Annotated in this window: 187 protein-coding genes, 4 tRNA genes and 1 pseudogene (1 of these 192 only partly in view); 100 read left to right on the top strand and 92 right to left on the bottom strand. The window is 64.8% G+C overall.

The features are described 5' to 3' along the window. Positions 1–212 (top strand): hypothetical protein (locus D619_RS18015; RefSeq protein ID WP_026090713.1); only part of this gene is annotated, 212 nt, incomplete at its 5' end. Positions 213–234: 22 nt separating this feature from the next. Continuing rightward, entirely contained in the window at positions 235–1,329 is a 1,095-nt protein-coding gene (locus tag D619_RS0104590) for a zinc-binding dehydrogenase (RefSeq protein ID WP_017667396.1), read from the top strand. Between the two features lie 13 nt (positions 1,330–1,342). On the opposite strand, the gene mtgA is transcribed toward D619_RS0104590, so the two are convergent. Genes mtgA through D619_RS0104575 form a run of 3 tightly spaced genes read right to left on the bottom strand, consistent with a single transcriptional unit; the run spans position 1,343 to position 3,975 of the window. Then, positions 1,343–2,035, bottom strand: coding sequence for a monofunctional biosynthetic peptidoglycan transglycosylase (gene mtgA, locus D619_RS0104585; protein WP_017667395.1), 693 nt, complete (start codon positions 2,033–2,035; stop codon positions 1,343–1,345). Positions 2,036–2,093: 58 nt separating this feature from the next. Further along, entirely contained in the window at positions 2,094–3,008 is a 915-nt protein-coding gene (rpoH, locus tag D619_RS0104580; protein ID WP_033372893.1) for an RNA polymerase sigma factor RpoH, read from the bottom strand. A gap of 4 nt (positions 3,009–3,012) precedes the next feature. After that, the gene (locus D619_RS0104575) at positions 3,013–3,975 is read right to left on the bottom strand and encodes an RluA family pseudouridine synthase (RefSeq protein WP_017667393.1); all 963 of its coding nucleotides are present in this window, start codon (positions 3,973–3,975) and stop codon (positions 3,013–3,015) included. Between the two features lie 53 nt (positions 3,976–4,028). Here D619_RS0104575 and D619_RS0104570 point away from each other — a divergent pair, with 53 nt between their 5' ends. From D619_RS0104570 to D619_RS0104535, 8 genes are all read left to right on the top strand, one after another. Further along, positions 4,029–4,397 (top strand): M67 family metallopeptidase, encoded by a 369-nt coding sequence (locus tag D619_RS0104570; RefSeq protein WP_243442604.1) that lies wholly within the window; start codon positions 4,029–4,031, stop codon positions 4,395–4,397. Further along, a complete protein-coding gene (locus tag D619_RS15570; RefSeq protein ID WP_051033454.1) occupies positions 4,397–4,648 on the top strand; it encodes a cold-shock protein in 252 nt (83 codons plus the stop codon). The genes D619_RS0104570 and D619_RS15570 overlap by 1 nt, the downstream gene beginning before the upstream one ends. Beyond that, a complete protein-coding gene (locus D619_RS0104560; protein WP_152417299.1) occupies positions 4,648–5,190 on the top strand; it encodes a hypothetical protein in 543 nt (180 codons plus the stop codon). The genes D619_RS15570 and D619_RS0104560 overlap by 1 nt, the downstream gene beginning before the upstream one ends. A 103-nt stretch (positions 5,191–5,293) precedes the next feature. Further along, positions 5,294–6,127: a phasin family protein gene (phaP, locus tag D619_RS17135; protein WP_017667389.1), complete on the top strand. Its 834-nt coding sequence runs from the start codon at positions 5,294–5,296 to the stop codon at positions 6,125–6,127. A 193-nt stretch (positions 6,128–6,320) separates the two neighbouring features. Next, positions 6,321–6,665 (top strand): ATP-dependent Clp protease adapter ClpS, encoded by a 345-nt coding sequence (gene clpS, locus D619_RS0104550; protein WP_026090712.1) that lies wholly within the window; start codon positions 6,321–6,323, stop codon positions 6,663–6,665. A 202-nt stretch (positions 6,666–6,867) separates the two neighbouring features. Then, complete coding sequence (locus D619_RS0104545; RefSeq protein WP_017667387.1) at positions 6,868–7,566, top strand: SDR family NAD(P)-dependent oxidoreductase; 699 nt, start codon at positions 6,868–6,870, stop codon at positions 7,564–7,566. A gap of 86 nt (positions 7,567–7,652) precedes the next feature. Next, positions 7,653–8,357, top strand: a complete 705-nt coding sequence (locus D619_RS0104540) for a pirin family protein (protein ID WP_017667386.1) — start codon at positions 7,653–7,655, stop codon at positions 8,355–8,357. Positions 8,358–8,410: 53 nt separating this feature from the next. Continuing rightward, the gene (locus tag D619_RS0104535) at positions 8,411–9,700 is read left to right on the top strand and encodes an APC family permease (protein WP_017667385.1); all 1,290 of its coding nucleotides are present in this window, start codon (positions 8,411–8,413) and stop codon (positions 9,698–9,700) included. On the opposite strand, the gene D619_RS0104530 is transcribed toward D619_RS0104535, so the two are convergent. After that, positions 9,697–11,079, bottom strand: coding sequence for a deoxyribodipyrimidine photo-lyase (locus tag D619_RS0104530; RefSeq protein WP_017667384.1), 1,383 nt, complete (start codon positions 11,077–11,079; stop codon positions 9,697–9,699). The genes D619_RS0104535 and D619_RS0104530 overlap by 4 nt on opposite strands. Positions 11,080–11,156: 77 nt before the next feature. Here D619_RS0104530 and D619_RS0104525 point away from each other — a divergent pair, with 77 nt between their 5' ends. Further along, on the top strand, positions 11,157–12,038 hold the full coding sequence (locus D619_RS0104525) for a D-amino-acid transaminase (protein WP_017667383.1): 882 nt from the start codon (positions 11,157–11,159) through the stop codon (positions 12,036–12,038). A 33-nt stretch (positions 12,039–12,071) separates the two neighbouring features. On the opposite strand, the gene D619_RS0104520 is transcribed toward D619_RS0104525, so the two are convergent. From D619_RS0104520 to D619_RS0104485, 8 genes are read right to left on the bottom strand one after another with little or no spacing between them, the layout of a single operon-like run. Further along, positions 12,072–12,632, bottom strand: coding sequence for a periplasmic heavy metal sensor (locus tag D619_RS0104520; protein ID WP_017667382.1), 561 nt, complete (start codon positions 12,630–12,632; stop codon positions 12,072–12,074). Further along, the gene (locus D619_RS0104515; protein ID WP_017667381.1) at positions 12,629–12,970 is read right to left on the bottom strand and encodes a hypothetical protein; all 342 of its coding nucleotides are present in this window, start codon (positions 12,968–12,970) and stop codon (positions 12,629–12,631) included. Before D619_RS0104515 ends, D619_RS0104520 begins: the two co-directional genes overlap by 4 nt. Then, positions 12,967–13,545, bottom strand: coding sequence for a sigma-70 family RNA polymerase sigma factor (locus D619_RS0104510; protein ID WP_020480384.1), 579 nt, complete (start codon positions 13,543–13,545; stop codon positions 12,967–12,969). The genes D619_RS0104515 and D619_RS0104510 overlap by 4 nt, the downstream gene beginning before the upstream one ends. A gap of 21 nt (positions 13,546–13,566) precedes the next feature. Continuing rightward, the gene (locus D619_RS0104505; RefSeq protein ID WP_017667379.1) at positions 13,567–14,505 is read right to left on the bottom strand and encodes a histone deacetylase; all 939 of its coding nucleotides are present in this window, start codon (positions 14,503–14,505) and stop codon (positions 13,567–13,569) included. Beyond that, complete coding sequence (gene pepN, locus D619_RS0104500; RefSeq protein ID WP_017667378.1) at positions 14,502–17,093, bottom strand: aminopeptidase N; 2,592 nt, start codon at positions 17,091–17,093, stop codon at positions 14,502–14,504. The genes D619_RS0104505 and pepN overlap by 4 nt, the downstream gene beginning before the upstream one ends. A gap of 48 nt (positions 17,094–17,141) precedes the next feature. Next, on the bottom strand, positions 17,142–17,522 hold the full coding sequence (locus tag D619_RS0104495; protein ID WP_017667377.1) for a hypothetical protein: 381 nt from the start codon (positions 17,520–17,522) through the stop codon (positions 17,142–17,144). Beyond that, positions 17,519–18,508, bottom strand: coding sequence for a phosphotransferase family protein (locus tag D619_RS0104490; RefSeq protein ID WP_017667376.1), 990 nt, complete (start codon positions 18,506–18,508; stop codon positions 17,519–17,521). The genes D619_RS0104495 and D619_RS0104490 overlap by 4 nt, the downstream gene beginning before the upstream one ends. Further along, positions 18,498–19,598, bottom strand: coding sequence for a hypothetical protein (locus D619_RS0104485; protein ID WP_017667375.1), 1,101 nt, complete (start codon positions 19,596–19,598; stop codon positions 18,498–18,500). Before D619_RS0104485 ends, D619_RS0104490 begins: the two co-directional genes overlap by 11 nt. A 101-nt stretch (positions 19,599–19,699) precedes the next feature. Here D619_RS0104485 and D619_RS0104480 point away from each other — a divergent pair, with 101 nt between their 5' ends. The 3 genes from D619_RS0104480 to D619_RS0104470 are packed head-to-tail and all read left to right on the top strand — an operon-like array spanning position 19,700 to position 24,003. Next, positions 19,700–20,881 carry a M48 family metalloprotease gene (locus tag D619_RS0104480; protein ID WP_017667374.1) on the top strand — a complete coding sequence of 394 codons (1,182 nt, stop codon included), beginning with the start codon at positions 19,700–19,702 and terminating at the stop codon, positions 20,879–20,881. 45 nt (positions 20,882–20,926) lie between these two features. Beyond that, the gene (locus tag D619_RS0104475; protein ID WP_017667373.1) at positions 20,927–21,733 is read left to right on the top strand and encodes a hypothetical protein; all 807 of its coding nucleotides are present in this window, start codon (positions 20,927–20,929) and stop codon (positions 21,731–21,733) included. Next, entirely contained in the window at positions 21,730–24,003 is a 2,274-nt protein-coding gene (locus D619_RS0104470) for a xanthine dehydrogenase family protein molybdopterin-binding subunit (protein WP_017667372.1), read from the top strand. Before D619_RS0104475 ends, D619_RS0104470 begins: the two co-directional genes overlap by 4 nt. A 184-nt stretch (positions 24,004–24,187) precedes the next feature. On the opposite strand, the gene D619_RS0104465 is transcribed toward D619_RS0104470, so the two are convergent. The 12 genes from D619_RS0104465 to wrbA all read right to left on the bottom strand — a co-directional run bounded on the left by D619_RS0104465 (position 24,188) and on the right by wrbA (position 43,948). After that, complete coding sequence (locus D619_RS0104465) at positions 24,188–24,589, bottom strand: hypothetical protein (RefSeq protein ID WP_017667371.1); 402 nt, start codon at positions 24,587–24,589, stop codon at positions 24,188–24,190. Positions 24,590–24,670: 81 nt separating this feature from the next. Then, positions 24,671–25,480, bottom strand: coding sequence for a universal stress protein (locus tag D619_RS0104460; protein WP_017667370.1), 810 nt, complete (start codon positions 25,478–25,480; stop codon positions 24,671–24,673). Positions 25,481–25,494: 14 nt separating this feature from the next. Continuing rightward, the gene (locus D619_RS0104455; protein ID WP_017667369.1) at positions 25,495–26,211 is read right to left on the bottom strand and encodes a Crp/Fnr family transcriptional regulator; all 717 of its coding nucleotides are present in this window, start codon (positions 26,209–26,211) and stop codon (positions 25,495–25,497) included. A 69-nt stretch (positions 26,212–26,280) separates the two neighbouring features. Next, positions 26,281–27,204 (bottom strand): DMT family transporter, encoded by a 924-nt coding sequence (locus D619_RS0104450; RefSeq protein ID WP_017667368.1) that lies wholly within the window; start codon positions 27,202–27,204, stop codon positions 26,281–26,283. Continuing rightward, on the bottom strand, positions 27,204–28,235 hold the full coding sequence (locus D619_RS0104445; protein WP_017667367.1) for a beta-eliminating lyase-related protein: 1,032 nt from the start codon (positions 28,233–28,235) through the stop codon (positions 27,204–27,206). Before D619_RS0104445 ends, D619_RS0104450 begins: the two co-directional genes overlap by 1 nt. Positions 28,236–28,387: 152 nt before the next feature. Then, positions 28,388–38,023: an autotransporter-associated beta strand repeat-containing protein gene (locus tag D619_RS0104440; protein WP_017667366.1), complete on the bottom strand. Its 9,636-nt coding sequence runs from the start codon at positions 38,021–38,023 to the stop codon at positions 28,388–28,390. 112 nt (positions 38,024–38,135) lie between these two features. Then, complete coding sequence (maiA, locus tag D619_RS0104435; protein WP_026090709.1) at positions 38,136–38,768, bottom strand: maleylacetoacetate isomerase; 633 nt, start codon at positions 38,766–38,768, stop codon at positions 38,136–38,138. Between the two features lie 48 nt (positions 38,769–38,816). Further along, positions 38,817–40,244: a ribosome biogenesis GTPase Der gene (der, locus tag D619_RS0104430; RefSeq protein WP_017667364.1), complete on the bottom strand. Its 1,428-nt coding sequence runs from the start codon at positions 40,242–40,244 to the stop codon at positions 38,817–38,819. A 27-nt stretch (positions 40,245–40,271) separates the two neighbouring features. After that, the gene (locus D619_RS0104425) at positions 40,272–41,663 is read right to left on the bottom strand and encodes a PQQ-like beta-propeller repeat protein (RefSeq protein ID WP_081587031.1); all 1,392 of its coding nucleotides are present in this window, start codon (positions 41,661–41,663) and stop codon (positions 40,272–40,274) included. Then, complete coding sequence (locus D619_RS15560) at positions 41,660–42,379, bottom strand: tetratricopeptide repeat protein (protein ID WP_017667362.1); 720 nt, start codon at positions 42,377–42,379, stop codon at positions 41,660–41,662. The genes D619_RS0104425 and D619_RS15560 overlap by 4 nt, the downstream gene beginning before the upstream one ends. Before the next feature lie 84 nt (positions 42,380–42,463). After that, positions 42,464–43,315, bottom strand: a complete 852-nt coding sequence (panB, locus tag D619_RS0104415) for a 3-methyl-2-oxobutanoate hydroxymethyltransferase (protein WP_017667361.1) — start codon at positions 43,313–43,315, stop codon at positions 42,464–42,466. Positions 43,316–43,348: 33 nt separating this feature from the next. After that, positions 43,349–43,948 carry an NAD(P)H:quinone oxidoreductase gene (wrbA, locus tag D619_RS0104410; protein WP_017667360.1) on the bottom strand — a complete coding sequence of 200 codons (600 nt, stop codon included), beginning with the start codon at positions 43,946–43,948 and terminating at the stop codon, positions 43,349–43,351. 110 nt (positions 43,949–44,058) lie between these two features. On the opposite strand from wrbA, the gene D619_RS0104405 reads away from it, so the two are divergent. Beyond that, entirely contained in the window at positions 44,059–44,961 is a 903-nt protein-coding gene (locus tag D619_RS0104405) for a LysR family transcriptional regulator (protein WP_017667359.1), read from the top strand. A 75-nt stretch (positions 44,962–45,036) separates the two neighbouring features. Further along, positions 45,037–46,494, top strand: coding sequence for an MFS transporter (locus D619_RS0104400; protein WP_017667358.1), 1,458 nt, complete (start codon positions 45,037–45,039; stop codon positions 46,492–46,494). Here the strand turns inward: D619_RS0104400 and D619_RS0104395 are convergent, their stop codons facing one another. Together D619_RS0104395 and D619_RS0104390 are read right to left on the bottom strand one after the other, a co-directional pair. Continuing rightward, positions 46,495–46,902 carry an EVE domain-containing protein gene (locus D619_RS0104395; RefSeq protein WP_017667357.1) on the bottom strand — a complete coding sequence of 136 codons (408 nt, stop codon included), beginning with the start codon at positions 46,900–46,902 and terminating at the stop codon, positions 46,495–46,497. It abuts the gene before it with no gap. A gap of 1 nt (position 46,903) precedes the next feature. Continuing rightward, the gene (locus tag D619_RS0104390) at positions 46,904–47,242 is read right to left on the bottom strand and encodes an arsenate reductase (protein ID WP_017667356.1); all 339 of its coding nucleotides are present in this window, start codon (positions 47,240–47,242) and stop codon (positions 46,904–46,906) included. Between the two features lie 120 nt (positions 47,243–47,362). Here D619_RS0104390 and D619_RS0104385 point away from each other — a divergent pair, with 120 nt between their 5' ends. Beyond that, positions 47,363–48,175, top strand: a complete 813-nt coding sequence (locus D619_RS0104385; protein ID WP_017667355.1) for a methyltransferase domain-containing protein — start codon at positions 47,363–47,365, stop codon at positions 48,173–48,175. 40 nt (positions 48,176–48,215) lie between these two features. Then, positions 48,216–48,698, top strand: coding sequence for a GreA/GreB family elongation factor (locus tag D619_RS0104380; protein WP_017667354.1), 483 nt, complete (start codon positions 48,216–48,218; stop codon positions 48,696–48,698). Here the strand turns inward: D619_RS0104380 and D619_RS15555 are convergent. Continuing rightward, positions 48,676–49,989, bottom strand: a complete 1,314-nt coding sequence (locus D619_RS15555; RefSeq protein WP_017667353.1) for an amino acid permease — start codon at positions 49,987–49,989, stop codon at positions 48,676–48,678. The two genes, D619_RS0104380 and D619_RS15555, sit on opposite strands and share 23 nt — an antisense overlap. A gap of 99 nt (positions 49,990–50,088) precedes the next feature. Beyond that, a complete protein-coding gene (locus tag D619_RS0104370; protein WP_020480383.1) occupies positions 50,089–50,691 on the bottom strand; it encodes a 2-hydroxychromene-2-carboxylate isomerase in 603 nt (200 codons plus the stop codon). Positions 50,692–50,749: 58 nt separating this feature from the next. Here D619_RS0104370 and D619_RS17130 point away from each other — a divergent pair, with 58 nt between their 5' ends. The 12 genes from D619_RS17130 (at position 50,750) to phnE (D619_RS15540) (ending at position 63,446) form a co-directional block, all read left to right on the top strand. Next, on the top strand, positions 50,750–51,325 hold the full coding sequence (locus D619_RS17130; protein WP_017667351.1) for a TetR/AcrR family transcriptional regulator: 576 nt from the start codon (positions 50,750–50,752) through the stop codon (positions 51,323–51,325). A gap of 72 nt (positions 51,326–51,397) precedes the next feature. Then, positions 51,398–52,765 carry an MATE family efflux transporter gene (locus D619_RS0104360; RefSeq protein WP_152417297.1) on the top strand — a complete coding sequence of 456 codons (1,368 nt, stop codon included), beginning with the start codon at positions 51,398–51,400 and terminating at the stop codon, positions 52,763–52,765. 31 nt (positions 52,766–52,796) lie between these two features. Continuing rightward, positions 52,797–53,558, top strand: a complete 762-nt coding sequence (locus tag D619_RS0104355) for an enoyl-CoA hydratase-related protein (RefSeq protein ID WP_017667349.1) — start codon at positions 52,797–52,799, stop codon at positions 53,556–53,558. A gap of 24 nt (positions 53,559–53,582) precedes the next feature. Beyond that, positions 53,583–54,197: a glutathione S-transferase family protein gene (locus tag D619_RS0104350; protein WP_017667348.1), complete on the top strand. Its 615-nt coding sequence runs from the start codon at positions 53,583–53,585 to the stop codon at positions 54,195–54,197. A gap of 101 nt (positions 54,198–54,298) precedes the next feature. Continuing rightward, positions 54,299–55,117 carry an enoyl-CoA hydratase gene (locus D619_RS0104345; protein WP_017667347.1) on the top strand — a complete coding sequence of 273 codons (819 nt, stop codon included), beginning with the start codon at positions 54,299–54,301 and terminating at the stop codon, positions 55,115–55,117. A gap of 320 nt (positions 55,118–55,437) precedes the next feature. Further along, positions 55,438–56,472 (top strand): tyrosine-protein phosphatase, encoded by a 1,035-nt coding sequence (locus D619_RS0104340; protein WP_243442603.1) that lies wholly within the window; start codon positions 55,438–55,440, stop codon positions 56,470–56,472. Between the two features lie 239 nt (positions 56,473–56,711). Beyond that, positions 56,712–59,270, top strand: coding sequence for a TonB-dependent receptor (locus D619_RS0104335; RefSeq protein ID WP_193743251.1), 2,559 nt, complete (start codon positions 56,712–56,714; stop codon positions 59,268–59,270). Continuing rightward, on the top strand, positions 59,257–59,925 hold the full coding sequence (locus D619_RS15545; RefSeq protein ID WP_152417296.1) for a hypothetical protein: 669 nt from the start codon (positions 59,257–59,259) through the stop codon (positions 59,923–59,925). The genes D619_RS0104335 and D619_RS15545 overlap by 14 nt, the downstream gene beginning before the upstream one ends. Then, a complete protein-coding gene (locus D619_RS0104325; protein WP_017667343.1) occupies positions 59,922–60,878 on the top strand; it encodes a phosphate/phosphite/phosphonate ABC transporter substrate-binding protein in 957 nt (318 codons plus the stop codon). The genes D619_RS15545 and D619_RS0104325 overlap by 4 nt, the downstream gene beginning before the upstream one ends. 2 nt (positions 60,879–60,880) lie before the next feature. Beyond that, on the top strand, positions 60,881–61,717 hold the full coding sequence (locus tag D619_RS0104320) for a PhnD/SsuA/transferrin family substrate-binding protein (RefSeq protein ID WP_017667342.1): 837 nt from the start codon (positions 60,881–60,883) through the stop codon (positions 61,715–61,717). A 2-nt stretch (positions 61,718–61,719) separates the two neighbouring features. After that, positions 61,720–62,616, top strand: a complete 897-nt coding sequence (gene phnE / locus D619_RS0104315; RefSeq protein ID WP_017667341.1) for a phosphonate ABC transporter, permease protein PhnE — start codon at positions 61,720–61,722, stop codon at positions 62,614–62,616. Beyond that, positions 62,613–63,446: a phosphonate ABC transporter, permease protein PhnE gene (gene phnE / locus D619_RS15540; RefSeq protein WP_017667340.1), complete on the top strand. Its 834-nt coding sequence runs from the start codon at positions 62,613–62,615 to the stop codon at positions 63,444–63,446. Before phnE (D619_RS0104315) ends, phnE (D619_RS15540) begins: the two co-directional genes overlap by 4 nt. Here phnE (D619_RS15540) and D619_RS0104305 read toward each other — a convergent pair. Beyond that, entirely contained in the window at positions 63,436–64,344 is a 909-nt protein-coding gene (locus D619_RS0104305; RefSeq protein WP_081587028.1) for a PfkB family carbohydrate kinase, read from the bottom strand. The two genes, phnE (D619_RS15540) and D619_RS0104305, sit on opposite strands and share 11 nt — an antisense overlap. A 118-nt stretch (positions 64,345–64,462) precedes the next feature. Between D619_RS0104305 and D619_RS0104300 the strand changes: the two genes are divergently transcribed. The 5 genes from D619_RS0104300 (at position 64,463) to D619_RS0104280 (ending at position 68,256) form a co-directional block, all read left to right on the top strand. Further along, the gene (locus D619_RS0104300) at positions 64,463–65,341 is read left to right on the top strand and encodes a DMT family transporter (RefSeq protein WP_017667338.1); all 879 of its coding nucleotides are present in this window, start codon (positions 64,463–64,465) and stop codon (positions 65,339–65,341) included. Positions 65,342–65,407: 66 nt separating this feature from the next. Further along, the gene (gene phnC, locus D619_RS0104295) at positions 65,408–66,196 is read left to right on the top strand and encodes a phosphonate ABC transporter ATP-binding protein (protein WP_017667337.1); all 789 of its coding nucleotides are present in this window, start codon (positions 65,408–65,410) and stop codon (positions 66,194–66,196) included. Then, the gene (locus tag D619_RS0104290; protein ID WP_017667336.1) at positions 66,193–66,879 is read left to right on the top strand and encodes a DapH/DapD/GlmU-related protein; all 687 of its coding nucleotides are present in this window, start codon (positions 66,193–66,195) and stop codon (positions 66,877–66,879) included. Before phnC ends, D619_RS0104290 begins: the two co-directional genes overlap by 4 nt. Positions 66,880–66,891: 12 nt before the next feature. Continuing rightward, positions 66,892–67,434 carry a phosphonate metabolism protein/1,5-bisphosphokinase (PRPP-forming) PhnN gene (gene phnN / locus D619_RS0104285; protein WP_017667335.1) on the top strand — a complete coding sequence of 181 codons (543 nt, stop codon included), beginning with the start codon at positions 66,892–66,894 and terminating at the stop codon, positions 67,432–67,434. Beyond that, entirely contained in the window at positions 67,435–68,256 is an 822-nt protein-coding gene (locus D619_RS0104280; RefSeq protein WP_017667334.1) for a transglutaminase domain-containing protein, read from the top strand. Positions 68,257–68,263: 7 nt separating this feature from the next. Here D619_RS0104280 and D619_RS0104275 read toward each other — a convergent pair whose 3' ends face one another. The 4 genes from D619_RS0104275 to phnF all read right to left on the bottom strand — a co-directional run bounded on the left by D619_RS0104275 (position 68,264) and on the right by phnF (position 72,841). Then, the gene (locus D619_RS0104275; RefSeq protein WP_017667333.1) at positions 68,264–70,108 is read right to left on the bottom strand and encodes an ABC transporter ATP-binding protein; all 1,845 of its coding nucleotides are present in this window, start codon (positions 70,106–70,108) and stop codon (positions 68,264–68,266) included. 69 nt (positions 70,109–70,177) lie between these two features. Continuing rightward, on the bottom strand, positions 70,178–70,906 hold the full coding sequence (locus D619_RS0104270) for an endonuclease/exonuclease/phosphatase family protein (protein WP_017667332.1): 729 nt from the start codon (positions 70,904–70,906) through the stop codon (positions 70,178–70,180). After that, positions 70,903–72,036: an alpha-D-ribose 1-methylphosphonate 5-triphosphate diphosphatase gene (locus D619_RS0104265; protein ID WP_017667331.1), complete on the bottom strand. Its 1,134-nt coding sequence runs from the start codon at positions 72,034–72,036 to the stop codon at positions 70,903–70,905. The genes D619_RS0104270 and D619_RS0104265 overlap by 4 nt, the downstream gene beginning before the upstream one ends. A 40-nt stretch (positions 72,037–72,076) precedes the next feature. Beyond that, complete coding sequence (phnF, locus tag D619_RS0104260; RefSeq protein ID WP_081587025.1) at positions 72,077–72,841, bottom strand: phosphonate metabolism transcriptional regulator PhnF; 765 nt, start codon at positions 72,839–72,841, stop codon at positions 72,077–72,079. A gap of 119 nt (positions 72,842–72,960) precedes the next feature. Here phnF and phnG point away from each other — a divergent pair, with 119 nt between their 5' ends. The 8 genes from phnG to D619_RS0104220 are packed head-to-tail and all read left to right on the top strand — an operon-like array spanning position 72,961 to position 79,539. Beyond that, a complete protein-coding gene (gene phnG / locus D619_RS0104255) occupies positions 72,961–73,449 on the top strand; it encodes a phosphonate C-P lyase system protein PhnG (RefSeq protein WP_017667329.1) in 489 nt (162 codons plus the stop codon). 4 nt (positions 73,450–73,453) lie between these two features. Further along, positions 73,454–74,074: a phosphonate C-P lyase system protein PhnH gene (gene phnH / locus D619_RS0104250; RefSeq protein ID WP_017667328.1), complete on the top strand. Its 621-nt coding sequence runs from the start codon at positions 73,454–73,456 to the stop codon at positions 74,072–74,074. A gap of 4 nt (positions 74,075–74,078) precedes the next feature. Further along, a complete protein-coding gene (locus D619_RS0104245; RefSeq protein ID WP_017667327.1) occupies positions 74,079–75,203 on the top strand; it encodes a carbon-phosphorus lyase complex subunit PhnI in 1,125 nt (374 codons plus the stop codon). Continuing rightward, positions 75,200–76,132, top strand: coding sequence for an alpha-D-ribose 1-methylphosphonate 5-phosphate C-P-lyase PhnJ (locus D619_RS0104240; protein WP_017667326.1), 933 nt, complete (start codon positions 75,200–75,202; stop codon positions 76,130–76,132). The genes D619_RS0104245 and D619_RS0104240 overlap by 4 nt, the downstream gene beginning before the upstream one ends. Beyond that, the gene (phnK, locus tag D619_RS0104235; RefSeq protein WP_017667325.1) at positions 76,129–76,941 is read left to right on the top strand and encodes a phosphonate C-P lyase system protein PhnK; all 813 of its coding nucleotides are present in this window, start codon (positions 76,129–76,131) and stop codon (positions 76,939–76,941) included. The genes D619_RS0104240 and phnK overlap by 4 nt, the downstream gene beginning before the upstream one ends. A gap of 24 nt (positions 76,942–76,965) precedes the next feature. Then, positions 76,966–77,667: a phosphonate C-P lyase system protein PhnL gene (gene phnL / locus D619_RS0104230; RefSeq protein ID WP_017667324.1), complete on the top strand. Its 702-nt coding sequence runs from the start codon at positions 76,966–76,968 to the stop codon at positions 77,665–77,667. A 31-nt stretch (positions 77,668–77,698) separates the two neighbouring features. Then, positions 77,699–78,841, top strand: coding sequence for an alpha-D-ribose 1-methylphosphonate 5-triphosphate diphosphatase (locus tag D619_RS0104225; RefSeq protein WP_017667323.1), 1,143 nt, complete (start codon positions 77,699–77,701; stop codon positions 78,839–78,841). Further along, complete coding sequence (locus D619_RS0104220; protein ID WP_033372936.1) at positions 78,838–79,539, top strand: DUF1045 domain-containing protein; 702 nt, start codon at positions 78,838–78,840, stop codon at positions 79,537–79,539. Before D619_RS0104225 ends, D619_RS0104220 begins: the two co-directional genes overlap by 4 nt. 116 nt (positions 79,540–79,655) lie before the next feature. Here the strand turns inward: D619_RS0104220 and D619_RS15535 are convergent, their stop codons facing one another. From D619_RS15535 to D619_RS0104190, 6 genes are all read right to left on the bottom strand, one after another. Continuing rightward, positions 79,656–82,649: a TonB-dependent receptor gene (locus D619_RS15535; protein ID WP_017667321.1), complete on the bottom strand. Its 2,994-nt coding sequence runs from the start codon at positions 82,647–82,649 to the stop codon at positions 79,656–79,658. Positions 82,650–82,756: 107 nt separating this feature from the next. Next, positions 82,757–84,187 carry an FN3 domain-containing metallophosphoesterase family protein gene (locus D619_RS15530; protein WP_017667320.1) on the bottom strand — a complete coding sequence of 477 codons (1,431 nt, stop codon included), beginning with the start codon at positions 84,185–84,187 and terminating at the stop codon, positions 82,757–82,759. Positions 84,188–84,369: 182 nt separating this feature from the next. Then, positions 84,370–85,926 carry a glutamine-hydrolyzing GMP synthase gene (guaA, locus tag D619_RS0104205; protein ID WP_017667319.1) on the bottom strand — a complete coding sequence of 519 codons (1,557 nt, stop codon included), beginning with the start codon at positions 85,924–85,926 and terminating at the stop codon, positions 84,370–84,372. A gap of 9 nt (positions 85,927–85,935) precedes the next feature. Further along, complete coding sequence (locus D619_RS0104200; RefSeq protein WP_017667318.1) at positions 85,936–86,376, bottom strand: thioesterase family protein; 441 nt, start codon at positions 86,374–86,376, stop codon at positions 85,936–85,938. 73 nt (positions 86,377–86,449) lie between these two features. Continuing rightward, positions 86,450–86,525 (bottom strand) — tRNA-Ala (locus D619_RS0104195). A 107-nt stretch (positions 86,526–86,632) separates the two neighbouring features. Further along, positions 86,633–86,953 carry a TIGR02300 family protein gene (locus D619_RS0104190; RefSeq protein WP_017667317.1) on the bottom strand — a complete coding sequence of 107 codons (321 nt, stop codon included), beginning with the start codon at positions 86,951–86,953 and terminating at the stop codon, positions 86,633–86,635. Between the two features lie 119 nt (positions 86,954–87,072). Here D619_RS0104190 and aroA point away from each other — a divergent pair, with 119 nt between their 5' ends. Further along, positions 87,073–88,425, top strand: a complete 1,353-nt coding sequence (gene aroA / locus D619_RS0104185) for a 3-phosphoshikimate 1-carboxyvinyltransferase (protein WP_017667316.1) — start codon at positions 87,073–87,075, stop codon at positions 88,423–88,425. Here aroA and wecB read toward each other — a convergent pair. From wecB to D619_RS17790, 3 genes are all read right to left on the bottom strand, one after another. Then, on the bottom strand, positions 88,319–89,485 hold the full coding sequence (gene wecB / locus D619_RS0104180; RefSeq protein ID WP_193743250.1) for a UDP-N-acetylglucosamine 2-epimerase (non-hydrolyzing): 1,167 nt from the start codon (positions 89,483–89,485) through the stop codon (positions 88,319–88,321). The two genes, aroA and wecB, sit on opposite strands and share 107 nt — an antisense overlap. Positions 89,486–90,181: 696 nt before the next feature. Further along, entirely contained in the window at positions 90,182–90,379 is a 198-nt protein-coding gene (locus tag D619_RS15525) for an H-NS family nucleoid-associated regulatory protein (RefSeq protein WP_017667313.1), read from the bottom strand. 53 nt (positions 90,380–90,432) lie between these two features. Next, positions 90,433–91,362: a hypothetical protein gene (locus D619_RS17790; RefSeq protein WP_152417295.1), complete on the bottom strand. Its 930-nt coding sequence runs from the start codon at positions 91,360–91,362 to the stop codon at positions 90,433–90,435. A gap of 149 nt (positions 91,363–91,511) precedes the next feature. On the opposite strand from D619_RS17790, the gene D619_RS0104165 reads away from it, so the two are divergent. Further along, complete coding sequence (locus tag D619_RS0104165) at positions 91,512–93,320, top strand: hypothetical protein (protein ID WP_017667311.1); 1,809 nt, start codon at positions 91,512–91,514, stop codon at positions 93,318–93,320. A gap of 86 nt (positions 93,321–93,406) precedes the next feature. Continuing rightward, complete coding sequence (locus D619_RS0104160; RefSeq protein ID WP_017667310.1) at positions 93,407–94,747, top strand: hypothetical protein; 1,341 nt, start codon at positions 93,407–93,409, stop codon at positions 94,745–94,747. Between the two features lie 217 nt (positions 94,748–94,964). Here D619_RS0104160 and D619_RS17785 read toward each other — a convergent pair whose 3' ends face one another. From D619_RS17785 to D619_RS18195, 11 genes are all read right to left on the bottom strand, one after another. Continuing rightward, positions 94,965–95,936, bottom strand: coding sequence for a hypothetical protein (locus D619_RS17785; RefSeq protein WP_152417294.1), 972 nt, complete (start codon positions 95,934–95,936; stop codon positions 94,965–94,967). A 10-nt stretch (positions 95,937–95,946) separates the two neighbouring features. Further along, positions 95,947–99,249 carry a DUF499 domain-containing protein gene (locus tag D619_RS0104150; RefSeq protein WP_017667308.1) on the bottom strand — a complete coding sequence of 1,101 codons (3,303 nt, stop codon included), beginning with the start codon at positions 99,247–99,249 and terminating at the stop codon, positions 95,947–95,949. Positions 99,250–99,262: 13 nt separating this feature from the next. Then, on the bottom strand, positions 99,263–102,061 hold the full coding sequence (locus D619_RS15520; RefSeq protein WP_033372891.1) for a DUF1156 domain-containing protein: 2,799 nt from the start codon (positions 102,059–102,061) through the stop codon (positions 99,263–99,265). Next, positions 102,058–105,573, bottom strand: coding sequence for a helicase-related protein (locus tag D619_RS0104140; RefSeq protein WP_017667306.1), 3,516 nt, complete (start codon positions 105,571–105,573; stop codon positions 102,058–102,060). The genes D619_RS15520 and D619_RS0104140 overlap by 4 nt, the downstream gene beginning before the upstream one ends. A 121-nt stretch (positions 105,574–105,694) precedes the next feature. Further along, positions 105,695–106,261 (bottom strand): tyrosine-type recombinase/integrase, encoded by a 567-nt coding sequence (locus D619_RS0104135; RefSeq protein WP_017667305.1) that lies wholly within the window; start codon positions 106,259–106,261, stop codon positions 105,695–105,697. Between the two features lie 141 nt (positions 106,262–106,402). Further along, entirely contained in the window at positions 106,403–107,719 is a 1,317-nt protein-coding gene (mauJ, locus tag D619_RS0104130; RefSeq protein ID WP_152417293.1) for a methylamine utilization protein MauJ, read from the bottom strand. Positions 107,720–107,800: 81 nt separating this feature from the next. After that, complete coding sequence (locus tag D619_RS17780) at positions 107,801–108,100, bottom strand: hypothetical protein (protein ID WP_152417292.1); 300 nt, start codon at positions 108,098–108,100, stop codon at positions 107,801–107,803. 460 nt (positions 108,101–108,560) lie between these two features. Then, positions 108,561–109,250: a hypothetical protein gene (locus D619_RS0104120; protein WP_017667302.1), complete on the bottom strand. Its 690-nt coding sequence runs from the start codon at positions 109,248–109,250 to the stop codon at positions 108,561–108,563. A 279-nt stretch (positions 109,251–109,529) separates the two neighbouring features. After that, a complete protein-coding gene (locus D619_RS0104115) occupies positions 109,530–109,847 on the bottom strand; it encodes a DUF3768 domain-containing protein (RefSeq protein WP_017667301.1) in 318 nt (105 codons plus the stop codon). Further along, positions 109,847–109,993 carry a hypothetical protein gene (locus D619_RS18010; protein WP_017667300.1) on the bottom strand — a complete coding sequence of 49 codons (147 nt, stop codon included), beginning with the start codon at positions 109,991–109,993 and terminating at the stop codon, positions 109,847–109,849. Before D619_RS18010 ends, D619_RS0104115 begins: the two co-directional genes overlap by 1 nt. Positions 109,994–110,189: 196 nt before the next feature. Further along, positions 110,190–110,582, bottom strand: coding sequence for a hypothetical protein (locus D619_RS18195; RefSeq protein ID WP_017667298.1), 393 nt, complete (start codon positions 110,580–110,582; stop codon positions 110,190–110,192). A 741-nt stretch (positions 110,583–111,323) separates the two neighbouring features. Here D619_RS18195 and D619_RS0104095 point away from each other — a divergent pair. Beyond that, positions 111,324–112,145: a hypothetical protein gene (locus D619_RS0104095; RefSeq protein WP_152417290.1), complete on the top strand. Its 822-nt coding sequence runs from the start codon at positions 111,324–111,326 to the stop codon at positions 112,143–112,145. 181 nt (positions 112,146–112,326) lie between these two features. On the opposite strand, the gene D619_RS0104090 is transcribed toward D619_RS0104095, so the two are convergent. Further along, the gene (locus tag D619_RS0104090; protein WP_017667296.1) at positions 112,327–113,595 is read right to left on the bottom strand and encodes a tyrosine-type recombinase/integrase; all 1,269 of its coding nucleotides are present in this window, start codon (positions 113,593–113,595) and stop codon (positions 112,327–112,329) included. A gap of 267 nt (positions 113,596–113,862) precedes the next feature. Between D619_RS0104090 and D619_RS0104085 the strand changes: the two genes are divergently transcribed. Further along, positions 113,863–115,182: a sulfotransferase gene (locus D619_RS0104085; RefSeq protein WP_017667295.1), complete on the top strand. Its 1,320-nt coding sequence runs from the start codon at positions 113,863–113,865 to the stop codon at positions 115,180–115,182. 33 nt (positions 115,183–115,215) lie between these two features. Here the strand turns inward: D619_RS0104085 and D619_RS0104080 are convergent, their stop codons facing one another. Together D619_RS0104080 and D619_RS0104075 are read right to left on the bottom strand one after the other, a co-directional pair. After that, positions 115,216–116,445 carry an FAD-dependent oxidoreductase gene (locus D619_RS0104080; protein WP_017667294.1) on the bottom strand — a complete coding sequence of 410 codons (1,230 nt, stop codon included), beginning with the start codon at positions 116,443–116,445 and terminating at the stop codon, positions 115,216–115,218. Between the two features lie 639 nt (positions 116,446–117,084). Further along, positions 117,085–117,582: a GNAT family N-acetyltransferase gene (locus D619_RS0104075; RefSeq protein WP_206536338.1), complete on the bottom strand. Its 498-nt coding sequence runs from the start codon at positions 117,580–117,582 to the stop codon at positions 117,085–117,087. Positions 117,583–117,719: 137 nt separating this feature from the next. On the opposite strand from D619_RS0104075, the gene cmk reads away from it, so the two are divergent. The 12 genes from cmk (at position 117,720) to D619_RS0104010 (ending at position 127,507) form a co-directional block, all read left to right on the top strand. Further along, on the top strand, positions 117,720–118,373 hold the full coding sequence (cmk, locus tag D619_RS0104070; protein WP_017667292.1) for a (d)CMP kinase: 654 nt from the start codon (positions 117,720–117,722) through the stop codon (positions 118,371–118,373). Positions 118,374–118,573: 200 nt separating this feature from the next. Further along, entirely contained in the window at positions 118,574–120,304 is a 1,731-nt protein-coding gene (gene rpsA / locus D619_RS0104065; RefSeq protein ID WP_017667291.1) for a 30S ribosomal protein S1, read from the top strand. 225 nt (positions 120,305–120,529) lie between these two features. Further along, positions 120,530–120,808 carry an integration host factor subunit beta gene (gene ihfB / locus D619_RS0104060; protein ID WP_017667290.1) on the top strand — a complete coding sequence of 93 codons (279 nt, stop codon included), beginning with the start codon at positions 120,530–120,532 and terminating at the stop codon, positions 120,806–120,808. 51 nt (positions 120,809–120,859) lie between these two features. Further along, positions 120,860–120,945, top strand: a tRNA-Leu gene (locus D619_RS0104055). Between the two features lie 76 nt (positions 120,946–121,021). Beyond that, positions 121,022–121,804 (top strand): arginase family protein, encoded by a 783-nt coding sequence (locus D619_RS0104050; protein WP_017667289.1) that lies wholly within the window; start codon positions 121,022–121,024, stop codon positions 121,802–121,804. 201 nt (positions 121,805–122,005) lie between these two features. Beyond that, entirely contained in the window at positions 122,006–122,683 is a 678-nt protein-coding gene (locus tag D619_RS15515) for a Tim44/TimA family putative adaptor protein (RefSeq protein ID WP_017667287.1), read from the top strand. A gap of 10 nt (positions 122,684–122,693) precedes the next feature. Next, positions 122,694–123,887, top strand: coding sequence for a murein transglycosylase A (locus tag D619_RS0104035; protein ID WP_017667286.1), 1,194 nt, complete (start codon positions 122,694–122,696; stop codon positions 123,885–123,887). Then, on the top strand, positions 123,887–124,423 hold the full coding sequence (locus D619_RS0104030) for a Smr/MutS family protein (protein ID WP_017667285.1): 537 nt from the start codon (positions 123,887–123,889) through the stop codon (positions 124,421–124,423). Before D619_RS0104035 ends, D619_RS0104030 begins: the two co-directional genes overlap by 1 nt. 73 nt (positions 124,424–124,496) lie before the next feature. Beyond that, positions 124,497–125,273 (top strand): enoyl-CoA hydratase, encoded by a 777-nt coding sequence (locus D619_RS0104025; protein ID WP_017667284.1) that lies wholly within the window; start codon positions 124,497–124,499, stop codon positions 125,271–125,273. Further along, positions 125,270–126,577, top strand: coding sequence for a cytochrome P450 (locus D619_RS0104020; RefSeq protein ID WP_017667283.1), 1,308 nt, complete (start codon positions 125,270–125,272; stop codon positions 126,575–126,577). Before D619_RS0104025 ends, D619_RS0104020 begins: the two co-directional genes overlap by 4 nt. Next, complete coding sequence (locus D619_RS0104015; protein WP_017667282.1) at positions 126,574–127,023, top strand: acyl-CoA thioesterase; 450 nt, start codon at positions 126,574–126,576, stop codon at positions 127,021–127,023. Before D619_RS0104020 ends, D619_RS0104015 begins: the two co-directional genes overlap by 4 nt. A 34-nt stretch (positions 127,024–127,057) precedes the next feature. Continuing rightward, positions 127,058–127,507: a peptidylprolyl isomerase gene (locus D619_RS0104010; RefSeq protein WP_017667281.1), complete on the top strand. Its 450-nt coding sequence runs from the start codon at positions 127,058–127,060 to the stop codon at positions 127,505–127,507. Between the two features lie 69 nt (positions 127,508–127,576). On the opposite strand, the gene D619_RS15510 is transcribed toward D619_RS0104010, so the two are convergent. Continuing rightward, a complete protein-coding gene (locus tag D619_RS15510; RefSeq protein ID WP_017667280.1) occupies positions 127,577–129,052 on the bottom strand; it encodes a DEAD/DEAH box helicase in 1,476 nt (491 codons plus the stop codon). Between the two features lie 247 nt (positions 129,053–129,299). On the opposite strand from D619_RS15510, the gene D619_RS0104000 reads away from it, so the two are divergent. The 17 genes from D619_RS0104000 to D619_RS0103920 all read left to right on the top strand — a co-directional run bounded on the left by D619_RS0104000 (position 129,300) and on the right by D619_RS0103920 (position 146,339). After that, positions 129,300–130,535 carry a P1 family peptidase gene (locus tag D619_RS0104000; protein WP_017667279.1) on the top strand — a complete coding sequence of 412 codons (1,236 nt, stop codon included), beginning with the start codon at positions 129,300–129,302 and terminating at the stop codon, positions 130,533–130,535. A 115-nt stretch (positions 130,536–130,650) separates the two neighbouring features. Beyond that, the gene (locus tag D619_RS15505) at positions 130,651–131,133 is read left to right on the top strand and encodes a type II secretion system protein N (protein WP_017667278.1); all 483 of its coding nucleotides are present in this window, start codon (positions 130,651–130,653) and stop codon (positions 131,131–131,133) included. Next, the gene (gene gspD / locus D619_RS15500) at positions 131,130–133,229 is read left to right on the top strand and encodes a type II secretion system secretin GspD (protein WP_017667277.1); all 2,100 of its coding nucleotides are present in this window, start codon (positions 131,130–131,132) and stop codon (positions 133,227–133,229) included. Before D619_RS15505 ends, gspD begins: the two co-directional genes overlap by 4 nt. A gap of 41 nt (positions 133,230–133,270) precedes the next feature. Then, complete coding sequence (locus tag D619_RS0103985; protein WP_279379370.1) at positions 133,271–134,680, top strand: ATPase, T2SS/T4P/T4SS family; 1,410 nt, start codon at positions 133,271–133,273, stop codon at positions 134,678–134,680. Then, positions 134,673–135,878: a type II secretion system F family protein gene (locus D619_RS0103980; RefSeq protein WP_017667275.1), complete on the top strand. Its 1,206-nt coding sequence runs from the start codon at positions 134,673–134,675 to the stop codon at positions 135,876–135,878. The genes D619_RS0103985 and D619_RS0103980 overlap by 8 nt, the downstream gene beginning before the upstream one ends. Beyond that, a complete protein-coding gene (gene gspG, locus D619_RS0103975; protein WP_017667274.1) occupies positions 135,875–136,312 on the top strand; it encodes a type II secretion system major pseudopilin GspG in 438 nt (145 codons plus the stop codon). Before D619_RS0103980 ends, gspG begins: the two co-directional genes overlap by 4 nt. Further along, positions 136,287–136,655, top strand: coding sequence for a prepilin-type N-terminal cleavage/methylation domain-containing protein (locus D619_RS17125; protein WP_017667273.1), 369 nt, complete (start codon positions 136,287–136,289; stop codon positions 136,653–136,655). Before gspG ends, D619_RS17125 begins: the two co-directional genes overlap by 26 nt. After that, the gene (gene gspI, locus D619_RS0103965; RefSeq protein ID WP_152417289.1) at positions 136,627–137,055 is read left to right on the top strand and encodes a type II secretion system minor pseudopilin GspI; all 429 of its coding nucleotides are present in this window, start codon (positions 136,627–136,629) and stop codon (positions 137,053–137,055) included. The genes D619_RS17125 and gspI overlap by 29 nt, the downstream gene beginning before the upstream one ends. Next, complete coding sequence (gene gspJ, locus D619_RS0103960; protein WP_193743249.1) at positions 137,052–137,630, top strand: type II secretion system minor pseudopilin GspJ; 579 nt, start codon at positions 137,052–137,054, stop codon at positions 137,628–137,630. Before gspI ends, gspJ begins: the two co-directional genes overlap by 4 nt. Beyond that, positions 137,627–138,568: a type II secretion system minor pseudopilin GspK gene (gene gspK / locus D619_RS0103955; protein WP_017667270.1), complete on the top strand. Its 942-nt coding sequence runs from the start codon at positions 137,627–137,629 to the stop codon at positions 138,566–138,568. The genes gspJ and gspK overlap by 4 nt, the downstream gene beginning before the upstream one ends. Then, positions 138,565–139,605, top strand: a complete 1,041-nt coding sequence (gspL, locus tag D619_RS17120) for a type II secretion system protein GspL (RefSeq protein WP_081587021.1) — start codon at positions 138,565–138,567, stop codon at positions 139,603–139,605. The genes gspK and gspL overlap by 4 nt, the downstream gene beginning before the upstream one ends. Then, positions 139,605–140,069: a type II secretion system protein GspM gene (gspM, locus tag D619_RS17115; protein ID WP_017667268.1), complete on the top strand. Its 465-nt coding sequence runs from the start codon at positions 139,605–139,607 to the stop codon at positions 140,067–140,069. The genes gspL and gspM overlap by 1 nt, the downstream gene beginning before the upstream one ends. Further along, entirely contained in the window at positions 140,069–140,719 is a 651-nt protein-coding gene (gene gspN, locus D619_RS0103940; protein WP_017667267.1) for a type II secretion system protein N, read from the top strand. Before gspM ends, gspN begins: the two co-directional genes overlap by 1 nt. After that, entirely contained in the window at positions 140,716–141,132 is a 417-nt protein-coding gene (locus D619_RS0103935) for a hypothetical protein (protein ID WP_017667266.1), read from the top strand. The genes gspN and D619_RS0103935 overlap by 4 nt, the downstream gene beginning before the upstream one ends. Beyond that, complete coding sequence (locus D619_RS0103930) at positions 141,129–141,821, top strand: hypothetical protein (RefSeq protein WP_017667265.1); 693 nt, start codon at positions 141,129–141,131, stop codon at positions 141,819–141,821. Before D619_RS0103935 ends, D619_RS0103930 begins: the two co-directional genes overlap by 4 nt. A 196-nt stretch (positions 141,822–142,017) precedes the next feature. Further along, positions 142,018–143,568 (top strand): hypothetical protein, encoded by a 1,551-nt coding sequence (locus D619_RS0103925; RefSeq protein WP_017667264.1) that lies wholly within the window; start codon positions 142,018–142,020, stop codon positions 143,566–143,568. An 80-nt stretch (positions 143,569–143,648) separates the two neighbouring features. Next, entirely contained in the window at positions 143,649–146,339 is a 2,691-nt protein-coding gene (locus D619_RS0103920; protein WP_017667263.1) for a TonB-dependent receptor, read from the top strand. Between the two features lie 57 nt (positions 146,340–146,396). On the opposite strand, the gene D619_RS15480 is transcribed toward D619_RS0103920, so the two are convergent. The 5 genes from D619_RS15480 to D619_RS0103895 are packed head-to-tail and all read right to left on the bottom strand — an operon-like array spanning position 146,397 to position 150,574. Then, a complete protein-coding gene (locus tag D619_RS15480; protein ID WP_017667262.1) occupies positions 146,397–147,011 on the bottom strand; it encodes a 2OG-Fe(II) oxygenase in 615 nt (204 codons plus the stop codon). Further along, positions 147,008–147,763 carry a prepilin peptidase gene (locus D619_RS0103910; protein ID WP_017667261.1) on the bottom strand — a complete coding sequence of 252 codons (756 nt, stop codon included), beginning with the start codon at positions 147,761–147,763 and terminating at the stop codon, positions 147,008–147,010. Before D619_RS0103910 ends, D619_RS15480 begins: the two co-directional genes overlap by 4 nt. Continuing rightward, positions 147,763–148,890, bottom strand: a complete 1,128-nt coding sequence (locus D619_RS0103905; protein ID WP_017667260.1) for a zinc-binding dehydrogenase — start codon at positions 148,888–148,890, stop codon at positions 147,763–147,765. The genes D619_RS0103910 and D619_RS0103905 overlap by 1 nt, the downstream gene beginning before the upstream one ends. Then, the gene (locus D619_RS0103900) at positions 148,887–149,570 is read right to left on the bottom strand and encodes an amino acid racemase (RefSeq protein WP_017667259.1); all 684 of its coding nucleotides are present in this window, start codon (positions 149,568–149,570) and stop codon (positions 148,887–148,889) included. Before D619_RS0103900 ends, D619_RS0103905 begins: the two co-directional genes overlap by 4 nt. Further along, positions 149,570–150,574, bottom strand: a complete 1,005-nt coding sequence (locus D619_RS0103895) for a D-cysteine desulfhydrase (RefSeq protein WP_026090692.1) — start codon at positions 150,572–150,574, stop codon at positions 149,570–149,572. Before D619_RS0103895 ends, D619_RS0103900 begins: the two co-directional genes overlap by 1 nt. A gap of 242 nt (positions 150,575–150,816) precedes the next feature. On the opposite strand from D619_RS0103895, the gene D619_RS18295 reads away from it, so the two are divergent. After that, positions 150,817–151,473: a PEPxxWA-CTERM sorting domain-containing protein gene (locus D619_RS18295; RefSeq protein WP_017667257.1), complete on the top strand. Its 657-nt coding sequence runs from the start codon at positions 150,817–150,819 to the stop codon at positions 151,471–151,473. Between the two features lie 69 nt (positions 151,474–151,542). Here the strand turns inward: D619_RS18295 and D619_RS0103880 are convergent, their stop codons facing one another. Next, the gene (locus tag D619_RS0103880) at positions 151,543–152,877 is read right to left on the bottom strand and encodes an acetyl-CoA hydrolase/transferase C-terminal domain-containing protein (RefSeq protein WP_017667256.1); all 1,335 of its coding nucleotides are present in this window, start codon (positions 152,875–152,877) and stop codon (positions 151,543–151,545) included. Positions 152,878–153,044: 167 nt separating this feature from the next. Here D619_RS0103880 and D619_RS0103875 point away from each other — a divergent pair, with 167 nt between their 5' ends. From D619_RS0103875 to D619_RS0103860, 4 genes are read left to right on the top strand one after another with little or no spacing between them, the layout of a single operon-like run. Beyond that, on the top strand, positions 153,045–154,451 hold the full coding sequence (locus tag D619_RS0103875; RefSeq protein ID WP_017667255.1) for an amidohydrolase family protein: 1,407 nt from the start codon (positions 153,045–153,047) through the stop codon (positions 154,449–154,451). A gap of 47 nt (positions 154,452–154,498) precedes the next feature. Further along, on the top strand, positions 154,499–156,397 hold the full coding sequence (locus D619_RS0103870) for a PQQ-binding-like beta-propeller repeat protein (RefSeq protein ID WP_017667254.1): 1,899 nt from the start codon (positions 154,499–154,501) through the stop codon (positions 156,395–156,397). 34 nt (positions 156,398–156,431) lie between these two features. Continuing rightward, complete coding sequence (locus tag D619_RS0103865; protein ID WP_152417286.1) at positions 156,432–157,724, top strand: PQQ-dependent sugar dehydrogenase; 1,293 nt, start codon at positions 156,432–156,434, stop codon at positions 157,722–157,724. Positions 157,725–157,765: 41 nt separating this feature from the next. Further along, positions 157,766–158,026, top strand: a complete 261-nt coding sequence (locus D619_RS0103860) for a hypothetical protein (protein ID WP_193743248.1) — start codon at positions 157,766–157,768, stop codon at positions 158,024–158,026. Between the two features lie 21 nt (positions 158,027–158,047). Here the strand turns inward: D619_RS0103860 and D619_RS0103855 are convergent. The 6 genes from D619_RS0103855 to D619_RS0103830 all read right to left on the bottom strand — a co-directional run bounded on the left by D619_RS0103855 (position 158,048) and on the right by D619_RS0103830 (position 161,259). Next, a tRNA-Phe gene (locus D619_RS0103855) sits at positions 158,048–158,122 on the bottom strand. A 45-nt stretch (positions 158,123–158,167) separates the two neighbouring features. Continuing rightward, positions 158,168–158,371, bottom strand: a complete 204-nt coding sequence (gene yacG / locus D619_RS15470; RefSeq protein ID WP_033372885.1) for a DNA gyrase inhibitor YacG — start codon at positions 158,369–158,371, stop codon at positions 158,168–158,170. Continuing rightward, a complete protein-coding gene (locus D619_RS0103845) occupies positions 158,355–159,314 on the bottom strand; it encodes a ribonuclease E/G (RefSeq protein WP_017667250.1) in 960 nt (319 codons plus the stop codon). Before D619_RS0103845 ends, yacG begins: the two co-directional genes overlap by 17 nt. Then, on the bottom strand, positions 159,311–159,880 hold the full coding sequence (locus D619_RS0103840; RefSeq protein WP_017667249.1) for a nucleoside triphosphate pyrophosphatase: 570 nt from the start codon (positions 159,878–159,880) through the stop codon (positions 159,311–159,313). Before D619_RS0103840 ends, D619_RS0103845 begins: the two co-directional genes overlap by 4 nt. Next, a complete protein-coding gene (locus tag D619_RS0103835; RefSeq protein ID WP_026090688.1) occupies positions 159,880–160,932 on the bottom strand; it encodes a DUF2332 family protein in 1,053 nt (350 codons plus the stop codon). The genes D619_RS0103840 and D619_RS0103835 overlap by 1 nt, the downstream gene beginning before the upstream one ends. A gap of 9 nt (positions 160,933–160,941) precedes the next feature. Further along, positions 160,942–161,259, bottom strand: coding sequence for a 2Fe-2S iron-sulfur cluster-binding protein (locus tag D619_RS0103830; RefSeq protein WP_017667247.1), 318 nt, complete (start codon positions 161,257–161,259; stop codon positions 160,942–160,944). Between the two features lie 115 nt (positions 161,260–161,374). On the opposite strand from D619_RS0103830, the gene D619_RS0103825 reads away from it, so the two are divergent. Then, the gene (locus D619_RS0103825; RefSeq protein ID WP_193743247.1) at positions 161,375–162,289 is read left to right on the top strand and encodes an NAD(P)-dependent oxidoreductase; all 915 of its coding nucleotides are present in this window, start codon (positions 161,375–161,377) and stop codon (positions 162,287–162,289) included. A gap of 16 nt (positions 162,290–162,305) precedes the next feature. Here D619_RS0103825 and D619_RS0103820 read toward each other — a convergent pair. Beyond that, positions 162,306–162,788: pseudogene (locus D619_RS0103820) on the bottom strand (DUF1134 domain-containing protein); the annotation flags it as partial. Between the two features lie 262 nt (positions 162,789–163,050). Between D619_RS0103820 and D619_RS0103815 the strand changes: the two are divergent. Beyond that, a tRNA-Ser gene (locus D619_RS0103815) sits at positions 163,051–163,142 on the top strand. Positions 163,143–163,164: 22 nt separating this feature from the next. Then, positions 163,165–163,599 (top strand): YqaA family protein, encoded by a 435-nt coding sequence (locus D619_RS0103810; protein WP_017667244.1) that lies wholly within the window; start codon positions 163,165–163,167, stop codon positions 163,597–163,599. Between the two features lie 65 nt (positions 163,600–163,664). On the opposite strand, the gene D619_RS0103805 is transcribed toward D619_RS0103810, so the two are convergent. The 4 genes from D619_RS0103805 to modA form a co-directional block, all read right to left on the bottom strand. Further along, positions 163,665–166,292, bottom strand: coding sequence for a TonB-dependent receptor (locus D619_RS0103805; protein WP_051033450.1), 2,628 nt, complete (start codon positions 166,290–166,292; stop codon positions 163,665–163,667). Between the two features lie 168 nt (positions 166,293–166,460). After that, positions 166,461–167,168 carry an ATP-binding cassette domain-containing protein gene (locus D619_RS0103800; protein WP_017667242.1) on the bottom strand — a complete coding sequence of 236 codons (708 nt, stop codon included), beginning with the start codon at positions 167,166–167,168 and terminating at the stop codon, positions 166,461–166,463. Then, the gene (modB, locus tag D619_RS0103795) at positions 167,161–167,826 is read right to left on the bottom strand and encodes a molybdate ABC transporter permease subunit (protein ID WP_017667241.1); all 666 of its coding nucleotides are present in this window, start codon (positions 167,824–167,826) and stop codon (positions 167,161–167,163) included. The genes D619_RS0103800 and modB overlap by 8 nt, the downstream gene beginning before the upstream one ends. Further along, positions 167,823–168,548, bottom strand: a complete 726-nt coding sequence (gene modA / locus D619_RS0103790; protein WP_017667240.1) for a molybdate ABC transporter substrate-binding protein — start codon at positions 168,546–168,548, stop codon at positions 167,823–167,825. The genes modB and modA overlap by 4 nt, the downstream gene beginning before the upstream one ends. 55 nt (positions 168,549–168,603) lie before the next feature. Here modA and D619_RS0103785 point away from each other — a divergent pair, with 55 nt between their 5' ends. Beyond that, complete coding sequence (locus tag D619_RS0103785) at positions 168,604–169,752, top strand: aminotransferase class I/II-fold pyridoxal phosphate-dependent enzyme (protein WP_033372910.1); 1,149 nt, start codon at positions 168,604–168,606, stop codon at positions 169,750–169,752. 120 nt (positions 169,753–169,872) lie between these two features. Here the strand turns inward: D619_RS0103785 and D619_RS0103780 are convergent, their stop codons facing one another. Then, positions 169,873–171,090 carry a tetracycline resistance MFS efflux pump gene (locus D619_RS0103780; RefSeq protein ID WP_017667238.1) on the bottom strand — a complete coding sequence of 406 codons (1,218 nt, stop codon included), beginning with the start codon at positions 171,088–171,090 and terminating at the stop codon, positions 169,873–169,875. A 113-nt stretch (positions 171,091–171,203) separates the two neighbouring features. Between D619_RS0103780 and D619_RS0103775 the strand changes: the two genes are divergently transcribed. Genes D619_RS0103775 through D619_RS17545 form a run of 3 tightly spaced genes read left to right on the top strand, consistent with a single transcriptional unit; the run spans position 171,204 to position 172,624 of the window. Beyond that, complete coding sequence (locus tag D619_RS0103775) at positions 171,204–171,593, top strand: NADH:ubiquinone oxidoreductase subunit NDUFA12 (protein ID WP_017667237.1); 390 nt, start codon at positions 171,204–171,206, stop codon at positions 171,591–171,593. 7 nt (positions 171,594–171,600) lie between these two features. Next, entirely contained in the window at positions 171,601–172,104 is a 504-nt protein-coding gene (gene mlaD / locus D619_RS0103770; protein WP_017667236.1) for an outer membrane lipid asymmetry maintenance protein MlaD, read from the top strand. After that, complete coding sequence (locus tag D619_RS17545; protein ID WP_152417282.1) at positions 172,088–172,624, top strand: DUF2155 domain-containing protein; 537 nt, start codon at positions 172,088–172,090, stop codon at positions 172,622–172,624. The genes mlaD and D619_RS17545 overlap by 17 nt, the downstream gene beginning before the upstream one ends. On the opposite strand, the gene aat is transcribed toward D619_RS17545, so the two are convergent. From aat to aroQ, 4 genes are all read right to left on the bottom strand, one after another. Next, entirely contained in the window at positions 172,507–173,157 is a 651-nt protein-coding gene (gene aat / locus D619_RS0103765; protein WP_017667235.1) for a leucyl/phenylalanyl-tRNA--protein transferase, read from the bottom strand. The two genes, D619_RS17545 and aat, sit on opposite strands and share 118 nt — an antisense overlap. A 76-nt stretch (positions 173,158–173,233) precedes the next feature. Continuing rightward, positions 173,234–174,595 carry an acetyl-CoA carboxylase biotin carboxylase subunit gene (accC, locus tag D619_RS0103760; protein WP_017667234.1) on the bottom strand — a complete coding sequence of 454 codons (1,362 nt, stop codon included), beginning with the start codon at positions 174,593–174,595 and terminating at the stop codon, positions 173,234–173,236. Between the two features lie 10 nt (positions 174,596–174,605). Then, positions 174,606–175,106: an acetyl-CoA carboxylase biotin carboxyl carrier protein gene (gene accB / locus D619_RS0103755; RefSeq protein ID WP_017667233.1), complete on the bottom strand. Its 501-nt coding sequence runs from the start codon at positions 175,104–175,106 to the stop codon at positions 174,606–174,608. A gap of 35 nt (positions 175,107–175,141) precedes the next feature. Continuing rightward, positions 175,142–175,588, bottom strand: a complete 447-nt coding sequence (aroQ, locus tag D619_RS0103750; RefSeq protein WP_017667232.1) for a type II 3-dehydroquinate dehydratase — start codon at positions 175,586–175,588, stop codon at positions 175,142–175,144. Positions 175,589–175,691: 103 nt separating this feature from the next. Here aroQ and D619_RS0103745 point away from each other — a divergent pair, with 103 nt between their 5' ends. Genes D619_RS0103745 through dapE form a run of 3 tightly spaced genes read left to right on the top strand, consistent with a single transcriptional unit; the run spans position 175,692 to position 178,233 of the window. Further along, positions 175,692–176,381 (top strand): glutathione S-transferase, encoded by a 690-nt coding sequence (locus D619_RS0103745; RefSeq protein WP_017667231.1) that lies wholly within the window; start codon positions 175,692–175,694, stop codon positions 176,379–176,381. Next, a complete protein-coding gene (locus D619_RS0103740; RefSeq protein WP_017667230.1) occupies positions 176,378–177,088 on the top strand; it encodes a DUF1499 domain-containing protein in 711 nt (236 codons plus the stop codon). The genes D619_RS0103745 and D619_RS0103740 overlap by 4 nt, the downstream gene beginning before the upstream one ends. Next, positions 177,088–178,233 (top strand): succinyl-diaminopimelate desuccinylase, encoded by a 1,146-nt coding sequence (gene dapE / locus D619_RS0103735; RefSeq protein WP_017667229.1) that lies wholly within the window; start codon positions 177,088–177,090, stop codon positions 178,231–178,233. Before D619_RS0103740 ends, dapE begins: the two co-directional genes overlap by 1 nt. Before the next feature lie 29 nt (positions 178,234–178,262). On the opposite strand, the gene D619_RS0103730 is transcribed toward dapE, so the two are convergent. The 8 genes from D619_RS0103730 to D619_RS0103695 all read right to left on the bottom strand — a co-directional run bounded on the left by D619_RS0103730 (position 178,263) and on the right by D619_RS0103695 (position 188,917). Then, complete coding sequence (locus D619_RS0103730; RefSeq protein ID WP_026090685.1) at positions 178,263–179,843, bottom strand: peroxidase family protein; 1,581 nt, start codon at positions 179,841–179,843, stop codon at positions 178,263–178,265. A gap of 64 nt (positions 179,844–179,907) precedes the next feature. Continuing rightward, positions 179,908–181,050: a M48 family metalloprotease gene (locus tag D619_RS17105; RefSeq protein WP_017667227.1), complete on the bottom strand. Its 1,143-nt coding sequence runs from the start codon at positions 181,048–181,050 to the stop codon at positions 179,908–179,910. Positions 181,051–181,062: 12 nt separating this feature from the next. Continuing rightward, positions 181,063–182,157: a YjgN family protein gene (locus tag D619_RS0103720; protein ID WP_017667226.1), complete on the bottom strand. Its 1,095-nt coding sequence runs from the start codon at positions 182,155–182,157 to the stop codon at positions 181,063–181,065. A 92-nt stretch (positions 182,158–182,249) separates the two neighbouring features. After that, entirely contained in the window at positions 182,250–182,969 is a 720-nt protein-coding gene (locus D619_RS17100; protein WP_017667225.1) for a hypothetical protein, read from the bottom strand. Position 182,970: 1 nt separating this feature from the next. Then, the gene (locus D619_RS0103710) at positions 182,971–184,158 is read right to left on the bottom strand and encodes a toxic anion resistance protein (protein WP_017667224.1); all 1,188 of its coding nucleotides are present in this window, start codon (positions 184,156–184,158) and stop codon (positions 182,971–182,973) included. Between the two features lie 108 nt (positions 184,159–184,266). Continuing rightward, on the bottom strand, positions 184,267–185,424 hold the full coding sequence (locus D619_RS0103705; protein ID WP_017667223.1) for an aromatic ring-hydroxylating dioxygenase subunit alpha: 1,158 nt from the start codon (positions 185,422–185,424) through the stop codon (positions 184,267–184,269). 36 nt (positions 185,425–185,460) lie between these two features. Then, a complete protein-coding gene (locus D619_RS0103700; RefSeq protein WP_017667222.1) occupies positions 185,461–187,038 on the bottom strand; it encodes an amidohydrolase in 1,578 nt (525 codons plus the stop codon). Positions 187,039–187,093: 55 nt separating this feature from the next. Then, the gene (locus tag D619_RS0103695) at positions 187,094–188,917 is read right to left on the bottom strand and encodes a DUF885 domain-containing protein (RefSeq protein ID WP_017667221.1); all 1,824 of its coding nucleotides are present in this window, start codon (positions 188,915–188,917) and stop codon (positions 187,094–187,096) included. A 102-nt stretch (positions 188,918–189,019) separates the two neighbouring features. Here D619_RS0103695 and D619_RS0103690 point away from each other — a divergent pair, with 102 nt between their 5' ends. The 6 genes from D619_RS0103690 to D619_RS0103665 all read left to right on the top strand — a co-directional run bounded on the left by D619_RS0103690 (position 189,020) and on the right by D619_RS0103665 (position 193,895). Further along, entirely contained in the window at positions 189,020–189,304 is a 285-nt protein-coding gene (locus tag D619_RS0103690; RefSeq protein ID WP_017667220.1) for a DUF167 domain-containing protein, read from the top strand. 28 nt (positions 189,305–189,332) lie between these two features. Then, the gene (locus tag D619_RS0103685; protein WP_026090684.1) at positions 189,333–190,637 is read left to right on the top strand and encodes an MFS transporter; all 1,305 of its coding nucleotides are present in this window, start codon (positions 189,333–189,335) and stop codon (positions 190,635–190,637) included. A gap of 114 nt (positions 190,638–190,751) precedes the next feature. Further along, positions 190,752–191,573, top strand: a complete 822-nt coding sequence (locus D619_RS0103680) for a GNAT family N-acyltransferase (RefSeq protein ID WP_017667218.1) — start codon at positions 190,752–190,754, stop codon at positions 191,571–191,573. A gap of 38 nt (positions 191,574–191,611) precedes the next feature. Beyond that, on the top strand, positions 191,612–192,499 hold the full coding sequence (locus D619_RS15455) for a c-type cytochrome (protein ID WP_017667217.1): 888 nt from the start codon (positions 191,612–191,614) through the stop codon (positions 192,497–192,499). A 12-nt stretch (positions 192,500–192,511) separates the two neighbouring features. After that, on the top strand, positions 192,512–193,165 hold the full coding sequence (locus tag D619_RS0103670) for a DsbA family oxidoreductase (protein ID WP_017667216.1): 654 nt from the start codon (positions 192,512–192,514) through the stop codon (positions 193,163–193,165). Positions 193,166–193,334: 169 nt separating this feature from the next. After that, a complete protein-coding gene (locus tag D619_RS0103665; RefSeq protein ID WP_017667215.1) occupies positions 193,335–193,895 on the top strand; it encodes a PEPxxWA-CTERM sorting domain-containing protein in 561 nt (186 codons plus the stop codon). A 271-nt stretch (positions 193,896–194,166) separates the two neighbouring features. Here D619_RS0103665 and D619_RS0103660 read toward each other — a convergent pair whose 3' ends face one another. Beyond that, the gene (locus tag D619_RS0103660) at positions 194,167–196,965 is read right to left on the bottom strand and encodes a pitrilysin family protein (RefSeq protein WP_017667214.1); all 2,799 of its coding nucleotides are present in this window, start codon (positions 196,963–196,965) and stop codon (positions 194,167–194,169) included. A 59-nt stretch (positions 196,966–197,024) separates the two neighbouring features. Here D619_RS0103660 and D619_RS0103655 point away from each other — a divergent pair, with 59 nt between their 5' ends. Beyond that, positions 197,025–198,689 carry a M28 family peptidase gene (locus tag D619_RS0103655; RefSeq protein WP_017667213.1) on the top strand — a complete coding sequence of 555 codons (1,665 nt, stop codon included), beginning with the start codon at positions 197,025–197,027 and terminating at the stop codon, positions 198,687–198,689. Between the two features lie 3 nt (positions 198,690–198,692). On the opposite strand, the gene D619_RS0103650 is transcribed toward D619_RS0103655, so the two are convergent. The 4 genes from D619_RS0103650 to D619_RS0103635 form a co-directional block, all read right to left on the bottom strand. Then, entirely contained in the window at positions 198,693–199,757 is a 1,065-nt protein-coding gene (locus tag D619_RS0103650; protein ID WP_017667212.1) for a 5-(carboxyamino)imidazole ribonucleotide synthase, read from the bottom strand. Next, positions 199,757–200,260: a 5-(carboxyamino)imidazole ribonucleotide mutase gene (purE, locus tag D619_RS0103645; RefSeq protein ID WP_026090682.1), complete on the bottom strand. Its 504-nt coding sequence runs from the start codon at positions 200,258–200,260 to the stop codon at positions 199,757–199,759. The genes D619_RS0103650 and purE overlap by 1 nt, the downstream gene beginning before the upstream one ends. A gap of 91 nt (positions 200,261–200,351) precedes the next feature. Continuing rightward, positions 200,352–200,933 (bottom strand): TetR/AcrR family transcriptional regulator, encoded by a 582-nt coding sequence (locus D619_RS17095; protein WP_017667210.1) that lies wholly within the window; start codon positions 200,931–200,933, stop codon positions 200,352–200,354. Positions 200,934–201,075: 142 nt separating this feature from the next. Further along, complete coding sequence (locus tag D619_RS0103635; protein ID WP_017667209.1) at positions 201,076–201,450, bottom strand: hypothetical protein; 375 nt, start codon at positions 201,448–201,450, stop codon at positions 201,076–201,078. A gap of 99 nt (positions 201,451–201,549) precedes the next feature. On the opposite strand from D619_RS0103635, the gene D619_RS0103630 reads away from it, so the two are divergent. Next, positions 201,550–202,406, top strand: partial view of an MBL fold metallo-hydrolase gene (locus tag D619_RS0103630; protein WP_017667208.1) — the 5' portion only. 193 nt of this gene lie beyond the right edge of the window; 857 of the gene's 1,050 nt are visible here — the first part of the coding sequence; its start codon is at positions 201,550–201,552; its stop codon lies off the right edge, out of view.

The raw sequence follows: 202,406 nt of genomic DNA, 5'->3' as shown, positions 1-202,406 counted from the left end.
CCCGCCGCAATGCGCTGCCGGAAGCCGATCTGCTGCCGGCAGGCGGGCGGGCGTGGACGGTGGCCAAGGCCGATGCCGTTGCCCACCTGCGCGCACGGCTTGCCGAACTGGGCCGGCCGCGCCCGATCGACGCTGCCAGCGCCCGCCGCGAACAGGCCCGCGCGGCCGACATCGTTACCCGATTCGAGCGCCAATGCGGCGGCATCTACTGATTTCAACCCGAGGACACGACCCATGCGCCAGCTGCAATCAACCATCACCTCTGCCGGTGAACTCATCCTGGCGCTGGCCGACGTGCCGGAACCGGAAGCCGGCGCCGGCGAGATCAAGATCCGCATCGAAGCGGCGCCCATCAACCCGTCGGATATCGGCCTGCTCACCGGCGCGGCCGACATGACCACCGTGCGTGCCGAGCCCGGGGCGATCCGTGCACAGGTGCCGCCGGCGCTGATGCGGGCGATGGCGGCGCGCGCCGATCAGGCGATGCCCTGCGGCAATGAAGGGGCCGGCACCGTGGTCGCCGCCGGTGCGGGTGCGGAGCATCTGCTGGGCCGCAAGGTCGCCATCATCGGCGGCGCGACCTATGCCGATTATCGCGTGGTGAAGGCCGAGGAAGCGCTGGTGCTGCCGGAAAGTGCGACGGCCGAACAGGGCGCATCCTGCTTCGTCAACCCGCTGACGGCGCTGGGTTTTGTTGAAACCATGCGCGCCGAAGGCCATAGCGCCATCGTCCACACTGCTGCTGCCTCGAACCTGGGCCAGATGCTGGTGAAAATCTGCAAGGCCGATGGCGTGCCATTGGTAAACATCGTGCGATCGGCCGAGCAGGTGGCGATCCTGAAGGCCATTGGTGCCACCCACGTGATCGATTCCACCGCGCCCGATTTCATGGCGCAGCTGGTGGCGGCCTGCACTGAAACCGGCGCGACCCTGGCCTTTGATGCGATCGGCGGCGGGCCGCTGGCCGGGCAGATCCTCACGGCGATGGAAGCGGCGATCAACAGCCGTCCTGGCGGCTACAGCCGCTATGGCTCGGAAGTGCTGAAGCAGGTTTATATCTATGGCGGGCTCGACATGGCGCCGACGACCTTCGGACGCGGTTTCGGCATGGCCTGGGCGGTGGGCGGCTGGCTGCTGTTCCCGCGCATGCGCACCTTTGGCCCCGGCACCTATGCCCGGCTGAAGCAGCGCGTGGCCGATGAACTGACCACCACCTTCGCCAGCCATTACAGCCACAAGGTGAGCCTGGAAGAAATGCTGGAACCGGCGGCCGTCGCCGGCTGGTATCGCCGTGCCACGGGGCAGAAATATCTGGTGGTGCCGGCCTGATACTTGTTGGTCGTCAATTCCACAGGCAGGCGTCAATGCCCTCATCGCGCACGACCCGAACGCGCTTTTCGATGCGGCGGGCATAGCGGCGCACGGACCTGGAGGGCTTGTTGACGCTGCGCTTGATGGGCTGGGGCAGGATGGCGGTCAATTTTGCCGCCTGGGCCGGCGACAGCCTGTCCACCTTGGTGCCGAAATAATGGATCGACGCCGCCGGCATCCCATAGATGCCCGGCCCCATCTCGACGATGTTGAGATAGACTTCCATGATCCGCGGCTTGCCCCACAACAGCTCGATCAGGCCGGTGAACCAGACTTCCAGGCCCTTGCGCACATAGGATCGTTCCGGCCACAGGAAGGCGTTCTTGGCGGTCTGCTGGCTGATGGTGGAGCCGCCGCGAAGCTTGCGGCCCTTCAGATTGGCCTCGGCGGCGGCCTTGACCGCTTCGAAATCAACGCCGTGGTGATAGCAGAAATTGGCATCTTCCGCCCCGATCACGGCGCGCGGCAGGCTGCGCGACATGGCGGTGAGCGGCACCCACGCATGTTTCACCCGCTGGCCTGCGATGGCGTCGCGCGCCATCAGCCAGGTCATCGGCGGCGGCAGGAAACGATAGGCCACCACCCAGATGATGCTGAGCAGGATGACAGCACCCAGCAGCCGGAAAAACCAGCTGACAAGAACCCCGATGGCGCGCCCGATCATGGCTGCATCTGCCGCCAGTCGGGCGCGGCCGTCAATGTGCTAGCGCCGAAACAGGCGCTCAGACTTGCTCTGGCAGCAGCCGCTGTTCGGCGGCGGCGGTCTGCATCGCCTTGGCCAGCTTCTCGAAGGCGCGCACCTCGATCTGGCGCACGCGTTCGCGGCTGATGTCGTAGCGCTGTGACAGTTCCTCCAGCGTTTCCGGTTCGTCGATCAGCCGGCGCTGGGTGAGGATATCGCGCTCGCGCTCGTTCAATGTCGCCATCGCCGTCACCAGCAAGGCGTGCCGCTGGTCCCGCTCTTCGCTGTCGGCCAGAAGTTCATCGGCCAGCGGGCCATCATCGGCCAGCCAATCCTGCCACTGGCCCTCGCCTTCCTCGCGCAGCGGCGTGTTGAGGCTGGCGTCACCGCCATGGCCCATGCGCCGGTTCATCGAGACGACTTCGTCTTCATTCACGCCCAGCGTGGTGGCGATCTGCTCCACCTGCTCGGGACGCAGATCGCCGTCTTCCACCGCGCCGATCTTGCCCTTCAGCCGGCGCAGGTTGAAAAACAGTTTTTTCTGGGCGGCCGTCGTGCCGATCTTCACCAGGCTCCAGCTGCGCAGGATATATTCCTGAATCGCCGCCTTGATCCACCACATGGCATAGGTTGCGAGGCGGAAGCCCTTTTCGGCATCGAATTTGCGCACGCCCTGCATCAGGCCGATGTTGCCCTCGGCAATCAGCTCGTTCACCGGCAGGCCATAGCCGCGATAGCCCATGGCGATGCGCGCCACGAGCCGCAGGTGGCTGGTCACCAGCTTGGTGGCAGCGGCCGGGTCCTGATGCTCCTGCCAGCGCTTGGCCAGCATATATTCCTGTTCCGGGCTCAAGAGCGGAAACTTGCGGATTTCGGCCAGATAGCGGTTCAGCCCGGCTTCCGAGCCCAGGGCCGGGATGCTCGTCTGCTTCACGGCGGGAAGATTTGCACTCATCGTTTCACTCCAGTCCGGTCCCGTTCAGGCGACCGATCAACGCCACCATATCGGCTGGCAGGGGGCTTTCGAAACAAAGCTTTTCTTGGGTCACGGGATGCACAAACCCCAGTGTGGCCGCGTGCAGGGCCTGGCGTTCAAAGGCCAGTTCCTTGAGCAGGGCAGCCAGTTTTCCGGGAGCGCGTCCATACACGGCATCGCCCAATAGGGCATGGCCGATGGACGCCATGTGAACGCGGATCTGGTGGGTGCGGCCGGTTTCCAGCCGACATTCCACCTGCGCCGCACCCGTGAAGGCCGCGACCGTGCGAAAGTGGGTGACGGCATGTTTGCCGCGGCCATCCTTCACGATGGCGATTTTCTGTCGGTTGGTGGTGCTGCGCGCCAGCGCGCCTTCGATGCGGCCGGCCGGCGGCACCGGCACGCCGCCCACCACGGCGGTATAGCGGCGTGTCACATCGTGGCGGGCAAACTGCGCCGCAAGGCCCTCGTGGGCCTTGTCGGTCTTGGCGACGACCAGCAGCCCCGAAGTGTCCTTGTCGATACGGTGGACAATGCCCGGCCGCGCCACACCGCCAATGCCCGAAAGCCGCCCGGCGCAATGGTGCAACAGTGCATTGACCATGGTGCCATCATAGTTACCGGCGGCCGGATGCACGACCAGCCCGGCCGGCTTGTCCACCACCAGCAGATGATCATCCTCGTGCACGATGGCGAGCGGGATATCCTGGGCGACTGTATCCGATGGGCGGGCTTCCGGCACGTCAAGGGTGAGCGTCTCGCCGCCCTTCATCTTGGTGGCCGGATCCCAGATCACGCCCGCCGCGCCCGTCAGGCGGCCGCCCTGCACCAGGTTCTTCAACCGCTCGCGGCTGTACAGCGGCACGGCTTCGGCCAGCGCCTTGTCCAGACGCTGGCCCGCCGCCGTGGCCGGCAAGGTGATCAATATCGACTTTTCAGCCCCCATAGCCTAGCGATGTTGGCATGAAGTTGCAGATATCAAGCGGGGATCGGCAGTTTTTGCTGGCAACAGCAGCCGCCACCCCGGACGAGGAAGTGTGTGGCTTGTTGCTGGGCCGCTCTGGTCGGGTCGAAACGCTGGTGCCGGCGCGCAATGTCGCGCGCGATTCCGCCCGCAGTTTCGAGATTGATCCGGCCACATTGCTGGCGGCGCACCGCACCGCGCGTGGCGAGGGCCGCCAGGTGATCGGCCACTGGCACAGCCACCCCAATGGTCGCCGCGAGCCTTCGGCGCGCGATGCCGGCCGTGCCAGCGAAAACGGCCAGATCTGGCTGATCATCGCTGGCGGCGACATCGCCGCGTGGGTGCCGCAAGCCACTGGCCCCGGCCCGGCCACGTTCCAGCCCATCGCCATCGAGGTGGCATGATGGCCAGTGGCGAAGTGAAGTGGTTTGATGGCAAGAAGGGCTATGGCTTCATCACGCCCGATCTGGGCCCGCGTGATGTGTTCGTGCATGTTTCGGCGGTGAATGCGGCCGGGCTGTCACGTTTGCTGCCGGGGGAGCGACTGGATTTCGAATTGGCGCAGGATGGCGATGGCCGCCTGATCGCGCTGGGCCTGATGATGCGAGACGATGGCGGGGGCAAGTCTCCCTCCGCCGAACCGGGGGTGGAGTGATGAGTGACTTGAGCCATTGGGTTGTGCGCTGGCTGTGCCATGATCTGGCCACGCCGATTGCCAGCGTGATGACCGCCAGTGAATTGCTGGACGATGTGAAACCCGATGCCGAGATCAACGAGCTGATCATGTCGGGCGCGCAGCGCCTGACCGGGCGGCTGCGGCTGGTGCGGCTGGCGCTGGGCGCCGGGGAAAGCGCCATGGCCGGTGCCCCGCTGGGCCGGCTGGTGATGGCCGGGCTGGATGGCACCAGCGTGGACTGGCAGTTCACCGGCGATGCCATCGATGGCATGGCGCCGCTGGTCGCCGGCTGCGCCATGCTGGTGGCCGATCTGAACCGCACGCGGGCGCTGGTGGTGACGATGGACGGGGTCGAAGTGCCCCAGGGCTGCAACTGGCCCGATTCGGTCGCCGCGGTGTTTGCGGGCGAACCCGCCAGCGACAATCGCAGCGCCGTGGCCAGCATGCTGCTGGCCACGGCCGCGCGCGCCGGCAAGACTCTTTCCTGTGATGGCAAGGGCTTGCATTGGGCTTCGCACTGACACCGACAACGGCTGCAGGAATTTTGTTGCACTGCAACATGGTCCCTCTTGAAAGCGGCCTGCAGTCTGGTTATGTTGCATTGCAGCAAAGCCGGAGACGCAGATGACCAGCAAGACCTCAGCGCCCAAGTCCAAGCCAGCCGCCAAGCGTGCGCCGGCTCAGGCCAAGGTGCCGGCCAAGTCGGCGCCTGCAGCAAAGGCTGAAGCCGTGACCATCGCAACTGCACCGGAACCGCCGGTGGCTGAAGTGGTGGTTGAAACTGTCGCTGCATCGGCGCCAGAAATCGTCGTTGCTCCGGCGCCCGAACCGGTGGTGGCCCCGGCCGCTGCCAAGCCAAGGTTCACGCCGGAACCCGCCGATCTGGAACCCGCCGCGACTGTTGACCCGATTACCTCCACTTCACCCTCTTCCGAATCCGCACGAAAGGAGCCGATCATGGCCACCGCTTTTGAAACCACCCAGGACGCCGTTCGCACCACCGTCAGCCAGCTGAGCACCCAGGCCGAAGCCGCCATGAGCAATGGCAAGGCCGCCATGGAGCAGGTTGCCGCCAAGTCCAAGGAAGCTGTCGAAGCCAGCATGAAGAGCATGGACGAAATGACCGAAGTGACGCGCACCAGCGTTGACGCGCTGATGACCTCGGCCAAGGCCGCCACCGCTGGCATCGAGCAGCTGATGGCGCACCTGACCGAAGCGTCGAAGAAGTCGTTCGAAGGCACCACCGCCATGATGAAGACCATGGCCACTGCCAAGACCCCGAACGATCTGATGCAGCTGCAGAGCGATTTCGCCAAGGCGCAGTTCGACGAAGCTGTCGCCCAGTACAGCAAGATGACCGAAATGATGGTCAAGCTCGCCGGCGAAGTGATGGAGCCGATGCAGAACCAGATGGCAGTTGCCACCGACAAGCTGAAGTCGGCCTGGACCGTCAAGTAAGCGCCTGGCAAGTAGGCACGCCGCGCCGCCCGACCGGGCCGGCGTGACAGCAAGGGGGCGAGCGGCCAGCATGGCGGCTCGCCCCTTTCGCGTTGTCGCGCCCCTTTTTTTGGCCCAGCGATTTGCTATATAGGTGCGTATTGCTCCCCTTTTCCCCGGGTTTCCCTTGATGCTGGCTGGCCTTGAACCGCGCATGACTGATGACGAGCGCGACGCTGGTGACGCCGGGGGCGGCGGCGGCCGCACCGGTGTGGGCCTGGCCACCAAGCCCGAAACCAGGACGGCCAAGCCGGCGCTCTACAAGGTGCTGATGCTGAACGACGATTACACCCCGATGGAGTTCGTCGTCCTCACCCTGCAGCGCTTTTTCAAGATGACCATCGAGGATGCGACGCGGGTGATGCTGCATGTGCACCAGCGCGGCGTGGGTGTGTGCGGCATCTTCACCTATGAAGTGGCCGAGACCAAGGTGAACCAGGTCATCGATTTTGCCCGTCAGCACCAGCACCCGCTGCAGTGTACGATGGAGAAGGAGTGAGGCCTGCGTTGCAACGGCTGGCGGTCCTGATGTTGACGGCTGGTTGCTTTGTTGCCGGATGGACCCTGAACGGCTGGTTGAGCGTCGACGCGTGTTTGGATGCCGGTGGTGGCTGGGTCGAAGCTGGAAGCTACTGCGAGCGAGGTTGACCTGCGACCACGCGGTCCCTGACCTTCAATCCGTCCCGGGTTAAAGCCTTGGCATGACCCTCCTCCCCAGTTTTCAGCCCGGCCTGCATGCGCTCGTCGTCGGCGCAACCGGTGGCATCGGCGCGGCCTTTGCCGATCTGCTCCATACCGATCCCGATGTAGTCAGCGTGACGCGCTGGAGCCGGTCGGGCGGCGTTGACCTCACCGATCCGGCCAGCATCGACGCAGCCGCGGCCGCCCTCACCGCCCCGCCCGACCTGGTGTTCATCGCCACCGGCGTGCTGCACGGCGCCGGGCTCAGTCCGGAAAAAGCCAACAGCCAGCTTTCCGCCGCAGCGCTCACCACCGCCTTCGCCATCAACACAGTCGGGCCGGCGCTCGTCGCCCGCGCCGTGCTGCCGCTGATGCCGAAAGGCCGCAAGACCGTGCTGGCGGCGCTCTCCGCCCGTGTCGGCTCGATTGCCGACAACCGGCTGGGCGGCTGGCACAGCTATCGCGCGTCAAAGGCGGCGCTGAACCAGCTCATCCGTACCATGGCCATCGAACAGGCGCGGCGAAATCCTGAGCAGATCCTGCTGGCGCTGCACCCCGGCACGGTCGATTCCGGCCTGTCCAAACCCTTCCAGAAAGGCGTGAAGACGCTGTTCACGCAGGAGGAATCCGCCCGCCATCTGCTGCGCGTGATCGATCAGGCCACGCCGGCACACTCCGGCCTGCTGCTCGACTGGCAGGGCGAAGTCATTCCCTTCTGACATGGCTGCTGCGACGCCCATGCATCTGGTGCATTGCCCCCGCTCTCCCATATCGGCCGCAAGCAACCCAACACAGGGGACATGACATGCCCACCTATCTGCACCGTCTTTCCGAACAGCGCGGCCAGGCCGATCATGGCTGGCTGCGTGCCAAGCACAGCTTCTCCTTCGGCAATTATTATGACCCGAAGATCATGGGCTTCCGGGCCCTGCGCGTGATCAACGAGGATCGCATTGCCGGCGGCGGCGGGTTCCCGACCCACCCCCACGACAATATGGAGATCGTCACCTACATCCTCGATGGCGCGCTGGAGCACAAGGACAGCATCGGCAGCGGCGCCGTGATCCGGCCCGGCGAAGCCCAGCGCATGAGCGCCGGCACCGGCATCCGCCACAGCGAGTATAACGCCAGTGCCAGCGATCCGGTGCATCTCCTCCAGATCTGGCTGCTGCCCAACCAGCGCGGTATCGCGCCGGGCTATGAGCAGAAGACCCTGCCCACCGTCGCCGCCGGGGAATCGCGGCTGGACATCGTCGCCGCACCGCAAGCGCCGGAAGGCGCCGTTACCATCCACAGCGACGCCAGCATCACCCGCGCCGTGCTGGCACCGGGCGGTGCGATCACGACACCGATCACGCGCGGCCACGCCTGGGTGCAGGTGGCGCGCGGCGCGCTGGTGGTGGACGGCCATGCCCTGAAGCAGGGCGATGGACTGGCCGTCAAGGACGCCACGTCGCTGGCCTTGTCGTCGGATGAAGGGGCCGAAGCGCTGCTGTTCGATCTGGCCTGATCCCATGGACAAGCCTGTGCCTTCCCCCTAGCCTGCCAAGGCAGGGGGTAGGCATGAACAGGACACAGACGACAGGCGGACTGGTCGCCGGCATCGGCCTTTGGGCCATGGTCGGCAATCTGGTCGGCATCGTCATCGGTGGCGGCATCTTCACGCTTCCCGGCGAAATTGCCGCGGCCATCGGCGCGTGGGCACCACTGGCCTATGTCGTGGCGGCCGGCGTCGTCGGCACCATCCTGCTGTGCTTTGCCGAAGCTTCGGCGCGCGTGCCGGCGAGCGGCGGGGTCTATGGCTTCACCACGGCGGCGTTCGGCCCCTATTGGGGGTGGCTCACCGGCGCGCTCACCTGGGCGGCGAACATCCTGGCCAGCGGCGCGCTCGCCAATGCTGCCATCGATGCGGCTGGCGCGTTGTGGCCGGGCCTGGCGGCGGGGACGCTGCGGCCCGTGCTGATCGCGCTGCTCTATCTGGTGCTGCTGGCCATCAACAGCCGCAATGTCGGCACGGCGGCGCGGTTTGTCGGCCTGTTCACCGTTTCCAAACTGGTGCCGCTCACGCTGTTTGTGCTGGTGGGCGCCTGGTTTGCCGAACCGGCCAATCTGGTGCTGCCATTGGCCGGCGGCCATGCCGATATCGGCCGCGCCGCGATCATGGCGATCTTCATCTATACCGGCATGGAAGGCGGCTTGTCTGTCGCCGGCGAAGTGCGCGATCCGGCCCGCACCATCCCGCGCGCCATCGCCATTGCGCTCACCCTGGTGGTGCTGATCTATGTCGGCATCCAGGCCGTGGCGCAGGGGCTGATCGGCAATGCGCTGGCCGGAGCCCCTGCCCCGCTCGCCACCGCGCTGGGCAGCGTGTCGCCGGGGCTGGGCGCGGTGATGGCCGTGGGCGCCATCATCTCGATCTTCGGCTTTCTCACCAGCGAAGCACTCAATTCGCCGCGTATCGTGTTTGCAGCAGCCCGTGGCGGCCTGCTGCCGCGCTGGCTGGCAGCGATCGAGCCTGGCCAGCAGGTGCCACGCAACGCCATCGCCGCGCATGTGCTGATCGCCGCCGGGTTGGCGATCAGCGGCAGTTTCGAAACCCTGATCATCGTCGCCACGCTGGCCAGCCTGTCCTGCTATGCCATCGGCTGCGCGGCGGCCCTGCGGCTGCGGGCCCTGGGCGTCGAACAGGCTGGCCCGGTGGCAGCGCTGCGCATCCTGAAACCGGCCGCCGTGGTGGCCTTTGCCGCCATCGCCTGGCTGATGGCGCAATCAACCCAGGCCGAAGCGACATCGCTGGCCATTTACGTGGGGGTGATCAGCCTGTTGTTCCTGCTGCGCCGCAAGGACGTCTAGGCGTTCTTGACCTGCGCCCATGCCGCCAGCGCCCGCGCCCGCGCCGCTTCATGGTTCACGATCGGCTGGGGATAATCCCGGCCCAGCTTCACACCGGCGCGGATCAGTGCCACGCCAGCCTCCCACGGCGCGTGAATGGCGTCGTCGGGCAGCTGCGCCAGTTCCGGCACCCAGCGGCGGATATAGGCCGCAGCGTCGAACTTGGCGCTCTGCCCCACCGGCGCGAATATGCGGTTGAATGGCGATGAATCGACGCCCGATCCCATCACCCACTGCCACCCTTGCGCGTTGCTGCCGTAATCAGCATCGACCAGGCAATCCCAGAACCAGCGTTCGCCGTGGCGCCAGTCGATCAGTTGGTGCTTCACCAGAAAGCTGGCGGTGATCATCCGCACCCGGTTGTGCATCCAACCCGTGGTCCACAGCTGCCGCATGCCGGCATCAACAATGGGATAGCCGGTCTGGCCGTGCTGCCAGGCGGTGAGGCCCACAGGATCATCGATGAATGGAAAGCGATTGAAGGCTTCACGGTTGGGCGCGTCGCCGTGATCGGGGAATTGATCGATGATGTTGGCGGCAAAATCGCGCCAGCCCAGTTCGCGCAGATAGGGTTCGGCAACGGTCTCGCCCACCGCATCGGCGATCACGTGCCAGGCGGTGTTGGGGGAGACTTCACCCAGCGCCAGATGCGGCGAAAGGCGCGAGGTGCCTTCCACGGAAGGCAGGTTGCGCGCGGTCTCGTAGCGGGCAGCACGGCGCGCAAAATCGGCCAGGCGCGCGGCGGCCCCGGCTTCGCCAGGCTGCCACTGCGAGAACCCGCCCGACCAGTCCGGCGCTGTCGGCAACAGGCCCCATTGGCTGAGATCATCGCTGGCGATGCTGCCCACATCCGCCCAGCGCAGATCAGGCACCGGGCGCGGGCGCGGCGGCGGCATCTGTTCCAGCAACTTCTTCCACCATGGCGTGAAGATGCGATAGCGCCCGCCAGTGCCGCTCAGCACGCTTTCCGGCGGTGCCAGTGTGACGCCCAGGTGCGGGATCACCGCGCCGGCTTCCGCCACTTGCACCGCCGCCCACGGTTCGTGATGGAGGAGCGCATGAACGTCGGCCCCCAGTTCGGCCGCCACGGCCCGCACGATCGGCCCGGCCCGGCCGCGGCGCAGGATCAGCCGGCCGCCACCCTCGGCGATGCTGCGGCCAAGGCGGGCAAGGCTGTGATGCAGCCACCAGCGCTGTGCCGCCCCCACCCGCCATGCGCCAGGGGTCTCATCATCCAGCACAAACAGCGCCGCCACTGGCCCGCGCGCCGCCGCGGCGATCAGGGCGGCGTGATCCGCGAGGCGCAGATCGTTGCGGAACCAGGCAAGCTGGGTGGCCATGGGGCAGCTCTCTCTCGACAATCAGGAGGGCCAGCCGCTAGACGCTCCTTCGCACAGAGGAAAGAGGACGCAACACCATGCCGCAACTGGCCTATGTCAACGGGCGCATCCTGCCGCTGGCTGATGCCACGCTGCATATCGAGGATCGCGGCACCCAGTTCGGCGATGCCGTGTATGAAGTGTGCGCGGTGATGAACCGGCGCATCCTCGATTGGCAGCCCCATTGTGCCCGCCTGCGCCGCAATCTCGCTGAACTTGGCATCATGCTCGATATTGCCGATGGCCCGCTCACCCTGCAGGCGCGGCGGCTGATCGCGGCCAATGGCTTTGCCGAGTGCATCATCTACATCCAGGTGAGCCGTGGGACGGCGAAGCGCGATCACGCCTTTCCGGGCGCGGCGCCGGCCAATCTGGTCATGCCAAATCTTGTTATGACCGTGCGGCGGTTCGATTTCGCCCAGCGCATCAGGCAACTCGAAACCGGCATCAGCGTCATCACCCAGCCCGACAATCGCTGGGGCCGGGTCGACATCAAGACCACCGGCCTGCTCGCCAATGTGCTGGCCAAGCAGGCCGCCAAGGATGCCAGCGCGTTCGAAGCCTGGCTGGTGGCCGATGGCGGGATCGTGCGCGAGGGCAGCAGCACCAACGCCTGGATCGTGAAGGACGGCCGCATCATCACCCACCCCACCGGCACGGCGATCCTGCCCGGCATCGCGCGGGACAGCCTGATCCGGCTGGCGCGCGCGGCGCAATTGCAAGTGGAGGAACGGCCGTTCACGCTGGCCGAAGCCCTGGCAGCCGATGAGGCCTTCCTCACCTCCACCACGTCGCCGATCCTGCCGGTGGTGCGCATCGACGGACAGAAGGTGGGCAGCGGGACCACTGGGCCCGTCGTGCGGCGACTGGCCGAACTCACCTGGAACGAAGTGGCCCGCCAGACGGGCTGGCGGGCCTGAGTTTCGGGCAAGCGCCCGTCCAGATTGCGAAGTTCAGATTTCCGGTTGTGGCGGTGCCGGAGGCGCCGGCGGCTGGCCCTGATGGCGCATCTGCATGCGGCTGCGCATCCGATCGCGCCAGCCTTCCATGCGGCCCTGCATGCGGGTCTTCATGGCACGGCTGTCGGTCACGAAGGCCTTGCGGTCTTCGGGGCTGAGCTTCTGGAAGGCCGCGAGCATCGCCGCCTGGCGCTGCTGACGGCTGGCGTCGGAAAGCGCACGTTCCTCGTCCATGGCCCGCTTCACGGCGGCGGCATCGAAACGATCGGCCTCCAGCGCCGCCAGCATCTTCTCACGCGCGACTTCCACCTTCTGGCGTTCGTCACGGCGATTGCCGCCCGCCATCATGGCGTCGTGCATGGTCTTGCGTCCCGCCTCGCTCATGGACGGGAACATACGGGCGCCCATGGCCATGCCGCGTTCCATGCCATGCGGGCCCTTCTGGCCGGCATGATGGCCCATCTGGGGCGGCGCTGGCGGCGCGGGGGACGCCGATTGGGCAAAGGCGGGGGCGGCAGCAATAAGCGCCGCCAGCAGCAGCGTCTTGGGGGTCATATCAGGTCTTCCTCGGCAGCCGTCGGCGTGAATACCAGGGCAAAGGCTTCGGCCTCGCCCGCTGCTGCCTCGGCCGACGGCGTGGCAGCAGCAATCTGCGTTGGGGGGGACGCAAAACGATCAGACAGGCCCAGCCAGCCACCAAGGGCGACCATCAGCGCCAGGCTGGCGGCCATCAGTGCCGGGCGCCACACGGCGCCTGCACGGCGCGGTGCTTCGCGGTGCTGCGGCAGCGTCAGGATGGCGGCCACATCAACGGACGCGCCCGCGACCGGAGCCGCCGCCCATTGGGCAAGCAGCACATCCAGTTCGGTTTCGGGGGGTTGGGCGGCGGTCACGAGATTGGGCTTTCGTTCATCAGGGTTCTAAGTTCATTACGGGCGCGGCCAAGCAATCCCTCGACAGCCTTGGCGGTGGTGTCCATCTGATCGGCGATTTCGGCCATGCTGAGCCCGTCGCCGTGAAACAGGCTGAGCGCCAGCCGCTGGCGCGGATTGAGCCGGGCCATCGCCATTTCCAGCCGGGCATGGCCATCGGCGCGGATGGCGGCGGCTTCGGGATCGGGGCGGTGATCGGCCAGTTCGGCAGCGGCATCGAGCGGCTGCACCGGGCGAAGGGCACGGCGGCGATCGAGGCAGAGATTGACGAGGATGCGGCGGAACCAGGCCTCGGCCGAACCGCGCGCCGGATCGAAGCGGGGGCCGTGCGTCCACAGCCGTGCAAAGGCCTGCTGGCAGACGTCTTCGGCCCCGGCCCGGTCATTCAGCGTGCGAAACGCCAGCGCCAGCGCCGGGCGTTCGAGCAGGCGCACCAACTGGGTGAAGGCAGCGCCGTCACCATCCGCCACACGCAGCATCAGCACCGTCGCCAGGGTGGCGGCGGGGGGAGCTGATCCGGGCGCGGGTGCTTCCATCTTCACATCGGCCTTACGCGGTCAGGCGGCCGCATCCCTCGCAGCGGTGCGCCATGCCTGCCAGCTGGCTCGCAGCGCCAGCGCATGGCGGCGGGCGACATCGGCTGGATCATTGGCATAGCCGCCGCCCAACGTGACCGCCAGCGCGGCCCCGGCCCGCGCTGCAAGCCGCGCCACCAGCACCTCGCGGGCAACAAGGCCATCATCGGTCAGTGCCAGCCGGCCGAGCCTGTCATCCTTGTGCGGATCGACGCCGGCCTGATGCAGCACCAGCCCCGGCCGATGCCGGGCGAGCAGCGCGCTGAGCGCCGGTTCCAGCGCCGCCAGATAATCCGCATCGCCGGTGCCATCGGGCAGGCCGATATCATGGGTGGAGCGCGCCTTGCGCACCGGGAAATTCTTTTCGGCATGGATGGACAGCGTGATGATGTCGTCGCGACCCGCCATGATGCGGGCCGTGCCATCGCCCTGGTGCACGTCGCAATCGACGATCAGGATGCAGCGTGCCTGGCCTTCGGCCACCAACCGGTTGGCAGCAATGGCGAGATCATTGGTGACGCAATAGCCGGCACCGCCGTCCGGCCCGGCATGATGGCTGCCGCCGGCGCCGTTGGCGGCCCAGCCGTGAGCGAGTGCATGCAAGGCCGCCGCGTGCGTGCCGCCGGCCACCAGCCGGGTGCGGCGGGCTACGGCCGGCGTGACGGGCAGGCCGATGCGGCGCTCCACGTCGGGGGGCACGCTGGCGGCGAGCACGGCATCGATATAGCCCGGATCATGCACTTCGTGCAGCCATTCCACCGGCATCAAGTCGGGATCGAGCGTTTGCACGCCCTGCCGCGCCGCCGCCAGCGCCGGCAACAGCAGCGCATATTTGCTCATCGGGAAACGGTGCCCCGGCGGCAGCGGCGGCGCATAATCGGGGTGATAGAACAGCGGCAGCGGCGGCTCTGCGAGGCTCACGCCAATGCCCGTGACGCCATCTCCAGCACGTCCTTCGACATGCCGGTGGTGCCGACGATGCGTTCCAGTTCACCGCGCATCAGGGCGCTGCGGGCGGCATCGAAGCGGCGCCAGCGGCCCAGCGGCACCGCCAGCCGGGCAGCGCTTTGCGGATTGATGCGGTCAACCGCGATCAGCTGATCGGCGAGCAGGCGATAGCCGGCGCCATCTTCGTTGTGGAACCAGCGTTGATTGGCAGCAAAGGCGCCGATCAGGCTGCGCAACCGGTTGGGATTGACGATGGTGAAATCGCGGTGGCCGATCAGCGCCTTCACATTGTCCAGCACATCGGGCCGGTTGGCCAGTGCCTGCACGCTGAACCATTTGTCGATCACGTCGGGATTGCTGGCAAAGCGCTGGTGGAAATCGGCCAGCACCGCCTCGCGCTCGGGTGCCAAGGCCTGATTGCTGCTGTTCACCAGCGCCGTCATCGCGCCCATGCGATCGGTCATGGTGGCGGCCGCATCATATTGCTGGCGGGCGGCCGCAAACGCCGCGTCCGAACCGGCGCTGACCAGATAGCCCAGCGCGACATTGGCCAGCCGGCGCGCGCCCTTGGCTTCGGGCGTGAGCGCTGCCGGATCGGCCGCCAGCGCCGACTGGCACTGGCGGTAGGTGTCCCACCAGATTGCTTCCAGACCCTGCGCAATGGCGAGGCGGGCAGCATCGCGGCGGCGATGGATGGCTTCCACTTCCACCAGCGCAGCGGCATCGCCAATGAACGCCTCGGTCGGCAACAGCACGGCTTCGCCCTTGAAGGCGGCGTCCAGACCGCCATCGAGCAGCGTATTGCGCACCGCCTCCACCAGTTCTGCCGGGCTGTCGTCGGTGGACAGCACCGAAAGGGCCAAGCGCTGGAAAGCCTCCCAACGCGCGAACGGATCGTCATCATGGGCCGCCAGAAAAGCCAGATCAGCCCGCGCGGTTTCGGCCTCCACCACCACCGGCGCGGAAAAACCGCGGTTGAGGCTGGGCAGCACGGGTTCCGCCACCGTGTCGAAGGTGATGTGGGTCACCGCTTCCTTCAGCTGCACCACCAGCTCCTCACCGACACGGCCCCCGCTGTGGCGGCCGATCAGCGCCAGGCGGAACGGCATGTGCAGCATCTGCTTGTGCGGCTGGCCCGGTGTGGCCGCCAGCGACTGGCGCAGCGTCACCTCCAGCTTGCTGCCTTCCTGCCGCAGATCGACGGCCACGCGCGGTGTGCCGGCCTGTTCATACCAGCGGCGGAACTGGCCAAGATCGATGCCATTGGCGTCTTCCATCGCCTTCACCCAATCCTCGCAGGTGACGGCCTGGCCATCGTGACGCTCGAAATACAGGTCCGCACCGCGCCGGAAACCTTCGGCCCCCAGCAGCGTGTGCAGCATGCGGATCACCTCGGCGCCCTTGTTGTAGATGGTCGCGGTGTAGAAATTGGCGATCTCGACATAATGATCCGGGCGGATCGGGTGCGCCAGCGGCCCGGCATCTTCGGGGAACTGCACGGCGCGCAGCGCCCGCACATCATCGATCCGTCGCACGGCCGCGCTGCCCTGATCGGCACTGAACTGCTGATCGCGGAAGACGGTGAGGCCTTCCTTCAGACTGAGCTGGAACCAGTCGCGGCAGGTGACGCGATTGCCGGTCCAGTTGTGGAAATATTCATGCGCCACCACGCCGGCCACGGCATCGAAATCCTGATCGGTGGCAGTTTCGGTGTCGGCCAGAATATATTTCGAATTGAAGATGTTGAGGCCCTTGTTCTCCATCGCGCCGGCGTTGAAATCGGCCACCGCCACGATGTTGAATTCATCCAGATCATATTCGCGGCCATACACCCGCTCATCCCAGTCCATGCTGGCCTTCAGCGCCGCCATGGCATGGGCGCAGCGCGAGACATCGCTCGCCGCCGTCCAGATGGCGAGCTTCACATGGCGGCCACTGGCGGTGACGAATTCATCCTCCAGCGCGCTCAACTGCCCGGCGACCAGCGCGAACAGATAGGCAGGCTTGGGCCAGGGATCGGTCCAGCTGATGTCGTGGCGGCCGCCGGGCAGATCCTGCGCCGCGCCGCGATCACCGTTGGACAACAGCACCGGAAATTGCGCCTTGTCCGCCTCCAGCCGCACCGCATAGCGGGAGAGCACATCCGGCCGATCGGGGAACCAGGTGATGGAACGGAAGCCTTCCGCCTCGCACTGCGTGACCAGCCGACCTTCGCTGGCATAGAGCCCCATCAGCCTTGTGTTGCGCTGCGGATGGATGACGACTTCGGTTTCCACCACCGCCGTATCGCCAGAGATGGCAAGGCTGAGCGTGTCACCATTGGGCCGGGCGGCAACGGCCTGACCATCGATGTGGATCGACGTGGTTTCCAGCGCATGGCCATCCAGCACCAGCGGCCGATCGTGCGGGCCGTTGCGCTGCACCGTCAGCCGCGCCCTGACCACGGTGCGCACCGGATCAAGCCGGAAATCCAGTTGCACGTCGGGCACCAGCCAGTCCGGCGCGCGATATTCCGACAGGCGCACTTCGGCGAGCGACGGGGTGGTTCGGGCGTCAAGCATGGCCCTATCGTGCGCGAAAGCCTCCGGCAGGGGAAGCTGTTTCTGCCCCTATTCGATCCCGACCGGCGGCGGCAGCATCAGGCCGGCCAGCACGGCCCATTCGGCTTCCGCTTCGGCTTTCAGCAGCGCCAGCGCCCGATTGTCGCCCTGGGCCAGCAGGGCGCCCAGGGCCGCCGCTCGGCTGTCGCGGCCATCCGCAGCGCCGCCAATCAGCGCGCGCGCTGCTGCGGCACAGGCGGCTTCCCGAGCCGGCCTGGCGGCCGTTTCCGCCGCCGCGATCATCAGGATCAGCGCCGATGTTGCCGCGGTGCCGCCGGCATAATTGGCATCGGGCGCGGCTGGTTGGCCGAGCAGCTGCAGAGCGGGCGCAACTTCATTGGCCTGGGCATTGGCCAGCGCAGTCAGCAAGGCGGGGAGCGGCAGGCTCATGTCAGGGCCTCCAACGCGCGGGCCAGGGTGACACAGTGGAAGCGATAGGGGATGGTGCCGGCAAACATCAGCACCGGATCATGGCTGCGGCCGTCGATGATCTCGCGGGCAGCGCTGATCCAGATCACCAGCCCCTGCACCTGCGCAAACAATCGCCACCAGCGCCAGCTTTCCGGGTTCAGCGTCAAGCCGGAAGCGGCTTCCCACGTCGCAATGGCTTCGGCCAGCGGCAGCGTGGCGGCGGGCCGGCCGGAAAAGTTCGACCACAAGGGATCACAGGCCCAGGCCAGATCCTCGTGCGCGTCACCGGGATGGACCATTTCCCAATCCAGCACCGCCAGCAGCGTTCCCGCCCCATCATGCAGGAAGTTGCCGGAGCGATAGTCGCCGTGCACGATGCTGATGTATTCCGGCGGCGGCGGCAGATTGGCGGCCAGCCAGCGGAAGGCGGCATCGAGCAGCGGTTCCGGGCGGAAGGCATCGGCATCGAACGCCGCTTTCCAGTGTGCCAGCCGGGCAGCGGCCGCATCGGCCGAGGCCATGGCTGGCAGTCTAGCACGCGCCGGATCGGCGGCGTGGATGCGGCCCAGTGCCGTGAAGAATTGCTGGCCGATGGCGGCCGCGTGCTCGCCATAAGGTTCGGGTTCGAGCAGGCCGGCGGCGGCCCCGCCCGGCACTTCGCGCATCAGGAAACCGGGGGAGCCGAAACTGTCCGGTCCCTCGTCGCAGAAAATGGGCTCCGGCACAGGAACATTGCTGCCGGCAAAACATTGGATGGCGCGATATTCGGCCAGCCGGTCCGTCTCGATCAGGCTCGACGGCGGATCGCGGCGCAGCACCAATGCTTCACGCCGGCCGGAGGCGCCAATCGCGTCGAAGCGATAGGTCTGCCGCGCCGAACCGCCGTGGAAACGCTTGAGGCCGCTGATGCTGACCGGTTCCCCCCAATGTTCGGACAGGAAACGGGCGAGATGTTCAGCCGGCAAGGTCGAACAGCTCCTTGAAACCCGACGGTGCGTGTGGACCAATCGCGAGTTGCTCGAACAGGCCGCGCCCCATCAGCGGCGCCGCGCCGCCGATCGACAGGCTGGCCTCGCTCAGGCCCTGCACATGCGCGTTGATCGGGTTGGCCGGATCGACGCCGGCCAGTTCGATCAGCTCGTGCGAAACCACGTCCGGCCCCTGGAACATCCCGTGCCCGCGCACCGGGTGGCCATAACCGATGCCCCGCATCATGAAATTCGCGCCGATGCGGAAATCCACTGTCACCGGCCGGCCGTCCTGCAGTCGCGCTTCCAGCCGGGCGGCGCCGGCATGGCGGCTGCCAGGGCGGAAGGCCAGCGCCATGCGGGCGTCTTCCAACGGGAATTCGGCGCCATCCTTCAGGCGTACCAGCACGCCGGCGCGGTTCCACGGCCGGCCATGTTCATCGTCGTTCGAATGGAAGAACAGGTGCCAATCATCAAAGGCCGTCGGTGTCCACAGCCAGAAGAATTGCGGCGGCGTTACCGGCTGCGGGCTTTGCGCATCAGGCGCACCGATGGGTCGCACACCCCAGCTGCGATCGCGGGTGCCGCGCCAGCCGGCAAGATCATGGGTCACGCCGGCAGCGCTGATCTGGCCGGTCCATGCCCCGCCCTGGGTCATGCGCGTCACGTCCATCAGCGTGCGGGTGCCGTTGCGGCGGATGAAGCGCGGCTCCAATATCGGCGCGGCGCGGCCGGTGAAGGTCAATTCGCCGGCGATGCCCGTCTCATTGGGCGCGATGGCCAGCCGCAGGCGCTGCAGCGGCTCCTCGACATGGAGGGTCACCGGGCCAACGCGCAGATTCATGCGCTCGCCGTGCAGGATGCGGCTGGCGAACAGGCTGTGCTGCTCCCCACCGGCCAGCACCGACACCGCGCAATCGATGATATTGAGATGGGGATAGATGCCCATCGCCACCCCCACCACCGCGCTGCCGTCCGGCGCTTGTGCGCTGAAGAAATAGCGATCGTAGAAATTGCGGTCCGTCCCTGAAACCGCGATCGGCTCCGGCGTCTGGTGGATGGGATAATCGTCGGCGCGGCTGAGCATGGCCTGATGGTGGCACGGCGGCGCGGTGCGGCAAGCTGTCAATAGGCTGGGCATCGGACATCAGCTGTGTTAGTCCATCAATACACAAGAGGGGACTCGCAATGACATTCGATCCGGAACTGGCGACACAGGCTTACATGGCGACGCTGAAGGGCGCTGCCCGCGCCCGGTCCGACGCCTATTTCGAAGGCGGCTACTGGCTGATCCTCTGGGGTTTCCTGGTGACCGTGGGCGCCAATCTGATCGTGCTGCAACTGGGCTGGGCGGCGCGGCTTTCGGCCTGGGCCCGAAGCAAGGCCGGGCCGATGCTGGCGGCGCTGCTGTTTGCCGTGCCCTATCTGCTGATCGTCACGCTGATCACCGCGCCCTACACCATCTACACCGAATTCTTCCGCGAGCATGCCTATGGCCTGTCCAACCAGAATTTTGCCGAATGGGGCGGCGAGCAGCTGATCGTCATCGCCGCCGACACGCTGATCGCGGCGATCCTGTGGATGGGCGTCCACGCCGTGATCCGGCGCTGGCCGCGCGGCTGGTGGGTGGGGGGCACCGGGCTGACCATCGCCGTGCTGATGGCGACGATCACGCTGGCGCCGGTCTATCTCGATCCGCTGTTCAACGATTACACGCCGCTGCCCGAAGGCCCGGTGAAAACGGAAGTGCTGAAGCTGGCGCGCGCCAATGGCGTGCCGGCCGACAATGTGTTCCTGGTTGATGCCAGCCGGCAATCGGATCGCATCTCGGCCAATGTCGCCGGCATGCTGGGCACCACCCGCATCGCGCTGAACGACAATCTGATGAAGCAGGACATCAACGAGATCCGCGCAGTGATGGCGCATGAACTGGGCCATTATGTGCTCAATCACATCTGGAAACTGCTGCTTGGCATGTCGCTGGTCATCGCCGTCAGCCTGGCGCTGGTGGCGGCGGGTTCGCCGTGGCTGCTGACGCGGCTGGGCGGCAACTGGGGCATAGCCGGCATGGCCGATCCCGGCGTGCTGCCGGCGCTGGTCATCGTGGTGAGCACGGTGTTCTTCGTGGCGACGCCAGTCACCAACAGCCTCATTCGCATCAACGAGCAGGAAGCCGACATCTTCGCCCACAATGCCGCCCGCGCCCCCGACAGCTTTGCCCGCATCGCCATGAAGCTGTCGCAATATCGCAAGATCGAGCCCGGCCCATGGGAGGAGATCATCTTCTTCGATCACCCCAGCGGCCACACCCGCGTGATGACCGCCATGCGCTGGAAGGCCGAGCATCTGGGCGAGGCGGACGTGCGGTAGAGGACAGCGCTGGCGTCGCCCCGACGGCCCCGCTACGGTAGGGCCATGCACCTCCTCATCCTCGGCCTGGGCTACAGCGCCGGCCACATCGCCGATGCGGCGCAGGCGGCGGGCTTCGCCATCACCGCGGTGCGCTCACGCGCGGCGCCTGGCGTGCTGACGCTCGACAGCCCGGAATTGCCGGACGCTATCGCCAGCGCCACCCACATCCTCTCCTCGGTGCCGCCTGCCAGCGACGGCAGCGATCCGGTGCTGGCCGCGCATGGCGATGCCCTGGCCAGGGCCCCGGCGAAATGGATCGGCTATCTGTCGTCTACCGGTGTTTATGGCGATGCCGGCGGGGCCTGGGTTGATGAAGGCGCGCCCCGCCAGGGCCGCCGTGGCGGGCGAAACCTGGCGGATGAGACTTGGGAGGCGCTGCACCCGCAGGCCCGCGTCTTCCGCCTGCCGGGCATCTATGGCCCCGGTCGTTCCGCACTCGATCGGCTCCGTGCCGGGCCGGTCGCGCGGATCGATCTGCCGGGCCATGTGTTCAGCCGCATCCATGTTGATGATATCACCGGCGCGGTGCTGGCCAGCATGCACGGCGGCCCGGCTGGTATCTATAACATCGCCGATGATCTGCCCGCGCCCGGTGAGGCCGTCACGGCAGCGGCAGCGCGGATGCTGGGGATGGCGCCATCGCCGCTGATCCCGCTCGATAAGGCCAATCTGTCGCCGATGGGCCGCGCCTTTTATGCCGAATGCCGCAGGGTGGCCAATGGCCGCATGAAAAGGCAGCTTGGCTATTACCTGAAATACCCTGATTATCATTCCGGCCTTGCGGCCTGCCTTGAGGAGATGCAGCGATGAAGTTCGGCACCGGCCAATCGGTTACCCGCGTCGAGGACGCACGCCTGCTCACCGGCAAGGGCAGCTATACCGACGATCAGTCCCGCCCCGGCATGCTGTTTGGCGTCACCCTGCGCAGCCCCTATGCCCATGCCGAAATCAAGGGCATCGATGCGTCGGCCGCGCTGGATGTGCCGGGCGTTGTCGCCGTCTATACCCACAAGGATGTCGCCGAATATGGCGTGATCCCCTGCCTGGTGCCGCTGTCGGGCGAGGTGAAGACGCCGCGCGTGATGCTGGCCGATGGCCGGGTGCGTTTCGTGGGCGACGGCGTGGCCTTCGTTGTTGCCGAAACCCGGGAAGCGGCGCGTGCCGGCGCCGAAGCCATCTGGGTGGATTATGAAGAATTGCCCGTAGTGGCCAGCATCACTGCGGCGTTGGCGGCTGATGCGCCGCTGATCTGGCCGGAAGCCAATTCCAACAGCCTGTTCGATTGGCAGGTCGGCAACCCGGCCGCCGTGGAGGCCGCCATTGCCGGCGCCGCGCATGTGACGCGCCTGAAGATCCTGCAGAACCGCATCGCCCCCACCTCGATGGAGGTGCGCGCGGCGCTCGGCGAGTATAGCGAGGCTGATGGCTTCACCCTCACCACCGGCAGCCAGGGCGTGGCTTCCATGCAGCGCGAACTGGCCAAGGCCATATTGAAGGTGCCGGTGGAGAGGATGCGCGTCGTCACCAACGATGTGGGTGGCGGTTTCGGCATGAAGAGCTTCCTGTATCCCGAATATGTCCTGTGCCTGCATGCCGCCCGCGCACTGGGCCGTCCGGTGAAGTGGACCGGGGAGCGCGGCGACGCTTTCCAGACCGACACCCACGGCCGCGCCATGGAAAGCGAAGCCGCGCTGGCGCTCGACAAGGATGGTCGCATCCTGGCGCTGAAGGTGGAAACCTGGTCCGATCTTGGCGCCTATCAGGCGCAATTCGGTCCGGCGATCCAGACCATGGCTGGCGGGCGCATCATGGGCGGCGTCTATCGCATCCCGGCCATCCACAATCTGGTGCACGGGGTGGTGACCAATACCACGCCCGTGGATGCCTATCGCGGGGCTGGCCGGCCGGAATCGGCCTATGTGATGGAGCGATTGATCGAAGCGGCGGCGCGCGAGATCGGCGTTGCGGTGGACGAGATGCGCGCCCGCAACCTGCTGACCCCGGCCGAGCTGCCCCACGAAAACGGCCTGGGCCTGACCTATGATATCGGCAATTTCCCGGCGGTGCTGGACCGCGCCAAGCAGGTCGCCGATTGGGCCGGCTTCCCCGCCCGCAAGGTCGAGGCGGCGAAGCGCGGCAAGCGGCTGGGCCGCGGCATGGCCTATTATGTGGAGATCGCCGGCGGCGGCGGCACCGAGGAACATGCCGATGTGCGCGTAGCCGCCGACGGCACGATCGAGATGTCGGTTGGCACCCAATCCAACGGCCAAGGCCACGAAACCGCCTATGGCCAGGTGCTGGCCGCGCGGCTGGGCGTGCCGATGGCGCAGATCCGCATCGTGCAGGGCGACACCAGCCGCATGGAAGTGGGCGGCGGTACCGGCGGTTCGCGGTCGATGGCCTTTGGCGGCGGCGCCGTGCTGGCGAGTGCCGACGACATGATCGCGCGCGGCACCGCACTGGCCAGTGCAGATCTGGGCAGCGACGTCGACTATGGCGACGGCCTGTTCAAGGCGCGCGGCAGCAACGCGACGCTGAGCTGGGCCGAACTCGCCAGCCGCCACCCGGGCGCACTGGATGGCCGCAGCCGTTACACCACCAAGGACAGCAAGCCCGCCCCCACCTTCCCCAACGGCTGCCACATCGCCGAGGTGGAGCTGGACCCGGATACCGGCACCATCGCCGTAACCCGCTACAGCCTGGTGGATGATTTCGGCGTGCTGGTGAATCCGATGCTGGTCGAAGGCCAGATCCATGGCGGCATTGCGCAGGGGCTGGGCCAGGCCGTGCTGGAGAATATCGTTTATGATGATGCCGGCCAGCTGATCACCGGCAGCCTGATGGACTATGGTATTCCGCGCGCCGATGTGATGCCGCCGGCGGTGCTGTTTGAAACGCTGAACACGCCGTCACCCACCAACCCGCTGGGCGTGAAGGGCTGCGGCGAAGCCGGCACCATTGGCGCCATGCCATCGGTGATCAATGCCATCATCGATGCGCTGGATGGCCAACAGCTGGAAATGCCGGCCACACCGGAGAAGCTCTGGCGGCTGGCACAAGGTTTGCCCAAGGCAGCGTGAGAGACATTCCCTCCCTGTAGGAAGGAAGGCCGCCGTCCCTGCCCGGGTCGACGGCCTTCCGTTGGTTGATCGGCCCGGCGTCACCCCCCGCAGGATGGGTGGGAGACGGGGGGTGCAGTCCGGTCGACAACCAACCTCGAAAGGTTGGCAGCTCCATCACCTGACATCCCCCAAATGCGGGCGCTCAAGCAAGGAAGCTGACAAATACAGCCCAAGCCACCATCAATAACGGGACAGTCATGACCTGGGCATAGGCGGCGCGGCCGGAAAGATAGCCGCTTGCCGTATCAATTCCCCACGCTCCCCGGCGCGGAATGTCATTCTCCCTGCGGCCTGAGGTCCGCTGCATCAGCAGCGGCAGGCCATAATAGGCCACCAGCACAAGGCCGAAGACCACGAAGATCAGACCAAGACCCGCAGCCGCCCGAAACGCAACATACATGATGGCAAGATAAGCCGCTCCGGCGCCTACCACCTGCGCTAACAGCTTGTTTGGCAAATCAAAATCGAGTCTCCTTACACCTTGTTCAGGTGCCCGGCTGCCTTCGATGGCAGTGCCATGCTCTTCGCGGAACTCGAATTTCATCTCTTCTCTCCCAGCCTGCGCCCCCAGCCGGGCGACAACGGGAAACTGCCATGGCCAAGCCGGCGCAGGCTTTGATCCAGATCAATGGGCGATCAGAATCGGCACTGGCGCATCGGCGAGCAATCCGCGCGTCACCCCGCCAAACAGCATCTGCCGCATGCGGCTGTGGCCATAGGCACCCTGCACGATCCACGTCGCCTGGCGTTCGGCGGCCACGCTGCGGATCACCTGCTCGATGCTGCTGCTGCCCTGGGCCCGTTCCACCACATCGGCATGGATGCCATGGCGTGACAGGAAGGCGGCGGCCGCCCGCACACCGAACGGCGTGTCCTTTTCTTCCACGGTCAACAGCGTAACGGCCTCGCTCAAGGCCAGCAGCGGCATCGCGGCACGCAGCGCCCGCGCGGCTTCCTGCCCGCCATCCCAGCACAGCAGCGCCGGCCCGGCGACGGTGATGCCGCGCGCACTTGGCGGCACTGCCAACACCGGCGCTGGCGCACGGATCGCAACATCGCCGGTGATGCCCAGCTGCAGCGCCCCCTGACGCGAAAACGGCCCGGCGCTCATCACCACCACGTCGGCCAACCGGGCATGCTCGACCAGCCGGTCGGCGCTGTCACCATCGGCGCTCTGCCATTCCCAGCTGACGCCTTCCTGGGCAAGACGGGCCTCCACGGCCACCCGCTCTTCCTTGCGGCGGGCCTCCACGGCGTCGATCAGCGTAGTCACCGGAAAGGCGCCCATCGCCGGATCGCCCAGCGCATAGGCCGCATAGGGCATCACCGACAGGCAGACGAGATGCCCGCCGCACGCGCGCGCCAGGTCAAAGGCCGCATTCAGCCGCGCCTCCTGGCCATCGTCGCCTTCAATATGCACAAGGATCGTCTTCATCGTTCCGTCTCCCTTCAGGCAAGTTCTTCGGCAGCTTCGGCAAGCGCATCAGGATCATGGATCGCAACGCGGCGGCCGCCGGGCAGACCGATCACCCCGGCATTCTTCAATCGCGTCATCTGGCGGCTGACCGTCTCGATGGTCAGGCCAAGCAGATCAGCCATGTCGCCCCGGCTGAGCGGCAATTCGATGGTGGTGATCGTATCACCATCATCATCGGTCGCACAGCGATCCGCGGATTCAACGATGAAGCCGGCAACCCGGGCCAGTGCCGTTGCCCGTGCCAGCCGGCTGAGCCGCGACCGCACCGCGCCCAGTTCGGCTAGCGTGCGGCTGAGCAGGGCGCGTTCCATGGCCGGATGATCGGTCATGGTGCGCTCCACCCGGCCTTGCGGAAACTGGCACAGCGTCACGGGCGTGAGCGCGACAATATCATGCGCGGCGGGCAGCGACTGGCCACCGGAAAAGGGGGTGCCAACGAAATCGCCCGCCCACAGCAAGCCCACGATGACCTCCTGCCCCGCCGGATTGATATGGCTGATCTTCATCAGGCCCTGCTGGATATTGGCGCAGAGCGATGAGATATCGCCGGCACGCACCAGCATCTCGCCGCGCGCCAGGCTGCGCTGGACGCCGCAGGACGCCAATGGCGCCAGTTGTTCATCGGCCAACACGCCGCACAGGGCCTGCGCACGCACCGTGCATTGCTTGCAACTGTTGCTGAACACCATGGTCTCTCTCCCATTCCGATATTGGCAGGAAGCGGGAACCAGGGAATCGGGAGGGTTACCTAGGCGATGCTATTGTTGCGCCTTGGCCTTGAGCGCAACGCCCAGGCCGATCAGCGCCAGCACGATCCCGGCCACGGCGGTCGCCGTCCATTCATAGCCTTCCAGCAGGGTCGAAATGCCCATCGCCACCACGGGCACCACCACCCCGCTCCAAGCCGCCGGTCCGGCGCCGACCGCGCGGATCAGGATATAATAGAGGCTGAACGCCACCGCCGATGCGACGATGCCCAGATAGGCCAGGCCCGCCAGATAGACTGGCGCGGTGGAAAACACCGGCGGGCCCGACAGGCCCCAGGCGACGGCGCCATCGATCAGGGCGCCCCAACCCATGGCCCAGGCGAGGCCGGCCTCCAGCGGCATGGCCCGGCCCTGGGGGGTGGCCTGCAGCACATTGGCGACACTGGCCGACAGCACGCCGGCAAAGGCCAAGGCAAGCCCCCAAGTCGTGTTGTTGATTCCGATTTGTTCACCGCCCGGCTTGCCGATATCCGGCGCAAACAGCAGCGCGACCCCAGCCAGCCCGATGGCGCTGCCCAGCATGAAGCGGCCGGTCACGCGCTGCCCCAGGAACAGCGCCGCCAGTGCCGCATTGGTAACCAGCAGGAAGGCAAAGGTGAGGCTGACCAGCCCCGAGGTGAGATATTGTTCCGACCGATAGACCAGGTTGAAATTCAGCACGAACTGGGTGACGGCCACCAGCAGCGCGAAACCATGCTGGCGCAGCGACAGTCGCAGCGATTTGCGCCGCACCAGGCACAGGGCGAACATTACCGCCGCCCCCAGCGCAAAGCGCCACGTCACCGACCAGCTTGGCGGCACTTCGCCCAACTGGGTGCGGATCACGAACCAGGTACCACCCCAGATCAGGGTGCAGGCGATGAAGGCAAACCAGGCTACGGGCGTGAAGCGCGGTTCCGGCGCGGCGCTGGCCATCAGCCTGACGCCAGCGCGCGGGCCAAGGCCTCGACATGCGCGGGCGGCGTGTCCCAGCTTACTACCAGTCGCGCTTCGTTCGAGCCGACATCGCCCCAATCATAGAAGTTGAAGCCTGCCGCCCGCAGCCGATCAGGCTCGCCGGGGCGCAGCTGCACGAAAACTTCATTGGCCTCCACCGGGTGCAACAGCCGGTCACGCGCGGCGGCCGCCAGCGCCTGCGCGCCGGCATTGGCGGCGCGGGCATTGCGCAACCACACGTCATTTTCGATCATGGCGATGATCTGCGCCGCATTGAAACGGCCCTTGGACGGCATCTGGCCCGCCCGCTTGCGGCGCCAGCGCAACTGATCGGCAAGGGCGAGATCGAACAGCACCAGCGCTTCGGCCGAAAGCCCGCCATTCTTGATGCAGCCAAAGCTGAGCGCATCGACGCCCGCCACAATCTCGCCCGGGCTGCAACCCAGTCCCGCGACAGCATTGGCAAAGCGCGCGCCATCCAGATGCACCCGCCAGCCCCGGGCGGCGGCATGGCCGGTCAGGGCTGCGAGTTCAGCCGGCGTGTAGACCGTGCCGCATTCCGTCGCCTGGGTGATCGACAGTGCCGCCAATTGCACCTGGTGCACATCCCCCCGGTGGCTGGCCAGAGCGACGTCGAGCCCGGCCGGCGTCAGCTTGCCGTGAGCGCCGGGGCACAACATCAGCTTGGCACCGCCGGTGTAGAATTCCGGCGCACCACATTCATCGACATGGATATGAGCCTCGGTATGGCAGGCCACCGCGCCCCATGGCGGCACCAGGCAGGCCAGCGCCAGTGCATTGGCGGCCGTACCGGTGCCGACCGGCAGTGCCATGCAATCGCGACCGAACAATTCGCTGAAAAGCCCATCCAGTTGGCGCGACCAGGCATCGCCATCATAGCCGGCATTCTGGGCCGGCGCGGCCGCAGTCAACGCCGCCAGCACTTCAGGGCACGGCGCCGCGGCATTGTCGGACATGAAGTTGGCTGCGAAATTGGCGGCTGGGCTCATGCAGGCTCCGATAGAAAGCCGGTGGGTGACTGGTCAATGGCACAGCGCGCGCCTGATGGCCCCTGCCCTGTGTGTCAGGTCGTCGCTCCATGTGGAAACGGCGGCCCCGTTTGGGACCGCCGCTCCAGGTGTCAGCCGCTGGGGCTGTGCGATCAGAACGCGAAGTTCAGGGTCGCACGAGCGCCATGGTCTTCGTTGTGCTTGCCGATCAGGCCCGAGTAATCGACGCTGAAGCGGATCTTGTCGCTCAGCTTGCCGCCCAGCCCGGCCTGCAGCAGCGCAGCATTCGGATCGATGCTGACCGAACGGATGGTGCCGTTCTGGCCCACCGCCGGAATGCCGAGCGCCGTGGCCGCCTCGCGCGCACCCGAGGTGCTTTGCCAGGCGACACTGCCGTTCACGTTCAGCTTGCCACCGTTGAGATTGGCGCCGACGCGCAGACCCGCATTGAACACGTTGATGTTGTAGGATTGGCGCGGTGCCGACAGCGCCGCGATCCCGCCGGTTTCCGCGAGCGCCTTGATATCGGCGCCCACGTAGGAGTTGCGGACAAACGGTTCGACCTGGGTGTTGCCGTTCTTCACCAGATCATAAGCCAGTTCGCCGAACACCTGATAGGTGGTGCCGGTGGTGCGGCCCGCCAGCGCCTGGGTGAAGCCCGGCAAAGTGATGGCGCGGCTGCCGTTGGTGCGAGCACCAGCAACGCTGAGACCCGCGTTGACCACCAGGCCCGCATCCGGCTTGCGATAGCCGGCGTAGGCGGTGCCACCCACGGTTTCCACGCGGCTGCTGCCGCCCAGGAAGCCGAACTCCACATCCGTGCTGGTGTAGTGGAACATGCCGCCCACCGTCATGCCATCACGGGCCCAGTCGAGACCGGTCAGGACACCGATTTGCTCGGTGGTGAAGTTGGTTGCAGCGCCGCTGGTTTCAGCCTTGCCCCACGAACCGGCACCGCGCAGCCAGAAGGTGAGCGAGCTGTCGCCATCGCTGGTGCTGGCCTGCTGGCCGGCCATCGAGGCGAGACCCAGGTTCAGGCGATCCAGCGCGGTTTCGCGGAACACGCGGTTGGTATCCAGCACCACGCGCCGTTCGGTGGCACGCTGTTCACCCGACATCTCGCGCAAGGTGCGCGGCAGGTTGCTGCCGGCATTGTAGACCGCGAAGAAGGCCTGCGGATTGTAGCCGCCGGCCACGGCACGATCAAACGCCAGGGCCGCTTCAAGGGCATTGCCGCTGATGCCGCCATTGCGGTTGCCCAGCGTGACCAGGCTTTGCGGCGCCAGACGGATGTTCGCCAGCGTGCTGGTATATTCCACCACCGGGTTGAAGGCGACGCCGAACAGATCAAGCCCGGTCACGGTGGCAAAGGTACCGGTGCGGGTTGCACCGCTGGCCACCGTGTAGACCGTGTTGAACTGGGTGTAGGTGCCCGTTGGCGCCACAGCCAGCGTGCCGCCGAGCGTCAGGGCGCCACCCGCCGTGATGCGATCCGCGCCAGCCGGAGTGACGTTGACGTTGTAGGTGCCCGCCAGCGTTGCCGCACCGGTCACCGTGAGGGTGGCAAGGTTGGTGGTGCCCGGTGCGCCGGGGTTCACCGAACCACCGGTCAGCACGTTCAGCGCGCCAACCGTGCCGGTGCCATTCAGGGCCGCGCCCGAATTGACGGTCACCGCCGAAGCCAGGCTGCCCGTCACGTTCAACACGCCGGCCGCAACGGTGGTGGCACCCGTGTAGGTGCTCGCGCCCGTCAGGTTCAGTGTGCCGGTGCCGGCCTTGCTGACACCGCCCGCACCGCTGATCACACCCGACAGGGTGAAGACCGCCGGCGATGCGCCGCTGCTGATGGTGGCGACGCCCAGGGTGGTGATGGCATTGGCCACGGTCAGACCCGACACGCCGGCATTCAGCGTGGTCGCATCGGCCATGGTGAGTGCGCCCGTGCCCAGCGCCGCGTTGACGCCCACCGTGATGGTGCCGGCATTCAGCGCGGTGCCACCGGTGTAGGTGTTGGCGCTGTTCAGTACCAGCGTGCCCGTACCGGTCTTGGCGATCGAACCCGCACCCGACACGACGCCATTCAGCGTCAGCGTGTTGGCGCCGGTATCTACCGTGCCCACACCCGCGGTGCTGACCGCATTGGCCAGAACCAGGTTGTTGGCGCCGGCACCCAGGGTGGTGCCATCGGCCATGGCCAGGGCGCCCGTGCCCAGCGCGGCATTGTTGCCAACCGTGATGCGGCCCATGGTCAGCGTGGTGCCGCCGGCATAGGTGTTGGCTGCGTTCAGGACGAGCTCGCCGCCGCCGATCTTGGTGAGCGAGGTGCCGCTGACCACTCCATCAAGGGTGAGTGCAGTGCCCGGCGCAACGCGGGCCGTGCCGCCGCCCGTGCCGAGCGTGACTGCGCGCGCCGAGCTGAAGGTCGCCGTGGTCCACAGCGTACCGGCATTCAGCGTCACGCTGCCTGCGGCATTGCCGAGGTTGGCATCCTGGCTGACCCGCACCTGCGTGCCGTTGACGACAGTACCGCCAGTGTAGGTGTTGACGCCGGTGAGGGTGAGATCGGAGGCCGGGTTGGCAGCGCTGTCGATGACCGACAGCGGGCCAGTGCCCGAAATCACGCCGCCCAGAATGAGCGTCTGGCCTGCCACGTCAACCGTGGCACCGTCGGCCATGCTGATGCTGTTGGCCAGGGTGACGCCGGCTGCGCCGGCCTGGAGGAAGGTGCCCGCCGCCATGGCGAGGTTGCCCGTGCCCAGCGCGCTGCTGTTGCCAACGCGGATGGTGCCTGCCGTCAGGCTGGTGCCACCCGAATAGGTGTTGGCGCCATTCAGCACCAGCGTGCCGGTGCCGATCTTGGCCAGCGTCCCCGTGCCGCCGATCACGCCGTTCAGCGTGAAGGTGAAGCCCTGGGTGTTCATCGTGCTGGTGCCATTGATGGTGATGCCATTGGCCAGCGCCAGTGCATCCACACCGGCGCGCAGCATGGTGCCATCGGCCATGGCCACACCACCGGTGCCCAGCGCCGAATTGGTGCCAACGGTGACGGTGCCGCCATTGATGGTGCTGCCGCCCGTATAGAGGTTGGCACCATTCAGCACGAGATTGCCGGCGTTCACCTTGTTCAGCGAACCCGCGCCATCGATGACGCCGTTCAGGGTGAACATGTTGCCGGCGGTGTCGACCGTGCCCACACCCAGCGTGGTGATGGCATTGGCCAGCGCCAGACCAGCCGCACCCGAAGCCAGCGTGGTGCCGCCCGCCATGGTGAGGCGGCCGGTGCCCAGCGCAGTGTTGCTGGCCACGGTGATGGTGCCGGCGTTCAGCGCCGTGCCGTTGGCATAGACGTTGGTGCCCGACAGGATCAGATTGCCCGAGCCCACCTTGGTGATACCGCCAGCGCCGCTGAACACACCCGACATGGTCAGCGTGTTGGCTGCGGTGTTGATGGTCAGCGGAGCGGCAACACCGTCAAGCGCGACAGCATTGGCCAGCGTCAGGTTGCTGGCGCCGGCCGTGAGGCGCGGTGCGATGCTGTCGTTGTCGATGCGAAGGTTGCCGGAACCCAGCGACAGATTGTTGAGAACGATGATCTCGCCATTGCCGATGTAGGTCTGGCCGGTGCGGGTGCTGGCGGCGCTGATGGTCAGCGAAGCCGGGCCCACCTTGGCCAGTTGGGCCGCACCACTCAACGTGCCGGTCAGCACGATGTTGTTGGCACCACCAAAAGCGATGGACGCGTTGGTGAGCACCATGTTGTTGGCCAGTGTGCGTGTGGCACCGCTGTCGTTCAACAACGCAGAGGCCGGCGCAAGGGTCACCGCACCGGTGCCAAAGGCCGTGTCGCTGCCAACATAAGCCGCCACACGCTGTTCGAGCACGGTGCCGCCGGTGTAGCTGTTGTTGCCGTTGAGCACGATGAAGCCCGCGCCATTGACAAACAATTCACCCGCGCCGGAAATCGCGCCGCCCAAGGTGAGCGTCGAACCATCGGTGGTGGCGATGCCGCTGTTCGGAACGGAAAGGCTGGTGCCCAGCAGGTTCACCGTGGTGCGGCCAGCGCCGAGGACAGAAGTGTTGGCGAGGGTGATGGAAGCGCCCGCAGCGGTACCGACATTGATGGCCGTGCCGCCCGTGGTGGTGAGCGTGCCGGTGCCGATCGAGCTGTTGTTGGTTACCGTCAGCGAGCCAGCGGTCAGGGCAGTGCCGCCGCTGTAGCTGTTGGTGCCGCCCAGCACCAGATTGCCGGCGCCCTGCTTCACCAGCTGGCCAGTGCCGCCGATGGTGGCATCGATGGTGGCGGTGAAGCCGCCATCGACCGCGATGAAGCTGCCCAGCGTGCTGTTGGTGTTGAGGCTGCCGCCCGCATCATTCAACACATAACCATCGGCCTGGAAGGCGAGGCCGCCGAAGTTGAACGCATCGACCACGTCAACCGAACCACCGGTGCCGCCAAAGATGCCGATCGCGTTGTTCTGCCATGTCGCGTTGATTTCGCCGGGCGCTTCGCCGGTCCAGTTGGTGTTGCCGGCGTTCCACACGCCGTCACCACCCTGGCCGCCAGCCGTCGCCGCGGTAAAATCGGTGCCGTCCCAGTTCAGGACGATGCTGTCGGGACCAGCGGCGATCAGGTTGACCTGATTGGCCGCGCTGTTGATCTGCACCGTGCCGGTGAGGCCATTGGGCAGGCCGCCATTGACCAGCAGACCATTGTTGGTGAGCGTGCCGTAGCTGAACAAATTGTAGATGCCGAGCGTGAACGCCCCTCCGGCCGCTTCGGTGACGTTGAGCAAGCCATCGAGCACCAGATTGCCGCCCACGATCACGCGATCGTTGAGCGCGCCGCCCAGCGTGTTGGCCGCGCCAAGCTGGAAGTTGAGGTTGGACAGGCCGCTGAGCGACAGGTTGCCGAGGGTGAGCACGCCCACGCCGCCGCCCGCACCGGCGCTGAGAACGCCGCCGTTGTCCAGCGTCACGCTGCCAGCAAAGCTGCCGTTGCCTGCCAGCGTCGAACCACCGGCCACCGCCATCGTGGCCGCGGCGTTGTCGAAGCTGCCGTTGATCTCGACGGTGCCACCGTTGACCGCGAAGGCGCCGCCGAAGCTGCTGCCGACACCGGTGAAGCTGACGGTGCCGCTGTTCACCTTGAACAGTTCGCCATTGCCGCCGATCGCGCCCGACAGCACCAGGTTGCCGGCGCCGCCGACGCCGTGCTGGGTGTCGTTCACGTTGATGGCGTTGCCCAACGTGAAGCTGGTTCCAGCACCCGTGTTCTGGATGCCGGCGCCAAAGGCGTTCAGGTTGACAGCGCCAGTGCCCAGCGCACCATCAGCGCCGATGAAGGCGATGACGCTGCCGAGGTTGGTGCCGCCTTCATAGCTGTTGGTGCTGTTGAAGGCGATGCTGCCGCCGCCGTTGGCCAGGAAACCAAGCGTGTCGATACCGCCGGCGCCGCTGATGGTGCCGTTCAGAGTTAGCGCGGTGCCGTTGGTGAGCAGCGCACCTGTGGTGACGTTCACGCCATAATTGGAACCGAGCAGGTTGATGGTGAGGTTGCCACCGGTCAGCACGATGTCCTGCGCCAGGGTCATCGGCGGGGTGTTGATCGCCAGACCGGCGATCAGCGTGGTGCCGCCAGCCGCGGTGAGCGTGCCGGTGCCCATGGCGCTGCCATTGCTGATCTGGATGGTGCCTTCGGTGAGGAAGGTGCCGCCGGCATAGCTGTTGGTGTTGGTCAGGATCAGGGTGCCGGTGCCAATCTTGGTCAACGTCGACGGACCAGACACCAGGCCGTCGAAGCGGTTGGTGTTGGCGTTGGTGTTGATCACGCCAGCCGAATCGAGCGTCACCGACTTGGCGGTGGTGAAGCTGCCCAGCGTTTCCAGCGTACCGCCAAGGCCCGAGAAGCGGATGTTGCCGGTGCCCAGTGCGCCATCGGTGGCGACGGCCACCGTGCCATTGGTGATGTCGGTGCCGCCTGCATAATCATTGGCACCATTGGCCAGCGTCAGACGGCCAGCGCCGGTCTTGAGCAGAAGGCCACCCGAAACCTGGCCATTCTGCACGAATTCAGCGCCCAGAATGTCGAAGGTGCCGGTGCCGAGCATGTTGACGGCGTTGGCGTGGGTGATGTCCACGGTGCTGCGCAGGGTGGTGCCATCGGCCAGCGTCACGGTGCCGGTGCCGGTGGCGCCGTTGGCGGCCATGGTCAACACGCCGGCATTGACGGTGGTGCCATCGGTGTAGCCGTTGGCCGTGCCGAGCACGAGTTCGCCCGCGCCATTCTTGGTGAGGCCGCCGGCGCCGTTGATCGCCACGTTGATGGTGGCCTGTTCGGCCGTCACGTTGACTATGCCGCCGTTCATGGCGAGATCGCCCGCGCCGCCCAGCGTGTAGCCGGTGGCGGTGAAGTTCAGCGTGCCGAACGTGCGGGTGCCTTCAACGGTCACCGCGCCGCCGCCTGAAGCGCCGCCGAAGTTTGCGACGGTGGCGGTGCTGTCTACCCAGGCCAGATTGAACAGCGCGTCGCTGTTGGTCCAGTTGGTGCTTCCGGCGTTCCAGGTGCCGTCGCCGCCCTGGATGATGCCATCAACCGGGGCGCCATTGCCATCCCAGTTGAATTCACCGGTGTAGCCGATGTCGAGCGTGACCTGATTGGCGACCGAGGTGTTGACCGTATAGGTCACATCTGCCGGCGGGGTGAGCAGCGCGCCGCCCAGCGCGAGGCCGCTGTCCGTCAGTGTGCCGCCATAGTTGAACAGGCGGAAGCTGCCGGTGCCGATGTGCCAGCCCGCCAGCGGATTGACGTTCAGCGTGCCATCGAGATTGAAGTTGCCGTTGACGACCATCAGATCGTTGGTGCCGCCGACGACACCCACCACGCCGAGATCGAACAGCGAGGTCGAGCCTACCCCAAGGGTCAGGCTGCCGACTGTCAGCGTACCGACCTGGCCAGGCGCCACGCCGGGCGACAACGTGCCGCTTGTTGACACCAGACCAGTGATCGTCCCGGTGCCGCCGATCACGGTGCCGCCGGCGCCGCCGACGCCGCCCTGCACGCCGCCGTTGACGATCAGCGAGCCGGCAAACACCGCCAGCGCGTTCGGCTGGGCATTGATCGCATTGTTGAGCACCAGCGTGCCGCTGCCGAACTTGTCCGCCCCGCCGCCCGACAACGAGCCTTCCAGCGTCACCGTGTTGGCCCCGGTATTGATGTTGTAACCAACGCCGACGCCATTGATATTGTTGGCTACCGTCATGTCGGCGTCGAACCGCAGGGTCTGCGCAGCGCCGTTGACGGTGACGGCATCAGCGCCGAGCGCCGCCGCCTGGGTGACCGCCAGCGTGCCGCCATTGATCGACAGACCGCCGGTGAAGCTGTTGGTGCCCGTCAGCACCAGCGTGCCGGCACCGGCCTTGGTCAGGCCGTTGGTGCCGACCAGATCGACATTTATCGTGGCCGTCGAAGCGGCTGCCACATCGATGGTGCCGGCATCGGCGCCCAGCGTGGCGCCGGCCGCCGGGTTGAGCGCATAGCCATCAACGGTGAAGAACAGGGTCGAATAAGTGAAATTGCCATCCACCGTGACGTCGCCGCCAACATTGGTGAAGAAGGCGCGGGCATTGTTCTGCCAGGCAACAGTGACGTTGCCGCCAATATCGGTCCAGTTGGTGTTGCCGACGTTCCAGGTGCCCGGACCGCCTTCGACCATCATGTTGCCGGACGGGCCATTGCCGTCCCAATAGAAATCGATCAGTTGGACATCGAGATCGACATTCCCGCCCGCGGTGTTGAGCGCGTAGATGAAGCCGACCGGCAGCAGGCCCAGATTGGCCGTGCCCGAAAGTGCACCGGCATAGGTCATCAGGCGGTAGGTGCCGGTGGTGAAGCCGGGCAGGATGTTGAAGTTGAGCGTGCTGCCGCCGAGATCCAGATTGCCGGCAACAACGATCAGATCGTTGATCGGGGCAAACGTATCGATACTGGGCAGGCCCAGATCGAAGACGGTGCTCGCAGTGGCACCCAGCGTGAGGTTGTTCAACGTGAGCGTGCCGATGGACGGCGCAGCCGTGCGGGCATCACCGGCCGACAGCGTGGCACCATTGCCAATGGTGGTGGTGCCGACATCCTGGAAGCCAGTGCCGGCAAAGGTGGCACCGCTCGCCACATTGATGTCGTTGGCCATGCGGCCCGTGAGGTTGAGCGTGCCTTCGGCGACGGAGAAGCCGCCCGTCACCTCCGTGCGGCCCAGCGCCGTATTCGATGCATTGGACGCCGTGAAGATGCCGGCTCCAGTCTTCACGATTGCCAGCGTATCGCCAGCACCGGCGAAGCCGTCACGCAAAGAATTGGAGAATTCCACGTTGTTGGCGCCCGTGTTCACGGTGATCGCCAACGCACCGTCGCCAACATTGCTGACGAGGCGAGTGGTAACCAGCTGATCCGCGGCCAGAATCACGATATCGCGGTTGCCCGATTCGGCGCGAATGGCCGAAGCCGAATTGACGCCGGAGGCATTGGCGATGCCCAGCGTGCCCGAACGCAGGCGCACCATACCCGGGAAGCTGTTGTTGCCAGTGAGCACAACAGTGCCGCCATTGCCAGCAATCAGGTTAACGTCCGGACCACCCGAGATGTCGCCGGACAGGGTGAAGACCACGCCAGCATTGGGGGTTTCGATCTGCAGCGAAGAGGCGTTCAGCTGGAACGCATTGGCGAGCGTGAGATCGGCAGCCGGATTGACCAGCGCGATACTGCTCGTCTGCGTCTGGGTGACAGTGCCGGTGCCCAGCGCGCTGGCATTGCCGATCACCAGACGGCCACCGCTCAAGGTGGTGCCGCCCGTGTATCCGTTGACACCCGTGATGATGACTTCACCCACGCCCAGCTTGGTCAGCGAGGACGCGCCCGTGATCGTGCCATTGAGGGTGATGCTCTGGTTGGCTGCCGCGGCAACGGTCAACCCGGCCTGAAGGTCGATCGCGTTGTCGAACGTCAGTGGCGTTACCCCGGCCACGCTCAGCGTGCCGACGCCGGCAACCGTCAAGGCGCCGCTGCCCAGTGCGTTGCTGGAGCCGATGCGCAGCGCGCCGGCTTCAAGCCGGATCGGACCGGTGGCGTTGGTGGCCGCCGCGCCGGGATTGAGATTGGTGAAGGTCTGAACGCTGGTGCCGCGCTTGGTGATACCAATCTCGCCCTGCAACGCGCCGTTGAAGGTGAGATTGGTGGTGGTGTCGATCGTCAGGGTGGCCGGGCCGGTGGTGCTGGTCAGCACGCCGGTGCCGTTGCCCACCAGGCCGTTCACCGTCTGGTTGAAGCCATTCAGATCAGCCGTCGCCAACCCCGCCACCGGACCGGCAATGGCCAAGAGCGAATTCGCCGACAAGGCCGTGGCCGAACCGGCGATCAGGCGACCATCTTGCACCGTGGTCTGGCCGCTGTGGGTGTTGACGCCCGCCAGGGTGAGATCGTTGGCGCCGAACTTGAGCAGCGAAAAGACGCCGCCGCTGTCGGTCAGATCACCGGCGTAGGTCAGCGACGCCAGGGGATTGATACGCAGCAAGCCATTGGTGATTTCGGTCGGCTCGATGCCGATGCCGGGCGGGTTGAAATTCACGAAGTCGTTGCGGGAGACCGTCAGGCCACCAAGATCAGCGGTCTGGGCAAAGGCAGGCGCCAGCGCCGTGCCCGCCAACATCAGGGCGGCGACTGAGAAGCCAATGTGGCGCGCGGCGCGCCCGCCCGTGATGCCATTGGCACTCAGGCTGAGTTGGTCGAAAGCTGGCATGTTACCCCCAATAATGTACCCATTTGGGTATAATTACGGGCGTATATCTACCTTCGTTTCTCGCTTTTGCAATCTTTTTGGTTGCTACTGGTTAATTTAAAGCCGCCGATGGTTATGGCAAGATGATGCAGGAATCAGGGTGCGCAGCATGCGCCCAAGCAGTCGCGGCTATGCGTGATTCCACCGCCAGCAGACGCGGAAACATATCAAGAGCCAGTGCGAACCGGCGGGCGTTGTACAGTTGCGGTACAAGGCAGAGGTCGGCCAACCCGGGGGCATCGCCAAACAGATAATTGCCCCCATGCTGGGCTGCAAACTGCTCCAAAGCGGCCAGACCATCGTGCATCCAATGGTGCAACCAGGCCGTGACGGCAGCATCATCGGCGTGCATTTCGGCTTTCAGCCAGCGCTGCACACGCAGATTGCCGAGCGGGTGGACTTCTGCGGCAATGGTGAGCGCCGCGGCTCGCACCTGTGCCCGGCCGAGCGCGTCGGCTGGCAGCAGCGGCGGCTGCGGAAAGCGCTCGTCCAGGTATTCGATGATGGCCAGGCTCTGGCTCAACGCGGCGCCTTCGGTTTCCAGCACCGGCACGAGGCCTTGCGGGTTGAGCGCCAGATGCGCGGCGCTGCGTTGCTCACCCTGCAGCAAATTCACGGCCACCTGTTCATGGGCAATGCCCTTCAGGTGGAGCGCGAGCCGCACCCGCCACGCTGCCGTCGAGCGCCAATATCCGTGAAGCTTCATCGCTCTGCCCCCGTTCCGCCCCTTGTCTGTGTCCGGGGCCGGCAGCCCCTATTTCTTGTGATATGGGTTACGCCCGCCGCGGAACGTCAGTCGGATCGGCAAGCCGCCAAAATCCAGATCGGTCGAAAGGCTGTTGGTGAGATAGCGGGCATAGCTGGCCGGCAGACCTTCGGTGCGGTTGCCGAACACCACGAAGGTGGGCGGCCGCGTCGCGACCTGCGTGACATAGCGCAGCTTGATGCGCACGCCGCCCGGTGCCGGCGGCGGGTTGCGATCGGTGGCGGTTTCGAACCAACGGTTGAGCGCGGACGTCGGCACCCGCCGCGACCAGCGCTGGCGCGTCGTCATCGCCACTTCGATCAGCGTGTCGAGGCCCTTGCCGGTGGCACCCGAACAGGTGAGCAAGGGCACGCCCTTCACTTGGCTCAAACCATCGTCCAGCGCCCTCCTCACGCCCTGGAACAGGCGGCTCTGGTCATGCGCGGCATCCCATTTGTTGAGTGCGATGATCAGCGCGCGGCCTTCGGAAAGCACCTTGTCGGCAATGCGCAGATCCTGCGCCTCCAGGCCCAGCGTTGAATCGAGCAGCAGCACCACGACTTCGGCAAAATCGATGGCCAGCTTGGTATCGGCGGCCGACAGCTTCTCCAGCTTGTCGGTGACCTTGGCGCGTTTCCTGAGGCCCGCAGTGTCGATCAGGCGGACGTGCTGCACATTGCCGTCGCGGTCCACCCAGTCCCAATCGATGGCGATGGAATCGCGGGTGATGCCGGCTTCCGGCCCGGTGACGAGGCGCTGTTCACCCAGCAGCTTGTTGATCAGGGTCGACTTGCCGGCATTGGGGCGGCCGACGATGGCCAGCTTCAGCGGGCCGGCAGGTGGTTCCGGGATCTCGCTGTCGTCATCGGCCGGTGGGGCATCATCTTCGGCCACCGGTTCGGCCGGCTTTTCGGCCAGGTACGGCGCCAGCGCCTGATAGAGATCCGCCAGGCCCAGGCCATGTTCGGCCGACAGCCCGATCGGTTCACCAAAGCCCAGTTCATGGCCTTCGTTGATGCCGGTTTCGGCCTGCATCCCTTCCGCCTTGTTGGCGACCAGTACCATCGGCACGCCGCTGCGTCGCAGCCAGGCGGCGAAATGCCGATCCATCGGCGTCACCCCGGCGCGGGCGTCATAAACGAGCAGGGCAACGGTGGCGCGGCCGACGGCAGCTTCGGTCTGGGCGCGCATGCGACCCGACAGGCTTTCCTCGCTGCCATCTTCAAAGCCGGCGGTATCCACCGCGACGAAGTTCAGATCGAACAGGCTGGCGCTGCCTTCGCGGCGGTCACGGGTAACGCCAGGCTGATCGTCAACCAGCGCCAGGCGGCGGCCGACGAGCCGATTGAACAGGGTTGATTTGCCGACGTTGGGGCGGCCGACAATGGCCACGCGCGGCGCATCGGCGTCGAAATCAAGAATATTGGCAGAGGACATGCCGCGCGCTTTAGCAGCGCGCGGCCATTAACGATAGGCTGTCAGCGAACCATCGTCGGTGAGCATGTACATCATGCCACCTGCCACCACCGGCGGCAGATAGGCTTCGGCCTTCAGCTTGATGGTGGCGACGCGCTTGCCTTCATAGGCATCGAGCGCCACCAGCTCGCGATTGGAACCAGCCACCCACAGCCGCTCGCTGGCCAGCACCGGCCCGGCCCACAGGATCGGGCCCTTCTGCGTGCCCGGCTTGCCATTCTTGCCCGGCTTATCCTTCTTGAAGCGGGCGAGCCGGCTGACCCAGCGCAACTTGCCTTCGCTGCGGGTGATGCACAGCACTTCGCCATCAACGGTCACGAGATAGAGGAATTCCCCCGCGGCCCATGGCGTCCACACGCCAGCGAAATTGCGTTCCCAAACCCGCTGACCGGTCGCCAGTTCCAGCGCCACCATGCGGCCGCCATGGCCCACGGCAAACACCCGGCCGCGATCGATCACCGGCGAACCGTCGATATCGGCCAGCGCCGCCATGGCGGTCGAGCGGCCGGTGCGGGCCAACTGGTCTTCCCAGACGGTGCGGCCATTTTCGCCGCGCAGCGCCTTCAGCTCGCCCGAACAGAAGCCGGCGACAACCGTATCGAGCGACACCGACGGCGCGCCGGTGCCCAGGATACAGGCCGGCTCCACCGTGCCCGGCACGGTCCAGCTGACTTCGCCGGTGGCGCCATCCAGCGCATGCAGCTGATTGTCCTGGCTCAGGAAAAACACCCGCGGGCCACCCACACTTGGCGCGCCGCGCAGCGGCTGGATCAGCGGCCGTTCCCACAATTGCCTGCCGCTCTGGGCGTCATAGGCCAGCGCCAGGCCATAGCCGGTGGCGACATAAACGCGGCCATCGCCATAGGCGACGCCGCCGCCAAAGGCGGCCCGGCTGCCGCGCTTGGGAATCTTCACGGTGGCGCGCCAGATCACGGCGCCAGACTTGGCGTCAAGGGCGCTGACCTGGCCGCCGGTATCGACCGTGAAAACCTTGCCATCCCCCACCACGGGCGCCGCATTCAGGCGGGCGGTGGCGCTGCTGCCCTTGCCGATCTTGACGCTCCACGCCTGCACCGGCTGTTCGGCCAGCACGAGGTGGCCGCCAATCTTGGCTGGCGAACCGCCGGGCTGGGCCCATTCCGCATTGGTTTCCGGTGCCGGCAGCACGATCGCCAGATCCTTCAGCTCGGTCTCCGCTTCAACGCGGGTTTCAAAGCTGAGGATCGGAATACGTTCCCCGATCGTTGGCGTGCGCGTGTTCTTGCCCTTCTTGAACACGCCGCAACTGGCCAACGCGAGGCTGGCCATCAGCAAGATTGATGCGGTGCGGACTGTGCTGCGCTTGTTCACCTGGGATTCCTCACTGCGCCGCCACATCATTGACGAGGTTCCGTGTTGATGCCCAGCGTTGCAATATCAACCCCGGCTGCAATCGCCAGCTGCGCGGCGCGGGTGCGCAAGGACGGGCTGAGCAATTCATCCTTGGCCAGCGCAATCAGGATCGGCTTGGCCAGTTCCGGTTTGCCATCCTTGAAATGCGCCACGGCGACCAGTTCACCGGCCACACCAAACCAGGCATTGCCCGGCACCGCCAGGGCCTTGAGTTTCGCCACCACTTCGGCCGGGCGCATCTGATCAAAGCCAATGCGGACCGCCTTCACCAGCGCGGCATCGCGCAGCGGCTGCGGCAGGGCACTGTCGCCCGCCACGGCTTCATAGAGGCCGCGGGCCTTGGGCTTGTCACCGCCAGCCAGGGCATCATTGGCGAGCACCATGCGCGCCAGCCCGGAATAGGCGCCGGGGCCATCGCGGGTCATGGCTTCCAGCACCGGGCGGGCGCGGGCGCCATCGCCCACTTCCAGCTGCTCGATGGCGCGGGTCAGCGCTGCACCAGCCTCGCCCGCGGCCTTCGCCTTCTGGTCCTGCCAGAACAGCCAGCCGGCCAGGCCAGCCAGCGCCAGGATCAACAGGGCAATGGCCAGCGTGCCAAAACGCTTCCACAGGTTGGCGAGCTGTGAACGGCGATATTCCTCGTCCACTTCGCGCAGAAAGGCATTGTCGCCGGTGTCTTCGGGTTTGGCAGGCGTGTTGGCCAAGGTCGTCAAGCTCCTGAAGTGCGGGAATGGCACGGCCACTCTTGCCGGGGCGTGAATGCCCGAGCGGGTGGGAAAGGTAAAGACTTACCGATAGAGCTGCGCATCACCCGGGAAACGGCGTTCGCGCACAGCACCGGAATAGCGCGCGGCGGCATCGGAAATCCGCGCTGCCAGATCATCGAAGCGTTCGACAAAGCGCGGCACCCGTTCGAACATGCCCAGCATGTCGTCCACCACCAGCACCTGGCCATCGCAAGTGGGTGATGCGCCAATGCCGATCGTCGGGCAGGCCACGGCCTGGGTGATGGCGATGGCCAGCGGCTCCACCACGCCTTCCACCACCAGTGCAAAGCAGCCCGCATTGGCCACGGCCTTGGCATCATCAAGGATCTTGGCAGCCTCGGCCTCGCTGCGGCCGCGGGCGCCATAGCCACCCAGCGCATTGACCGCCTGCGGCGTGAGGCCGACATGCGCCATCACCGGGATGCCGCGTTCACTGAGGAATTTCACCGTCGGCGCCATCACCGCGCCGCCTTCCAGCTTCACCGCAGCCGCGCCGGTTTCCTGCATCACCCGCGCTGCGGTGCGGAAGGCCGCTTCCGGGCTTTCCTCGTAGGAGCCAAAGGGCAGATCGATCACGACGACGCTGCGATACGACCCGCGCACCACGGCCGCACCGTGGGCAATCATCATGTCCAGCGTCACCTTCACCGTGGTGTCGAGGCCATAGATCACCTGCCCCAGCGAATCGCCGACCAGCAGCAGATCGCAATGCGGATCGAGCAATTGCGCCATGCGCGCCGTATAGGCGGTGAGCATCACGATCGGCTCACCGCCCTTGCGCTTGGCGATGGCCGGCACCGTCAACCGCCGCACCGGTTCCGGCACCGGGTGGGCGCGGCTTGTTGCGGTGTCCAGCGTGAAGGTGGTGCTCATGGCTGCCGGCTTTACGCCGGCAGCCATGATTCCTCAACCAAACAGCTTGGCCGCCACCTTCGCTACCTGTTCACCCTGGTGGCGTGCGCCGGCAAGGTCGGTCTCGCTGGGCTGGCGGCTGCCGTCGCCGCCGGCAATCGTGGTGGCGCCGTAAGGCGCGCCGCCCACCACTTCATCAATGCGGGTCTGGCCGACGTGGCTGTAAGGCAGGCCGACGATCACCATGCCAAAGTGCATGAGGTTGGTGATGATCGAGAACAGCGTCGTTTCATTTCCGCCATGCTGGCTGGCGCTGCTGGTGAAGGCGGCGCCCACCTTGCCGTTCAGCGCGCCGCGCGCCCACAAGCCGCCGGCGGCATCGAAGAAGGCCGCGATCTGCCCGGGCAGGCGGCCAAAGCGGGTCGGCCCGCCAACGATGATCGCGTCATAATTGGGCAGATCATCGATGCTGGCCACGGGAGCCGCCTGGTCGGTCTTGAAGTGGGCGGCGGCGGCCACGGCATCGGGCACGGTTTCGGGCACGCGCTTGATGTCCACCTGCGCGCCAGCGCTGCGGGCGCCGTCGGCCACCGCATTGGCCATGGCTTCGATATGGCCATAGGTTGAATAATAGAGAACCAGCACCCTGGGCATTGTCGTCACTCCCTGATCGCCGGGAACAGCCGGCATGGAAGGTGCGATAGGCTCTCGCCTTTTTCCTGAAAATCTGGATAATATCGAAACATCTTTTCAGGTTTTCCGCTATGAATATTGGCACCCCCACCCTTGATCAGCTCGCCGTGCTGGTGGCCATCGCTGATCATGGCAGTCTGGCTGCAGCTGGCCGGGCGCTCGGCCGTGCCACATCGGTGATTGCCTATCAGCTGGGTGGGCTGGAGGCGCAACTGGGCCTGCCCCTGTTCAGCCGCGGCACCACGCGGCGGCCGCAGCTCACCGATGCCGGCCGGCAGGTGCTGGCACACGCCCGCGAAACGCTGGGCAATGTCAGCGCTTTGAAGGCCGGGGTGGCCGCATTGAGCGCGGGCCAGGAAGCGGAACTGTCAATCAGCGTCACGGTGATGTTCCCCACCGCGACGCTGGTCGCGGCACTCACGGCCCTGCAGACCGAATTCCCCACGCTGGCACTGCGTCTGCACGTGGAGGCGCTGGGCGCGGTGCAGGCGCGGCTGTTTGATGGCACGGCGACACTGGCCATCGGCGGTGCGCTGGACGGCGTCAACGAACGGCTGGTGCAGCGCGCACTGGCCGGCGTGCCACTGGTACCGGTCGCCGCGCCTGACCATCCGCTGGCGCGGCCGGATGTGCCACCCGGCGAAGCGCAGCGCCATCTGCAACTGGTGCTCACCGATCGATCCCGGCTGACCGAGGGCAAGGACTTCGGCGTGCTTTCGCCACGCAGCTGGCGGCTGGGGGACATGAGCGCCAAGCATGCACTGCTGAAAGCCGGCGCGGGCTGGGGCAACATGCCGGTGCCGATGGTGGCCGACGATCTGGCGGCGGGGCGATTGGTGCAACTGGCCCTGCCCGATTGGCCGGGCACCACCTACCCCATCGCCCTGCTGCATCGCCCGGATCACACGCCCGGCCCGGCGGCACGCTGGCTGATGCAATGGCTAGCTGCCGCTGGCGCCGCTTTACAGCCCTGAACAACCGACGGATAGTACCGCCGGGACAAGCTGTCGGCGTTCTGGCACGACCGTCAGCACCCAGGGGATGATCGCATGGCAGCAGCCGCACGGGACCACGCCCAACAGCCCGGCAAGAAGGCCGGATTGGGCACGCGCATCGCTTTTGGTTTCGGCGCCGGCGCTTACGGCATCAAGGATGGCGGGTTCAGTTATTTCCTGCTGCTGTTCTACAGTCAGGTCATCGGCGTGGACGCGCGCCTGGTTGGCCTTGCACTCACCATCGCGCTGATTGTCGACGCCGTCAGCGATCCCATCGTCGGCTATTGGTCCGACAATCTCCGCTCGCGCTGGGGGCGGCGGCACCCGTTCCTGTATTTCTCGGCGATCCCGACGGCGGCGACCTATTTCCTGATCTGGAACCCGCCGGTTGGTTGGTCGCAATCCGCGCTGTTCTGGTATCTCTTGGGCATGGCGGCGCTGATCCGCACCTTCATCACCTTCTATGAAACGCCCAGCACGTCGCTCGCCCCGGAACTGGCGCGCAGCTATGATGAACGCAGCGCCCTGTTCGGCTGGCGGCTGTTCTTCGCCTGGACCATCGGCAGCATCATGACCGTGTCCAACTTCGCGCTGATCTTCCCGGCCTTTGCCACGCCCGAAATTCCCAACGGCCAGTTCAACCGCGACGCCTATGCGCTTTATGGCATGATTGCCTCGGCGCTGATCTTCGTGGCGATCATGGTGTCGGCGCTTGGCACCCACAGCCAGATCAAGCATATGCGGCTGCCGCCCGCCAAACGCACGCTGGGCCTGAAAACCATCTTCAAGGAGATATTCGAGACCATCGCCAACCGCGATTTCACCGCGCTGTTTCTGGCGGCCATCTTTGGCGCCATTGCCACCGGTATCTCGGCGTCGTTGAGCTTCTATTTCTCGGCCTATTTCTGGGGCTTCAGTTCGGAACAGATCGGCCTGATCACCATGAGCGTGTTTGCATCGGCCATCATTGGCGGCGCCATGTCGCCGTTCGTCACCCGCACCATCGGCAAGCAACGCGGCGCGGTCATCATCGGCATATTGGCCGGGCTGGTGCTGCCGCTGCCGATCATCGCGCGATTGTTCGGCCTGCTGCCGCCCAATGGCGATCCGGCAATTTTCTGGATCGTGTTCATGGTGACGATGATCGACGTGGGCCTGGTCATCTGTTTTCAGGCACTCACCGCCTCGATGATGGCCGATCTGGTGGAACAGGCCGAAGTGCGCACCGGCCGGCGATCGGAAGGTATCTTCTTTGCCACCAGCACCTTCATCCGCAAGAGCGTGCAGGGCCTGGGCGTGATGGCCGCCAGTTTCGTGCTGACGCTGGCCGAGTTCCCCACTGGGGCCAACCCGAGCCAAGTGCCCTCGACAAGCCTGTGGCAGCTGGGTGCGACCTATGTGCCGGCGATCTGGCTGGTGTGGGCAACCATGATCTTCGCCGTGTCGCGCTACCGCCTCAGCCGCAGCGGACACGAAGCCAATCTGGCTATGCTGGCCGAACGGGGCAACTGATCAGCGCGTCGCCATCTCCATCACCACATCCCATTCCTCATCGGTGATCGGCACCACCGACAGGCGGAACTGGCGGAACATCGCCATGCCGGCCAGGCGCGGCTCGGCCTTCATTTCGGCGAGCGTCACCGGGCGTGGCATGGGGGCCTTGGGGCCGACGAGCACCGCCGGAAAGCGCCCCTTGGGGTCGCTGGGATCGATGAAATGTTCGCCCACAACCTGCGCGATGCCAACAATGCACAGCCCTTCGTTCGAATGGTAGAAGAACAGCTCGTCGCCGATCTTCATGCTGCGCAGGTAGATGGCGGCCTGGTTGTTGCGCACGCCGTCCCAGGCGGTCTGGCCGTCCTTGTTCAGCTGATCCCAGCTGTATTTGAACGGTTCGGATTTCACCAGCCAGCGCGCCATCTCAGATCGCTCCTGCCCAGGCATCCGGCTTGAAACCGATCAGGGCCACGCCCTCCCCTTCCACGATCGGCCGTTTGATCATGCTGGGATTGGCCCGCATCAACGCCTGGGCCTTGTCCGCATCCAGCCCCTGCTTGTCCGCCTCCGGCAGTGCCTTGAACGTGGTGCCAGCGCGGTTCAGCACTGCCTCCCACCCCCAACGCGCCACCCAGCGGGCGAGCGCATCGGCGGGTACGCCGGCCTTCTTGTAATCGTGGAAATCATGCGCGACGCCGCGCTCGGCGAGGAAGCTGCGCGCCTTCTTCACCGTGTCGCAATTGGGAATGCCGTAAAGGATCATGCTGCCTCCATGCCGCAGCAGGCCCGCGCGTGGCAAGACGGCTGCGACACGGCGTCTGCGAATAAGGCTGGGCATCGACGGCGAACCTGCTAGCCTGCGGCTTTGGGTGGGGGAACATCGATGAATCCGAACAAGGCCCTTTGGGAAAAGGGTGATTTCACCCGCATTGCCGCAACCATGCGCGACAGTGGCCGCGAACTGGTGGAAAGCCTGGGCGTTGGCCCCGGCTTGCACGTGCTCGATCTGGGCTGTGGTGATGGCACCACGGCCCTGCCGTCTGCCGAATTGGGCGCGACCGTGCTGGGCGTGGACATTGCCGAAAATCTGGTTGCCGCCGGCAATGCCCGCGCGGCTGCGGCGGGGCTGGCCAATCTGCGGTTCGAAGAGGGCGATGCCAGCAAGCTCGACGGACTGAGCGATGATCGCTTCGATCTGCTGGTCAGCATCTTTGGTGCCATGTTCGCGCCGCGCCCCGACGACGTGGCGCGCGAGATGGTGCGCGTGACGAAACCCGGCGGCCGCATCGTGATGGGCAACTGGATCCCGGGCGATCCCACGCTGGTGGCGCAAATCCTGAAGATCAGCGCCGCCTATACGCCGCCGCCGCCCGAAGGCTTCATCAGCCCGGTCACCTGGGGTGTGGAAGCCAATGTGCTGAACCGTTTTGGCAGCGCTGGCATCCCGGCCGATCACATCAGCTGCATGCCCACCACCTATGTGTTCCGCCACGCCGGTCCGCCGTCGGAACTGCTGGACAGCTTCCGCCATTATTATGGGCCGACAATGAACGCCTTTGCCGCCGCCGAAGCCAATGGCAAGGCCGAGGAACTGCAGGCCGAACTGGCCGCGCTGTTCGCCGCGCAGAATCAGGGCGGTGACAGCAGCACGGTGATCCCGGCGACTTATCTGAAAGTGATTGTGCACAAGCCATAAGGCCTCTTGCACTGGCGGCACTGGCGCTTATCCAGCGGCCATGGATGGCAATCCGATCACGCCGGCCGGCATGGCGGCCCTGCGCGCCCGTTACGAGCAATTGCTCCACACGGACCGGCCCGCCATCGTCGAGGTGGTGCGCTGGGCCGCCGGCAATGGCGATCGCAGCGAGAACGGCGATTATATCTATGGCCGCAAGAAGCTGCGCGAGATTGACCGCGAGCTGGGCCATCTCGCCAAGCGCATGGCGGCGGCCCGCGTGGTCGATCCCGCCCGCCAGACCGAGCGGGATCGTGTATTGTTCGGCTGCACGGTCGAAATCGCCGATGATGACGACAATCGCCGCACGCTCACGCTGGTCGGCGATGACGAGCAGGATGCGGGACTGGGCCTGATTGGCTGGAGCGCACCTATCGTGCGGGCCCTTCGCGGGGCCCGCGTGGGTGATGTGCGGGTGGTGCGTTTGCCCGGCGGCGAGAAGAATTGGGAAGTGCTGGCGATCAGTTGGCCCGCTTGCGGGTAAGCGCCGCGGCCAGCAGCACGAGGCCGAGGAAGCCCAGGCTGGCCCAGAATTGCGGCGCCAGTTCCGGCGTGAGCGCCATGGCCGCCAGCACGCCCAGCATGGCTGCCACCGCCACAACCCGGCCCCAGCGCAGGAAGCCGCCACCAATGCCCAGCCGGATCGCGGCGATGACAACCAGCGAATAGACGAACACCATCGTGGCGCCCGACGCATTGACCAGGAAGGCGAACACCAGCGACGGCGACAGCACGGAAGCGAACACACAGGCAAGGCCCACCAAAGTGCAGGCGATGATGGAACGGGCTGGTACGCCGCGACGGTCCACCGCCACACTCCAGCGCGGCGCGTCGCCATTGGCGGCCAGCGTGAACAGCGCCCGGCTGGCGACATAGATGGAGCTGTTCAGGCAGGACAGCACGGCGACCAGCACCAGGAGATTCATCATCAGCGCCGTGCCGGGCACGCCGATCACATCCAGCGCCGCGGCAAAGGGTGATTGCCCGGCCACGATGCTGCGCCAGGGCACGATGCAGACGATCAGGCTGATGGCGCCGATGTAGAAGAAACTGATGCGCAGGATCAGCGTGCTGGCCATCCGGGCGACCATATCACCGGAGTCCTCGGCCTCGGCGGCGGCCACGGTGACGATCTCTGCCCCCACCAGCGCGAAAATCACCGTGGTGACGCCGGCAATCACCGCACCCCAGCCCATCGGCGCAAAGCCACCATCATTGGTGAGATTGGCGACGCCCGAGGACGCCGGCGCGCCGAACAGGAACACGCTGCAGATGATGATGAACAGCACGATGGCCACCACCTTGATGGTGGAAAACCAGAATTCGAACTCGCCGAAACTGCGTGCCGACAAGAGGTTGGACCCGGCCATCAGCAGGGTGAGGATGGTGCCGATCAGCCACACCGGCAGATCCACCCAGAGCGCGACGATGCCGGCGCCGGCAATCGCTTCGATGCCGATCACCACCGCCCAGAAATACCAGTAGAGCCAACCGGCGGTAAAGCCGGCCCAGCGGCCCAACCCGGCGCGGGCATATTCGGTGAAGGTGCCGGCATGCGGCAGTGCCACGGCCAGCGCCGCGATCACCCGCATCACGATCAGCACGATGGCCCCGGCCAGCGCATAGCTGATCACCACGGCCGGGCCGATGCTGGCAATGGCGGCGCTGCTGCCCACGAACAGGCCGGCACCGATCACCCCGCCCAGGGTGATCATGGTGACATGCCGACGCTTCAGCGTGCGCGCCAGCGTCGGGGTCATGGTGGTATCGGTCATTCTTGCCCCTCTGGTGCCTGGCACCGCTGCAAGGCCATCCTTAGGATGTTCGCCAATACCCTGTCCACAGCCCCGCGAAAGAGAAGCGGAGCGGCGGGCTCAGCTACCGGCCAGCATCTCCTCGATCTGCCCAAGGCGCTCCTTGCCGAAGAACATCTCGCTGCCGACATAGAAGGTCGGGATGCCGAAGGTGCCGCGCGCCACCGCCTGCTCGGTATTGTCGATCAATGTCTGCTTGATCACCGGGTCCTGCGTGCGGGCGGCGAGCGCTTCCGCGTCGAAATCGGCCGCCGTCAGCACGGCTGTGACAGCATCGGCATCGCTCACGTCCAGGCCCTGTTCCCAGATCGCCGGCAGCAGTGCTTCGACGAACCTGATCTGGTCATCACCATCCAGCGCAATCAGCATCCGCAGCAGATTGACCGAATTGAACGGGAATTTCGGGTTCATCCGGAATCGCGTCAGGCCATGCTTGGCGATGAAGCGGTTCATTTCCAGATTGGCATATTCATTCTTGCCCTTCACCTCGGCGTCGCGAATGAAGGGCGGGGCATTGCCGGTCAGTTTGTGCATCCCGCCCAGGAAGGCCGGCGTGATCCTGATCTGGGCGCCCTGCCGCGCCACCATTTCCCGCAGCGGCTGCCACACCAGATAGGCATTGGGGCTGACGAAATCGAAAATCAGTTCAACGGTCTTGGTCATCTTCCCTCTCCTGATGGGCAGGATTGCGATTGTGAACCGATTGGTCCAGAATTCAAGCATGGCACGCCCTATCCAATTTGATCGATCCAAGGCCGTGGACCGCGCGCTGGTGCTGTTCTGGCGCAAGGGCTATCAGGCAACATCACTGGCCGATCTGCTGGCCGCGATGGGAATCGGCCGCAGCAGTTTCTATGCCGCCTTCACCGACAAGCGCAGCCTGTTCCTCCACTGCCTCGATCTGTTTGCGCAGCGCGTGACGGAGCTGATCGACCGCGCCCGCGCGGAGGCGTCACCGCTGGACGCGCTGCAAGGCTTTTTCGAACGCAGCTTCGTTGGCACTCCCAGTGCCAGGGATCATTGGGGCTGCATGATGGTCAACAGCGTGATCGAACTGGCAGGCGTCGATGATGATCTGGCGAGCCGCGCCAGCCACTATCTGGCTGCCCTGCAGAAACGGTTTCAATCGCTGCTGGAGGAGGCCGGCGCCGCGCCATCCGAGGCCGGGGAACTGGCTGCGCTGTTGATGCTGATCAACGAGGGCATCCGCGTGTCCAGCCGGCGCAAATTGCCCGGCGCGCCGCATCTGCCGCCCATTGCCGCCACCTTCCGCCTGATCCGCAGCGCGATCGCATGAGCAACGTCGCGCGGCCTGTCCCCCTGGCCAATCCCGTCCAACAGCAATCACGCGCCGGAGGAAACTGATGTGGTGACTGCACCTCCATCGCCGTTGCTGACGGCCCCGATCGGCCCCACCCTGCTGCGCCTGGCCGCGCCCAACATCATCTCGATGGTGATGTCCTCGCTCACCATGATGACCGAGGCCTTCTACGTTGGCCAGCTTGGCACCGCACCACTGGCCGGGCTGGCGCTGGCCTTTCCGATGATGATGCTGATGGGGATGCTGTCGGCCGGCGCGTTCGGCGGCACCATCACCGGGGCGGTTTCGCGCAAGCTGGGCTCTGGCGATCGGGCCGGCGCCGAAGAACTGGCCCTGCATGCGCTGCTGCTGATGGCGGTGCTGGCCAGCCTGTGTTCGGCCGTGTTCCTGCTGTTCGGGCGGTCCATTTATGGCGCGCTCGGCGGCAAAGGCGCGGTGCTCGAACAGGCGCTGGCCTATTCCGACACGCTGTTCCTGGGCGTCGTCGGGATGTGGCTGTCCAATGCGCTGGCCGGCATCGTGCGCGCCACTGGCAATATGGGGGTGGCGGCCCGGATCGGCGTCATGGGATCCGTGCTGCAGGTCTCCATCGCCGGCGTGCTGGTATTCGGGCTGGGGCCGTTTCCACGATTGGGCATCGCTGGCGCACCGGCCGGCATCGTCATCAGCAGCACGATTGCCACCATCCTGATGCTGGCCTTCCTCACCACCCGCTGCCGCGAACTGCGCCTGCACTTTGCCGGCGTTCACCTGCACTGGGCCCCGATCATCGCCATCCTGCGCATCGGCGGGCTGGCGGCGATCAATCCGTTCTGCACACTGGCTTCGGTGCTGGTCATCACGGCCGCCATGGCGCGCTTTGGCACCGATGTGCTGGCCGGCTATGGCGTTGGCGCGCGGCTGGAATTTCTGGTGGTGCCGATGATCTTCGGCCTTGGCGCCGCCTCCACCGCCATGGTGGGCGTGCATTTCGGCGCGCGGGAAATCGCCCGCGCCCACACAGTGGCTTGGACGGCAGCCGGATTCAGCGCGATCCTGGCCGGCGCGATCGGGCTGGTGGCGTCGCTGTTTCCGGGGCTGTGGGCCAATCTGTTTACCAGCGATGAAGCGGTGCGGGCTGCCTGCCGGACCTATCTGCAGATCGTCGCGCCCTTCTATGCCTTCTTCGGCGTGGCGACCTGCCTGTTCTTTGCCTCGCAGGGCGCCGGGCGGGTGTTGTGGCCGGTGATAGCCGCCGTGGTGCGCGTGGTGGTCATCGTGGGCGGCAGTGCCGTTCTGGCCGGCTATCCCGGCGCACAGCCATCGCATTACTTCATGGTCATCGCCGCCGGCATGATCGCCCATGCGCTGGTGACGGCCAGCGCCATCCGCCTTGGCGCCTGGACCCAGGGCCAGCCGCAGACTGCCACCCGGTGACAGGCCGCCGCGCTTCTGCAAGGATGCGGGGATGACCGACACAAGGCATCTGCTGGTTGACCGTCATGGCCCAATCGTGACGGTGACGCTCAACCGCCCCGAACAGCGCAACGCGTTGTCGCTGCCGTTGATGCTGGAGCTGACCGAGCTATTGCAGCAGATCGGCAAAAGCGACGCGCGCGGCGTCATCCTCGCCGCCAATGGCCCGGTATTCTCGGCAGGGCACCATTTTGCCGACATGGCCGGCCATAGCCACGCGGAGGTGCGCGACCTGTTCCGCATCTGCACCGCGATGATGGACCTGTTGCAGGCCCTGCCGCAGCCGGTGGTGGCCCGCGTGCATGGCCTCGCCACGGCGGCCGGCTGCCAGCTGGTCGCCACCTGCGATCTGGCCGTGGCGGGGGAAAGCGCCAGCTTTGCCCTGCCCGGCGGCAAGGGCGCCCTGTTCTGCCACACGCCGCTGGTCGCCGTGGCGCGTAATCTGGGTCGCAAGCGGGCGCTGGAACTGGCGATGACCGGCGATCCCATCGATGCGCGCACGGCGGCGGATTGGGGCCTGGTCAATCGCGTTGTGCCCGATGACCAGCTGGAAACCGCAACACTCGACCTGATCACCCGCGCCACGCGCGGACCGGCCGACGCCAAGGCGGTGGGCAAGCAGACTTATTATCGCCAGATGGAGATGCCGCAGCCCGCCGCCTATGGCCATGCTGGCGATGTGATGGCCGAAAACGCCCTGGGAACCGCCGCGCAAGACAGTTTCCGCGCCTTCCTCGACAAGCGGAAACATTGAACGCCAACGCACCGCAAGGACACCATGATGACCAAGCCCAAATTGTTCGGCATTTCCGATTCCCGCGCCATTCGCGCCATCTGGGGAATCGAGGAAACCGGCATCGACTATGAGCATGTGCCGGTCAGCTATGGTGCCGATTCCAAGGCGGACGACTATCTGGCGGTCAATCCCAATGGCCGCATCCCGGCGCTGATCGACGGCGATCTGCAGCTGTTTGAATCCATGGCGATCAACCTCTATCTGGCCAGGCGCTATGGCGGCGCGCTCTATCCCGCCGCGGCTGCCGACGAGGCCCGCGCCTGGCAATGGAGCGTGTGGGCGATCAGCGAGGTTGAACCGCTGCAGATGCAGATCGTCATCCAGAAATTCTTCACCCCCGAAGACAAGCGCGACCCCAGGGTGACCGAACGCGCCACCAAGGGCCTGCAGCGACCGCTGCAGGTGCTTGATGCCGCGCTGGACGGCCGCGACTGGCTGCTGGGCGATGCTTTCTCGGTGGCCGATCTGAACGTTGCTTCGGTCATGTATCTGATGAAGATGATCCGTTTCGATTACAGCGGCTTTGCCAATGTCCAGCGCTGGGCCGACGCCTGTTATGCGCGCCCGGCACTGGCCCGCGCGCTGGCCCGGCCCTGATTATCTCGGCGCCTGCGTCCCCACGAAATAGGGCATCGACAACCGGGGCTGATTGCCTGTTCACTCTTCACCAGACGTCAGCACAGGGCAGAGGCAGGATCATGGTCTACGAAGACATTCTCTACAGCGTCAGCGATGGCGTCGCCGTCATCACATTGAACCGCCCGGACCGCCTCAACGCCTGGCGCGGCGAGATGGCCCGTGATGTGAAGGCCGCCATGCGCGCTGCCAGCGACGATGATGCGGTGAGGGTGATCGTGCTGACCGGCGCCGGCCGCGGCTTTTGCGCCGGGGCCGACATGAACACGCTGCAGGCGATCCAGAGCGACGGCGCATCGGCGCGCGCGGCCGCCGGACCGGCCGATTTCGACCCCAATGCCCGCGCCGATTTCCGCATGCAGAACAGCTGGTTTCCCGCCGTGCCCAAACCCATCATCGGCGCCATCAACGGCGCCTGCGCCGGGCTCGGCATGGTCTATGCGCTCTACACCGATATCCGCTTTGCCTCTGATGCCGCGGTGTTCACCACTGCCTTTGCCAAACGCGGGCTGATCGCCGAGCACGGCATTTCCTGGTTGTTGCCGCGCCTGATCGGCTTTGCTGCAGCGGCCGATCTGCTGTTCTCCTCGCGCAAGGTCGATGCCGCCGAAGCCCTGTCGCTCGGCCTCGTGACCCGGGTTTTCCCCGCCGCAGAGTTCGAAGCGGGCGTGATGGCCTATGCGAAGATGCTGGCCAACGAGGTGTCGCCACGTTCCCTGCGCGAAATGAAGCGCGAGCTGTGGAACGCGCAATTCCAGTCGCTGGGCGAAGCCATCGCTGCCGCCGATGCCGACATGGCCGGCAGTTTCGCTTCGGAAGATTTCAAGGAAGGCGTCGCCCATTTCCTTGAAAAACGGCCGGCGCGCTTTACCGGGCGCTGACACGGATCGTTCCCGCCGGCCCACGGCGGTCGCCGCGTGGCTGCCGAACAACAGCGCCAGCTACAGATGGTCAAGCGCGCGAACCGTGGGCAGCAATTCACCTATATTTCTGATTTTCGGTATTTTTTCCGGCGTCATTGGCGCCGCATACAAATCGCGAACTTGTGGCCCAATTTTCACCAAAGAGTCTCCCAGCTGTAAAGCGGGAGTCCAACTCAAGGCCTATGCCCCGATCTGAAGCGGGGTAGCCCATCATTTGCCGCCCCGCATCAGAACATTTTCGGGGGCTGGGAACCATGCACAAGCCGGGCACTGTTTTCATGGCTTTCTTGGCCCTTGCGGCCGCCGCCACCATGCCAGGGACGGCCGCAGCCGCACTGGAATCGGTTCAGGTCGAGCGTGTGTCGGGCCAGCAACTGAAGATCCGCTGGCAGGGTGCCGCTTCGGCCAATGTCTACATGGCCGAACGCCCCGACGCACCGATCGGCATGGCCATGCTGGTTTCGGCCAACGACAGCGATGGCGAGCATCTGCTGGCGGCCGACACGTCCAGCCATCCCTATGTGATGGTGCGCGACAATCGCACTGGTGCGGTGCGGCGGGTGGCGGAACGGGTGCTGCCGCTCGAAGCCGGCTCCAATTTCCGCGATCTGGGCGGCTATCCTGCGGCCGGCGGCAAGCATGTGCGCTGGGGCCTGATCTATCGCTCCGCGGGCCAGCCGCTGCTCAACGCGCATGATCTGGGCCTGATCGGCAAGCTGGGCCTGGGCAATCTGGTTGACCTGCGCTCGGCTGAAGAGCGGCGGCTGGCGCCAACCCGCATTGAAGGCGTGGCCTATAATGCGATCGGTTATTCCTTCGGCAATATCAGGGCAGCGCAGACCCCGGCCATGGGCTCGGTCTATGGCAATTTCCCCACCCTGATGGCGCCGCACCTGAAGCTGATCTTCAACCGGATGCTGGGCGACGGCACGCCGCTGGCCTTCAACTGTTCGGCCGGGCAGGATCGCACCGGTTTTGTCGCCGCCATGATCCTGACCGCGCTGGGCGTGCCGCAGAACGTGATCATCGAAGATTATCACCTCACCACCAAGGTTCGGCAGCCGCAGTTCGAAATGCCGCGCATCGATCCGGCGCAGGCCGCGAATGATCCGGTGGCGATGATGTTTGCCAGCTATCAGCGGCCCGAGCGCGCCACGCCGACCCCGCTGATGGATGCACAAGGCAAATCCTTCCTGAGCTTTGCGCTGGAGGCGGCGGCTGCCCGGCATGGCTCCATCGACGCCTATCTCGAAATCGAAGCCGGACTGACGCCGGCGCGACGGCGGGCCCTGCAGGACCGCTATCTGGAATGACCGGGGCAAGCCGAACAAGCCCGGTTCGCCACTGCCGCGATGCACCCGGAATACCGGGGCAACTGACCGGAATATTCGTCAATCCTTGGGCCACGCTTTGTGAAACGACTGCTCTGACTGGGGGAATGATGATGCGACACGACACGAACGGGCGCCCGCCCTTCCGCGCTGCCTTGCTTGCCGCGACGATGTTGGCCTGCAGCATGGCTGCGCCGGTGCTGGCCCAAACGGCTCAGCCCATGACCACCGCAGCAGCCGAAGCGGCCGCAGACGACGAGATCGTGGTGAGCAACACGCCGATCCGCGACTCCATCGCCAAGGCCATCGGCATCAAGCGCGAGGCGGTCAACATCGTCGACGCCATCTCGTCCGACACCATCGGCCGCTTCCCCGACCAGACGGCGGCGGCCGCGCTCACCCGCATTCCGGCCGTGGCGGTGCAGCGCGACCAGGGCCAGGAACGCTATATCCAGGTGCGCGGCGCGCCCTCGCGCTGGACCAACGTGGCCTTTGACGGCGTCAACGTCGTCGGCGCCGAAGACCGTATTTTCCGTTTCGACAGCGTGCCCGCCACCGTGGTCAGCACTCTGGAACTCAACAAGACGCTCACGCCGGAAATGCCGGGGGAGGCGCTGGCCGGCCGCGTCAACATCAAGACCTTCGCGCCGCTCGACAACCAGGGCCTGCACATCAATGCCGATGCTGGCCTCGGCTTTGTCGATCTCGGCAACGGCCCGGTGCGCTCCTATGGCGGCCGCATCTCCTGGGCCAATGACCGCATCGGCATCCTGATCGGCGGCTCGAAGTTCAATTTCAATCAGCAGACCGACAATTACGAGCCGCGCTTCAACGCCGGCGGCATGACCCAGGTGCGTTTTGCCAAATATGATATCGTGCGCCAGTCCAACGCGGCCATCGTCAAACTGCAATGGCAGGCGAGCGACAGCAGCCGCATCACCGCCACCGGCCTCTACACCGCCTTTCTGGATGCCGAACAGCGCAACCAATATACGTTCAACTTCGCCGGTGCTGCCAGCGGCACGCGCAGCAACACCAATGGCGATCTGGTGGCGGTACCGGTGACCGGCCTGTTCCAGGACAGCAACTATGCCACCCGCAACCGGCTGGCGGTGCTGCACGGCGATCATGAATTCTCCGATTGGAAGATCGGCTGGGACATCGCCTATTCCAAGGCCACCTTCTCGCAGGATCTGCCGTTGGTGAACCAGACCACCTCATCCGCCGATGCGCTGCTGAGGCCGTCGCTGACCTTTGTTGCCGGTGAAGCCGGCACGCCGGTCATCACCCTGTTCAACACGGTGCGCGATAGCAGTGGCCGCTTGGTCCGTGGCACCCAGCGCAGCGCCCTCGACCAGACGGCCTTCACCTCGGAAAATCTCGTCATCTTCCGCCAGCGCTTCGATCAGGACGAAAAATTCGCCAAGTTCGACGTCGCGCGCGACTGGTCGAGCCTTGGCGCCGATGCCAAGTTCACCTTCGGCTTCCAATATAACGACCGCACCTTCAAGGACCGTGGCAATGAAGCCATCTTGCGCCCCGATGGCACAGCCGGAACCTTGTTGTTCCGCCCGACTGCGGCGCAGTTAAACCTGCCGTGGACACCAACCCAGCTGATCACGCAGGAATCCGCCCTTGGCCGCATCAATGTCGGTTTTGATGTGAACTTTGTCGACAATCCCGCCATCCGCAGCCAGGTGGATGCCATCCTTGCCGCAGCAAATGCGGCCAATGCGGCTGGCGGCACGTTCGCGGTGCCGCGCCCGGATCCTTCGCTGACCAACAGCGTGGATGAAAAGATCCTGGCGGCCTATTTCACCAACACGTGGAAATGGTCGCGGCACACGCTGATGATCGGCCTGCGCGTCGAACGCGCCGAAGTCGATGCGGCCGGCGCGGCCAGGATTGGCGCGGTGCTGACACCGATCAACCTGTCGAGCCGCAACACGCAATATTTCCCGTCGGTGCACTATGGATTTGACGCGACCGACGAGCTGAAGCTGCGCGCCGCCTTCATCACCGGCACGGCCCGGCCGTCGTTTACCGATCAGCGCGCCACTGTCACGATCAATGACGCGGCGGGCGTCGAAACCGTGTCGGGCGGCAATCCCGCCCTCAAGCCGGAACGGGCCTGGGGGGTCGATCTGTCGGCCGAATGGTATTTCGCCCCGGCCTCGCTGCTGTCGGCCGGCTATTTCTATCGCGGCGTGTCGAACGTGCTGTTCGATTCGACCACGGTGGTGGGCGACAATCGCTTCAATTTCGGCGGCGTTGATCGTTCGGATTATCAATTCTCCACCACGCTGAATGGTGGCGATGGCTATATCCACGGCGCCGAAGTCGCCTACACGCAGCCCTTCACCTTCCTGCCCGGCGCGCTGTCCGGCTTTGGCTTCCAGGGCAGCCTGGCCATCATCGACAGCGAGTTCGACACCGGTGCCGGGCGCAAGGTGCCGTTTGCCGGCACCTCGAAGTGGGTGACGAACGCGGCGCTCTACTACGAAAAATACGGTGCCTCGCTGCGGCTGAGCTGGCAACGGCGCAGCAGCTGGACCGACGAAGTGTCGCCCGGTGCCGCGGCAGGCGACCTGATCTGGGAAGCCCAGCAGCGGCTGGATTTCTCGGCCCGCTATGACATCAACAAATATGTCACCCTCTACGCCGACGCCACCAACCTGACCGACGAGCGCGGTCTGCGCTACCAGGGTAGCCGCGCCGCGCCGTTCGAGCTGGAATATTTCGGCCGGCGGTTCCTGTTCGGTGTCCGTGCCCGCTACTGAACCCGCACTCGGCGATGATCGGGGGTCGCCTGAACCGCGGCCCCCGGCGTTGCGCGTGCTGGTGACCGGCACCAGCGGCGCGGGCAAGTCCACCTTTGCGCAGGCGTTGGCGGCGCGCACCGGCGTCCCCTGGCATGAACTTGATCTGATCAACTGGCGCCCCGGCTGGCATGATCGCAGCAAGCACGAGCTGGATGCATTTCTGGCTGATGTCGATGCGGCCACGGCAAACGGCAACTGGGTGGTGTCGGGCGGCTATTCACAGACGCGGCCCATCCTCCTGCCGCGCTTGACCGATCTGGTGTGGCTCGATCTGCCGCGCTGGCAGGTGATGGCGCAGGTGATCAACCGGTCGCTGCGGCGGGCGGCCGGCGATCAGGAGGTGTTTCCCGGCTGCCACGAACATTGGTCGCGGCTGCTGCGGCATGATCATCCCATCCGCTGGGCCTGGAATCATTACGCGCCCAATCGGCTGAAATTCGCCGGCCAGGCCGAGGCGGCGGCAGCGTTTGGCGCCCGAGTGCATCGCTGTTTCAATCGGACCATGGCTGATCAGGCGCTGGACCGCCTTGCCGCCGCCCTGCCCGGCATGAGCGACGACCGAATTTCCGTCATGCAGGATTGGTATGGCCGGGAAGATACGGGGAGACAATGAAGGTGCGCAAAAGGTCGTCGCTGCTGTCCGTGTTGTTGCTGCTGTCGGCCTGCGGCGGGTCGTCGCCTGATCCAAGCCTGACCGGCTGGCGCAAGGAGGTGGGCCAGATCCGCATCGGCGCCAATATCGGGGAGGAAAATCCCACCGCCCTGGCCCGGATGGAAGCTTTCCGTGCCTATATCGCCACCTCCACCGGCCTGCCGGTGAAACTCTATCAAGCCGCCGATTACAATGGTGTCATCCAGGCTTTGGCTTCAGGCCAGCTGGAGATGGCCGCGATGGGGCCGGCGGCCTTTGCCAATGCGCATGCCCAGATGGGCGACAAGGTGGCGCCGATGCTGGCCACGCGCAGCGCCGAAGGGTTGTCAGGCTATTACACCACGCTGACCGTGCGCGCCGACAGCCCCTATCGCACGCTGGATGATCTGCGCGGCAAGTCGGTGGGCTATGTCGATTTCAACTCGGCTTCGGGCTATGTCTATCCGCGCTGGGCGCTGAAGAAGCAGGGCCGCGATCCGGACAGATTCTTTGGCAAGGCGGCGATCACCGGCGGCCATATCCAGGGCGTGATGGCGCTGGATCATGGCCAGTTCGATGCCATTTTCCTGCTGGCCAACACGGGCACGCCCAGAACGGGCTTCACCAACGGCTCCATCTACGCCCTGGCCGCGCGCGGTCTGGTCAAGGCCGAGGATTTCCGGGTGATCTGGTCGGCGGGGCCGATCGCGAATTCGCCCTATGTGATGCGCACCGACCGGCCGCAGCCGCTGAAGGACATCCTGCGCGGCGCGCTGGCCGCCATGCCCTATGATGATCCGGCGATCTGGGCCGATATCGGCATTGGCGCGGGCAGCGACATGCGGCCGATGCAGACCGCCGATTATGCCGAGGTGATGGCCATCCGCGACGCCGAAGTGAAGAGCCGCCGCGCCGGCGGCAGTGCCGGGAACTGATCATGCGCCGCCTGTTGCCCCTGCTCGCCCTCGCTTTCCTGCCCGGTGTTACGGTGCACGCCCAAGGCACGGCGCCGTTTCGCGTGGTCATTGCCGATGTCGGCCTCAATGGCTGCACCGCCAGCGGCCCCGCCGAAGCCTATCGCCGCCATCTTGAACAGCGACTGTCGCGCCCGGTCAGCCTGTGTGGCACCGCCGACACCCGGGCCGCTGCTGCCGAACTGCGCGCCGGCAAGGCCGATATGGCCGTGCTGGATCCCGCTGCCTTCGAAACGGTGAAGGACGTGGCGCGTGCGGCGCTGACCGGTCGGGTCAGCGCACAAACCGGCCGGGTGCTGAGCCTTGCCCTGGTGCGCAAGGCCAGCGGCAAGACCCGCCTGGCCGATCTGACCGGCGCCACTCCGATCTTTGCCGGCAGCGCAGCGCCCAGCAAGGATGTGCCACTGCGCGCCATTGGTGAAGCGGGCGCCCCCATCGCCAGCTTCAGGCCGGCGCTGGTGTTCGAAGGCGATGAACCGGCCTTTGCCGCGCTGCGCGCCGGGCGCGGCGATGTGCTGGTGATCAATGCCAGCGCCCGTGCCCGTGCCTGCATGACCCCCGATATCAAGCGCGACCCCTGTGCCGATCTGACCGAACTGTGGCGCGGCCGCCCGCGCGCCGCCCGCGCGCTGGTGGTGCGCAATGCCATGGCAACCGGCGATCGTCACCAGTTGGTGGGCATCCATATCGGCCTGCATTTCGAAGCGCCGGCGGCGATGCGCTTCATGGCCCAGGCACTGCCGCCGGCTGTCGCGCTCGATCCGGCCGAAGCCGGCGCCCTGCTGCTGGACCGCCGCTGAGCATGGCCGCGGATGCCGACACGGCGCTGATCGCCCGGTTCGAAGCGACCCGTCGTGCCGTGCTGCTGCGGCAGCGCGCCGGCAATGCGCTGGTGCTGATCGGCCTGTCGGCACTGCTCGGCGTGTCCTTTCATCTCAGCGATTTCTTCAATGGCAATCATGGCGGCGATCCGCTGACGCGCATTGCCGATCTGATCAATCTGCTGGTGCCCACGCTGAAAGCCGATGTGCTGATGGACGGGCCGCGCACGGCAGGATCGCTGGCCAGCTGGTATTATGACGGGCCGCGTTGGCTGGCCTTGCTGTGGGAAACCGTGCAGATCGCCATCGTCAGCACGGTGTTGGGCGCCATCGGCGGCAGTCTCGCGGCCCTGCTGGCCTCGAAGAATCTGTCCCCGGTACCGGCGCTCCACTGGCTCACCCGCCGCAGCCTGGAAATCGTGCGCACCCTGCCTGATCTGATTGTCGCGCTGATCCTGGTCGCCGCTTTCGGCATCGGGCCGCTGCCCGGCGTGATTGCCATTGCGCTGGGTTCCTCGGCGTCGTTGGGCAAATTGTTTTCCGAAGCCAATGAGAATATCGATCCGCGCCCGCTGGAAGCGATCAAGGCCAGCGGTGGCGGCTGGTGGGCACAGATGCGCTTTGGCCTTTTGCCGCAGGTGCTGCCCACCTACGCCAGCTATGCGCTGCTGCGGCTGGAGATCAATGTTGGTGCGGCCGCCGCACTGGGGGTGGTGGGGGCCGGCGGCATCGGCATCGAACTGTCGCGCGCCATCACCTACACCCAGTTCGATACCTATCTGGCGATCCTGCTGATGATCGTGGTTCTGATCTTTGCCATCGACATGATTTCGGAACGGCTGCGCCACCGGCTGATCGGTCTGGAGCGGCCCGCATGACCCCGGCAACGACAGACCTGGCCGAAGCCCGGCGGATTGCGCCCCATGCCCTGCAACGCTCGTGGCCGGAACGGCTGACCCGCACCCTTGGCCTTGGCCTGCTGGCCGCCGGGTTCGTGGCCATGTGCATCAATGTCGGCTTCACGCCGGCTGCGTTCGGCAACGGCCTGGCCAAGCTGGGCGAATTTCTGGCCGTGATGTTCCCACCCACCGCCAATGGCGGCGAAGCACGCATCCTGGCGGCGCTGGGCGCCACCTTTGCCATGGCGGTGGCCGGCACGGCGCTGGCAGTGGTGGCCGCCATCCCGTTGGGCCTGATCGGCGCCAAGACGGTGGTGCGGCAGCCGCTGCTGCATTTCCTCATCCGTCGCAGCTTCGATGTGCTGCGCGGCATCCCGGCGCTGGTATGGGCGCTGATGCTGATCGTCGCCTTTGGCCTGGGGCCGTTTGGCGGCGTGATCGCGCTGGCCTTTTCCGATCTGCCGCGACTGGCCAAGCTCTATGCCGAAGCGCTGGAAAATGCCGAACCCGGCCCACAGGAGGGCATCAGGGCGGCCGGCGGCGGGCCAGTTGCAGCCATCCGCTTTGGCCTGCTGCCGCAGGTGCTGCCGGTGATGTCGAGCCAGTCGCTCTATGTGCTCGAAGCCAATTTCCGCAATGCCGCCATCCTCGGCATCGTTGGCGCCGGCGGCATCGGTTTTGAACTGGAAGAGCGTATCCGCATCTTTGCCTTTGATCAGGTGGCGTGGATCGTCATTGCCTATGTCATCTGCGTGATGCTGCTCGACATGGTGTCGGAACGCATCCGCAGCCGGTTGATCAGCGGCTGAACGGGTCGAAACCGGCCGTCCCTGGCTCTGGTGCCGATCCTTCCAGGCCCACCGCCACGGCGCCCCACTTGCAGCCATGGGCCAGCGCATCTGCCATGCCGGCCCCGGCCAGCAAGGCATCGGCCAGCCCGGCGATGAAAATGTCTCCAGCGCCCGTCGCATCCACCACCGTGGCGGGCACCGCCGGCACGCTGAGCCGTTGATCGGCCGATTGCGCCTGCACGGCGCCGGCCCCGTCTGTCACCACGCCCCAGCTTGCCGCGCCAAAGGCCGCGATCGCCGCCGCCCGCGGTTCGGCCAGCGCCGCATCACCCAGATCATTGCGCGATCCCACCGCCACATCCACCCGTTCCGGTGGCTCGCCCCAGCTGGGCATGTGGGCGATGACCAGCCGGCCCGCCAGCAGTCCGGAAACGTGCGGCACGCCGGGCACGGCACCGCGCAGGATCAGCGCATCGGGCGCGAAGCGTTCGAGCAGTGCCGCCGACATCGTCCAGCGTGGCCGTGCGGTTGCCGCGCGGTCCCAGCCGATGCCCAGGATGGTGCGCTCCCCCGAAGGTTCGATGAGGATCTGCAGCGAGGTGGTGGGCACAGCATCCGACCGGATGCCATCCAGCGACAGGCCGCGCGCATCGAGGGCAAAGAACACATATTGGCCCAGCGTGTCCTGCCCGACACGACCAACCACCAGCACCTCGTGCCCGGCCAGCGCCAGCGCGGAGGCAATATTGGCCGCACCGCCGCCCAGCCGTCCCGGCAAGGTTGCGCCGCCCAATACCGGGCCGCTGGCCGCCGGCGTCAGCGGCCGGGCCGCGATCCGCGCGCCGGATATCAAGGGACGATCCAGCCACAACGGCACATCCCAACCCAGACTGCCTGACACCAATATCCTTGCCATAATGTCGACTCGCTTTTTCGGGCCCCGGCTTCACCAGCAGGCTGGCCAAATCAGACCTGGCCTGCTACTGCAGCACGTGAAAAATACTTTGACAAATCATCAATTTGTTGGCGCGCCGATGGTGGCCGTCAACAACCGCCGCGCCGCCGGATTCTTCTTGATTGGCGTGCTCATTTCCACTGCCATGCTGTGGATGATCAAGACGCTGGGCCAGGATTATGGCGCCTTCCAGATCATGCTGGCGCGCGGCCTGGTGATGGCAGTCGTGCTTGCCCCCATCGTACTGGTACGGCCGTCCCGGCCACCAGTTTCGGGCACACCGCTCAAATTGGCCGGCCGGGCGCTGCTCACCTTTGGCGGCCAGGCCATGGGGATTGCCGCCATCGCCGCCCTGCCCATTGCCCAGGCCCAATCGCTCAGCTTCACCAAGGGCTTCATCGTGCTGGCGCTGGCCGCGCTGATGCTCGGCGAACAGGTCGGTACCCGGCGATGGGGAGCGATGGTGATGGGCATGGCCGGCGTGCTGATCATCTTCCAGCCCACCCAAACAATTGATCCGGCGTGTTTTCTGGCGCTGGGCAGTGCCGCCTGCTTTGCCTCGTCAACAATCGTCGTCAAGGAACTCACCCGCCAGACTGATCGGTTGACCCTGATGTTCTGGGGCGCTGTCGGCCAATCGGCCTTGTCGCTGCCGCTGGCGCTGATCTGGTGGGTGATGCCCACCACGAACGATCTGATCATGATGGCGGCGCTGGGGCTGGTGGGTATCGCGCTGCAGGCGGCGATGCTCAGCGCATGGCGGCTCGGCGATATCAGCGCGCTGGCGCCGCTGGATTATCTGCGGCTGGTGACCGGCACCATCCTGGGCTTTCTGGTGTTTGGCGAGGTGCCGGGCCCGGCGGTTCTGGCTGGTGCCGCGCTGATCATTGCCGCCAATCTGGTCGCTTCATGGCCGCGGCCACGCGCGGCAAAACGCCCGCTGCCAGCCGCAGACTGACCTTCCGACTGTCACGCAAACATCATGGAGCCCACCTAGGATTTGCCCGAAGAGGGGACTCCGGCGATGCTCGAATTGAAGTCCGTCAGCAAGCGGTTCGGCGACACGGTTGCGGTCGATGCTGTCTCGCTTGCCATCCCGGCTGGCGAAATGGTTGGCATCATCGGCCGATCGGGGGCCGGCAAATCGACCCTGCTGCGCCTGATCAACCGGCTGTGCGATGCCAGCGGGGGCGAAATCCTCTGGCAGGGCAAGCCGGTCAGCCAGTTGCAGGGCAAGGCGCTGCGCGAATGGCGGGCCTGCTGCGGGATGGTGTTCCAGCAGTTCAACCTGTCGCCGCGGCTGGATGTGCTGAACAATGTGCTCACCGGCAGCCTGTGCCGCAACCAGGGCATCGCCCCGCTGTTCAAGATGTTTCCGCAAACCGAACGGGCCCGCGCCATCCTCGAACTGCATGCGCTCGACATGGCCGAAGCCGCGTTTCAGCGCTGCTGCACGCTTTCGGGTGGGCAGCAGCAGCGTGTCGCCATCGCCCGCACGCTGATGCAGATGCCCGAAATCATCCTGGCCGATGAACCCATTGCCTCGCTCGATCCGGCCAATGCCGAAACCGTGATGGAAACCCTGGCGCGCATCAACCGCGAGCGCGGCATCACGGTGCTGGTCAATCTGCACGCGCTCGATATCGCCCGGCGTTATTGCCCGCGCATCATTGGCATGGCGCAGGGCCGCGTCGTGTTCGATGGCCCACCGGAAGCGCTGCGCGGGCCGGTGATCGAGAAAATCTATGGCCGGCAGGTGTTTGAATCCGCCGCCGCCATCCCGGAACCAGAACGTCTGGACGCCGTGGCATGAGCGGGCTGCTTGCAGCGCGCGCCCTGCCGCCGGGCTATGAATATTTTGATCACCATGTGCATGATCCTGCGGCGACGCGGGCGCCCAGCCAGCCGGCCATCGCGCCCGAAGCCCATGTGCGGGACTGCATCCTGGGGCCGTGGACCCGGGTGGGCGGTCGCACTTCGCTGATGGAAACCGAAATGGGGGCCTACAGCTATATCGTCACCGATTCGAGCAGCGCCTATGCCACGATCGGCAAATTCTGCTCGATCGCCCGCGACACCCGCATCAACCCCGGCAACCACCCGACCTGGAAAGCCGCCCTCCACCATTTCACCTATCGTTCGGTCTCCTATGAATTGGGCGAAGCCGATGATGCCGACTTCTTCCAGTGGCGGCGCGATGATCATGTGCACATCGGCCATGATGTGTGGATCGGCCATGGCGCCACCGTGTTGGCCGGCGTGAGCGTCGGCACCGGCGCGGTGATTGGCGCAGGCGCGGTCGTTTCCAAGGACGTGGCGCCCTTCACCATCGTTGGCGGCGTGCCCTCCAAACCCATCCGCGAGCGTTTTCCGAAGGCCGTGCAGGACGGGCTGCTGGCGCTGGCCTGGTGGGACTGGCCGCACGAACGGCTGGCCGAAGCGCTGCCGGATTTCCGCGCGCTGGATGCCGATGCCTTTGTGGCAAAATACAGCTGAAGCCCCCCGGTCATGACCGGCGCGCTGATCCTGGTGGTGGGGCCATCGGGCGTGGGCAAGGACACGCTGCTGGCCGGCGCACGCGACGCGCTGGCCGGTGATCCGGGCTTCGTCTTTGCCCAGCGCGACATCACGCGGCCCCCTGATGCCGGTGGCGAGGCGCACCGTCCGGTAAGCCAGGCCGAATTCGACCGCATTGCCGGCAGTGGCGGCTACATGCTGCACTGGGCCGCCCACGGCCTGTCTTATGGCCTGCCAATCGCGTTGCAGCGGCTGCGGCAAGCAGGCGTCGCGGTGGTCGCCAATGGCTCGCGCGCGACGCTGGCGCAGGCGCGCGCCACGCTGGCGCCGGTGCGCGTGGTGGCGATCACCGCACCCGCCGTGATGCTGCGCGAACGGCTGCAGGCACGGGGCCGCGAAACGCCCGCCGAAATCGAAGCGCGCGTGGCCCGCGCCGCCGCCTGGCCGGTGGCCGAAGCCGATGCCGCCGTGATCAATGATGGCCCTGCCACCGACGGCATCACCGCGCTGGTCGCCGCGATCAGGGCCGCGTGAATGGCGATGTTCGAAGCCTTTCTGGCCGATCCGGCACCCTATGACGGCCTCGGCCTGTATCCGGTGCCGCCCGAAACCGATCACCAGCGCGTGCTGGGCACCGATTTTGCCGGCACGGCGCCGCAACGGGTGGTGCATGATGCTGATGGCCGCACCGCTGCCTGGCTGCTGCCGCTGCGTGCCGGCCGCCTGGTGCGGCTCCGACACCGCTTCGAACCGGCGGGCGCCGGCCTGCCGGATGCGGCCTTCGTGCCGGGCACATCTCCCTTTGAACGTGCCTCGCCGGCCCTTGCTGTGCAGATCACTTCGCTGGAACTGCCAGCAGCGCCGCACGCGCGTTGCCAGGCGGTGATCCAGTTTGTTGCCGATCATTTCGATTATGGCCGCCGCGAACAGGCGCTGGGCGCGGATGCCGACGCCATGCCGGCGCTGGCCTGCGGGCTGACCCCGGGGACCTGCGTGGACATGCACACGCTGGCGGTGGCAGCGCTGCGCGCGGCCGGGCTGGCGGCGACTTATGTCATCGGCGCGCATGTTGCCGATGGCCGCAGCCAGCATCCCACCGGCCACTGCTGGCTGAACGTGCGCGCCCCCGAAACGCCGCCGCACTGGGATATTTCCCACCATGCCCAATATGGCCAGCGCCAGATCACGCCCGTGCTCAACCCGCGCCCCGGCCGCCGCTTTGCGCTCAGCCATGGCCGGGGCCTGCAATTTGATGGCCCTGATGGGCCGGTCAGCCTCCCATCGCTGTCAGGTGTTCATATGCTCACCGGGCCGCTGGCGGGGACGAAACTGCCCACAATGGGACGGTTCGTCTGACCCGCCCTCAGCCGACATAGGCCCATTCATCCTCGACCGCGTGCAGCCTTGCATAGGTGCCGCCCAGCGCCAGCAATTCGGCATGATTGCCCTGCTCGACGATCTGGCCGGCATCGAACACCAGGATGCGATCGGCATCGCGCACGGTCGACAGGCGGTGGGCAACGATGATGGTGGTTCGCCCGGCCATCAGTTCGGCCATCGCCGACTGGATCAGCTTTTCGGTGACCGTATCGAGGCTGGAGGTGGCCTCGTCGAACACCACGATCGGCGCGTCCGCCAGGAAGGCGCGGGCGATGGCAACGCGCTGGCGCTCCCCGCCCGACAATTTCACCCCGCGCTCGCCCACCAGCGTGCGATAACCCTGCTGCAGACAGGCGATGAATTCATGGGCGCGGGCGCGTCGGGCGCATTCGATGATCTCGGCCTCGCTGGCATCGGGACGGGCATAGGCGATATTGTCAGCGAGGCTGCGGTGGAACAGCACCGGTTCCTGCGGCACGATGGAAATGCTGCGGCGCAAGGATGCCTGCTGCACGCCGGCGATATCCTGCCCGTCGATCCAGATCGCACCGTCATCGACATCATACAGCCGCTGGATCAGCTTCACGAAGGTGGATTTGCCCGAGCCGGACGGCCCAACCAGCGCAACCTTTTCGCCCGGCGCAATCCGGAGATCAAAGCCTGCGTAGAGCGGGGGCTGGTCCGGCCCCTGGCCCGGATAGCCGAAGCGCACATTCTCGAAGATGATCTCGCCGCGGCCGCGGCTGCTGCCGATCTTCAGCGCCGGCGCGGCGGGCATATCGGTCACGCCGAGCGGCGCCGTCTTGAACTCGATGAGGTCGGCCAGTTCGGCACTGGCGCGCTGCAGGGTACGGATATGTTCGCCAACCTGGCGCAGGCTGCCGCCGAGCTGGAAGCAGGCGGTGATGACAAAGGCCACATCGCCGGGCGTTGCCGCGCCGCGCCGGGCAAGGCCGATCAGCAGGGCCAGCATGCCGGCCTGCAGCGACAGCCATAGCGCCTGCTGGATGAGCGACATGTGCAGGCCCCGGGCCCACGAGACCAGCGCGAGATCCCGCCAGCGGCCGGTGACCGACCGGAACAGCGCCTCCTCGCGCGCTTCGGCACCAAAGGCCTTGACCGCCGCGTTGTTGGACACCGCGTCGGCCACCGATCCGCCGATCTGGCTGTCGGCCGCCGCGGCGCGGACATTGGCCGGCCGCACCCAGCGCGTGGCGAGCATCACCGACGAGACGAGATAGACGGCGACCATGGCGAAGAACAGCAATCCCACCGTGGGAAAGCGGGCCAGCATGACGCCGGCAAGGCCAAGAATGACCAGCGAGAGCGGCAGGAACTGGCGGATCAGGATGTTGGAGATATGGTCGTAGGACCATTTGCCCCGGGTGAGCTTGTGCACCGTCGAGCCGGCGAAGGTGTTGGCATGCCAATCGGACGAGAAGCGCTGGATGCGGGCAAAGCCATCATCCAGCACGCCGCTCATGGCGTGCGCCGCGACCCGGTTCCACGCAAGGCCCGCGCCATAGTTGAGCAGCTGGTAGAGCGCCATCACCCCGGTAAGGATGCCGAGTGCGACAATGGCGGCATGACCGGCAGCATCACCGGCCACCACGGACCCGGCGGCGCCTTGTCGTGCGGTCTCGCCCAGCGCGTCGACCAGGCGGCCAGCGGCGACCGGAATGGACACTTCGGCCGCCACCATCGCCAGCGTCAGCGCGATGACGAGCCCGAGCGGGCGCGGCTTCTGGGCCCAGTAATGCGCGCAGAACGCCACGCTTTCGCGCCAGTCGGACGGGCGGCGTGCGTGTTCGGGATGCAGATCGGCCATTGGGCTTCGCTATGGCGTGCGCGTGTCAGTCGCGTGACGGCAGGCCGGACAGGCCGGCGATTTGTCGGGCTAAATGGCGGCCAACACGGCCAGAATGCCGGCATGATCGCTGGGCAGCACACCGGCAGCATCGGGATGGTCGAGCACGATTCGGGCTTCGTTCAATGCCAGCGCGGCGGTGCCGGCGCGCAGCACGACATGATCGATCAGTGCGTCAGGCTGGCCGATCAGGCTGCTCTGGCCGGCCAGCATGGTCGCCGACGAGACCCAACCCGGCGCTGACAGCAGCGCGAGTTCCGGCGCGTCCCAGCGCGCGTTGAAATCGCCGGCCAGGACCAGCGGCCCCGCGCAATCGGCCGCGGCCACCAGCGCCGACAATTGTGCCGCACGCAAGGCGCTGGCGTCCGGGGTGCGCACGTGGCTGAGATGCAGGCTGGCCACCCGCAGCGGGCCCGCCACGGTGGTGAAGTCGGCCACCAGCGCCTTGCGCCCACCATCGGCCAATGTGGTCGGCAGGCCGATGGCCATGGTGCCGATCGGTGCGGTGCGGCTGAGAATGGCCACGCCGGAACTGGAGGCGACGCCGCCGCGCAGCTTGTGCCGGGCAGCGAGCTGTGTGCAGGCGAGGCCGGTGGCCGCCGCCAGCCACTGGCCGGCATCGCGCCCGCCGCCAACATAGACTTCCTGCAGGCAGACGACATCCGGCTGCAGTGCGGCCAGACCCGCCGCAATGGCCGCCATGCGTGCCGGCCAGTCGCCTTCGTCTTTCCAGATGTTGAGAGTGACGATGCGGATCACCCGACCCGCTGCCCCTCGACCCACACGCCGCGTACCATCACCTGGCCTTGCTGCTGGCGCACCCGCACCACATCGCCGCGCCGGCCGGGCAGCAATGCACCGCGATCATCCAGCCGCATCGCCCGAGCCGGCGCGCCGGTGACGGTATCGACGGCACGCTCGATCGGCAGGCCCCAGCGGCCATTGGCCAGCGCAAAGGCGCATTCCACCAGGCTGCGCGGCACATAGTCGGACGCAAAGCCGATGTGCATGCCGGATTCGATCAGTTCGCTGGCCGGCACATTGCCGGAGTAGGAACCGCCGCGGATCAGATTGGGCCCACCCATGATCACGCACATGCCATGTGCACGGGCGGCTTCGGCAGCTTCGGCGGTTACCGGGAATTCGGCGATGGTGACGCCATGGCTGGCGGCATCATCGATATGGGCCACCGTTTCATCGTCATGGCTGGCCAGCGGCAGGCCCATGCCGTGGGCAATGCCGGCCACGAAGCGCCGGTTGCGGGCATCGTTGCGCGCCACCCGTTCGGCGCGTTCGGCCATGCGGGCTTCGATATCAGCCTCGCTCAGGCCTTCCTTGCGCCAATTGGTGAAAAAGCGCGTGGCGTTGCGATACTGGCGCTGGCCCGGCGTGTGATCCATCAGCGAGAACAGGCCGGTGAGCGGCAGTTCGGCCAAGGGCGGCAGCCAATCGGCCAGCACATCGGACGGCGCTTCGCAGCGCCAGTGGATCCTGTGATCGGCCTTCAGCATGCCGCCGGCCACCGCGGTGTGCAGACCAGCCGTCAATCGATGCAGATTGTCGGGCGTGCGTGCGGCCGCAAGGCCGAACGAACCCACCGACATGGAATCGTAAACCGTTGTGACGCCCACCGAAATGCACAGGCCATCGTGCACGATCGCCGCCGATACCGGGTCCCAATCGATGTTGGGGCGCGGGAAGAAGTGCCGTTCCAGATTGTCGGTGTGAATGTCGATGATCCCGGGGATCAGCCAGTCGCCTTCGCAATCAAGGCCAGCGCTGCTGGCACCGCTGTCGATGGCGGTGATCAGGCCATCGGCCATGGCAAGGGAGCCGGCCACCACGCCTTCTGGCGTGACGATACGGGCGTTGGACAGGGTGACAGTCATTGCGGCTCCATGGTCGTGTGATGGCGGGGTGGGGCAGCAATCAGGCCTGGATCGGCGCTGACTCGCTGTTGATGACGATTTCGATGCGGTCGGCCGCCATGCGGGCCTCGCCATATTCCAGCGGCTTGCCGTCGCCATCGACGTTCCACGATCGTGTGACGACAAGCGGGACATGCCGGGGCAGCGACAGCAATTGGGCTTCGGCCGCGGTCGGCAGCCGCGCCGAAATGCGGGTGCGCAGCCGTGTGTAATCGGCGACCCCGCAATCGGCCAAGGCCTGGGTGATCGATCGCGAGCGGTTATAGTGCTGGCGGAAACCCGGCAGCCGATCCGAGGCAAACCAGTGGCAGGCAATCGACAGTGGCTGATCATTGGCAAAGCCGATGCGTTCGATGAAAATGGTCGGAGCACCCGACCTGATGGCCAGGGCGCTGGCAATGGCCGGCGTTGCCGGCCGCAGTTCCAGAGTCAGTGTCCTGGTGGTGGGCTGGGCGGCCTGCTGCTGCAACAGATCGGAAAATCGTGTCCGCCGGCCGATCTGATAGATGATCGACGGCTTGCGCACGAAACTGCCGCGGCCTTGCGTTGATTCCACCAGTCCCCGCGCCTGCAGCCAGGCCAGCGCGCGCCGCACCGTGTGGCGATTGGTATCATATTGCACGCACAATTGTTGTTCGGTCGGCAGCTTGTCGCCAACAGCCAGCCGCCGATCGGCAATATCGGCCTCGATACTTTTGGCAATATTGAACCAGAGCCGCCCCGCCGGGACCATTCGCGCCGGTGTGATGCGATCAGTCGACTGCATTACACTTATCCTGAAGTTTTATGACAACAAGTTTTTGTTCTGTCATATTACTGAAGCAATTTATCAGTTGTCGATACATTAGCATTGTTCTAGCAACAGGCAAGTAATGGGGACAACAAATGTCGAATTTGTCAACATCTGCCGACCATCACTCGGAAAAATTTGTCGAATCAACGGCGCGCCAAATCTGGCTTTCGGCTCTGGCCAAGGCGTCGCCAGCCACGCTGCTGCCGTTGTGGGAAGCGCTGGACGCGCCTGACGCGGTCACGCTGCGCCCGCCGGAGGTTGGGATGGTGATGGTGCGCGGTCGCACTGGCGGCTCTGGCGATGCCTTCAATCTGGGCGAAATGACCGTGACGCGCTGTGCGGTGCGACTGGCTAGCGGTGAAACCGGCATCGGCTATGTGTCGGGCCGGGACAAGCGCCATGCCCATGCAGCGGCCGTGATTGATGCGATGATGCAGTCGCCAGCGCATCGCGACCGCGCCGAGCGCCTGGTGATCGCGCCGCTGCAGACCGCCGCGCGCGCGCAGACCGAAGCGGTCAACCGCAAGGCCAAGGCCACGCAGGTCGAATTCTTCACCATGGTCCGCGATCGGAAGGCTTGAACCCATGGCCACGCAAACTGCCCTCGATCTGTCGCAGCTGCTGCCCGGATTTGCCGACCCGACGCGCGAAAGCCAGGCGGCCTTTCGCGCCATCATGAACGCCACGGCCCGGCCCGGCCTCGTGGCCGATCTGGCCGCTGCGCCCACGCCGCCGGCCGGTCTCAACCGGGCAGCCGGCGCCGCCGCGCTCACGCTGGTCGATCAGGATACGCCGCTGTGGCTGGACCCGGGCCTGCACGGCAGTGCGGCTGAAACCTGGTTGCGCTTCCATTGCAGCTGCCCGCTGGTAACGGCACAAGTGGACGCCAACTTTGCTATCATCGACGCTGGCAGCGACATGCCGGCGCTGGCCGAATTCAACCAGGGCGATGCCCGTTACCCCGATCAGGCCGCGACGCTGATCATCATGCTGCCGGCGCTGGCCGGCGGCCCGACGCTGGAACTGCGCGGGCCCGGCATTGCCGATGTGACCCGCATTGCGCCGCAGGGCCTGTCGCCGGGCTTCTGGGCCGAACGCGCCGAACTGGTGGCGCATTTTCAATATGGCATCGATCTGAAGCTGTGCGCGGGTGATCAGCTGGTTTCCATCCCGCGCACCACCCGCATCATCACCACGGGAGCCTGAAACCATGGCCTATGTTGCAGTCAAAGGCGGCGAACGCGCCATCACCAATGCCCATGCCTGGCTGGCCGAAACCCGCCGCGGCAATCCTGCTGTGCCCGAATTGTCGGTGGCGCAGATCCGCGAGCAGATGCAACTGGCGGTGGACCGGGTGATGGCCGAAGGCTCGTGCCACGATCCCGAGCTGGCGGCGCTGGCCATCAAGCAGGCGCGCGGCGATCTGCCCGAAGCCATTTTCCTGCTGCGCGCTTATCGCACCACCCTGCCGCGCTTTGGCGCATCGGTGCCGGTGGAAACCGAGCACATGGCGGTGCAGCGCCGGGTGTCGGCGGCGTTCAAGGATATTCCGGGCGGCCAGGTGCTGGGCCCGACGTTCGATTACACGCACCGCCTGCTGGATTTCAAACTGGCGGCCGAAGGCGGCGTGCCGGCAGCGGCGCCCGTCGCCGACGAGACCATGCCGGCGGCCATGCCGACCATCGCCTCGGTGTTTGCCCAGGAAGGCCTGCTGGAAACCCCGGCGGTGGCCGAAGATGCGCCTGAACCGTTCGATCTGACCCGCGAGCCGATGGCCTTCCCGGCCGCGCGCGATCAGCGGCTGCAGGCGCTGGCGCGCGGCGATGAAGGCTTCCTGTTGTCGCTGGCCTATTCCAGCCAGCGCGGCTGGGGCTCCACCCACCCGCTGTGCGGCGAGATCCGCATGGGCAATGTGAGCGTGGGCTTCGTGCCGGAAGAGCTCGGCTTTGAAATCGAGATTGCCGACGTCACCATGACCGAGTGTCTGATGCTGTCGGGCTTTGCCAGCCTGGATGGCGAACTGCCGCAATATACCACCGGCTATGGCCTGACCTTTGGCCACAACGAACGCAAGGCGATGAGCATGGCGATCGTCGACCGGGCGCTGCGCGCGGCGGAACTGGGAGAGGAGGTCGTCGCCCCCTGCCAGGACAGCGAGTTCGTGCTCTACCACAGCGACACGGTGGAGGCCTCGGGCTTTGTCCAGCATCTGAAGCTGCCGCACTATGTCGATTTCCAGGCCGATCTGTTGTTCCTGCGCCGGCTGCGCAAGGAACAGGCCGCTGCCCGTGCCGCTGCCGCCACCACCGATGCCATGAAGGAAGCCGCAGAATGACGGCCCCACCCACCACGCCCAATGCGCCCGCCAACAGCGAGGAGCGCTATTACAACTATGCCTATCTGGATGAGCAGACCAAGCGGATGATCCGCCGCGCCATCCTGAAGGCGCTGGCCGTGCCCGGTTACCAGGTGCCGTTCGGCAGCCGCGAGATGCCGGTGCCTTATGGCTGGGGCACCGGCGGCATCCAGCTGACCGCCGCCATCATCGGCCCCGACGATGTGTACAAATGCATCGACCAGGGGGCCGACGACACCACCAACGCCGTCTCCATCCGGCGCTTTTTCGCCACGGTTGCCGATGTCGCCACCACCGAGGACACCGGTGCCGCCACCATCATCCAGAGCCGCCACCGCATTCCGGAGCGCCCGCTGGAAGATGGCCAGGTGATGGTGTTCCAGGTGCCGCAGCCAGAGCCGCTGCGCGGTCTGGAACCGCGCGAAACCGAAACGCGCGCCATGCACGCCTATGCCGAATATGGCCTGCAATATGTCTCGCTCTATGAGAATATCTCGGCGTTCGGGCGCATTGCCGGTGGCGCCGGCTATCCGGTGCTGATCGACGAACGCTATCTCATGAGCCCGTCGCCCATCCCCAAGTTCGACAATCCCAAGATGGACATGTGCCCGGCCATCCTGCTGTTCGGCGCCGGCCGCGAGAAGCGCATCTATGCCGTGCCGCCCTACACGCGGGTGCGCAGCCTGGATTTCGAGGATTATCCCTTTGAAGTGCAAAGCTGGGAGCAATGCTGCGCCCTGTGCGCCGCCACCGATTCCTATCTGGATGAAGTGGTGCTGGACGATCAGAACAACCGGATGTTCGTCTGTTCCGACAGCAATCACTGCGCGACACGCCGCGCCCAGGGCCACGCCGGCCCGATGGCCGGCCACAGCCTCGCCCATCTTGACGAGGAGCCCGCCCAGTGAGCCTGACAGCCCTCTCCACCGCCGAATCCGTGCCTGCTGATGTGCCGCTGCTGCGCGTTGCGGGCCTCACCAAGATGTATGGCCACCTCCCCGGCTGCCTCGATGTCTCGTTCGAGATGCGGGCCGGCGAAGTGCTTGGCATCGTTGGCGAAAGCGGTTCAGGCAAGACCACATTGCTCAACTGCATTTCCGGCAAGCTGCCGCCCACGTGCGGAAGCATCGCCTTCAACGCCCGCCGCCACGGGCTGACCGACATCTACGCCCTGTCCGAACCCGATCGCCGCCGCATGCAGCGCGAGGATTGGGGCTTCGTCCACCAGAACCCGCGCGATGGCCTGCGCATGCGCGTGTCGGGCGGCGCCAATGTCGCGGAACCGCTGATGAACCTTGGCCAGCGCCATTATGGCGCCATGCGCAGCGCCACCACCGACTGGCTGGGCCGGGTCGAGCTGGATCTGGCGCGCGTGGACGACAAGCCGCGCAATTTCTCCGGCGGCATGCAGCAGCGCATCCAGATTGCCCGCAACCTGATCCACAATCCGCGGCTGGTGTTCATGGATGAACCCACTGGCGGCCTCGATGTGTCGGTGCAGGCCCGCCTGCTCGATCTGTTGCGCGAACTGGTGCGCGACATGGGGCTGGCGGCGATCATCGTCACCCACGACATGGCGGTGGCCCGCCTGATGGCCGATCGGCTGATGGTGATGAAGGGCGGCCACGTCGTGGAAACCGGTCTGGCCGATCAGGTGCTCGACGATCCGCAACACCCCTACACGCAGCTGCTGGTTTCCAGCGTGCTGCAGATCTGACGCCAGCCTGCAGGATCCGATGCCATGACCAGCCCCGCCATCCGTGTCGACAATCTGTCGAAGCTGTTCACCCTGCACAACCAGGGTGCCACTGCCATCCCGGTATTCGAACATCTGGCGCTGGAGGTGATGCCCGGCGAATGCGTGGTGCTGGCCGGTGAAAGCGGGGTGGGCAAATCCACCCTGATGCGCACCATCTATGGCAATTATCTGCCCAGCGGCGGCGGCGTGCATGTGCGCCACAATGGCGCGATGGTGGACATCACCCAGGCCGCTGCCCACGAAGTGCTCGATATCCGCCGCCGCACGCTGGGCTATGTCAGCCAGTTCCTGCGCGTCATCCCGCGCATCTCGACGCTGGATCTGGTGATCGAGCCGCTGCTGGAAAATGGCGTGTCGGCCGAGGAAGCACTCGATCGGGCCGTCACCATTCTGAATGCCCTGCGGCTGCCGCAAGCGCATTGGGATCTGCCGCCCGCCACCTTCTCGGGCGGCGAGCAGCAGCGCGTCAACATCGCCCGCAGCTTCGTGCGCGAATATCCGGTGCTGCTGCTCGATGAGCCGACCGCCAGCCTCGATGCCGCCAATCGCGCCATCGTGGTGGATCTGATCAAGGCGGCGCTGGCCAAGGGTGCCGCCATGGTCGGCATCTTCCACGATCTCGACGTGCGCGATGCGGTGGCGACACGGCTGTTCAACGTCTCGGATTTCAAGGCGGCGGCCTGAACAATCCCATCCATCGGCCTGGAGCCCCGGCATGACCACCACCCTGTTTTCCCGCCAGATTGTCACGCCTGATGCCGTGGTGTGCGGCCATGTCCGGATCGATGGCGCGCATATCGCGGCGGTGACGCCGGCCGCCGCGCCGCAGGCCGATGCGATTGACCTGGGCGATGATCTGCTGATTGCCGGCCTCGTCGATATCCACACCGACAATCTGGAGAAACATTACCAGCCGCGCCCGGGCGCGCTGTGGGATGCGCTGGGCGCAGCGCTGGCCCATGATGGCCAATGCATCACCGCCGGCATCACCACCGTGTTCGACAGCCTGTCGCTGCACGGTGCCAAGGACGGGCTGAACCGCAAGGACGCGCTCGGCCCGATGATCGCGGCCATGGATGCCGCCGGTGACGAGGGCCTGCTGCGCGCCGAGCATCTGCTGCACTTGCGCTGCGAAGTCACCAACCCCGAACTGCTGGCGCTGATGGAGCCGCACCTCGACAATCCGCGCCTCAAGCTGCTCAGCCTGATGGATCACACGCCGGGCCAGCGCCAGACCGCCAACAAGGATCGTTTCCGGCAGGAACTGGAACGGTCCGGCGTTTCCGGCGAGGAAATGGCGACGATCCTCGCCACCCGCACCGCCTGGCGGGATCAGGCCGCCGCGCCGAAAAATCGCGCCGGGGTGGTGGCACATGCCCGCGAATTCGGTATCGCGTTGATGAGCCATGACGACGAGAATGAAGTCCATGTCGAGGAAAGCCACGACGATGGCTGTGTTGCCGCCGAGTTTCCGGTGTCGCTGGCCGCAGCCCGGCGCGCGCGCGAACTGGGCCTGCTGAACGTGATGGGCGGGCCCAATTTCGTGCGCGGCGGTTCCCACTCCGGCAATCTGAGCGCGCGGGACTGTGCCGCTGCCGGCCTGCTCGATATATTGTCATCGGATTATGTGCCGCTGTCGATGCTGCGCGCCGCCTTCCAGTTGACCGAAGCGCCGTTTGGCTGGAGCCTGAGCGAAGCGCTGGCCACCGTCACGGTCAACCCGGCGCGCATCGCCGGCCTTACCGATCGCGGCCTGATCGCGCCGGGCCGGCGCGCCGATCTGGTGCAGGTGCATCGCGCGGGGGGCGGCTGGCCGGTACCACGCTCCGTGTGGGTGAAGGGCCGGCGCGTCGCATGACCGCCCGCTATGCCGTCTATTACGCGCCGCCGCCCGCGCATCCGCTGACCGGGCTGGCCAGTGCTTGGCTGGGCCGCGATGCCTGGACCGGCGCCGAGGTGGCGCGGCCGGTGCTGGACGGGCTGGCGCTGGACGCTGACGCACAGACCGCGCTGATTGCCGACCCTCGCCACTATGGCTTTCACGCCACGCTGAAGGCCCCCTTTGAACTCGCCGATGGGCAGACCGAAGCCGGGCTTTTGGCTGCTTTCGAAGCCTTTGCCGCCTCCCAGGCCGGCTTTGCCGCCGAGATCGCCGTGACCGGCCTCAGCGGCTTTGTCGCCCTTACCCTGGCGCAGCCCTGTCCGGCGATGACTGCCCTGCACAGCGCCTGCGTCCACGCCTTCGAACCCTATCGCGCACCGCTGTCGGCAGCCGATCTGGTGCGGCGGCGGCGGGCCCCGATGACGGCCGAACAGGATGCGCGCCTGGTCGCCTTTGGCTATCCGTGGATCTTCGAGGATTTCCGCTTTCACATGACGCTGACCGGCCGGGTGCGCGATGACGCCCTGCGCCATCACATCATCGCCGCGCTTGGCACTTATCTGGCTCCGGCCACTGGCACCCACGCCTTTGCCCAGCTCTGCCTGTTCCGCCAGCCGCAGCGCGATGCGGCCTTTCAGGTGATGGCCGCCGCGCCGCTCGCCAGCCACGGCTGAACCAGGCGGCGCCAACAGCGCCAGCCAACCCCGCCCTGCATCCGCCCATCGGCACGAGCAGCAAAAAGGCGGGGCGGCATTGCTGCCACCCCGCCCCTTTTTCGCCCTGCAGCGGATCAGCGCTGACGGCTGCCGCCCAGGTTGATACGCACGCCGCCCATGAAGCGGGCACCGAACTTTTCATATTCCAGCACCCGGGCGCGAACGCCCGAATAGCGCCGGCCCGGCTCGTCGAGCAGGTTGGTGGCATCCAGGAACAATTCCACCTGCGGGCTGATGGCGTAGCGCGCCGATACGTCGAGACGGCCAACCTGCTGCCAGAAGGGGTCGCCGCCCACGTCCGGCGAACCCAGACCATCCAGATAGTCGCTGCGGAACTGCCAGCTGGCGCGCACCGACAGGCCGTACTGTTCGTAATAGAGCGACGCGTTGTAGTTGAGATCGGACGCATCGGGCAGATCGACCTGGCGGCCATCCGGCGTGGTGGCCGTTGAGCGGTTGAGGGTGATGTTGCCCTGGAAGCCGAAGCCGTGCATCCACTCCGGCGCACCGATCTGCTTCATCAGGCCGGCAAACGGCTGCGAATAGGCGATTTCGATGCCCTTGATCTCGCCGCTGCCGCCGTTGATCGTGGTGTTGAAGGCATAGGCCGAGCGCTGGAAGCCGGTTTCATCGAAGTCGGTGTTGCCGAATACCGTCGTCGAGTTGAACAGCACGTCGCGGATCTTCTTGTAATAGACACCGACCGACAGGAAGCCGCGGTTGGCCATGTACCATTCGAGATAGGCATCCACGCCCACGGCCTTTTCCGGCACCGCAAACGGGTTGCCGCCGGAAATCACCTGCAGATCGTCGTTGATCGTCAGGTTCGGCCGCAGCAGCGTGTAATCCGGACGGGCCGCCCCGGTGTTGACCGACAGGCGCAGCTTGATCTCGTCGGTGGCGTCATAGTTGATGTGCAGGCTGGGGAAGAACAGCGTGTTGCCCGAGCTGGTGTTCAGTTCCTGGCGCACACCGTTGATGAAGCCATTGGCCCGGCCGGTGTTGTCCACCCGTTCGGCGCGGACACCGGCAACGATGTTGCCGCGATCAAAGAACATCGTGCCCATCAGGTAACCGGCGAAAATGTCTTCGGTCACTTCATAGAAGTTGTTCTCGGTGGTGTTGGGCTGGATACGGCTGGCGCCAGCGGCGATGAAGCTGTCGAGCAGGGCGCTGCCGGCTTCGCTGCTGAAATAGCGGAAGCTGTAACCCAGCGGGATGCCGACCTTCAACGGATCGGTGATGGAGATGGCATCCTGGCGCGGCAGCGCGATGCCGCGCGCGGTCAGGTCGGCGGCGCGGGCTTCGATCACCGTGCGGTTCGATTCCTTGGTGCGCTGGTTGTACTGGCCGCCGAACTGGATCTTGGTGTCCTGGCCGAACAGCGTGATGTTGCGATCGATATCCAGCCGCACGGTATAGGCGTCGGTCTGATCCCGCCGGCGGGTGCGGGTCATGGTGACATAATCCAGCTCGGTCGTGGAGATGATGTCACGCCGGGTGCCGAGCGAATAATTGTTGTTGGCATCGGCCAGCGTGTTGAACAGCGTCACCCGGGCGCTGTTGGGATCGGTCAGATCATAGACCACGCTCGGGCGGCGGGTGCGGTCCGACGGACTGACCCAGGTCGAGCTGAACGGGCCGCGGGCATCATCCTGCGCGCGGGTGTAGTTCAGGCGCCAGCTGGCCTTCCAGTCGCCGAAGGTGTGATTGCCGCCCAGCGTGTTGGTGAAGATGCGCTGGCGCGACGAGTTGCTGTTCAGCGTGCTGTCGATCTCGGTGCCGAACACCGTGCCCTGGAACGGCGTGTTGCCGGTGCGGATATCGGCATAGCCGGTGCGGCGCGCGGTGACTTGCGGTGCCGTGCTGCTGGTCGAAACCGCGTTCTGGTCGAAATCGAAGATATAGTTGCTGCGCAGTTCGTCGTCGCGGAATTCGGTGTGAACAACGCTCAGGAAGATTTCGTTGTTGTTGTCCGGGCGCCAGTCGATCTTGCCGCTGAAGGCGGTGTTGGAACGGGTCAGGCGATACAGCTTGTTTTCGGTTTCGCGCGCCCACACACGATCGGTGTTGCCGGCCAGCGTGTCTTCCGGGGCCAGTTCCCAATCGGTTTCGAAATTGTCGGTGATCATGTCCACTTCAAAGCGCGACGCCGACAAGAGGACGCCGAACGTGTCGTTGAAGAAGCGTTCGGAAATGTGGCTGGCGAAGTTGTATTGGCGGCCGCCGCCCAGTTCCGAAAAGCCCATGCCCAGATCGGCGGCAAACTTCAGGCCAGGATAATCGAAGGCGCTGCGGGTGCGGATGTCGACCTGGCCGGCGACGGCTTCACCGGTCAGATCAGCGGTCACCGCCTTGCGCACGGCGACGCGCGAAGCGATGGTGGCCGGGATGGTGTCGAAGCGGGTTTCGCGGCCAGCCGGGCTGATCACGTTGATGCCGTCGAACGACACGGTGGTCCAGTTGGTGCGGGCGCCACGCAAGCTGATGAAGCGATCCTGGCCCTGGTCACGCTGCACGGCGATACCGGGCAGGCGGGCCAGCGAGGCGGCGATGTTCTGATCGGGGAAGCGGCCGATGCTGTCGGCCGCGATGATGCTGACCAGCGAAGTGGACGCGCGCTGCTGCTGCAGCGCGGCGGCTTCGGATTCGGCGATCGGCTTGGAGGCGGTGACGGTGATGGTGCCGGCCTCATCGCTCTGGGCGGCACCCATCTGCACGGTCACGTCCACCGCTTCGCCGGCCACCACGGTCACCGTCTGCTCGACGGCGTCGACGCCGAAATAGCGCACGCGGATGCGGGCTTCGCCAGCCGGCGCGTTGCGGATCAGGAAGCGGCCATCGGGGCCTGTGGTCTCGACAATGTTGGAGCCTTCCAGGCGCACGGTGGCACCCGGCAGCAGGTCGCCGTTGGCATTCTTGACGATGCCGCTGATCTGGCCAGACGCGGTGTTGGCCTGGGCCATTGCCACCGGGGCGGCGGCATCGACCGACTGGGCAAGGGCGGGGGCGGTGAGGCCGAGCGTGACGCTGGCTGTCGCCAGCAGGATGGCACGGGAACGGATCATGTCAGTCTCCTGTTGTACTCAATGGAAGGGCCGGTGGGCGCCGGCGCATTGGCGGTGGATGGTGGCGGGGAAGCAGGCCGCCGGTTGGTGAACCCGCAGCGGAACGGTCAGAAATCAGGGCTCTTGTAGGGCAAGGTGTTGCCAAACCGCCTTGTGGGAGGAGCGGTATTGTCGTTCTTGATCAGGCGCTTGCTGGTTCCGCGCTTTTCGATGATGGCGGCATCATACTGCACGCCATCGGTGGTGTAGGCGGTGTAGCTGAGCCGGTTGCCGTCGATTTCGATGACCTGGAAGAACTGGCCATTCTCACCCTGGCGTTCCAGCTTCACGCCGGTCGGCGCATAATCGTCCCAGCCCTGCTTGCGGAACTGATATTGCTTGGGGCCCGACACGCTGTTGACGAACATTGTGGTCAACGTATCGCCCACCTTGAAACCGGCACGGCGCGGTGCCTGGCCCGCGGCATCGAGCAGGCCGCGGGCATAGGTGTGATCATGGCCCTGCAGCACCAGATCGACATTGTTGCGAGTAAGGATCGGCAGCAGCATGTCGCGGCCCACCTTGTTGTCGCGATCGCCGCCCGAACTGAAAATGGGGTGGTGCATGGTCACCACCTTCCAGCGCGCGGTTGACGCCTTCAGCTGCACATCCAGCCAGGCCGCCTGCGCGGCCATGTCGGGCTGGTTGGTATCGAGCACGAAGACATGCAGATCGGCCGAATAGCGCACGACATAAGCGGTTTCGTGAACGACGGCGGGCAGATCATTTTCCACCGGCAGGCGGAACTGCGGGCGCCACAAATGGCTGAGGATGCGGCGACGCGCGGCATCGTCGGGATCGGCCATGTCATATTCATGGTTCCCGGCCACAGGGATGGCCGGGATCATGGCATGCAGGAAGCTGCCGGCCCTGAACCAATCCGCCCATTCCACATCGCGGCTGCCGCGGTTCACCAGATCGCCGGCATGCAGCATGAAGCGCGCATCCGGCGCGGCCTGGAAGGCGGCACGGATGGTGCGTGACCACAAGGACAGCACGCCATTCTGGGCATCGCCCATGTAGATGAAGCGGATGCGGCCGGATTTCGGCGCCGTGCGGGTCTGGAACCACTCGCTCCAATGGCCATCCTCGCCCATCACCCGGTAGGCGTAGAGCGTATCGGGGGTCAGCCCTTCAAAGCGCACGCTGTGATAGGCCACCGCCGGCAGCGCATCATTGGCCGCCACATTGATCAACTTGCCGCCCAGCATCACTGCGTCCAGATCAACGCGCTGGGTTTGAGCGGTCACGCTGCGGCCGACGAGATCAATGCGCGCATCGGGTGTGGCCAGGGTGATCTCGGCCCGGGTGGCCTTGACGTTGGCCGCCGTGCGCCAGTTCACCGCCAGCGTGTGCGACGGATCGGCATCAAAGGTGGCGACAATACGATCGGGCCAGGCGCTGGCACCTTGCCACGGCGGCGGGCCATGATCTCCATCATGCGCTGCCACAGGCAAGGCCCATAGCAGCGCCAGCGCTGCAACCGCGCGAATCAACATTCCAGTCCCCCGGCAAACCAGTCTGCGGAGGCCGTTAACGAGGCTTTATGACGGAGCTAGGTAAGAACCGAGACGGTTTTTATGCGGTTGGATGAATGTTTCATTGCGGGCATCGGCTTCGCGCCGGACCGACATGCGCACCCTGTATCAGGCCGGTTGGACGACCCTGGGATGCGCAAGAATCATTCCCATTCAATGGTTCCGGGTGGTTTCGACGTATAGTCATAGACCACGCGGTTGATGCCCTTCACCTCGTTGACGATGCGCGTGGCGGTGCGGGTGAGGAAGGCGGCTTCGAACGGGTAGACATCAGCAGTCATGCCGTCGACGCTGGTCACGGCGCGCAGCCCGCACACCCGATCATAGGTGCGGCCATCGCCCATCACGCCCACCGTGCGCACCGGCAGCAGTACGGCGAAGGCCTGCCAGATCTCATCATACAGCCCGGCCTTGCGGATCTCGTCGAGATAGACGGCGTCGGCCTTGCGCAGCGTGTCGCAGGCCTCTTTCGTCACCTCCCCGGGGATGCGGATGGCAAGACCCGGGCCGGGGAACGGGTGGCGGCCGACAAACGCCGGCGGCAGGCCAAGTTCGACACCCAGGCGGCGCACTTCGTCCTTGAACAGTTCGCGCAACGGTTCGACCAGCTTCATGTTCATGCGTTCCGGCAGACCGCCGACATTATGGTGGCTCTTGATCGTCACGCTGGGTCCGCCGGTGAAGGAGACGCTTTCGATGACGTCGGGATAGAGCGTGCCCTGCGCGAGGAAATCGGCGCCGCCGATCTTCTTCGCTTCGGCTTCGAACACCTCGATGAAGGTCTTGCCGATGAACTTGCGCTTGGCTTCCGGATCGGTGACGCCGGCCAGGCCCGAAAGGAACAACTCCTCGGCTTCCACGTGCACCAGCGGGATATGATAATGTTCGCGGAACAAGGTGACGACCTGCTCGGCCTCACCCAGCCGCATCAGGCCATGATCGACGAACACGCAGGTGAGCTGATCGCCAATGGCTTCGTGGATCAGCACGGCGGCCACGGCCGAATCGACGCCGCCCGACAGGCCGCAGATCACCTTGCCATCACCCACCTGCTCGCGGATCTCGGCAATTTTCGCCGCACGGAAGCCGGCCATCGACCAGTTCGGCGTGATGCCGCAGACATTGACGACGAAATTCCTGAGCAGCGCGCCGCCATCGGGCGTGTGCACCACTTCGGGGTGGAACTGCACGCCGTAACGCCGGGCTTCATCGTTGGCGATGGCCGCGAACGGTGCGCCGGCGCTGACGGCCACGGCGCGGAAGCCGGGGGGAATCGCCTCGATGCGGTCACCATGGCTCATCCACACGGTCGGCCGGTCACCCTTGGCCCAAACACCGGCAAAGAAGGCGCAATCATCGACGATGTCGATTTCGGCGCGGCCGAATTCACGATGATCGGACGCCACCACGGCACCGCCCAACTGGTAGCAGAGCGACTGCTCGCCATAGCAGATGCCAAGCAGCGGCACGTCGGCAGCCAGCACATTGTCCGGGATGCGCGGGCCGTTGGCGTCGCTGATATTGGCAGGGCTGCCCGAAAGGATGACGCCCTTGGGCTGCATCCGGGCGTAGGCCTCGCCGCCTTTGGCGAAGGGGACGATTTCGCAGTAAACGCCCACTTCACGAATGCGCCGAGCGATGAGCTGGGTCACCTGGCTGCCGAAATCGAGGATGAGGATCGATGAGTCTGGCGTGTGCATCGCGAGCGCTTAAAGCGAGGGCTCGCCGGGCGCAACCACCAGCGGCAACAAGACCTGGCGCCAGGCATCTGGCAGCGGTGTCGGCCGGCGCGTCACCCGATCAACGTAGACATGGATGAAATGGCCTTCCGCCGCGGGGCCATCGTGGCCAGCGGTGAACAGGCCCACTTCCCAGCGCACACTGCTGTTCCCCAGCCTGGCGATGCGGATGCCGGCCTCCACGGTTTCCGGAAACGCCACCGATCGGTGATATTTGCAGCCGGTTTCCACCACCAGGCCGATGGGATTGCCGTGGTGAATGTCCAGCAGGCCCGATTCGATCAGCCAGGCATTCACCACCGTGTCGAACCAGCTATAGTAGACCACGTTGTTGACGTGGCCATAGGCATCATTGTCCATCCATCGGGTGGGGATCAGGCGGTGCGCGCGATAGTCGGAACGAGGGGTCATGAAGCTGGATGTGCCAGCGATTCGCCCGAAAAGCAAAAACCCCGGCCATCGCTGGCCGGGGTCTTTGGTTGGGTGGTGGAGCCTAACGGGATCGAACCGTTGACCTCTACAATGCCATCGTAGCGCTCTCCCAGCTGAGCTAAGGCCCCACATTCCCAAATGTGGACGCTGCTGTTGCCAGCAACGCCGGGAGCGGCCGGTTAGGCGATGTTTCGCGGGCTTGCAAGCCCGAAATTCGCCGGCCCGGCCGATATCCTCAATTCTCGTCGTCGGTGCCTTCCGAGACAACGCCCAGATCGTCATCGTCGCCCAGGTCAACATCGGCATCGGCTTCGCCCGCTTCCACGTCGGCGTCCTCGATGTCCAGATCCTCATCAACCGCCACTTCGGCATCGGCTTCGGCGGCCTGCGGCTTGGAGGCTTCAAAGGGCGTCGTCTGCTTGGACTTCAGAATCGGTTCCGGCGCCCAGGCAAAGCCGCAGGAAATGCAGGTCACCGGGTCTTCCTTGCCCAGATCATAGAATCGGGTGTTGCATTTCGGGCAGGCACGCTTGGTGCCCCATTCAGCCTTGACCATATCGTCTCCGTGCAGCCCCATCATGACAGGGCAAAAGCCAAAAGCAGGGCGGGCCACGGCCCGCCCCGAAGAGCCCGGCGCATTGCCACAGCCGGAAAGCCCTGTCAAAGCGCCCCATCATGAGTCACGCTGATGGAAATCCCGCCCCGCTTTGTCTGGCCGCCACCGGGCCGCTGACCGGCGACGTCACCGTACCCGGCGACAAGTCGATCAGCCATCGATCGCTGATGCTCGGCGCCCTTGCGGTAGGCGAAACCCGCATCACCGGCCTGCTCGAAGGCGAAGACGTGCTCGCCACCGCGGCTGCCATGCGGGCGATGGGCGCGCAGATCAGCCGCAGCGACAATGGCGAGTGGCGGGTGAGTGGCGTTGGCGTCGGCGGTCTGTTGCAGCCGCAGACCGCGCTCGACATGGGCAACAGTGGCACTTCCACCCGGCTGCTGATGGGCCTGGTCGCCAGCCATCCGATCACCGCGACGTTCATCGGCGATGCCAGCCTGTCGGGCCGTCCGATGGGGCGGGTGATCACGCCCTTGTCGCTCATGGGCGCGACCATCGCCGCCACTCCCGGCGCTGGCCGGCAAACCCTGCCGCTCACCCTCACCGGCGCCTGCCCGGCGATCCCGCTGCGCTACACGCTGCCAGTGGCTTCGGCGCAGGTGAAATCCGCCATCCTGCTCGCCGGCCTCAACACGCCGGGCGAGACGGTGGTGATCGAACCCATCCCCACCCGCGACCATAGTGAGCGGATGCTGGCCGGCTTTGGCGCTGCCCTGTCCGTGGTCCAGGCGCCGGAAGGCCGCATCATCACCCTGCGCGGCGAGGCCGAACTCAAGCCCCAGACCATCGACGTGCCCGGCGATCCGTCATCAGCGGCCTTTCCGATGGTCGCCGCCCTGATCGTGCCGGGCAGCGACATCACCATCCGCAATGTCGGCATCAATCCCACCCGCGCCGGGTTGATCAGCGTGCTGCAGGCGATGGGCGGCGACATCCGCCTGTTGAACGAACGCACGGTGGGCGGCGAGCCTGTCGCCGATCTGCAGGTGCGCCACTCCGCACTCACCGGCATCGAGGTGCCGCCCGACGGCGCACCCAGCATGATCGACGAATATCCCATCCTGTTCGTCGCGGCCGCCTTTGCCCAGGGCCGCACCACGATGCGCGGGCTGGAAGAGTTGCGCGTGAAGGAATCGGATCGCATTGCGGTCATGGCGCAAGGGCTGACAGCCTGCGGTGTAAGCTGCGAAGAACTGGAAGACGGCCTGATCGTGGAAGGCTGTGCCGGCGACCCCATCCCAGGTGGGGCCACCATTGCTGCCCGGCTCGACCACCGCATCGCCATGAGCTTTGCCGTGCTCGGCCTCAACGCTGCAAGGCGCGTGACCGTGGACGATGCGCGACCGATTGCGACCAGCTTTCCAACCTTTGTGCCGATGATGCGCCAGCTCGGCGCAACAGCAAGGAATTGATCACCTGCGCGGCGCCGCCGCTGCCATAGGGCATGGCCGGCGCGGCCATCGCGGCACGCACCGCCCCGCCGGCCAGAATGGCCCGCGCCGCCGCCACAATGGCCACTGGATCGCGCCCGACCAGCAGCGCGTTGCCGCTGTCCAGCCCCTCGCGCCGTTCCGTTACGTCGCGCAGCACCAGGCAAGGCAGGCCGATGGCTGGCGCCTCTTCCTGCACCCCACCCGAATCGGTGAGCACCAGGGCTGATTGCAGCATCAGCGCGACAAACGAGGCATAGGGCAGCGGCGGCAGCAGATGCACGTGCGCACAACCAGCCAGCGCCGCCCGCACCGGACCTGAAACGGCCGGGCTGGGATGCACGGGCACGATGATCTCCGCCTCGCCAGCCAGTTCGGCCAGCGCGCTCACCATGCCGTCCAGCACGGCGCCCTGATTTTCGCGTCGATGGATGGTGGCCAGCAACCAGGGCCGCCCGCGCGGAATTCCGACCAGCGGCCCGGTCGCCGTCCGCGCCAGCGCCGCATCGTCCGCCAGTCGCGCCTGCATCAGCAACAACGCATCGATGCCGCTATTGCCGGTGATGTGCACGCCGCCCTGCACACCCTCCGCCGCCAATGCCGCCGCTGCTGCCGCTGTCGGGGCAAAATGCAACTGCGCCATCTGTGCCACAAGCTTGCGGTGCATTTCCTCCGGATGCGGATCGTGGGTTCCCGTTCGCAAGCCCGCCTCGACATGCGCCAGCCGCGCGCCGGCATAGCGGGCAGCCAATGCGCCGGCCAAGGTTGAACTCGTATCCCCCTGCACCACCACCCACGCCGGGCGCGTTTCGCGCACCACGTCTGCCAGCGCCTGCACCAGCCGCCCCACGACTTCGTCTGGTGAAGCCGCCATCACCCCCAGATCATGATCGGCCTGCAAGCCGAACCCGGCCAGGGCTTCATCAAACATGTCACGATGCTGCCCGGTCGCCACCAGCAACGGGCGCTGCCCGCGGGCTCGCAGATCAAGGATCAACGGTGCCAGCTTCACAGCCTCAGGCCGCGTACCGGCAATGAGCATGATCGGGCATGTTGCAAGTTTTGGATCGTCGGCAGCCATCGCCCACCTGTGCGAAGTGACTGACCCTGATGACAATTCTGCCGCATCTGCCGGGCCATGGCAACCGCTATGCCCCTTGATCCTGCAATGGCGTTCGATTCTGTCCGGCAGGAAAACGTCCACACACCAGTCCAAGGTTCAAATTGGTATTGTCCCCACTCCATAATTGCAGGATTTATTATCCTTATAAATCCATGACTTATGAGGCATAAATTTCAGTGTGTAACATGTGTGTAAGATGCAAAAATCTAAGTATCTGTAAAGTCTGTGTTTTTTAAAGAGCCCAATCCTGCAACCTTACACGCTGTGCAACCAGCGAACTACTCAGTTGCAGTAGCTTCAAAAACCTAGAAATATCTCAATATCACAGAGACTTATGGCCGCACCATAGGCCGGATTATTGCAGTGCGCCAGTTCAATGATCTTGAGCCGCTTCGAATTTTGTGAAACTTTTTCGCGGCCTTGGATGGCTCGTTCAAGAACCATGTAGTGTGCCCATATGAGCCCAGGACATAGGACCGGACTGGCGTCAAATCTTCGTTTACAGCGGCGAGCAGGCTGGTTGTGCCGTGGGCCCGCTACACGAGTAGCGGGCGTGGGCTGCGGTCGCTGTACGACGCTTAAAATCGCAGGCTACAGCGCCAGCCTATTGAGCCGTTATGAGCTTGCGTCGGCAACGACACGGCGCTTACGGCGACGGGTCATGTGCGGCTTCAACTCCGCGTAGGAAATCCCATAGCTCTTGGCCAAATCGACAATCTGCTTGATGGCATCGGCCTGCTCAGCCTGCTTGGCAGCTTCAATCTGCTTTTCCAGCTCGGCCTTCTTGGCCAACAGCTCGGCAAGTTTGCTCATCTTGAGTTCCTTAAGGTGATATGGATTTGGACCTGACCATTCCCATTTTATGGTCAGGGCTTAAGCTGGGCAATCGAACCTTTTTCGATTTGCGCCCCAGCCCAAAACTCTTGGAGCTGGCCAAACGGGTTCGGAAATAGACGTGCGTCGATCTCGCTACGGCGATCTCGGGACAACGCCATCTGATCGCCCCGGATTTTAGCGATGGCATCCATCGACAGCTCTTCAGTCACTGGAAAAACGCCGTAGGCTGCATTTTTCATGATGGCATCTGCCTTGTTGAAAAGGCGGTAAAAGTCGTTGCGTGCCTGTTTTCGCCAGTTGTCGTCCGTGGGCATGTAAGTCTTTTCGATGCCGCATTTGTAGGTGATCTCGCAAATCTCTAAGCCCGGATCAGTCCTGCGCTTGTCCCAAACCTTGAAATATCTTTGCAATGCAGGGATATCAGGCTTTCCGCTTGGTTGATACAATGCCGCACTGAGCTTCTTGCCCCGTGCCGAACGGTTGCCCCGAGGTAGCTCATCCAACAAGGCTTTTATCTCGTCGACTGTGCGCTGATGGTCACCATTGACCGCAAGCGAGACGATCAAGCGATCAGGTGCATTGAGATCAGACGACCAGCGCCTCATTCCTTCTCGATCCAGTTTTCGAATACTGTATGATTGCGGCTCACAGAACAACGCCCAGCCCCGATCCCACCACCACGACCAGAAATTGCCCTCGAACACATTGCCAAAATCCGGGTAGGCGCTGTTCAGCACCTTTGCACTCCGGCGGCCATCTTCGGTTCTAGCCGTGTCGCAAATGCCCCGGCAGGTTTCGCTGGCGCTTAGGTATCGCCACCAATGGTAGTAAACACTTGAGAGCCATGGTTCTTTGGGGTCGATATCCTTGTGCCCCTTACGCTGCTCGGCAACCTGCCCACCATGCTGTTCCGGCGGCCAGTGCTGAAAATACACCTGATAATTCGCATATCTGATCAAATCAGCCTCCCAGCCTCGTTGGCGCATGTAGGCAAAAGACTCTTTGTCCCGGACGATACGTTAGGCTTACAGGCCCATTCAGAAAATTCATGCCCTGCGCCGACGTCCAGCAATTTTAGCTGTGCGTCATTGCATAGGAGTGCATGATAATGCTGACGTATAACGAGACCCTCGAAACCAACATTGACGCTGCCAAACTCGGCGCCTTTGTCACCAAGGCTCAGGAAGCCTACAAAAACTATAAGTCTGCGGCAATGAAGTCTGCCGCAAACTGCTACCTGCTCTGGTACTTTGCGGCCTCTGAGCAGGCTGAGGAGTTTGCCCGTGCATGGTTTGCCTCGCAGGTGGACGACTACAACGCCGAAGTTGACCGCTTCAATAACGCCCTTCCCGATCTCGAAGCCCGTGTTGCTGCCTATCTCGCGAGCGACGGCAAGGACGTTTCTGCTGAGGAATTCGCCAAGCTCAAGGACTATCTCGGCTATTCCAAGGAAGACTGGGACAAGGCCGCGAAGGTCAAGGCCGAGGCCCGTGACGGCGCAAGCCCGTTCACGATTGTGGTCAAGTTCGTGTTCGAGTTTGCCCGCGCTTCCGATGCCTCGAATGTTTCGCGTTATGCAAAGGTGCTTGAATACATTGACCAGCGCCGTGACCAGCTCGACAGCATGACCGAAGACGCAATTGTTGCGCTGCTCAAGAAGGCAGGCGGATTTGAGGCTGCGCTCGACATTGCCCGTGGCAATGCTCCCGAAAGCAGCAACAGCGCCAACAATAATGATGCCAAGTCGGGGGGCAGCGACGCCGAAGCGGATGCCAAGCGCAACGAGAAGGTCTCGGCTATCACCAAGGCAATCTCTCATGCCGCTCCCGTTGCCAACGTGAGCTACGCACCCAAGTTCGCTCGCGATGGCTATGTGTTCCTGATTGGTCGCAAGGTCGATGATCAGGTCGCAATCTACGGCGAACTGGAAGCATCTGACAACGAAGCCAAGTCGCTGGTGCTTAAGGTTGACACTGACGTGCTTGGCGGCCTCAACCCGTTTGCTGAGTTTGCGGCCAAGGTCTGCGAAATCGGCACGATGGTGCGCGACGGTAAGAAGAGCATCTACACTGCCGACGGCACCAGCTCTGGTGAACATCTCAAGGTGGCTCGCACTTACGTGCTGCGCGATGACGAACGTGGCACCTTCGTGCAGGTTTCCGCCCGCTACACCGATACCTCGGCGGTGATCATTGCCCGGCCGAAGCCCGAAATCGACATCGGCACGTTCCCGTCCGGTCAGTTCCTGATGCTGCCCACGGAGCGCCGCGAAGACGATACTGTCACCAAGACGGGTAAGGATCTCGCCAAGCAGGTCAGCAGCATCGGGGATCGCATCATGTTCGGCATGACGGCGATTGGCGGGACTGAGGATGCGCCTCTGATCTGGCAGATCGTGCCCAATGGGAAGGCAGTGGAGCAGTGCGAAAAGGAGCCTCGCTTCTGCTGGACCATTGCGTCCAAGGAGAAGCACCAGCCTGTCTGCATCGAAAGCTTCAATGCCAAGTTCACCACTGAGCTGCGCAAGACGGCGGTGCAGAGCATCTATGAAGCTTACATCGGAAATTGGCAGAAGGCGAAGAAGGACGAGGACAAGACCTTCCTGCCCATCACGCTGTCCTACAACGGGCTCAGCCTGAGCTTCGAGCACGCCAAGCATAAGTCGTATCGTGTGCCGCTTGAGGCAGAAGAGCAGCCGATGGTCACGCTGGCACTTCGGCCCCGCGACATTGCCGACCTGTTCAAGCTTCTGGCGGAACAGAACACTGACAGCTTTGTCATGAAGGCTGACCCCAACGGCCTGCTGATGGTGCGCTGGTCGGACAAGTTCGGTGAGTACGAAATCTACCTGCCGACTGTGAATGAAAAGGGCGGGCTCAAGGATCGTTGCCTGACCGTGCTTTCCTGCCTCATCTAGGCGTGAACTGACCCTGTTGGGATGCTGCCAGACGGCATCCCAACATAACCTGAAAACTTGATTTACCCAAATTCTGGAGACCTAAAATGGACCGTGAAATCCATAACGATGCCGCATGGCCGTTCCCCCGGTACGCAAACCACATTGAAAACGACATCACGCCCAAAGATCAGGCCATCTACGTGCCATCTGTGAGCCCTTCCCACGCACAGATGATCTATGATGGGATCATCAATGCAACGTACTGGGGCCGTGCTCTTCCCAAAGGAGTGACGGCAGCCGATCTCAACTTCCTCGATCCTGCCAACAAGCTGTTCCGAATTTCGCACGTCATGACCTCGGCGGGTCAGGCGATGAAGCAGAAGAAGCCGTGCATCATCTCGCAGCGTGATCGCGAAAACACCTTGGTGATCGCGGATAGCGGCGGCTACCAGATTGCCAGCGATAAGTTCCCGATTGAGGATGACAGTGACCGCAAGAAGGTTCTGGACTGGATCGAGGCCAATGCCGACATCTCGATGACGCTGGACGTTCCGACAGGCCCTGTCGTGAAGAACCCTACGAAGTACCGTTTCAAGTCGACCGACGAATGCCTGTCTGCCACGATGCAGCACCTTCGCTATTTCCATCGCAATCGCACGCCGGGAAAGGTTCGCTTCCTGAATGTGCTGCAAGGGAACACGCCTGCTGAAGCCGATATCTGGTACAAAACTGTGAAGCAGTACAAGTTCGAGGGATGGGCGTTTGCGGGCCGCCTGCGGCACAATTTCTACGAGCTTTGTCGCCGCCTGCTCATCATGTGGCATGATGGTGAACTGGAACACACGACCCACATTCATGTGCTGGGGACGAATGAGCTCGACACCGCTGTGCTGCTGACGGCGTTGCAGCGCACTCTCAAGAAGCGCACGGGTTACGACATTCGTATCTCGTACGATACGAGCACGCCGTGGCGGAACCTGCGCTTCAATCAGATGATGACGCTGCCCACGTTCGAGCCGGGAAAGATGGTCATGGGCGCTGTCGATGTTCCCGAGCACAAGCGGTTTCTTGGTAGTCCGCTGCCGTGGCCGTGGCCGAGCCCGATTGGCAACAAGATGGTCATGGGCGACTATTGCGTCACCGGCTCGCTGACGAGCAGCTTCTTCCGTGACCGGCTCAGCGAAGTCCTGCTGGCACACCACAACCTCGGTGCATTGTGCTGGGCGATTGCAACGGCAAACCGCTTTTTCGACATCGCGACCATCGACAACAAGTTTCAGTATGGTCGCCCCGAGGGTTCTGCGGTCGAGGTGATCGACGAGATTTTCAAGTCGGGTCAGATGGCCACGCTGGAACGGTACAAGGACACGACCTTCAACCGGCTGCGCCATTCTCAAGACTTCGATGATGGCGACAGCGGGCGCTATTGGGACGAGTTGTTCTAACCCCTTCGCGAACCTCGCCATGGCAAGCTGCCCGACAGCGGTGACGAGGACCGTGCCTACTGAACCATAACATAACAACCTAGCTGCACGGTCTTTGCCTCCGTGCGGCCACTTTGATGGCATGGTGCTTTGTTACCTTTGGCACCATGCCATTTTTCTTGGGTGGCTCAAAGAGCCCACATATGACTAAGCATTGCCTGTGGCGTACATCAGGATTTCAGTGAGAAACCTTAGCTCTGGCACCCTCTGATAAGAGTTCAAACAGCTGATCTATTCCCGCGTCACCACCCCCGATTAAGAATGCATCAGCTGTCACGAACGGCGCTTCCTCGTGACAGCGTTTGATCATCGATACGAAGTTTCTATCGGCTGAAACGACCAGATCGACATCCATGAGGTGCACGCCAATTGTCGCGTCCAGAGGATTGCCATCGGTTACCTTCCGATCTGCTTGCATGGCATAAATTGCGGCGCGAAGCCACTCACGGGGAAGTGCGATTGCAGTGGCTTCGTGATGCCAGAAGTTGAAGAAATCACTTGGATTCCCATGAAGCATACGGTCGATATCGATGTGGCATCCCATCCACTGGCGGGTCGTTACATCGCTCAAAAACATGTTCTTCCAAATAGTGTAAGCGTATACCCGCCAGCCTTCGAACCGCACGGTCGCTCCATTGACATCCCATGAACCCTCAAGGTTCGAGAGCCAATTGCCAACCATAGGCTTTTTGGCCTGCAGGACGGCATCGCGCATTTGTCGAGATTGATCTCGCACCTGGTTGATAACCAGATCATCTCTTGGCCTTAATCGCGAGGCACTTATATCGACGTTCTCACGGACGTAAGACCACCAACCTCCTGTAGCACGCGACCAATTGTACGACAGCTTCCGAAACCCAGAATTGTCAGGCTTAGACAACATCCAATCAGGATGGACCTTCTGTATCTCGCGCTTCATGTCTTCTAACTCGAGATATGAATCTGGCATCAATCGATGCCAGCAACGCCGTGTTTGAAGCTCAATTACCCTTCTTCTTAGACCTGCATCTCCGATCCTGAGCGTCTCGTTTACGATCGCAGGACATATGGTAATCTTATAACCGCCTCGCTTGGCTTCTGAATTCAGCAGGCTCTGCCGCCCAGAATCAGCGAGATAACGCCAAACGTTGGTGTCGAGCAAAACCTTCATCTATCGAACATCACCGAATGCTTTTGTCGATGAACCCGAGCGTTGTCGCATTTTCCAGCAAAGTGCGCACTTTTGCACGGTCAAACCCATTTGGCGCCTCAGCATCGATTTCGAGCCTGAGAGATACATCACAACCTTGGATTGTGGTCAGTTGCTCGACGATGGCTTCGACAATCTGATGAATGTCCCGTGCCGGTCGCTCGGGAGAGATCATCACTGTGCCCGTGAAGCGTTTCGGACTGCTTTCCGGGACAGGCTGCGGAGGCGTTATACCCCCACCAGTGTCTACCGGCCCCTGACCCGGCAACGGTCCGGTTCCGTCACCACCACCAACATTACCGCGATCCTGTATCTCTTTCGCCCGAGCAGCCTCTGCTGCATCGGGTTTGATGATGACAGACTCCCGGTCAATTACGATCTGAGCGTTTGGCGCACTGGAGATGACAAGGCCATCATAGGAGCCTGCGGTTTCATTCCACCGTTCTGCATAGGCAAAAGGCCCCGGCACCATCTGACTAACCGCCGTTTGGACCGCCTTGGTTAGCACCGCGCGGTTCTTGACCCTCGGAAGGTAAATGTAGCGGTTGAGGTACTCCCATAGGTCGGCCAGCCCAAGGTGTGGCTTGCCGTTCCAGATGTACTTTTGAAGCTCCCGGTCGAGCCGCGACGGACCTAACTCGGGCATTAAGCCTTCATCGCTAGCGAGCTTCTTACTAGCCCTCGATAGCAATCCATCTTGCGCAGAAACCTTGGCAGAGTTCCACTCGATGTCCGCTTGGGCGCTCTCCTGCGACGGATAGATCAGATAGCACCACGCCTCTTTGAGACGGGTCTTCAGGGTGTCAGTTGCTTCCGAAAGCTTAGCCTTGGCGCGAGCAGCATCGCTTGGGATGAGATTGTAGCGATCAGACTCCCGCACGATCTCCGACCACGCCAGAGAAGAGCGCATCGCAAGCTTGAGATTGTCCAACTGCCGCTCTTCAGCGGCAAGGAAAACGAGCATATTTCGGTAGACGCGAGGCGTGCTGCCTCTCGTGGTCAGGATATCCTTGGCGGTTGTCTGTGCGGCGGACCCCTCACGACCCGAATGAGGATGGGCCACGCCAAGCACCACAGCGCGAACCCCACCTGCTTCATCCGGCACATCAGCTGAGCTGTTTGGGGCAACCTGTATCGCATCAAAGTCGCCACGATCAGCCAAGCCATTGATATAGGATGCAAGCGCCTTGTCGATCTCAACGAGGACCAAAGCTTCTTCAATCTGACCTGCCTTGTCAGCAGCAATCCGATTGAGACTGGCCGACATGGAATACCAATACCGGCCAAGGTCGCTGTGCATGAACTTAGCCTGGTTAGTCAGGCGGCGCAGGGCGTCACTGAAGATGGCAGGCTTTTCACCCGGCTGCACCACGCCAAGGTTGATGCGCTTGTCGTCTACACCCTTGTTTTCTTGCCCGGCGGTAGGCGCGGTTCCCATGAACACAGCACGGGCCACGCGGCGGGTTGCCGAGCACTTCGCAAGGTTCGGTGCGGCCTGATCGATCCGGTACGGCGTCGAGGCTTGGCCATCTACGTCGCCCGCGATGATCGCCTGCCAGCTAGTGTCGAGATAATGTAGCAGTTCGGGCTCAACGCGGGCGGAGCTAATCGCGACGCTGCCGGGCATGATCATAACTGAGGGGTCGTTGCCGATCCATAGCTCGTGGATCACCTGTGCCATGAGCCGCAGAACACCGCGAGTTTTCTGGAATTTTTCGAGCGAGCCCCAGCTCATGTACAACTGGTCGAACAGCTCGGGATGGATGGGGTAGGCCTTCTCAAGCTTACGCCGATAATCTTCGTCCGAGCACCCTTGCGGGAAATCGTCCGAGCTATCGCGGTACAGCTTGGCGAACTGCTTCAGCGTATTGTCCCGGTGGTGGAACTTGTCACCCGGTACTTCCTTGAACAGACGCCGACGAACGATCTCGTAGCTCTCTTCCTGCGAAGCTGGACGCCACGAAGATTCCACGCGGCTGAACGTCTGTTTGAGGCGAGCCAAGGCCTCTTGACCGCCCTCGCCGCCCACTTCGATCTGAGAGGCGGGAAGCGATGCCACCAGCAGCGTTCCGGGACTGGCCTTCACCGCCTCAGTCAGCGACTGCACGAAGCTGAGGTTTGCATCGAACGAGCCAGACGGGAGGCCTTCAACTCGATAGATCTGGCGCAGGTAAGCAACCCATTCGTCGATCAGGATCAGCGACGGGGAAAACTTGCGGAAGATTGCCTCAAGCTGGTTAGAGCCCGGAGCGATGCCACGTGCATCCTGCTCGGCAATCATGTCGAAGGCTTCGATGCCACCGAGCTGGTACGCCAATTCACCCCAAGTGGTATTGATCGTGCGGCCACCTTCGAGATGGATCACGTCTTGAGGACCACGCGAGGTGCCAACCAGCACTGCCCGATTGATCTTGGACGGAACGGTCAGGCCTTCGTTCCGGAGGAGCTGATCCAAGCCGGACAGGTCATCGACGTTGATGCCACTGGCCATGTGATACAGTGCCAACATCGAGTGGGTCTTGCCGCCGCCAAAGTTGGTTTGCAGTTCGACAACCGGATCACCGCCGCCGCCTGACAAACGCTTGGCAGCACCGACGAGCAGGCTACTCAGGCCTTCGGTCAGGTAGGTGCGCGAGAAGAACTCCTTCGGATCGCGGTACTCAGACGGCGCACTGCCGTGGTGCACCTTGGCAAGGTCAGCGGCAAACTCAGCCTGCTGGAATTCGCCTGTCGCAACGTCCTGATGTGGCTCGACGACCTCTCGCCACGGCAGCAATCCAGCCACCGTATCCACCGCAATGTCATAACGCTGGGTCTTGCGCCGTTCTTCATTGCGCTGAAGCTCGGAAAACTTGGTCCGCAGGATTGTGTCGCGCATTTTGCTGAGTTGATCAGCAGTTTCCCCTGCGCTGATTGCCTCCATGAGGCGACGCATGGAATCGAGTGCACGCTCGGCATCGTCGTAAGTGAACGTCTCGTTGTGCGAGAGCTTGTTCCGCACATCAAGAAGTTCAGACACATAGGACCGCTCAGGATGGCCGAGAACCGCCGAAAACGCTTCCTTCCAGAACACCATCATGGTCTTCAGCAAGCCCTGCTGATCCCAACCGACAGCGCCACTTGAGTTGGGCCGCAGGCCTTGAATGCGCTGGACGACCTCAAGCTGCCAATGACCCTTAATGGAATTCTCTAGGCGCTTCTCAACGAAAGGAATCAGCGCCTCCGGCAGCAGTTCCATGCCTTCAAAGACGTACTGGCGGGTGCTCTTGGCCATGCTTCCCTATCCCTCAAACATCAAAGCGCAGCTGAGTACGACCGCGGGTGTCATGCACCGTTGCAGCGAGACGGCTCAGCTCGGTCCAATCCGCAATCAAAGCGTTGTATGCCGTAGCTTCCTTGGCATCCTTCCGCTTGTTCGCGCAGATGTCGTAAAGGCAGTAGGCAAGGTCTTTCACCGCCTCGGCCTTATCGCCGATCTGCTGCAGAAGGATCGCTGTGGCATCGGACAGACCTTGGTTCTCATGGTACTGCACGAGGTACTGAAGGCATTCCCAGATCGTGATGTGCTTGTCTTCGTTGGGATGCCAGTCAGGGTCCAGCTCCTCACGATTCAGAATACGAACCTTACCCGCAGAGCTTTCTATGATACCTGCGTGCTTCACACTCTCGACGGAGATGCCGCGAGCCGTGGCGATGTTATTGGCTGTGCCATAATCGCCCGCATTCAACCCGTTCTGCTCAAACCACGTGATGGCAAAACGGGTATCGGCGTCAAACTCGCCCTGCACACCGTCAAGGTATTCCATGAGTTCTCGGTTGATGAGCTGCAAGGCCGTTTTCACGGTCATCGGTCTGTCATCAGATTCGAGAACGGCCTTATAGCGTGAGAACACACCCATCCCGGGGCCAATGGCAGATTGGGGCATGTCTGCAGGGGCGATGTTGACTGCTTGAAGTTCGGCAATAGCTGGCGGAAGTTCACGTTTCAAAGCGCGGATAAATTCGGCGCGAGTGACGATTTCCGCTGTGTCTTTCTTTTTCCGGCATACTAGCACAACCGAATTAGCAAGAGCATTCGTCCCCGAGGCGATCATCCTGTTCGCCATTTCAGTGCGCATTGGCCAAGTGCCTACAACTGCATATCCTGCTTCAACGACGGCCTGCAGAAATGTGGCCCAACCAGTAGAGCTAATACCCTCTTTCTCAACCTCACTTTGCTTGAAAGCATAATAAATTGTAGCTGGAAATTTATCTGATGAATGTCGTGCCATATTGGTTATGGCTTTTCTCATGCCATCAAGAAAGAAACCTTCTGCAGAATCTTTGCTTCCGTGGCGGTATGGAGTGGCCACAAGCTCTTCCGATTTTGGAGTTGTGATGCTCCCGAAAATTTCTGGATAAACGGATTTTACAGACGGCTTTAGCCAGCAAAAAAAGAAGTCGGAAAGATCGGCGTAGCCAATGTTGTCATAGTATGGAGGATCAGTAGATATTACTACCTCCGGGGGATAATCGACTGTTTGAGCGTCACTTTGGCGCTCAGTTCCGTTTTGTGCTGGATTGAAATCAGCAACAACCTTCCAGACCCAATCCTTCATTGCAGTCCAGTTGCCAGAGGACGAACAAAATGGATTTGCTTCGGCATAATCCCAAGTCATAGGAATGGCCTGTCGACCGAAGGTGTTACGCATTTTTTCGCCTGAACTATGCCAGCTGCATATCGAGGACCAATAATCAGTACATTTGTCTGCTGCAAAAGCTAAGTAGACGCTCACTGCCTCAGCATACGCTTTCGCACCTTTCCCGCCGTCCCGGAGCGGTGCAACATCTGTGGAGCGACCAGCTGCTAAAGCATCAGCTTCAATCTTCGTGCGAACTTCGTGAACCAGTTCACTAAACGTGTTCAATGCTACTAATTGCCTGTCCGTGAAAAGATCGCCAAAAGTCTTCAAGCCATAATCCACAGTCCAAAAGTTACGAGGGTCGTCAGGAAGGCTTGTTTCGGGTTTCCAATTAGGTTTCTCTGAAAAGGCAATTGCCTCCTGATCTGCAGTAGGTGCCATATAGGCTCGCCCACGGTTGCCCTCGGCTACGATGGCAAGCAACGTTTGCCCCATCCGGCCATCTCGTCCCATGCGCTTTACGTAATCTGGCGTTATAGCAGTGCCAGACATCAAACAGCGAAAATTGGCTCCGCGACCTTCCTTATTCCCCTCCTTCGCCGCCGCAATTTCGGCCTTTGTACCGCCTTGACGAATGCGGAAAACAATTGATTTTGCTTGTCGGTCAACAATCGGGTCAATCCACGCTTCTTTTTTAGCTTTTGAACTGAGCAAAAAGCTGGATGCAATAGGCACCTGCACATCGGAGAATGCTGGGTCAGGGCTAGGCACTGTCCTTGCCCAAATCCAAGCGATCACTGTCGCCTTACCTCCACCATATTCACTAGCGAGGTCAACTGGCGGATACAGATGCCCGATGCGGTCAAAAGCTTTTTCACGCATCCACTCGCCATAGAATTTAATGTCTTCCGCCAGCCCCTCGGTGTTACGATAGAACTGTCTATCCTTCGCACCAGGATGAACCGGCGACATGTCTCTAAACTTGGGCGGAATCTCGATCATCGCCTTCCCGATCATCACGGCGACGGGATTCAGGTCAGAACCATAAGCAGGTAGGCCAAGCCGCTGCGCTTCGAGTGGAATTGAGCAGCCCCCAGAAAACGGGTCATACACGGGTGGCAATTCACCACCACAGCTCTTGCGGATTTCAGCCCGGGCCCGTTCCAAAACCTCCTCGTTGGTGGAATTTTCCCAAACTACGAGGTCCTCAATGATCTTGAACAGCCGCTTACGCTCGGCTTCCTGTTCTTCATGCGTCGGAAACTGCTCAGGATGGGCAGAAGGGTCATCCACCAACTGCGCAAATAGCACCGCCCGACAAGCTGCCAAGGGACGCCGCGCCCACCACAAATGCAGCGTCGAAGGATGGCCGTGGCGAATGGATTTCTCACGTGCTGATGCAGCGTTGATGGCTTCCAGCGGAATCGCGACTTCGATGAGCTTCTTTTTATAGGTCGTGGTCATGCTGGTGCCTTAGCCCGCTCAAGCAGGCGATTGATGTTAAACTGGATAGCGTTCTGATCGAATGGTGGTTCGCGGGTATCGAGAGCGCCCGGGAGATAGCGAGGCTCTCGCGCAAATCCGTTATCGATCTGCACAATGGCGAGGATGAACTTTTCCGGCTCGTGCAGCGATGTGATCACCTCTTGTCGGGTGATCATGACGGTGTCTGCCCCATCAATGCGACCTTTCACCTCGATGAAACGCAAGTGACCTGCCTTGGGATCAAGTGACTGGATATCGTAGCCGACCTTCTGCGCAGACACATCCAGCGGAGAATTGCCCAGCGCACGTTCGGCATCCATGACGGCATTCATCGCAAGGGTTTCGATGATCTTTCGAGCTTGCGGGTCTTCGGCAAACATGTTGCCCTTAGACGGGTCATTGCCCTTCTCTGCTAAACGTTCCGCAAGCAGACCGGCAGGAATAACGACCATCCCACCACGAATCCGTGGCGGCTGAGACGAGATAAAACGCTCTTGCTCTAGCAGTACCATGCGCCGCTTGAGCCTTTCCGCCAACTCTTCCGCTCTCCGCTCAGCATTCTGCCAGCTGAGCCGCACCTTCTTACCGGCACGCTCTTCCTGTTTCAGCTCGAATGCTCGCGCATCCCAGTAGTTGATTTCCTTCTTGAGGCGGGCCTGAACCTCAGTTTGAACCTTGTCGATCTCGGGCAGACGGCGGGCCTTGACCTCCGCAACATGCTTCTGGGCCAGCTCGACAGTGGCGAAATGCACTGCCGTCTTTTCCAGATCGTTGCGCAGCCAAGGTTCATTGAGCAGGTCTTCGACGAGAGCAATTTCCTCTGGTTTGGCCGCTCTCAGATTGAGGTGCGGCGCGATACCCGCGTTAGATGCCGTCCCCTGCTTGTTGATGTCGGCAAATTGCAGCTTCTCGGAAACGATATGGGCATGTCCGGTTGCCGTCGGACGGCCATCTTGAACGCTGTGCTCAAGCAGGAACAGCGCCGAAATTTCCTCTGATGGGTCGGTGTCGTCGACCATCACTGCGCCGCGCTTCATCAGGTGATCGTATTGCTCACGAATGAGGCTTATGACCGCTTCCAGCAATGGATGTCCGGGACAGACGAAGGCTGCTACGGGCTGCTGATTGATCCGCGACTTTTCAAAGCAGATGCGTTCATATTTCTTTTGGATCGGCGCTTCAGTGCCAATCTGCCTGTCGCGTTCTCGGATGCTGACGGGAACGTGGGTAATCTCCCAACGCCCTTCCTCGCGGCGCTTGATCTGACCGCCGAGGTGCTGGAATGCTTCCACGAAGAAGCTTTGGATATGGTGGGGCTGAAGGCGCTGGGCTTCAGCTCGCTCCATTTCGATCCGCAGCTCTTGCACTCGCGACGGCGGCATCGTGTCATTGGTCAGTGCTCTGCGCTCAAGTAACCGAAGCAAGTGGTCCTGATCAACTGCACCATCGACGGCTTGGAACAGACGGGCCTTAACCTCTTCCTGCTCACCATACTGGATCGCTTCAAACAGTAGGTCTTTCAGGGCGATGCCTTCGAACAGCTCGCCCAATACGTCGTAAACTCGACCACCTAGAGCCTCCCGAGCAGCTTCAAGCTTTTCGAGAAGGCGGGCGTAGACCTCACCTTCGCGGGTATCCGCTGCGACAAGGTTCCAGAGATGGCAAACCTCGGTCTGGCCGATACGATGGATACGACCAAACCTCTGTTCTATCTTGTTAGGGTTCCAAGGAAGATCGTAGTTCACCATCAGGTGGCCACGTTGCAAGTTAACGCCTTCGCCAGCCGCGTCGTTGGCGATGAGGACCAGCATGTCCTTGTCTTGCATGAAACGTTCGACGACCTTGCGGCGTTCCTCGCGGGTCACGCCGCCGTGGATCACATCGACAGCCTCAGGCTTTCCTAGCCGAGCGCGAACCTTCTCAAGCAGGTAGTGGAGTGTGTCCTTTGGCTCGGTGAAGATGATGAGCTTGCGGCGATGCCCGTCAGGATCGACCATGAGTTCGTCGTCGAGAATGCGGTTGAGCTGGCTCCACTTCGTATCTTGCCCGGAGTGCAGGACATTGAGGGCCATGCTCTCCAAGCCCTTAAGCGTTTGGACTTCAAGTTCCAGCTGCTCAATGGTCTGGGCAGAGGTCGCGCCCGCCGAGATCGTGTCCTCGAATGCGTCGATCTCGTCTTGACCGTACTCGTCGATGTTACCGACGATGTCGTCGTTCACCTCAACCTTGCCGATAGGCGAAGTCAGCCCCTTCTTAGCCAGCCGCGCTTCTGCAATCTCATTCTCCAGACGCTCGCGACGGCGCTTGAGGGATTGGTAAATCGCAGCAGGCGAGGATGCCAATCGACGCTGCAAGATTTGAAGCGCGAAACCGACATTGTTGCGCTTCTTGCCATCTGATTCTGCAAACCGTTGGACACGGTTCATCTCGGTGCGGACGTACTCCGTCACTGCCGTGTAGAGAGCTGCCTCGTCTGGCGAGAGGTCGTATTTGACCGTGTAGGCTTTGCGTTCAGGGAATAGGGGAGTGCCGTCAAATTTAAGCAGCTCTTCCTTGGTCAGCCTCCGCATCATGTCTTCAGTATCGGCGTAATGCACGCCATCGCGGAACCGCCCTTCGAACCGATCTCCGTCGAGCAGCGCCATGAAGAGTTGGAAGTCCTCTTCCTTCCCATTGTGCGGAGTTGCCGACATGAGCAGCAAGTGGCGGCAAATGCGACCGAGGTTTTGCCCCAGCTGGTAACGCTTCGTGAGCTTAACATCGCCGCCGAAGTAGGACGCCGACATGCGATGCGCTTCGTCGCAGATGATCAAATCCCACTCGTTTGAGCTGATCAGCTTCTGCTGCAACTCCTCGTTGCGAGCCAGAACGTCCAAACGAGTGATGAGCCGATTACGGTCGTTGAAGGCATTTCCAGACCGGGAGGTTTCGATCATGTCCCGGCTGAGGATATCGAACTCTAACCCAAACTTTTGTCCGAGCTCATCTTGCCACTGCTCGACGAGGCTACCCGGCGCTACGATCAAGCATCGCTCAAGGTCGCTGCGAGCAATCAGCTCTTTGATAAGCAGGCCAGCCATGATCGTTTTGCCAGCGCCTGGGTCATCTGCGAGAAGGAAGCGCAAAGGCTGTCGCGGCAGCATCTCGCCATAAACCGCCGTGATCTGGTGCGGAAGCGGATCAACGAGGCTAGTGTGGATGGCAAGGTACGGGTCGAAGTAATGAGCCAACTTGATGCGATTGGCTTCGGTCACAAGTCGCAGCAGAGAGCCATCGGCATCAAGGGACCACGCCTGCCCGCCTTCTTCGACTGTCAGCCGGAATTCGTCATCTCGGTACAAAGTGGTCTCGGCTACCGAGCCGCCCGGCACGCGGTAAACTACGTTCAGAGCCTGATCGCCAATCCAATCAACGGAAACGATCTCAACGGACTGATTCGGGACAATGCCTTTGACGATTGCGCCATTTTTCACTGCTTCCAGCGCAGCCATGCCCCAAAACCCCTGCTCGTTACGCTCCCTGCCAAGTGGGTAGCCGAGCAGCCTAGCAATCAAGCTTCAGTTTGGACAGCCTCCTTGTAGAGCAAGCAAAATTTTTGACTGAAATGGCGTGTCAACCCGCGTTGGCCGCGTTCCTGAGCTGCTCATCCGAGACATGACAGTACAGCGCCGTGGTCTGGATCGAGGAATGCCCCATGAGCTGCTGGATCGTGGCCATCCCAATGCCCAGCTCGTTCTTCCGCGTGGCGAATGTGCGGCGCCCTGCGTGACTGCTCGTGTCTATGCCCGCTGCGCGGTAAATGGATTTGAGCCTCGTCGACAGCGTGACCGTGCACATATGCTTGCCCGTTCGGGAGCTGGCGATCAGGGGCGCCGTATCGGGCAATTCCTTTGAGTGTCCCAAGAAAATGCTCAAAATCCGGCGCAACTCGTCTCCGACAAACACACGCCGTGAACGATGGCCCTTGGTTTGGTGTTTGGCGAGGTGAATGATGTCCACCGCCCTGCCATCCAAGCCCCGCACATCGCCAATGGTAAGTGCGGCAATTTCACCGACACGCATGCCGCCCATGATGCTGAGTGCAAGTGCCAGCTTATCACGCTGGCCGTGACTGCCTGTTTCCGCAATGCGCAGCACACGACGCACCTCGTCCTTGGTGAGCACCTTAGCCTTGGCCATTGAAACCGCCTCTTGATGAACTTTTCTGCTGTGCTCAGCATATTTTCATCAAGGCGACGTTCCTACCGAAAGGGGGTCGATGAAGTTCTTTTCTAAGTCAATGACATAGCGGTGGTCGGTGAACTTTTATGTATTTCTTTGTCAGACTTCGCTGCTCGTTCGCTCAACAGCCAACGCCTCCCAATGTGCTATGTTGGCATTGGCGGCGTCGTGATCGAGAAAGCAGTTCGTTGGGATGAACGCATCGCAGCGCGATAACAGCTCATTGGTATCAGCATCCCAAAGCTGTAATTCGCCATTACCGAGGTAGTCGCGGACGAAGCGGGCTATATGCGCCGCGTTTGTCGCTGCGCTGAATGTTGTGTCATCGCGTACTACAATGTCCGCAAGGTTGAATTGCAGCCTTTCCTCTCGAAAATTCAGATGGAAGGGGAAATCTACCAGCCCATCGCCGCTTTGATAGATCATAGCCAAACCATCCGGCGTCACTTCGCCTCGGACGGGGACCATCCGTTCAAGCGGCGGGAAACCTTCGCTTCGCCTCAGTCGAACACTCAGAATTGGGACGTCCAAGTTGATGTCCGGCGGACAGCTCCCTTGGAGAATTAGAGCAAGCAGCTCAGCACCTATAATGGGTTTCCAACCCCGAAGCTCATAGAGGTGCTCTTTCCATCGGGTCTGACTGGTTTGGACGCCGAGGCGCTGCTCAATCGCAAGCACAGCTAGCGCCTCCATGATCGGAAGTTCGGCACGCAGACGTTTTGAGTCCTGCGGATCGTCTGGATTAATTATGGGATCGTGCCGCGCATGGGCGATTGCTTGACGCCCTGATTCGTACAAATGAGCACCCACGTCACCGTTCACGCTGGCTCGCAGCTGGGAGAGACTTTCGACAGCGCGATGGTCAGTGAGCCTATCAAGGTTTTCGGCAATCCATTGTCCTCGAGCTCGACCCTTGGGAAAAGCTGTTTCCAGAACTTTGTAGAACGACAAGAACGCATATGCCGGGTGGTTTAGCCCGCGCCCTTCACGCATAAGCGCCAGTGCAACCTTGGCACGTGCATCACTAATTTGAGGCAGGTCGCTAAGGTCCAGTTGGTCCCGTATCGTTTGCCCTGTTCCCTTCGATAATCCCATCATCCGGGGTAAGTCTCCCCCCGTCATATGCGTTACGATAGCACCGGTGTTATCCAACCACGCGATCACGCTAAGTGCGCGATGCAGAAGAGCCAATGCTTGGTCACGATTTAGCCCAGCAACCAACCTTACCGCGATACCCGGGTAGTTGTCGGTGGTTATGGGAATGATCCAGAGATCATAGCCTTCAAAGCTAAAGGCCTGGGCCTTCGATGGCCACGCACTTCTCGTCTCAATGTTGATGCAGGCCCATTGCCCCTTAGTCATCAGCTCGGGAGTAGCAGAGAGAATTTCTCCGAAAGACTTGCGTTCGTTGATCACTAGGGTTTCCCAATGAGTATCGGGCTAAAGGCCGGTGACGGCCTGTACGAGCAAATAGTTTACCTTTCGGTCTGGAAAAATCTATGCGCAGATGTCGGCCACGCTGTAGCGTTCATTAAGATGCTCAAGCAGCAAAGCCTCTGCTTCACGCAATGCACATAGCTGCACAAGGTCTAACGTTGCATCACGCTCTTTGCATAAGCGTATCGAGCGTAGGCAATTGATCGCACCCGTTATGGAGAAGTCGCGCTTCATGTGAGCTTGATATGCAGACCAGTTCGGGTTCTTGCCTACATACTCCCGGCTGAACGCCTGTCGTGTCGTTGTGAGCTTGGCATTGCGCAATATGAGATAGATGTGATCGATCAGTGATGTGTTCATATCGATATTTATATGGACAACGCTGGATAACGCTTAGGGAGCGTGGAGAAGCGTGAACTCTATGTGATCGTGCTCTGGATATGCGTGGCTATCAAATGGGGAAAGGTGATCGGCTGCGGTGAAGGTACTGTGGCCTACGGCGGATCAATAAGCGTTTAGTGTGAGCACATCGTTTGTTCTGCGTATGCGTGTTGTGATGTTCAATGTGTGTTCGTTGTGGTTCATAGTGTTTGATATGTAGGGAGTGTGTTGTTGATTATTGTATAACGAGGATAGGCGGTGGAAATGTCCACAACCTACCTTCAATGCCAACGATATAAGCCATAACAATGCGCCATAATGATGCCTTATGAGAGCCGTATGCCTAGCACTTCGACCCCTGACCGTTGCTGTGTTAGAACCTGATAATGTGCCTTAAAGAATGCCTATGCGGTGCCTGAGAAAGCCTTGATGAATGTGCCTAAGTTTTTTGGGAGAGAAATTGCCTGAGTGATGCCATTGAGTTTGCCATGCGCTGTCCACGCTCACGGTCTTTGTTCGCTTGAGCCCGCTGGCGTTCGTTAAATTTGTGACGGATCAGAACCGAATGAACTGGAACATTATCCAACGCAGCCTCGAACAAATCATCGGTTAGGTGATTTGCGATACGCTGGGCCTGAGCGTCATTGCAGAATGAGGTGTAAGCTCTGGGATCATCGTTGTGGTGATCGCAGTTTATAACAAGGCTATCATCTCGAAAGCGCCACATCTCCTTGGTGACATATTCCGCTATGGCCTGCTTGTCGTGAATGGGTGTGATCCAGTTGGATTTCAGTGTAGCAGTGTCAGCATCAAGCGTATTCCACAGCACGTTCAGGATGGCTGAGAATACTACAGGATCGATCATAGACTGTGCAACGAAGTGCACGTGGATGCACTTTTGGCTCTTGCCGAATTCCAGAAAGCAGAGCCGATTGATGCCATAGCCTTTGTCGGCTGCTCGGCCAAAAAACACGCGGTCGGCCTTGTGAAAGAATGCAGCGAACAGCTTCATGGCCTTCTCGGGGCAGATGCGCTCGCCATCCTTGAAGGCCAGCACACCGGTCACGTCATATGGACCTTTGACGATCTTCTTGATTGAGTTTTCGGCGATCTTCTTGCCCCAATTCATATCTGCATATCCCTTTGCAGATATTTATCCTTTGGCGGCAAATCCGGCCTATTTTCTGGCTCGGTTTGGTAAAACCAATCAGGCCGATAAAATGAGGTCAGGGCTCGATTTTAACACGTTACGGTCTGCAAGCCACGCGAGCTACCGAAAGGTATATGCGCTGGCAAAAAACCTGCTGCGCAATTTTCAGCACATGCGGAGAACCGCACCACGCCTGATCTTATCTAACGCCACCGTCTGTGCGCTATGCGGCATCAAGATGGGATTATCGTGAGTGGCTCAATACTCCTCGGCCAGCATAATTGTCAGTACGCGGCAGGTGACAGCTGGATCGCTGGCGTCGGGCGAGTGCATGAGCAGATCGACATCGTAATAGTCGAACTTCCAGAACACCGTCTGGCCTTCATGCTCGATGCTGCCGAAGTCGTGCTCGCCGTAGGGATCGTTGCGCTCGGTGAATTCGTTGAAAGCACGAACCTTGGCATAAAGGCCATCGAGATCGTCCATGGCTGCAATGCCCTTGGTGATCACGACACGGCAGCCAATGAACGAAGTACGAGCAGCGTCGTTGAGCTCGGCAATGTGGGCCACTGTCATCAGCTGGCCCGCGTGTAGTGAAGAACCTGCCCGCGCCCAAATTGGGCCTCACCGATCAGCTTGGCAGCGTAGTCGCTTTCGGCTGTGACGATGATGCGGGTCGTGGTTCCGTTGCTCAGGCGCACGAGCAAGCGATACCGCTTCATTGCCGTGCCTCCCGGTGGCGCTTGCGTTCTGCTTCCACGAATTCGGGCTTCCGCCGTGCCATAAAGATGATGCAGCCAACGCCGTGGAGGCTTTCGCAATACTGCCTTGCCTCCTCTTCTGTGTAAGCATCGACGACCACCGTGTCGGTTCCTGTGGGCTGTACGCGGACCCATGCTCGGTATTGATCCATGGCCATTACCCCTTCTTGCGTTCGGCAACGGCTGCCATTGCAGCATCAAGCTCACCGGCTTTGGCGGCAGCGGCAAAGGCAGTGAGCACGGCAGCAACTTCGTCGAGCTTGTTAACAAAGACGGCATTGTTGGTGGCGTTGAGCAGCAAGGGCCGGGCGCCGTATCGGCACTGCACATAGAAGCCACCATCCTGCGCAATCCACCATGGCCGCACTGCCTTGGAAGCTTTGCCTTCGGCCTTGGCTGGAATGGTGAAGGTTTCACCCTTGATGGCTGCTGCAAGCACCAGCTTCTGCTGCTCAATGGCAGCCATGATTTTGTCGCGGCGTCGTTGAATGGGATCGACTGGCGGCGCTTTGGCCAGCGTCTTGAACGTGAACTTGGAAAGCGATGACATTTCCGTGCCTTTAATCGTTGTTGATGAAGGCAGCGTAGTGTCGGCCTAATTGCCCTTCCTACCGAAAATGGCGGAAAATCAGGCCTTTCACGGCCATTTTCTTGAGTGTCCCAAGATGAATTGGCCTGCCAATGGGATGCAGGATCGGTGCGAAAATGCTGGTTTTACGGCCAAAGTTTCGGGATCAGGTGATGCATGTCGATTCGTGAGACAGGCATAGCTGCAATGGTCAGCCTGTGCGGCGCTGCTGAGCTTTGCGCTGAGCCTCACGTTCCCTAGCCATGCGCTGCATATCCCTCTCTTGTTTCAAAGCGGCTCGACCATTTTCGACGTTCCGCTTGAGCGCAGCGATGCGGGCCTGTGCTGGGTTCATAGGCTTGGTGGTTTTGATAGTGGCGAATTCAAAAAATCTCATATCAACAGATATTTATGATTTTCTGTCGTCGTCACTAGCAACGCCCGGATACGGCATAATTTACCGTTGCCCTGCCGCTCTGAATTCCGCATTGTGTGCGGGCAGTCCGGTCAGTCCCGGCTGTGAGGCGTAGGAACCTCAGTAAGTAGCAGCCGGTCAGAGATATTCTGGCCGGGTGGCTGTCGCATATGTCCAAGGTTCTGCCCAAAAGCGGCAGCGCCTTGTGGCTACGCAGGGTTCCTAACACCCGGCTTGGGCCGGTGCCTCTCAACCTAAGGGGAGGCTAGTCGGATCGCATCAACCTCCTCGCAATTGCAGGGGGTATGATGTCAGACGAGAACAAATCAGCCATCACACAACGTTGGTGGTTCAAGCTTATTCGATTTTCGACTGTAGGCATTTTTCAGGGTGTGGCCCGGCTTGTGCGCGGCTTTGGCGGCCTCAGCAAGAAAGCCAAGCTCGGCGTTGCAGGCGGCTTCGTTGCGCTCGTAATTGTCGCTGGAATTTCGGGACAGCAACAAAACAAGAAGGCGCAGGAGCTAGGCTTTGCGTCAGTCGAAGAAATGCGAAGGGCCGAAAAAGCTGGCTTTGCAGACAAGGCGTCTTGGACAAAACATCTTGCCGACGAGGAAGCGAAGCGGGCCACAGCAGCAGCGACTGGTGCCTCGCAATCGGAGCCCGTGCAGCCCACGATCACCTTGGCGGATCTCGTATTCAACGGACGGAGGCTGCCCAAGCCGACAAACAACTTCGAGCTGTTTTCTCCGCCTCGAGCCTTTGATCGCGGCACAGAGACGAAGGCAATTTATGATGCCTTGACCGACGAAGGCGAACTCAAGGGCAGCACCATCTTCCTGAGCCCGTTCGACGATATGGGCTGGGGCGATCCCTTCATCAAAGGTTACGGCTTCCGCTTCAATGAAGACGGCTCTCTTGCGTCTCTCACTGGGCCTGTAGCCAGCACACAATCACCCAGGATTTTCCGCGAAAAGTTGGCACAATTCTGCGGTGGCACGGTTGATCAGGTCAAAGCCGAGGTGATTGGCACATACATGAGTGGGGAAATCGAAACTCGGTTCGCGAAGTGCTCTTACGTGTCGGAGGACGAGCTGCGAAAGGGCGAGGTAGTCATTCTCTACAAGCGATAAGTTCAGGGAATCAGCGCCGTCGTGAGCCCGCGCTCCGGCGGCGTTTCTGTGGATACAACAGCCCTGTCGATGTCATGATACTCGGCCCGCTGCTCGCACCAGCCGACGCTGCGCAAGACGCCTATAGGGCCCGCAAACCGCAGATTTAACGCCATATGAAGAGGCTCAAACTGCCACGCAGTCAGGTCGTGACGATCACGCCTTCCTTGGACACGAAATAGCCCGCTAGCGCATTCGAGATCATGATCTCAGTGTCGATGTGGAAGTAGGTCCGTTCGATCTGCGTGACGCTGGTGCCGCACATTTTGGCTACATTGCCGTAGCTCAGGCCCGACTTGATGCGGTCGGTGATGAAATAGTGTCGGAAGCTGTAGGGAACGAGATTGCGGTTCTTGTGATCGTCTACCTCTGCCTTCTCCAAGGCCCATGCGAAGGTTTCAAGGATGTCGTGCTCCTTGATCATGGTTTTGCCGTCTCGGCTGAAAATGAGGCAGTCTGAAAGCTGCTGTTTCCCCATGAGGGGCTTCATGGCCTTGAGCAGGTTGTCGAACAGCTCGTCATCTTGGACGTAGAAAACACGCCGCTTGCGGACCTTGGATGTTTCCGCACGAACGGTGATAGCAACGACAGGGATTTCCTCTTCGTCGTCACCTTCACCCTTGACCACGGTGTCAAAGCGTATGTCACCCCACGTTAGCTGCCGTTGCTCACCAGTGCGCAAACCGGTGATCGAAGCCACCATAAGATAGTATGCTGTGATGAACCGGGTGAGGTTGCGACGGTTGGAGAGGTCTTTTGCCACCTCGGTTGCCTTATTGAAGAGCGCCTTGCGTAGATTTGTGACCTCATCTCGGGTGAACGTGGCGCGACGAATTGCTTCTTCGTCGTTGTAAATGCGCGGCAGCTTTTTGAAGTCGAATTCGCGGATGGTGACTTCGTTGCGCTTGTAGAGCCATTCCATCATGGCATTGATCGAGCTCTGCTCATTCTTGATCGTGGACAGGCTGGCGCCGCCCTTGCCGCTCTCTTCTGACCGACGGTGGTAATAGTTTTCGCAGTCGGTGCGCTCTAGCTCCTTGAGCTTGGTCTTGGCACCGATGAAGTTCAGCCAGTGATTGAGGTGGATGCGGATCGTGCCATAGCGGCCCTTGACGATCAGGCCCGCATCCACATCCTTCTTGCGTTGCTCAAGATACATGTCGACGCCTTGCTGCGCCGTCAGAGAGAAGTAGGTCTTGCCAGCAGTTTGGTTGGCCTTGATTTGGTGGAAGAACTCTTTGCCTTTGGCGATGGCTGCGTCACGGTTTCGAGTGCGCAGGCTGACACGGGCGTACTTGTTTTCGCGTTCCAGCCACATGCGGAAGTGCCAGTATTCGCCACGCTTCTGGATCAGGGCCTCGTCAAAAATGACGACTTCATCTTCTGAAAACTGCTTCTTTTTCAGGCCCATACACTGCCCCGTCTGTGTGCCCCTTACGGGGTGCGAACACTATGGTCAGTAGCAGCTTCGCACCTGCGCAAGGTTTCGTGTAACATTGTTGCCGTGGGAGCTGAAAATCAACAACAATATTTCAAGCGTGAAAGTTTTGTGTAAGTTTTTTATTTTTATTTTTCAATAGGATATAGGATAAAACCTACTCCCGAGGGACAATGGCGCTCTGGTGCGTTATGTTTTCATATGGGTGCAATCTGGCAAGGTTCTTGGCCGGCGACAGACTTGGCCACGCTTGATTTTGTCGTCGGCGGCATCCCGCGCGGCGGCACCACCGCGTTTGCCGATGCATTCAACCGGCATCCCGATATCTACTGCCACGCATCAGAATCACATCTGATTGAATTTGCTTTGCAAATGGCCGGACAACGCCCGGTTTCCGCAGCTGCCCTGCCGGCCGTGCGCGCGGAACTGCGGCGTTGTCTGCAGGTCAACCTGATCGAATTGGTGGAATTCAATCTGCACATGGGCAGCCCCGAACCCCCGTTGCGCTTTGGCGAGGCGGATCTTGACCTGCTGGCCGATGAGATGGCAGCCACCCTTGGCCGCGATTTCAAGGGATTGGACTGTGCTGATCAGCTTTCGGCGATCCTGGCCCGGGAATTGCGCCGGCGTTCGGGCAAACCGTTGGTCGGCGAAAAGACGCCTTCCAACGCCCTCGCCCTCGATCAACTCGGCTGGCGGCGAGCACCCACCAATGCAGCACCCTTATTCGTTGTGGTCAGACGGCCGTTTGCGGTGATCCGCTCGATGCAGGCCAGGCTCGCCAATCCGATCGATCTATTTGCCGCCGAATACAGCGGCAGTATTGCCGAAATGGCGGGATATTATGCCCGGCATGCGCTGGCCTGCGCCCGGCTGCTGCGGGCGGGTGCCAGGCTTTGCCGCTACGAAGATCTCAGCGGCAACCCGCACCTCGCCTTCCGCCAGGCGCTGCAGGTCATCGGCGTCGCTGCCTCCGATCGCATCGTCCACGATCTTGCGCAGACCATTCAATACCGCGGCCGGGACACCAGCCGATCAGGCTTTGCCGCAGAAGAGCAGGCCCTGATCGATGCCATCACCCAACCCGCACTCGATCAGCTTGGTTATGGCCGCGATCCGGCCAGCCAGGCCGATGCGGTGTCACTCGATTGCGGCGGGCAGGTGATTGCTGGCCGCCACCCGGACGGATGGCTTGAACAACGGTCGGTGCTGATGCTGGTGGCCCAGCCGCACCACCGGCGCGCGCTGCTGGAGATCTGGCACCGCTTCCCAGCCGCCATCGTGGGCGCGCACTCGCAAGTGCACTGGTCTGTCGAGGCGACCGACGGGCGCATTCTGGCATCGGGCCGTGCCGTCGGCGGCGATGAGGCCATGATCGAACTGGCCATTGCTGTTGATCCCGCCACCTGGCACCATTGTGCCAACGGCAATCTGCTGCTGGTGGCGGAACTGCGCTGCACGCACGCTCAGGTACCGATGGCGCATGCCGATGAGCCAGATGGCGCATCGCTTGATGTCCGCGCCCTGTCCGGCCAACTCCGGCATGTGGCATTTGATTGAAGCTGTGCGGCGGCTGCCGCGACCGCCCAGTGATCAGAACTTGTCGTCCTTCACGCGGAACAGTGCTTCCAGCGCGGGATCAGTTGGCCGGCCCAGCACGCGTTCGGCGATATATTCGCCCACCACCGGGCCATGCTTGAAGCCGTGGCCGGAACCACCGCCGGCGATCCAGACATTGTCCCACCCCGGATGGCGCTGGATCATGAAATGCTCGTCCACGCTGTTTTCCAGCTGGCACACCCGCGTTTCAACGATCGGCTGGTCCTTCAGCCCCGGAAAGCGGCGCGCGAGATAATCGCGGGAACGACGCACCTGGAACGGCGTGACCATGCGCTCATCATTGTCCGGGTCCATGATGGTGTCACCGCCCACCGGGCAGACCTTGATGCCCTTGCCGTCGACATTGGGGAACCCATAGTGGCTGGCTTCGGAAAACACCGGCAGGTTGGGGCAGGAATAGCGGTCATCACCCGCCGGCGCGCCAAAGAAATAGACCTCGCGGCGCGGCGTCTGCAGTTTCTGGCCCAGCAGATCGGGGAACAGCCGGCCCAGCCACGGCCCGCAGGCAAAGACATAGCTCGCCCCGCTCACTGCGCCGCCACCCTGCAGCGCCAGATTGGCCATGGCGCCGCCACCGGCCTGCCCGGGCTGGGCACGGCCCGCCACCAGCTGCACGCCCTTCTTCGCCGCCGCTTCCGCCACGGCCAGGCAGGCGCGGTGGGCGCGCACGATCAGCGCGCCCGGCTCATACAGGCCCACCATGTTCTCGCCCGGCTCCATCTGCGGCCAGCGCCGGCGCATGTCGGCGGGCGTCATCAGTTCATGATCAACCTTCAGCCGGGTGAACACATCGCGCGAGCCGCGCAGGCCGGCATTGAGATCGGTCGCCAGCTGCAACCGCCCCGCCTGCGAAAGCAGCGGCAACCCGAACTCCCGCTCCCGCTCCCGCCACAATTCCATCCCGCGCAACACCCAGCGCGAATAGACTTCGCGATCACCATAACCCACCCGGATTTGCCGCGTTTCCCCGCCCGACGTGGCCCGCGCATTACCCGGCCCATAGGCATCAACCAGCGTGACCGTGTGGCCCATTTCCCGCAGCCGCAGCGCCGTCCAGCCACCAAAGGCGCCAGCCCCGATCACCACCACATCCGCCGGCCTGGCCGTGCGCTGCCATTTCAGCGCCGATTGCGCCGCAGCAGACGCCGCCACACCGCTGGCCGCTGCAAGGCCGGCTGCCTTCAGAAATGTGCGACGCTCCATGTATCCCCCCATTTTTCAACGCGCCAGCACTTCACCAACACGACGATTTGCCCTTTGCGCCGAGCGTAGGTCTGCCCCCTGTCCCCGTCAATTGCGCCCACTGGGGCTTCGCAAATAGGGCTGCATGCAGCGGCGGGATTTGACACTTTTTCCGTATCTCGCGGTTTTTGCGACTTCGCATTCACCCGTCCGCTGCTGATGAGCGCCGTCGCTCATGGCCGCGAATGTAACTCGGCGACGATGCTGTAGGACAGGCAGAAGGCAAAGAAGCAGAAGGCCTCCGGCGGCCAGGGTCGCAGACCCTGGACCCATTCGCTTTCAGGCGGACTTGCCGCGGCTGCAGGTTACAAAGGTTACAGATTTTTCCGCATGCGCGTGCGCGTCTGGACAAGATCAATCGTGGAAAGAGCACCAGGGCAACCAGACGCAGAGTATAGCGCTGCCAGCGCCTTGTAGGACAGCGTCTCGAAGTGCGCTCTGCAACAAGGAAATGCAGGGAGCCTCCGGCAGGCAGGGTGCCCCCTGCACCCGCATTCCGAGGTGGCCTGTGACGCTGGGAGGGTTGGGTTGAGTATATTGTCCCGGAAACTCCGCTGTCCCCGTGATTCCGAGGTTCCTGCCCCCAAGGCTACCGAGGCGTCAGCAATTCGGCATGGCAAGTTTTAGGACGATCTGGCCGGTCGGTTGATGCAATTCTTGCGCCACCAGAACGAAGCCATTGCGTTCGTAGAACGGCAGTCCGACGCGATTATCACGGAATACCTCGACTTTCAGTGGACCCTTGATGGCAAATGCGTGATCCACCAAAGCTTTCCCGATGCCTTTGCCGTGTCTGGAGGGATCCAGGAACAATCCGCCAATCTCATTGCCAACAAGCGAGATGAAACCGACCACCTTCCCGCCATCTTCGAAAACGTAGGTTTCGGCGTTGGGGATATAGAGGTCCCGAACTTCCAGTTCCGATCGCGCAACATAGGTGTCGGACAGGAACGGATGGGCGAGCGCGTTTGCGCTCCGCCATGCCACCATGACCGGTTCGATGTCATCCGGGCTATAGCTGCGTATCGTCATTGTGGCTTCTTCATTTGGGCTGGAGCCTTTCATCTTGGAATGAATCCTGGGAGCAATATAGTTCACGGCCTGGGAAATGCTCAGAGTGACGTTACGGGAAGGAGGGGCCGAAATCCAACGGGTCAAGGGTCTGCGACCCTTGCCGCCGGAGGCAATTCTTCCTTGCCCTTGCTCCGCTTCGACCCAGCCGCTAACCCGACCGCGTGACCAGCACCCCACCCCTCGTCATCGCCGTCGACGGCCCTGCGGCCAGCGGCAAGGGCACCATCGCCAAGGCGCTGGCCCGGCATTACGGCCTGCCGTTCATGGATACCGGCAAATTGTATCGCGCCTGCGGGCTGGCGGTGCGGCTGGCGGGGCATGATCCTTATGATGCCGAGGCAGCGGCGCAGGCGGCGCGGCAGCTTGATCCGGCGCTGCTGGATGATCCCGATCTGATGAGTGCGCTGAACAGCGATTATGCCTCGATCGTCTCCAGCCATCCGGCGGTGCGGGCGGCGCTGTTCGATGTGCAGCGCGGCTTTGCCCAGCAGCCGGGTGGCGCGGTGCTGGATGGGCGGGATATCGGCACGGTGATCGCGCCGGATGCCATCGCCAAATTGTTCGTGACGGCGGCGCCGGAAGTGCGGGCCCAGCGCCGCCATGCCGAACAGGCCGGGCGGGGCAGCGATCAGACGCTGGCCGATGTGCTGGCCGACATTCATGCGCGCGATGCCCGCGATTCCGGGCGCTCTGCCGCGCCCCTGGTGCAGGCTGCCGATGCTGCCTTGCTTGATACCAGCGATCTCGGTATAGCCGCGGCCGTCGCTGCTGCCATCGACCTTGTGGAAAAGGCGAGACAGCGCGGCGGCCGGTAACTGGCGAGGGTTGCCCGGCAGGCGCTGTCCTGCCCGGGCGTTTTCGTTTTTCCCGGTGTGTTTGAGCGGCTGGCATGGTGCCACCGCGACGGCGATGAACGGCGGGCAATGGTGCCTTGCCGAGGGGTTTCGTGGGAACCGGCCGAATTTTCGGCCAAACCTTGCCCGCGCCGATCCCAATTGAAGGTGTTTGATACTCTATGGCTACTTCTGCCCAGCCGACCCGCGATGATTTTGCGGCTCTGCTTGATGCCTCGCTCGGTGAGAACCAGAGCTTTGAAGGCCGTGTTGTCCGCGGTGTCGTGACCGCGCTGGAAAATGAATTTGTCGTCATCGATGTCGGCCTGAAGAGCGAGGGCCGTGTGCCCCTGCGCGAATTCGCCGGCCTGGATGGCAAGACCGACCTGAAGGTTGGTGATGAAGTCGAAGTGTTCGTGGACCGCGTCGAGAACGCCAATGGCGAAGCCATGCTGTCCCGCGATCGCGCCCGCCGCGAAGCCAGCTGGGATGCGCTGGAAACCAAGTTCGCCGCTGGCGAGCGCGTCGAAGGCGTCATCTTCGGCCGCGTCAAGGGCGGCTTCACCGTCGATCTCGGCGGCGCCGTGGCCTTCCTGCCCGGCAGCCAGGTCGATATCCGCCCGGTGCGCGATGTCACCCCGCTGATGAACCTGCCGCAGCCCTTCCAGGTGCTGAAGATGGACCGCAAGCGCGGCAACATCGTGGTGTCGCGCCGCTCGATCCTCGAAGAATCGCGCGCCGAAGCCCGCACCGGCCTGATCAGCAGCCTGGCCGAAGGCCAGATCGTTGACGGCACCGTGAAGAACATCACCGATTATGGTGCGTTCGTGGACCTGGGCGGCATCGACGGCCTGCTGCACGTGACCGACATGAGCTACAAGCGCGTCAACCACCCCAGCGAAGTGCTGAACATCGGCGACGTGCTGCGCGTGCAGATCGTGCGCATCAACCGCGACACCCAGCGCATCAGCCTGGGCATGAAGCAGCTGGAAGCCGATCCGTGGACCACCGCTGCCGCCAAGTACGCCGTGGACACCAAGCACAAGGGCCGCGTCACCAACATCACCGAGTATGGCGCCTTTGTCGAACTGGAAGCCGGCATCGAAGGCCTGGTGCACGTTTCGGAAATGAGCTGGGTGAAGAAGAATGTTCACCCCGGCAAGATTGTTTCGACCAGCCAGGAAGTCGAAGTCATCGTTCTGGAAGTGGACGAGGAAAAGCGCCGCATCAGCCTTGGCCTCAAGCAGGCTCAGCGCAATCCGTGGGAAGTGTTCGCCGAAACCCACCCGGTCGGTTCGATCGTGGAAGGCGAAGTCAAGAACGCCACCGAATTCGGCCTGTTCATCGGGCTGGATGGCGACGTCGACGGCATGGTGCACATGAGCGACATCGCCTGGGGCATGACCGGCGAAGGCGCCCTGTCGCGCCACCACAAGGGCGAGCGCGTCTCGGCCCGCGTGCTGGAAGTGGACATCGAGAAGGAGCGCATCAGCCTGGGCATCAAGCAGCTTGATGAACAGGGCGGCACCGGCGCGGCCACCGGCACCCGCAACACCAGCGGCGGCGACTGGAAGAAGAACGACATCGTGACGGTGACCGTGGTCGCTGCCCGCGATGGCGGTCTGGATGTGAAGATCGGCGAAGATGGCCCGGATTGCTACATCAAGCGCAACGATCTGAGCCGCGATCGCGAAGACCAGAAGGCCGAGCGTTTCCAGCCCGGCCAGAAGGTCGATGCCATGGTGGTTGGCTTTGAAAAGGGCCGCAAGCCGATGCTGAGCATCAAGGCGCTGCAGATCACCGAAGAAAAGGAAGCCGTGGCCCAATATGGCACGTCCGACTCGGGCGCGACGCTGGGCAACATCCTGGGTGCGGCCTTCAACAAGGCCCGCGAGGAAGCCGACAAGAGCTGATTGCCGCTTCGGCGATCAACGGAAACACGCCCCGGCAGAGCATCTGCCGGGGCGTTTTTCGTTGAATCGAGCCGCCTGCGGGCCCAATTGCCGGCGCGCGGACGATTATGGCACGCAGGTTGCGCTTTTTTGACAGGCGCTCCTTGACCATCCCCGCCAATGCAATAGAATTGCTTTGTTTTTGGGGGGACTGCGCCGGGGTGGCGCCAAACGAGGTAGGCCAAGATGATCAGATCTGAACTGGTTGCCATCGTCGCCGAACAGAATCCGCATCTGACCATCAGGGATGTCGAGCGCATCGTCGCCACCATCTTTGACGAGATCACCGATGCGCTGGCGCAGGGCCGACGGGTTGAGCTGCGCGGTTTCGGTGCCTTTTCCACCCGCGCCCGCGATCCGCGCACCGGCCGCAACCCGCGCACCGGCGCTGCCGTCAAGGTGGATGCCAAGAAAGTGCCCTATTTCAAGCCGGGCAAGGAATTACGCGAGCGCCTCAACGGCTGAACCGCACCGGACGCCACGCCGGTGCAGGGCAGGCACCAGCGGAGACCATTGGCGGGCGTGGCGGAACCGGTAGACGCAGCGGACTTAAAATCCGCTTTCCCATGGAAGTGCGGGTTCGAGTCCCGCCGCCCGCACCATCTTTGCTGGCCGCCAGCGCACGGCCGACCCCCAACCCCGTGCTCTGGCGGCTGTTTCATGTCTACAACCCTATCCTTGATCGGCATCCCCACCGATCAGCACAGCAGCTTCTTGCGCGGGCCCGCGCTGGCCCCGGCCGCCATCCGGGCCGCCCTGGCCAGCCCGCACGGCAACAGCGCCACTGAACGCGGGACGGAAATCGGACTGGATTTCGAACTGGTCGATCGCGGCGACGTCGCCATTTCCGAAGATGCCGGTGACGATGACCGCATCCGGGCTGCCATCGCCGCTTGCCCTGGGCCTTTGATTGCGCTGGGCGGCGATCACGCCATCAGCTTTCCGGTGGTCGAAGCCCTGGCGGCTCGCCACGGCGCCTTCGATATCCTGCACTTCGATGCCCACCCCGATCTCTATGACGAACTCGACGGCAATCGCCGTTCCCATGCCTCGCCGTTCGCGCGGATCATGGAAGGCGGCCATGCCCGCCGGCTGGTGCAGGTCGGCATCCGCACCCTCAATCGCCATTGCCGCGACCAGGCGGCACGCTTTGGCGTGGAGATCATCGAGGCGCGGCATTTCCGCGACGATTGGCGGCCGCGATTCGACCGGCCGCTTTATGTCTCGATCGACATCGACGCGCTCGATCCGGCTTTCGCGCCGGGCGTGTCGCACCTGGAACCGGGCGGCCTCAGCGTGCGCCAGATCGTCAACATATTGCTTGATCTCCACACGCCGATCATCGGCGGCGACGTGGTGGAACTGAACCCGGCGCGCGACGTGGGTGGCATGACCGCAATGGTCGCCGCCAAGCTGGTGAAGGAACTGGCCGCTGCCATGGCCGCCAATCCCGCGGCCTGAACTGCCGGCGTTATTGCCGCATTCCCTTGCAATAGACGCCATAAAGGCCGATTGTGCGGAGAAGTTGGGCGAAGTCCGAGGTGATTCCCGCATTGTGCCAGTGGCATGATCGGTGTCACATCTGGCCTTGCGCAGCTGGCCATCCGGTTTGATGGCGGGTTTTTTCATCAAGCCATCGCGCGCGGTGGTTGGGGATAATAAATGTCCGAAGGCAGTGGTTGGGTCGAGATTGTGCTGCTGGCGTTGCTGGCCGCGTTCATCGGCCTGCGCCTCGTCTCCGTGCTCGGCAAGCGCACCGGGCAGGAGCGTCCGATCGGTGACAGTTTCCGCCCCAGCGCCGAAGTGACCGCGCCGCCGCGCCGCGAAGCGGAACGCCCCGTGCGCGGCCAGTTGCTGCTGCCCCCGGGCACGGATCGCGGCCTGCTGCCGTCGCTGGAAGCGGTGGCTGATGCCGATCCCGGTTTCGCCCCTGATCGTTTCCTCGCCGGCGCCCGCAGCGCCTATGGCCTGATCCTTGATGCCTTCTGGGCCGGCGATCTTTCGGGCCTGACCGGCCTGGTGTCGGACGAAGTGCATCACAATCTGTCGAACGCCATCGAAGCGCGCGGCGGTGGCCGCCTGCCCAACCGGCTGATCAGCCTGGGTGCGTCCAGCCTGCGTGATGCCACGGTGGTTGGCCAGATGGTGGAAGTGACCGTGGGGTTTGCCGCGCGCATCGCCACCGCTGATGGCGAGATTGAAACCCGCGATCTGTGGACCTTCAGCCGGCTGGCCGGCAGCACCGATCCGGCCTGGGTGCTGATCGCCACCGACAATGAAGACGATTCCGATCAGATGCCGCCCGATCTGCTGGGCGACGCTCCCGACAATAACGCCTGATCAGCGCTGCATGCGCCAGTGGATTGCGCTGGCCAGCCTGATGCTGCTGGCTGCCTGTGCTGGCAAGCCGGAGCGGCCGGCGACTGCGGTTGCGGTTCCACCCCCTGTGGCTGTTGCGCCACCAGTTGAAACGCCAAAGCCCCCGCCTGTCACCCGTGCGGCGGATGCAGGTGTTGCGCTGGTCGATCTGCCCGCCCTGCCGGAAGCCGCTGCCGCCCTGGCCGCCTTCCGCACGTCGTGCGCCGGTCTCACCCGCCGTGAAGACCTTTCGGGCCTGACCCGCCCCGAGGATTGGAAGCCAGCCTGCGCCGCGGCCGCCAGCGTGGCACTGGGGCAGGAAGAGGCGTTTTTCCAAACCCAGTTCCGGGCCATTGCCGTGGCTGGCGGCACGGGCTTTGCCACCGGCTATTACGAACCGGAAATCGCCGCCAGCCTGACCCGGCAGCCGGGTTTTGAGGTGCCGCTGTATCGTCGCCCGGCCGATCTGATCGATGTGCCGCTCGGCGATTTCGCCGCCAGCCTGAAGGGCCGCACCGTGCGCGGCCGGGTGCAGGGCACGCGGCTGGTGCCCTATGCCACGCGCGAGCAGATTGCGGCGGGGGCGCTGGTCGGCAAGCAACTGGAACTGGCCTGGGCTGCCGATCCCTACGAAGCCTTCTTCCTCGAAATCCAGGGCAGTGGCCGGCTTCGCCTGCCCGATGGCCGCATCATCCGTATCGGCTATGATGGCCAGAACGGCCGCGATTATGTCGCCATCGGCCGGCTGCTGATCGAACAGGGCCGGCTGGAACGCGGCAAGGCCGGCATGAAGGAAATCCTCGCCTGGCTGCGCGCCAACCCGGCCGATGCGCCGGCGGTGCTCAATGCCAATCCATCGAAGATCTTTTTCCGGGAACTGAAGGGTGAAGGCCCCATCGGCGCGATGGGCGCGGCCGTGACGCCGTTCGTCAGCGTCGCCGCCGATCCGGCCTTCATCCCGCTCGGCGCGCCGCTGCTGGTGGAAACCATGCTCACCGGCCCGGCAACGCCGTTCACGCGCCTGATGGTGGCGCAGGATACTGGCGGTGCCATCAAGGGCGCCAACCGCATCGATCTGTTCCTTGGCCCCGGCGCCGAGGCCGCCGCCATCGCCGGCGCGCAATCCTCGCCGGCACGATTGGTGCTGCTGATCCCGGCCGCCGCCGCTGCACGGCTGACGCCCTGATGCGGCGCCTTTCCGCCCATGAACGGGCCTTGTGGGCGCGGGTGGCGGCCAGCGTGAAGCCGCTGCCCGGCAAGCGCGCACCCGAATTGCCGGCCGTTGCAGCACCCGCAGCACCTGCCCCTCCCAAGGCTGCGCCCAAACCGGCCCCGGCACGGCCCGCCGCCAAGGCACCGCCGCCCGCCAAACCCCAGACCGCGCCAAAGCCCCACCCGCTCGGCGCGCCGCTGGATGGCAGCTGGGATCGGCAGATCAGCCGCGGCCGCCTGTCACCAGATCGGGTGATCGATCTGCATGGCCACACGGTGGTGGACGCCCATGCCACGCTGGCCTCTGCCATCCTCGCCAATGATGGCACCCGCGTGATCCTTGTCGTCACCGGCAAGGGCCGCCCCGACCGGCCGGCGCGCATCCGCGCCGAGCTGATGCACTGGCTGGAACGGCCCGATCTGCGGCCCCATGTGGCGTCCCTGCGCGCCGCCCACCCACGCCACGGCGGCGGCGGAGCCTTCTACATCATCCTGCGGCGGGCAAAGTAAGCCAGCCCTATCGCCAATTGCAGGCGGCCCCGGCCGCGCATTGGACTAATGTGCCGGAAAGGGAGGACGCTGCATGTCCGAAGATGTCGTCTTGGTCAGCCGTGATGGCCCGGTTGCCATCGTCACGCTCAATCGCCCGCAGGCGATGAATGCGCTGAGCCAGGCGCTGCGCCGTGAATTGGCCCGCGTGTTCCGCGCGCTGGAAGCCGACGATGATGTGCGCGCCATCGTGCTGACCGGTGCCGGCACCCGTGCCTTCACGGCCGGGCTGGACCTGAAGGAATTGGGCCAGCAGGGCCTTGGTGCTGCGAACGCGGAAGGCCCTGACGACAACCCGGTGAAGGCCATCGAACAGACCGGCAAGCCAGTGATTGGCGCCATCAATGGCGTCGCCATCACCGGCGGCTTTGAAGTGGCGCTGGCCTGCGATGTGCTGATCGGCAGCGAGAATGCGCGCTTTGCCGATACCCATGCGCGGGTGGGCATCATGCCGGGCTGGGGGCTCAGCCAGAAACTCTCCCGACTGATCGGGCCCTATCGGGCGCGCGAACTGTCATTGAGCGGCAATTTCCTCGATGCCGCGATGGCCGAGCGCTGGGGCCTGCTCAACCGGGTGGTGCCGGCCGATGAACTGATCGCCGCCGCCGTGAAGCTCGCCCACGACATGGCCAGCATCGCCCCCGGTTTCGCGCGTGGATACAAGAAACTGATCAACGACGGTTACGCCATGACCTTCGGCGACGGGATGGCGTTGGAAGCCGAGCGTTCGACGGCGGCCAATGCCAAGGTCTCCGCCGCCGAAGTCGAAGCCGCACGCGGCGCCGTGCAAGCGAGAGGACGCCAGCAATGACCGCCATGCCTTTCCCCGGTTTCAACAGCGACACCATCGACGACATGCTGGTCAACCCGGCGGCTTATGCCGATGAGAGCATCCACGACGCCTACACGAAATTGCGCGCGGAAGACCCGGTGCACTGGACCCAGCCCAAGGGCTTCCGCCCCTTCTGGTCGATCACCCGCCATGCCGATATCGTGGCCATCTCCAAGGCCAATGATCGCTTCATCAACCGCGAACGCACCTATATCAGCCCCATCGAGGCCGAGGAGTGGGTGAAGAACACCACCGGCGATACGCACCTGTTCCGCACGCTGGTCGATCTGGACGATCCGCTGCACATGAAATTGCGCCGCATCACCAACACCTGGTTCATGCCGCAGAATTTGAAGAAGCTGGAACCGCAGATCGCCGCCATTGCCAAGGCGCATGTCGACCACATGGCGTCGCTGGGCGGCAGCTGCGATTTTGTGAATGAAGTGGCGCTCTGGTATCCGCTGCGCGTCATCATGATGATCCTGGGCCTGCCCGAGGCGGACGAAGGCCGCATGCTGCAGATGACGCAGGAAATCTTTGGCCCGCAGGATCCTGACGTGGTCGCCCGTAGCCGCATCCTGACGCAAGGTTTGGGCGGCCCCGAAGCCAGCGGCGACCCACAAGTCGATATCTTTGCGCTGGTACAGCAGTTCTTCGCCTATTTCGGCGAGGTGATGGCGGATCGGCGCGCCAATCCGCGCGACGATCTGGCCACCGTGATCGCGCAGGGCATGGTGGATGACGAGCCCATCGGCATGCTGGAAGCCATCAGCTACTATGCCATCACGGTCACCGCCGGCCACGACACCACCAGCAGCAGCGCCTCGGGCGGCTTGCTGGCGCTGACGAAAAATCCGGCGGAAATGGCGAAGTTGAAGGCAGACCCGTCGCTGATTCCCGGCGCTGTCGAAGAGATGATCCGCTGGGTGACGCCGGTGAAGCATTTCATGCGCACCTGCACCCAGGATACCGAGATCGGCGGCAAGACCATCAAGGCCGGTGACGGCGTGGCGCTGTTCTACTGGTCCGGCAACCGCGACGAAGCCGTGTTCGACGACCCTTTCAGCTTCAAGGTCGACCGGGCCAACAATCCGCAGACGGCTTTTGGCAACGGCGTCCACCAATGCCTGGGGCTGCATCTGGCGCGGATGGAAGTGCGGGCCCTGTTTGCCGAACTGCTGCCACGGCTGGATGAAATTGCGCTCACTGGCGAACCGAAACTGTCGGTCGCCAATTTCGTGTCGGGCCTGAAATCCATGCCGATCCGGTACAGCCTGCGGTGAAGGACGACCCACGGCGGCGTCAGCCTGACGCCTATCCCGACAGGCTGCGCCTTGAAACGCGCTTTGGCGACATGGATGTGAACGGCCACCTCAACAACGTGGCCTTTGCCCGTTTGTTCGAGGAAACCCGCGTGCGTTTCCTGCGCTTTGGGCCGGGGGCGCCGCCGCCGGACAAGACACGATCCCATGTCGTGGTGGCGCATGTCGCCATCGATTATCTGGCCGAAGGCGATTATCCGGCGCCCGTCACCGTCACCCTCGCCATCAGCCGCATCGGCAGCAGCAGCTTCACCGTGGCGATGGCGGCCTTTCAGGACGGCGCGGACGGTCCACACTGCATTGCCCTGTGCGACAGCATCCTGGTGCACCGCGAGCCAGGCGCCGCCCCATCCCCGATTCCGCCCGCCATGCGGGAACGGCTTGAGGCGCTGCGGCTTCGCGGCTAGGGGGTGACTTTCCCCCCCGAACCGGAGACGCACCATGGCCGAAACGCTTACCCTTACTCTCGACAGCGGCGGCGATGTCGTCATCAAGCTGCGCCCCGATGTCGCCCCCGGCCATGTGACACGCATCACCACGCTGGCGCGTCAGGGTTTCTACAACGGCGTCAAGTTCCACCGCGTGATCCCCGGCTTCATGGCCCAGGGCGGCTGCCCCAAGGGCACCGGCACCGGCGGCAGCGACCTGCCCGACCTGAAGGCCGAATTCAACGACGTGCCGCACGTGCGCGGCGTCTGCTCGATGGCCCGCACCAGCGCGCCGCACAGCGCCAACAGCCAGTTCTTCATCTGCTTTGACGATGCCCGCTTCCTCGACCGCCAGTACACGGTGTGGGGTGAAGTGATTTCCGGCATGGAACATGTCGACGCGCTGCCCAAGGGCGAACCGCCGCGCACGCCGGGCAGCATCGTGAAGGCGACCGTGGCCTGAGCCGCAACGCCTGACGCAAACGAAAACCCCCGCCAGATCGCTCTGGCGGGGGTTTTTCGTGTCAGTCGATCAGCGACCGGCGGGCGAACGGCGCTGACCGCTGCCCCGCTGACCGCCGAAGCCGCCACCGGGACGACCCTGCGGGCGAGCACCTTGCGGACGCGGGCCTTGCGGGCGGGCGCCTTCGGGGCGACCAAAGCCGCCTTCGCGGCGGGCACCGTCACGGGCCGCTTCACGGCCACCGTCACGGCCACCGCCGCCTTCGCGTCGCGGACCCCGGCCATCGGCATGAACCACGGCGCGCGGATCACGGCCACGGCCACTGGGGCCGCGGTTGAAATTGCGCTCTTCACGCGGCGGTTCGGCGGCCGACGGGCTGGACTTGATCAGCTTGGCCGTCAGCCCCACCAGATCGCGGAAATTGGCCGGCAGCGGCTGCTGGTCGAGTGGCATGCGGATCAGGCGCTCGATATCCTTCAGATACGGGCGCTCGTCGGGCGCGCACAGCGCAATCGCCCGGCCTTCGCGGCCAGCGCGGGCGGTGCGGCCGATGCGGTGCACATATTGTTCCGGCACGTTCGGAAGTTCATAGTTGAAGATGTGGCTCACCGCCGGGATGTCGAGGCCGCGGGCCGCGATATCGGTCGCCACCAGCACCTTGATCTCGCCCGAGCGGAACGCGGTGAGCGCGCGGGTGCGCTGGGCCTGGCTGCGATTGCCGTGAATGGCCTCCGCCGCGATCTTGTGCGCGGAAAGCTGGCGCACAACGCGATCGGCGCCATGCTTGGTGCGGGTGAAGACGATGGTGCTGGCCACGTCCTCATCCACCAGCAGATGCGCCAGCAGCGCCAGCTTTTCCGGCTGGGAAACATGGATCACCGATTGCACCACACGCTCGGCGGTGGTGGCGGCCGGCTTCACGGCGACCTTGACCGGGTTCTTCAGGTAACGCTGGGCCAGTTCCTCGATGGCGGGCGGCAGCGTCGCGGAAAACAGCATCGACTGGCGCTGCTTGGGCAGCAGGCCGGTGATGCGCTTCAGATCATGCACGAAGCCGAGATCGAGCATCTGATCGCATTCGTCGAGCACCAGCATCTCGACATGGCCAAGGTCGCACGCGCCCTTCATCACCAGATCGAGCAGACGGCCCGGCGTGGCCACCAGCACGTCCACACCCGGGAACAGCGCGCGTTCCTGGCGGCCGATCGGCACGCCGCCAAACACGCAGGCGACCGACAGCTTGAGGTAACGGCCGTAGGCGGTGAAGCTGGCGGCAATCTGCGCGGCCAGTTCGCGGGTGGGTGCCAGCACCAGCACGCGGGTGGAGAGCTTCAGGCGATGCTTGGGGTTGGCAGCGAGGCGGTTGAGGATCGGCAGCGCGAAGGCCGCCGTCTTGCCGGTGCCGGTCTGGGCGAGGCCCAGCACGTCGTTGCCGGCCAGCGCTGGCGGGATCGCCGCCTGCTGGATCGGCGACGGCGTGTCATAGCCCTTGTCGGCAATGGCGCGGGCAATCGGCTCGGCAAGCGCGAGATCAGAGAAGTTCATGTGAGTTTGTTCCAACAATATCATGCGCCCGGAAGGCACCATGCCAACCGGGAGGGCCAAAAGACCCGGGGTTGCCTGGCAACCCGCGTGATAAGGGAAGCAAGTTTGGGGGGTGGGGCCCTGGAGCTTGGTGCTCCGATCACGCGCCCATCGAGTTGTCGGCGCCCTTTGGACGCATTGTGCACAGAAGTCAAATTTGCGCCGGCCGCTGCCTCCGGCTAGCCTTGCTGCCAACGGGGGAAAAACCATGAAGCATCTGATCCTGGCGGCCGCGATTCTGGCCAGCAGTGCAACCGCCGGCCCGCGCGCCCGCGATCTGGGCGTGCCCTTTGACGGTGTGCCGGGCCCGCTGAATGCCATCACCGATGTTCCCGGCATCGAAGTCGGCTTCAAGACGTTGATATCGGGTGATGGCGCACGGGAGCGGGGCAAAGGCCCGGTGCGGACCGGCGTCACCGCCATCTTCCCGCGCGGGAAAGCCGATCATCGCGGCGTGTTTGCCGGCTTCTTTGCCGGCAACGGCAATGGCGACATGACCGGCACCCACTGGGTGGAGGAAGGCGGCGTACTGGAAACGCCGATCCTGATCACCGGCACCGGCAGCGTGGGCGTGGTGCGCGACGCTGCCTTCAAATGGCTGGCCGATCACCGCAAGGGCGCCTTCTGGTATCCGCTGGTCGCTGAAACCGCCGATGCGACGCTGCACGACATGGCCGGCCAGCATGTGACCGTGCAGGACACGCTGGACGCGATGGACAGCGCCAAACCGGGCCCGGTGGCGGAAGGCAATGTGGGCGGCGGCACCGGCATGCTGTGCAACGGCTTCAAGGGCGGCACCGGCACGGCATCGCGCAAGCTGATGACGGCCGAAGGCGGCTACACCGTCGGCGTGCTGGTGCAGTGCAATTACGGATCGGCGATGGGACTGCGCATTGCCGGCATCAACGTCGCGCGCGAAATGAACTTGCAGGAGCCTTGCGTGACGAAGCTGCTGCCCACCCCGCAGCAGCGCCGCGGCAAGACTGCGCCCGTGTGCGACCCGAAGAAGCTGGCGCTGGCTGATGATCGCGACGAAGAGCATCGCGGCTCCATCATCATCGTCATCGCCACCGATGCGCCGCTTACCGCCGAACAGTTGAAGCGGCTGGCCCGGCGCGGCACGGCGGGCCTGGGCCGGCTGGGCTCGATCCTGGCCGATGGTTCGGGCGATATCTTCATCGCCTTTTCCACCGCCAATCCGGGCGTGGATGATGGCAACTGGCACGCAGCCGCCGACACACCGGCCACGGTAGCGCGCCTGCCCAACGCCGCCATCAACCCGCTCTTCACCGCCACCATCGAAGGCGTGGAAGAAGCCGTGATCAACGCCATGATCGCCGCCAAGACCATGACTGGCGCCGATTACTGGACGGTTTCGGCCCTGCCGCACGACCAGTTGCAGGCCGTGCTGCGCCGTCACAATCTGCTGCAGCCGCCCAAGTGAGCCCAAACGCTGTCACGCAGCTGTAACCCAACCGTCACACGCAGCCGATAGGGGCTGGCACATGAAGCGAATCCGGCTAGGCTGCGAACGCTTGCGGATGATTGCGTTTTGAGGGGTGCAGCCGCTGATCCGGACCGAGGAAAAACCACCATGGCCGGCCCGCCTGCTGGGCGGTGCCGAACTGGCTGGCTGGGGGCTGGCCGGGATGGTCGCGGCGCGTCTCTTCTGGCTGGCGATCACGCCGGCGGGGCCGCTTGGCATGCCATTGGCGGCGCTGCCTTCGGGGCCGGTGGTGGTGGCGGTTGATCCGTTCTTCCCGACTGGCCCGGCAACGGCCGACGCGGTTTCGGCGCTCGATCTGGTGCTGCTCGGCACGCGCGTTGATGCAGCATCAGGCCGGGGATCGGCGATCCTGGCGACGCCCGACGGCCAGCAGAAAAGCGTGGGCGTGGGCGAGGAGATCATGCCCGGCGTGCGCCTTGCAGCGGTGGAATTTGAATCCGTGACGCTGGATCGCGGCGGCGCGCGAGAGCAACTCTATATCGATCAATCGGGCAGTGCCGCCGATGCCGCACCGCCCCGGCAGGACAAGAAATGACCCGCAAATTCGCCCCTGCCCCCGCCACGTTGCTGCTTGCACTTCTGCTGGTCGCGGCCCCGGTGCTGGCCCAGCAGACGGTCAATCTGCGCGATGCCGATGTGCGCGCCTTCATCCAGGATGTGTCGCGCGCGACGGGGCGCACCTTCATCATCGATCCGCGCGTGCAGGGGAAGGTGTCGGTCGTCTCCGAACGGCCGCTTGATCAGGCCGGCTATTTCGAGCTCTTCCTCTCCACCCTGCGCGCCAATGGCCTCGTCGTCACGCCGGCTGCGGGCGGGGCGTTCCGCGTGGCGCCGGCCGATGGGGCTGCCACGCAGCCGTCGGGTGGCCAGGGCCGGGACCGGTTTGAAACCACCGTGCTCAACCTGAATTTCATCGATGCCGCCTCAGCCATCGAAACGCTGCGCCCGCTCGTCTCCCGCGAGGGCCAGGTGACCGCCAATCGCGCCGGCAATGCGGTGATCGTCGCCGATTATGCCGATAATGTCGCCCGTGTGCGCCAGCTGGCCCGCCAGATCGATCAGGACCGGGCCGCCGTGCGCATCATCCCGCTGAAACACGCCGGCGCGCGCGAGATTGCCACCAGCCTCGCCCAGGTCGCGCAAGGCTCTGCCGAAGGCCGTGGTTGGCAGGTCGCGCCCGTCGATGCCAGCAATTCACTGGTGCTGCGCGGCGATCCGGCCACGCTGGCCAAGCTGGCGCGCACCGTCGCCGATCTCGATCAGGCGGCGGCGGCCGGCAGCGATGTGCGGGTGTTCTTCCTCAACCATGCCGATGCCGAAAAGCTGGTGCCGGTGTTGCAGCAGCTGGTGGGCCAGCCGGTCAGCCCTGCCAGCCAGTCCGCCCCGCAGGCGATGCCGGTGCAGAGCGCGTTCGGCAACGCCAATGCCGCCAATCAGGGCCAGCAACCCGCCACCAGCGCGCCGCTGCAGGCAGCGCCAAGCGGAGGCTCGCTGGGCACCAGCGGTTTCGTGCCCGGTGCCAGCATCGGCCGCGGCCAGGCGGTGATCGCGCGTTATGAAGGCGCCAATGCCATCGTGATTGCCGCGCCGGCCGATGTGCAGCGCCGGCTGGGCGAAGTGATCCGCCAGCTGGATGTGCGCCGCGAACAGGTGCTGGTGGAAGCCGTGATCGTCGAGATCAGCGACATTGCCGCCCAGCGGCTGGGGGTGCAGTTCCTGCTGTCGGGCACCGGCAACAGCAACATCCCCTTTTCCGTCACCAACTACAGCAACGCTGCGCCCAACCTGCTGGCGGTGGCCGGGGCCATTGCGGCGGAAAAACGCTATGGGCAGGACAATGCGACCACGGTGGCGCTGCGCAGTGCAGCGGTGAACAGCCTCCTGAATGCCAATGGCGGCCAGTTCGGCTTTGGCGGCAATCTCGGTAGCAATGCGGTGTTCGGTTTCGTGGTCAATGCCGTGAAGGCCGATACCGCGTCGAACGTGCTCTCCACCCCGTCGGTGGTGACGCTCGACAACGCCCAGGCGCGCATATTGGTGGGCCAGAACGTGCCGCTGGCCACCGGACAGGCGCTTTCCAACAATTTCGACAATGCCTTCCGCACCGTGCAGCGGCAGGACATCGGCATTGCGCTGGATGTGCGCCCGCAGATCAACGCCGGCGGCACCATCAAGCTCAATCTGCGCCAGGAAGTGAGCAGCATTTCGGATGCCGTGATCACCCAGAACGTGCCCGACCTGATCCTCAACAAGCGCGAGATTTCAACCACGGTGACGGTGGACGATGGCCAGATCCTCGCGCTCGGCGGCCTGATTGACGAGAATGAGCGCCGCGCCATCGAGAAGGTGCCGCTGCTGGGCGATATTCCCTTCCTCGGCAATCTGTTCCGTTCGAAATCGCGCAACCGCACCAAGACCAACCTGATGGTGTTCATCCGCCCGACCATCATCCGCAATGCCGAGGATGCCGAACGGATGACCGGCGATCGCTATCAATATGTGCGCGCCGAACAGGCCCGCCGCGAGGGCACGCAGGACACCAGCATCGATGCGCTGGTGCGTGACTATCTGAAGGCGCCGATCCCGGGCGCCCCCCCTGCTGCTGCGCCGCCTGCCCCGCCCAAACCATGAGCCAGCCCGCCCTCTCTTATGCCTTTGCCAAGGCGCAAGGGATGATCGTCACCGTGATGGGCGACGTGGCGGAAGTGGTGCGCCGGCCCGGCAGCAACGTGGCAGCCCTGGCCGAAGTGCGCCGCGTCGCCGGCCGTCCGCTGGCGCTCAGGCACGTGGACGACGCCGAGTTCGACCGGCTGCTGCAGGATCATTATGCCCGCTCCTCCTACGCCGGAGAGGCCGACGAACTGGCCGGTTTTGGCGATGATCTGCCGTCTGCCGAAGACCTGCTGGCCAGCGACGACGAGGCGCCGGCCATCCGGCTGATCAACGGGCTGATTGCCGAGGCCGCGCGCCTGAAGGCCTCGGACATCCACATCGAACCGTTCGAAAGCGCGCTGGTGGTGCGGATGCGCGCCGATGGCGAGCTGAAGGAAATGCACCGCCTGCCGCCCGGTGTGGCGCCGGTGCTGGTCAGCCGCATCAAGGTGATGGCGCGGCTTGATATCGCCGAACGGCGCCTGCCGCAGGATGGCCGCATGGACCTGGCGCTGGGCGGCAAGCGGCTCGATGTGCGCGTCTCCACCCTGCCGGCGCGCGGCGGTGAGCGCGTGGTGCTACGCCTGCTCGACAAGGAAAATGCCGGTATCGATCTGGCCGCGCTCGGCATGCCCGCCGCGGCCGAACGGGCCTTCCGCGCCGGCCTCGCCGAAGCCAATGGCCTGGTGCTGGTGACGGGGCCGACGGGCAGCGGCAAGACGACAACGCTCTATGCCGGGCTGAAGCTCTTGAACGATGGCCGGCGGAATATCCTGACGGTGGAAGACCCGGTGGAATATGCCGTCGATGGCATCGGCCAGACCCAGGTGAACCCCAAGGTGGGCTTGAGCTTTGCCGCCGGGCTGCGGGCCATCCTGCGGCAGGATCCGGACGTGGTGATGGTCGGCGAAATCCGCGACGCCGAAACGGCCAGCATTGCCGTGCAGGCCGCGCTCACCGGCCACCTCGTGCTGTCGTCGCTGCACACCAATGATGCCGCCAGCGCCATCACCCGGCTGCGTGATTTCGGCGTGGAGCCCTTCCTGCTCGCCGCCACGCTGCGCGCCGTGGTGGCGCAGCGGCTGGTGCGTCGGCTGTGCCCCGCTTGCCGGACTGCCCACCCCGCCGACGCCGGCACTGCGGCGGCGCTGGGTATCGCCGCCGGCACGCCGGTGTGGGCGGCACCGGGCTGCGAGACCTGCAATCACACTGGCTGGCAGGGCCGTGTGGGCCTCTATGACATCATCCGCATGACCGACGCGCTGGCCGCCCGCATCAATGAAGGCGCCACCGCCGCCGATCTCGCCGCCGCCGCCGGCAGCCCCGGCTTGCCGGCAATTGCGGCGCAGGCCGTGATCGATGGCCTCACCTCGCCGGCCGAAGCGCTGCGCGTGATGGGCACTGCCGAGCCGGAGCCGGCCGATGGCTGAGTTTCGCTACGAAGCGCTCGACATCGAAGGCAAGCCGCGCGCCGGCCGCATCAGCGCGCCGAGCAGCGCGGCAGCACGCGCCGATCTGCTCGACAAGCGGCTGTTTGCAACCAAACTGGAGGCCGCCGCCACCAGCGAGCCCACATTGGCCAGCGGCAGCGCGCGGCTGAAGCCCAATGCGCTCGGCCTGTTCACCCGCCAGCTGGCGACCCTGGCCAGCGTGACACCATTGGAAGAAGCGCTGCGCACCATCGTCAAGCAGACGGAGGGTGACAAGGCCCGCGCCGTGCTGACCAACGTGCATGGCGCGGTGATCGAAGGCCGCCGCTTGTCCGACGCAATGGCCCTGGAAGGCGCGAGTTTCCCGCCGCTCTACCGCGCCATGGTGGCCGCCGGCGAAGGCGCCGGCACGCTGCCGCAGGTGCTGGAGCGGCTGGCGGCGCTGCTCGATCGCCAGGCCGAGATGAAGGGCCGGGTGCAGGCGGCGCTGGCCTATCCCGCCGCGCTGGCCGCCGTCGCCACACTGGCGGTGGCGGCGCTGATGATCTTCGTGGTGCCGCGCATCGCCGAACAGTTCGCCGATATCGGCCAGACCTTGCCGCTGCTCACCCGCGTCGTCATGGCCCTCTCCCACGCGCTGGCGGCGGGCTGGTGGGGGATCCTGCTGCTCGGTGCCGGCTCAGCAATTGCCGCCAATCGCGCCTTGCAAGACGAGGCCCTGCGCCGCCGCTTCGATGCCTGGCTGCTCGGCCTGCCGCTGCTGGGCCGGCTGCTGCGCGACTGGCAGGCGGCCCGGCTGGCACGCACGCTCGCCATGATGGTGGCCAGCCGGCTGCCGCTGGTCGATGGCCTCAAGCTCACCCTGCCCACCATCGGCAATCGCGAGATCCGGATGCGCGTCGCGCAGATGGCCGATGATATCAGCGAAGGCGCCAGCCTCACCGCCGCCATGCGCCGGGCTGCCATCCTGCCGCCGCTGCTGGTCGCCATGGCAGCGGGCGGCGAAAGCGCCGGCCGGCTGGACGTGATGCTGGAAAAAGGCGCCGAAGCGCTGGAACGCGAATATGATGCGCTCACCCGTTCGGCGCTCAGCCTGCTGGAACCGGCGATCATCCTCGTCATGGGCGGCGCCGTCGCGGTGATCGTGCTCTCCATCCTGCTGCCCATCCTGCAACTCGAAAGCCTGGCCACACCATGAAGCGCCGCAACCGCCCCACCCCCAATGGCTTCACCCTGATCGAGATGATGGTGGTGATCGTCATCATCGGCATCCTCACCACCGTGGTGGTGCTGAACGTGCTGCCTGATGTGGACAAGGCCGCCATCACCCGCGCCCGTGCCGACATCGCCACGCTGGAAACCGCGCTGACCAGCTACAAGGCGGACACGATGGTATTTCCGACCAGCAGCCAAGGCCTTGCCGCGCTGAAGGCCGCACCCACCGACATGGCCCAGCCGGAACGCTATCGCCCCGGCGGCTATGTGCAGCGGCTGCCCAATGATCCGTGGGGCAAGCCCTATCAATATGCCAGTCCCGGCCGCCACGGGCCGTTCGACGTGTGGTCGATGGGCCCGGATGGCCTGACTGGCCCGGGAGGGGAGGCCGATGACATCGGCAACTGGAACCTCTGAGGCCGGCTTCACGCTGGTCGAGCTGGTGGTGGTCATGGCCATCATCGGTATCACCAGTGCGGCGCTTGTCCTCACCCTGCCCGGCCCTGACGACCGGGTGCGCAGCGCAGCCGTGAAACTGGCGGCACAGGCCGCAGCGACGCGCGACATGGCGATCCTGACCGGGCAGAGCACGGCGTTCGCGCCGCCGGCGCCGGACGGGCTGACACTTGCCACCGAGCCGGCGGGCCCGATCAGCTTTGACGCCACCGGCCTTGCCACCCCGGCGCGGATTGTCGTGCGCAGCGGCGACGCAGCGGCCAGCGTGACCATTGATGCGGCAGGCGAAGTCCGTGCGCGCTAGGACCGAACACCGGGATCATGCGCGGCATGAGCGGGACTGTGCCTGTCTGGCGAAAGCCACCGGCTTTTCCCTGATCGAAGTGATGGTCGCACTCGCCATCTTCGGCCTCGCCGCCGTCGCGCTCATCCGGTTGCAGGGCGTCAGCCTTGCCAGCGCGTCCACGCTCAGCGACCGCCAATATGCCGCCATCGTTGCCCGCAACCAGGCGCTGGAAGCGATGCTGTCCGCCACCCCGCCCGCCGCCGATCAGGGCCGCGAGCGCGCCGGCAGCCGCGACTGGGCATGGCGGCGCCAGATCAGTCCCGGCCCCGATCCCGGCACGCAGTTGATCAGTGTCGAGGTCGTTGGTGACGGCGGCCAGGTGATCGCCGCCGACAAATTGCTGTGGAGCAGGCGGTGAGAGAGGCCGGCTTCACCCTCATCGAGTTGCTCGTTGGCCTGTTCCTGTTCGGCCTGATGGCGGCGGCCGGCACGGCGCTGCTAGCCGGCAGCGTGCAGGCCAGCGGCCAGGCGCAGGTGCTGGTGGGGGCCAGCGGCGATCTTGCCCGGCTGCGCGCGCTGCTCACCGCCGATGCCGGGCAGGCTGCACCGCGGCCGTGGCGGGATGTCGAAGGCCGCACCCAGCCGGCGTTCAGCAGCAATGGCGGCGCGCTGTTCACGCTGGTGCGGCGCGGCTGGGCCAATCCGGGCCAGGCCCCGCGCGCCTCGTTGCAGCGGGTGGAATGGATGATCGATGGCGACACGCTGGTGCGCCGGTCTGCCGCAATGGTGGACGGCACCGCAGCCACTCAGGCCAGCGTGCTGGCGAAGGGCGTGAAGTCGGCGCGGCTGCGGGTGCTTGGTCAGCAAGGCTGGCAGGATGGCTGGGCCGGCCAGCCCGGCCAGCTGCCGCGCGCCTTGGAACTCACCCTCGATGGCCCGCAGATCGGCCATGTCCGCCAGATCGTGCCGATGGGGCCGGGGGGCGCGGCATGACGCGGCGGATTCCTCCCCATGAACAGGGCGCAGCGCTGATCAACGTGCTGGTGCTGGTCGGCGTGATGGCAGCGCTGTCCACCAGTCTGTTCGATCGGCTGCGGCTGGCCCGTCATCTCGATACCACCCGCGCCGGGCTGGAAGTGGCGCGCGGTGCGGCGCTGGCCGGCGAGACGATGATCCTCGCGCGGCTGCCGCTCCCGCAGCTGCCGGCGCAGCCCTTTGCCCTGCCAATGTCCATCCCCACCACGGTGACGCTCACCCCCGGTGGCAATTGCTTCAACCTCAACAGCGTCGCCGTCGGGCCGCCGGGGCGCACGCTCACCCGGCCCTTTGGCGTTGAGCAACTCGCCCGGCTGCTCACCCTGCTCGATGTGCCGCAAGCCGAAAGCCTGCGCATCGCGGCGGCCACCGCCGATTGGGTGGATGTCGATCAACAGCCCGGAAATGGCGGCGCCGAAGACCCGGCCTATGCCCGCGCCGCCACGCCCTATCGCACGGCAGGCACATTGCTGGCCGAAACCAGCGAGTGGCGCGCCGTGGCCGGGGTGACGCCGGCCATCTTCGCCCGCGCCGCGCCCCATCTGTGCGCCCTGCCAGAAGCCGAATTGTCCCGCCCCAATATCAACAGCCTGACGCCCGCCGATGCGCCAGTGCTGGCCGCCATCACCGGCGTGCCGCTGGCCACCGCGCGCGACGTGATCGCCGCCCGCCCGCCCGGCGGCTGGCGCGATCTGGCGCGTTTCTGGGCGCAGCCGCTGCTCGCCGGGCGCAGCGAGGCCGCCGACGCACTGCGCCAGCCCGATACGCGCGATCGCTTCGTGGCCTATCGCATGACCACCCGCATCGATGGCGTCACCCTCGCGCAAACCGGCCTGATCGATGCCGCCACGGCGCCCGCCAGATTGCTGCTGCGGCGCTGGGGAGAGGAGACATGATGCCAAGGTCCGTACTTGTCACACTCGTGCCCCGCGTACGCTGGCAGCGCGGCGACGGCACGGGCGGCCCCGGCTGGCCGGCGCCCGATGGCTCGCCGCTGGTGCTGGCTGTGCCGGGCGAAGCGGTGGCGCTGCACTGGCTCGATCTGCCGGATCTGGCGCCCGCCCAGGCCGCTGCGGCCGCACGGCTGGCGCTGGGCGATCGCCTGGCCGAGGCTGATCCGCATATCGCCGTCGGCCCGGGCGATGGTGCGTTTGGAAAGCTGCCCGATGGCGGGCGGCGCCCCGTGGCCGTGGTGGCGCGTGAACAGATGGCCGGCTGGCTGGCCGAAGCCGCGCGCGCCGGCTGGAAGCCCAGCGCCATCATCCCCGATCCCTTGCTGCTGCCGGCGCCCGCCAGCGGCTGGACGGTGGCGCAGGATGGCGCGCGCGTGGTGGCACGCAGCGCCAGCGCCGCCTTTGCTGCCGAGGCCGATCTCGCCGCCGCCATCATCGGCACCGATGCCACCACCGTGGCGGAGCCCGCCCTGCCCGAAGTGCTGCCGCTTGATCTGCTGACGGGCGATTATGCGCCTGTCACCCGCTGGCAGCCGGATCGCAGGCAGTTGCGGCGCCTCGCTCTCCTGGCCGCGGCCGTCGCCGGGCTGTGGCTGGGCGGAGACCTTGCCGCCCTGCTCCACGCGCGCAGCACCGCCAGCGCGGCCGATGCGGAACTGGTGGCGCTGGCGCCGGGCGCAACCGATGGCGCCAGTGCGTTCGCCGCCCTGCAGGCGCAGGCGCAGCAGCGCGGTGCCGCCGGCGGGCTTGCGGCGCTGGCTGGGCCGGTGGTGCAGGCATTGAGCGCACGGCCGGGCGCCGGATTGGCGAGCCTGACCTATACACCGGCCGGCGGTCTGGTTGCGGGCGTTGCCGGCGGCGCCGGGGAAGCGCAGGCGCTGGCCGATGCGCTGGCTGGCGCCGGCCTCGCTGCTGCACCCGGCACCACCCGCGCCACCGCCGATGGCAGCATCAGCGATGTGACGGTGCGGGCGCGATGATGGCGATGCTTTCTCCATGGTGGGCCCAGCGCACGGGCCGCGAACGCTGGCTGATCGGCGTGATGCTGGCGCTGCTGGCCGCACTGCTGTTCTGGCTGCTGCTGGTGCGCCCGCTGGCCGCCGCGCGCGCCACGGCGCAGGCCGATGCCGGTGCAGCGGCTGCCCGGCTGGCGCAGGGCCAGGCGCTGGCTGCAGCCATCAAGGCGCGCCCGGCCGCCAATCCCTCTGCCGTGATCGACGTGCTGAACCGCCGTCTGGCCGAAGCCGGCCTGCAGGCGGCCCGGCTGGAAGCACAGGGGCCGGGCCAGGCCAATCTCGACATCGCCGCCATCAACGGTCGCTTGCTGATCGGCTGGGCGACAGCACTGGAGCAGCGCGACGGCCTGGTGATCGAGCAACTGGAAGCCACCCGCAACCCGGACCAATCGGTGCGGGCGCGGCTGCTGGTGCGGAGCGCGCAGTGATGCGGATCCTGGCCTTGGGCCTTGGGGTGATCGTGGGGCTTGTGGCGCTCGCCCCGGCGCGGCTGCTGCTGCCCGCCCCGCCGCTGGCCGCCACTTCGGTGAGCGGCAGTGTGTGGCAAGCCCAGCTGGCCGGCGCCGCGCTGGGCCGGATGCAGCTGGGCGATGTGGGCCTGGCCTTGCAGCCGGGTGCGCTGCTCAAGGGCCGCCTCGGCTGGCAAACGGCGGGCCGTATCAATGGCACGCTCTGGCGCGGCTTCACGGCTGGCGGCGTGGCGGGTTTGAATGGCCGGCTGAACGGCAGCCCGCTGACCGGCCTGCCGCTGGCCGGGATCAGCCTTGCCGACGTGATGGCAACATTGGATGGCGCCGGGCGCTGCGAAGCGGCGGGTGGGCAGGTGACAGCCGATCTGGCGCTGCCGCTGGCGGGCCAGCGCCAGATCAGCGGTGCACCGCGTTGCGACGGGGCAGCGCTGCTGCTGCCGCTGGCCAGCGGCGACGGCCGGGTGCGGCTGGACGTGACGGTTTCAGACGGAAGCTGGACGGCGCGGCTGGCGGTTGCGGGTGCCGGCGTGGGCGAAGCCACGGCGTTGATCGCCGCCGGATTCCGCGAGCAGGGCGGCGCCCTGGTGAAAGAGGAAAGTGGCGCATGATCATCACGGCCTTCATCGCGCTGCAGCTGGCGACCACTCAGCCGGCACTGCCGCCGCCATTCACCGAACTGCCGCAGCAGGTGCTGGAGCCGGGCCAGTGCGCGCTGTTCCTGTGGGACCGGGCATCGACCAGGCGCATCGCCATGCTGAACCGCACGCCGCCAACGCTGCGCGCCATCATCGACGGCCGCTCCACCGATCTGCCAGCCGAAGCGCGAGAGGGCGAAGAGGTGATGGGCTTTGCGCCCGTCAGCCGTTTCCGTTCCGCCAACCGCAGTTTCGAGGTGCGGCTGACCATCTTGCCGGCCACCGCCGGCGGTGCCGTGGTGCGCGATGGCAGCCTGACCATCACCGAAGCCGATGGCAGCGCCGTCGTGCTGCCGGTGGCGGGCCTGGCTGGCTGTCCACAATGAAGGCGACAAGGCGCGCCAGCACGCCCCGCGAATGGGCACTGGCCATCGGCGGCGGGCTGGCGCTTTCGGCCGGGCTGGTGTGGGTGTTGCGTGGTGGCGGTGAGGAAGCGCCGCCTGCGCCGCCGCTGCCGTCACCACCGGCGCCGGTTGTCGCGGCACCGCTGCCGCCTCCTGCTGCAGCCGTTTCTGCGCCGGCCGATCTGGCACTCGCCGGGCTGCGCGCCGGGCCGGATGGCGGCATGGCCATCGTGGTGGCGGGCGGGAAGCACTATCTGCTGCGCCCCGGCCGCGCCCTGCCCGGCGGCGTGAAGCTGTTGCGTGTGGAGCCGGGCCGCGCCATCCTGGCCGGCCCGTCTGGCGAATTGGTGCTGGCCTTTGCCGATGCGGCGCCCGCCATGGCCGGGCCATCCGCACCGCCCGGAGGCGATCCGACACCATGGCGGCTGGCGCTGTCGCCGCTGCGCGAACAGGGCCGGCTGGCGGGCTGGCGGCTCGACAATCTGGCCGGGCTGCCGGCGTTGGCCCGCGCTGGCCTGAAATCCGGCGACGTGCTGCTGCTGGCGAACGGCGCAGAGCTGATTTCCGAAGAGAAGATCATGGAATTGCCGCAGGAGCTGGCCGCCAATGGCCGCCTGCAGATCGTCTACCGACGGGGTAATGCCCAGCGGGAAGCGGTGGTCACCCCCTGACCTTGGCCGGCCCAGCCATGTCACAAAAGCGCAACGGCGGCGTCACAGTATTGCCATTCATCCGTCACTACATCGCAACACGCCCGTAACCGCACCGCCACGAATCACGCCTAAAGCCCTCGGCAACGCGGGGGCGTGATCGGCCACAAGGCGCACCCCAGTTTGTTCAAACCACACGGCCAACAGGGGTGACCCCATGATCCGCTCAAGCAATATCCGCCTTCGCACCCTCCTCATGATCGGTTCGGCGCTCACGCTGGCTGCCTGCGATGGCGCCAAGAACATCGCCTCGCCCGGCGAAGGCGCCATTGTGGTGCCGCCGCCGGCCCCGGCCCCGGCGCCCGCCCCCACGCCGACCCCGACCCCGACGCCGACCGGCCCTGCCGACAGCTGCCCCACCGGCACCACCAACGTTGGCGTCATCAACAATCTGCGCAACTGCCAGATTTCCGGCACCATCACCGGCGGCCTCACGCTCGCCAACATCCGCGGCGTGGTCTACTCGCTGTCGGGCCGTGTCAACGTCGGTATCGATCTGGGCGCTGATCCCAATGCCCCGGCCGCTGGCGGCGCACAGGGCATCCTCACCATCGATCCGGGCGTGGTCGTGTTTGGCTCGTCGGGCGCCGATGCGCTGGTGGTCAACCGCGGTTCGCAGATCTTCGCCGAAGGCACCGCCACCCGCCCGATCGTCTTCACCAGCCGTTCCAACATGGAAGGCAATGTCAACGACAGCTCGATCGGTCAGTGGGGCGGCATCGTGCTGCTCGGCCGCGCGCCGATCCACACCTGCGTTGGTGCCGGCGCGACGCCTGGCACCGTCAACTGCCAGTCGGCGGTTGAAGGCCTCACCGGCGCCTTCTACGGCGGCGGCAGCCCGGCCGACAACAGCGGTCGCCTCGCCTATATCCAGGTGCGTTACCCCGGCTTCGAAGTGAGCCCGGGCAACGAACTGAACGGCATCACCTTTGGCGGCGTCGGCAGCGGCACCACCGCCAACTTCATCCAGGTCCACAACAGCTCGGATGATGGCATCGAATGGTTCGGCGGCCGCGTGAACCACAAGCGCATCGTGGTCACCGGCGCGGACGATGACTCGATCGATACCGATCTGGGCTACAAGGGCCTGATCCAGTACGCCCTGGTCGTGCAGCGCACCACCGGCGGTGACCGCGTGATCGAAGCCGAAACCTCGGGCAACGAAACCCGCAACCCGCGTTCCAACCCGCGCATCGCCAACTTCACCTTCATCGGCAACCGCTCGCCCGACAGCCTGCTGCTGCGCGGCGGCACCGATTTCGGCCTGGTGAACGGCATCATCCGCAACACCACCGCCACCGGCCTGTGCCTCGACATCGATGGTGCGCAGACGGTTGCCGCCGCCGATGCCCCGACCGACGAAGCCGGCGCACCGATCGTCCGTTCGGTGATCTTCGGTTGCTCGGGCGCAGCGCGTGACGAAAGCGACGTGCCGCTCAGCCTGATCACCCCGATCATCACCGGCAACAACAATCTGCTGCCGCCGGTGACCTTGACCCTGACCGACATCTTCCTGCCGGGCAGCTTCGAAACCGGCGCCGTTGCCACCAATCCGCGCACGGCCTTCAGCGGCACCGGCACTTTCTTCGATGAAACCACCTTCGTTGGTGCGTTCCGCAATGCGGCCGACACCTGGTACGCCGGCTGGACCTGCGGCGTTGGCACCGGTGCCACTGCCTGCACCGTTGCACCCGCGCCGATCCAGTAAGCGCCGATCCAGTAAGGGCTGGGGCCGGCGGCGCGAAACTCGCTGCTGCCGGCCACCGCACTTCGACCGGGGACAAGATAATGACCAACAAGCTGCCACTCCTGCTTTCGACCTCCATGCTGGTGGCGTTTGCCGCCCCGGCGTGGGCCCAGTCTGCCCCGCAACCGGCGCCCGAACCGGCCCCGGCTGCCGAGGCGCCGCCCGAAGAAGAACCGGTTGATATCTCGATCCCCGGCGGTGGCGGCAGCGAGATCGTTGTCATCGGCCGGCGCATTCCCAACACCGTGCGGTTGAGCCGCGAAGTGGTCTCGGTGCTGAGCCAGGCCGATATCGCGCGTTCGGGTGAAGGCGATATTGCCGGCGCGCTGAAGCGTGTCACCGGCCTGTCGGTCGTGGGCGGCCGCTATGTCTATGTCCGCGGCCTGGGTGAGCGTTACTCGCTGGCGCTGCTGAACGGTCTGCCGATCCCGTCGCCCGATCCGCTGCGCCGCGTGGTGCCGCTTGATCTGTTCCCGACCTCGGTGCTGGCATCGTCGGTTGTCCAGAAGAGCTATTCGGCCAATTTCCCCGGCGAATTCGGCGGTGGCGTCATCAACCTGACCACCCGCGCCGTGCCCAAGGAAGCCTTTTTCACGGTGGGCGGCAGCATCGGCGCCAACACCGCCACCACCGGCCAGCTGGGCTATGTCTATGCCGGCGGCCGCAAGGACTGGACCGGCTATGATGACGGCACCCGCCGTCTGCCCACCGGCATTCAGGCCAGCCAGAATGCCGGCACGGCGCTGGCCGTGGGCGGCAATTACAGCCTCCGCCAGTTGCAGGACATCACCGCGACGCTGGCCAACGCCGAAACCAACGTGATCTTCCGCAACGACAATATCCCGGTCAACTGGAGCGGCAACATGTCGGGTGGCCGCGCCTGGGATGTGGGTGACGCGCGCATCGGTTTCGTGTTTGCCGCCGGCCTGTCCAACGATTGGCAGACCAAGGCCGGCAAGCAGCAGCTTTCGGGTGGTGCTGCTGTGTCTGGTGGCGAGTTGCAACTGCTTCCCGATCAGGATTTCGATTTCGCCGCGACCGAGTTCCGCAGCGTCGTCAACGGCCTGTTCAGCGTCGGCGCCGAGTTCGGCGATCACAAGATCCGTTTCTCCAACGTCTATGTGAACGACACCATCAAGGAAGCCCGCATCCAGGTTGGCACCGACGACATCAACGTCGGCCGCGACGTGCTGCTGCAGCGCAACGCCACCGCGCTGTTCCGCCGCCAGCTGATCGACACGCAGTTCGTGGGCGAGTTCAAGTTCGACGATCTCACCGTCGATCTGCGCGGCACCTACGCCAATTCGAAGCGTCTTGCTCCCTATGAGCGCTTCAACAACTATGCCTTCTCGGCCCAGTTCCGCGATTATGTGAACGATCTGCGCTCGCCGGGCCAATCCAGCCTGGTCGCCTTCAGCCGTCTGAACGAAGACGTGCTGGGCGGCGGTCTGGACCTTGGCTACAAGTTCCGCAATGGCCCGTTCCCGATCAAGCTTACCGCCGGCTATGCCTACAGCAAGGCTGATCGCGTCTCGGAACGCTTTGACTATCGCTATCAGACCAACGCCGCCCTGCCCGGTGCCGTGACCCAGCAGCGCCCCGATTTCCTGCTGTCGGATTTCAACGTCTACACCTACGGCATCATCCTCAACACCATCTCCACCGTGTCGCCGCGCTATGAGGCTGATCTGACGGTGCACGCTGGCTATGGCCAGATCGAGATCGAGCCGACGGACGGCGTGCAGCTGGTCGCGGGCGTGCGCTATGAAAGCGGCAAGCAGAACGTGACCCCGGTCGACGTGTTCAACGCCAACCCCGGTTCGTCGTTCAACACGCCGACCAACATCGACGAGGATTACTGGCTGCCGGCACTGACCGTCACCTGGAATTTCGCCGAAGACATGCAGCTCCGCGTTGCCGCCTCGAAGACCATTGCGCGTCCGCAGTTCCGCGAACTGGCGCCGCAGCCCTATTTCGATACCGAAAGCGATCGTCTCAGCTTCGGCAACCAGTTCCTCACCAACTCGGAACTGATCAACATCGAAGCCCGCTATGAATGGTATTTCGGCCGTGACGAGCGACTGGCGGTGGGCGGCTTCTTCAAGGATATCGACAATCCGATCGATGCCATCGCCTTCGTGCAGGGCGGCACCTTCCAGACGACGTTCGCCAACGTGCCGAACGCCCGGCTCTATGGCGCCGAAATCGAAGCCCAGAAATATTTCGACCTGTCGGGCTGGGGTGATTTCTTTGCCACCCGCCGCTTCTTCATCTCGGCCAACTATACCTGGACCAACTCCGAACTGCGCGTGAAGGCCGGTGACACCACCCGCTTCCCGCTGTCGGGCGCCGTGGTGCCGGCCACCGACATCTTCCGGAACGGCCTGCCGCTCACCGGCCAGTCCGACCATGTCGCCAACCTGTCGTTCGGCTTCCAGGATGATGAAGGCCTGTCGGAACAGACCATCCTCTTGAACTATGCCAGCAACCGCGTCGCCTTCCGCGGCCCCTCGGGCCAGCCCGACCTGGTGGAAAAGCCCGGCCTGCGTCTCGATGTCGTGGTGCGCCAGGGCATCAAGCTGTTCGGCAGCGAAGTGGAAGTGAAGCTGGAAGGCCGCAACCTGACCAACACGCGCTACCAGGAATTCCAGCGCCTGAACGCCAGCCGGATCGACACCAACACCTATGTGCTGGGCCGCACCTTCCAGGCGAGCGCTTCCATCAAGTTCTGATTTGCTTTACCCCCCGATACTGCCGTCGGCGCCCCGGGCGCCGACGGCTTTTTCGTGTCAGGTCACCGCGGGATATCGGCGCGGGCGATCGCGGAACCAGGCGGTGATGATATATTTGGTGCCGGCCCGCACCGGCATGCCGGCGTGCAGGGTGAAGCTGTTGACGCCGCCATCGGCCAGCCGGTTGTTCCACGCCAGCAATTTGCCCGTTTCGGGCTGGATCATCTTGTTCAGATTGACAAAGCGCGTCGCCCCGCCCGCCTGCGGCGTGTTGAGATAGACCATCAAGGTCCAGGTGCGCTGGCCGCCATCTGCGGTGTGGGGGAAATAATCCAGGCCGGTCGGTTCGAAATAGTCCGTGTGCGCCTTGAACTGCTGGCCGGGTGCATAGCGCTGGCCCTGCAGCGTTTCGGCATGGGCGATGTTCAGCCCGGCATGATCGGCGAGCCGGCGATAGACGCTGGCCACCAGCGGATCGCCAGCCGGCAGATCGGCCGTCTCGCTGGTCCGGAAATCATCGCTGGCCCCATAGGCATCGGTGATGGTGGACGGCCGGCGCAGCGTGTCGATCAGCGCAATCAGGCCGGCGCATTCATCGGGGCTGAGGAACTTCTTCTGCTGGAACAGCTCCACCCGCTTGTCGGGCACGCGCTGAGCGCCGGCAAATCTCATCGAAACATCTCCAGCCAATCGGCGCCCAACCATAGCAGAACCAGCGCCACGCCCGCCAGCAGGGCACCGAACGGAAGCCGTGTGGTGGCATTCACCGGGCGCCCGCGAAACTGATCCCAACCGGCCAGCGCCAGCCCCAATGCGGCCGCGCCGGTGATCAGGAACGGCAGGCTCCAGCCGCCCAGCAACGCCCCGAGCCCGGCCAGCAATTTGGGATCGCCGCCGCCCAGCCCGTCGCGCCCGCGCAAGCGCCGGTAGCCAAGGCCGACCAGCCACAGTCCGGCAAAGCCCAGCCCGGCGCCCCACAGCCGCTGGTCCAGCGGCAGACCCCACGGCGCCTCGGGCAGCAGCAGCGCAAACGGGATCAGCGGCAGGGTGAGCGCATCGGGCAGCCACTGGTGTTCGGCATCGAGGATCAGCAGCGTCAGCAGCCACCAGCCCGCCAGCGCCAGTGCCAGGCCGTTCACGCCGGGAAAGCGCCACAACAGCCCCGCCCCGATCACGGCGGCCGCCAGCTCGATCTGCCAGTGCCGGGCGGCAATCGCCACGCCGCAGTGGCGGCAGCGCCCGCGCTGCAACAGATGAGAGAGCAGCGGCACCAGTTCCGCCGCACCCAGCCTTTGCCCGCAGCCATCACAGCGCGACCGGCCCAGCAGGGTTTCGCCGTGCGGCCAACGCGACGTCAGCACGGCGATGAAGCTGCCCAGCAGCAGGCCGAGCCCGCCGCCGATGGCCGCCCACAGGCCGGGCATCAGGGGATCAATATCTGGCGGATGGCCTGCCCGCTGGCCAGCGCGTCAAGCGCCGCGTTGATCTCGGCCATCGGGCGCACGCAGGAAAGCAGCCGTTCCACCGGCAAGCGCCCGGCCCGCCACAAGGCGACATAGCGCGGAATGTCGCGCGCCGGCACCGCCGAGCCCATGTAGCTGCCGATGATGGTCTTGGCTTCGGCCACCAGGCTGACCGCCGGGATGGTGAAGGGGTCGGCCGGGTTGGGCAGTCCTACCGTCACGATACGGCCGCCGCGCGCGGCGGTGCGATAAGCTTCGGCCAGCACCTTGCCGCTGCCCACGCTCTCGATGGCCACCCGCGGCGCGCCATATTTGGCAAAGGCTTCGGCCACGTCTGCTGGCGCCACGGCTGCACGGGCGCCCAGTTCCAGGGCCAGAGCGCGCTTTTCCGGCACCGGGTCGATGGCAATCACCGGCTCCGCGCCGGCCGCCACGGCGCCCAGCAAGGCCGCCAGGCCAACGCCGCCGAGGCCCCAGACGGCCACGCTTTCGCCTGGGCGCACCACGGCGGAATTGAACACCGCACCGACGCCCGTAAGCACCGCGCAGCCGAATAGCGCGGCGATTTCGGCCGGAATATCGTCATCAATGACGACGCAGCTGCGTTCGTCGATCACGGCGTGGGTGGCAAAGGCCGACAGGCCGAGATGGTGGTGCACAGGGTGGCCGCAATCCGACAGGCGGAAACCGCCGCCGAGCAATTCACCCTTGCCATTCGCCGCCGCGCCGTTGCTGCACAGCCAGGGCTCACCGCGGTGGCAGGCGTCGCAATGGCCGCAGGCGGGCAGGAAGGCCATCACCACGCGCGCGCCCGGCTGCAGCCGCGCGCCTGGCCCGGCCGCTTCCACGCGCGCCACCGCTTCATGGCCCAGCGCCATCGGCAGCGGGCGCGGGCGATCGGCGTTCACCACCGAAAGATCGCTGTGGCACAGGCCGGCGGCTTCGATGCGGACCAGCAGCTCGCCCGGCCCCGGCGGCGCCAGATCGAGCGATTTCAGGCTGAGCGGCTGGCTGGCCGCATAAGGCTGCGAAGCGCCCATGGCGGACAGGACGGCGGCTTTCGTATGAACGGCTGGGATCTGGCTCATGGCTGCACCCTATCGGGCAAACGCGCCGCCGCCAATGTGGCGCGGGCCAGCGCGGCGGTGGAATCGATCAACGGCACCGCCACATCGGCCTGGGTCAGGGCCAGCGGCACTTCGGTGCAGGCGGCGATCACCACGTCAGCGCCGGCCGCGGCCAGCCGTGCGGCTTCTCCGGCCAGGCGCTCACGCACCGCATCGCTGCGGTCACCGGCCTTGATGGCATTTACCGCCGGCTGCACCACGCAAAGATCGCCATTCAGTACCGGTACCGGGCTGGCCCGGCCATAGAGATCAAGCGCCAGCGTCGCGCCAACGCCCAGCACGCCGATGCAGCGCGGCTGGTGGGCCATGGCTTCGGCAATGGCGGCATCGATCATGGAAACGAAGGGCGCCGCCGTGATGGCATCGGCCCAGCCGTGCGCGGCATTGCACGGCATGGCCAGCAACTGCGCGCCCTGCGCCACCAGCGCCGCGCCCATGGCGGCCAGAGCGGGCCCGGGGGAATCCGCCCCGGTCAGCGCGGCCGCGTTGCGATCGGGCACATGCGGGTTACTGTCCACCAGCACGCGCGGGTGATCGGTATCGCTGGCGGCATTCACGCCCGCGACCAGCCGGCCGAGGAAATCAGCGGTGGCCGCCGGCCCCATGCCGCCGATCACGCCGATAGTGCGGTAACGCGCCATCAGTTCAGGGTGGGATCGCGCAGCACGCCGGCAAAGGCCGACAGCGACGGCGCGCCGCCGGTGTGCAGGAACAGCACGCGTTCACCCTTGAACGCGCCCTGCCGCGCCAGCGCGATCAGCCCGGCCATCGCCTTGCCGCTGTACACCGGGTCCAGCAATATGCCCTCCTTCGCTGCCAGCAGCCGCACCGCCTCCACCATTTCGGGCGTCGGCAGCGAGTAGCCCGGGCCCACCCAATCGGCGAGCGCCACGATGTCGGCGGCCTGCGGCTGCGGCGTGCCCATCAGATCGGCGGTGGCCTGCGCCAGGCGAAGCACATTGGCTTCCTGCTCGGCGCGCGGGCGGCGCACGTTGATGCCCGTCACCGGGATACCGGCATTCAGCGCCACCAGGCCGGCAATCAGGCCGGAATGGGTGCCGGCACTGCCCGATGCGACCACGATGCGATCAAAGGCAACGCCCATGTCGAACGCCTGGTCCATGATTTCCTGCGCGCACGCCGCATAACCGAGCGCACCGAGCGGCGAGGAACCGCCGCCGACGATGATATAGGGGTGGCCACCGGCGGCCTTCACGGCGGCAGCGTCCTCCTCCATCTCGGCCATCAGATCGGCCCCGGCCTTGACCATGCGCACCGATGCGGCGCCCATCAGATCGAACAGCAGATTGTTGCCCAGCGCGTCCGGGCTGAAACTGCCCGGCACCCGCTCCTCGATCACCAGCCGGCAATCCAGCCCTTCCTTGGCCGCTGCCGCCAGCGTCAACCGGCAATGGTTGGACTGCGGTGCGCCCACGGTGATCAGCGTATCCGCCCCCTTGGCCAGCGCATCGGCGACCAGGAATTCCAGCTTGCGCGTCTTGTTGCCGCCGCCGGCGAGGCCGAGCAGATCGTCACGCTTGATCCACAATTCCGGGCCACCAATGGCCGCCGAAAGGCGCGGCATCAGCTCCAGCGGCGTGTGTCCTGGGGTGTAGCGGCGACGGGGAAAGCGAGCGAGGTTCATGATCACTGCCGTGGCACGAAGCGGATATTCGCGCAACCACATCGCGGCATCGCACCCGGGCGCTGCGCGATCACCAAATGCAGTGAACGCGCTGCTCTGGCTGCAGGCGTCATTTGCAGGCCAACAGCCAAATTGCCCCAGATTTTTCTATACAATTGATAAAGAATATCTTAATTTATTGCGGCGCTAATCTTGCTTGGCGTGCGCTTGAGAGGGCGCTTGTACAAAGTCGGGGGTAAATTATGAAGACCATGCTCAAGGCCGCGCTGTTTGCGCTCGCCGCCACCAGCGCGCTGACCGGTGCGTCCGCGCAAACCACCGTGTTCGGCGACCGCGCCACCTTCCTGTCGGCGCTGTCCAGTTCGTTCACCGACGGCTATGGCGTGGCAGACGGCTATTCCGGCGACTTCCAGATCCTGAACAATGCCGCGATGACGGCGGTTGCCGGCCAGACGCGCTATGAAACCACTGGCTTTTCCAACCTGAACATCATTGTGGGTCAAAGATACTGTGCCGGCTGCAATGGCAGTTTCACGCTGCACTTTGATCAGACCAGCTTCGGCAATGCCAACGGTGTTGGTGGTGTTGGCCTGGATATTACCGTCAACGACGGCTTTCTGCCGTATTCGGCCCTTGTCACCTTTGGCAACAGCGACACCCAGCTGTTCGCCCTGCAGGCCAACGTGGCGAGCTTCTGGGGCTTGACCTCGGATCGCCAGATCCGCTCGATCGCGTTCGGCCCCAACGGTGGCATCACGACAAGCGGCTCGTTCCAGATCGACAATCTGACCATCGGCGCTTCGGGCGTCGTGCCGGAACCGGCCAGCTGGGCGATGCTGATCGCCGGCTTTGGCCTGGTGGGCGCCACCGCCCGCCGCCGCCGCGCTGTCACTGCCTAAGACCAACAACGACCGCACGACACGAAGGGCCGCTCCATCCGGGGCGGCCCTTTTCGGTACGGAAGCGTTTCAGAAGCGGAACCCGCGCGGGATCAGGCGATGTTCATGGGCCTGGCGCTCCAGCCCCTCGCGGAAATCCGGGTGGGCCAGGCCGATCAGCGCCCGCGCCCGTTCCGGCACCGATTTGCCCTTCAGGTTCACGATGCCATATTCGGTCACCACGTACATCATGTCGGCCCGGGTGGTGGTGACGATATTGCCTTGCGTCAGGTTGAACACGATCCGGCTGCGGCGCTCGCCCTTCTTGTCGTAGGTGGAGGGCAGGCAGATGAAGCTCTTGCCGCCGTCCGACGCATAGGCGCCGCGCACGAACTGCGCCTGGCCGCCGGTGCCGGTCAGGTGGCGGTTGCCATCGCTTTCCGATGCGGCCTGCCCGGAAAGATCGATCTGCGTCGTGCTGTTGATCGCCGTCGCCTTGGGGTTCTGCATCACGATATGCGGGGAATTGGTATATTCCACCGGCCGGCACGACAGATCGGGATTGCGATCGATCGTGTCATACAGCGGCTTGGTGCCGGCCGCGAAGCAATAGACCAGCTTGCCGGGATCGAGCGCCTTGGCGGCGCCGGTGATCAGCCCGGCACGATACAGCTCGGCAATGCCATCGGTGAGCATTTCGGTGTGGACACCCAGATCCTTGATCCCGGCCTCGGCCAGCATCGCGCACACGGCGTTGGGCATGCCGCCGATGCCGATCTGCAGGCAGGCGCCATCGTCGATCTCGGCCATGATCAGCCGCGCCACCGCCCGGTCGACATCGGTCACCGGGGCATTGGGCAGTTCCGGCACCGGGCTGTCGTCACCGTCGATGATGTAATCGACTTCGCTGATGGGGATGTCGGTGCCCTCGCCAAGGGCATGCGGCAGGGCGTTGCAGGTCTCGATGATGACCAGCCGCGCCCGTTCCATGATGGAACGAAGCCAGACATTGGTGGGCCCGATGTTGAAGCCACCATTTTCCAGCGGCCGCGCCTTCAGGATCAGCATGTCCACCGGCGGAATGAAGCGGCGATAATAGTCCGAAATCTCGCCCAGGTTCAGCGGCGTATAGCTGCAGCGGCCCTGTTCGTGCAGGCGGCGATCATAGCCGCTCATGTGCAGGCTGATCATGTGGGCGTGCTGCCCGGTGGGGTCCTTCTCGATCACCGCGCGCGGCCGCATCGACAGGGTGGAACGAACCTTCAGATCAGAAAGCTGCGTGATCCGCTCCCCCAGCGCGCGATCGAAGGCATCGGGCTGGTTGATGGTGCCGAAATAATCCAGCCACATGCCCGATTGCACCAGGGCCGCCGCCTCAGCCGCGGTGATGGTCTTTGCCGCAGCAGCGGCCTGGCGCAGCTTCATGAATATGGTCCCTGCCAAGGTGGATGGCGCAGCCTAGCGGCCAATCCGGCCGGCCTGCAACTGAACATTGGACAAGCGCCGGCGCCTCGCACTTTTGGGCTTGCTGACGGGCTGCAACAATCACAGGCTGTATGGCAGGGCTTCGCCGCAGGGGGACGATGATGAGAATGCGCATGGGTCTGGCCGAAGGGATCACCTGGCGCCGGGCCGCCGCTCGCATGCTGGTGCGCTGGCTGGCCCTGCTGGCACTGATGCCTGCCGCTGCGATGGCGCAGGACACCCCAGTCACCGTGCTGACGGGCGGCATGCTGATCAGCGGCCTGAGCGTGCCGCCGCTGCACAATGCCCGGATCGTGATCCGGGGTGAGCGCATTGTCGCCGTTGGCCCGGCGGCAGAGGTGGCGATCCCGGCCGGCGCGACAGTGATCGATACCAGCGGCCAGACCATGATGCCCGGCCTCATCGACGCCCATGCCCATCTGTTCATGATCGGCTTTGGCGACGAGGCCGGCTGGTTCAAGTGGCTGCAGGGGGCGGGCCGGAAATATTCCATCGAGAAGGTGATGGAACTTTCGGCCTGGCAGCTGCTGATGTCGGGCGTGACGTCGGCGATCGATCTGGGCGGCAATGCCACCGAAAGCATCAGCCTGCGGAGCCGCATCGAGAAGGGCGAAATCCCCGGCCCGCGGCTGCAGGTGTCGGGGCCGCTGGTGACGCGCCGGGCGTTCGGCGGCTTTCCGGCCGAGGCGTCAGCGGTGATCACCACGCCGAAGGAAGGCGCCGATGTCGTCGATCGCCTGGTCAGGCAGGGGGTTGACGTGATCAAGGCGCATGCCGGCCTGACGCGCGACGATTATTTCGCCATCGTGAAGGCCGCGCACGCCAATCGCGTGAAGGTGCATGCGCATGTTTATGCCGAAGCCGATGTGCGCAATGCCTTTGATGCCGGTGTCGATGTGCTGCAGCACATGGGATCGGCGGGCGGCCCCACCTACAGCGCCGATCTGGTGCGCACGATTTCCGAAAGCAACCGACCCATCGTGCTGACCGCTGCGCATCGCAGCTGGATCTACCCCGATACCGTGCAATTCCCCGGCCGATTGCAGGATCCGGTGCTGAAAGGCCTGTTCCCCGCCGATATCTGGGCGGCGATGCAGGACAGTTTCAGGGAATGGCCGGCCGAAAGCTATTTCGCGGGCATCAACCGCCAGATCAAGTTCCGCAGCCCGCAGGTGAAGCAGTTGATCGAGTCCAACGCGCTGATGGGCGTGGGCACCGACAGCGGCACGCCGATGAACTTCAACAGCGATGGCCTGGTGCGGGAAATGAAGGTGCTGGTGGATGAAGGCCTGTCGCCGCTGGAGGTGATTGCCGATACCACGCGCGTGAATGCCCGCATCATGGGCAAGCCCGATCTGGGCACCATCGAACCAGGCAAGCTGGCCGACATCATCGTGGTGCCGGGCGATCCGGTCTACCATGATCTGAACAATCTGTTCTGGGTGCAGACCGTGGTGAAGAACGGGATCGTCTACAAGAGCCAGGGCAAGCCGGTGGTGAAGATGCCGGAATAGGCCCGTGCTGGCCGGCGCTGGTCCTGGCGCAGAATGGAGTTGACCATATGAGGGGCTTGAAGGGCATCACGCTGGCGGCGGGCTTCGCGCTGGGTGCCGCAGCGGCGCAGGCGCAAGCCGCCGGCGATTGGGCGCATTTCGGCGGCACGCTGGGTGACACCAAATATTCGGCGCTGAACCAGATCAACGCCAGCACCATCCATCGGCTGAAAGTGGCCTGGCGCGCGCCGGCCATCGATCCGGCCCTGCGCGCCGAAAATCCGACGCTGGTGCCGTCCAACAATTACCGCAACGCGCCGCTGGTGGTGGGCGGCGTGATGTACATCAGCAACCAGATCGGCCTGGTGGAGGCGCGCGATCCGGGCAGCGGCCGAATCCTCTGGCGCCAGGCGCCTTTTCCCGGCGATCCGCGGCTGACGCCCGCCGCCGCCAGCCGGGCGCTGGCGCTGTGGGGCAAGGGTGCCGCGGCCCGCATCATCACCGTGCGCGGCAACCATCTCCTTGTGCTCGACGCCCGCACCGGCAAGCCGGTCACATCGTTCGGCGATCAGGGCCGGGTCGATCTGCGCGAAGCGCCAAGGACGATCTTTTCGTGGACCGCCCCTGCACCGATCGTGGTGGGCGACGTGATCGTGATCGGCGGCCAGCCGATCGCCACCGGCGTTGCCGACATCAACAAGGCCTCGCTCACCGGCAATGTGCGCGGCTTCGATGTGCGTACCGGCAAGCTGCTGTGGACCTTCCACACCGTGCCGCGCGAAGGCGAACCGGGGGTGGAGACGTGGGAAAATGACTCCTGGCGGGTGGGCGGCAAGACCAAGGTTTGGTCGGCCTTCAGCGCCGATGAAAAGCTCGGCCTCGTCTATCTGCCGCTCAGCGCGCCGCCGAGCGACTATTACGGCGTGACGCGGCCGGGCAACAATCTCTATTCGGACTCGCTGGTGGCCGTCGATGCCCGCACCGGCAGGAAGGTCTGGCACTACCAGACGGTGCATCATGATCTGTGGGATTATGATCTGCCCTCGCCGCCGATGCTGGCCGACATCAAGGTGAATGGCCGCCTGCGCAAGGCCGCCATCCAGGTCACCAAGATGGCCTATGTCTTCGCCTTTGACCGGGCGACGGGCGAGCCGCTGTTCCCCATCATCGAAACGCCGGTGCCGGCATCGACCATGCCGGGCGAAAAATCGTCGCCAACCCAGCCGATCCCGGTGAAGCCCAAACCGTTCGACCGGCAGGGCATGGATGAGGATCAGCTGATCGACTACACACCGGCGCTGCGGGCCGAAGCGGTGCAGATCCTCAGCCGCTACCAGCATGGCCCCATGTACACGCCGCCGTCGCCGGCGGGTGGGCCGGATGGCAAGCTGGGCACGCTCTACCTGCCCGGCTGGGTGGGTGGCGCCAACTGGACCGGGGCCGCGCTCGATCCGGAAACCGGGGTGATCTATATCCCGTCGGTCAGCGTGCCATGGATCGGCCGCGACAATTACAAGCGGCCGCCGGAATCAAGCCTGTACATGGAAGGGCCACAGGGCCTGCCCATGGTCAAGCCGCCCTATGGCCGGATCACCGCGATCGACATGAACAGCGGTGATCATCTGTGGATGGTGCCCAATGGCGATGGCCCGCGCGACCATCCGTTGCTGAAGCATCTCGATCTGCCGCCGCTTGGCCAGGCCGGCCGGGCGGCGCCGCTGCTCACCAAGTCGTTCCTGTTCATCGGCGAAGGTGACAAGGTGGGCCTGAGCATTCCCAAATTGAGCGGCGGCACCATGTTCCGCGCCTATGACAAGAAGACCGGGAAGGTGGCGTGGCAGGCCGATCTCGGCGCCGGCACGACCTCGCCGCCGATCACCTACATGCACAAGGGCAAGCAATATATCGTGGTCGGGGTGGGCGGCGTTGACCATCCGGCCGAACTGGTGGCCCTGAGTTTGCAATGAGGCGGATGCGGATGTTTGCGGTTCGGGAGGACGCATGACTGGTCAGACGAGATCACGCCTGATGGCGGCGCTGCTGGCGGCCCTGCCCGTAGCCGCGCCCGCACAACCGGTCGACACGCCGGGCGTCACGGCGCCGCTGACCCCGGCCCAGATCCTGCGCAACTATCCACCCGATGCGCTGTCCGGCGCGGCGGTGGACAAGCCCGTCGTGCTGAAGAGCCAGGGCGGCATGGCAGTGCGCGTCGTCAAGCTGGCTGAGGGTCTGTCGCATCCCGATGGGCTGGTGTTCCTGCCCGATGGCCGCACCATGCTGATCACCGAGCGTGGCGGGCGCCTGCGGGTGGTGCGCGATGGCGTGCTGGATCCCAAGGTCGTTGAGGGCCTGCCGGCGCTCAACAATGTCGGCATCGGCGGCCTGCACGATATCGTGCTGCACCCCGATTTCGCCCGCAACAAGCTGCTCTACATCTCGTACACCAAGGAGGTGAAGCCCCGGCTGGCCACAACCCTGGCCGTCGCCCGCGCCCGGTTCGACAATGGCCGGCTGAGCGCGGTGCAGGACGTTTTGGTGGCAGAGGCGTGGGAAAGTCCGCTCGGCACCTATGCGGGCCGCATGGTCTTTGGGCCAGACGGGATGCTGTATATCAGCGTGGGGGACCGCGACGGCACGACCGCCAGCGACCAATCAAGCGCCCGCCCGCAGGCGCAGGCCCTCAACAGCCATATCGGCAAGATCCTGCGGGTTCGCGACGATGGGTCGGTGCCGCCCGACAACCCGTTCGTCAAAACGGCGGGCGCACGGCCGGAAATCTGGAGCTATGGCCACCGCAATGTCTATGGCATGGCCTGGGACCCCAAGACCGGCGTGATGTGGGCCAGCGAGTTCGGCCCCGCTGGTGGTGACGAGATCAACAAGATATTGCCGGGGCATAATTATGGCTGGCCGCTGGTGTCGCTGGGCCGCCACTATTCCGGCAGCCTGGTATCCGATCAGCCCTTCCACCGCGACGGCATGGATGATCCGATCTATTTCTGGAACCCGAATTTCAATCCGGAAAACATGTTCTTCTACACCGGCGACAAGTTTCCCCGGCTGAAGGGCAGCCTGATCGTGGCGGGCGCCAACACCAGGAAGATCGCCCAGATGATCATCCGCGGCGATTTCATCCGGCAGGGCGATACGATGCTGGATGAACTCGGCGTGCGCTTCCGCGACATCAGGCAGGGGCCGGACGGCAATATCTATGTGCTGACCGAAGGCCGCCTGCGCGGGCCGAACGATACCGATGGCATGTTGCTGCGGCTCGAACCGCCGGCAGCGCCGTGATGCTGTCGCGGCACTGGCCTGGCCTGCTCTTCCTGCTCTGCATGTCCAGCGGCATGATTGCCGCGGCAGCCGTGTCGCAGGCGATTGACCTGCCGGAAGCCCCCGGCAAGCAGCAGGTGCTCGACAGTTGCACCCGGTGCCACGGCGTGGACGTGATCATCGCCCAGCCCAGATCGCCAGACGAATGGACAGAGGTGGTCAGCATCATGGTCGGGCATGGCACGGTGCTGACCGATGCGGAATATGACCGGATCCTGGCCTATCTGTCCGCGAATCTGGGCCCGAAAGAGCCAGCGAACTGATCATGCAGGAAGCTTGCATGATGGTGCCCGGGGGCGGATTTGAACCACCGACACGGGGATTTTCAATCCCCTGCTCTACCCCTGAGCTACCCGGGCCCACTCAACTCAGGCGGTTGGGTGAACCGCGTGGGAAGCGGGCGTTTAGCCAGCCTCGTCGCCATTGTCCAGCGGGGACGTATCAGAAAGTTCGTCATCCTGGGCATTGGCCGGCAACACATAGCGATCCGACAGCCAGGCATTGAGATCGCGGGCCCGGCAACCCTCGCTGCAGAAGGGTTTGAAAGCCGCCACCATCGGAACTTTCCGGCAATAGGCGCAGGGGCGCGAATCAGCTTTGCTGGACATGACCTCTCCCTGCCCCAGCATTGACCACCAATGCCAGCGGCCCACCCGTCAGCCGCGCGCTTTCGTCGATCAGGGCCGGGCGGGCCGCCAGCCAGTCGATCACCGGGGCTGGCGCTTCCAGCCGGGTCGCCCCCACCAGGCGCATGGCGCGGCGCAGCAGTTCCAGCGCGGCAAAGCCCGGGCGGCGCACTTCCTCGATCAGGCCGAGATGCCGGCGCGGGCGGATGATCTGCACCAGGCCAAAGCCGTTCATGGCGGTCTTCTCAAACGGCAGCGGCAGGGTTTCGGCCAGGATCGCATCGACGGCCGCACGCGGCCCGCGGCCAGCCAGCGAGGGGAAATCCACCACGATCGGCCCGCCGATGCCATGGCGGCGCACAGTGGCCGAAACGGCTCGCGCGGCAGCTTCGGACAGGCGCGACAGATCGCCGTCACCATCCACGTCGATCACCAGCATCGCCGGGGTTTGCGCCACCAGCAGCCGACCGCCGGGAAAATCGATGCGGCCTGACAAGGCTTCCTCCACCGCCATGTCCCAGCCGGCCTCTGCGAGACGATCCGGGCCATGGGCAGGGACCAGCTCAACCCGGTGGCCGGCAGCCTCCAGACGCTGCGCCAGCGATGGCGCGGGCCGCGCCGGGCCATCGTGCGCCACCACCCGCGCCTGCTTGTCGCGCGCGCCGTCGGGCCGGGCCGGGCGGAGCACCTCCACCAGCCGCGTCTGCCCCTCCGGCCAATCGGGCGGGACGGGCGACAGCACCGCCTCCTCGCCGGCCAGCGCCACCACGCCCAGCTTGCCGCTGCGGTTGGCCAGCCGGGCCGGCGCGATCAGGCCGACCGGCAATGGTTCATCGCTGCGGGCGATATGGGCTTCGAGCAAGATATCACCGTCCATCACCACGGCGCGAGCGGCGCCGGGGGCGATTTCCAGCAGCGCCGTCACGGCCGCCAGCCGGCCGCGCCGAGCAGCAGCCGCGTCTCGTTCAGCGGCAGGCCGACGACGCCGGAGAAGCTGCCGCTCAGCTGGCGCACAAAGGCTTCGGCGGCGCCCTGGATGGCATAGCCGCCGGCCTTGCCCTGCCAGTCGCCGCGCCCGATCAGCCAGTCGATGTCAGACGCCGCGAGGCGCTGGAAGGTGACAACGGATTCGCTCACGCGCTCGCGCAGCCGGCCTTCGTTATCAATCAGGGCGATGGCGGTGAGCACGCGGTGGCGGCGGCCCGACAGCAGCGCCAGGCAGCGGCGCGCGGTGGCTTCGTCTTCGGCCTTGGGCAGGATGCGGCGGCCGGCGGCCACCACCGTATCGGCGGCCAGCACGACCGCGGCGGGGTGGCGGCCGGCGACCAGCAGCGCCTTCTCCCGCGCCAGTCGTTCGGCATGCACGCGCGGCTGCTCACCGGGCAGCACGGCCTCATCCAGATCGGCGGGATCCACGGCATCAGGCACCAGCCCCAGCCGGGCGAGCAGATCGAGCCGGCGCGGGCTTGCCGAGGCCAGGACCAGGCGCATCACCCGGTCCAGTGCACAAACGTGCCATGCGCATGGGCATGGCCCAGCAGCTGCGACTCTTCGGCAGCGCCGCGCCACAGCGACAATCTGATGGCCGGCATCGCCGGGTTGGCCGGATCGTCCATTTCCATCCGCAGCCAGGCCAGCGGGCGCTGCGGCGTCGCGGTGGCGCCCAGCTTCGCCAGATGGCCCATCACGCGCGCCTGCACGGACGGCGGGAAATACTGAAAGGCGATGCTGTGATAGACGACCGTCGTCACGCCATCGGCAAGGCGCAGCGTGCGCTCCAGCCAGTCGGCGGCGTCACCTTGCTCCAGCGGCGGGGGGAACGCGCGGGCCAGCGCAATGGCGGCTTCGGTGCGCGCCAGCCGTTCGGGCTGATCGGCCCAGATGAAGGCCATCAGCCGCTCTGCCACGGCGGCATCGCTGGCATCGAGCGGGGCGATGTCCACGCCGGCCCGCGCCGCCACCTGCAATGCTGCGGCCGGCGGCGGCGGGCCGTGCCAGTGCGGCGCGATGCGCACGGCGCTGGCCGGATCGCCGGCCGTGATGCCGCCCAGATCAAAGGCAAAGCGGTCCAGATTGAGATTGAGCCCGGCGCTGGCCCCCAGTTCGTGCAGCGCCAGCGGCTGGCCAGTTGCGGCCACCAGCGTCAGCAGCGCCGGCATCAGCGCGCCGCTGCGGCCAACTTCGTTGGTTTGCGGCGGGCTATCCAAAAAATCGCAAATGGCAGCATCAATGGCGGGATCGGCAAACAGGCCGGCCAGGGCTGCGGCCAGCGCGGCATCATCGGGCATGGCGGCCGGCGGATACAGCGCCGCCAGCACCGGCACCCGGCCCGCGCGCACCAGCCAATGCAGGGCGCCGGTCAGCCGCATCGGCAGTGCATCGGTCATCGGTTCGCCCGGCCACACGCCCAGGCGCTGGCCGGTCAGGCTGGCCGGATCAACGCCGCCTGCCAGCACCCGGCACAGCGCTCCGGTGAAAGGCGCGCCCAACCCGGCGCAAAACCGCGCCTGCTGTTCCAGAGCAGTCGCGACCTTGCCTGCCACGTTCAGCGCTCAATCCTCCGGCGCGATGGTGACGGTGAGGCCGTCCAGCGCGGGGGTGAAGGCGATCTGGCAGGAAAGCCGGCTGGTCGGCGCCAGATGATCGGACGAATCGAGCAGATCGGCTTCATCGGCATTGGCCGGGCCGGTGCGCGCCATATCATCGGCCGCAACATGCACATGGCAGGTGGCGCAGGAACAGCAGCCGCCGCACAGCGCCAGCAATTCGGAAATGCCCGCATCCTTGATGATTTCCATCACGCTCATGCCGGGATTGGCCGGCAGAACATGGCTTTGGCCGTCACGGGTGATCACGGTAATGCTGGCCATCTTGTCCTCGTTTCAGGTTGGATCCTCCTGCCCTGTAGCGGGCCGGCGCGCTTGCCGCTAGGGGATGGACGCAGCGGAGGACAAGATGCGCATCGCCCACCAATTTGCCCCACCCATGTCAGCCATGCTCGCCGGCCTGCCCGGCATCACGGCCGCCACCCATATCCCGATGGAAAGCCGCTGGGCGCTGCCCACCGATGTCGATGTGCTGTTCGTGCTGCACGGGCAGGGCGCTGACCGCGATGAGGCCAATCATGCGCCACGCCCCGCCGGCTGGCCGGGCAATGTGAAGCTGGTGCAACTGGCCAGCGCCGGCGCCGATGATTATCCGCCGTGGCTTTTCGAGGCCCCTGCTGTTGCCAGCGCGTCGGGCACGACGGCCATTCCGATTGGTGAATATGCGATGGCGGTGATGCTGGCCCATGCCAAGCAACTGGCCAACATCACGCTGAAGGCCGGTGAAGCATGGCCGGAACGCACCCAGTTCATCGATCAGCCGCTGGCCACGCTGCACGGCCGCACGCTGGGCCTGATCGGCCTGGGCAATATCGCGCGCCAGGTGGGCAAATATGCCCACGCCTTCGGCATGGAGATCATCGCCGCCCGCGCCAGCGCCGCGCCCTCGCCTGACGCCCATATCCGCACGGCACCGCTCGACGAGGTGGTGGCGCGCGCCGATCACCTTGTGCTGGCCGCGCCGATCACGCCGGCCACCCAGCATCTGCTGAATGCCGAGCGGCTGGCCAGGATGAAGGCCAGCGCGCACATCATCAATGTCGGCCGCGGCGGCCTGATCGATCAGGACGCGCTGCTGGCTGAACTGGACAAGGGCCGGCTGTGGGCCAGCCTGGATGTCACCGATCCGGAACCGCTGCCGCCCGGCCATGCACTGCAGGCCCACCCCCGCTGCCGCATCACCCCGCATGTTTCCTGGAGCAACCCCGACATCAACCGCCGCATCATGGAACGACTGGTGGAAAATATCCGCCGGCTGGGCGCGGGCGAGCCGCTGCTGGGGGCGATTGATTGACGGCGAAGCAACGCGATCAGAAGGGCAAGATCTTGCCCTTCTTGGAGAATTTCAGATAGCCGCCGTTCAGGCCCAGCCGCCAGCCCACACCCAGCTTGATCGGCACGATCACGATATTGTCGCGCTGCAGATAATTGGCGGTGAAGCCGCCCACCAGATAGGCCTTGCCCTCGGCCGCCGGGTAACGCTTGAACAGGTCTTCGGTGTCGTTGAGATTGTAGACCAGCGCGAACACCTTGGAACCATCGCCGCCGATGTCGAAGCCCACGCTGGGCCCCGTCCAGTGCACTTTCCGTTCGCCTTCCACCTTGTGATACAGCGTGCCCGAACCATAACGCAGGCCCACGATGATGGCGCCGCCGGCCTCACGGCCAACGATATAGGCGTTGGGCTGGCCGCGATCCTTGAACGTCTTGCGGACGATATCAGCGAGGCCTTCGGCGCCCTTGCCAAAGACGCCTTCGGCCGCGCCCAGCACATCTTCCTCGGCATAGGTCTGGGTGGCCGGCGGCGGTGCCGGTGCAGCTGCGGCTGGCTGCGCCTGTTGCGCCTGTTGCGCCAGCGCCGGCATTGCCACAGCCAAGGCGATTACCGCTGCCCGAACCATCATCAACTCGTCTCCCTCGCTCTGGCGTCCGTGCGGTCGCCATTGGACGCTGTTGCCTTAACCGGGGCTGAGCCGCAACTGGCCCAACAAGGGCCTTGCCGCACAAGCCTGTTGCCAAGCCCCTCACCGCATGGCTATAGCCTGCCCCTCGCTCGGAGTCGTGGGTGAGTGGCTGAAACCAGTAGTTTGCTAAACTGCCGATCTGGGTAACTGGATCCGAGGGTTCGAATCCCTCCGACTCCGCCACTGAAAAGTGAGACATTGCGATATGGGGCCTGCCGATATTGCGGCCCTCGCCGGCCTGCTCGCCAGCGCTTTCCTGGCCGGCTCTATTCTGCCGGCACAATCCGAAATCGTGCTTGCCGCCCTGCTGCTGGCCGCCGAACAGCCCGCCTGGCTATTGGTGTTGGTCGCCACGCTTGGCAATGTCGGCGGCGCGGTGCTCAATTACGGGCTGGGCCGATCGGCCGAACATTTCCGCCACCACCGCTGGTTCCCGCTTTCGGCCGCGGGCTGGGATCGCAGCGCGCACCTGTTCAACCGTTGGGGCGTCGCCTCATTGCTGCTGAGCTGGCTGCCCATCATCGGCGATGGCTTCACCGTGCTGGCCGGCGCGGCGCGCACGCCGTTCCCACTATTTCTCGCCCTCGTCACCCTCGCCAAGGGTGGGCGCTATCTGGTGCTGGCTGCCGCGTTGGCCTGAACATTGGGGCATGAAAAAGGGGGGCGCGTGGCCCCCCTTCCCCAAAATCAGGCCAATGCCCGCGATCAGTATTTCACGCGGATACGGGCGTACCACAGGCCACCGTTGAACCCGAACGGGCCGCCGGCGTTGGGATAGATCTGGCCATCGCCAAGGCTGTTGGTGGAGGTGAAGATCCGGTTGTCAGGCGAATTAGCCACCCGGTCCGGATAGGTGTTGAACAGGTTCGAAGCGCCCACCGACAGGGTGTAATGTTCCTGGATCGTGTAGCTCACGTCGATATCGGTGGTGAGGCGCGCGCCGAACTTCTGGCCCGGATAGCCCACTTCTTCCCGCCACGAGCCATAATAGGCTTCCCGCAGGGTGAGGGCGAAGCCATCCTTCTGCCAGGTCGCGGTGAAGTTGGCACGGTGGTTGGGCGCCAGATTGCCGATGTTGATGATCTGGGCAGCGCCAATCACGTTCGGATCGAACCGCGGCACGGTGGACTTGTTGTAGTTGTAGGCAAAGGTCAGGTTGGTGCGGCCGCCGGCCAGGTCACCACGCCAGGTGCCGACCACGTCCACGCCGCGGGTGCGGGTATCAAAGCCGTTGGTGAAATAATTCACCGCACCGCCCAGGCCCACCGCCTGCAACGCCGGTTCCGCCGCCAGATCGGCGGCCGTCACGAAGAAGTTCTGGCTGATGCCGATGCGGTTGGTCACCTTGATGCTGTAGGCGTCCACCGTCAGGCTGACGGCATCCGACGGGGTGAGCACGAAGCCGAGGCCGAAGTTGGTCGACCGTTCCGGACGCAGCGACTGGCCGCCGTAATATTGGGCGATGTTGCTGGTCACCGGATAGGTGCCGACCTGCACCTGATCCCCGGCCACGAAGGTGGTGGTGAGGATGGCGGTGTTGTTCTGGCCCGGCGACGGTGCGTGGAAGCCGGTGCCGGCGGTGCCGCGGATGGCGAACATGTCGGCCACTTCCCAACGGAAGTTGCCCTTGGCCACGAAGGCGCTGCCGAACGTGTTGTAGCGTTCGAAGCGGCCCATGGCACCCAGGCTGAACGTGTCGGTCACGTCGGTTTCAGCACCGGCATAGATGGCATAGCTCTGCTGGCTGCGGCTGCCGGCAAAGGTCGGGCTGGTGCCGCCATAACCGGAAGCGCCGACCGGCTTGGTGACCTGGCTGTCGAACAGATAGGTGCCGCCGGCCTGCAGCGTGTAGAGATTCTGCACCGCGAACGGACCGGCGGCATAGGATTGCACGTCACCGGCGGTCTGCGTGTAGGTTTCCCGACGGAATTCGCCGCCCCACGACAGGGTGATCGGGCTGGCGAGCCCGGCTTCGACCGCATAGGTGAAATCGGCGTTGAGGTTCTGTTCTTCCTGGATCAGCTTGCCGAATTCGAAGCTCGTCTGGCTCTGGCGCCCGAAGGACGGGCTGATCGACGAATACATCGACAGGTTGATCGAGTTGCGCGCGATCGTGCCCGACAGATCATAGGTCAGGTCGCCGCTCTTGCCCTTGATGCCCAGCACACCGAAATATTGCTCGGTCACACCCACGAAGCGCGGGGTGAAGCCGGCCGGATAGAGGCTGGTGAAGTTGTAGATATTATTGTCCTTCACGAAGCCGCCGGCAGGGCAGCCCGCCGAAGCCGCGCTGGCCGGGCAGGGCGTGAGGTAGATCGGCGTCGCGAAGGCGGCATTGGGGTTGATGTTGGTGGTGCCGCCCACCACCGGCACGTTGGTGGCACCGATGGGCGAGCGATAGTTGAAGCTCTGATCCGCCTTCAGGCGCGAGTAGTTGGCGATGAAATAGAGCTTGGCTTCCGGCGTCAGCTCATAGGCACTGTTGAGCAGGAAGCGCGTGGCATAGCCCGGCGACGAGCCATAGATCTGCACCGGCCCCGGGAAGTTCGGCAACTGGTTGGCGAGGCCGGGGTTCTGCTGGGCAAAGATCAGTGCGATCGGCCGTGTGGCGTTGCGCACGGTGCCGGCATCATCGGTATATTCGCCAGTCAGGTTGACGAAACCGCGATCGCCCAGCTTGAAGCCGGCATTGGCGGCGATCTGATAGCTTTCGCCGTCGCCGCGATAGAATTGGCCATAACGGGCAACGACTTCCAGGCCGGTATCTTCGCGCAGGCCATAGTTCATCACGCCGGCAATGGCATCGGAACCATATTGCGCGGTAGCGCCGTCGCGCAGGATCTGCAGGCTGCCGATGGCGAGGCTGGGAATGGTCGAAACGTCGGCACCCTGCGAACCGAAGGACAGAGCGGTGTCACCACCGGTGAACACCTGCACCAGCGCCGAGCGGTTGAGGCGCTTGCCGTTCAGCTGCACCAGCACTTCATCGGCCGACAGGCCGCGCAGGCTGGGCGCGCGCACGAAGGTGGAGGCATCGGAAATGGCGTTCTGGCCAACATAGAAGGACGGCACCAGCGCCTTGATCACGTCGAGCACGTTCGACGCCGGCTGGGTGGCGAGTTCGGCGGCGCCGACCACGTCCACCGGCGAAGCGGTGTCGAGGATGGAACGGTCGGTACGGCGGGTGCCGACGACGACGATCACCTTTTCCTCGCCGGCAGTTTCCTCGGCAGCCGCCGTCTGCGCGGCGGCGGGCGCAGCGGCCAGGGCCAGCGCCAGCATCGGCAGCGCCGATCCGGCCAGCAACAGGCGCGTGAGAGTTGGGCTTTGCATCGTCGTTTCCCCTTCAACGGTTACGGGTCGCCCCCCGGCGACCGCTGCGACAAATGCTAGGCCGTAATCAGTCTGTCACAATGCGCATTCCGGTCACCGGGCATCGGTTTCGTCACAATCGCACGACACTGTGGCAGAACTGCATCACAGTGTGACATTTCAGTAATGTTACAGGCCGCCCTGCCCGGTCAACCACTGGTTCAGCCGACTGGCGGGGTTGGCGAGCACGGCCGCGGCCTGCCCCTGTTCGACGATGCGGCCCTGATCAATGAAGGCGCAGCTATCGGCAATGCCGGCAGCTTCGGCGAGATCGTGGGTGACGATGATCATCGGCGCGGCGCTTTGGCAGCGCACACTGGCCACGGCCGCAATCAGCGCACGGCGTACCGGCGGGTCCACCGCGGCAAATGGCTCATCGAGCAGCAGCACGGCCGGATTGCGGGCCAGCGCGCGGGCCAGCGCCACGCGCATCTGTTCGCCGCCCGACAGGCCGGCGGGGCGGCGGCCAAGCACCGGCCCATGCATCTGCATCGCCGCCAGCAGCGCCAGCGCGGCACCGCGATCGGGCGTGGCTTGCGCAATCATCACGTTGCCCAGCGCATCGAGGTGCGGAAACAGGCCGCCGCCTTGCAACACCAACCCGACAGGGCGTTGCCAGGCCGGCAGGCCACGGTGGCCGGCCTGCCAGTCCTGTCCGTCCACGCGCACGGTGCCCACTGCGGGCAACAGGCCGGCAATGGCCTTCAGGATCGTCGATTTGCCGGCGCCCGATGGCCCGACCAGCGCCAGCGTCTGACCCGGCGGCACGCGGAACGTGGCGTCGATGGTGGGCAGCGGGCCAGCGCGGGTGAGCGCAACGGACAGCCCTTCAACCACGTTTGCGGCCCAGCAGGAACAGCAGCGTGATGGCAATCAGGCTGATGCCCAATAGCAGCAGCGCAAGGCGGCCCGCGCCTTCCATATCGAAGGCCTGGACGCGATCATAGATGGCCAGGCTGAGCGTCGCCGTTTCGCCGGGGATGGCGCCGCCCACCATCAGCACCACGCCGAATTCACCCAGCGTGTGGGCAAAGGCCAGAACGGCGCCCGTGGCGAGGCCAGGCCAGGCCAGCGGCAGTTCCACCTTGGCAAAGGCCCGCAGCGGCGACAGGCCACAGCTGGACGCCGCGCCGCGCAGATCATCGCCCACCGCTTCAAACGCGCGGCTCGCCGGCTGCACCATCAGCGGCAGATTGACCAGCACGGAGGCGACCAGGATGCCGGCAAAGCTGAACACCAGTTGGCCGCCAGCGATCGCCCGCCAGCCCTGCCCGATCACGCTGCCCGGCCCCATGCCGATCAGCAGCGCCAGGCCCACCACGGTGGGCGGCAGCAGCAACGGCAACAACAGCAACGCTTCGGCCAATGCCCGGCCGCGCCAACGCGTGGTGGCGAGCCAATGGCCAAGCAGCAGCGCCAGCGGCAGCAGCAGCGCAACAGTCGACGCAGCCAGCATCAGCGACAGGTGCAGCGCGGTCAGGTCGGCGGTGTTCATGGCAAGCCAAACCCGGCCCGGGCCAGCGCGGCGCGGCCGTTCGGCCCGGTCAGGCGATCGGCCAGCCCTCGCGCGGCTGGGGTGGCGCCGGGCATCAGCACCAGCGTCTGCACCAGCGGTGGGTGCAGCATGGGCGACACCGGCACCACGATCAGGCCACCGCCAGCGGCGCGCGCCAATGGCAACGCCACCAACCCGACCTCTGCCGCACCGGTGGATACGAAACTCAGTGCCTGCGCCACATTCTCGCCCAGCACCAAAGGCGCGCCGGTGACGCCCAGCCCGGCCAGCACGGCGCGGGCGGCGACGCCATAGGGCGCGTGCGCCGGATTGGCGATGGCGAGGTGGCGGATGCGCCCGGCGCGGATGGCGGCCTTCAGGCTGGCGAGATCGGTGATGCCGCTGGCGCGCGTTGCCACCAGCGCCAGCCGGCCCAGCGCGTAAGGGCGGCGCTCCACCCCGGGCACCGCCGCCGCCAGCCGATCCGCATGCGATGCATCGGCGAGCAGCAGCAACTGGAACGGCGCGCCGTTCAGCGCCTGCTGCACCATCTGACCGGAAGAGCCGAAGCTCAGATTGTAGCGATGGCCGGTCCGGGCTTCGTGGCCGCGCACCAGCGGCGGCAGCGCCAGCCGCAGATCAGCGGCCGCCGCCACCGGCACCGGTGCAGCGGCAAGCGCCGGCCAGGCGAGGCACAGCAACAGCAGGAACAGACGGATCATGGCCGGCGTTGTGCCAGCAGGTGCAACGCGCGTCAAAAGCCGCTATCGCGCCATCATGCTGAACCGCCCCGATCCTGTTGAACCCTTCCACGCCATCCGCCTGTCGCGCCTTGCCCGCCAGTTGGAGGCCGAAGGGCGCAGCGTCATCCACATGGAATTCGGCCAGCCTTCCACCGGCGCACCGGCAGCCGCCATCGCGCGGGCGCAGGCGGTGCTGGCCAGCGATCCCGGCAGCTATTGGGAATCGGAACCGCTCAAGGCCCGCATCGCCGGCCTGTATCAGTCCCGCCACGGCGTGCATGTCGCGCCGGAACGCGTCGTGCTGTCCTGCGGCGCGTCGCCGGCGCTGGTGATGGCGCTCACCTCGGCGTTCCGGCCCGGTGATGTCATCGCCATGGCCCGGCCCGGCTATGTCGCCTATCGCAACAATTGCCACGCGCTGGGCATGGAGGTTCTGGAAATCGCCTGTGGCCCCGAAAGCCGCTATCAGATCACGGCGGCGCATCTGGCCGCGCTCGATCCCGCGCCGGCCGGCGTGATCATCGCCAGCCCGGCCAATCCCACCGGCACCGTCATTCCTGCGGATGAGATGGCCGCCATCGCCCGCGTTTGCCGGGAACGCGGCATCCGGATCGTCTCCGACGAGATCTACCACGGCTTGTCCTTCGTCGGCCCGGTGGCGAGTGCGCTGGAATATGCGCCGGATGCGATTGTGGTGAACAGCTTCTCCAAATATTTCTCGATGGTCGGCTGGCGGCTGGGCTGGCTGGTGGCACCCGAAGATCTGGTGGACGCGGCCCGTGCGCGGATGGGCAATCTCTTCCTCACTGCCCCCACATTGTCGCAGCACGCCGGTCTGGTGGCGATGGACTGCATCGACGAACTGGAAGCCCACGTCGCCCGCTATGCCGCCAATCGCTTGGCCATGCTGGATGCGCTGCCGGCGATGGGGCTGACGAAGATCGCCCCGCCCGATGGCGCCTTCTACATCTGGGCCGATGTAAGGCACCTGACCGACGATGCGATGGCTCTGGCAGAGCAACTGCTGCTGGATACCGGCGTGGCGACCGCGCCGGGCATCGATTTCGATCCGGTGGAAGGCCGCCATTTCATGCGCTTCAGCTTTGCCGTGGATACGCCGCAAGTGAAGGAGGCGATTGCCCGGATGACGCCCTGGTTTCAGGCACTTGGCTCCCCTCCCTGAAAGGGAGGGGCTGGGGGAGGGTGACGAGCAAAGCGAGGCTGAACCGCGCTACAGGCTGCAAACATCGGTGTTTGCCGGAAGGACCCTCCCCCGACCCCTCCCTTGCAGGGAGGGGAGATGCTACTCGGCCGCCAAAACCCGCCGGCCGGCATGGGCGCGGAAGAAGATCAGCGCGGTCACACCAACGAAAAACAGCGACACCACGAACGGCGCGCCCGGCGCATGGATCGGCGCATCCGCCACCGAGAAACGCGCGAACACCGTCGTCATCAATGGCGGGCCGACAATGGCGGAAAGGCTCTGGATCGAGGCGACCGCCCCCTGCAACTCGCCCTGCTCGTTGGGCGCAACTTCGGCCGACATCAGGCCCTGCAAGCAGGGAAACACCAGCCCCTGACAGGCCGAAATGGCGATGCCGAGGTAAACCATCCAGCCTTCATCGGCCATCGCATAGGTGGAATAGCCCGCGACCGCCGAAATCAGGCCCACCACGATGATGCGGCGCTGGCCGAAACGCGGGATCAGCTTGCGGCCCAGAAAGCCCTGCACGATGGCGCCGGTGACGCCCACGGCCGCCAGACTCCAGCCCACCTGCTCCGCCGTCCAGCCGTAACGCAGCTGGCCATGATAGCTCCAGATCGAATAGAGCGACTGGTAGGACAGGGTCCACACGAACACGGTGGCGGCCAGCATCAGCACCACCGGATGCGCCGATTTCAACCGCATCAGCGCCCCCACCGGATTGGCGCGTCGCCATTCGAAGCTGCGGCGACGTTCCGGCGGCAATGACTCCGGCAGCACGAACAGGCCATAGAGGAAATTGGCCATGGCCAGCCCAGCCGAGACCAGGAACGGCACTTCAGTGCCGAAGCGCGCGACGAATCCGCCCAGCGCTGGCCCGATGATGAAACCGAAACCGAACGCCATGCCGATCACGCCAAAATTTGCCCCGCGTTTTTCCGGCGGGGTCACATCGGCGATATAGGCGTAAGCCGTGGGGAAGGTCGCGCCGGTGATGCCGGCCACGACGCGCGCCGCCACCAGCCACCACAATGTCGGCGCAAAGGCCATCACCACATAATCAAGGGAAAAGGCCGCCAGGCTGGCCAAAAGCACCGGGCGGCGGCCGAAGCGATCGGACAGCCCGCCGATCACCGGCCCCATCAGGAACTGCACGCTGGCATAGAGAAAGGCGATCCAGCCCGAAACCTCGGCCGCGTGCGCCAGATCGCGCCCGGTCAGCTTGACGATCAGCTGCGGAAACACCGGGATGACAACGCCAAAACCGATGGCATCGATCAGCACGGTGATGAAGATGAAGGCGAGCGCGCGGTTCACTCGGGGTGCGTAGCGGCTTTTTGTGCCCACGCCTATCCGCGATATTGTTCTTGGCACCGGGGTTGCGCGGGTGCGGCAAAATGTGTTTTGGGTGAGAAAAGGAGCCCCCGTTCGTGTCCGTGCTCAAGATGATCTTCACCTGGTGGAATGGCCCCGGCCTTGGCACCCGCATCTTCACCGCCCGCAATGGCGAGGAAGTGGGCCGCGATGAGCAGGGCAATATCTATTACCGGTCCGGCACCGGCGCGGCGCAAAAGCGCTGGGTGATCTACAACGGCGAACCCGAAGCCACACGCATCCCGCCGGAATGGCATTTGTGGATGCACAAGACGGTGAATGAACCGCCAAGCACCAAGCCGCTGGTAACGCGCGTGTGGGAACGGGAATGGACGCCCAACGCCACCGGCACCACGCTGGCCCATAGCCCCAGCGGCGCGCTGATCGCCGGCGGCCAGCGCGCGGCGACCACGGGCGATTATCGCGCCTGGTCGCCTGACGCCTGATCGCCAGATGGCCGGCGCCCTGAAAGACCATCTGGCCGAAGCGCTGATCGGCCTGTTCGTGGTGCTGCTGGCGGCGGGGTTCGTCGCCTTTGCCTGGGCCCGCACCGGTGCTGGTGAAGGCAGCGATGGCGTCGTGCTCACGGCGCGCTTTCCCAATATCGGCGGCGTCACGCTGGGCACCGATGTGAAGGTGGCCGGCGTCAAGGTCGGCAAGGTGGTCGGGCTGGAGCTGGACCCCACCAGCTATCAGGCCGTGCTGCGCCTGTCGGTCGATCGCGGCCTGAAATTACCGATCGATTCGTCCGCCGCCGTCACCAGCGAAGGGCTGCTGGGCGGCAATTTCATCGCGCTGACGCCGGGTGCCGAAGCCGACATGCTGAAAGATGGCGGCGAGATCATCGAAACTTCTGGTGCGGCTGATCTGATGGGCCTGATCGGCAGCGTCGTGAACCGTTCCGGCGGCGATGCGCCTGCAGCCGAAAAGCCGGTGGGCGATGCGCCGTCACCCTGAAGCGCTGGCGCTTGCCGCTGTCCTGCTTGCCGGCGCTGTTTCAGCGCAGGAAACGGCGCCGGCCGCTGCACCGCCGGCGGTGGCAGCCCCCGCCCCGCCCCGCCCCGCTGCGCCGCGCGTGTTGCAGGTCACGCCAGTGAAGGAGCGTGTGCTGGTCGTCGGCGCACTGGCGAAGCGCACTGGCGAAACGCGCTTCCTGACCCTCAAGCCCGGCCAATATCTGGATTTTGCCGGCATCCGCATCACCGCGCGCACCTGCGAAACCACGCCGCCATGGGAATGGCCCAAATTGCAGGGCGCGTTTCTGCAGGTGGATGAGCGGCTGGCCGGGCAGGTGAAGCGGGTGTTTTCCGGCTGGCTTTATGCCGAAAGCCCCAGCCTCAACGTCATGCAGCACCCGCGCTATGACGTCTGGCTCAAGAGCTGCACGATGCGTTTCCCGGACGGGCCGTCACCCAAACCGCCTTCATCGCCGGCAAAGAAATCGCCCGCCGCGCCCGACAAGGCGGCGCTCAACTGAACCCGATAATCCCGCGCCGGGATTTCGATCGCGCCAAAGCCGGCCAGATGGCTGGTGAGAAACTGGGTGTCGAGCAGCCGGAACCCGCCCAGCCGCAGCCGCGCCACCAATGCGGCCAGACAGCATTTGCTGGCATCGCGCACCCGCGTGAACATTGATTCGCCAAAGAAGGCCGCGCCCAGCCGCACGCCATAAAGCCCGCCAGCCAGTTCGCCATCCGCAGTCCACGCCTCCACACTGTGGGCCTGGCCGCGGGCGTGCAGGGCCGCATAGGCTTCGGCGATCAGCGGGTTGATCCAGGTTTCGCTGCGGCCCGGCGCCGGTTCGGCACAGCCGGCCAGCACATCGGCAAAAGCGCGATCGGCGGTGAAGCGGAAGCGTTCCTGCTTCAACGTCTTGGCCAGACTTTTCGGCAGGTGGAACGCGTTCAGCGGCAGCACCCCGCGCCGGCGTGGTTCCACCCAGAACACGTCCACGCTGTCGGCGCGTTCGGCCATCGGGAAAATGCCGCTGGCATAGGCGCGCAGCAGCATGTCCGGATCAAGACGGTGGGCCAGCGGTCGAGTCACCAGCGCAGCATGCCGCAACTGGCGCGCGCCGCAAGGCCCCTCAGGCCTCCGCTGCTTCGGCCGCCTGCTTCGCCAGCCAGCGTTCCAGCCACTTGATCGAATAATCACCGTTCTGGAAATCCGGATCCTCGATCAGCGCCTGATGCAGCGGAATCGTGGTCTTCGGGCCGTGAATCACGAACTCTTCCAGCGCCCGGCGCAGACGCATCAGGCACTCATCGCGGTTGGCGCCATAAACGATCAGCTTGGCAATCAGCGAGTCATAGTAAGGCGGGATGCGATAACCGTCGTACAGCGCCGAATCGACCCGCACGTGCAGGCCGCCGGGCTGGTGGAAATCGGTGACGCGGCCCGGTGACGGTGCAAACGTCTTCGCATCTTCGGCGTTGATGCGGCATTCGATGGCGTGGCCTTCGAAATGGATCTCATCCTGCGTCACGCTCAGCGGCAGGCCGGCAGCGACACGGATCTGTTCGCGCACCAGATCGAGCCCGGTGATGGCTTCGGTGACGGGATGTTCGACCTGCAGGCGGGTGTTCATCTCGATGAAGAAGAATTCGCCGTTCTCCCACAGGAACTCGATGGTGCCGGCGCCGCGATACTTCAGCTTTGAAATCGCCTGGCGGACGACTTCACCCATGCGTGCGCGCTCGTCGGCATTGAGCGCCGGCGACGGGGCTTCTTCCAGCACCTTCTGGTGGCGGCGCTGCAACGAACAATCGCGCTCGCCCATGTGGACAGCGCCGCCCTGGCCATCGCCGAACACCTGGAATTCGATGTGGCGCGGTTCGGAAAGATATTTTTCGATATAGACGGTGTCGTCACCAAAGGCGGCCTTGGCTTCGCTTTTGGCCTGGCTCACCAGCGCCGGCAGGCTGGCCGCATCCGGGATGACCTTCATGCCGCGGCCACCACCACCGGAAGCAGCCTTCACCAGCACCGGGTAACCGATGATTTCGGCCACCGCCAATGCTTCTTCCATGGTTTCGATCGGGCCATCGCTGCCCGGCACCAGCGGCAGGCCGAGCAGGGCAGCGGTGCGCTTGGCTTCCACCTTGTCGCCCATCTTGCGGATATGTTCCGGATCGGGCCCGATCCAGGTGATGCGATGTTCCTGCACGATTTCGGCGAAACGCGCGTTTTCGGACAGGAAGCCGTAGCCGGGGTGGATGGCATCGGCCTGGGCGATTTCGGCGGCCGAAATGATCGCCGGAATGTTCAGATAGCTGTCCGTCGCCGACGGTGGGCCGATGCAGATCGCTTCATCAGCCAGCCGCACGTGCATGGCATCGGCATCGGCAGTGGAATGCACCGCCACGGTGCGGATGCCCATTTCGCGGCAGGCACGGTGGACGCGCAGCGCGATTTCGCCCCGGTTGGCGATCAGGACCTTCTTGAACATCGGCGCGGGCTTACTCAATGATCACCAGCGGCTGGTCATATTCCACCGGCTGCTCGCTGTTCACCAAAATGGCCTTGACCACGCCGCCCTTGGGCGCGGTGATCGGGTTCATCACCTTCATGGCTTCGATGATCAGCAGCGTCGCCCCGGCGGCGACGGTGGCACCTTCGGTGATGAAGGCCGGCGCACCCGGTTCCGGGGTCAGGTAAGCGGTGCCGACGATCGGCGATTTCACCAGGCCGGGGTGATTGCGAACATCATCGCCGCCGGTGGATGCAGCGGCGGCCGGAGCAGCAGCCGCGGGCGGCGGCGCGGGCCAGCCACCCGCCGGCGGCGCCGGGGCGTAGCTCGCAGGGCCGGCCGCCATGGAAACTGCAGCCGCAGTGCGGGCAACGCGGATCGTGCGTTCGCCGTCCTTCACTTCGATTTCGGTCAGATTGCTGGCGTCCAGCAGCTCGGCCAGTTCGCGCACCAGGCCGGTGTCGACGACGATTCCCTTGGTCTCAGACATTTTTGTCCCGTCTATTGCCCCAATGTAATCCCGGCTTACTGCCGCAAAGCCCCCGCCGCGTCCAGCGCCAGCCGATAGGATGCGGCACCAAAGCCGGAAATCGTGCCTTTCGCCGCACGCGCCACAAAGCTGGTGTGGCGAAATTCGTCGCGAGCGTGGGGGTTGGAAAGATGCACCTCGATCACCGGCACGCTGATCGCCTTGATGGCATCATGGATGGCGATCGACGTGTGGGTGAGCGCGCCGGCATTCAGGATCACCGCCAGCGCGCCGCGCGCGCCGGCCTCCTGCAGCCAATCGACAAGATGGCCTTCGTGATTGGACTGGCGGATATCGACGGCCAGCCCCAGCCCGGCCGCCTGCTCTTCAAGGCTGGCGGCGATATCGTCCATCGTGGCGTGGCCATAGATCTGCGGTTCCCGGCTGCCCAGCAGGTTGAGATTGGGCCCGTTCAGCACCATCACGAGAGGTTGGTCGGTCATCCCCCATCAAAACCACGAAGCGCGCCAATTGCCAAGGGCGGCTTGCCCCCCGCAGCTTATTGGGCAATGCTGCACGGCAACAAAGGGGGTGGGGTCGCAGCCCATGAAGATCATCATCGGCAATCGCAATTATTCCAGCTGGTCGCTGCGCGGCTGGCTGGCGGCCAAGCAATCGCTGCTGCCGTTCGAAACCGAACTGCGCGTGATGGATTCGCCCGACTGGATCAGCGGCGAGGCCAAGGCCGACATGCCGTCAGGCAAGGTGCCGGTGCTGTGGGACCATGGCGAGGCGATCTGGGATTCGATGGCGATCCTGATGTACCTTGCCGACAAGGCCGGGCACGATCGCTTCTGGCCGCGCGACATGCATGCGCGTGGTCTGGCCTATGCGATGTGCGCCGAAATGCATTCGGGCTTTGCCCCGCTGCGCAGCGCCTGCCCGATGGATCTGCAGCATCATTTCCCCCGCTTTGCCCCGTCCGACGCCGTGATGGCCGACGTGCGCCGCATCGAGGCCCTGTGGGAAGAAGCCCTCACCCGCTTTGGCGCCGAAACCGGCGAGCCCTGGCTGTTTGGCCGCTTCGGCGCGGCCGATATCATGTTCGCGCCCGTCTGCACCCGCATCGACAGCTATCACTTGCCGGTTGGCCCCACCGCGAGCGCCTACGTGACACGCGTGCTCGATCACCCCTTTGTGGCCGAATGGCGCGCCGAAGCGCTGCAGGAGGATTATCCCTTCACCCGCTACGACGTGCCCGGCGCCGTCAATATCTCTCAGGAGAAACGCCCATGAACCCCGCCAACATCGCCCGCGCCACGCTGGTGGCTGCCTTGCTGATGCTCGGCGCCGGGCCGCTGCATCGCTTTGGTGTCATCGGCTGGCAGGTCTCGCTCGGCCTGTTCGTCGGCGCGGCGCTGCTCGCCGGCATCGGCGCCTGCTGGTGCCTTTATCAACTGCTGCGGCGGCGCGGCGGCACCATCACCGTGATCGCGGCGGCGGCGGGCTTTGCGGCGGTGGCCGTGCCGGTCGCCGTTGTCGTCAACGCCGGGGACAAGCCGCCGATCAACGATATCAGCACCGATACCACCACGCCGCCGCCCTTCCAGGCCATCGATGCGACCTTGCGCGGCGCCGATGCCAGCCCCATCGATTACAACCCGGCCTTTGCCCCCGAACAGGCCCGCGCCTATCCCGAAGTGCGCCCGCTCGATCTGCCGCTCGAACCCGGCAAGGCGTTCGACGTGGCGCTGGCCGCCTGCGATCCGGGCTGGCAGATCATCCTGGCCGATCGCGCTGCCGGCCGTATCGAAGCGGTCGAGCGCAGCACCTGGTGGGGCTATAGCGACGATGTCGTGATCCGCCTGACCGCCACGCCCACCGGCACCCGCGTCGACATGCGGTCCAAGTCGCGGGTCGGCCAGAGCGATCTGGGTGCCAACGCCCAGCGCATCGCCGCCTATCTTGACCGGGTGGCGGCGGAAATGCGTAAAGCCGGGTAATGACCGCCCCTGATCCTGTCGCCCTCACCCAAGCCCTGATCCGCTGCCCCAGCGTCACCCCGGCCGACGAGGGGGCGCTGGACGTTCTGCAGCGGGCGCTGGCCAGCCTCGGCTTTACCTGCACGCGCCTGCCCTTCGGCCATCCGCCTGATGGCCCGGTGGACAATCTCTTTGCCACGCTGGCCGGCATGCCTGGCCCACATTTCGCCTTTGCCGGCCACAGCGACGTGGTGCCGGCCGGCGATCTCGCCGGCTGGAGCGAAGACCCGTTTGCCGCCGACGTGAAGGGCGGTTTCATCGTTGGCCGCGGCGCTGCCGACATGAAAGGCGCGCTCGCCGCCATGGTCGCCGCCACCGCCCGCCATCTGGCGCAGGGGCCACTGGTGGGCCGGCTCAGCTTTATCATCACCGGTGATGAAGAAGGCCCCGCCACCTTCGGCACGACGATGATGCTCGACTGGATGGCAGCGCAGGGGCTGGCGCCCGATCTTTGCCTGGTTGGCGAGCCGACATCGCAGCACAAGCTGGGCGACATGATGAAGATCGGCCGGCGCGGCAGCCTGAACGCCTGGATCACGGTGAACGGTGCGCAGGGCCATGTTGGTTATCCGCACATGGCCGACAATCCGATCACGCGGCTGGTCGCCATCCTCGCCGAACTGAAGGCGCGCGTGCTGGACGAAGGCAATGACTGGTTCCAGGCCTCCAACCTCGAAATCACCGACATGAGTGTCGGCAATCCCGCCACCAACCTGATCCCGGCCCAGGCCCGTGCGCGCTTGAACATCCGGTTCAACAACGAACACACGGGCGCTGCGCTGTCGGACTGGATCCGTGGCCTTGTCGCCGCCCACGCGCCGGCGTCGCACGTCGAGATCAAGATTTCCGGTGAAGCCTTCCTCACCGAACCCGGGCCATTGTCTTCACTGGTCAGCGCAGCCATCACCGAGGTGACCGGCCGCAGCCCCGAACTTTCCACCACAGGCGGCACGTCGGATGCCCGCTTCATCCGCCGCCTGTGCCCGGTCGTCGAATTCGGCCTGCCCGGCCAATCGATGCACAAGGTGGACGAACACGCCGCGGTGGCCGACATTGAGGGGCTGACGGCGATCTACGAAGCCGTGCTCGCGCGGGCGCTGGCCTAGAGCGCTTTTAGACCAAGTTGGAAAGCGCTCTAGCTGCGCTTCCACTCCTTGCGGGTCATGCCGACGAAGCGCTTGCCCAGGCCGGTACTGTTGCGGGCCAATATGTCGCGCAGCGTCTGGGTGCTCTCGATCAGCTTGATGCCGGCCTCGGTGAAGGCGAGCTTCTTGTTGTGCGGATTGCCCCACACATGCTCGCTCAGCAGCGGGTTGGTCAGCGCCTGGCTGAAGGCGTCCATGGCCACCATCGACGACACGAGTTCGGGCAACGGGCCGTTCTTTTCCACCCGTTCGGCAAACAGGCCGACATAATATTCGACATTGTTCACGTTGCCGTAGAGGCCCTCCAGCCGCTTCGCCAACGCCGTCAGCCGCGCCTGTTCCTGCGGATTGTCGCTGCTGCCAACGATGGCGGCGAAATTGCGCGCCGGTTCCATGCCCATGGCCGTGCGATAATCATTGTAGCTGGCAACATTGTTGAGCCGGGCCTGGTTGATGGCGCCCTTTTCGGCAAACATCATGAAGCTGGCGGCATTTTCCAGCCCCAGCATGGCGGTGCGATTGGCGGCGGTGTTGACGAAGCTTTCCGCCAGTCCGCTGGCCAGCAACAGGCCATTGTTGAGCAACAGCGAATTGCCGGGATGCGCCTTGTCACCCCAGGTGACATTTTCCATCACCAGCCCGTGCCAGCGATAGAGCAGGCTGAATTCCACCGTCATCCAGTTCGGCCGGTTCCACTTGGCGCGCCAGGCTACCTTGGGATCGGCCTGCAGCTTGAATTCGGTGGTGTTGATATGGTTGATATATTCCTCGACCACGATCTTGATGAACATCACGATGATGATGTTGCGCGCGGTTTCGAACAGCCGCTCATCGTCCCAGGCCGGATTGTCCCTGGCCAGCATCCCCGCCACCCGGTTGTGCTCGCGCAGGAACAGCGTGTTCATCATCGCGGTCTGCGGCACCGCGTTGACCCGGTCGCCGCCCACGGCAAACAGCGTGGCCTTGCCGGCCGGAGTCACATTCTTCAGGCCCAGCGGCAGATCAAGCCCGGCAAATTCGGGCTTCACATTGCCATCGGCGCCATAAAGGAACGGCGAAAACTCCTCGCCGTTCAGCATCTGGCTCTTCAGTCGTCCGCCCTGCCCGCTGCGCAGCGCCCGCGTCTGCACCTCGGTGCGGCCATAGAGCGGCGACAGGTCGATCTCGTGATTCGAGGTCGTGCGGCGACGGTCTTCCCTGGCGTCATCATTGTGCAGCATGGTGCGGATGAAGCCATCGGTGAGATATTGCGCGAAGGCCGGGAACAGCCCGGTCGATTTCGGGCACAGGCGCTGGTTGGTGCCGGGCAGCCGCGCAAACAGCGCCGTGACCTGATCGATCGGCGGTCGGCTGGTACCGCGCCCTTCCCCCGTGGGCGGCTTGGCCGGCAGCAGTCGCGCATTGTAGGTGCGGTCGGTCAGGCCCGACCAGCTGATATAATCATGCCTGGTGGACCAGGGGTGTGGCCGGTTCCGCGTGACATTCACTGTCCGGTCGATCACGAAGCGATTGACATCGTCGTCCAGATCAAAGGCTTCCAGCGCCTTGATCACGATTGACAATAAAGACATGGCCTTACCTCCCCACCAAAGGATACGACCCTGGCGGCTACGCTAACAGGTCAAGGGCGGCTTGTCATGCCGGTCCGTCGGCTTTTGGCTTGCCCGGCCTGGCGCGCCCGGCCGCACAAATGCCGCGCAGCGCCTGCCACTGCGCCGCATCCAGGGCCGGTGTCACCGAAGCGCTGGTAACCGCCGTCTTGAACAGGCGCGACCGGCTGCCGCTGTCGGGGTGGCTGGCCGTGAAATCAGCGAGGCGCGAGACACGGTCGGCCGCCTCCTCAAGCTGGGTCGGCGCCTTCTTTGCGGCCTGGCCCTTCTTGGCGGGCGCGCGCGCCGGGCGCTGCTGGCGCTGCTGCCGGTCAAAGAAATCGGCGGTTGGCGCGATGGCCAGATTGGCGCCGCGCAGCAGTGCGATCGCACCGTCGTCCGCCGCCGCTTCCGCCTCGCGCGATGAAGACAGCAGCAGCAGCGTATCGGCCCCGCCAGCAAGATTGCCGCCCAGCGACTGCAGCAGCAGCGACAGGCCGAGCTGGCGCACGATCGCCCGTTCGGAATCGCGGGCCCTGATGTGCGACAGTTCGTGGGCCAGCACGCCGGCGACTTCATCCGGGCTTTGCGCTTCGGCAATCAGCTTGTCGAACAGCACGACCTGGCCGCCCGGCAGCGCCATGGCGTTCACCACCGGCTGATCGATGATGGTCAGGCTGATCCTTTCCGCCGGCTGCGGCCCCTGCAGCCTGGCCATCAGGGCCTGGGCCGCAGCCGTGCCGGCAGGGGTCGCGCAGCTCGTGCCCAGCCCCTGCACCAGGCCGATGCCGATGGGTGCCATCACCGATCGCGGCAGCCGGTGCGCCACCGCGTTCAGGATCATGTTTCCCCCAAACCACAGCGCCAGGCCCAGCACCGCCACCCCGGTCACCGCCATGGCCACGCGCCGGCGATCATCACTGGTGAAGCTGCCGGCCACCACCATCCGTGCCCGCCAGTCGGCCGGCATGGGTTGCTCCAGCCGCACCAGCCAATCGGGCCGATTGGCGTGGCTGAGCGTCAGGCCATCCTTGCTGCAGCGCAGTTCATGCCAGGCCAGGAACTGATCGCTTTGCGCCTGGATCAGCTGCAGGCCGCCGCCAACCGCCCGCAGCATGACCTGGTGCGGGCGCGCGGTCTTCCCGTCAAACAGGCGGCCCTGCAGTGGCCGTTCCGGATTGATGGTCATGGCCACCCTGGCTCAGATGGCGCCGACATCAAGCGCATCGGCCAGCCCTTCCCCAAACAGCGGCGCTTCGATGCGGGTCTGCGCCAGCCGGTCCACATCCATGGCGCCATCGGCGGCAATGTGATTGACCATGAAGCGCCAGTGCCGCCACCCCAGCATGAGCGAGCCAATGCCCAGCGTGAACACCACCAGAGCCGCATTGCCCAGCCAGTAGCGCAGCCAGTCCCCGGCGGTGGCCGTGAACCGGAAGCGCAGCCCATCCAGCGACAGCCCGCCCACCAGCACCTGCCACTGGGCCGCGTAATAGCGCAACATGATGACCGCCAGCACCAGCAACCACCCCACATTGAGCGCCAGCACCTGCAGCACGACCGATGGCGGCGGCGACGGCATGGCGCTGCCGGTGAAGGAGACATGATCCCGCAGCAACCGCCATTCCGTCACCGCAACGCCGATCAGCACGATCAGCGCGATGCCCCAGCTGATCAGATACAGGCGCTGCAAGGGCCGCCAATCCGCCGCCGCCTCGAATTTCAGCGTGCCCATGCGCGCATCGGACCAGCGCGCATTGAACAGCCTGGCATTGGCATAAGGCGTCGCAAAGCCAAGCGTGATGATCTGCAGGCCAAACATCTTCACGCCCTGCCAGGCATAGAGCGCGGCCGAACCTGCCATGGCGCTGCGAATGCCGCTCCAGCGCGTCCGGCTGAGGCGGTAGCGCATCGCCCGCCAGATGGCGAACTGCACCAGCCACAACAGCACGGCATAGATCGACAATTGCGCGCCGAGCGCCAGCGCCGCCATGCCCATCCCCTTGGCCACCGCCGACACCATGGAGACAATCACCAATGGCAGGATGAGCACGAAGAAGGCCAATATGGCACCAATCAGCAATTCGGAACCCTTGCCCGTATATTCCAGCGGTTCCCCGCCCCAATGGGTGGCAGACCAGAGATGACGCCGTTCGCGCGTGCGCGCCCAGAAACGGTAAATGCCCAGCGTAACGATGGTCAGCAGCAAATTGCCAATGGCAAGGCCGAACCAGGAAGACCAGCCACTCGAAAAATCGGGACGATGTTCACCCGGTTCCGTGATCTGCAGCTCCACGCAATGCCTCCTGATTTCACCACACCGAAGATATTGCCGCCGCGTTCAACGCTGGCAAGCCGGCCAATATTGGAATTTTTCCAATCTGTACTTTATCGTGGCACGCTCTGGCCCTCGTTATAACGGGCCTCCAGAAACTTGCCTTGCACTCGCAGGCCATCGCGATCGCTTTCCGCAAGCGTGGCGGAAGCGCGGGCGAGTTCGGCTTCGACCGTCTTCAAGCCATCCATCACCGTGGCTTCGGGGGTGCGGCCATCATGTTCGACCAGCCCGGTACGCTGCAGCGGCGGGATGCGGGTATAGCGATCAACGAGTTCGGGCAGATGATTGCCCAGCAGGCGGCCAATATCCTGCGCCACCGGGTGATCGGCGGGCACGCGGGCCAGCTGCTTTTCCAGCGCCGCCAGCTGCACGGAAATCGCATCCAGCTGCGGTGCGGCCAAACGCGGCAACTGCTTGCGCTGGCGATCGAGGAAGGCCTCGGTGATGGCCGGCAGTTCGGCCGGCGGCGCCTTGTCGATATCGTCAGCGTCAGGCCCGCCCACCGGCAGCAACATGCCGGCAATGCCGGCCATCGGCAGCAGCAGCAGCGACAGCAGGAACAGGCCGATGCCCAGTCCGCCCGACATCCAGCCATAGACGGTGAGCGCCGCCAGCGTGGCGCCAAAGGTCATCATGCCGCGCGTCACCCGCGTGGCCATGTTGGCCTTGCGCTTTTCCCAGCGCCGGCTGCGCGCCATCTGCATGGCTTCGGCCCGCGCCAGGCGGCGGCGGCGGGCTTCGGCTTCGTCGAACGGTGCGCCTGTGGCCATATCAGGTAAGAGCGGTCAGACTGGACTGCGGCCCGGCGATCTGGGCTTCGGCCTGGCCCTGCGCGCGCGCCACATAAGCGCGGCTCTTCTCGACCTCGACCGACAGCGTGTCGACCGTGGTCTTCATGGCTTCCAGCGACTTCAGCTTGAAATTGTCGATGGCGTCCATCGTCTGATAGACATTCTGGAACGCGCGCTGCAGCGTTTCCACCGGGATGGTGGAGGCGGCCGCCTGTTCATGGATGGTGGCGGTGTTGGTCTTCAGCAACTCGCCGGTGGAATCGATGATGCCCGCCGTCGTGGCGTTCAACGAGGTGATCTGTTCCAGCACCAGTTTCTGGTTGGTCATGGCTTCGGCCACGGTCACCGCGGTGCGCAGCGCGCTCACCGTCGTCGTGCTGGCGCGGTCCACGCCCTTCATCAGCTCGATATTGTTCTTCTTGACGAGATCGAGCGCCAGATAGCCCTGCACCGAAACGGCCAGCTGGGTCAGCAGGTCCTGCGTGCGCTGGCGCACATAGAAGAGCGCATTCTCGCGGATCACCTTGGCCTTGGCCGGATCGACGACATCCAGTTCGGTCGCCCGCTCTTCCAGCTTGGCGTCCAGTACCTTGGACATGTGGACCATCTGTTCCAGCTTGCCCATCGCGTCCCACAGCTTGGTGCGCTCATCATCGACGGCGATATTGTCTTTCAGCAGCTCGTCCTTGCCGCTTTTCAGCGCGCCCAGGATGGCGTTGATGTTGCCCTGCGCGCTCTTGTAGCTGTCAAAATACGACCGCAACTTGTCGCCGCCAAACGGGATCAGACCAAATAATTTCTTGCGGCCCTGCAGCTTGCCATTCTTGCCGGGATCGAGATCCTCGACGATCTTGCGCAATTGCACCAGATCGGCACCGATGCCGGTTTCCTTGTTGATGGCGCGGGTCGGCCGATCGAGAAAGCGGTTGGACTGGGCGGCGGCGCGGGCGATTTCGGTGGCGCCCAGATTGGCCAGCGCATCGACCTTCTTGCCGAATTCCGGGCTGGACGCATCAATCGCCACCAGTTCGTCGATGAAGGCTTCCACCTTGGTTTCAAGCTGGGCCTTTTCCTGATCCTTCAGCGGCACCAGGCCAGCGGCCTTGGTCGGCGCGATGGCGCTCACCGCAACGGGGGCTTCCAGCTTGATGGCGACTTCTTCCGACATGCGTTTCCTCACCTGTTGACGCGCCAGCCTACCAGCAGCGGCGTCTGCTTGCTACTGTGTTAGGATTGCGACACGCTTTTGCAAGGGGCCGACGCGGAAAAACGCGGCTTATTCGGCCATCAACCCGGCGAGCGTGTCGTAATGCGTGCCAATGCCCTGCTCCAGCCCGCCGATCAGCAGATGATCGACCGCGCCGGATTTCAGCCCTTCATGGCCGAGCGCGGCAGCGCGGAAATCTTCCGAACCGAACACCGCGCCATCGAGCAGCGCCCAGCTTTTCGCCCAGTGCCGTTCCGCCTTTTCATCCTTCGGCGGCTCGGGGATCAGCATGAAATCCTCGACCCAGGTCTCGTCCACCCCGCGCGGCATCACCACCATGATGTTGATGTAATCCGGGCTGGCCACGATCACCGTGCCGGGGGTGAGATTATAGGTGAAGGTCATCGTGCGCCGCAGGTCGCGCATGTCATCCAGATCCATGCCCTCAAGCGCCGTCAGCCGCGCCACGGCGGAGCGTGAATGCGGGCCGATGCGATCGCCGGTGGTCACGCCATCCTGGAAGAAGGGCGCGATGCTGTTCGCGTGCAGGCGCAGCACATGATAACTCTCGGAAAAGGCGTCAATGATCAGCTTCCAGTTGGCCGCAACCTTGTGCGTGCGCCTTGCATAAAGATACTGATCGCCAAAACCGATGGCATCGAAATCGGCCGCCAATGGCCCGGCCGCCAGGCTGAAATCTGGCGCATTATCACAGTCCAGCCCGACCCAGATCAGCCCGCCCGCTTCCACGCTCGGCATCTCGACAAGATTGCGCGTGTTCTTGTCCAGCCCCGCGAACGTTTCGGCGCGCGGCAGGCCCTTCAGTCTGCCATCCGTGCCATAGCTCCAGGCGTGATAGGGGCAGACAAGCGCCGGTGATTTCACCAGTTCGCACCCTTCCACCAGCCGCGTGCCGCGATGCCGGCAGACGTTCATGAACACCCGCACGACACCCTTGCCGTCGCGCGCGATCAGCAGCGGCAGGCCAAAGCCATCATGCGGCACCGCCATGTTGGCCTGCGGCAGCAACGCCGACGGGGCGATCACCACAGGCAGGCGCTTGAACACCCGGTTCCATTCCCGGGCGAAATGATCGGGGCAGGTATAGGCGCTGGCCGGAATCTCCCGCATCACCCCGCTAGCCGGCTTGCCCGCCGCCGCCGGAATGCCGGCCGCCAGCGCCCGCTGGCCGGGCGTCGGGTGGCGCGGTTTGAAGGCGATATCCATGGCCGGATGGTGACTCCGTTCCGCGATCAACGAAAGCTAGTTTTTTGGATTTGCCCCCGCCTTCTCGTAATCGATTCCAAGCTGTTCCAGATACGACTTGTACTTCTTTGAATCGAAATAATATCTTTCCATCTGGGGGCGCATCTTCGCCATCAGATCGGCATTGAGGTGGATGGCCGGCTGATCCTCCGGGCCGAGTAGCGGCTGGTAACGCTCGGTCTTGAACTGCACCTCCTGCTGCCAGGCCTTGGCGCCCGCCACCAGTTCCGGAGTCGTCATCAGATCCAGGATCGTCATCGCCGCCACCTTGGCACCGGTCACCGCGCCCTTGTGGGCGATCGGCGTGGCCATTGCGGCCGCTGCCATCACGTTGTGATAGGAAATATTGGGAATGTTGGACGGATAGACCAGGGTGATGGTCGGCACCGTCCACATGATGTCGCCGATGTCATCGGAACCAGCGCCGCGATCGGGATTGGGATTGTCCGGCGACCACAGGTGCGGCCCATCGGTGGCCAGCGGCTTGTCCTTGCGGCCAAAGCCGGCCAGCACGGCGCGGGCGAAATTCCGATCGGCCTGGCTCCATTGCGGCAGGCCCACGGCCTTCATGTTGGCAAAGGCGGCTTCGGCGATCGGCTTGTTGCCATAGTTGGTGGCGGCATGGCCCAGCACGCGGCGCGTCACGCTGGTATCGGTCATCAGCGCGGCGCCCGCGGCGATGCGGTTGCCGGCGTCATACATGGTCTTCACCACCGGCAGGCTGAGATCGCGGAAATAATACCACACGCTCGCCTTGTCGGGCACGATGTTGGGCTGGTTGCCGCCGCCAGTGATCACATAATGGCTGCGCTGCGTGGGCGGCAGATGCTCGCGCTTCATGTTCCAGCCGTCGTTCATCAGCTCCACGGCATCCAGCGCGCTCTTGCCATCCCACGGGTTGCCGGCGGCGTGCGCGGTGAGCCCCTTGAACGTGTATTCCACGCTCAGTGACGCGGTATAGGCCAGCGGCCCCCAGGTGGTTTCCAGCCCGTCACCCACGTGCGCGAACAGATTGGCGTCGACATCCTTGAACATGCCGGCGCGCACATAATAGGCCTTGGTCGCCACCAGTTCCTCGGCCACACCCGGCCACAGCATGATGCGGCCCTTGATGCCGTTCTTCTGCATCACGTCCTTGGCCGCAATCGCCGCGACGATCATCATCGGCAGGCCGCTGTTGTGGCCTTCGCCATGGCCGGGCGCACCAGCCACCAGTGGCTTGTTCCCCGGCACACCCGGCGTCTGGGAGAGGCCCAGCAAGCCATCGATATCGCTGCCCAGCGCGATCATCGGCCCGCCTTCTCCCCAGGTCGCCGTGAACGCGGTGGGGATGCCCGCCACCCCACGCGTCACCGTGAAGCCATTCTTCTCAAGAATGCCGGTCAGATAGGCACTGGTCCGCACCTCCTGAAAGCCCGGTTCGGCAAAGCTGAACAGCTGGTCGATCATGTTGGCCAGTTCGCCGGCGCGCGCGTCGACAATGGCGGCGGCGGCGTCTTTCAGCGGCGCCGGCGCGGCGGCAAAGGCCGGTGCGGCAGACGCCAACAGGCTGGCGGCGAGCAATTTTCGGATCATGTCAGTCCCCCTTGATTGAGGGTGACGCTATCCGCCCTGCCCGCCGCCGTAAACCTCACCCTTTGCGGGCGGCAATCCAGTCATCCACGCGGCGTTCCATGATCGAAAGCGGCTGCGAACCCGACGCGATCAGCAGATCGTGGAAGCTCTTGATGTCGAACTTCGGCCCCAGCGCCTTCTCGGCCTTGGCGCGCACTTCCATGATCTTCAGCATGCCGATCTTGTAACCGGTGGCCTGGCCCGGCAGCGTGATGTAGCGGCGCACTTCCGAACGCGCCATTTCGGGTTCGGCGCGGCCGGTTTCATTGAGATACTTCACCGCTTCCTCTTCGGTCCAGCCGAGCGCGTGGATGCCCGTGTCTGTCACCAACCGGGCAGCGCGGAACAGTTCGGCGTTCAACCGCATGAAATCGGCGGCCACATCGGGGAAGGCGTTCATCTCGGCGCACATGCGCTCGGCATACAGGCCCCAACCCTCGCCGAAGGCGACATAGCCGGTGATGGCGCGGAACTTCGGCCCGCCCTTCTGCCGAACCTGGATATCGCCCTGCATGTTGTGGCCGGGCACGGCCTCGTGACACATCAGCGTATAAAGTTGCGCCGGGTCCTTCATGGTGCCCACCAGGTGCACGAAGGTGCGCGACGGGCGCTTGCCATCCGGGCTGGGGCCGCTGGCATGGGCGGCGCCGCCGGGCACTTCGCTGAAGGCCGGTTCGCGCACCACCTCGATGCCATAGGCCGGCAGCGTGCCGAACCAGGGGCCCAGCAGGCTGCGGACATGGCCAACGAAGCGATTGGCCTCCTTCAGATAGGCTTCGCGCGCGGCATCATCGTAGGGCTTGTCGGGGAACAGCTGCGCGCGCTGGGCGTAGAAGGCGTGACGGTCCTTCAGGCCCGCCTTTTGCGCCAGCGCGTCCTGTTCGGCCTCGATGCGCGCGACTTCCTTGCGGCCGATGGCGTGGATCTGATCGGCGGTCAGATCGGTCGTCGTGTTCAGCTTCAGCGCGGTGGCATAATAGGCCGCGCCGCCCGGCAGGGTGATGGCGCCCACCTTGCCGGAAGGCGCGGTGGCCAGCGCCCCCTTGGCCCAATCGATCACCCGGCCATAGGCGGGCTTCAGATCGGCAATGGCGGTGCGCGCCTCGGCCAGCAGCGCATCGGCTTCGGCGCGCGACATTGTGCCGGCGGCGACGAGCTTTTCCGTCTTGGCCTTCACATCAGCCCAAAGGGCGGCATCCTTGCCTTCACCAAAGGGCGCACCGCTGGTCAGCACCGTTGCGCCGGCGATGATGGATTCCACCTGGAATTTCGGCGCGCGCACACCGGCGGCTTCGCTGGCCTTGGTGCGGGCGATGGCCATGTCCAGCACGGCCGGCATGCCGCGCACGCGGGCGATATAGTTCTTCAGATCGTTCGCGTCGGCGATGGTGTGCGTGTTGATCAGGAAATCCGGCAACTGGCTGTGCGCCGAATAGAGCCGCGAATAAAAAGGCGGGCTGTAGACGCGGTTCTTGTTCTGCATCGCCGCGCGCTCGGCCTCCAGCGCCCAGATGTCATAGTTCACCTGGCCCTCGCCCGACAGCTTGGCGCGGTCGATCGTCGCCTTCATCCGCGCCGCGCTGGCCTGCCGCCACGCCACCTGGGCGTCCGCTGCGGCATCGCTGGTGTCGTTCCACTTGTCGCCGCCAGCCTTGATGCCCAACCGCGTCGCCAGTTGCGGCTGGCCCTTCACATATTCGGCAAATTCGCCATCCAGAAACGCCGTCAGCTTGGCGTCTTCGGCCTGGGCAACAGCGGCCACTGGCGCCTGCGCCAAGGCCGGCAAAACGGGCAGGGCCAGCGCTGCAAGCAGAACGGCGATGCGGGTGGTGAATTTCATTTGGGGGACCCTCCTCTTGGTTGCGCCGTGTCTAGAGGCCGGCAGCGGCGGCGGAAAGCGCAAATATTGACTCGCCTGCCCTCCGCGCGCCCAGTTGCCGCCATGGCCCGCAAGCCCGCCCTCCCCGCCGCCGATGCCTTGCGCGCGTTGGCCGACACGCAGCACTGCCTGATGCTGCGCGTCACGCCCAACGCCAGCGCCGATACGCTGACCATCGCCGATGGCATCGTGCAGTTGCGGGTGACGGCGACGCCCGAAGCCGGCAAGGCCAATGCCGCCGTGCTGGCGCTGCTGGCCAAAGCGCTGGGCGTGCCGAAATCATCGCTCGCCATCGTGCGCGGCGAAACCGGGCGGGACAAACGGGTGAAACTGCCGCCCATTGCGTAAACCGGTGGTCCTCGCCAAGGTGCCGGGCATGGCCTCCAACCGCTCCCTCACAGCCGCCATCCGTCCCTATTTCGAAGCCGGGCCGCTGGGCGCGCTGGCGCTCGGCATGGCATCGGGCACGCCCTATGCGATGATCGCCGCCACGCTCACCACGCGGCTGGCGGAAAGCGGCATCGAGAAGAAATCGGTGACGGCCTTCGGGCTGGCGCTGCTGGTCTACAGCTTCAAGCCGCTGTGGGCGCCGCTGATCGATCGGGTGCGCATTCCCGTGCTGGCCGCGCTCATCGGCCAGCGCCGGGCGTGGCTGGTCGTCTCCATCATCCTGGCCAGCGCCGCCATCACCTGGCTGGGTCTGCTCGATCCCACCGCCGATCTGGCGCTGTTTGCCGCTGCTGCCGTGGCCGTGGGTTTTGCCGGCGCCACGCTGGATATCGTCATCGACGCCATCCGCATTGAATGGCTGCGGGTGGACCAGATGGGCGCCGGCAGCGGCATGACGCAATATGGCTGGCGCATGGGCAGCTATCTCGCCGGCGCCGGCGCGCTGCTGCTGGCAGCGCAGGGCAGCTGGGCGCTGGCCTATGCCAGTGCCGTGCTGCTGTTTGCACCATCGCTGATCGCCGCTGCCCTGCTCGGCGAACCGCAACGCCCGCCGGCACCGCAATCGGGCAAGGGGCTGGCCGCGGCCATCAGGGACAGCATCATCGCGCCGCTGGCGGATTTTCTCACCAGGAAGGGCGCATGGATCGTGCTGGCCTTCGTGCTGGTCCACAAGATCGGCGACACTGTCTGCCAGCTTTCGGTGCGATTGTTCTACAACGATCTGGGCTTCACCAAGGAAGAAGTCGCCTTCTACGACGTCTCGCTCGGCCTGTTCGGCTATCTCGGCGGCGTCTTCCTCGGCGGCCTCATCTACAAGCGGATCGGGTTGGCCGCTTCGGTGTTCCTGTCGCTGATCCTGATGGGCGTCTCCAACGCCGCCTATGCCGGCCTCGCCCTCATCGGCCACGACGTGTGGGCACTGGCCGCCGTGCAGGGCTTTGAAAATCTCGCCAGCGGCATCGGTGGCGTCACGGTCGGGGCCTGGCTGGCGCTGCTGTGTGACCGGCGTTTCACGGCGACGCAGTTCGCGCTGCTGTCGTCGGCGGCTGCCATACTGGGCCGCGCCTTCTCCTCCGGCACCGCCGGCGCGCTGATCGAGGCGCTGGGCTATGTCGATTTCTACTGGCTCACCACGGCACTGGCGCTGCCCGGCGTGCTGATCTTCCTGTGGCTGTGGCGGGCCGGGCTGGTGGTGGCGGATGACACGGTTGAAACTGCAACCGGCGTGTAACGTCGTGGCAACCTGCCTGTCACGCTGCGGCCACGTGCCTGTCACACGCCTGCGTTATGGCCCACCAAACCAGTGGAGCCGATGATGACCCTTGCTCTTGCGCCACACCACTCCTTGGCCACCGAACTGCCGGCCGCCCTGCTCGCCCACGCCGCCCCCATCCACCGCGCCGGCCTGCTCGAAGTGCGGCTTGCCGCCAGCGAAGCCGAAATCGCCGCCGCGCAGGCGCTGCGCTATGCGATTTTCTATGACGAGATGGGCGCGCAGCCGACCCCGGCCATGGCCCGCGTGCGCCGCGACATCGATGCCTATGATCTGGTGTGCGATCATCTGCTGGTGATCGATCATGCCAATGCGCTGCGCCCGCGCGTGGTTGGCACCTATCGCCTGCTGCGCCAGGACGTGGCGATGGCGAATGGCGGCTTTTATTCGGCCGGCGAGTTCGACCTGTCCGCGCTGATCGCCCAATCGGCACCGGGCCGGCAATTGCTGGAACTCGGCCGCAGCTGCGTCGCGCCGGAATGGCGGACGAGCGCCACCATCTCGCTGCTGTGGCGCGGGATCGCCACCTATCTCGCCCAGCACGGCATCGGCCATCTGTTCGGCTGCGCCTCGCTGCATGGCGCCGATGAAACGCTGCACCTGGCCGAATTGTCGTGGCTGTATCACAACCATCTCGCGCCGCCCTCGCTACGGGCCAGCGCGCTGCCGCCGCACCGGGTGGAGATGAACCGGCTCGACGCCGCCGCCATTGATGGCCGCGCCGCGTCGCGCGCGCTGCCGCCGCTGCTGAAGGGCTATTTGCGGGTCGGAGCCATGGTGGGCGATGGCGGTTTTGTTGATCGCCAGTTCAACACGGTGGATGTGTTCGTGGTGATGCCGGTCGATCGCATCACCAGCCGCTATGCCGAACGCTTCGGCGCTGCGAACGATTGAGAGTTTCCCCGCCTGCCCGCCTGCGCTAGCCAAGGCGCATGCGCTGGCGCTTTCCCCTTCTGGCTGTGGCGGCCCTCGCCGGCATCGCTGCAGCTGATCCGGCCACCCCGCCGCCCGAAACCGCCATTCCCGCCGGCCCGGACGGTGACGCCATCCGGCGCGGGCTGGATATCATCACCAACACCCGCGCCGCCGCACCGCAATATGTCGGCAATGATCTGAGGTGCACCAATTGTCATCTCGATGCCGGGCGCACGGCCGGCGCCGCGCCATTGTGGGCTGCGTTCGGCAATTTCCCGGTGTGGCGCGACAAGAACCGCCGCATGAACAGCTTTGAAAAGCGCGTGCAGGATTGTTTCATCTATTCGATCAACGGCAAACCGCCGCCGCTGGGCGGCGAGGTGCTGCTGGCGGTGAGCGCCTATGCCGGTTGGCTGGCACAGAGCCAGCGCATTGGCGTGTCGCCACCGGGGCGCGGCTTCCCCGCCATCGCAGTACCGCCGCTGCCGCCCAATGATGCGCGCGGGCGTGCCGTGTTCACCGAAACCTGCGCCGCCTGTCACGGCGAAGACGGGCAGGGCCTGCGTGATGGCGACACCATCATCAACCCGCCGCTGTGGGGCAAGGCCAGCTACAACTGGGGCGCCGGCATGGCCCAGGTGGACAAGGCCGCCGCCTTCATTCGCGCCAACATGCCGGTGGGCAACGCCGGCACGCTTTCCGTGCAGCAGGCCTGGGATGTCGCCTGGTATATCGATGGCCAGACCCGCCCGCAGGACCCGCGCTTTGCCGGAAACCTGCCCGCCACCCGCGCCGAACACCACAATCGGCAATGGAGCCGCTATGCGACGCGCGTTGCCGGTGTCATGCTTGGCGATCCCGCCACCACCCCGCCGCATCACGTGCCGCCCGGCCATGATTTCTAGGAGCGCACCGCAATGACCACCCCGCTTCGCATCGATTTCGTCTCCGATGTCGTCTGCCCGTGGTGTGTGATCGGCCTCAAATCCCTCGAACAGGCGCTGGCCGAACTGGCGGACGAGGTCACGCCCGACTGGCATTTCCACCCGTTCGAACTCAACCCGCAGATGCCCCCCGAAGGTGAGAACAGCGCCGAGCATATCCAGCGCAAATATGGCCGCCCACCGGAAGAAGGCGCCGCCGCCCGCAGCCACATCAAGCAGATGGGCGAAAACCTCGGCTTCAGCTTCAAGGGCGGCCCGGATTCGATGATCTGGAACACCTTCGATTGCCACCGCCTGCTGCACTGGGCCGAAAAGGCCGGCCGCGCGCATGCGCTGAAAATGGCGCTGTTCACCGCCCATTTCAGCAACGCCGAACCGCTGAACGATGCGGAAACCCTGGTCCGCGCGGCCGCCAGCGTGGGCCTCGACGCCGCCGCTGCCCGCGAAGTGCTGGAGAGCGGCCGCTATGGCGACGAGGTCCGTGCGACCGAAGCCTGGTGGCGCGAGGAGCAGGATATCCACGCGGTGCCGGCCATCATCTTCAACGGCAAATACGCGATCATGGGTGGTCAGCCGCCAGCGACCTTCGTGAAGGTGATCCGGCGGATCGTGGCAGGAGACGTCTGAGGACCACCGCCCCGGATCATGTCCCGGGGTGATGTGGGCAGGGCCGCCGACAGACTCGCCGGCACAGCGATCAAGAGACGGTCAAATATTAACCAAATTTCAACTAATGTTGACATTCGGTTAGCACAATGACACCGTAAAGCCTCTGTTAAAGCACGGGGGAATAGTCATGATTCGCGCATTCGTATCCGCAGCTTCGGTTGCTGCCCTGCTCGCCGCCGTTCCGGCCGCGGCCATCACCTACAATATCAATGTCGGCAATTCGACGCTCGGCGCCGTCGGCTTCATCAAGACGGACGGCACCATCGGCACCATCAGCACCGCCAATATCGTCGACTGGAATTTCGCTCTGGCCGACAATGGCGTGAACTTCACGCTGAACGGCCCGGTCAACTCGCAAAGGGTGGTGCAAGGCGCCACCTTGACCGCGACGGCCAGCGGCCTGTTCTTCGATTTCAGCGGCTCCGGCCTCGCCCTGTTCCAGAACCCGAACATCGGCTCCAGCATCAACTTCATCTGCTTCGTTGGCAACGGCGTTTGCGGTGGTGCTGGCAATCGCATCAGCATCACCACCAGCACCTTTGGTGATGGCATTGCCCAGCGCGGCCTCCAGCAGATCGGCTTCGCCGGCGGCGTGGTTCCCGAACCGTCGAGCTGGGCCATGCTGATCGCTGGCTTCGGCCTGGTGGGCGCAGTTGCCCGCCGTCGCAAGGCAGTCGTCGCGGCCTGAGCGTCTCGGCGCCAGACCGGCGCTGCCAAACAAGATCGGGCGGGTGGGGCTTCACACCCCGCCCGCCTTTGTTTTTGGGCCGGGTTCCGCAGTCAACAAGCCCGGCCATGCTGGCGCAGGCCAGCATCTACTGTGTCGCGCGAAGCTCCCGTCAGATTCCTGGCACGGCAGTGGATGCTGGCCTTCGCCAGCATGACAGGCCTAAACAATGAAGGGCTAGCGCAAATCAAACGGGTGCAGGGACGAGTCCCTGCCCGCCGGAGGCCCCCTTCTACGGCGCGCTGCGCACCTCCAGCGGTAGCCCAAGCGCCTTCAGCTGCGGCTCTACCTTCGCCCGATCCCCCACCACGATCCACAGCAATTTATCCGTATCGAACAACTGCACCGCGCGATTGAGATCGGCCGTGGTCAGCGCGCCCAGGCGGCGGGCGGCGGTGACGTAATAATCGTCGGGCCGGCGGAGCAGCTGGTTGCGTTCCATCGCCGACACAAAGGCGCTGCCGCGTTCGAATTCGCCGGGCAGGGCCAGCACCGAATTGGCGATGCTGCGACCGCGTTCTTCATCGCTGATCGGCTTGGGTCCGCGGATGGCGGCGATATCGGCGATCATCGCCTTGATGCTGTCGGCGGTGCGGTCGGTCTGGACGGGCGCATAGATCAGGCTGGTCAGCGGCCCCTTGCCATCGGTCAGGCCGGCGAAGGCGCCATAGGCCCAGTTCTTTTCTTCGCGGATGTCCATGTTGATGCGGCTGGTAGACAGCCCGCCCAGCACATCGGCGGCGGCGCGTTCGGCGATCAGATCCTGGCTGCCGGTGATCGGCAGCAGCGTGCCGGCCAGGATCAGGCTTTGCGGGCTGTTGGGGCGATCCACCAGGATGATGCGCGCCGGCTGGGGGGCGGCGGGGGCGACATCGGCCACGGTGCCGGCGGCGACCGACGCATCGGCCTGCCACTGGCCGAATTCGGCATCGAGCAGCGGCTTCAGTTCGGCCGCGGTGATATCGCCAGCCACGAACAGAGTGGCGCGATCCGGGCGGATCCAGCGCTTGTGCCAGGCCACCAGTTCGTCGCGGGTGATGGCTTTCAGGCTGTCGGCGGTGCCAAGCCCGCTCGGCGGCGCGCCATAGGGATGGTTGGGGCCATAGAGGGCGGGGGACAGGATGCGCCGGGCGATGCCCACTGGAGAGCTGGCTTCCTGTTGCAGGGCGGTGAGCATCTGGCCGCGCACCCGCTCGATTTCGGCGGGCGGGAAATCAGGGCGTTGCACGACATTGGCAAACAGCTGCAGCGACGGGCCCAGATTGGATTTCAGCGCATCAAGGCTCAGCCGCGTGCGGTCCATGCCTGGCGACGCGCCGATGCCGGCGCCCAGCCGCTCGCGCAGCTCGGCAATCTGCGGGCCGCTCTGGCCGGCGGCGCCTTCGTCCATCAGGTTCAGCGCCAGCGACTGGATGCCCAGCCGGCTGCGCTCATCGGCTGCCATGCCGGCATCGACGCTGAGCAGCATCCGCACCAGTGGCACCGTGGTGCGGCGGGCGAGTTCGACTTTCAGGCCATTGGCCAGGGTGAAGCGCTCGATCGCCGGCCATTGCAGCAGCGGCGGCTGGCCCACCGCGGGTTCGGCCATGCGGGCCGGGCCCTTGGCTGGCGCGGCAACCGCAGCGACTTTCGGCGGCGGCGGCACGTCTTCGGCGGCCGGGCGCTCGCCCGGCAGCACGGTCTGCACATAGGCGCTGGCCGTCAGCCACGCCCGCGCGGCGGCCTGCACGTCGGCTGGTGCGGCGTTGGCATACCAGCCCAGTTCGATGCGATATTGTTCGGGATTGCCGGCATAGACGAGGCCTTCGGCCAGCGCCGCCGCCTTGCCGCCGCCACCGCCCACGGCTTCCAGCCCACGGATGGTGCTGGCGACATTGCGGGTCGCGACCCGGCTCACTTCATCGGCGCTCGGGCCGCTGGCGATGAAATCGGCCAGCGCCTGCTTCACGGCGGCTTCGACGGCCTCCGGCTTCACGCCGGGCGCCAGCGTCACCTCGATCTCGGCCAGGGAGACCTTCTCGAACGCCTGCACCCCGCCGCTCACCGCCACGGCCAGTTTCTTCGTGCGCACCAGTTCGTTGTACAGCCGCGAGGAGGCGCCGCCGGCCAGCACGGTCAGCGCCACATCGGTCAGCACGGCATCGCGGTCGTTGCGGCCCGGCACCGGCCAGTGCAGCGACACGCGCGGCGTCGGCACCTTGTCGTACAGGGTCTCGCGACGTTCCTGCGTCCAGCGCGGCACCGGGGCCGGCAGGCGCATCACGTCCGGTCCGCGCGCAATCGCGCCGAAATATTTTTCCACCAGCGGGCGCGCCGTGGCGGCATCGATATCGCCCGCCAGCACCAGCACCGCGTTGTTTGGCCCATAATTGGCGCGGAACCAGCTCTGCACATCGGCAAGGCTGGCGGCGTTGAGATCGGTCATCGAGCCGATGGCATCGTGGGCATAGGGGTGCCCATCGGGAAACAGCGCCTTCAGCGTGGCATAGCCAGTGAGGCCAAAGGGCGCGTTGTCACCCTCGCGCTTTTCGTTCTGCACCACGCCGCGCTGGGCATCGAGCTTGGCCTGCGTGACGGCGCCCAGCAGCCAGCCCATGCGATCGGATTCGAGGAACAGCGCCAGGTCGAGCGCCTGCGTCGGAACATTCTCGTAATAGTTGGTGCGGTCAAACCAGGTGGTGCCGTTGGCGTTGGTGGCGCCCACATCCTCCAGCTTCTTGAAGAACACGCCGTCGTTGTTCTCGCTGCCATAGAACATCAGATGTTCGAACAGATGGGCAAAGCCGGTCTTGCCCTTGGGCTCATCCTTGGAACCGATGTGATACCAGACACTGACCGCCACGATCGGCGCCTTGCGATCGGTGTGTACGATGACGCGCAAGCCGTTGGGCAGGGTGAATTGTTCGTAGGGCACGTTCACCTGGCGCACCAGCGCAGCGATGCTGGCCGGTTGGGCAGGCGCTTGCGCCAGCACCGGCTGCACCAACATGGTTGCAGCAGCCAAGGCCACCAGCAGCTTGCGGAAATTCATCACATCCTCACCATATCTTGCAGTTTGCACCGGCTTAGCCTGCCTGATACGCAACGCCAATGAACAAGCGCTTTCTCCCCCTCATCGCCGCCCTGCCGCTGATCGCCGCAGCCGCTCCCGCCCCAACCAAAGGCACTGGAGCCGATCCGCTGGCGGCCTCGTTCCGCGCCCATGTCGCCTTTCTGGCCGATGATCTTCTGGAAGGCCGCGGCATCGGCACGCCAGGCCACGAGATTGCCGCCAATTACATCGCCCAGCATTTCGCCCGCCTCGGCCTGCAACCGGCCGGCGACAACGGGACGTGGTTTCAGCGCGTGAACTTCGCCGAAAGCCGCTTCGCCAGCGAGCGCGAGACAGCGGTGATCGAAACCGCGGCGGGCAAGACGCTCACGCTCGAGAATGGTGTCGGCCTGGTGCTGGCGCCCGGTGACCTCGCCGGCCCGGAAAGCATCAGCGGCGAGATGGTGTTCGTGGGTTACGGCCTGCAGGACAAAAGCCAAGGCATCGATGATTTCGCCGGCATGGATCTGAAAGGCAAATATGCCGTGGTGCTGGCCGGCGCGCCCGACAGCATGAACAGCGAAGTCGCGGCGCACCTCGCCCGCACCTCCAAGGGCATCGCGGCGCTGCAGGCCGGCGCCGTTGGCCTCATCACCGTGCGCACCCTGAAGGAAGCGGCGCGTTTGCCGTGGGAAAAATTCTCAGCCCGCGCCCGCTTGCCGCGCCGGGTGCTGCTGGGCCCGGATGGCCAGGCGCTGGGCGATGGCGCCGGCCTGAAGGTGCGCGCCAGCATCGATGATGCCGCCGCCGCCGCCATCTTCGCCGGTTCCGCCATGAGCTTTGCCGACGTGCAGGCTGCTGCCGCCAAAGGCCCGTTGAAGGGCTTCCCGTTGCAGGGCCGCTTCAAGATCAACCGCGCCACCCGGCTGGAGCGTATTTCCAGCCCCAACGTGCTCGGTCTGCTGCCCGGCACCGACAAGACACTGGCCGCCGAAATCGTGGTGATTTCCGCCCACAGCGACCATGTGGGCGTGAAGGCCAATCCCAAGCCGGGTGAAGACCGCATCTTCAACGGCGCCATGGACAATGCCAGCGGCACCGCCACCATGATGGAGGCCGCCACGGCGCTGGTGAAGGCACCGCCGAAACGCTCCGTGCTGTTCTTTGCCACCACGGCGGAGGAATCGGGCCTGCTCGGCGCCGATTATTTCTCGCGCCAGCCAACCGTGGACATGCGCCGCATCGTGGCCGACGTGAACATCGACATGCCGATCCTCACCTGCGATTTCGGCGATGTCGTGGCCTTTGGCGGCGATCGTTCCACCATCGGCCCGGTGGTGGCCGCCGCTGCCAAGGCGATGAAACTGGGCCTGTCCCCCGATCCGCAGCCGGAAGAAGCGGTGTTCACCCGGTCGGATCATTATCCCTTCGTGCGCAAGGGCGTGCCCAGCGTGTTCCTGAAAACCGGCTGGACCGACACCAAGGGCGGCATGGCCTGCAAGGATGCCGAACGGACGTTCCGCCTCAACAGCTATCATGAAGTTTCCGACCAGCTTGATCTGCCGTTCGACTGGGCGGCGGCGGCGAAATGGACTCGGCTCAACACCGCGATCATCCGCAATCTCGCCAACGGCCGCACCGCGCCGCGCTGGTATGAAGGCGATTATTTCGGCACCGCATTCGCCCCGAATGCGCCAAAGGCGCCGGTAGTCAAACCACGCTGAGCCCTATTTCCCCAGCCGGGTGACATGCCCCATCTTGCGGCCGGGCCGAGCCTCGGCCTTGCCGTAAAGATGCACATGGGCCGTGGGTTCGGCCATCAGGCGCGGCCAGGCAGCGACATCGTCGCCAATCAGGTTGGTCATTTCGACCCGGCTTGAGGTCAAGGACGTCGGGCGCAACGGCAGGCCCACCACGGCGCGGATGTGATTTTCGAACTGGCTGGTGGCACTGCCCTCGATCGTCCAGTGGCCGCTGTTGTGCACGCGCGGCGCCATCTCGTTGAAGCGCGGGCCATCCTTGCAGGCGAAGAATTCGCAGGTCAGCACACCGACATGGCCGAGTTTTTCCGCCACGGTGCGGGCCAGCTGCACAGCTTCGCCGGCTTGCGCGCGCACCAGTGCCGGTGGCGGCAGCGTGGAGGTGGCGAGAATGCCGCCCTTGTGCAAATTCACCGGCACCGGCCAATCGACGATGCTGCCATCCTGCCCGCGGCACAGGATCACGCTATATTCATGGGCAAAATTCACGAAGCCTTCGAGGATCGCCGGCTGGCCGCCAATCGCCGCCCACGCCGCATCGGCATCGCCGGCCACCATCAGCCGCGCCTGGCCCTTGCCGTCATAGCCGAACCGCCGCGTCTTCAGGATCGCCGGCAGGCCCACATGGGCGATGGCCGCATCCAGCGCCTCGCGGCTGTCGACCTGCGCCCAAGTGGCGGTACGCCCGCCCAGCCATTCGACGAACTGTTTTTCCGCCATGCGGTCCTGCGCCACCTCAAGGCTGTGCGCGCCGGGATGCACGGGCACATGCGCCGCCAGCTGCCGCACCGCCTCGCGGTCGACATTTTCCCATTCCAGCGTGACGACATCCACCGCCGCGGCAAAGGCCTGCAGCGCTGCTGCATCACCATATTCGGCGCGCGTGGTGACAGCCGCGACCTCGCTGGCCGGCGTATCGGCTTCCGGTGCGAAGATATGGCAGCGATAGCCCAGCTCGGCTGCAGCCAGCGCCAGCATGCGGCCGAGCTGGCCGCCGCCAAGGATACCGATGGTCGATCCCGGCGCCAGCATCAGGGCAGATCGTCCGAGGGCGCCAGCGCCACCGCATCCGTTTGCGCCTGCCGCCACGCCGCCAGCCGCCCGGCCAGCGCCACGTCGTTCAGCGCCAGGATGGCCGCTGCCTGCAAGGCCGCGTTCACCGCGCCGGCCTTGCCGATGGCAAAGGTGCCCACCGGCACGCCGGCCGGCATCTGGACAATGGAAAGCAGGCTGTCGATGCCCTTCAGCGTGCGCGATTCCACCGGCACGCCCAGCACCGGCAGCGATGTCATGCTGGCTGCCATGCCGGGCAGATGCGCCGCGCCGCCGGCGCCAGCGATGATCACCTGCAGGCCCTTGGCGGCAGCGCCCCTGGCGTAATCGAAAAGGCGATCCGGGGTGCGGTGAGCGGAAACAATGCGGGCTTCATGGGGCACGCCCAGCGCCACGAGAATATCGGCGGCGTGCACCATCGTCTGCCAGTCAGACTGGCTGCCCATGATGATGCCAACCAGCGGCGCCGCTTCGCTTGCCATGGCCTTTTCGCCCTTCTCACCCGGAACCGGACCTGTGGAAAGCGCCACGCTTTAACCGCCAGCCCCAAATGGCGCAAAGAAAATCAGCCGGTCAGCGCTTGGCCGCCAACAGTGCGGATACGGCCGCTTCGATCACCCGTGCCGCTCCGGCATGATCCTGCCGCTGGCGATCGCGCAGCCGCCCATAGGCTTCGAGACTGAGCCACAGATCCAGTTGCTCAAACCACAGATCATCCGCCCGTAATTCTGCCCCCACCGCGGTTTCCAGCCGGACCCGCAGCATCAGCGTGAGCGCATCCAGGCCATGATCGAGCAGCGGTGAGCGCTGGCGATGCATGTCGGCAGCGCGGCGATAGGGCAGCACGGTTTCAAACATCTCCATGCGCCGGGCCATCGCCTCGCGCACCTGGCCTTGCCAATCGGTCGCTTCATAGGGCCGGGAAAGATGGGTGTAGCGCCGGCCGATGCGATCGATGACGGCGACATACAGCCCGTCCATATCGCCGAAATGGCGGAATACCGATCGCAGGCCCACGCCGGCGCGGGCGGCAATCACCTCGGCTCCGGGGATGCCCTGGTCTTCATCGACCAACTCGATCACGGCGTTGATGATGCGATCCCGGCTCGCCACCGAGCGCAGGCGCCGACCATCAATCTCCGCAGCTTCTGGCACGCTTCATGCCCCCGAATTAAATTGGCGGCCAGCCTGCCATTGCCGCCCGCACGATGCCACCTGCCAAATATTACCAAATGCCCTGCAACAGCGTCCAGCGCGCCCGGCAGAGACGAAAGCGCGACCGATTGAGCGCCCAGGTTCAGCGCGCAAAGCTGCGCCGCGCCAGCAACAGCGCCGCGATCATCACGGCTTCGATCATCATCGGCGGATAGGCGGTGGGTGCAGTGCCGTCCATGGCCAGCGAAACGCCGCGGCCGATGATGGCGATGGCGAGCAGCAGCAGCGGCACCAGCAGCGCGTTGCCATCCTTCTTCACTGCGCCGATCAGCGCGAAGGTGCCGCCGGTGATGAAAAAGCCGGGGAAATCGGCGCGCAGCGTCGCCAGACCCTGGCTGCCCAGCGGTGACAGGAAGAATTGCCCGGCCAATTGCGCCGGATTGAGCAGGAAACCCAGGCCGATGGCGATATTGAACGCACCGATCAATCCGATCACCACCCGCATCACGCCTGCCATTGCCCGTCCCTCCCGATGTAAGCGGGCACGCTAGCAGGACGCGCGCGCCGCGAAACCACTCCATTGTCACAAGGTCGGCTTGGGCTTAGCGTTCCATCCATGCGCCGTTTCCTGCTGCTCCTGCTGATCCTCGTCGTTGCCCTTGGCGGCCTGTGGTGGCAGCGCGCGCCGCTGGGCGAAGCATTGTATGGCCGCATGGCAGAGAGCCGCGCCGGGCGCAACGCGCTGGCCGGTTATGGCGATGGCCTCACCCTGATCTTCTGCGGCACCGGCTCTCCGGTGCCTGATCCGAACCGGGCCGAAGCGTGCCTGGCAGTCAAAGCCGGCGACACGCTGCTGCTGATCGATGGCGGCGATGGCGGCGTGCGCAAGCTCGCGGGGCTGGGCGTGGCGCTCGACGGGCTTGATGGGGTGCTGCTGACGCATCTGCACAGCGATCATATCGAAGGCCTGGCCCCGGCGCTGCTGCTGCGTTGGGCCGGCGGTGCCGCCACCAACCCGCTGCTGCTGATCGGCCCGCCCGGCACCAGCGACGTTGCCGCCGGTTACAATCTCATGCTGAAGGCCGATGCCACCTATCGCACCGCCCATCATGGCGAAGCCATCGTGCCCACCGGCGGCGGGCAATTTGCCGGGCGGGATCTGGGCCCCGGCGTGGTGTGGAATGCAGGTGGCCTGGTGATCACCGCCTTTGCCGTCAATCACGCACCGGTCGCCCCGGCCTATGGCTATCGCATCAGCTACAAGGGCCGCACCGTGGTGGTGAGCGGCGACACAGCGGCGACGCCTGCCATTGCGCAGGCAGCCAGAGGTGCCGACGTGCTGGTGCACGAAGCCCTGCAACCGCGCCTTGTCGCCGCCATCACCCGCGGGCTGGCCAATGCCAACCAGCCCCGCACCGCGCAGATCACCCGCGACATCCTCACCTATCACGCCACCCCCGAACAGGCCGCCAC

It is taken from the genome of Sandarakinorhabdus sp. AAP62 (assembly GCF_000331225.1).
Classification (GTDB): Bacteria; Pseudomonadota; Alphaproteobacteria; order Sphingomonadales; family Sphingomonadaceae; genus Sandarakinorhabdus.
This window is presented reverse-complemented; position numbering and strand designations above follow the sequence as displayed.

Excerpts from the sequence above, each read along its gene's own strand:
- D619_RS0104590 (WP_017667396.1), top strand. The coding sequence starts at position 235 with ATGCGCCAGCTGCAATCAACCATCACCTCTGCCGGTGAACTCATCCTG.
- mtgA (WP_017667395.1), bottom strand. The coding sequence starts at position 2,035 with ATGATCGGGCGCGCCATCGGGGTTCTTGTCAGCTGGTTTTTCCGGCTG.
- rpoH (WP_033372893.1), bottom strand. The coding sequence starts at position 3,008 with ATGAGTGCAAATCTTCCCGCCGTGAAGCAGACGAGCATCCCGGCCCTG.
- D619_RS0104575 (WP_017667393.1), bottom strand. The coding sequence starts at position 3,975 with ATGGGGGCTGAAAAGTCGATATTGATCACCTTGCCGGCCACGGCGGCG.
- D619_RS15570 (WP_051033454.1), top strand. The coding sequence starts at position 4,397 with ATGGCCAGTGGCGAAGTGAAGTGGTTTGATGGCAAGAAGGGCTATGGC.
- D619_RS0104560 (WP_152417299.1), top strand. The coding sequence starts at position 4,648 with ATGAGTGACTTGAGCCATTGGGTTGTGCGCTGGCTGTGCCATGATCTG.
- phaP (WP_017667389.1), top strand. The coding sequence starts at position 5,294 with ATGACCAGCAAGACCTCAGCGCCCAAGTCCAAGCCAGCCGCCAAGCGT.
- clpS (WP_026090712.1), top strand. The coding sequence starts at position 6,321 with ATGACTGATGACGAGCGCGACGCTGGTGACGCCGGGGGCGGCGGCGGC.
- D619_RS0104545 (WP_017667387.1), top strand. The coding sequence starts at position 6,868 with ATGACCCTCCTCCCCAGTTTTCAGCCCGGCCTGCATGCGCTCGTCGTC.
- D619_RS0104540 (WP_017667386.1), top strand. The coding sequence starts at position 7,653 with ATGCCCACCTATCTGCACCGTCTTTCCGAACAGCGCGGCCAGGCCGAT.
- D619_RS0104535 (WP_017667385.1), top strand. The coding sequence starts at position 8,411 with ATGAACAGGACACAGACGACAGGCGGACTGGTCGCCGGCATCGGCCTT.
- D619_RS0104530 (WP_017667384.1), bottom strand. The coding sequence starts at position 11,079 with ATGGCCACCCAGCTTGCCTGGTTCCGCAACGATCTGCGCCTCGCGGAT.
- D619_RS0104525 (WP_017667383.1), top strand. The coding sequence starts at position 11,157 with ATGCCGCAACTGGCCTATGTCAACGGGCGCATCCTGCCGCTGGCTGAT.
- D619_RS0104520 (WP_017667382.1), bottom strand. The coding sequence starts at position 12,632 with ATGACCCCCAAGACGCTGCTGCTGGCGGCGCTTATTGCTGCCGCCCCC.
- D619_RS0104510 (WP_020480384.1), bottom strand. The coding sequence starts at position 13,545 with ATGGAAGCACCCGCGCCCGGATCAGCTCCCCCCGCCGCCACCCTGGCG.
- pepN (WP_017667378.1), bottom strand. The coding sequence starts at position 17,093 with ATGCTTGACGCCCGAACCACCCCGTCGCTCGCCGAAGTGCGCCTGTCG.
- D619_RS0104495 (WP_017667377.1), bottom strand. The coding sequence starts at position 17,522 with ATGAGCCTGCCGCTCCCCGCCTTGCTGACTGCGCTGGCCAATGCCCAG.
- D619_RS0104485 (WP_017667375.1), bottom strand. The coding sequence starts at position 19,598 with ATGCTCAGCCGCGCCGACGATTATCCCATCCACCAGACGCCGGAGCCG.
- D619_RS0104480 (WP_017667374.1), top strand. The coding sequence starts at position 19,700 with ATGACATTCGATCCGGAACTGGCGACACAGGCTTACATGGCGACGCTG.
- D619_RS0104475 (WP_017667373.1), top strand. The coding sequence starts at position 20,927 with ATGCACCTCCTCATCCTCGGCCTGGGCTACAGCGCCGGCCACATCGCC.
- D619_RS0104470 (WP_017667372.1), top strand. The coding sequence starts at position 21,730 with ATGAAGTTCGGCACCGGCCAATCGGTTACCCGCGTCGAGGACGCACGC.
- D619_RS0104465 (WP_017667371.1), bottom strand. The coding sequence starts at position 24,589 with ATGAAATTCGAGTTCCGCGAAGAGCATGGCACTGCCATCGAAGGCAGC.
- D619_RS0104460 (WP_017667370.1), bottom strand. The coding sequence starts at position 25,480 with ATGAAGACGATCCTTGTGCATATTGAAGGCGACGATGGCCAGGAGGCG.
- D619_RS0104455 (WP_017667369.1), bottom strand. The coding sequence starts at position 26,211 with ATGGTGTTCAGCAACAGTTGCAAGCAATGCACGGTGCGTGCGCAGGCC.
- D619_RS0104450 (WP_017667368.1), bottom strand. The coding sequence starts at position 27,204 with ATGGCCAGCGCCGCGCCGGAACCGCGCTTCACGCCCGTAGCCTGGTTT.
- D619_RS0104445 (WP_017667367.1), bottom strand. The coding sequence starts at position 28,235 with ATGAGCCCAGCCGCCAATTTCGCAGCCAACTTCATGTCCGACAATGCC.
- D619_RS0104440 (WP_017667366.1), bottom strand. The coding sequence starts at position 38,023 with ATGCCAGCTTTCGACCAACTCAGCCTGAGTGCCAATGGCATCACGGGC.
- maiA (WP_026090709.1), bottom strand. The coding sequence starts at position 38,768 with ATGAAGCTTCACGGATATTGGCGCTCGACGGCAGCGTGGCGGGTGCGG.
- der (WP_017667364.1), bottom strand. The coding sequence starts at position 40,244 with ATGTCCTCTGCCAATATTCTTGATTTCGACGCCGATGCGCCGCGCGTG.
- D619_RS0104425 (WP_081587031.1), bottom strand. The coding sequence starts at position 41,663 with ATGATGTGGCGGCGCAGTGAGGAATCCCAGGTGAACAAGCGCAGCACA.
- panB (WP_017667361.1), bottom strand. The coding sequence starts at position 43,315 with ATGAGCACCACCTTCACGCTGGACACCGCAACAAGCCGCGCCCACCCG.
- wrbA (WP_017667360.1), bottom strand. The coding sequence starts at position 43,948 with ATGCCCAGGGTGCTGGTTCTCTATTATTCAACCTATGGCCATATCGAA.
- D619_RS0104405 (WP_017667359.1), top strand. The coding sequence starts at position 44,059 with ATGAATATTGGCACCCCCACCCTTGATCAGCTCGCCGTGCTGGTGGCC.
- D619_RS0104400 (WP_017667358.1), top strand. The coding sequence starts at position 45,037 with ATGGCAGCAGCCGCACGGGACCACGCCCAACAGCCCGGCAAGAAGGCC.
- D619_RS0104395 (WP_017667357.1), bottom strand. The coding sequence starts at position 46,902 with ATGGCGCGCTGGCTGGTGAAATCCGAACCGTTCAAATACAGCTGGGAT.
- D619_RS0104390 (WP_017667356.1), bottom strand. The coding sequence starts at position 47,242 with ATGATCCTTTACGGCATTCCCAATTGCGACACGGTGAAGAAGGCGCGC.
- D619_RS0104385 (WP_017667355.1), top strand. The coding sequence starts at position 47,363 with ATGAATCCGAACAAGGCCCTTTGGGAAAAGGGTGATTTCACCCGCATT.
- D619_RS0104380 (WP_017667354.1), top strand. The coding sequence starts at position 48,216 with ATGGATGGCAATCCGATCACGCCGGCCGGCATGGCGGCCCTGCGCGCC.
- D619_RS15555 (WP_017667353.1), bottom strand. The coding sequence starts at position 49,989 with ATGACCGATACCACCATGACCCCGACGCTGGCGCGCACGCTGAAGCGT.
- D619_RS0104370 (WP_020480383.1), bottom strand. The coding sequence starts at position 50,691 with ATGACCAAGACCGTTGAACTGATTTTCGATTTCGTCAGCCCCAATGCC.
- D619_RS17130 (WP_017667351.1), top strand. The coding sequence starts at position 50,750 with ATGGCACGCCCTATCCAATTTGATCGATCCAAGGCCGTGGACCGCGCG.
- D619_RS0104355 (WP_017667349.1), top strand. The coding sequence starts at position 52,797 with ATGACCGACACAAGGCATCTGCTGGTTGACCGTCATGGCCCAATCGTG.
- D619_RS0104350 (WP_017667348.1), top strand. The coding sequence starts at position 53,583 with ATGATGACCAAGCCCAAATTGTTCGGCATTTCCGATTCCCGCGCCATT.
- D619_RS0104345 (WP_017667347.1), top strand. The coding sequence starts at position 54,299 with ATGGTCTACGAAGACATTCTCTACAGCGTCAGCGATGGCGTCGCCGTC.
- D619_RS0104340 (WP_243442603.1), top strand. The coding sequence starts at position 55,438 with ATGGCTTTCTTGGCCCTTGCGGCCGCCGCCACCATGCCAGGGACGGCC.
- D619_RS0104335 (WP_193743251.1), top strand. The coding sequence starts at position 56,712 with ATGACCACCGCAGCAGCCGAAGCGGCCGCAGACGACGAGATCGTGGTG.
- D619_RS0104325 (WP_017667343.1), top strand. The coding sequence starts at position 59,922 with ATGAAGGTGCGCAAAAGGTCGTCGCTGCTGTCCGTGTTGTTGCTGCTG.
- D619_RS0104320 (WP_017667342.1), top strand. The coding sequence starts at position 60,881 with ATGCGCCGCCTGTTGCCCCTGCTCGCCCTCGCTTTCCTGCCCGGTGTT.
- phnE (WP_017667341.1), top strand. The coding sequence starts at position 61,720 with ATGGCCGCGGATGCCGACACGGCGCTGATCGCCCGGTTCGAAGCGACC.
- phnE (WP_017667340.1), top strand. The coding sequence starts at position 62,613 with ATGACCCCGGCAACGACAGACCTGGCCGAAGCCCGGCGGATTGCGCCC.
- D619_RS0104305 (WP_081587028.1), bottom strand. The coding sequence starts at position 64,344 with ATGGCAAGGATATTGGTGTCAGGCAGTCTGGGTTGGGATGTGCCGTTG.
- D619_RS0104300 (WP_017667338.1), top strand. The coding sequence starts at position 64,463 with ATGGTGGCCGTCAACAACCGCCGCGCCGCCGGATTCTTCTTGATTGGC.
- phnC (WP_017667337.1), top strand. The coding sequence starts at position 65,408 with ATGCTCGAATTGAAGTCCGTCAGCAAGCGGTTCGGCGACACGGTTGCG.
- D619_RS0104290 (WP_017667336.1), top strand. The coding sequence starts at position 66,193 with ATGAGCGGGCTGCTTGCAGCGCGCGCCCTGCCGCCGGGCTATGAATAT.
- phnN (WP_017667335.1), top strand. The coding sequence starts at position 66,892 with ATGACCGGCGCGCTGATCCTGGTGGTGGGGCCATCGGGCGTGGGCAAG.
- D619_RS0104280 (WP_017667334.1), top strand. The coding sequence starts at position 67,435 with ATGGCGATGTTCGAAGCCTTTCTGGCCGATCCGGCACCCTATGACGGC.
- D619_RS0104275 (WP_017667333.1), bottom strand. The coding sequence starts at position 70,108 with ATGGCCGATCTGCATCCCGAACACGCACGCCGCCCGTCCGACTGGCGC.
- D619_RS0104265 (WP_017667331.1), bottom strand. The coding sequence starts at position 72,036 with ATGACTGTCACCCTGTCCAACGCCCGTATCGTCACGCCAGAAGGCGTG.
- phnF (WP_081587025.1), bottom strand. The coding sequence starts at position 72,841 with ATGCAGTCGACTGATCGCATCACACCGGCGCGAATGGTCCCGGCGGGG.
- phnG (WP_017667329.1), top strand. The coding sequence starts at position 72,961 with ATGTCGAATTTGTCAACATCTGCCGACCATCACTCGGAAAAATTTGTC.
- phnH (WP_017667328.1), top strand. The coding sequence starts at position 73,454 with ATGGCCACGCAAACTGCCCTCGATCTGTCGCAGCTGCTGCCCGGATTT.
- D619_RS0104245 (WP_017667327.1), top strand. The coding sequence starts at position 74,079 with ATGGCCTATGTTGCAGTCAAAGGCGGCGAACGCGCCATCACCAATGCC.
- D619_RS0104240 (WP_017667326.1), top strand. The coding sequence starts at position 75,200 with ATGACGGCCCCACCCACCACGCCCAATGCGCCCGCCAACAGCGAGGAG.
- phnL (WP_017667324.1), top strand. The coding sequence starts at position 76,966 with ATGACCAGCCCCGCCATCCGTGTCGACAATCTGTCGAAGCTGTTCACC.
- D619_RS0104225 (WP_017667323.1), top strand. The coding sequence starts at position 77,699 with ATGACCACCACCCTGTTTTCCCGCCAGATTGTCACGCCTGATGCCGTG.
- D619_RS0104220 (WP_033372936.1), top strand. The coding sequence starts at position 78,838 with ATGACCGCCCGCTATGCCGTCTATTACGCGCCGCCGCCCGCGCATCCG.
- D619_RS15535 (WP_017667321.1), bottom strand. The coding sequence starts at position 82,649 with ATGATCCGTTCCCGTGCCATCCTGCTGGCGACAGCCAGCGTCACGCTC.
- D619_RS15530 (WP_017667320.1), bottom strand. The coding sequence starts at position 84,187 with ATGTTGATTCGCGCGGTTGCAGCGCTGGCGCTGCTATGGGCCTTGCCT.
- guaA (WP_017667319.1), bottom strand. The coding sequence starts at position 85,926 with ATGCACACGCCAGACTCATCGATCCTCATCCTCGATTTCGGCAGCCAG.
- D619_RS0104200 (WP_017667318.1), bottom strand. The coding sequence starts at position 86,376 with ATGACCCCTCGTTCCGACTATCGCGCGCACCGCCTGATCCCCACCCGA.
- D619_RS0104190 (WP_017667317.1), bottom strand. The coding sequence starts at position 86,953 with ATGGTCAAGGCTGAATGGGGCACCAAGCGTGCCTGCCCGAAATGCAAC.
- aroA (WP_017667316.1), top strand. The coding sequence starts at position 87,073 with ATGAGTCACGCTGATGGAAATCCCGCCCCGCTTTGTCTGGCCGCCACC.
- wecB (WP_193743250.1), bottom strand. The coding sequence starts at position 89,485 with ATGCTCATTGCCGGTACGCGGCCTGAGGCTGTGAAGCTGGCACCGTTG.
- D619_RS15525 (WP_017667313.1), bottom strand. The coding sequence starts at position 90,379 with ATGAGCAAACTTGCCGAGCTGTTGGCCAAGAAGGCCGAGCTGGAAAAG.
- D619_RS0104165 (WP_017667311.1), top strand. The coding sequence starts at position 91,512 with ATGCTGACGTATAACGAGACCCTCGAAACCAACATTGACGCTGCCAAA.
- D619_RS0104160 (WP_017667310.1), top strand. The coding sequence starts at position 93,407 with ATGGACCGTGAAATCCATAACGATGCCGCATGGCCGTTCCCCCGGTAC.
- D619_RS17785 (WP_152417294.1), bottom strand. The coding sequence starts at position 95,936 with ATGAAGGTTTTGCTCGACACCAACGTTTGGCGTTATCTCGCTGATTCT.
- D619_RS0104150 (WP_017667308.1), bottom strand. The coding sequence starts at position 99,249 with ATGGCCAAGAGCACCCGCCAGTACGTCTTTGAAGGCATGGAACTGCTG.
- D619_RS15520 (WP_033372891.1), bottom strand. The coding sequence starts at position 102,061 with ATGACCACGACCTATAAAAAGAAGCTCATCGAAGTCGCGATTCCGCTG.
- D619_RS0104140 (WP_017667306.1), bottom strand. The coding sequence starts at position 105,573 with ATGGCTGCGCTGGAAGCAGTGAAAAATGGCGCAATCGTCAAAGGCATT.
- D619_RS0104135 (WP_017667305.1), bottom strand. The coding sequence starts at position 106,261 with ATGGCCAAGGCTAAGGTGCTCACCAAGGACGAGGTGCGTCGTGTGCTG.
- D619_RS17780 (WP_152417292.1), bottom strand. The coding sequence starts at position 108,100 with ATGAACACATCACTGATCGATCACATCTATCTCATATTGCGCAATGCC.
- D619_RS0104120 (WP_017667302.1), bottom strand. The coding sequence starts at position 109,250 with ATGAATTGGGGCAAGAAGATCGCCGAAAACTCAATCAAGAAGATCGTC.
- D619_RS0104115 (WP_017667301.1), bottom strand. The coding sequence starts at position 109,847 with ATGACAGTGGCCCACATTGCCGAGCTCAACGACGCTGCTCGTACTTCG.
- D619_RS18010 (WP_017667300.1), bottom strand. The coding sequence starts at position 109,993 with ATGAAGCGGTATCGCTTGCTCGTGCGCCTGAGCAACGGAACCACGACC.
- D619_RS18195 (WP_017667298.1), bottom strand. The coding sequence starts at position 110,582 with ATGTCATCGCTTTCCAAGTTCACGTTCAAGACGCTGGCCAAAGCGCCG.
- D619_RS0104095 (WP_152417290.1), top strand. The coding sequence starts at position 111,324 with ATGTCAGACGAGAACAAATCAGCCATCACACAACGTTGGTGGTTCAAG.
- D619_RS0104090 (WP_017667296.1), bottom strand. The coding sequence starts at position 113,595 with ATGGGCCTGAAAAAGAAGCAGTTTTCAGAAGATGAAGTCGTCATTTTT.
- D619_RS0104080 (WP_017667294.1), bottom strand. The coding sequence starts at position 116,445 with ATGGAGCGTCGCACATTTCTGAAGGCAGCCGGCCTTGCAGCGGCCAGC.
- rpsA (WP_017667291.1), top strand. The coding sequence starts at position 118,574 with ATGGCTACTTCTGCCCAGCCGACCCGCGATGATTTTGCGGCTCTGCTT.
- ihfB (WP_017667290.1), top strand. The coding sequence starts at position 120,530 with ATGATCAGATCTGAACTGGTTGCCATCGTCGCCGAACAGAATCCGCAT.
- D619_RS15515 (WP_017667287.1), top strand. The coding sequence starts at position 122,006 with ATGTCCGAAGGCAGTGGTTGGGTCGAGATTGTGCTGCTGGCGTTGCTG.
- D619_RS0104035 (WP_017667286.1), top strand. The coding sequence starts at position 122,694 with ATGCGCCAGTGGATTGCGCTGGCCAGCCTGATGCTGCTGGCTGCCTGT.
- D619_RS0104030 (WP_017667285.1), top strand. The coding sequence starts at position 123,887 with ATGCGGCGCCTTTCCGCCCATGAACGGGCCTTGTGGGCGCGGGTGGCG.
- D619_RS0104025 (WP_017667284.1), top strand. The coding sequence starts at position 124,497 with ATGTCCGAAGATGTCGTCTTGGTCAGCCGTGATGGCCCGGTTGCCATC.
- D619_RS0104020 (WP_017667283.1), top strand. The coding sequence starts at position 125,270 with ATGACCGCCATGCCTTTCCCCGGTTTCAACAGCGACACCATCGACGAC.
- D619_RS0104010 (WP_017667281.1), top strand. The coding sequence starts at position 127,058 with ATGGCCGAAACGCTTACCCTTACTCTCGACAGCGGCGGCGATGTCGTC.
- D619_RS15510 (WP_017667280.1), bottom strand. The coding sequence starts at position 129,052 with ATGAACTTCTCTGATCTCGCGCTTGCCGAGCCGATTGCCCGCGCCATT.
- D619_RS0104000 (WP_017667279.1), top strand. The coding sequence starts at position 129,300 with ATGAAGCATCTGATCCTGGCGGCCGCGATTCTGGCCAGCAGTGCAACC.
- gspD (WP_017667277.1), top strand. The coding sequence starts at position 131,130 with ATGACCCGCAAATTCGCCCCTGCCCCCGCCACGTTGCTGCTTGCACTT.
- D619_RS0103985 (WP_279379370.1), top strand. The coding sequence starts at position 133,271 with ATGATCGTCACCGTGATGGGCGACGTGGCGGAAGTGGTGCGCCGGCCC.
- D619_RS0103980 (WP_017667275.1), top strand. The coding sequence starts at position 134,673 with ATGGCTGAGTTTCGCTACGAAGCGCTCGACATCGAAGGCAAGCCGCGC.
- gspG (WP_017667274.1), top strand. The coding sequence starts at position 135,875 with ATGAAGCGCCGCAACCGCCCCACCCCCAATGGCTTCACCCTGATCGAG.
- D619_RS17125 (WP_017667273.1), top strand. The coding sequence starts at position 136,287 with ATGACATCGGCAACTGGAACCTCTGAGGCCGGCTTCACGCTGGTCGAG.
- gspI (WP_152417289.1), top strand. The coding sequence starts at position 136,627 with ATGCGGCAGGCGAAGTCCGTGCGCGCTAGGACCGAACACCGGGATCAT.
- gspK (WP_017667270.1), top strand. The coding sequence starts at position 137,627 with ATGACGCGGCGGATTCCTCCCCATGAACAGGGCGCAGCGCTGATCAAC.
- gspL (WP_081587021.1), top strand. The coding sequence starts at position 138,565 with ATGATGCCAAGGTCCGTACTTGTCACACTCGTGCCCCGCGTACGCTGG.
- gspM (WP_017667268.1), top strand. The coding sequence starts at position 139,605 with ATGGCGATGCTTTCTCCATGGTGGGCCCAGCGCACGGGCCGCGAACGC.
- gspN (WP_017667267.1), top strand. The coding sequence starts at position 140,069 with ATGCGGATCCTGGCCTTGGGCCTTGGGGTGATCGTGGGGCTTGTGGCG.
- D619_RS0103935 (WP_017667266.1), top strand. The coding sequence starts at position 140,716 with ATGATCATCACGGCCTTCATCGCGCTGCAGCTGGCGACCACTCAGCCG.
- D619_RS0103930 (WP_017667265.1), top strand. The coding sequence starts at position 141,129 with ATGAAGGCGACAAGGCGCGCCAGCACGCCCCGCGAATGGGCACTGGCC.
- D619_RS0103925 (WP_017667264.1), top strand. The coding sequence starts at position 142,018 with ATGATCCGCTCAAGCAATATCCGCCTTCGCACCCTCCTCATGATCGGT.
- D619_RS0103920 (WP_017667263.1), top strand. The coding sequence starts at position 143,649 with ATGACCAACAAGCTGCCACTCCTGCTTTCGACCTCCATGCTGGTGGCG.
- D619_RS15480 (WP_017667262.1), bottom strand. The coding sequence starts at position 147,011 with ATGAGATTTGCCGGCGCTCAGCGCGTGCCCGACAAGCGGGTGGAGCTG.
- D619_RS0103910 (WP_017667261.1), bottom strand. The coding sequence starts at position 147,763 with ATGCCCGGCCTGTGGGCGGCCATCGGCGGCGGGCTCGGCCTGCTGCTG.
- D619_RS0103905 (WP_017667260.1), bottom strand. The coding sequence starts at position 148,890 with ATGAGCCAGATCCCAGCCGTTCATACGAAAGCCGCCGTCCTGTCCGCC.
- D619_RS0103900 (WP_017667259.1), bottom strand. The coding sequence starts at position 149,570 with ATGGCGCGTTACCGCACTATCGGCGTGATCGGCGGCATGGGGCCGGCG.
- D619_RS0103895 (WP_026090692.1), bottom strand. The coding sequence starts at position 150,574 with ATGAACCTCGCTCGCTTTCCCCGTCGCCGCTACACCCCAGGACACACG.
- D619_RS18295 (WP_017667257.1), top strand. The coding sequence starts at position 150,817 with ATGAAGACCATGCTCAAGGCCGCGCTGTTTGCGCTCGCCGCCACCAGC.
- D619_RS0103880 (WP_017667256.1), bottom strand. The coding sequence starts at position 152,877 with ATGAAGCTGCGCCAGGCCGCTGCTGCGGCAAAGACCATCACCGCGGCT.
- D619_RS0103875 (WP_017667255.1), top strand. The coding sequence starts at position 153,045 with ATGCGCATGGGTCTGGCCGAAGGGATCACCTGGCGCCGGGCCGCCGCT.
- D619_RS0103870 (WP_017667254.1), top strand. The coding sequence starts at position 154,499 with ATGAGGGGCTTGAAGGGCATCACGCTGGCGGCGGGCTTCGCGCTGGGT.
- D619_RS0103865 (WP_152417286.1), top strand. The coding sequence starts at position 156,432 with ATGACTGGTCAGACGAGATCACGCCTGATGGCGGCGCTGCTGGCGGCC.
- D619_RS0103860 (WP_193743248.1), top strand. The coding sequence starts at position 157,766 with ATGTCCAGCGGCATGATTGCCGCGGCAGCCGTGTCGCAGGCGATTGAC.
- yacG (WP_033372885.1), bottom strand. The coding sequence starts at position 158,371 with ATGTCCAGCAAAGCTGATTCGCGCCCCTGCGCCTATTGCCGGAAAGTT.
- D619_RS0103840 (WP_017667249.1), bottom strand. The coding sequence starts at position 159,880 with ATGCGCCTGGTCCTGGCCTCGGCAAGCCCGCGCCGGCTCGATCTGCTC.
- D619_RS0103830 (WP_017667247.1), bottom strand. The coding sequence starts at position 161,259 with ATGGCCAGCATTACCGTGATCACCCGTGACGGCCAAAGCCATGTTCTG.
- D619_RS0103825 (WP_193743247.1), top strand. The coding sequence starts at position 161,375 with ATGTCAGCCATGCTCGCCGGCCTGCCCGGCATCACGGCCGCCACCCAT.
- D619_RS0103810 (WP_017667244.1), top strand. The coding sequence starts at position 163,165 with ATGGGGCCTGCCGATATTGCGGCCCTCGCCGGCCTGCTCGCCAGCGCT.
- D619_RS0103805 (WP_051033450.1), bottom strand. The coding sequence starts at position 166,292 with ATGCAAAGCCCAACTCTCACGCGCCTGTTGCTGGCCGGATCGGCGCTG.
- modB (WP_017667241.1), bottom strand. The coding sequence starts at position 167,826 with ATGAACACCGCCGACCTGACCGCGCTGCACCTGTCGCTGATGCTGGCT.
- modA (WP_017667240.1), bottom strand. The coding sequence starts at position 168,548 with ATGATCCGTCTGTTCCTGCTGTTGCTGTGCCTCGCCTGGCCGGCGCTT.
- D619_RS0103785 (WP_033372910.1), top strand. The coding sequence starts at position 168,604 with ATGCTGAACCGCCCCGATCCTGTTGAACCCTTCCACGCCATCCGCCTG.
- mlaD (WP_017667236.1), top strand. The coding sequence starts at position 171,601 with ATGGCCGGCGCCCTGAAAGACCATCTGGCCGAAGCGCTGATCGGCCTG.
- D619_RS17545 (WP_152417282.1), top strand. The coding sequence starts at position 172,088 with ATGCGCCGTCACCCTGAAGCGCTGGCGCTTGCCGCTGTCCTGCTTGCC.
- aat (WP_017667235.1), bottom strand. The coding sequence starts at position 173,157 with ATGCTGCTGCGCGCCTATGCCAGCGGCATTTTCCCGATGGCCGAACGC.
- accC (WP_017667234.1), bottom strand. The coding sequence starts at position 174,595 with ATGTTCAAGAAGGTCCTGATCGCCAACCGGGGCGAAATCGCGCTGCGC.
- accB (WP_017667233.1), bottom strand. The coding sequence starts at position 175,106 with ATGTCTGAGACCAAGGGAATCGTCGTCGACACCGGCCTGGTGCGCGAA.
- aroQ (WP_017667232.1), bottom strand. The coding sequence starts at position 175,588 with ATGACCGACCAACCTCTCGTGATGGTGCTGAACGGGCCCAATCTCAAC.
- D619_RS0103745 (WP_017667231.1), top strand. The coding sequence starts at position 175,692 with ATGAAGATCATCATCGGCAATCGCAATTATTCCAGCTGGTCGCTGCGC.
- D619_RS0103740 (WP_017667230.1), top strand. The coding sequence starts at position 176,378 with ATGAACCCCGCCAACATCGCCCGCGCCACGCTGGTGGCTGCCTTGCTG.
- dapE (WP_017667229.1), top strand. The coding sequence starts at position 177,088 with ATGACCGCCCCTGATCCTGTCGCCCTCACCCAAGCCCTGATCCGCTGC.
- D619_RS0103730 (WP_026090685.1), bottom strand. The coding sequence starts at position 179,843 with ATGTCTTTATTGTCAATCGTGATCAAGGCGCTGGAAGCCTTTGATCTG.
- D619_RS17105 (WP_017667227.1), bottom strand. The coding sequence starts at position 181,050 with ATGACCATCAATCCGGAACGGCCACTGCAGGGCCGCCTGTTTGACGGG.
- D619_RS17100 (WP_017667225.1), bottom strand. The coding sequence starts at position 182,969 with ATGGCCACAGGCGCACCGTTCGACGAAGCCGAAGCCCGCCGCCGCCGC.
- D619_RS0103710 (WP_017667224.1), bottom strand. The coding sequence starts at position 184,158 with ATGTCGGAAGAAGTCGCCATCAAGCTGGAAGCCCCCGTTGCGGTGAGC.
- D619_RS0103705 (WP_017667223.1), bottom strand. The coding sequence starts at position 185,424 with ATGGATATCGCCTTCAAACCGCGCCACCCGACGCCCGGCCAGCGGGCG.
- D619_RS0103700 (WP_017667222.1), bottom strand. The coding sequence starts at position 187,038 with ATGATCCGAAAATTGCTCGCCGCCAGCCTGTTGGCGTCTGCCGCACCG.
- D619_RS0103695 (WP_017667221.1), bottom strand. The coding sequence starts at position 188,917 with ATGAAATTCACCACCCGCATCGCCGTTCTGCTTGCAGCGCTGGCCCTG.
- D619_RS0103690 (WP_017667220.1), top strand. The coding sequence starts at position 189,020 with ATGGCCCGCAAGCCCGCCCTCCCCGCCGCCGATGCCTTGCGCGCGTTG.
- D619_RS0103685 (WP_026090684.1), top strand. The coding sequence starts at position 189,333 with ATGGCCTCCAACCGCTCCCTCACAGCCGCCATCCGTCCCTATTTCGAA.
- D619_RS15455 (WP_017667217.1), top strand. The coding sequence starts at position 191,612 with ATGCGCTGGCGCTTTCCCCTTCTGGCTGTGGCGGCCCTCGCCGGCATC.
- D619_RS0103670 (WP_017667216.1), top strand. The coding sequence starts at position 192,512 with ATGACCACCCCGCTTCGCATCGATTTCGTCTCCGATGTCGTCTGCCCG.
- D619_RS0103665 (WP_017667215.1), top strand. The coding sequence starts at position 193,335 with ATGATTCGCGCATTCGTATCCGCAGCTTCGGTTGCTGCCCTGCTCGCC.
- D619_RS0103660 (WP_017667214.1), bottom strand. The coding sequence starts at position 196,965 with ATGAATTTCCGCAAGCTGCTGGTGGCCTTGGCTGCTGCAACCATGTTG.
- D619_RS0103655 (WP_017667213.1), top strand. The coding sequence starts at position 197,025 with ATGAACAAGCGCTTTCTCCCCCTCATCGCCGCCCTGCCGCTGATCGCC.
- D619_RS0103650 (WP_017667212.1), bottom strand. The coding sequence starts at position 199,757 with ATGCTGGCGCCGGGATCGACCATCGGTATCCTTGGCGGCGGCCAGCTC.
- purE (WP_026090682.1), bottom strand. The coding sequence starts at position 200,260 with ATGGCAAGCGAAGCGGCGCCGCTGGTTGGCATCATCATGGGCAGCCAG.
- D619_RS0103635 (WP_017667209.1), bottom strand. The coding sequence starts at position 201,450 with ATGGCAGGCGTGATGCGGGTGGTGATCGGATTGATCGGTGCGTTCAAT.